Annotated in this window: 228 protein-coding genes, 4 tRNA genes, 3 rRNA genes and 2 pseudogenes (2 of these 237 running past the window's edge); 120 read left to right on the top strand and 117 right to left on the bottom strand. The window is 68.4% G+C overall.

Going from position 1 to position 219538, the window contains the following annotated elements:
- Positions 1 to 207, top strand: partial view of a 3-hydroxyacyl-CoA dehydrogenase family protein gene (locus NKG96_RS02075; protein ID WP_254536802.1) — the 3' end only. The gene continues 750 nt to the left of window position 1, outside the view; only the last 207 of its 957 coding nucleotides appear in the window; its start codon lies off the left edge, out of view; its stop codon occupies positions 205 to 207.
- A gap of 60 nt (positions 208 to 267) precedes the next feature.
- Positions 268 to 721 (top strand): annotated as a pseudogene (locus NKG96_RS20995) (DUF4385 family protein).
- Here NKG96_RS20995 and NKG96_RS02060 read toward each other — a convergent pair.
- The gene (locus NKG96_RS02060; protein ID WP_254536801.1) at positions 718 to 1614 is read right to left on the bottom strand and encodes a DUF8155 domain-containing protein; all 897 of its coding nucleotides are present in this window, start codon (positions 1612 to 1614) and stop codon (positions 718 to 720) included. The pseudogene NKG96_RS20995 and the gene NKG96_RS02060 sit on opposite strands and share 4 nt — an antisense overlap.
- Before the next feature lie 50 nt (positions 1615 to 1664).
- Here NKG96_RS02060 and NKG96_RS02055 point away from each other — a divergent pair, with 50 nt between their 5' ends.
- From NKG96_RS02055 to NKG96_RS02040, 4 genes are all read left to right on the top strand, one after another.
- On the top strand, positions 1665 to 2339 hold the full coding sequence (locus NKG96_RS02055; RefSeq protein WP_254536800.1) for a lipoate--protein ligase family protein: 675 nt from the start codon (positions 1665 to 1667) through the stop codon (positions 2337 to 2339).
- Between the two features lie 197 nt (positions 2340 to 2536).
- Complete coding sequence (locus NKG96_RS02050) at positions 2537 to 3832, top strand: dihydroorotase (protein ID WP_254536799.1); 1296 nt, start codon at positions 2537 to 2539, stop codon at positions 3830 to 3832.
- 85 nt (positions 3833 to 3917) lie between these two features.
- Entirely contained in the window at positions 3918 to 4379 is a 462-nt protein-coding gene (locus NKG96_RS02045) for a DUF7529 family protein (protein ID WP_254536798.1), read from the top strand.
- An 87-nt stretch (positions 4380 to 4466) separates the two neighbouring features.
- Positions 4467 to 5540 carry a DUF4352 domain-containing protein gene (locus NKG96_RS02040; protein ID WP_254536797.1) on the top strand — a complete coding sequence of 358 codons (1074 nt, stop codon included), beginning with the start codon at positions 4467 to 4469 and terminating at the stop codon, positions 5538 to 5540.
- A 4-nt stretch (positions 5541 to 5544) separates the two neighbouring features.
- Here NKG96_RS02040 and NKG96_RS02035 read toward each other — a convergent pair whose 3' ends face one another.
- Positions 5545 to 6267, bottom strand: coding sequence for a DUF5806 family protein (locus tag NKG96_RS02035; RefSeq protein WP_254536796.1), 723 nt, complete (start codon positions 6265 to 6267; stop codon positions 5545 to 5547).
- 75 nt (positions 6268 to 6342) lie between these two features.
- Here NKG96_RS02035 and NKG96_RS02030 point away from each other — a divergent pair, with 75 nt between their 5' ends.
- Together NKG96_RS02030 and NKG96_RS02025 are read left to right on the top strand one after the other, a co-directional pair.
- On the top strand, positions 6343 to 6711 hold the full coding sequence (locus NKG96_RS02030) for a universal stress protein (RefSeq protein ID WP_254536795.1): 369 nt from the start codon (positions 6343 to 6345) through the stop codon (positions 6709 to 6711).
- Positions 6708 to 7253 (top strand): GNAT family N-acetyltransferase, encoded by a 546-nt coding sequence (locus tag NKG96_RS02025; RefSeq protein WP_254536794.1) that lies wholly within the window; start codon positions 6708 to 6710, stop codon positions 7251 to 7253. The genes NKG96_RS02030 and NKG96_RS02025 overlap by 4 nt, the downstream gene beginning before the upstream one ends.
- A gap of 1 nt (position 7254) precedes the next feature.
- On the opposite strand, the gene NKG96_RS02020 is transcribed toward NKG96_RS02025, so the two are convergent.
- Positions 7255 to 7635, bottom strand: coding sequence for a universal stress protein (locus NKG96_RS02020; protein WP_254536793.1), 381 nt, complete (start codon positions 7633 to 7635; stop codon positions 7255 to 7257).
- Positions 7636 to 7753: 118 nt separating this feature from the next.
- Here NKG96_RS02020 and NKG96_RS02015 point away from each other — a divergent pair, with 118 nt between their 5' ends.
- The 3 genes from NKG96_RS02015 (at position 7754) to NKG96_RS02005 (ending at position 10077) form a co-directional block, all read left to right on the top strand.
- Positions 7754 to 8098, top strand: a complete 345-nt coding sequence (locus NKG96_RS02015) for a DUF7344 domain-containing protein (protein ID WP_254536792.1) — start codon at positions 7754 to 7756, stop codon at positions 8096 to 8098.
- A 126-nt stretch (positions 8099 to 8224) separates the two neighbouring features.
- A complete protein-coding gene (locus NKG96_RS02010) occupies positions 8225 to 8644 on the top strand; it encodes a universal stress protein (protein ID WP_254536791.1) in 420 nt (139 codons plus the stop codon).
- A 296-nt stretch (positions 8645 to 8940) separates the two neighbouring features.
- Positions 8941 to 10077: a DHH family phosphoesterase gene (locus tag NKG96_RS02005; RefSeq protein WP_254536790.1), complete on the top strand. Its 1137-nt coding sequence runs from the start codon at positions 8941 to 8943 to the stop codon at positions 10075 to 10077.
- A gap of 40 nt (positions 10078 to 10117) precedes the next feature.
- On the opposite strand, the gene NKG96_RS02000 is transcribed toward NKG96_RS02005, so the two are convergent.
- The 3 genes from NKG96_RS02000 to NKG96_RS01990 all read right to left on the bottom strand — a co-directional run bounded on the left by NKG96_RS02000 (position 10118) and on the right by NKG96_RS01990 (position 11478).
- Positions 10118 to 10558, bottom strand: a complete 441-nt coding sequence (locus NKG96_RS02000) for a DUF5807 family protein (RefSeq protein ID WP_254536789.1) — start codon at positions 10556 to 10558, stop codon at positions 10118 to 10120.
- A gap of 80 nt (positions 10559 to 10638) precedes the next feature.
- Complete coding sequence (locus NKG96_RS01995) at positions 10639 to 11061, bottom strand: DUF7112 family protein (RefSeq protein WP_254536788.1); 423 nt, start codon at positions 11059 to 11061, stop codon at positions 10639 to 10641.
- A gap of 3 nt (positions 11062 to 11064) precedes the next feature.
- Complete coding sequence (locus NKG96_RS01990) at positions 11065 to 11478, bottom strand: 30S ribosomal protein S6e (protein ID WP_254536787.1); 414 nt, start codon at positions 11476 to 11478, stop codon at positions 11065 to 11067.
- Between the two features lie 209 nt (positions 11479 to 11687).
- On the opposite strand from NKG96_RS01990, the gene NKG96_RS01985 reads away from it, so the two are divergent.
- From NKG96_RS01985 to NKG96_RS01960, 7 genes and pseudogenes are all read left to right on the top strand, one after another.
- Positions 11688 to 12005: a hypothetical protein gene (locus NKG96_RS01985; protein ID WP_254536786.1), complete on the top strand. Its 318-nt coding sequence runs from the start codon at positions 11688 to 11690 to the stop codon at positions 12003 to 12005.
- Positions 12006 to 12088: 83 nt separating this feature from the next.
- Complete coding sequence (locus NKG96_RS01980; RefSeq protein ID WP_254536785.1) at positions 12089 to 12442, top strand: hypothetical protein; 354 nt, start codon at positions 12089 to 12091, stop codon at positions 12440 to 12442.
- A 50-nt stretch (positions 12443 to 12492) separates the two neighbouring features.
- Positions 12493 to 12804 (top strand): WNWW family protein, encoded by a 312-nt coding sequence (locus tag NKG96_RS01975; protein WP_254536784.1) that lies wholly within the window; start codon positions 12493 to 12495, stop codon positions 12802 to 12804.
- 45 nt (positions 12805 to 12849) lie between these two features.
- Positions 12850 to 14118 (top strand): MBL fold metallo-hydrolase, encoded by a 1269-nt coding sequence (locus tag NKG96_RS01970; RefSeq protein WP_254536783.1) that lies wholly within the window; start codon positions 12850 to 12852, stop codon positions 14116 to 14118.
- A 37-nt stretch (positions 14119 to 14155) separates the two neighbouring features.
- Entirely contained in the window at positions 14156 to 14305 is a 150-nt protein-coding gene (locus NKG96_RS01965; RefSeq protein WP_254536782.1) for a hypothetical protein, read from the top strand.
- Between the two features lie 139 nt (positions 14306 to 14444).
- Positions 14445 to 14549, top strand: a pseudogene (locus NKG96_RS20850) (hypothetical protein); the annotation flags it as partial.
- 72 nt (positions 14550 to 14621) lie between these two features.
- Positions 14622 to 14906, top strand: coding sequence for a DUF6360 family protein (locus NKG96_RS01960; protein WP_254536781.1), 285 nt, complete (start codon positions 14622 to 14624; stop codon positions 14904 to 14906).
- Between the two features lie 33 nt (positions 14907 to 14939).
- Here the strand turns inward: NKG96_RS01960 and NKG96_RS01955 are convergent, their stop codons facing one another.
- A complete protein-coding gene (locus NKG96_RS01955; RefSeq protein WP_254536780.1) occupies positions 14940 to 16676 on the bottom strand; it encodes a nitrite/sulfite reductase in 1737 nt (578 codons plus the stop codon).
- Between the two features lie 161 nt (positions 16677 to 16837).
- Positions 16838 to 17158 (bottom strand): DUF8134 family protein, encoded by a 321-nt coding sequence (locus tag NKG96_RS01950; RefSeq protein WP_254536779.1) that lies wholly within the window; start codon positions 17156 to 17158, stop codon positions 16838 to 16840.
- 309 nt (positions 17159 to 17467) lie between these two features.
- Between NKG96_RS01950 and NKG96_RS21235 the strand changes: the two genes are divergently transcribed.
- The 3 genes from NKG96_RS21235 to NKG96_RS01940 all read left to right on the top strand — a co-directional run bounded on the left by NKG96_RS21235 (position 17468) and on the right by NKG96_RS01940 (position 18470).
- On the top strand, positions 17468 to 17587 hold the full coding sequence (locus NKG96_RS21235; RefSeq protein WP_497007239.1) for a DUF8595 family protein: 120 nt from the start codon (positions 17468 to 17470) through the stop codon (positions 17585 to 17587).
- Complete coding sequence (locus tag NKG96_RS01945) at positions 17577 to 17732, top strand: DUF8595 family protein (protein ID WP_254536778.1); 156 nt, start codon at positions 17577 to 17579, stop codon at positions 17730 to 17732. The genes NKG96_RS21235 and NKG96_RS01945 overlap by 11 nt, the downstream gene beginning before the upstream one ends.
- Before the next feature lie 72 nt (positions 17733 to 17804).
- Positions 17805 to 18470 (top strand): DUF7119 family protein, encoded by a 666-nt coding sequence (locus tag NKG96_RS01940; RefSeq protein WP_254536777.1) that lies wholly within the window; start codon positions 17805 to 17807, stop codon positions 18468 to 18470.
- Here NKG96_RS01940 and NKG96_RS01935 read toward each other — a convergent pair.
- A complete protein-coding gene (locus NKG96_RS01935; RefSeq protein WP_254536776.1) occupies positions 18455 to 19765 on the bottom strand; it encodes a M20/M25/M40 family metallo-hydrolase in 1311 nt (436 codons plus the stop codon). The genes NKG96_RS01940 and NKG96_RS01935 overlap by 16 nt on opposite strands.
- An 87-nt stretch (positions 19766 to 19852) precedes the next feature.
- Here NKG96_RS01935 and NKG96_RS01930 point away from each other — a divergent pair.
- Positions 19853 to 19926, top strand: a tRNA-Lys gene (locus NKG96_RS01930).
- Positions 19927 to 20359: 433 nt separating this feature from the next.
- Here NKG96_RS01930 and NKG96_RS01925 read toward each other — a convergent pair.
- From NKG96_RS01925 to NKG96_RS01895, 7 genes are all read right to left on the bottom strand, one after another.
- Positions 20360 to 21541 (bottom strand): DUF8231 family protein, encoded by a 1182-nt coding sequence (locus NKG96_RS01925; protein WP_254536775.1) that lies wholly within the window; start codon positions 21539 to 21541, stop codon positions 20360 to 20362.
- Between the two features lie 311 nt (positions 21542 to 21852).
- Positions 21853 to 21927 (bottom strand) — tRNA-Cys (locus tag NKG96_RS01920).
- 229 nt (positions 21928 to 22156) lie between these two features.
- A 5S ribosomal RNA gene (gene rrf / locus NKG96_RS01915) occupies positions 22157 to 22275 on the bottom strand.
- A 106-nt stretch (positions 22276 to 22381) separates the two neighbouring features.
- Positions 22382 to 25295 (bottom strand): 23S ribosomal RNA (locus NKG96_RS01910).
- A 199-nt stretch (positions 25296 to 25494) separates the two neighbouring features.
- Positions 25495 to 25566, bottom strand: a tRNA-Ala gene (locus NKG96_RS01905).
- Between the two features lie 110 nt (positions 25567 to 25676).
- Positions 25677 to 27147 (bottom strand): 16S ribosomal RNA (locus NKG96_RS01900).
- The 16S, 23S and 5S rRNA genes sit together here with 2 tRNA genes alongside, the layout of an rRNA operon.
- Before the next feature lie 1005 nt (positions 27148 to 28152).
- Positions 28153 to 28467: a non-histone chromosomal MC1 family protein gene (locus NKG96_RS01895; protein WP_254536774.1), complete on the bottom strand. Its 315-nt coding sequence runs from the start codon at positions 28465 to 28467 to the stop codon at positions 28153 to 28155.
- 178 nt (positions 28468 to 28645) lie between these two features.
- Here NKG96_RS01895 and NKG96_RS01890 point away from each other — a divergent pair, with 178 nt between their 5' ends.
- Both NKG96_RS01890 and NKG96_RS01885 read left to right on the top strand, forming a co-directional pair.
- Positions 28646 to 28846 carry a hypothetical protein gene (locus NKG96_RS01890; protein WP_254536773.1) on the top strand — a complete coding sequence of 67 codons (201 nt, stop codon included), beginning with the start codon at positions 28646 to 28648 and terminating at the stop codon, positions 28844 to 28846.
- A gap of 3 nt (positions 28847 to 28849) precedes the next feature.
- The gene (locus NKG96_RS01885) at positions 28850 to 29902 is read left to right on the top strand and encodes a quinone-dependent dihydroorotate dehydrogenase (RefSeq protein WP_254536772.1); all 1053 of its coding nucleotides are present in this window, start codon (positions 28850 to 28852) and stop codon (positions 29900 to 29902) included.
- Positions 29903 to 29989: 87 nt separating this feature from the next.
- On the opposite strand, the gene pheT is transcribed toward NKG96_RS01885, so the two are convergent.
- Positions 29990 to 31741 carry a phenylalanine--tRNA ligase subunit beta gene (gene pheT, locus NKG96_RS01880; protein WP_254536771.1) on the bottom strand — a complete coding sequence of 584 codons (1752 nt, stop codon included), beginning with the start codon at positions 31739 to 31741 and terminating at the stop codon, positions 29990 to 29992.
- Positions 31741 to 33249, bottom strand: a complete 1509-nt coding sequence (gene pheS / locus NKG96_RS01875; protein WP_254536770.1) for a phenylalanine--tRNA ligase subunit alpha — start codon at positions 33247 to 33249, stop codon at positions 31741 to 31743. Before pheS ends, pheT begins: the two co-directional genes overlap by 1 nt.
- Before the next feature lie 298 nt (positions 33250 to 33547).
- Between pheS and NKG96_RS01870 the strand changes: the two genes are divergently transcribed.
- A complete protein-coding gene (locus tag NKG96_RS01870; RefSeq protein WP_254536769.1) occupies positions 33548 to 34237 on the top strand; it encodes a class I SAM-dependent methyltransferase in 690 nt (229 codons plus the stop codon).
- A gap of 6 nt (positions 34238 to 34243) precedes the next feature.
- Here the strand turns inward: NKG96_RS01870 and NKG96_RS01865 are convergent, their stop codons facing one another.
- The 7 genes from NKG96_RS01865 to NKG96_RS01835 all read right to left on the bottom strand — a co-directional run bounded on the left by NKG96_RS01865 (position 34244) and on the right by NKG96_RS01835 (position 43979).
- Positions 34244 to 35377, bottom strand: a complete 1134-nt coding sequence (locus tag NKG96_RS01865) for a Mur ligase (RefSeq protein WP_254536768.1) — start codon at positions 35375 to 35377, stop codon at positions 34244 to 34246.
- The gene (locus tag NKG96_RS01860; protein WP_254536767.1) at positions 35377 to 36549 is read right to left on the bottom strand and encodes a poly-gamma-glutamate biosynthesis protein PgsC/CapC; all 1173 of its coding nucleotides are present in this window, start codon (positions 36547 to 36549) and stop codon (positions 35377 to 35379) included. Before NKG96_RS01860 ends, NKG96_RS01865 begins: the two co-directional genes overlap by 1 nt.
- A gap of 69 nt (positions 36550 to 36618) precedes the next feature.
- On the bottom strand, positions 36619 to 38184 hold the full coding sequence (locus tag NKG96_RS01855; protein WP_254538172.1) for a tryptophan--tRNA ligase: 1566 nt from the start codon (positions 38182 to 38184) through the stop codon (positions 36619 to 36621).
- 70 nt (positions 38185 to 38254) lie between these two features.
- On the bottom strand, positions 38255 to 39262 hold the full coding sequence (endA, locus tag NKG96_RS01850) for a tRNA-intron lyase (RefSeq protein ID WP_254536766.1): 1008 nt from the start codon (positions 39260 to 39262) through the stop codon (positions 38255 to 38257).
- 55 nt (positions 39263 to 39317) lie between these two features.
- Complete coding sequence (locus tag NKG96_RS01845) at positions 39318 to 40082, bottom strand: endonuclease NucS domain-containing protein (protein WP_254536765.1); 765 nt, start codon at positions 40080 to 40082, stop codon at positions 39318 to 39320.
- 57 nt (positions 40083 to 40139) lie between these two features.
- The gene (locus NKG96_RS01840; RefSeq protein ID WP_254536764.1) at positions 40140 to 42479 is read right to left on the bottom strand and encodes a DEAD/DEAH box helicase; all 2340 of its coding nucleotides are present in this window, start codon (positions 42477 to 42479) and stop codon (positions 40140 to 40142) included.
- A gap of 72 nt (positions 42480 to 42551) precedes the next feature.
- Positions 42552 to 43979, bottom strand: a complete 1428-nt coding sequence (locus NKG96_RS01835) for an MATE family efflux transporter (RefSeq protein WP_254536763.1) — start codon at positions 43977 to 43979, stop codon at positions 42552 to 42554.
- Between the two features lie 101 nt (positions 43980 to 44080).
- Here NKG96_RS01835 and lipA point away from each other — a divergent pair, with 101 nt between their 5' ends.
- The 4 genes from lipA to NKG96_RS01815 all read left to right on the top strand — a co-directional run bounded on the left by lipA (position 44081) and on the right by NKG96_RS01815 (position 48867).
- Positions 44081 to 45013 carry a lipoyl synthase gene (gene lipA, locus NKG96_RS01830; RefSeq protein ID WP_254536762.1) on the top strand — a complete coding sequence of 311 codons (933 nt, stop codon included), beginning with the start codon at positions 44081 to 44083 and terminating at the stop codon, positions 45011 to 45013.
- Positions 45014 to 45228: 215 nt separating this feature from the next.
- Complete coding sequence (pdhA, locus tag NKG96_RS01825; RefSeq protein WP_254536761.1) at positions 45229 to 46332, top strand: pyruvate dehydrogenase (acetyl-transferring) E1 component subunit alpha; 1104 nt, start codon at positions 45229 to 45231, stop codon at positions 46330 to 46332.
- The gene (locus NKG96_RS01820) at positions 46329 to 47330 is read left to right on the top strand and encodes an alpha-ketoacid dehydrogenase subunit beta (protein WP_254536760.1); all 1002 of its coding nucleotides are present in this window, start codon (positions 46329 to 46331) and stop codon (positions 47328 to 47330) included. Before pdhA ends, NKG96_RS01820 begins: the two co-directional genes overlap by 4 nt.
- Position 47331: 1 nt before the next feature.
- Positions 47332 to 48867, top strand: coding sequence for a dihydrolipoamide acetyltransferase family protein (locus tag NKG96_RS01815; RefSeq protein WP_254536759.1), 1536 nt, complete (start codon positions 47332 to 47334; stop codon positions 48865 to 48867).
- Between the two features lie 76 nt (positions 48868 to 48943).
- On the opposite strand, the gene pyrE is transcribed toward NKG96_RS01815, so the two are convergent.
- Both pyrE and NKG96_RS01805 read right to left on the bottom strand, forming a co-directional pair.
- Positions 48944 to 49480, bottom strand: a complete 537-nt coding sequence (gene pyrE / locus NKG96_RS01810; RefSeq protein ID WP_254536758.1) for an orotate phosphoribosyltransferase — start codon at positions 49478 to 49480, stop codon at positions 48944 to 48946.
- Positions 49481 to 49821: 341 nt separating this feature from the next.
- Complete coding sequence (locus tag NKG96_RS01805) at positions 49822 to 51366, bottom strand: DNA-directed DNA polymerase II small subunit (RefSeq protein ID WP_254536757.1); 1545 nt, start codon at positions 51364 to 51366, stop codon at positions 49822 to 49824.
- Between the two features lie 126 nt (positions 51367 to 51492).
- On the opposite strand from NKG96_RS01805, the gene NKG96_RS01800 reads away from it, so the two are divergent.
- Complete coding sequence (locus tag NKG96_RS01800) at positions 51493 to 52251, top strand: S26 family signal peptidase (RefSeq protein WP_254536756.1); 759 nt, start codon at positions 51493 to 51495, stop codon at positions 52249 to 52251.
- Between the two features lie 105 nt (positions 52252 to 52356).
- Here NKG96_RS01800 and NKG96_RS01795 read toward each other — a convergent pair whose 3' ends face one another.
- Positions 52357 to 53916 (bottom strand): Cdc6/Cdc18 family protein, encoded by a 1560-nt coding sequence (locus NKG96_RS01795; RefSeq protein ID WP_254536755.1) that lies wholly within the window; start codon positions 53914 to 53916, stop codon positions 52357 to 52359.
- A 1467-nt stretch (positions 53917 to 55383) separates the two neighbouring features.
- Here NKG96_RS01795 and NKG96_RS01790 point away from each other — a divergent pair.
- The 6 genes from NKG96_RS01790 to NKG96_RS01770 all read left to right on the top strand — a co-directional run bounded on the left by NKG96_RS01790 (position 55384) and on the right by NKG96_RS01770 (position 58934).
- Positions 55384 to 56031 carry an Era-like GTP-binding protein gene (locus NKG96_RS01790; RefSeq protein WP_254536754.1) on the top strand — a complete coding sequence of 216 codons (648 nt, stop codon included), beginning with the start codon at positions 55384 to 55386 and terminating at the stop codon, positions 56029 to 56031.
- 4 nt (positions 56032 to 56035) lie between these two features.
- On the top strand, positions 56036 to 56437 hold the full coding sequence (locus NKG96_RS01785) for a DUF2073 domain-containing protein (RefSeq protein WP_254536753.1): 402 nt from the start codon (positions 56036 to 56038) through the stop codon (positions 56435 to 56437).
- Positions 56437 to 57150, top strand: coding sequence for an OapC/ArvC family zinc-ribbon domain-containing protein (locus NKG96_RS01780; protein WP_254536752.1), 714 nt, complete (start codon positions 56437 to 56439; stop codon positions 57148 to 57150). Before NKG96_RS01785 ends, NKG96_RS01780 begins: the two co-directional genes overlap by 1 nt.
- Positions 57151 to 57675: 525 nt before the next feature.
- Entirely contained in the window at positions 57676 to 57762 is an 87-nt protein-coding gene (locus tag NKG96_RS21145) for an adenosine deaminase (RefSeq protein ID WP_438267428.1), read from the top strand.
- Between the two features lie 11 nt (positions 57763 to 57773).
- Positions 57774 to 58559 (top strand): DUF7089 family protein, encoded by a 786-nt coding sequence (locus tag NKG96_RS01775; RefSeq protein ID WP_368409326.1) that lies wholly within the window; start codon positions 57774 to 57776, stop codon positions 58557 to 58559.
- 114 nt (positions 58560 to 58673) lie between these two features.
- Complete coding sequence (locus NKG96_RS01770; protein WP_254536750.1) at positions 58674 to 58934, top strand: glutathione S-transferase N-terminal domain-containing protein; 261 nt, start codon at positions 58674 to 58676, stop codon at positions 58932 to 58934.
- A gap of 186 nt (positions 58935 to 59120) precedes the next feature.
- Here NKG96_RS01770 and NKG96_RS01765 read toward each other — a convergent pair whose 3' ends face one another.
- A complete protein-coding gene (locus tag NKG96_RS01765) occupies positions 59121 to 59477 on the bottom strand; it encodes a hypothetical protein (protein WP_254536749.1) in 357 nt (118 codons plus the stop codon).
- Here NKG96_RS01765 and NKG96_RS20845 point away from each other — a divergent pair.
- Positions 59476 to 59607, top strand: coding sequence for a hypothetical protein (locus tag NKG96_RS20845; protein ID WP_256558101.1), 132 nt, complete (start codon positions 59476 to 59478; stop codon positions 59605 to 59607). The two genes, NKG96_RS01765 and NKG96_RS20845, sit on opposite strands and share 2 nt — an antisense overlap.
- Positions 59608 to 59660: 53 nt before the next feature.
- Here the strand turns inward: NKG96_RS20845 and NKG96_RS01760 are convergent, their stop codons facing one another.
- Complete coding sequence (locus tag NKG96_RS01760; RefSeq protein WP_254536748.1) at positions 59661 to 60632, bottom strand: transcriptional regulator; 972 nt, start codon at positions 60630 to 60632, stop codon at positions 59661 to 59663.
- Between the two features lie 177 nt (positions 60633 to 60809).
- Here NKG96_RS01760 and NKG96_RS01755 point away from each other — a divergent pair, with 177 nt between their 5' ends.
- Positions 60810 to 62132, top strand: a complete 1323-nt coding sequence (locus NKG96_RS01755) for a tRNA(Ile)(2)-agmatinylcytidine synthase (RefSeq protein WP_254536747.1) — start codon at positions 60810 to 60812, stop codon at positions 62130 to 62132.
- 44 nt (positions 62133 to 62176) lie between these two features.
- The gene (locus NKG96_RS01750) at positions 62177 to 62920 is read left to right on the top strand and encodes a DUF192 domain-containing protein (protein WP_254536746.1); all 744 of its coding nucleotides are present in this window, start codon (positions 62177 to 62179) and stop codon (positions 62918 to 62920) included.
- A gap of 51 nt (positions 62921 to 62971) precedes the next feature.
- On the opposite strand, the gene NKG96_RS01745 is transcribed toward NKG96_RS01750, so the two are convergent.
- The 3 genes from NKG96_RS01745 to NKG96_RS01735 all read right to left on the bottom strand — a co-directional run bounded on the left by NKG96_RS01745 (position 62972) and on the right by NKG96_RS01735 (position 65238).
- Positions 62972 to 64042, bottom strand: a complete 1071-nt coding sequence (locus NKG96_RS01745; RefSeq protein ID WP_254536745.1) for a pyridoxal-phosphate dependent enzyme — start codon at positions 64040 to 64042, stop codon at positions 62972 to 62974.
- Between the two features lie 80 nt (positions 64043 to 64122).
- The gene (locus NKG96_RS01740; protein WP_254536744.1) at positions 64123 to 64278 is read right to left on the bottom strand and encodes a hypothetical protein; all 156 of its coding nucleotides are present in this window, start codon (positions 64276 to 64278) and stop codon (positions 64123 to 64125) included.
- 3 nt (positions 64279 to 64281) lie between these two features.
- Entirely contained in the window at positions 64282 to 65238 is a 957-nt protein-coding gene (locus tag NKG96_RS01735) for a succinylglutamate desuccinylase/aspartoacylase family protein (protein WP_254536743.1), read from the bottom strand.
- Positions 65239 to 65350: 112 nt separating this feature from the next.
- Here NKG96_RS01735 and NKG96_RS01730 point away from each other — a divergent pair, with 112 nt between their 5' ends.
- Positions 65351 to 65665 (top strand): DUF7536 family protein, encoded by a 315-nt coding sequence (locus tag NKG96_RS01730; protein ID WP_254536742.1) that lies wholly within the window; start codon positions 65351 to 65353, stop codon positions 65663 to 65665.
- 14 nt (positions 65666 to 65679) lie between these two features.
- On the opposite strand, the gene NKG96_RS01725 is transcribed toward NKG96_RS01730, so the two are convergent.
- On the bottom strand, positions 65680 to 66912 hold the full coding sequence (locus tag NKG96_RS01725) for a potassium channel family protein (RefSeq protein ID WP_254536741.1): 1233 nt from the start codon (positions 66910 to 66912) through the stop codon (positions 65680 to 65682).
- Positions 66913 to 66990: 78 nt separating this feature from the next.
- The gene (locus NKG96_RS01720; protein WP_254536740.1) at positions 66991 to 67881 is read right to left on the bottom strand and encodes a hypothetical protein; all 891 of its coding nucleotides are present in this window, start codon (positions 67879 to 67881) and stop codon (positions 66991 to 66993) included.
- Between the two features lie 175 nt (positions 67882 to 68056).
- Here NKG96_RS01720 and citZ point away from each other — a divergent pair, with 175 nt between their 5' ends.
- Together citZ and NKG96_RS01710 are read left to right on the top strand one after the other, a co-directional pair.
- Positions 68057 to 69193 carry a citrate synthase gene (citZ, locus tag NKG96_RS01715; RefSeq protein ID WP_254536739.1) on the top strand — a complete coding sequence of 379 codons (1137 nt, stop codon included), beginning with the start codon at positions 68057 to 68059 and terminating at the stop codon, positions 69191 to 69193.
- A 214-nt stretch (positions 69194 to 69407) separates the two neighbouring features.
- Positions 69408 to 69926 carry a hypothetical protein gene (locus NKG96_RS01710; protein WP_254536738.1) on the top strand — a complete coding sequence of 173 codons (519 nt, stop codon included), beginning with the start codon at positions 69408 to 69410 and terminating at the stop codon, positions 69924 to 69926.
- 26 nt (positions 69927 to 69952) lie between these two features.
- Here NKG96_RS01710 and NKG96_RS01705 read toward each other — a convergent pair whose 3' ends face one another.
- Positions 69953 to 71299 carry an MATE family efflux transporter gene (locus tag NKG96_RS01705; protein ID WP_368409325.1) on the bottom strand — a complete coding sequence of 449 codons (1347 nt, stop codon included), beginning with the start codon at positions 71297 to 71299 and terminating at the stop codon, positions 69953 to 69955.
- A 156-nt stretch (positions 71300 to 71455) separates the two neighbouring features.
- On the opposite strand from NKG96_RS01705, the gene NKG96_RS01700 reads away from it, so the two are divergent.
- Both NKG96_RS01700 and ilvA read left to right on the top strand, forming a co-directional pair.
- Complete coding sequence (locus NKG96_RS01700; protein WP_254536736.1) at positions 71456 to 71854, top strand: gamma-glutamylcyclotransferase family protein; 399 nt, start codon at positions 71456 to 71458, stop codon at positions 71852 to 71854.
- A gap of 212 nt (positions 71855 to 72066) precedes the next feature.
- The gene (ilvA, locus tag NKG96_RS01695) at positions 72067 to 73278 is read left to right on the top strand and encodes a threonine ammonia-lyase (protein WP_254536735.1); all 1212 of its coding nucleotides are present in this window, start codon (positions 72067 to 72069) and stop codon (positions 73276 to 73278) included.
- A 1-nt stretch (position 73279) separates the two neighbouring features.
- Here the strand turns inward: ilvA and NKG96_RS01690 are convergent, their stop codons facing one another.
- A complete protein-coding gene (locus NKG96_RS01690; protein ID WP_254536734.1) occupies positions 73280 to 74278 on the bottom strand; it encodes a patatin-like phospholipase family protein in 999 nt (332 codons plus the stop codon).
- 76 nt (positions 74279 to 74354) lie between these two features.
- Positions 74355 to 74993 carry a hypothetical protein gene (locus NKG96_RS01685; RefSeq protein ID WP_254536733.1) on the bottom strand — a complete coding sequence of 213 codons (639 nt, stop codon included), beginning with the start codon at positions 74991 to 74993 and terminating at the stop codon, positions 74355 to 74357.
- A gap of 151 nt (positions 74994 to 75144) precedes the next feature.
- Between NKG96_RS01685 and NKG96_RS01680 the strand changes: the two genes are divergently transcribed.
- Together NKG96_RS01680 and NKG96_RS01675 are read left to right on the top strand one after the other, a co-directional pair.
- Complete coding sequence (locus NKG96_RS01680; protein WP_254536732.1) at positions 75145 to 75525, top strand: Rid family detoxifying hydrolase; 381 nt, start codon at positions 75145 to 75147, stop codon at positions 75523 to 75525.
- Positions 75522 to 75701 carry a DUF7981 family protein gene (locus NKG96_RS01675; protein WP_254536731.1) on the top strand — a complete coding sequence of 60 codons (180 nt, stop codon included), beginning with the start codon at positions 75522 to 75524 and terminating at the stop codon, positions 75699 to 75701. Before NKG96_RS01680 ends, NKG96_RS01675 begins: the two co-directional genes overlap by 4 nt.
- 14 nt (positions 75702 to 75715) lie before the next feature.
- Here NKG96_RS01675 and NKG96_RS01670 read toward each other — a convergent pair whose 3' ends face one another.
- Positions 75716 to 75955: a DUF8593 domain-containing protein gene (locus NKG96_RS01670; RefSeq protein ID WP_254536730.1), complete on the bottom strand. Its 240-nt coding sequence runs from the start codon at positions 75953 to 75955 to the stop codon at positions 75716 to 75718.
- Positions 75956 to 76042: 87 nt separating this feature from the next.
- Here NKG96_RS01670 and NKG96_RS01665 point away from each other — a divergent pair.
- From NKG96_RS01665 to thsB, 3 genes are all read left to right on the top strand, one after another.
- Positions 76043 to 76123 (top strand) — tRNA-Ser (locus NKG96_RS01665).
- Positions 76124 to 76459: 336 nt separating this feature from the next.
- Positions 76460 to 76858, top strand: coding sequence for a DUF7383 domain-containing protein (locus NKG96_RS01660; RefSeq protein WP_254536729.1), 399 nt, complete (start codon positions 76460 to 76462; stop codon positions 76856 to 76858).
- A 188-nt stretch (positions 76859 to 77046) separates the two neighbouring features.
- Positions 77047 to 78723 carry a thermosome subunit beta gene (gene thsB / locus NKG96_RS01655; protein WP_368409271.1) on the top strand — a complete coding sequence of 559 codons (1677 nt, stop codon included), beginning with the start codon at positions 77047 to 77049 and terminating at the stop codon, positions 78721 to 78723.
- A gap of 137 nt (positions 78724 to 78860) precedes the next feature.
- On the opposite strand, the gene NKG96_RS01650 is transcribed toward thsB, so the two are convergent.
- The 3 genes from NKG96_RS01650 to NKG96_RS01640 form a co-directional block, all read right to left on the bottom strand.
- On the bottom strand, positions 78861 to 80336 hold the full coding sequence (locus NKG96_RS01650) for a hypothetical protein (protein ID WP_254536728.1): 1476 nt from the start codon (positions 80334 to 80336) through the stop codon (positions 78861 to 78863).
- Between the two features lie 113 nt (positions 80337 to 80449).
- A complete protein-coding gene (locus tag NKG96_RS01645; RefSeq protein WP_254536727.1) occupies positions 80450 to 81919 on the bottom strand; it encodes a DUF7537 family lipoprotein in 1470 nt (489 codons plus the stop codon).
- 36 nt (positions 81920 to 81955) lie between these two features.
- A complete protein-coding gene (locus NKG96_RS01640) occupies positions 81956 to 82330 on the bottom strand; it encodes a DUF7344 domain-containing protein (protein WP_254536726.1) in 375 nt (124 codons plus the stop codon).
- A 144-nt stretch (positions 82331 to 82474) separates the two neighbouring features.
- On the opposite strand from NKG96_RS01640, the gene NKG96_RS01635 reads away from it, so the two are divergent.
- Positions 82475 to 83470, top strand: coding sequence for an ornithine cyclodeaminase family protein (locus NKG96_RS01635; protein ID WP_254536725.1), 996 nt, complete (start codon positions 82475 to 82477; stop codon positions 83468 to 83470).
- Positions 83471 to 83489: 19 nt separating this feature from the next.
- Here NKG96_RS01635 and NKG96_RS01630 read toward each other — a convergent pair whose 3' ends face one another.
- A complete protein-coding gene (locus tag NKG96_RS01630; RefSeq protein WP_254536724.1) occupies positions 83490 to 83705 on the bottom strand; it encodes a DUF7535 family protein in 216 nt (71 codons plus the stop codon).
- A gap of 118 nt (positions 83706 to 83823) precedes the next feature.
- Here NKG96_RS01630 and leuS point away from each other — a divergent pair, with 118 nt between their 5' ends.
- Positions 83824 to 86577 (top strand): leucine--tRNA ligase, encoded by a 2754-nt coding sequence (leuS, locus tag NKG96_RS01625; protein WP_254536723.1) that lies wholly within the window; start codon positions 83824 to 83826, stop codon positions 86575 to 86577.
- 100 nt (positions 86578 to 86677) lie between these two features.
- On the opposite strand, the gene NKG96_RS01620 is transcribed toward leuS, so the two are convergent.
- Together NKG96_RS01620 and pheA are read right to left on the bottom strand one after the other, a co-directional pair.
- Positions 86678 to 87085, bottom strand: a complete 408-nt coding sequence (locus NKG96_RS01620; protein WP_254536722.1) for an Hsp20/alpha crystallin family protein — start codon at positions 87083 to 87085, stop codon at positions 86678 to 86680.
- A 199-nt stretch (positions 87086 to 87284) separates the two neighbouring features.
- Positions 87285 to 88091, bottom strand: a complete 807-nt coding sequence (pheA, locus tag NKG96_RS01615; protein ID WP_254536721.1) for a prephenate dehydratase — start codon at positions 88089 to 88091, stop codon at positions 87285 to 87287.
- An 88-nt stretch (positions 88092 to 88179) separates the two neighbouring features.
- Between pheA and NKG96_RS01610 the strand changes: the two genes are divergently transcribed.
- Complete coding sequence (locus NKG96_RS01610) at positions 88180 to 88671, top strand: SRPBCC family protein (protein WP_254536720.1); 492 nt, start codon at positions 88180 to 88182, stop codon at positions 88669 to 88671.
- Here the strand turns inward: NKG96_RS01610 and lpdA are convergent.
- Positions 88661 to 90085: a dihydrolipoyl dehydrogenase gene (lpdA, locus tag NKG96_RS01605; RefSeq protein WP_254536719.1), complete on the bottom strand. Its 1425-nt coding sequence runs from the start codon at positions 90083 to 90085 to the stop codon at positions 88661 to 88663. The genes NKG96_RS01610 and lpdA overlap by 11 nt on opposite strands.
- A 147-nt stretch (positions 90086 to 90232) precedes the next feature.
- On the opposite strand from lpdA, the gene NKG96_RS01600 reads away from it, so the two are divergent.
- From NKG96_RS01600 to NKG96_RS01590, 3 genes are all read left to right on the top strand, one after another.
- Positions 90233 to 90946, top strand: coding sequence for a phosphoribosyltransferase family protein (locus tag NKG96_RS01600; RefSeq protein ID WP_254536718.1), 714 nt, complete (start codon positions 90233 to 90235; stop codon positions 90944 to 90946).
- A gap of 136 nt (positions 90947 to 91082) precedes the next feature.
- A complete protein-coding gene (locus NKG96_RS01595) occupies positions 91083 to 92504 on the top strand; it encodes an NCS2 family permease (RefSeq protein WP_254536717.1) in 1422 nt (473 codons plus the stop codon).
- 78 nt (positions 92505 to 92582) lie between these two features.
- A complete protein-coding gene (locus tag NKG96_RS01590; protein WP_254536716.1) occupies positions 92583 to 93164 on the top strand; it encodes a DUF7090 family protein in 582 nt (193 codons plus the stop codon).
- A 337-nt stretch (positions 93165 to 93501) separates the two neighbouring features.
- Here the strand turns inward: NKG96_RS01590 and NKG96_RS01585 are convergent, their stop codons facing one another.
- Positions 93502 to 93933 carry a DUF2391 family protein gene (locus NKG96_RS01585; protein WP_254536715.1) on the bottom strand — a complete coding sequence of 144 codons (432 nt, stop codon included), beginning with the start codon at positions 93931 to 93933 and terminating at the stop codon, positions 93502 to 93504.
- A gap of 87 nt (positions 93934 to 94020) precedes the next feature.
- Here NKG96_RS01585 and NKG96_RS01580 point away from each other — a divergent pair, with 87 nt between their 5' ends.
- Together NKG96_RS01580 and NKG96_RS01575 are read left to right on the top strand one after the other, a co-directional pair.
- Entirely contained in the window at positions 94021 to 94701 is a 681-nt protein-coding gene (locus tag NKG96_RS01580; protein WP_254536714.1) for a class I SAM-dependent methyltransferase, read from the top strand.
- Between the two features lie 66 nt (positions 94702 to 94767).
- Complete coding sequence (locus NKG96_RS01575) at positions 94768 to 95817, top strand: AI-2E family transporter (RefSeq protein ID WP_254536713.1); 1050 nt, start codon at positions 94768 to 94770, stop codon at positions 95815 to 95817.
- Here NKG96_RS01575 and NKG96_RS01570 read toward each other — a convergent pair whose 3' ends face one another.
- Positions 95818 to 96597: a sulfurtransferase gene (locus NKG96_RS01570; protein ID WP_254536712.1), complete on the bottom strand. Its 780-nt coding sequence runs from the start codon at positions 96595 to 96597 to the stop codon at positions 95818 to 95820.
- A 244-nt stretch (positions 96598 to 96841) separates the two neighbouring features.
- On the opposite strand from NKG96_RS01570, the gene NKG96_RS01565 reads away from it, so the two are divergent.
- A complete protein-coding gene (locus tag NKG96_RS01565; RefSeq protein WP_254536711.1) occupies positions 96842 to 97699 on the top strand; it encodes a sulfurtransferase in 858 nt (285 codons plus the stop codon).
- An 84-nt stretch (positions 97700 to 97783) separates the two neighbouring features.
- Here NKG96_RS01565 and NKG96_RS01560 read toward each other — a convergent pair whose 3' ends face one another.
- The 3 genes from NKG96_RS01560 to NKG96_RS01550 all read right to left on the bottom strand — a co-directional run bounded on the left by NKG96_RS01560 (position 97784) and on the right by NKG96_RS01550 (position 100618).
- Positions 97784 to 97948 carry a hypothetical protein gene (locus NKG96_RS01560; RefSeq protein WP_254536710.1) on the bottom strand — a complete coding sequence of 55 codons (165 nt, stop codon included), beginning with the start codon at positions 97946 to 97948 and terminating at the stop codon, positions 97784 to 97786.
- A 156-nt stretch (positions 97949 to 98104) separates the two neighbouring features.
- Entirely contained in the window at positions 98105 to 99844 is a 1740-nt protein-coding gene (locus tag NKG96_RS01555; RefSeq protein ID WP_438267427.1) for a cbb3-type cytochrome c oxidase subunit I, read from the bottom strand.
- 327 nt (positions 99845 to 100171) lie between these two features.
- The gene (locus tag NKG96_RS01550) at positions 100172 to 100618 is read right to left on the bottom strand and encodes a DUF6789 family protein (protein WP_254536708.1); all 447 of its coding nucleotides are present in this window, start codon (positions 100616 to 100618) and stop codon (positions 100172 to 100174) included.
- A 79-nt stretch (positions 100619 to 100697) separates the two neighbouring features.
- Here NKG96_RS01550 and NKG96_RS01545 point away from each other — a divergent pair, with 79 nt between their 5' ends.
- On the top strand, positions 100698 to 101327 hold the full coding sequence (locus tag NKG96_RS01545; protein ID WP_254536707.1) for a rubrerythrin family protein: 630 nt from the start codon (positions 100698 to 100700) through the stop codon (positions 101325 to 101327).
- Here the strand turns inward: NKG96_RS01545 and NKG96_RS01540 are convergent.
- Entirely contained in the window at positions 101324 to 101749 is a 426-nt protein-coding gene (locus NKG96_RS01540) for a hypothetical protein (RefSeq protein ID WP_254536706.1), read from the bottom strand. The genes NKG96_RS01545 and NKG96_RS01540 overlap by 4 nt on opposite strands.
- A gap of 156 nt (positions 101750 to 101905) precedes the next feature.
- On the opposite strand from NKG96_RS01540, the gene NKG96_RS01535 reads away from it, so the two are divergent.
- Entirely contained in the window at positions 101906 to 103090 is a 1185-nt protein-coding gene (locus tag NKG96_RS01535) for an aspartate kinase (protein ID WP_254536705.1), read from the top strand.
- 358 nt (positions 103091 to 103448) lie between these two features.
- Here NKG96_RS01535 and phoU read toward each other — a convergent pair whose 3' ends face one another.
- The 6 genes from phoU to NKG96_RS01505 form a co-directional block, all read right to left on the bottom strand.
- On the bottom strand, positions 103449 to 104150 hold the full coding sequence (gene phoU / locus NKG96_RS01530; RefSeq protein WP_254536704.1) for a phosphate signaling complex protein PhoU: 702 nt from the start codon (positions 104148 to 104150) through the stop codon (positions 103449 to 103451).
- Between the two features lie 3 nt (positions 104151 to 104153).
- On the bottom strand, positions 104154 to 104960 hold the full coding sequence (pstB, locus tag NKG96_RS01525; protein ID WP_438267426.1) for a phosphate ABC transporter ATP-binding protein PstB: 807 nt from the start codon (positions 104958 to 104960) through the stop codon (positions 104154 to 104156).
- Between the two features lie 77 nt (positions 104961 to 105037).
- On the bottom strand, positions 105038 to 106690 hold the full coding sequence (gene pstA / locus NKG96_RS01520) for a phosphate ABC transporter permease PstA (RefSeq protein ID WP_254536703.1): 1653 nt from the start codon (positions 106688 to 106690) through the stop codon (positions 105038 to 105040).
- Between the two features lies 1 nt (position 106691).
- Positions 106692 to 107651: a phosphate ABC transporter permease subunit PstC gene (gene pstC / locus NKG96_RS01515; RefSeq protein ID WP_254536702.1), complete on the bottom strand. Its 960-nt coding sequence runs from the start codon at positions 107649 to 107651 to the stop codon at positions 106692 to 106694.
- Positions 107652 to 107711: 60 nt separating this feature from the next.
- Positions 107712 to 108788: a PstS family phosphate ABC transporter substrate-binding protein gene (locus NKG96_RS01510; RefSeq protein WP_254536701.1), complete on the bottom strand. Its 1077-nt coding sequence runs from the start codon at positions 108786 to 108788 to the stop codon at positions 107712 to 107714.
- A 227-nt stretch (positions 108789 to 109015) separates the two neighbouring features.
- Positions 109016 to 109600 (bottom strand): IMP cyclohydrolase, encoded by a 585-nt coding sequence (locus tag NKG96_RS01505; protein WP_254536700.1) that lies wholly within the window; start codon positions 109598 to 109600, stop codon positions 109016 to 109018.
- An 88-nt stretch (positions 109601 to 109688) separates the two neighbouring features.
- On the opposite strand from NKG96_RS01505, the gene NKG96_RS01500 reads away from it, so the two are divergent.
- Entirely contained in the window at positions 109689 to 110129 is a 441-nt protein-coding gene (locus NKG96_RS01500) for a homing endonuclease associated repeat-containing protein (RefSeq protein WP_254536699.1), read from the top strand.
- Between the two features lie 304 nt (positions 110130 to 110433).
- Here NKG96_RS01500 and NKG96_RS01495 read toward each other — a convergent pair whose 3' ends face one another.
- A complete protein-coding gene (locus NKG96_RS01495; protein ID WP_254536698.1) occupies positions 110434 to 110661 on the bottom strand; it encodes a hypothetical protein in 228 nt (75 codons plus the stop codon).
- Positions 110662 to 110808: 147 nt separating this feature from the next.
- Here NKG96_RS01495 and NKG96_RS01490 point away from each other — a divergent pair, with 147 nt between their 5' ends.
- Positions 110809 to 111090 carry a hypothetical protein gene (locus NKG96_RS01490; RefSeq protein ID WP_254536697.1) on the top strand — a complete coding sequence of 94 codons (282 nt, stop codon included), beginning with the start codon at positions 110809 to 110811 and terminating at the stop codon, positions 111088 to 111090.
- Positions 111091 to 111461: 371 nt separating this feature from the next.
- On the opposite strand, the gene NKG96_RS01485 is transcribed toward NKG96_RS01490, so the two are convergent.
- Positions 111462 to 112664 carry an AI-2E family transporter gene (locus tag NKG96_RS01485; protein WP_254536696.1) on the bottom strand — a complete coding sequence of 401 codons (1203 nt, stop codon included), beginning with the start codon at positions 112662 to 112664 and terminating at the stop codon, positions 111462 to 111464.
- A 126-nt stretch (positions 112665 to 112790) separates the two neighbouring features.
- Between NKG96_RS01485 and NKG96_RS01480 the strand changes: the two genes are divergently transcribed.
- The 6 genes from NKG96_RS01480 (at position 112791) to NKG96_RS01455 (ending at position 119064) form a co-directional block, all read left to right on the top strand.
- Entirely contained in the window at positions 112791 to 113189 is a 399-nt protein-coding gene (locus tag NKG96_RS01480; protein WP_254536695.1) for an acyl-CoA thioesterase, read from the top strand.
- Between the two features lie 52 nt (positions 113190 to 113241).
- On the top strand, positions 113242 to 114744 hold the full coding sequence (locus tag NKG96_RS01475) for a glutamate-cysteine ligase family protein (RefSeq protein WP_254536694.1): 1503 nt from the start codon (positions 113242 to 113244) through the stop codon (positions 114742 to 114744).
- 171 nt (positions 114745 to 114915) lie between these two features.
- Positions 114916 to 116103, top strand: a complete 1188-nt coding sequence (locus tag NKG96_RS01470) for an ABC transporter substrate-binding protein (RefSeq protein ID WP_254536693.1) — start codon at positions 114916 to 114918, stop codon at positions 116101 to 116103.
- A gap of 3 nt (positions 116104 to 116106) precedes the next feature.
- Positions 116107 to 116922 carry an FAD-dependent oxidoreductase gene (locus NKG96_RS01465; RefSeq protein ID WP_254536692.1) on the top strand — a complete coding sequence of 272 codons (816 nt, stop codon included), beginning with the start codon at positions 116107 to 116109 and terminating at the stop codon, positions 116920 to 116922.
- Positions 116923 to 116995: 73 nt separating this feature from the next.
- The gene (locus NKG96_RS01460; protein ID WP_438267425.1) at positions 116996 to 118165 is read left to right on the top strand and encodes a FecCD family ABC transporter permease; all 1170 of its coding nucleotides are present in this window, start codon (positions 116996 to 116998) and stop codon (positions 118163 to 118165) included.
- Positions 118165 to 119064, top strand: a complete 900-nt coding sequence (locus NKG96_RS01455; RefSeq protein ID WP_254536690.1) for an ABC transporter ATP-binding protein — start codon at positions 118165 to 118167, stop codon at positions 119062 to 119064. The genes NKG96_RS01460 and NKG96_RS01455 overlap by 1 nt, the downstream gene beginning before the upstream one ends.
- Positions 119065 to 119088: 24 nt before the next feature.
- Here the strand turns inward: NKG96_RS01455 and NKG96_RS01450 are convergent, their stop codons facing one another.
- The 6 genes from NKG96_RS01450 to NKG96_RS01425 form a co-directional block, all read right to left on the bottom strand.
- Complete coding sequence (locus tag NKG96_RS01450) at positions 119089 to 119544, bottom strand: TIGR00725 family protein (RefSeq protein ID WP_254536689.1); 456 nt, start codon at positions 119542 to 119544, stop codon at positions 119089 to 119091.
- Between the two features lie 78 nt (positions 119545 to 119622).
- Positions 119623 to 120363: a 3-oxoacyl-ACP reductase FabG gene (gene fabG, locus NKG96_RS01445; RefSeq protein WP_254538169.1), complete on the bottom strand. Its 741-nt coding sequence runs from the start codon at positions 120361 to 120363 to the stop codon at positions 119623 to 119625.
- A gap of 111 nt (positions 120364 to 120474) precedes the next feature.
- Positions 120475 to 122208 (bottom strand): class III poly(R)-hydroxyalkanoic acid synthase subunit PhaC, encoded by a 1734-nt coding sequence (phaC, locus tag NKG96_RS01440; RefSeq protein ID WP_254536688.1) that lies wholly within the window; start codon positions 122206 to 122208, stop codon positions 120475 to 120477.
- Between the two features lies 1 nt (position 122209).
- Positions 122210 to 122773, bottom strand: a complete 564-nt coding sequence (locus NKG96_RS01435; protein WP_254536687.1) for a poly(R)-hydroxyalkanoic acid synthase subunit PhaE — start codon at positions 122771 to 122773, stop codon at positions 122210 to 122212.
- Positions 122774 to 122809: 36 nt separating this feature from the next.
- Positions 122810 to 123463 (bottom strand): hypothetical protein, encoded by a 654-nt coding sequence (locus tag NKG96_RS01430; RefSeq protein WP_254536686.1) that lies wholly within the window; start codon positions 123461 to 123463, stop codon positions 122810 to 122812.
- Entirely contained in the window at positions 123456 to 123758 is a 303-nt protein-coding gene (locus NKG96_RS01425) for an AbrB/MazE/SpoVT family DNA-binding domain-containing protein (RefSeq protein ID WP_254536685.1), read from the bottom strand. The genes NKG96_RS01430 and NKG96_RS01425 overlap by 8 nt, the downstream gene beginning before the upstream one ends.
- Before the next feature lie 207 nt (positions 123759 to 123965).
- On the opposite strand from NKG96_RS01425, the gene NKG96_RS01420 reads away from it, so the two are divergent.
- On the top strand, positions 123966 to 124562 hold the full coding sequence (locus tag NKG96_RS01420) for a MaoC family dehydratase (RefSeq protein ID WP_254536684.1): 597 nt from the start codon (positions 123966 to 123968) through the stop codon (positions 124560 to 124562).
- A gap of 81 nt (positions 124563 to 124643) precedes the next feature.
- Here the strand turns inward: NKG96_RS01420 and cgi121 are convergent, their stop codons facing one another.
- Both cgi121 and NKG96_RS01410 read right to left on the bottom strand, forming a co-directional pair.
- Positions 124644 to 125189: a KEOPS complex subunit Cgi121 gene (gene cgi121 / locus NKG96_RS01415; RefSeq protein WP_254536683.1), complete on the bottom strand. Its 546-nt coding sequence runs from the start codon at positions 125187 to 125189 to the stop codon at positions 124644 to 124646.
- On the bottom strand, positions 125189 to 127435 hold the full coding sequence (locus NKG96_RS01410; RefSeq protein ID WP_254536682.1) for an ATP-dependent DNA helicase: 2247 nt from the start codon (positions 127433 to 127435) through the stop codon (positions 125189 to 125191). Before NKG96_RS01410 ends, cgi121 begins: the two co-directional genes overlap by 1 nt.
- 97 nt (positions 127436 to 127532) lie before the next feature.
- Here NKG96_RS01410 and NKG96_RS01405 point away from each other — a divergent pair, with 97 nt between their 5' ends.
- Genes NKG96_RS01405 through NKG96_RS01395 form a run of 3 tightly spaced genes read left to right on the top strand, consistent with a single transcriptional unit; the run spans position 127533 to position 129070 of the window.
- A complete protein-coding gene (locus NKG96_RS01405; protein ID WP_254536681.1) occupies positions 127533 to 128045 on the top strand; it encodes a hypothetical protein in 513 nt (170 codons plus the stop codon).
- A gap of 41 nt (positions 128046 to 128086) precedes the next feature.
- Entirely contained in the window at positions 128087 to 128332 is a 246-nt protein-coding gene (locus NKG96_RS01400; protein ID WP_254536680.1) for a ferredoxin, read from the top strand.
- 15 nt (positions 128333 to 128347) lie between these two features.
- Positions 128348 to 129070 (top strand): lycopene cyclase domain-containing protein, encoded by a 723-nt coding sequence (locus tag NKG96_RS01395; protein ID WP_254536679.1) that lies wholly within the window; start codon positions 128348 to 128350, stop codon positions 129068 to 129070.
- 63 nt (positions 129071 to 129133) lie between these two features.
- Here NKG96_RS01395 and mdh read toward each other — a convergent pair whose 3' ends face one another.
- The gene (mdh, locus tag NKG96_RS01390; RefSeq protein WP_254536678.1) at positions 129134 to 130048 is read right to left on the bottom strand and encodes a malate dehydrogenase; all 915 of its coding nucleotides are present in this window, start codon (positions 130046 to 130048) and stop codon (positions 129134 to 129136) included.
- A gap of 201 nt (positions 130049 to 130249) precedes the next feature.
- On the opposite strand from mdh, the gene NKG96_RS01385 reads away from it, so the two are divergent.
- On the top strand, positions 130250 to 130936 hold the full coding sequence (locus NKG96_RS01385; protein ID WP_254536677.1) for an Sjogren's syndrome/scleroderma autoantigen 1 family protein: 687 nt from the start codon (positions 130250 to 130252) through the stop codon (positions 130934 to 130936).
- A gap of 40 nt (positions 130937 to 130976) precedes the next feature.
- A complete protein-coding gene (locus NKG96_RS01380) occupies positions 130977 to 131918 on the top strand; it encodes an alpha/beta hydrolase (protein ID WP_254536676.1) in 942 nt (313 codons plus the stop codon).
- 1 nt (position 131919) lies between these two features.
- On the opposite strand, the gene NKG96_RS01375 is transcribed toward NKG96_RS01380, so the two are convergent.
- The 14 genes from NKG96_RS01375 to NKG96_RS01310 form a co-directional block, all read right to left on the bottom strand.
- On the bottom strand, positions 131920 to 132876 hold the full coding sequence (locus tag NKG96_RS01375) for a phosphotransferase family protein (protein ID WP_254536675.1): 957 nt from the start codon (positions 132874 to 132876) through the stop codon (positions 131920 to 131922).
- 68 nt (positions 132877 to 132944) lie between these two features.
- Positions 132945 to 135470: a DEAD/DEAH box helicase gene (locus tag NKG96_RS01370; protein ID WP_254536674.1), complete on the bottom strand. Its 2526-nt coding sequence runs from the start codon at positions 135468 to 135470 to the stop codon at positions 132945 to 132947.
- A 63-nt stretch (positions 135471 to 135533) separates the two neighbouring features.
- Entirely contained in the window at positions 135534 to 136745 is a 1212-nt protein-coding gene (locus NKG96_RS01365; protein WP_254536673.1) for a cation:proton antiporter, read from the bottom strand.
- Positions 136746 to 137228: a cation:proton antiporter regulatory subunit gene (locus NKG96_RS01360; RefSeq protein ID WP_254536672.1), complete on the bottom strand. Its 483-nt coding sequence runs from the start codon at positions 137226 to 137228 to the stop codon at positions 136746 to 136748. It abuts the gene before it with no gap.
- An 86-nt stretch (positions 137229 to 137314) separates the two neighbouring features.
- The gene (locus tag NKG96_RS01355) at positions 137315 to 137878 is read right to left on the bottom strand and encodes a diacylglycerol/polyprenol kinase family protein (RefSeq protein WP_254536671.1); all 564 of its coding nucleotides are present in this window, start codon (positions 137876 to 137878) and stop codon (positions 137315 to 137317) included.
- Between the two features lies 1 nt (position 137879).
- A complete protein-coding gene (glyS, locus tag NKG96_RS01350) occupies positions 137880 to 139685 on the bottom strand; it encodes a glycine--tRNA ligase (protein ID WP_254536670.1) in 1806 nt (601 codons plus the stop codon).
- Entirely contained in the window at positions 139682 to 140530 is an 849-nt protein-coding gene (locus NKG96_RS01345; RefSeq protein ID WP_254536669.1) for a CBS domain-containing protein, read from the bottom strand. Before NKG96_RS01345 ends, glyS begins: the two co-directional genes overlap by 4 nt.
- 136 nt (positions 140531 to 140666) lie before the next feature.
- A complete protein-coding gene (locus tag NKG96_RS01340; RefSeq protein ID WP_254536668.1) occupies positions 140667 to 141275 on the bottom strand; it encodes a DUF7529 family protein in 609 nt (202 codons plus the stop codon).
- A 45-nt stretch (positions 141276 to 141320) separates the two neighbouring features.
- Complete coding sequence (locus NKG96_RS01335) at positions 141321 to 141779, bottom strand: DUF7555 family protein (protein ID WP_254536667.1); 459 nt, start codon at positions 141777 to 141779, stop codon at positions 141321 to 141323.
- The gene (locus tag NKG96_RS01330) at positions 141779 to 143326 is read right to left on the bottom strand and encodes an ABC transporter ATP-binding protein (protein ID WP_254536666.1); all 1548 of its coding nucleotides are present in this window, start codon (positions 143324 to 143326) and stop codon (positions 141779 to 141781) included. Before NKG96_RS01330 ends, NKG96_RS01335 begins: the two co-directional genes overlap by 1 nt.
- Positions 143319 to 144719, bottom strand: coding sequence for an ABC transporter ATP-binding protein (locus NKG96_RS01325; RefSeq protein ID WP_368409267.1), 1401 nt, complete (start codon positions 144717 to 144719; stop codon positions 143319 to 143321). The genes NKG96_RS01330 and NKG96_RS01325 overlap by 8 nt, the downstream gene beginning before the upstream one ends.
- Positions 144716 to 146224 carry an ABC transporter permease gene (locus NKG96_RS01320; RefSeq protein ID WP_254536665.1) on the bottom strand — a complete coding sequence of 503 codons (1509 nt, stop codon included), beginning with the start codon at positions 146222 to 146224 and terminating at the stop codon, positions 144716 to 144718. Before NKG96_RS01320 ends, NKG96_RS01325 begins: the two co-directional genes overlap by 4 nt.
- A 3-nt stretch (positions 146225 to 146227) precedes the next feature.
- Complete coding sequence (locus NKG96_RS01315; RefSeq protein ID WP_254536664.1) at positions 146228 to 147259, bottom strand: ABC transporter permease; 1032 nt, start codon at positions 147257 to 147259, stop codon at positions 146228 to 146230.
- A gap of 186 nt (positions 147260 to 147445) precedes the next feature.
- Positions 147446 to 149338: an ABC transporter substrate-binding protein gene (locus NKG96_RS01310; RefSeq protein WP_254536663.1), complete on the bottom strand. Its 1893-nt coding sequence runs from the start codon at positions 149336 to 149338 to the stop codon at positions 147446 to 147448.
- Positions 149339 to 149576: 238 nt separating this feature from the next.
- On the opposite strand from NKG96_RS01310, the gene NKG96_RS01305 reads away from it, so the two are divergent.
- Positions 149577 to 149738 (top strand): DUF7556 family protein, encoded by a 162-nt coding sequence (locus NKG96_RS01305; RefSeq protein ID WP_254536662.1) that lies wholly within the window; start codon positions 149577 to 149579, stop codon positions 149736 to 149738.
- Positions 149739 to 149792: 54 nt separating this feature from the next.
- The gene (locus tag NKG96_RS01300; protein WP_254536661.1) at positions 149793 to 150464 is read left to right on the top strand and encodes a DUF502 domain-containing protein; all 672 of its coding nucleotides are present in this window, start codon (positions 149793 to 149795) and stop codon (positions 150462 to 150464) included.
- Between the two features lie 16 nt (positions 150465 to 150480).
- Here the strand turns inward: NKG96_RS01300 and NKG96_RS01295 are convergent, their stop codons facing one another.
- Together NKG96_RS01295 and NKG96_RS01290 are read right to left on the bottom strand one after the other, a co-directional pair.
- Entirely contained in the window at positions 150481 to 151314 is an 834-nt protein-coding gene (locus NKG96_RS01295; RefSeq protein ID WP_254536660.1) for a proline dehydrogenase family protein, read from the bottom strand.
- Positions 151315 to 151365: 51 nt separating this feature from the next.
- Positions 151366 to 151506: a cytochrome P450 gene (locus NKG96_RS01290; RefSeq protein ID WP_254536659.1), complete on the bottom strand. Its 141-nt coding sequence runs from the start codon at positions 151504 to 151506 to the stop codon at positions 151366 to 151368.
- A gap of 56 nt (positions 151507 to 151562) precedes the next feature.
- Between NKG96_RS01290 and NKG96_RS01285 the strand changes: the two genes are divergently transcribed.
- Positions 151563 to 152102, top strand: a complete 540-nt coding sequence (locus tag NKG96_RS01285; protein ID WP_254536658.1) for a CDP-2,3-bis-(O-geranylgeranyl)-sn-glycerol synthase — start codon at positions 151563 to 151565, stop codon at positions 152100 to 152102.
- 72 nt (positions 152103 to 152174) lie between these two features.
- On the opposite strand, the gene NKG96_RS01280 is transcribed toward NKG96_RS01285, so the two are convergent.
- The 5 genes from NKG96_RS01280 to NKG96_RS01260 all read right to left on the bottom strand — a co-directional run bounded on the left by NKG96_RS01280 (position 152175) and on the right by NKG96_RS01260 (position 157309).
- On the bottom strand, positions 152175 to 153284 hold the full coding sequence (locus NKG96_RS01280; RefSeq protein ID WP_254536657.1) for a hemolysin family protein: 1110 nt from the start codon (positions 153282 to 153284) through the stop codon (positions 152175 to 152177).
- 151 nt (positions 153285 to 153435) lie between these two features.
- Positions 153436 to 154557, bottom strand: coding sequence for an ORC1-type DNA replication protein (locus NKG96_RS01275; protein ID WP_254536656.1), 1122 nt, complete (start codon positions 154555 to 154557; stop codon positions 153436 to 153438).
- Positions 154558 to 154649: 92 nt separating this feature from the next.
- A complete protein-coding gene (locus NKG96_RS01270; protein WP_254536655.1) occupies positions 154650 to 156635 on the bottom strand; it encodes a helix-hairpin-helix domain-containing protein in 1986 nt (661 codons plus the stop codon).
- A 93-nt stretch (positions 156636 to 156728) separates the two neighbouring features.
- Positions 156729 to 157001 (bottom strand): hypothetical protein, encoded by a 273-nt coding sequence (locus tag NKG96_RS01265; RefSeq protein WP_254536654.1) that lies wholly within the window; start codon positions 156999 to 157001, stop codon positions 156729 to 156731.
- Positions 157002 to 157003: 2 nt separating this feature from the next.
- Positions 157004 to 157309 (bottom strand): hypothetical protein, encoded by a 306-nt coding sequence (locus tag NKG96_RS01260; RefSeq protein WP_254536653.1) that lies wholly within the window; start codon positions 157307 to 157309, stop codon positions 157004 to 157006.
- 139 nt (positions 157310 to 157448) lie between these two features.
- Between NKG96_RS01260 and larE the strand changes: the two genes are divergently transcribed.
- On the top strand, positions 157449 to 158321 hold the full coding sequence (gene larE / locus NKG96_RS01255) for an ATP-dependent sacrificial sulfur transferase LarE (RefSeq protein ID WP_254536652.1): 873 nt from the start codon (positions 157449 to 157451) through the stop codon (positions 158319 to 158321).
- A gap of 49 nt (positions 158322 to 158370) precedes the next feature.
- Here larE and NKG96_RS01250 read toward each other — a convergent pair whose 3' ends face one another.
- Entirely contained in the window at positions 158371 to 159633 is a 1263-nt protein-coding gene (locus NKG96_RS01250) for a twin-arginine translocase subunit TatC (protein WP_254536651.1), read from the bottom strand.
- A gap of 89 nt (positions 159634 to 159722) precedes the next feature.
- Between NKG96_RS01250 and NKG96_RS01245 the strand changes: the two genes are divergently transcribed.
- From NKG96_RS01245 to NKG96_RS01230, 4 genes are all read left to right on the top strand, one after another.
- On the top strand, positions 159723 to 162053 hold the full coding sequence (locus NKG96_RS01245; RefSeq protein ID WP_254536650.1) for a twin-arginine translocase subunit TatC: 2331 nt from the start codon (positions 159723 to 159725) through the stop codon (positions 162051 to 162053).
- Positions 162054 to 162236: 183 nt separating this feature from the next.
- Positions 162237 to 162635 carry a hypothetical protein gene (locus NKG96_RS01240; RefSeq protein WP_254536649.1) on the top strand — a complete coding sequence of 133 codons (399 nt, stop codon included), beginning with the start codon at positions 162237 to 162239 and terminating at the stop codon, positions 162633 to 162635.
- 49 nt (positions 162636 to 162684) lie between these two features.
- A complete protein-coding gene (locus tag NKG96_RS01235; RefSeq protein ID WP_254536648.1) occupies positions 162685 to 162861 on the top strand; it encodes a ribbon-helix-helix domain-containing protein in 177 nt (58 codons plus the stop codon).
- Positions 162854 to 163570 (top strand): queuosine precursor transporter, encoded by a 717-nt coding sequence (locus tag NKG96_RS01230; protein ID WP_254536647.1) that lies wholly within the window; start codon positions 162854 to 162856, stop codon positions 163568 to 163570. Before NKG96_RS01235 ends, NKG96_RS01230 begins: the two co-directional genes overlap by 8 nt.
- An 18-nt stretch (positions 163571 to 163588) precedes the next feature.
- Here NKG96_RS01230 and NKG96_RS01225 read toward each other — a convergent pair whose 3' ends face one another.
- Positions 163589 to 164350: a 23S rRNA (uridine(2552)-2'-O)-methyltransferase gene (locus tag NKG96_RS01225; protein WP_254536646.1), complete on the bottom strand. Its 762-nt coding sequence runs from the start codon at positions 164348 to 164350 to the stop codon at positions 163589 to 163591.
- Positions 164351 to 164396: 46 nt separating this feature from the next.
- Positions 164397 to 165050: a hypothetical protein gene (locus NKG96_RS01220; protein WP_254536645.1), complete on the bottom strand. Its 654-nt coding sequence runs from the start codon at positions 165048 to 165050 to the stop codon at positions 164397 to 164399.
- 126 nt (positions 165051 to 165176) lie between these two features.
- On the opposite strand from NKG96_RS01220, the gene NKG96_RS01215 reads away from it, so the two are divergent.
- Positions 165177 to 165920: a DNA polymerase sliding clamp gene (locus NKG96_RS01215; RefSeq protein ID WP_254536644.1), complete on the top strand. Its 744-nt coding sequence runs from the start codon at positions 165177 to 165179 to the stop codon at positions 165918 to 165920.
- A gap of 1124 nt (positions 165921 to 167044) precedes the next feature.
- On the opposite strand, the gene NKG96_RS01210 is transcribed toward NKG96_RS01215, so the two are convergent.
- Positions 167045 to 167632, bottom strand: a complete 588-nt coding sequence (locus tag NKG96_RS01210) for a DUF7474 family protein (RefSeq protein ID WP_254536643.1) — start codon at positions 167630 to 167632, stop codon at positions 167045 to 167047.
- A gap of 260 nt (positions 167633 to 167892) precedes the next feature.
- Here NKG96_RS01210 and NKG96_RS01205 point away from each other — a divergent pair, with 260 nt between their 5' ends.
- On the top strand, positions 167893 to 168951 hold the full coding sequence (locus NKG96_RS01205; RefSeq protein WP_254536642.1) for a DNA primase large subunit PriL: 1059 nt from the start codon (positions 167893 to 167895) through the stop codon (positions 168949 to 168951).
- Between the two features lie 36 nt (positions 168952 to 168987).
- Here the strand turns inward: NKG96_RS01205 and NKG96_RS01200 are convergent, their stop codons facing one another.
- Entirely contained in the window at positions 168988 to 169188 is a 201-nt protein-coding gene (locus NKG96_RS01200) for a DUF7472 family protein (RefSeq protein ID WP_254536641.1), read from the bottom strand.
- A 276-nt stretch (positions 169189 to 169464) separates the two neighbouring features.
- Between NKG96_RS01200 and NKG96_RS01195 the strand changes: the two genes are divergently transcribed.
- Positions 169465 to 170100 carry an SWIM zinc finger family protein gene (locus tag NKG96_RS01195; RefSeq protein ID WP_368409266.1) on the top strand — a complete coding sequence of 212 codons (636 nt, stop codon included), beginning with the start codon at positions 169465 to 169467 and terminating at the stop codon, positions 170098 to 170100.
- A gap of 9 nt (positions 170101 to 170109) precedes the next feature.
- Here NKG96_RS01195 and hjc read toward each other — a convergent pair whose 3' ends face one another.
- Both hjc and NKG96_RS01185 read right to left on the bottom strand, forming a co-directional pair.
- Entirely contained in the window at positions 170110 to 170538 is a 429-nt protein-coding gene (gene hjc / locus NKG96_RS01190; RefSeq protein ID WP_254536639.1) for a Holliday junction resolvase Hjc, read from the bottom strand.
- A gap of 78 nt (positions 170539 to 170616) precedes the next feature.
- Complete coding sequence (locus NKG96_RS01185) at positions 170617 to 171990, bottom strand: TIGR00341 family protein (protein ID WP_254536638.1); 1374 nt, start codon at positions 171988 to 171990, stop codon at positions 170617 to 170619.
- A gap of 90 nt (positions 171991 to 172080) precedes the next feature.
- Here NKG96_RS01185 and NKG96_RS01180 point away from each other — a divergent pair, with 90 nt between their 5' ends.
- Positions 172081 to 172677: an HPP family protein gene (locus NKG96_RS01180; RefSeq protein WP_254536637.1), complete on the top strand. Its 597-nt coding sequence runs from the start codon at positions 172081 to 172083 to the stop codon at positions 172675 to 172677.
- A gap of 54 nt (positions 172678 to 172731) precedes the next feature.
- Here NKG96_RS01180 and NKG96_RS01175 read toward each other — a convergent pair whose 3' ends face one another.
- From NKG96_RS01175 to NKG96_RS01165, 3 genes are all read right to left on the bottom strand, one after another.
- Positions 172732 to 174093 carry an adenosylhomocysteinase gene (locus tag NKG96_RS01175; RefSeq protein WP_254536636.1) on the bottom strand — a complete coding sequence of 454 codons (1362 nt, stop codon included), beginning with the start codon at positions 174091 to 174093 and terminating at the stop codon, positions 172732 to 172734.
- A gap of 69 nt (positions 174094 to 174162) precedes the next feature.
- Positions 174163 to 175026, bottom strand: coding sequence for a hypothetical protein (locus NKG96_RS01170; RefSeq protein WP_254536635.1), 864 nt, complete (start codon positions 175024 to 175026; stop codon positions 174163 to 174165).
- Positions 175027 to 175151: 125 nt separating this feature from the next.
- Entirely contained in the window at positions 175152 to 176447 is a 1296-nt protein-coding gene (locus NKG96_RS01165) for an amidohydrolase (RefSeq protein ID WP_254536634.1), read from the bottom strand.
- 479 nt (positions 176448 to 176926) lie between these two features.
- On the opposite strand from NKG96_RS01165, the gene hisG reads away from it, so the two are divergent.
- A complete protein-coding gene (gene hisG, locus NKG96_RS01160) occupies positions 176927 to 177772 on the top strand; it encodes an ATP phosphoribosyltransferase (protein WP_254536633.1) in 846 nt (281 codons plus the stop codon).
- On the opposite strand, the gene NKG96_RS01155 is transcribed toward hisG, so the two are convergent.
- Entirely contained in the window at positions 177773 to 178714 is a 942-nt protein-coding gene (locus NKG96_RS01155) for a CPBP family intramembrane glutamic endopeptidase (protein WP_254536632.1), read from the bottom strand.
- Positions 178715 to 179006: 292 nt separating this feature from the next.
- Here NKG96_RS01155 and NKG96_RS01150 point away from each other — a divergent pair, with 292 nt between their 5' ends.
- Positions 179007 to 179942, top strand: a complete 936-nt coding sequence (locus NKG96_RS01150) for a hypothetical protein (RefSeq protein WP_254536631.1) — start codon at positions 179007 to 179009, stop codon at positions 179940 to 179942.
- Positions 179943 to 179973: 31 nt separating this feature from the next.
- Here the strand turns inward: NKG96_RS01150 and NKG96_RS01145 are convergent, their stop codons facing one another.
- Both NKG96_RS01145 and NKG96_RS01140 read right to left on the bottom strand, forming a co-directional pair.
- On the bottom strand, positions 179974 to 180339 hold the full coding sequence (locus NKG96_RS01145) for a DUF7473 family protein (RefSeq protein ID WP_254536630.1): 366 nt from the start codon (positions 180337 to 180339) through the stop codon (positions 179974 to 179976).
- 48 nt (positions 180340 to 180387) lie between these two features.
- Positions 180388 to 180951 (bottom strand): TATA-box-binding protein, encoded by a 564-nt coding sequence (locus NKG96_RS01140; RefSeq protein WP_254536629.1) that lies wholly within the window; start codon positions 180949 to 180951, stop codon positions 180388 to 180390.
- A 113-nt stretch (positions 180952 to 181064) separates the two neighbouring features.
- Between NKG96_RS01140 and NKG96_RS01135 the strand changes: the two genes are divergently transcribed.
- Together NKG96_RS01135 and NKG96_RS01130 are read left to right on the top strand one after the other, a co-directional pair.
- Positions 181065 to 182141, top strand: a complete 1077-nt coding sequence (locus NKG96_RS01135) for a methyltransferase domain-containing protein (protein WP_254536628.1) — start codon at positions 181065 to 181067, stop codon at positions 182139 to 182141.
- A gap of 148 nt (positions 182142 to 182289) precedes the next feature.
- Positions 182290 to 182427, top strand: a complete 138-nt coding sequence (locus NKG96_RS01130) for a rubrerythrin-like domain-containing protein (protein WP_254536627.1) — start codon at positions 182290 to 182292, stop codon at positions 182425 to 182427.
- Positions 182428 to 182444: 17 nt separating this feature from the next.
- Here NKG96_RS01130 and NKG96_RS01125 read toward each other — a convergent pair whose 3' ends face one another.
- The 3 genes from NKG96_RS01125 to NKG96_RS01115 all read right to left on the bottom strand — a co-directional run bounded on the left by NKG96_RS01125 (position 182445) and on the right by NKG96_RS01115 (position 184964).
- Positions 182445 to 183440, bottom strand: coding sequence for an AAA family ATPase (locus NKG96_RS01125; RefSeq protein WP_254536626.1), 996 nt, complete (start codon positions 183438 to 183440; stop codon positions 182445 to 182447).
- 39 nt (positions 183441 to 183479) lie between these two features.
- Positions 183480 to 184403 (bottom strand): DUF4382 domain-containing protein, encoded by a 924-nt coding sequence (locus NKG96_RS01120; protein ID WP_254536625.1) that lies wholly within the window; start codon positions 184401 to 184403, stop codon positions 183480 to 183482.
- 111 nt (positions 184404 to 184514) lie between these two features.
- Entirely contained in the window at positions 184515 to 184964 is a 450-nt protein-coding gene (locus NKG96_RS01115; RefSeq protein ID WP_254536624.1) for an SHOCT domain-containing protein, read from the bottom strand.
- Between the two features lie 291 nt (positions 184965 to 185255).
- Between NKG96_RS01115 and rnz the strand changes: the two genes are divergently transcribed.
- From rnz to NKG96_RS01100, 3 genes are read left to right on the top strand one after another with little or no spacing between them, the layout of a single operon-like run.
- Entirely contained in the window at positions 185256 to 186176 is a 921-nt protein-coding gene (rnz, locus tag NKG96_RS01110) for a ribonuclease Z (protein ID WP_254536623.1), read from the top strand.
- Positions 186177 to 186236: 60 nt separating this feature from the next.
- Positions 186237 to 186419 (top strand): hypothetical protein, encoded by a 183-nt coding sequence (locus NKG96_RS01105; RefSeq protein ID WP_254536622.1) that lies wholly within the window; start codon positions 186237 to 186239, stop codon positions 186417 to 186419.
- Between the two features lie 49 nt (positions 186420 to 186468).
- Complete coding sequence (locus NKG96_RS01100) at positions 186469 to 188517, top strand: DUF460 domain-containing protein (RefSeq protein WP_254536621.1); 2049 nt, start codon at positions 186469 to 186471, stop codon at positions 188515 to 188517.
- Here NKG96_RS01100 and NKG96_RS01095 read toward each other — a convergent pair whose 3' ends face one another.
- Positions 188518 to 188712, bottom strand: a complete 195-nt coding sequence (locus tag NKG96_RS01095) for a DUF7470 family protein (protein ID WP_254536620.1) — start codon at positions 188710 to 188712, stop codon at positions 188518 to 188520.
- Positions 188713 to 188845: 133 nt separating this feature from the next.
- On the opposite strand from NKG96_RS01095, the gene eif1A reads away from it, so the two are divergent.
- The 10 genes from eif1A to NKG96_RS01045 all read left to right on the top strand — a co-directional run bounded on the left by eif1A (position 188846) and on the right by NKG96_RS01045 (position 196558).
- Positions 188846 to 189130, top strand: a complete 285-nt coding sequence (gene eif1A / locus NKG96_RS01090; protein WP_254536619.1) for a translation initiation factor eIF-1A — start codon at positions 188846 to 188848, stop codon at positions 189128 to 189130.
- A gap of 7 nt (positions 189131 to 189137) precedes the next feature.
- Positions 189138 to 189620 (top strand): nucleotidyltransferase domain-containing protein, encoded by a 483-nt coding sequence (locus NKG96_RS01085; protein WP_254536618.1) that lies wholly within the window; start codon positions 189138 to 189140, stop codon positions 189618 to 189620.
- The gene (gene rio1 / locus NKG96_RS01080; RefSeq protein ID WP_254536617.1) at positions 189617 to 190489 is read left to right on the top strand and encodes a serine/threonine-protein kinase Rio1; all 873 of its coding nucleotides are present in this window, start codon (positions 189617 to 189619) and stop codon (positions 190487 to 190489) included. Before NKG96_RS01085 ends, rio1 begins: the two co-directional genes overlap by 4 nt.
- A gap of 491 nt (positions 190490 to 190980) precedes the next feature.
- Positions 190981 to 192201 carry a tryptophan--tRNA ligase gene (trpS, locus tag NKG96_RS01075; protein WP_254536616.1) on the top strand — a complete coding sequence of 407 codons (1221 nt, stop codon included), beginning with the start codon at positions 190981 to 190983 and terminating at the stop codon, positions 192199 to 192201.
- A gap of 35 nt (positions 192202 to 192236) precedes the next feature.
- Positions 192237 to 192485 carry a GNAT family N-acetyltransferase gene (locus NKG96_RS01070; RefSeq protein ID WP_254536615.1) on the top strand — a complete coding sequence of 83 codons (249 nt, stop codon included), beginning with the start codon at positions 192237 to 192239 and terminating at the stop codon, positions 192483 to 192485.
- 68 nt (positions 192486 to 192553) lie between these two features.
- Positions 192554 to 193114 (top strand): GNAT family N-acetyltransferase, encoded by a 561-nt coding sequence (locus NKG96_RS01065; protein ID WP_254536614.1) that lies wholly within the window; start codon positions 192554 to 192556, stop codon positions 193112 to 193114.
- Between the two features lie 27 nt (positions 193115 to 193141).
- Positions 193142 to 193690, top strand: coding sequence for a KH domain-containing protein (locus NKG96_RS01060; protein ID WP_254536613.1), 549 nt, complete (start codon positions 193142 to 193144; stop codon positions 193688 to 193690).
- Between the two features lie 100 nt (positions 193691 to 193790).
- Entirely contained in the window at positions 193791 to 195080 is a 1290-nt protein-coding gene (gene paaK, locus NKG96_RS01055) for a phenylacetate--CoA ligase PaaK (protein ID WP_254536612.1), read from the top strand.
- A 302-nt stretch (positions 195081 to 195382) separates the two neighbouring features.
- The gene (locus tag NKG96_RS01050; protein ID WP_254536611.1) at positions 195383 to 196012 is read left to right on the top strand and encodes a DUF7344 domain-containing protein; all 630 of its coding nucleotides are present in this window, start codon (positions 195383 to 195385) and stop codon (positions 196010 to 196012) included.
- 60 nt (positions 196013 to 196072) lie between these two features.
- A complete protein-coding gene (locus NKG96_RS01045) occupies positions 196073 to 196558 on the top strand; it encodes a MaoC/PaaZ C-terminal domain-containing protein (protein ID WP_254536610.1) in 486 nt (161 codons plus the stop codon).
- 206 nt (positions 196559 to 196764) lie between these two features.
- Here NKG96_RS01045 and arsN2 read toward each other — a convergent pair whose 3' ends face one another.
- Together arsN2 and NKG96_RS01035 are read right to left on the bottom strand one after the other, a co-directional pair.
- Positions 196765 to 197202 carry an arsenic resistance N-acetyltransferase ArsN2 gene (gene arsN2 / locus NKG96_RS01040; RefSeq protein WP_254536609.1) on the bottom strand — a complete coding sequence of 146 codons (438 nt, stop codon included), beginning with the start codon at positions 197200 to 197202 and terminating at the stop codon, positions 196765 to 196767.
- A gap of 50 nt (positions 197203 to 197252) precedes the next feature.
- Complete coding sequence (locus tag NKG96_RS01035; protein ID WP_254536608.1) at positions 197253 to 198389, bottom strand: pyridoxal-phosphate-dependent aminotransferase family protein; 1137 nt, start codon at positions 198387 to 198389, stop codon at positions 197253 to 197255.
- Positions 198390 to 198485: 96 nt separating this feature from the next.
- On the opposite strand from NKG96_RS01035, the gene NKG96_RS01030 reads away from it, so the two are divergent.
- The 6 genes from NKG96_RS01030 (at position 198486) to NKG96_RS01005 (ending at position 202744) form a co-directional block, all read left to right on the top strand.
- Positions 198486 to 198938, top strand: coding sequence for an ester cyclase (locus tag NKG96_RS01030; protein WP_254536607.1), 453 nt, complete (start codon positions 198486 to 198488; stop codon positions 198936 to 198938).
- A gap of 85 nt (positions 198939 to 199023) precedes the next feature.
- Positions 199024 to 199899: an amidohydrolase family protein gene (locus NKG96_RS01025; protein ID WP_254536606.1), complete on the top strand. Its 876-nt coding sequence runs from the start codon at positions 199024 to 199026 to the stop codon at positions 199897 to 199899.
- Between the two features lie 66 nt (positions 199900 to 199965).
- On the top strand, positions 199966 to 200592 hold the full coding sequence (locus NKG96_RS01020; protein WP_254536605.1) for a hypothetical protein: 627 nt from the start codon (positions 199966 to 199968) through the stop codon (positions 200590 to 200592).
- Positions 200593 to 200594: 2 nt separating this feature from the next.
- Entirely contained in the window at positions 200595 to 200858 is a 264-nt protein-coding gene (locus tag NKG96_RS01015; protein ID WP_254536604.1) for a hypothetical protein, read from the top strand.
- Entirely contained in the window at positions 200845 to 201777 is a 933-nt protein-coding gene (locus NKG96_RS01010) for a hypothetical protein (RefSeq protein ID WP_254536603.1), read from the top strand. The genes NKG96_RS01015 and NKG96_RS01010 overlap by 14 nt, the downstream gene beginning before the upstream one ends.
- A 1-nt stretch (position 201778) precedes the next feature.
- Positions 201779 to 202744 carry a hypothetical protein gene (locus NKG96_RS01005; RefSeq protein ID WP_254536602.1) on the top strand — a complete coding sequence of 322 codons (966 nt, stop codon included), beginning with the start codon at positions 201779 to 201781 and terminating at the stop codon, positions 202742 to 202744.
- Here NKG96_RS01005 and NKG96_RS01000 read toward each other — a convergent pair.
- Positions 202741 to 203379 (bottom strand): helix-turn-helix domain-containing protein, encoded by a 639-nt coding sequence (locus NKG96_RS01000; RefSeq protein WP_254536601.1) that lies wholly within the window; start codon positions 203377 to 203379, stop codon positions 202741 to 202743. The two genes, NKG96_RS01005 and NKG96_RS01000, sit on opposite strands and share 4 nt — an antisense overlap.
- A gap of 82 nt (positions 203380 to 203461) precedes the next feature.
- Between NKG96_RS01000 and paaA the strand changes: the two genes are divergently transcribed.
- The 7 genes from paaA (at position 203462) to thsA (ending at position 208535) form a co-directional block, all read left to right on the top strand.
- Entirely contained in the window at positions 203462 to 204391 is a 930-nt protein-coding gene (gene paaA, locus NKG96_RS00995) for a 1,2-phenylacetyl-CoA epoxidase subunit PaaA (RefSeq protein ID WP_254536600.1), read from the top strand.
- A 2-nt stretch (positions 204392 to 204393) separates the two neighbouring features.
- Complete coding sequence (gene paaB, locus NKG96_RS00990) at positions 204394 to 204729, top strand: 1,2-phenylacetyl-CoA epoxidase subunit PaaB (protein WP_254536598.1); 336 nt, start codon at positions 204394 to 204396, stop codon at positions 204727 to 204729.
- Positions 204729 to 205568 carry a 1,2-phenylacetyl-CoA epoxidase subunit PaaC gene (gene paaC, locus NKG96_RS00985; RefSeq protein WP_254536597.1) on the top strand — a complete coding sequence of 280 codons (840 nt, stop codon included), beginning with the start codon at positions 204729 to 204731 and terminating at the stop codon, positions 205566 to 205568. Before paaB ends, paaC begins: the two co-directional genes overlap by 1 nt.
- The gene (gene paaD, locus NKG96_RS00980) at positions 205561 to 206031 is read left to right on the top strand and encodes a 1,2-phenylacetyl-CoA epoxidase subunit PaaD (protein WP_254536595.1); all 471 of its coding nucleotides are present in this window, start codon (positions 205561 to 205563) and stop codon (positions 206029 to 206031) included. The genes paaC and paaD overlap by 8 nt, the downstream gene beginning before the upstream one ends.
- A complete protein-coding gene (gene paaE, locus NKG96_RS00975; RefSeq protein ID WP_254536594.1) occupies positions 206028 to 206195 on the top strand; it encodes a 1,2-phenylacetyl-CoA epoxidase subunit PaaE in 168 nt (55 codons plus the stop codon). Before paaD ends, paaE begins: the two co-directional genes overlap by 4 nt.
- Before the next feature lie 46 nt (positions 206196 to 206241).
- The gene (locus NKG96_RS00970) at positions 206242 to 206721 is read left to right on the top strand and encodes a GNAT family N-acetyltransferase (protein WP_254536593.1); all 480 of its coding nucleotides are present in this window, start codon (positions 206242 to 206244) and stop codon (positions 206719 to 206721) included.
- A gap of 146 nt (positions 206722 to 206867) precedes the next feature.
- Positions 206868 to 208535 (top strand): thermosome subunit alpha, encoded by a 1668-nt coding sequence (gene thsA / locus NKG96_RS00965; RefSeq protein ID WP_254538167.1) that lies wholly within the window; start codon positions 206868 to 206870, stop codon positions 208533 to 208535.
- A gap of 252 nt (positions 208536 to 208787) precedes the next feature.
- Here the strand turns inward: thsA and NKG96_RS00960 are convergent, their stop codons facing one another.
- Entirely contained in the window at positions 208788 to 209378 is a 591-nt protein-coding gene (locus NKG96_RS00960; RefSeq protein WP_254536592.1) for an HD domain-containing protein, read from the bottom strand.
- 64 nt (positions 209379 to 209442) lie between these two features.
- Here NKG96_RS00960 and NKG96_RS00955 point away from each other — a divergent pair, with 64 nt between their 5' ends.
- On the top strand, positions 209443 to 210378 hold the full coding sequence (locus NKG96_RS00955) for a calcium/sodium antiporter (protein WP_254536591.1): 936 nt from the start codon (positions 209443 to 209445) through the stop codon (positions 210376 to 210378).
- Here the strand turns inward: NKG96_RS00955 and NKG96_RS00950 are convergent.
- Positions 210331 to 211635, bottom strand: coding sequence for a hemolysin family protein (locus NKG96_RS00950; protein WP_254536590.1), 1305 nt, complete (start codon positions 211633 to 211635; stop codon positions 210331 to 210333). The genes NKG96_RS00955 and NKG96_RS00950 overlap by 48 nt on opposite strands.
- 9 nt (positions 211636 to 211644) lie before the next feature.
- A complete protein-coding gene (gene lrp, locus NKG96_RS00945; protein ID WP_254536589.1) occupies positions 211645 to 212103 on the bottom strand; it encodes an HTH-type transcriptional regulator Lrp in 459 nt (152 codons plus the stop codon).
- A gap of 126 nt (positions 212104 to 212229) precedes the next feature.
- Here lrp and glnA point away from each other — a divergent pair, with 126 nt between their 5' ends.
- Entirely contained in the window at positions 212230 to 213594 is a 1365-nt protein-coding gene (gene glnA, locus NKG96_RS00940) for a type I glutamate--ammonia ligase (RefSeq protein ID WP_254536588.1), read from the top strand.
- Positions 213595 to 213806: 212 nt separating this feature from the next.
- Here the strand turns inward: glnA and NKG96_RS00935 are convergent, their stop codons facing one another.
- The 3 genes from NKG96_RS00935 to NKG96_RS00925 all read right to left on the bottom strand — a co-directional run bounded on the left by NKG96_RS00935 (position 213807) and on the right by NKG96_RS00925 (position 217274).
- Entirely contained in the window at positions 213807 to 214754 is a 948-nt protein-coding gene (locus NKG96_RS00935) for a phosphatase PAP2 family protein (RefSeq protein ID WP_254536586.1), read from the bottom strand.
- A gap of 70 nt (positions 214755 to 214824) precedes the next feature.
- Positions 214825 to 216111: a YihY/virulence factor BrkB family protein gene (locus tag NKG96_RS00930; protein WP_254536585.1), complete on the bottom strand. Its 1287-nt coding sequence runs from the start codon at positions 216109 to 216111 to the stop codon at positions 214825 to 214827.
- Positions 216112 to 216164: 53 nt separating this feature from the next.
- Positions 216165 to 217274 carry a tRNA (guanine(26)-N(2))-dimethyltransferase gene (locus NKG96_RS00925; RefSeq protein WP_254536584.1) on the bottom strand — a complete coding sequence of 370 codons (1110 nt, stop codon included), beginning with the start codon at positions 217272 to 217274 and terminating at the stop codon, positions 216165 to 216167.
- A 385-nt stretch (positions 217275 to 217659) separates the two neighbouring features.
- Here NKG96_RS00925 and NKG96_RS00920 point away from each other — a divergent pair, with 385 nt between their 5' ends.
- Positions 217660 to 218007 carry a hypothetical protein gene (locus NKG96_RS00920; RefSeq protein WP_254536583.1) on the top strand — a complete coding sequence of 116 codons (348 nt, stop codon included), beginning with the start codon at positions 217660 to 217662 and terminating at the stop codon, positions 218005 to 218007.
- Between the two features lie 261 nt (positions 218008 to 218268).
- Here the strand turns inward: NKG96_RS00920 and hisH are convergent, their stop codons facing one another.
- Positions 218269 to 218913 (bottom strand): imidazole glycerol phosphate synthase subunit HisH, encoded by a 645-nt coding sequence (gene hisH, locus NKG96_RS00915; protein WP_254536582.1) that lies wholly within the window; start codon positions 218911 to 218913, stop codon positions 218269 to 218271.
- Between the two features lie 158 nt (positions 218914 to 219071).
- Between hisH and NKG96_RS00910 the strand changes: the two genes are divergently transcribed.
- On the top strand, positions 219072 to 219538 hold the 5' portion of the coding sequence (locus tag NKG96_RS00910) for a phosphate/phosphite/phosphonate ABC transporter substrate-binding protein (RefSeq protein WP_254536581.1). It continues 565 nt past the right edge of the window; only the first 467 of its 1032 coding nucleotides appear in the window; it begins with the start codon at positions 219072 to 219074; its stop codon lies beyond the right edge, outside the window.

Here is a 219538-nt window from a genome sequence, read left to right as displayed (position 1 = left end):
GCCACCATCGCGTCGGACCTCTACCCGCACCTCGCGGACGACGACGGGCCCGGCACGGAGTTCGCAGAGCGCATCGACGCGGGGAAGACCGGCGTCCGTGCCGGCGAGGGGTTCTTCGCGTACGACGAGAGCGAGGACGCGGTGGTGGAACGGCGCGACGAGCGACTGGCCGACCTCGCGGAACTGCTGGACGACGAGGAGGAGTGAGCCGGCAACCCGTGCCGCCGGGCGGGGAGTGACCCGTCGGTCGGCCCTCTCTCACCCCACATGACCGACGAGGACGACGACCCGGAGTACGACATCGACGTCCGCGCGAACCCGGAGCAGTACGAAATCGGGCGCGGCGAGGAAGGGGTGTTCAAGGTCGAACCCCACAAGTCCGAACTCCTGCCGCTGTGGGGCTACGCCGACCGCGAGACCGCAGACGAGTCCGGCGAAGCCATCTACCGGAAGTTCCGCGAGTACCGCGAGGGGGGAGACGTTCCGGGGATGGATATGGCCCGCAAGTACCTCCAGATGGGCTACACGCGGGCGATGCGCTACGCGCGCTATCCCGACGGGCAAGAAGTACCTCGATTCGGGGGAAGAGCGCGACCCGGAACACTGGGCCGACCACGACAAGCGCGAGGCGGCGCTCGGCTACGAGGTCTGGTGGGGGATGGTCGAGGACGACGAGACCTATCGGGCGGCGAGGGAAGCCCACCGCGAGCGGTCGGGCTAGCTGAGGACCGTCGGGTCGTCCGTCCCCTCCACGGTCACTCGCACCTCGTCGCCCACGGCGAACCCGTGTCCCGGGGCGACGACCTTCGCGCCGAAGCGCTCGTCGCGGGCGCAGAACAGCGAGAGGCCGGTACAGCGCTCGCCGTTCGCGAACACCGCGAGGGGGTCCCACGTGACGGTCCGGTCCTCGGCGACGCCGACACGTTCGCCGAACAGGGAGACGAGGCCGTCGGGACCACCGTGCAGGCCGCCGCCGTCGTAGTGGACGAGGCCGCCGTCGAGGACGCCCACGGACCCGTCGCTGCCCTCGGCGGCGATACCGACGAAGCGTTCGCCGGGCGCGGGGTGGGTCGGTGCGTCGATGACGAGATACGTCTCGCCGGTCTCGCGGACGGTCCCGCGGCCGTCCCACGAGAGGGGTTCCACGTCGACGGCCACGTCGAGGGGGAGCGACCCGGCGGCGCGATAGGGGTTCGCGTCCGGGGCGCGAAAGCCGAGGTGGATGTGGTTGTCGACCCACGGGGCGAAGAAGCCGGCGCGGACGAGCGTGCCAAGCGAGTCGCCCACCTCGACTCGGTCGCCCGGGTCGACGCTCGGGTCGACGTGGAGCGTCCGGGCGACGGTCCCCTCGGGAACGTCGAAACCCGACGCCTCGGGGTCCACCTCGACGAGGACGAGGTGGTCCTGTTCGGCGGCGTACTCCTTCGGCGGGGCGCGGACCGAGCGGGTGTCGAGCACCTCACCCGCGACGGGCGAGGGTGCGCTGGTGGCACGGTGTGGTCCCGCCTCCGGGTACAGGTCGACGGCACAGCCGCGGTCGTGGGCGGCGTACGGCGAGTTGTACAGCGAGAAGCGCTCGTACCGTTCGAGGACGCCCTCCGACAGGGTCGGCATGGCCCCCCTACGGGCGCGGCGCTTTAGCCCCCTCGGATACCACGAGGGGTATGCGCGCACTCCGGGGGCGGGCGGGGGACATCGACGAGGACCGGGCGGTGACGCAGTCGCTCGTCGCCGACACGCGAGAGACGGGGGAACCCGCCGTCCGCGTCTGGACCCCACACCGGCAGGTCGCCTTCGGCCGCCGGGACGCCCGGAGCGATGGCTATGAGCGGGCGTGGGCCGCCGCCGAGGAGCGGGGCTTCCCGCCCTACGAACGACGGGTCGGGGGACGAGCGGTGGCCTACACGGGCAACACGCTGGCGTTCGCGCGGGTCGAACCGCTCGTCGAGATGCGCGAGGGACTGACCGCACGCTACGACGAGGCCGTCGCAGACCTCCGGGTGGCGCTCGCCGATCTCGGCGTCACCGCCGAGCGCGGCGAACCGCCCGACTCGTACTGTCCCGGCAGTCACTCGCTGTCGACAGAGGGGAAGATAGTCGGCATCGCCCAGCGAGTCCAGCGAGGGGCGGCGCTGGTGGCGGGCATTTGCGTCGTCCGCGACCACGAGGCCATCGCGACCGTGCTGGACCCCGTGTACGCAGCGCTGGACGTGCCCTTCGACCCGACGAACGTGGGGAGCGTCGCCCGCGCGGGCGGGCCCGACGACCCCGAGACGGTGGCGCGGGCTATCGAGCGGGCGCTGGCCGGCGAGGAAGTCGTCGTGGAGCGCGTCCGCTGAGGACGGGAGCGAGCAGGCGACGCCGCTCGGTGGCGTCCGCGGGACGTGGCGTCGCACTCCCACTCCCGTGGGTCCGAGGGGTGGCCCTCGCGGTGCGTCCCGCGGCGGCGGTCAGCGCACGCCGTCGGTGGTTCCGTCCTCCCTGATAAACGCTCGCGTCCGGCAGGGTTAGGGTAGCCCCCGACGGAGACGGTGGTATGCTCATCAGGGACGCGACGCTCGCGGACGGGCGGGTGCGGGACGTCCGCGTGCGCGACGGGACTATCGCGACGGTCGGCCAGCACCTCGGCGCGAGCGACGACGAGACCATCGTGGATGCCGACGGGAAACTCCTCCTGCCGGGGATGATAGACGTCCACGTCCACTTCCGCGAACCGGGGTTCTCGCACAAGGAGACGTGGGAGACGGGGAGTAAGAGCGCCGCCGCGGGCGGCGTCACCACCGTCGTCGACCAGCCGAACACCGACCCGCCAACCGTCTCGGGCGAGGCGTTCGACGGGAAGTGCGCGCTCGCCGAGCGCTCGCTCGTCGACTACGGCGTCAACGGCGGCGTCACGCCCGAGTGGGACCCCGACTCGCTGTTCGAGCGACCGCTGTTCGCCCTCGGCGAGGTGTTCCTCGCCGACTCGACGGGCGACATGGGCATCGAGGCCGACGCCTTCGCGGACGCCGTCGAACGCGCCGACGAGGCGGAGGTGCGCGTCACCGTCCACGCCGAGGACGCCGACCTGTTCGACGAGGACGCCCGCGAGCGAGACGACGCGGACGCCTGGAGCGCCTTCCGGACCGCCGAGGCAGAGGTCACTGCCGTCGAACGCGCCTGCGAGGTGGCCGACCGCGTCGGGACGCGCCTCCACATCGCCCACACGTCCACGCCAGAGGCAGTCGACCACGCCGACGGCGCGGGGATGAGCTGTGAGGTCACGCCCCATCACATCTTCCTCTCGCGAGAGGACCTCCCGGACCTCGGCACGTTCGGGCGGATGAACCCGCCGCTCAGGAGCGAGGAGCGTCGACGGGACCTGTTCGACCGGGTCGCCGACGGGACGGTCGACGTCGTCGCGACCGACCACGCCCCGCACACCCGCGCGGAGAAGGACGCGGGCATCTGGGAGGCGCCCAGCGGCGTCCCCGGCGTCGAGACGGCCCTCCCCCTCTTGCTGGAGGCCGCCCGGGTCGACGACCTGAGCTACGAGCGGGTGCGCGACCTCACCGCGCGGAACCCGGCGCGCCTGTTCGGTCTCACGAAGAAGGGCCGGATTCGGCAGGGGTACGACGCCGACCTCGTCCTCGTGGACCCCGACGCGAGCCAGGAGATACGCGCCGCCGACCTCCACACGAAGTGCGACTGGACGCCGTTCGAGGGCAGACGCGGGGTGTTCCCCGAGTGGACGATGGTCCGCGGCGAGGTCGTCTACCGCCGGGAAGGCGACGAGGAGACGTTCGGCGACCCCGTCGGACGGAACGTCCGGGCCGGGGAGACCGGCGACTGACCGGGACATCGGTCCGTCTCACCCCTCCGTCGGACCGGCGACGAGACCACGCAACCCTTTCCCCTCCGGGTCGCGGATTCTGGGTATGCGCGACGGCGACCACCCCCTCGCGGGAGCCACCGACCGCTGGGAACAGACCATCGACGACATGGCGGTCACGGCCGCCGACTACCGCGAGGCGGGCTACGAGGTGCTCGAACTCCACCCCGGGGACGTGACCGTCCGGGACGACGGGGGGTTCGACGTGCTCCTGCCCGACGACGAGTTCGCGGACCTGGAGGACCTGGTCGGCGACGCCGCCCTCTCGAAGACGGAGGTGTACTTCGCGACCGATGGCGGCGTCGCCTTCGTCCTGACCGTCGTCGCCGCCCCCGACGACGGAGTGGCCGTCTGCTGTCCGCTCTACTACGACCTCTCGAACGTCGGCGGCGTGGCCGGCCGTGAGGTCATCACGCTGTACGCCCGCCCGCTGGCGGACGACCGGTCGGTGGCGGTGCAGTTCGACGACCCGAGCCTGTTCGTCCCGCGGAGTGGCGGCGAGGAGTGAGCACAGAGACTAGTCTCGACTGGATAGTATGTCGATATACAGACTGTTCCGAAAATAGTATATATAGACGTAGTGATTTGACGATTGATGGTAAATTTTGACAGCCAGTCACGTCGCACGTACCTCCAGTCGGTCGCTGCGACGGGTGCTGCCCTCGCGCTCGCAGGCTGTGCGTCGGACAGCGACGGCAACTCCACGGGCGGCGATGGGGCGAACGAGTCGGGACAGGACGGTGGCGGACAGTCGAACGGAAGCGGTGAGGGTGGTGCCGACGACAGTTCCAGTTCCGACGACGGGCAGTCGGGTGGGTCGGAGACTGCCGCAGTCGGTGAAGTGGTCTCGAACGAGAAGCTCGCGATGGTCGTGACGAGCGTGGAGTCCACGAAGAAACTCGGGGAGTTCCAGGAAGCGGACGAGGGGAACGTCTATCAGGTCGTCCAGATGGAGGTGAAGAACAAGACGTCGGACGAGTTCGTCAACTTCTCCGGGTTCCTCCAGTCGCGCGTCAAGGACGACGAGGACCACGTCTACGACCAAGCTATCGCCAGCACCGGCAGCGGCTCCGACTTCGGCTCGGGACAGCTCGCTCCGGGAGAGGTCGAGCGTGGGAACCTCGTCTACGAGGTCCCCGAGAGCGCGGGCGGACTCTCGCTCCAGTTCGACTTCAGCGCGTTCGACCTGTTCGAACTCGACCGCGTCACCGTTACCCTCGGCGAGGAGGCGGACTCGATAGGCGACCTCCAGCAGGACCTCCAAGTCGACGTGAACTCAGTTGGAGACACCGTCAGCCACGAGGACGTCACCGTGACGCTCAACAACGTTCGCACCACGGACGAACTGGGAGAGTACACGAAAGCCGACGAGGGGAAGCAGTACGTCATCCCGGACATCAGTGTCGAGAACGGCACGTCTGAGGCGCTCAACGTCTCCATCAGCCTCCAGATGGGCGTCAAAGACGGTGAGGGCAACTCCTACACCGTCGACATCGGGAGCTACTCGCAACTCGACCAGAAGTTTGCACAGGGGTCGGAACTCGCCGGCGGCGAGACTCGACGTGGCGAACTCTCGTATCAGGTCCCGAAGGACACGGAGACGCTCTACTTCACCTTCGAGTTCTCGCTGCTCGAACTCGGCGACAAGGCGTTCTGGCAGTTGAACTAGCCGGTCAGTCCTGTTCCTGTTCGCGGAGGTCCGCGCTCGCGGCGCGCACCTCCCGCATGACGCTGGAGATGCGCTCTTCGGCCTCCAGTTCCTCCTCGACGCTCAGGTCGACGCCCTCCACTTCGAGGAGGAACTTCGCCACCTCGGTGGCCTCGTACATCACGTCGTCCAGTTCCTCGGCGGTGAAGAAGTCGCACATCGCGCCGTAGAGAAACGTCGCGCCCGCCTTCCGAATCTTGTCCTCGAAGGCCGAGCGGGCCTGATTGACCGCCTGTGGCGTGTAGGTGTCCTCCATGAACGGGACGAGTTCGGGGAGGTTCTTCCCGATCTTCGTCATCTCGACGCCCGTCTCCGTGCGGAAGTCCGAACAGAGGCGCGCGATGGCCCACTCGCGGGCCGTGATGTACGTCCGGTCCCGGAGGAAGGTGTTGGCGCGTTCGTAGCGCGCGCCGTCGATCTTCTTGAAGCGCTCGTACTTGCGCACGTCCTCCGGGACCTCCCGGGACCCCTCCGAGTCGGTGGACGCGGAACTCTCGTCGGTGGTCTCACGGTCCGCGCTCGCGTCCCTTCCGGCGTCGGCCTCGACGTCGTCTCCCCCGGCGTCGTCGGCCTCCGTCCGCTCCTCGGCGGGGGGTTCGGGGGCGTCGGCGGGGGTAGCTTCGGGCGGCGCGTCCTCGCGGTCGGTGGGTCCTGCGGGGTCGTCGTCCGGCGGCGACTCGTCGGTCATACCCCCTCTCGATGCTTGTGGTGAAAAAGCGTGTCGTCCGGGACGCTTTTGCTCTCGGCCGGTAGAGTCACCTCCATGCGAACGCTGGTCGGCATCGGTGGAAGCGAGGACTCCCTGCGGGCACTGGAGGTCGCACTGGCCCGCGCCGCGGCGGCCGGCGACGAGGTGACGGTCGCCGTCGTCGAGAACCCCGACTCGCCGCTGTCGGTCGAGGAGGTCGAATCACGCGTCCACGACCACCTCGAAGCGGAGGGCCTCGACGCCGAGGTGTGCGTCCTCGAGGGACACGCCGGGAGCCAACTGGTCGACCTGGCCGACCGCGAGGGGTTCGACCGCATCGTCCTCGGGGGCGGCGAGACGAGTCCGCTGGGGAAGATCAACATCGGGAGCATCGGCGAGTTCGTCCTGTTGAACGCCAAGACCTCGGTGACGCTGATACGATGACCGCCGACCGCATCTACCCCGACGAACCGGCCGGGGACTTCGACCGACCGCCCCTGCGCTTCGCCGACCGGGCGGACCGACCCGTCGTCGTCCGGCGACTGGAGGGCGAGGCCGACCGGGAGGCGCTCGTCGAGATGTACGTCGCCTTCGACCCCGAGGACCGGGCACAGGGCATCCCGCCGACCGGCGAGGCCCGCATCCGCGAGTGGCTCGGGCACATCCTCACGGAGGACTGCATCAACGTCGTCGCCGAACACGAGGACACGCCGGGGACGGACCTCGTCGGGCACGCGACGCTCGTCCCGGACTCGGAGGGAGCCTGCGAACTCGCCATCTTCGTCCTCAACGACTTCCAGAACGCGGGCATCGGGACCACCCTCATCCGGGGACTGCTCGGCGCGGGGCAGGCCGATGGCGTCGACCGCGTCTGGTTGACCGTCGAGCGCTGGAACAACGCCGCCATCGCCCTCTACCGGAAGGTGGGCTTCGAGACGAGCGGCACCGAGAGCTTCGAACTGGAGATGTCGCTGCGACTCGCCTGAGTCAGACCGACAACACCGGCTGTTCCGCGTACTGGAGGACGTAGCCCGCGGCCTTTCCGAGCAGGTCCGAGGGGTCCTCGCGGGGGACGACGATGAAGTCCGCCCCGGCGTCCTCGCTGGCGTCGAGGACGACGCTCCCCGGGTGGTGCGAGAGGTGGGAGGTAGAGAACCCGTACGCCGAGGAGTGCGTGAGCGGGACGTCGCCGGCGGCCGCCCGCGTCGCGACCATCAACTGCTCCGTTCGGCCGTCCTCGACGTCGTCGACGACGTAGAGCGCGTGGACGCCCCCGTCGTAGCGGTTCGCGATGGCCGCGGCCACCTCGACCGCGCGAGCGGACTGGGAACTGCCGTCGACGGGCACCAGCACCGTCTCGATGTCCATACGTGAGCACTCCGCGAGCGAGGGCAAAAACCCCGTGGTCGTCAGGGTGTCGCGCCCGCTCGCGTCGGCACGCGGCCGGAGGGCTTTTGTCAGTCGGCTCGAACGGGCCACCGTCCCCATGACGGTCCCCTCCGTACGTATGCTCCCCCCAGAGACAGCGTTCCGACTCGTGACGAGCGAGCGACGGCGGCGCGTCCTCGCCGTCCTCTTCGACGCCGGGCGAGCGCTCGACGAACGCAGGCTGGCCCGCCGGGTCGTCGCCCGCAGCGAGGATGCTGACCCCGTGTCGGTGGCCGACGAGCGAGTCGACGAGATGTACCTCGCGCTTCGACACGGTGACCTGCCGAAACTCGACGACGCCGGGGCGATAGTCCACCACGACGCGGCCGGCGAGGTCGAACTCGGCCCCGCGAGCGACGACCTGCGCCCTCTGCTCCGGTACGCCCGCACGGGCGAACTGTAGCGCTCCGCCCCCTCGGGCGCTCCGAACCGCGTCGGGCGGTCCGGGGGGACGGCGACCCGGCGACCGTGCCCGCGCGGGGGCGTGTCGACCACCGGCTATTAGAGGACCCCACACAGAGGGTGTGGTATGTTCGAGACGGTGGTCATCGCGACCGACGCCAGCGCGAGCGCCGAGCGGGCGGTCGCGACCGCGCTCGACCTCGCCGAGCGGTTCGACGCCGCGGTACACGTCCTCTCGGTGCTCGACGACGACGACGCGGAGCACGAACAGACGGTCCGGACCACGTTCGCGCGCTTCAGCGAGCGGACGGACCGCCCGGTGACGACTGCCGTGCGGCAGGGCGACCCCGTCGAGATCATCGTCGGGTACGCCGAGCGCGTGGACGCCGACGTCGTCGCGACGGGCACCCGCGGACGCGACGCCCCCTTCTCCTATCACCTCGGGAGCGTCGCCGAGGCCGTCGTCCGGGAGTGTCCGGTGCCCGTGTTGACCGTGCGAGAGCTCCGCGGTTCGGAAGGCTCGGAGAGCCCGAGAACCGCGGAGTAGCGAGCGAGGAGAGACGACTCGTGAGCTGCGGGATTCGAACGAGCGAAGCGAGTGAGAATCCCGGAGTGGCGAGCGGCGACTGGGACGGGACGGCGGAGTCGTCCCGCTGAAAACCGGCGGCCTGCGGCCGCTGGTAGTGAACGGAGCCGCGAGCTGCGGGATTCGAACGAGCGAAGCGAGTGAGAATCCCGGAGTGGCGAGCGACCGAAGAGCGCCGCGAGCTGCGCGACTCGGAGCGAGCGCCCGGAACGCCCACGAACCACCGGGTTGATTGCGCCGGGCTGTCTCGACAGTCCATGGACGACACACTCTACGACGACCTGCCGCTCTCCCGGAAGTCCGTCATCCCCGGGGCGGGCTTCTTCGCCCCCGACCGCGAGGGACCGCCCGAGGAACGAATCGCGGCGCTCGAACGCGCGGATGCGGTCGTCGTCGCCGACGGTGACGCCGACGGACTGGGCAGTGCGGCGCTCGTCCGCGAGGCCGAGGGCGACCCGGTCCCTACGGCGGACCTGCTCGACCCGGAGGAGACGGACGCGGTCTACGAGGGGACGGTCGCCGTCGTCGCCGCCTCCCCCCACTGGTTCCCCGAGGCGTTCGAACAGGTCGTCGAGCACGCCCCCGAGGGCGTCACGGTGTACGTCTGCGACCTCTGTCCGGACGGCGAGGAGGACCTCGAGTCCCTCCCGGACCTCGCGGCCCACGCCGACGACGTCCACTGGTTCGACCACCACCAGTGGGACGACTCGCTGACGAAGCGGGTACGGGCGGCGGGCGTCGACCTCGTCGTCGGGGAGTCCGACGAGGAGTGTACCACCGACGTGGCCCTCCGGAGTCTCGACCACGACTTCGACGAGCGATACGAGACGCTCGCGGCCGTCACCCGCGACCACGACCTGTGGCTCCGCGAGGACCCGCGGAGCGACGACCTGGCGGACTTCGCCTACTGGGTGGGAAGCGAGACGTACGTGGCGACGGTCCGCGTCCACGGGGCGGACCTCCCCGAGGTGGCGACGGACTACCTCGAAGCGCGGCGCGTCGAGAAGCGCGCGCTCGTCGACCTCGCCGTCGGACGGGCCGAGTTCCACGACGTCGACGGCGTCACCGTCGCCGTCACCTACGGCCGGTGTTCGCAGAACGAGGTCGCGGAGGCCCTGCGCGAACAGGGGTCCGACGCCGCCGTCATCGTCAAACCCTCCGGGAGCGCCTCCATCCGAGGTACCGACGAGTTCCAGCGGTGCCACGAGGTGGCCGGACGGGTCGGCGGCGGCGGCCACCCGAAGGCCGCCGGGTGCAAGCCCGACATCTACGACGACATGCTCGACTACGCCCACCACTGGACGACGCGCGGCGCGGTGACCAAGCGCGTCATCCTCGAGGCCTTCGAGGACCTCCCCGACGAGGACGACGAGGGCATCGAGAGCGAGCGCTAGGCGGGGAGAACGACTGCCAAAAGGGGGCTTTCGGCTGCTCTTACGCGTCGCCGACGACCCACCGGTCCGAGTAGGCGGTCCCACAGGAACAGGAGACGTAGGCGTGGACGACGGTGCCCTCCTCGTAGATGCCGCCGACCTCCTCGTTCTGTGCCTCGGCGAACGCGAGGACGAACTGCGCGCGGTGGTCGGCGTCTGGTTCGTCGTCGTGAGCGCTCGGGCAGGTGCCGCCGGTGAGGTCGTCTGCCACCTCGCCGTCGGTCTTCATCGCGGCCCCCGCGAAGTCCATCGCGCCCATGCCGGTCGCACGCTGGAAGACGCTGCGGCCCTGGTCGCCGGGGAGGACGAGGACGACGCCGTCGTCGACCCGTTCGCCGTGGGCCGCGAGGGCGTCAACGTCGTCGGCGTCCTCGCCCGCGACGTAGATGAGGACGTCGTCGGGGCGGTCGCCGTCGAGGAACTCGCGTCGTGGGGTGTCCATACGCCGACTACAGACAGGAGACGGAAAAGCGCCGCTGTTCGGGGCGAGCGTGACGGTTCGCGCGGACGGACCCGCCGGAACTACTCGTCGAGGTTGCGGGCGATGTCCGCGAGCGAGTCGTCCGGACCGGGCGAGGCGGTGTAGACGGCCGTCTCGCCGGGCGCGCGGACGCCGAGGAGGTCGGCTTCGACCACGTCGACGTGGACCGAGCGGCCGAACTCGAGGTTGCGCTCCTCGACCCACTCCGCGAGGTGGCTCGACCCCTCGCGTTCGCGGGCCATCCGGGCGTTCTCGTAGACCCCGCGCACCTCCGGGACGCCGTCGAAGTCCACGTCGACCAGCGTGTGGTACGTCCGGCCGTCGAGGACGATTCGAACCGGCCCCTCCGGCACCGACAGGTCCTCGGGGAGGACGATCTTCGGGCGGTCGGTGCGGCCCGCCCGCGCGAGTGTCGCGCGGTGGGTCGACACGGAGGAGTGGTCGTGCGGGATGCGGTCGGACACTGCTTACTCGTCGTCGGCCTCGGCCTCGTCGTCGCCGTCGAGACCGAGGAGTTCGTCGACCGACTGGCTCCCGCGCTCGGATATCTTGGCGTTGATCTGTCGGGTCTCCTCGCTGATCTCGCTCCCGCGGACGGTGACGCGCTTTCGCTCGCCGTCGACCTCGGGCTCGAAGCCGACGCCGCCGGTCAGCAGGACCGCCTTGAGGTTCGGGCCCGCGACGTCGCCGCGCATCGGGCGCCCGGCGTTGTCCGACCCGCCGGTGATCTCGAGCGTGTAGCCGTCGAGGCCGACGCTCCCGCCGTCGACCTCCTCGCCGATGCTGCGACCGACGAATCGGTTCGCGTCCTGTCCCTCCACGTCGAACTGGTGGGTCGTGCCGTCCTCGGGGTCGGCGACGACGACCTGAAACTCAGCCATACCGGGTGTGAATCGACGAGTGGCAAAAAGGGTACTGAAACGCTCGTTCGCGTCCCGACGCCCCGACCTCAGGGGCGGCGCGCGACGACCCCGGGCCGCCGGCCCGGAGATGGTGACGTGATGGGGGGAGGGTGACCCGCTCACCAGACCGCCCGTCGTTACTGGGCCGTTACGGAGAGGATATGCTCATTGCTAGCGGATATACGACCGTGCAACCGACGAACACCGGCCGTTCCCCGGCGTACGACGACGCCTCGTACGCGGCGGACGCGGCCGTGGCCGCAAGCGACCGGGAGGAGTGGCGGCGGGTCGCCACGCTCGTCCGGACGGTCCTCGACGCCATCAAGCAGGCTCCCTACGGGACGCTCGTCGAGCGTGCGCGGGCGCTCGGTACCGATGTCCTCGCGGTACTCGGCCGCGAGCGCCCCGACTACCGGCGGGTCCGCCGCCGGCTCTACGAACTCCGCGGCGCCATCGAGGCACTCCAGCGCCGCGCGCTGACCGACGAACTCCGCGGCTCCGCGTGAGACTCCTTGTGTACCCCCGCGGGCGTCGCGAGGCTACGGACGTAGCTGGAAGCGACCTCCCGCTGGGCGCGTGACCTCGTAGCATGCCGACCGACCGACCGGCGTACGACGGGGCGGCCTACGCCGTCGACCGGGCCCGTCGCCACGCTCGCCTCGCCGAGTGGAAGCGCGTCGCCCACCACGCCAGCGAGGCCCTCGACGACGTCCAGACTGCACCGTACCCCCACCTCACCGAACGGCTCCACCGACAGGCGACCGACGTGGTCCTCTCGACGAAGCGCTCCACGCCCGACGCCGAGCGAATCCAGCGACGCCTCCGCGGGATGGCCGCGACCGTCAGCGAGATGCACGTGCTCGCCGTGCGGGGGACGACGATGCTCCCCGACGGGTTCGACGTCCGTACCGGGACGGAGGGCGACGGCGACCCCCGCGAGTGACGCCGGACGGCGGCCGCCGCGACTAACCCGGCCGGGCACCGACGGGACCCATGGACCGCGAGGAACCCACGAACCGCGAGCGGTTCGAGCGGGCGCTCCGGGCCGCGTTCGACGGGTCGCCCGACGAGTTCCGGGCCGTGAGCCGGGAGGTGACCGACCTCGCCGACTCGGGACGCTACGCCCGCGACGCGGGCCACGACCTGACTCCCGAGACGGTCGTCTCGCACCTCCGGGACGCCCCCGACGAGGGGCTGCCCGAGAAGTGGAACTGGTGGCTCGGGTCGCTCGCGCTCGCCTACGGCGAGGGCGGGGACGACGACGCGGGCTACGCCGAGTTCCAGGTGTGGCGCGTCGAGCGCTGAGTCGAACCCGACGGACACAAGCGCCCGCGCGGGCAACGAGGCGCAATGGAACTGCGCTTTCTGGGCGGCGCGCGCGAGGTGGGCCGGAGCGCGGTGCTCGTCGACGACACGTTGCTCCTGGACTACGGGATGGCGAGTACGAACCCGCCGAGCTACCCCGTCGGGTCGCCCGACCCGGAGGCGGTCGTCGTCTCGCACGGTCACCTCGACCACGTGGGGGCGCTCCCGGCGCTCCTCTCGGGGCGGGCCAGACCGCCCGTCCACTGGACGCCGCCGACGCGGGAGTTCGCGCTGACGCTCGCGCGCGACACGCTGAAACTCCACGGCGGCACCCCGCACTGCCCGTTCACCGAGACGGACGTGGCGCGACTCACGCAGGTCTCCGAGACGCACGGCTACGGCGAGTCCTTCGAGGCCGCCGGCTACGAAATCACCCTCTACAACGCAGGCCACATCCCCGGGAGCGCGCACGTCCTCGTGGACGATGGAGACGCCCGACTGCTCTACACGGGCGACTTCCACGTCGGGAACCCCGAACGACCGCGCGCGCCCGCCCCGGAGAACGGCCAGCGACTCGTCGCGCCGAGTACGGAGCGGCCCGACGCGGACGTCGTGATATGCGAGTCGACGTACGCCGACGTGACCCACGCGGACCGCGCCGAGACGGAAGAACGGTTCGCGCGGGCACTGCGCGAGACGGTCGTCGGAGGCGGTACCGTCGTCGTCCCCGCCTTCGCCATCGGGCGGACACAGGAGGTGTTGCTGGCGTGTGCGGCCAACGACGTGGAGTGCTACGTCGACGGGATGGGAAAGCGCGTCACCCGGATGCTGAACTCCCATCCCGAGTTCGTCCGGGACGCCGACGCCCTCCAGCGTGCCACCTCGCGCGCCCGGTTCGTGACGGGGCGCGACGGACAGCGCAAACGAATCGCCGCCCAGAACACCGTCGTCGTCACCACCAGCGGGATGCTCTCGGGCGGCCCGGCGATGACGTACGTCCCCGAGATTCGCGGCCACCCGACCAATCTCGTCGCGTTCGTGGGCTACCAGGTGGAGGGGACGCCCGGTCGGGAGTTGCTGGAGACGGGGAGCGCCGAACTCGACGGGCGGGTGATGCCCGTCGCGGCCCGCACCGACCTCTTCGAGTTCTCGGCGCACGCCGACCGCCCGGGGCTGGAGTCGTTCCTCGCGGACTACGAGGACGCACGGGTGCTCTGCAACCACGGCGACCGATGTGCGTGGTTCGCCGGGGAACTGCGCGAAGCGGGCTACGACGCGAGCGCCCCCGAACTGGGTGAGACGGTGACGGTGTAGTGCAGGCTTTTCCCGGCGCGCGACCCACGTCCGAGCGATGAGTGATGACGACGGCCCGCCGCGGGTCTGTCCCCGGTGCGGGGCGGTCGACGCCTACGTGAAACGCTACACGACGGGCGGCGGGTGGCGCGTCCACGCCTACCGCTGTTCGGAGTGCGGGCGGACGGTCCGTCCGGACGGCAGGTGACCCCGACGACAACGTCCCGTCGTCGGAGCGCCAAGCGTGTGCGTCATGTCCGACCGAATCCTCGTCCTCACGGACGTTCACGAGAGCTCTGCTCTCGTGAGCCAACCAGAACGCGACGCGTTCTGGTGACGGGAGCGACTGCGCGCGGGCGGCCGCCGACCACGCCATCGGCCTCGCGCACGACCACGGCGTGACGGTCCACGCCCTGTACGTCCTCCACCTGCGTCCGTACGAGGCGGAGTGAGGAATGCTCGACCACCCGGTCGAGTCCGCCCCGACCCGCCACCCTTACCTCCCGGTCGCCCCACGTCGAGCCATGGCAGACCGAATCATGAAGGTCAACGCCTACACGACCCTCGACCTGCTGGACGGTCGAGCGGAGGGCGCCGACTTCACCGACGAGGGCCTCGCCGTCCTGAACGTCACCTCGCCGCGAAAGCACCCCGACGAGGTCACCCTGCAACTGGAAATCGACCCCTCCGACCTCGACCACCTGACGGCCCACGCCGACAGCGTGACGCTGACGCCCGACCAGGCCCGGACTATCGCAGCCGACCTGGAGAAACACGCCGCTCGCGTCGAGGAAGCACAGGAAGAGTAGGGAGAACGGAGCGAAGCCGAAGTAGCGCGCCGGTCAGTCCGCCCGCGTCGGGGCGGCGTCCATCGAGTCGTCCTCGGCGTAGGGGTACCACGTGCGCTTCGTGTTGTGCATCATCGGGTCCTCGTAGGACGTCTCCTCCGGTTCCGCGAGCCCTTCGAGATCGTCGGGGTCCGTCGCGGCGATGAAGTCGCGGAAGCTCTCGGACTCGTCCTCGCGTTCGGCCTCGTACACCCGGAGCAGGTTGTCGACGTAGCCGGGCACCTCGTCGGCCGGGACGCGCATCTCCGCCCACTCGGCGAACTGCGGGTTCTCCCCGAGGCCGCCGCCGAGGCCGATGTCGAACGCCTCGACGGGCGTGCCGTCCTTGCGCGCCTTCATGCCGCGCAGGGAGATGTCCGCTATCTGGGGCTGGGCGCAGGAGGCGGTACAGCCCGAGAGGTGGATGTGGAAGTCCTCGACGCCCGAAGGCAGGTCGACGTTCTCCTTCAGCCAGCGGGCGTAGCGGACCATCCGGTTTTTCGTCTCGACGATGGACAGCGAGCAGAACTCGGTGCCCGTACAGGCGATGGAGCCACGCATGAACGGGTGAGGGTCCGGCGAGTAGTCGTCGAGGACGGACTCCGCGAGGAAGTCGTCGAGGTCCTCCTCGGCGATGTCGGCGACGATGACGTTCTGGCGCTGGGTGAGACCGATCATCTCGGAGCCGTACTCCTCGGCGAGGTCGGCGAGGTCGATGACGTCCTGTGCACCCATCCGGCCCGTGAGCACCGAGAGGCCGACGAAGTGCTGCCCGTCGTTCTGTTCGTGGACGCCGACGTAGTCGCCGGGGGCGTCCGCGCGCCCGGCGTTGTAGTCGTACTCGTGGCGCAGGTCCTCGCCCGCGGTGGGGAGGTCGTAGTCGATGTACTCCTCCTGGAGGACGTCGCGGACCTTCTCGGGACCCCACTCGTCGACGAGGAACTTGATGCGGGCGTTGAAGCGGTTGTCGCGGTCGCCGTGGTCGCGAAAGAGCGCGGAGAGGCCCGCCGACACCGTCGTGACGTCCTCGGGGGCGCAGAACACGTCGATGTCGCGGGCGAAACGCTCCTCCTTGCGGGCGAGGCCGCCGCCGACCCGGACGTTGAAGCCGTGCTCGCCGTCCTTGACGGCGGGTTCGAACGCGAGGTCGTTGATGTCGCCCTGGCCCGCGCCGCGGGTGTCGCCCGTGACAGAGACCTTCCACTTGCGGGGGAGGTTCTCGTAGGCGGGGTTGCCCTTGAACTCCTCGTTGAGTTCCTGCACGATGGGCCAGACGTCGAGATGTTCGTCGGCGTCCCGCCCGGCGACAGGCGACCCGACGATGTTACGCCAGGAGTCACCGCAGGCCTGGATGGTCGAGAGACCGTGGGCCTCCAGTTTCTCGAAGATGTCGGGGACGTCCTGCAGTTGAATCCAGTGCAGTTGAATCGACTGCCGAGTGGTGACGTCCACGTACGCCGCCCCGAAGATGGGGTTGTCGGCGGGACCGCGGGCGTACTCGTCGGCGATCTCCCCGACGACGCGCAGTTGCTCGGGCGTCATGCGGCCCATCGGCGTCCCGATGCGCATCATGAAGTTGCCGTCCTGTCCGTCTCGCTGGTGGTACAGCCCCCACCACTTGAAGCGCTCGAACCAGGCGTCGTACTCGTCGTCCGGGATGGCGTCCCACCCCTCCTCCGCGAACTCGAAGAGATGGTCCCGGATTTCGGGACCGTAGACCTCGTCCTTCCACCCCTCGACCTTCGATGGCATGTGAAGCGAGATGGGTTCCGCACCTAAACCCCCCCGCGTCGCGTCAAGGTTGGCGGGGACTTCGCCCCTCCGGAGAATATTGCCGCCACCCGCAGTCCGTCCGCGGCCGCACGCACGAGGCAGGAGGGCGGGGGGCCGCGGACGGACCGCCCGGCTGTCTCTCAGTCCGCGACGGGTCGGGGCCGGTGGACGGCGTCGGGGTCGACGGCCCGGAACGCCCCCGTCTCCGGGTCGGCCCGGCCGATGGGAATCCAGCCCGTGACGCCCTCCGCGCCGCAGGCGATGCACTGGCCGGCGAATCGCACGGTCACCGTGGGGGGCTCGACGCCCACGTCGACGAACCCCTCGGCGAGGACGTCGGCCACCTCGCAGGTGCAGAAGTCGTGGTCGACGAGTCGCCAGAGGTCGCTGACGCTCATGACACGCTCGTCGTTGACGCTCACCCACGCGCCGTCGTCCAACTGGTGGATAGCGGTCGCCACACACCCGCTTGTGGCTCGGCGGACATACCCGCTCGCGCGTCGGCAACGACTGCCGAGCGTCATCGAATCCGACGACACCGGAAATCCGGTCGAACCCGCCGCCCCCCGTCGGTTTCCCCCTCGCACTGCCGTCTCCGATAGCGGCAATGATTGTTGGGACGGCGAACTACTGGCCAGCGTTACTGCCGAGAGCGGGCTTATGAGCGGTGCGTTCGTACGGTGAGTCGATGATAGCACGAGAGTCACCGGCGGGGACCCGCCAGCACGTCTCGGCGGACGTCGCGCCGGAACTCTACGAGGAGGGAACCGATGAGTAAGTCGAGCGAGACGCCCGACGAAGAGGTCGACACGAGCCACCTGGAGGACGTGGAGGACGGGTGTGGCTGTGCCGAAGTGTGGGACCACCTCAGCGAGCAGCGTGGCGACTGACCGACCCGAGGGGGCGACCGACGAGGAGCAAGCCGACGCCCGCGACGAGGAGGAGGACGTCGATACGAGCCACCTCGACGACATCGAGGACGGGTGTGGCTGTGCCGAAGTGTGGGACCACCTCAGCGAAGGCCGCGACGACTGATCCCCATGCTGACTGACGGCCGGCAGACACACCCCCGAGACGTTTTTGCGCCCGCCCCTCGTGAACACTCCAATGAGTGACGGCGACGAGCCGCCCGCGGACCGCGAGTCACCGGTCGGCCAACCAGTCATCCGCGGTGACCCGGCGGTCATGGGCGAGCGGGCCCGACAGGCCGTCGGGTTCGACCCGAGCGACCCGGAGAGCCTCGCGCTCGCCGCCGAGACGGTGGCCGCCTTCGCGAACAACACCGCCGGGGCCGACGACAACGTCTACATGCTCCGCGGGGCCGCCGCCTGCGCCGCCCTCGTCCGCGGCGAGGGCTCGTACAAGGCCGCCGCCGAACGCGCGGGCGAGGACGTCACCGTCTCGTTCATCCGCAAGTGGGCGCGCGTCCACGACCTGCCCCGGTCCGTGCGACGGTACGTCGCCACCGGGCGCATCGCCCCCACCGCCGCGAAGCACATCGCGCGCGTCCACGGCGACGCCCGCTACCAGTTGGCGTGGGCCGTCCTCGACCACGACCTCACCGTCAGGCAGGTCCGCGCCGCCGCCAGCGACATCAACGACGGCGAGAGCGTCGAACGCGCGCTCCGCCGACAGGGCGCGAGCGTCGGCGATATCTCGTTATCGCTCGAACCCTCGACGTACCGCGAACTCCGACGGCGTGCCGCGGTGGCCGACAGCGACCCCGAGGCGGTCATCGCTGAGGCACTGGCCGAGACTCACGAGGAGAGGTAGACCGCCGCCGCCGCGGACAGCACCGCGCCCGCCCGTTCCACGTCCGGCCAGTGAATCGTCTCGTCCGGGAAGTGCGCCTCCTCGATGCTCCCCGGCCCGAACAGCACCGTCGGGACGCCCGCCTCGACGTAGTGGCGCGCGTCCGCGCCGTAGGTGACCCCGCGTGGCTCGTCGTCCGCGAGGCCGTGGGTCGCCATCCCCGCCTGAACCGCCCGGACGACGGGTTCGTCCGGCGATATCTCGCTCGCTTCGAACTGGATACCGGAACGGTCCATCGAGAGGTGGTCGGCCAGCCACGGGTCCGCGTCGGCGAGCGACGCGAGGTGTTCGCGGAGCGCCGTCTCCACCTCCGCCACCGTCTCGCCCGGGGCGACGCCGACGCGCGCCTCCGCGACGAGGTGGTCGGGGACCGTCGACGCCCACTCGCCCGCCCGCACCGTCCCGACGACGACAGGCCACGCGACGGGAAACGCCTCGTACAGCGGGTGGGTCACCGACTCCTCGCGTTCGGTCTCGAAGTCGTCCAGCGCCGCCCGGACGCGCTCGAAGTGCGGGAGGACGGACTCGCCGCGCCAGCGCGTCGCGGCGTGGGCCGACCGACCCGTGAGTTCCAGTTCGACCATGAGACTCCCCTCGCTGGCCACGACGGGCGTGAGTTCGGTCGGTTCGGCGATTATCGCGGCGTCGCGCCCGAAGGGGTACGGGGAGTCGAGTGCGGCGGCCGCTGCGCCGATACCCCCCTCTTCCTCCCCCGCGACGCTCTCGACGACGACGCGCCCGTCCACGTCGACCTCGCCCGCCTCCGCCCGGTCGCCGAGCGCGCGGGCGGCGTAGACGCACGCCGCCAGCCCCGACTTCATGTCGGCCGCGCCGCGCGCCGTGAGGTCCTCGCCGTCCCACGTCGGGGTGAACGGGTCGCTCTCCCACTGCCGCTCGTTCGCGGGGACTGCGTCGCTCGCCCGCTCTTCGCCCCCGCTCGAGTATCTCGCAGGGACGACGTCCACGTGGCCGTTCAGAACCAGCGTGCGCCCCTTTCCGGAGCCGAGTTCGAGGACGCCCGCGACGCTCGGGCGGTCCGTCGTCGAAATCTCGGCGGGGTCGTCGGGGAAGGAGTCGTGGTCCGCGAGTCGTTCGGGGTCGGCCGTCCACTCGTACGTCTCGAAGCCCAGCGCGTCGAGGTGGCCGCGGACGAACGCCTGCACCGCCGCCTCGTCGCCGGGCGTCGACGCGAACGAGAGCAGTCGCTCGACGAACGCGCGGCAGTCCGCGCCGTAGCGTGTCGCGAAGTCGGCCATACCTCGGAGTCGGTCGGACCCGACCATGAGGGTGGCGGCGCGCCAATCGTAACGGTTTAGCGCCGTCCCTCGGAACGTTGGGGCGAAGGGCTGGTAGCTCAGTTAGGGAGAGCGTCTGGCTTTTAACCAGACGGCCGGGGGTTCAAATCCCTCCCAGCCCGCTTCTGCGAGGAACGGACGCGACGAGTGGAGCGGTAACGGGAGCAGTAACGGGGGATTTGAACAACGAGCACGCGCGCAGCGAAGCGAGCACGTGCGAGTGGGGTTCAAATCCCTCCCAGCCCGCTTCTGCGAGGAACGGCAGTGGAGAGCGAAGCGGCTACAGATGATTTGAACTGGGGGGCGAGGCGAACGGACGTGAGGCGAGCGACCGGAGTTCAAATTCCTCCCACCCCGTTTTCCTGCGAACGGCAGTGAGCAGTGAAAACGCTACAGACGGCGTTTGAACCGACGGGCAGGGTCCGAACCACGTCGGAGCCGATCGGGTCGGTGGCGAACGAACTGCGAATCGCTCGTCGTCCCGAGAGTCGACCGGGACACCGGGGACGCGTCGCTCGACGAGCAGGGAGCCGTCGAAAGAGAGGCGGCCCGGAGTCAGCCGCGGACGGGGATGTACGCCAACATGAGGACGAGGAAGCCGGCGAGGCCGGAGATGATGATGATGCCCCACATGCCGTTCATCCGGGTGTTGAAGGAGTTCTTCAACTGGTTCTGTCGGTTGTACTCCTCGAAGTTCTGGGAGAGTTGGACCTCGACGGAGGTGTTGTTGCCGTGGCCCTCCGTGATGAAGTTCGCGATGTACGTCTCGCCGTTGGCGAGCGTGACGTTGCCACCCTGTTCCAGGTCGGCGTCACCCTCGCGCGGGGCCGTCCACGCGATGGTCGCCGTGGTGTTCGTGACGTTCGCCACCTGCACCGTCCGGTTCTGGTAGGTGAAGGTGTCACCCTCGGTGAACCGCTGCTGGTCGGGCGTCGAGAGGTACTCCGACAGCGGGACGAACGTCCCGTTCGAGCGGTAGCGGACGAACTGCTCGCCCTCCGAGGTGACCGTCGAGTTGTACACCGCGGGGTCCGACTGGAGGATGGACTCAACGTCCTGCTGTTCGGTCAGCACGAGCGCGCCGGGGGCGGGTTCGAGCGCGCTACTCGACGACCCGTTGGAGGCGTTCCCGGACTGGTTGCCGCTCTGGGAACCCGAAGCGTTGCCAGACTGGTTGCCTGAGGCGTTGCCAGACTGGTTGCCGGTCTGTGCGGCGGACGCGCTCGTCGCGTTGGCACCGGCGGAAGCGTTGCCCGAGGCGTTCCCCGACCCCGAACCGTTGCTCGGGGCAGCCGTGCCGTTACCGGAGTCGGTCGCGTTGCCGGACTGGTTTCCGGACTGGTTTCCCGACGCGTTGCCGGAGCCACCGGTCGTCGGAACCGCACTCGTGTTCGGCGCGGCGCCGACCGTCACGAGGTACGAGCCGTTGTTGTACTCCAACGAGGACCCGTTCTGGAGCGTCTCGTTGAAGGAGGCGTTCTGGACGGTCCACGTGATAGCGCCGGCGGGGTGTGCCCCACCGCCGCCGCCGTGGCCGCCACCGCCCGACGACTCCTCGATGCCCAGTTCACTGACGTTGTATCGTTGGCCGTCGATGACGAAGTTGTCGCCCTGCGAATACGTTTCTTCCTCCTGCAGGTTGATCTCGGGAGCGTCCGCGAGCGCGATGACGGAGTACGCGCTCGCTCCCATGACGAGGAAGAAGACGAACAGGGCCGCGGCCGCTCGTCGCTGCATACATGAGGCGACGAAAGCGCCGCGTATATCGGTTGCGTTCCCGCGCGCGGACGACTCGCACGGCTCACCGGGACGGACACCGGAGCATACGGTCCACACCCGGGACTCGTGGTCGGCAAGCGGGCCTCCACAGGGGTGGACGCCACCCGGTAACGGGCGTCGACCGGGGTGCGGGGAGTGACGCCTCTCACGGTGACCGACACTCGTCGAGGACCCGTCGAAGGGAACCGAACTCGAGTGTGGACCGGTACTCACTCGTGGGTCGAACGCCTCCGTCGTCGTCTGCTGTTCGTGGAGGGTTCGAAAGAAGAAGCCAAGGGCCGGATTTGAACCGGCGTGTAGCCGCTCTGCAGGCGGCCGCGTAAACCGGACTCTGCCACCTTGGCGCAGATGTCTCTACTGGAAGGATGCGAATAAGGGTAGCGGTCTACAGCGACCGCTCCTCGTGTGTGACAACCGAGAGAGCGACCAGTGCGGCCGCTCTCGGATGATTGGATAAGGTATGAATGGATGGCGGCGAACCACCAGCTGCGGGCGTCTACAGACCGATCTCCGTGTCGACTGGGGCGAACCCTGGTCTACTGCGGATCACGATCCTCGGCCCGTGCTTGGCCACCCTTGCGGGTCAGTTTTCCCAGAGGCTCGCGCACTCCAGTACTCGCTGGAACGCAGGTGGGCTTATCTTCCGTGTTCGGGATGGGTACGGGAGGAACCCCACCGCTGTGGCCGCCTTAACGCCGACGCGCGGAATCGAACCGCGTCTTGTCAAGGACCACTGTCGGTCAGAGTACGTGCGATCCAGTTAACGCCTGGACCCGTTCATGGGTCACAGTGCAGTATGAATGGTGGCTTCGATCTGTTAGTGCTTGCGGGCTGAACACCTCGTTACCTCGGTGCGTACACCCCAAGTCTATCGAACTCGTCTTCTACGAGAGATCTCAGCGGTGTCTCTTTTCCATGTGGGTTTCGAGCTTAGATGCATTCAGCTCTTACCCCTTGTCGCGTAGCTGCCCGGCACGTGCCTTCTCAGACAACCGGTACACCAGTGGCGACCATTCGTAGTTCCTCTCGTACTATACGAACGTTCACGTCAGACACCAATACACCCCCAATAGATAGCAGCCGACCTGTCTCACGACGGTCTAAACCCAGCTCACGACCTCCTTTAATAGGCGAACAACCTCACCCTTGCCCGCTGCTGCACGGGCAGGATGGAGGGAACCGACATCGAGGTAGCAAGCCACCGGGTCGATATGTGCTCTTGCCGGTGACGACTCTGTTATCCCTAAGGTAGCTTTTCTGTCACTTATGGCCCGCATCAGGCGGGCTCATAAGATCGCTAGACCACGCTTTCGCGTCAGCGTCACTCGTTAGGCATGACACTGTCAGACCATCTTTTGCTCTTGCGCTCTTCTCCGGGTTCCTGACCCGGATGAGATGGCCTTAGGGCGCGCTCGATATCTTTTCGAGCGCGTACCGCCCCAGTCAAACTGCCCGGCTATCGGTGTCCTCCTCCCGGAGTGAGGGTCACAGTCACTGACGGGTAGTATTTCACTGATGGCTCGGTGGCCCGCTAGCGCGGGTACCTGTGTAACGCCTCCTACCTATGCTGCACATCAGCGACCATGTCCCAGCGACAGCCTGCAGTAAAGCTCTATAGGGTCTTCGCTTCCCCTTGGGGGTCTCCAGACTCCGCACTGGAACGTACAGTTCACCGGGCCCAACGTTGGGACAGTGACGCTCTCGTTGATCCATTCATGCAAGCCGCTACTGAAGCGGCAAGGTACTACGCTACCTTAAGAGGGTCATAGTTACCCCCGCCGTTGACGGGTCCTTCGTCCCATTGTACTGGGTGTTCAGATACCCGCACTGGGCAGGATTCAGTGACCGTACGAGTCCTTTCGGATTTGCGGTCACCTATGTTGTTACTAGACAGTCGGAGCGTCCGAGTCACTGCGACCTGCCCCTTTCCGGGGCAGGCATCCCTTATCGCGAACTTACGGGACTAATTTGCCGAATTCCCTAACGTCGGTTGTTCCCGACAGACCTTGGCTTTCTCCGCCACGGACACCTGTGTCGGTTCTTGGTACGGTCGCTGTACTTGCCTTTTCACGGGCTCCGGGTTGACCTGAGTTGCCCTATCTCGCCGTTCACCCGCTTCGTGCCATTACGGCTTCCACGGGTTTTGACGATTCGACCGGGCGAAAGCCCGGCTCAGGCGACCCTGAAGCGTCAGCGTTCAATGTACAGCGGCACTGGAATATTAACCAGTTTCCCTGTTTGTGCTGCTCGAATTACGACAGCACTTAGGACCGGCTAACCCTCAGCTGACGAACATTGCTGAGGAACCCTTGTCCGTTCGGCCGTCGGGATTCTCACCCGACTATCGCTGCTACTATGGCCAGGATTTTCGTCGCCGATCGGTCCACCCGAGCTCTCGCCCGTGCTTCCACCCGATCGGAGCGCCGACCTACGGGAACACGCTGTAAGGCGTGCCGCCGGGTCTCGGTGATGGACTTGAGCCCCGATCATTTTCGGCGCCTCGAACCTCGGCCGGTAAGCTGTTACGCTTTTCTTAGAGGGTAGCTGCTTCTAAGCTCACCTCCCGGCTGTCTAGGGCTCGAGACCACCTTCAATCGCACTTAGTCCATACTTGGGGACCTTAACCCAGCTCTGGGTTGTCTCCCTCACGGTGCACAAGCTTACCCCGCACACCGGACTCCCTGCGTCCACGGCGTTCGTAAGTTCGGAGTTTGACAGGGGTGCCGACGCCTCTCGGCGTCGGTCGCCCCAATCGGTCGCTCTACCTCACGAACTACCTCAGCAGAGGTCATGCTTCGACATGTTTCGGTCGGAACCAGCTGTTACCGGGTTCGATGGGCCTTTCACCCCTACACACAGGTCACGAGAGGGTATTGTAGGACACCAACTCTAACAGGCCTCCACATGGCTTTCGCCATGCTTCGCCTTGCCTCCGTGTAGATCACCCGGATTCGGGTCGTGTCCGATTGGCTCCCCGCGCTTGAACACGGCGGCCCTCGCAATGCTGCGGCCATGTCGGTTTCCCTACGCCTTCCCCGATACTCGGGTTAGACTCGCCAACCAGACACACTCCCTGGCTCGTTTTTCAAAACGTACGACGGAACACCGGCTCCGTCTGCCTCCTACTGTGGGGTCGCCCCCAGGTCGTTACGCAGACGGCCTTTCGTGCCCCGTCGCTCTATCGCCACATGATTTCAAGCTCTATTGCACCCCCCTTCTCGGGGTACTTTTCAGCGTTCGCTCACGCTACTTGTCCACTATCGGTCTCGAGTAGTATTTAGTCTTGGCAGTTGATGCCTGCCATCTTCACGAGGGATTTCCAACCCCCGTTACTCTGGAACAGACCCACGACCGCTCGCCTACGATACGGGGCTGTCACCCTGTATCGCCCTCCATTCCAGGAGAGTTCTCGCAAGCGATTGGTCGATTACGGTCAGTCCGAACACCACATTGCCCGAAGGCTTCGGTTTGGACTGTGTCGCGTTCACTCGCCGTTACTAACGACATCCCATTCGGTTTCTTTTCCTGTCCATACTGAGATGTTTCAGTTCTGGACGTTCCCCATTGCGCAAAGCAATTGTAAAGGGATTCCCATTAGGAAATCTGTAGTTCTTCGCCTCCGTGCGGCTCCCTACAGCTTATCGCAGCTTGGCACGTCCTTCGTCGGCACTCGAGCCGAGCTATCCACCATGTGGCACAGTAGCCACGATGATAATATAATGCTCTGGACCACGATGAACGGGTCCAGTGAGCGCCTGGATCGCACGTACACACGGTTTCATACACACGTCCGGAGACTAAACGGACCTGCGTCGACCCTTCCCATCCTCGCTTGCACGGGATGGTGCATCTGTCTTCATCGGAACGAGTGCCCGATGCCACTTAAGGCACCCGGTCTCGCTCCGTGAACATGGACCCACTGGGATTCGAACCCAGGGCATCCTCCTTGCAAAGGAGGCACTCTCCCACTGAGCTATGGGCCCTACCTGTTAGCCTTGATAGTTCTGAAGTGCTCGGTCGGCCGTCACGGGCGAACCCGTGTTCCGACGTCCGAGCCAAGGTGGGTCAGGCGTACAGCCTGATCCCGGGTCTGTGGAGGTGATCCAGCCGCAGATTCCCCTACGGCTACCTTGTTACGACTTAAGCCCCCTTGCAGAGCCCAGATTCGACCACCGGACGGTGGCCTCATCCGGACCCCACTCGGGTGCTTTGACGGGCGGTGTGTGCAAGGAGCAGGGACGTATTCACCGCGCGCTTCTGACACGCGATTACTACCGAATCCAGCTTCATGCGGGCGAGTTTCAGCCCGCAATCCGAACTACGATCGAGTTTAGGAGATTAGCGTCCCCTCTCGGGGTGGCATCCCATTGTCTCGACCATTGTAGCCCGCGTGTTGCCCAGCTCATTCGGGGCATACTGACCTACCGTTGCCCGTTCCTTCCTCCGCTTTAGCAGCGGCAGTCCCCCTAGTGTACCCAGCCATCGCGAGATGCTGCTGGCAACTAGAGGTGCGGGTCTCGCTCGTTGCCTGACTTAACAGGACGCCTCACGGTACGAGCTGACGGCGGCCATGCACCTCCTCTCAGAAACTCGAGTAAGGTCATCAACCTGACTGTCATGATTACTGTCGGAGCTGGTGAGATGTCCGGCGTTGAGTCCAATTAAACCGCAGGCTCCTCCGGTTGTAGTGCTCCCCCGCCAATTCCTTTAAGTTTCATCCTTGCGGACGTACTTCCCAGGCGGCTCGCTTCACGGCTTCCCTACGGCACAGCGCAGGCTCGTAGCCTGCGCCACACCTAGCGAGCATCGTTTACGGCTAGGACTACCCGGGTATCTAATCCGGTTCGAGACCCTAGCTTTCGTCCCTCACTGTCGGATCCGCTCTCCAGAGGCGCTTTCGCCACCGGTGGTCCGTCCAGGATTACAGGATTTCACTCCTACCCCAGACGTACCCCTCTGGTCTCTCGGTCCCAAGCCGTGCGGTTTCCGCCGGACGCCCACTCGTTAGGCGAGTGGATTTCCCGACGGACCTGCACGGCCAGCTACGGACGCTTTAGGCCCAATAATATCGGCCATCACTTGAGCTGCCGGTATTACCGCGGCGGCTGGCACCGGTCTTGCCCAGCCCTTATTCGTGTACCACCTTACGGTACACAAAAGCGAGGACTGTATGCCCTCGCACTCGGAATCCCCCTATCGCACTGTCGTGCAGTGTAAAGGTTTCGCGCCTGCTGCGCCCCGTAGGGCCCGGACTCTTGTCTCAGAGTCCGTCTCCGGGCTCTCACTCTCATGACCCGTACCGATTATCGGCACGGTGGGCCGTTACCCCACCGTCTACCTAATCGGCCGCAGCCCCATCCTATGGCGCCGGAGCGTTTCACGCTCCCCGCATTCAAGCGTGGGAGCGCTATCACGGATTAGCCTCAGTTTCCCGAGATTATCCGAGTCCATAGGGTAGATTGGCCACGTGTTACTGAGCAGTTCGCTACGAAGATGAATTCGTGCAACTCGCATGGCTAAATCGGATTCCGATAGCAATGGCCTCCGGCAGGATCAACCGGAATGTTCTCCCCACAAGGGGGAGGGTTGGCGGGTAACACAGTACAGATATGTACTGTGCACCTATCGGACGTCGGAGATACTCGACCGACCGAGTATCACCGAACTATCAAGGCTAACATCAGATCCCATCTTGACGGCGGACCGCAGGGGTGGAATCCTCATTTCCTTCGGACCGAATCGTAGGCCATTCGGGGCTATAAACCCATCGAACCGCCGTCGGTCCCGGGCAGGGGTCCTTGCCCCCGCCCGCTGTGTATCACAACCGAACGCCCTTAACCACTTAAGGGCTTCGGACCGCGTTCGACGGGGCATCGCGCCGCCGTCACGCGTTCTTCACATCGTATCCGAGCGCCCTCATACACTTAAGGGCATCGGACCGCTCCGAACGCCCGTTCCGGCCGACCCGGAGGCGTTCGGGGCTTCGTGTATTCAGTTCGAGCGCCCTTAACCACTTAAGGGCTTCGAACCCCGCTCGACGGGGCATCGCGCCGCCGTCGTGCGGTTCTTCGCATTCCATCCGAGCGCCCCCACACGTATAAGGGCATCGGACTCGCACGGCCGTCCCGGCCGGCGTCACCGTGGTGACCCCGGTGGGAGCGTCCCGCGCTTCTTCGCATCCTATCCGAGTGGAGGGTTACGTAAAAGGCCGTCGTTCCATCGCCGCCCCGTCATGCGGTTTCATGAGAATAGAGTCCCATGGGAAGTTAGTCACAAAGACAGCTGGTGACATCCCAAGCGCTCCCTACGAGTCCCCGGCGGATGCGAGTAGTACAGCCCACGGGACACCGGCCGCTCGGGAGTAAGAACTGTCGCGCGGCTGGAGGCCGGCAGGTCATCCCCCGCGCTCACGGTCGGTCGGGCCGGATGAGGGCCGCGCGTGTACACGTACGCGCGCGGCCGTACTAAGTAGGTGGGGGTACGGCGTCGTGCGCCTCCGACGACGCAGTCGCCGTAGAGCGCCAGCGGTGGCTCGCGAGCAGTCGGCAAAGAACCGTGTCTCGAGGCCCTCAGATCTCTTCGAGGTGTTCGATACCCTGCTTGGAGACGTTGGCCTTCGTGATGCGTCCGGGCATCCAGTCGGGTTTGTCGTCCGGGGCCTCCTCGACCCACGCCCACCCCTCGTAGTGGTGGACCTTCTTCGTCCCCTTCTCCCGGAGGCGAAGTTCGGTTCGTTGTGCCGCGTCCTCGGAGTCCGCCGGGTCAAGGCGGCGGGCCGCCTTCAGTGCGGCCTGTCGGGGCGTCCGTCCGGAGAACACGCTCGATTCGGTTCCACTCGCTTCTCGCAGCGCGAAGTTGCGCTTGCCATCGTCGTTACGTGCCATGGTTTTGCACCTCCATGTCAATGTGAAACATGACTCTATTTAACTATATCCCTCAAAACCACCCGATGCTGACCGTTTCTTTATATACTCCGCCCGTCGCCGCTCGCCGACCCACTCTCACCGGAGGCACGCCAAACTTAAGTATCACGTACGGCGAAGGGCGAAGTAAGATATCGCGATGGTGCGAAAGAAGAAGCTCAGTCCCAGTGGTGCCAAAGACGAGAACGGCGAGTACCACAACGTGCACCTCAACCTGCACGAGGACGAGCTCACGGTCGCTGGCATGGAGATCGGTGACGAGGTGTTCGTGCGCGTGCGCGACAACAAGATAATCATCCAGAAGGCCGACCCAGACGAGGACATCGAACACGAGTTCTGAACCGTGCACCTCTACGACGCCGCGAAGCCCCTCCTGTTCCGGCTTCCGGCAGAGACCGCTCACGAATCGACCAAGGCCCTTCTCCGCGGCGTGCAGGCGACACCCCTCCGGGGAGTGCTCGCCGACCGCTACGCCGTCGAGGACGACCGTCTCTCGACGAGCGTCTTCGGCCTCGACTTCCCCACCCCGGTCGGCGTCGCCGCCGGCTTCGACAAGAACGCCGAGATACCCGGTGCGCTGGCCGCACTCGGGTTCGGTCACGTCGAGGTGGGCGCAGTCACCGCGGAGGGTCAGGCGGGCAACCCGCGCCCGCGCCTTTTCCGCCTTCCCGAGGACCGGGCGCTCGTCAACCGGATGGGCTTCAACAACGAGGGTGCCGACGTCGTCGGACCACGCCTCGCACGCGCGGACGTCCCCGTCCCCCTCGGGGTGAATATCGGCAAGTCGAAGGTCACCCCACTGGAGGACGCCCCGGACGACTACCGCTACAGCTACGAGCGAACCGCCGCGGGCGGCGACTACTTCGTCGTCAACGTCTCCAGCCCCAACACGCCGGGACTGCGTGACCTCCAGAACCGCGAGCACCTCGAACGCATCATCGGTGCGCTTCAGGACGCGGGCGCCGCGCCCCTCCTCGTCAAGCTCTCGCCGGACCTCACCGACCCCGCCATCGAGGAGGCGCTCTCGGTCGTCGACGACCACGGACTCGACGGCGTCATCGCCACCAACACGACCACGGAGCGTCCCGACACCCTCCGGAACCACAACCGCGCGGAGACCGGCGGCCTCTCGGGAGAACCCATCGAAGAGCGCGCAACCCGCATGGTGCGCTTCGTCGCCGAACGGACCGACGTCCCCGTAATCGGCGTCGGAGGCGTCTCGGACGCCGCGGGCGCGTACGCGAAGATTCGGGCGGGTGCCTCGCTCGTCCAGCTGTACACCGCACTCGTCTACGAGGGACCAGCGCTCGCGCGCGACGTCAACCGCGGCCTCCTCGAACGCCTCGACCGGGACGGCTTCGACTCCGTCGAGGAGGCCGTCGGCGCCGACCTGTAGTCCGCCCGCTGTCCAGTCGTACGCTCGACGCCACGCTTGGCGACCCGTGAGACGGACGAACCGCGAGAAAAGCGTGCGCGTGGTCAGTCAGTTCAGTGCCGCGAGGTCGAACTCGAAGGCCGCGACGGGCACTTCGAGGTCGTGTTCCACCAGCACGCGCGGGTGGATTTCACCGACGACGCCCACCGCCTCGCCGTCGAGGACGACGCTCGCACAGCGTCCCTCGATGAACGTCGGGTGACTCGTCGGGGGCGTCTCCAGTCCCACGTCGAACGCCCGAGCGAGCGCCTGCAGGCGACCCTTCGCCGCCTCGTAGCCCGCGTCGGTGCGCGCGAGGACGCCCGCGACGGTCCGGCGCTCGGCGGTCTTCGTCTCCTCGCTCGTGTCGACGTGCGCCGCGAGGCCGATCTCCGCGAGGTCCTGCGGGTACGACCGGTGGGTGTTGTTCTCCAGCACCATCATGAGCGACGGGAGCGCCCACGTGCGCACGAGCGTGTAGTCCTCGCTGTACGGTTCCGCGATGGTCACCGGCGGGGCCTCACCGAGTGGCGCGTCGAGTGCGGGCGCGTCACCCTCGGGCACGTCGAGGCCCAGTCGCTCGAAGCAGTCGCGTTCGCTCGCGAGGTGGAAGTTCAGCATGTCCTCGAAGCCGAGGCCCACGAGGACGTCCCGGGCGGCGTCCTCCAGTCGGGTGCGCTCGTGGCGGCCCCCGATGGTGTTCACGTCCGGGTAGCGCGGCGCGAGGTCGTTGAACCCGTAGGCACGGCCCACGTCGTCCACGACGTCGACGGCGTGGAGGACGTCCACCCGGTAGGGCGGGACGCTCACGTCGTACGCGAGTTCGTCGTCTCCCACCTCCGCCGTCTCGGCGTCCAGTCCCGAACGCTCCAGACAGTCCACGACCGTCTCCTCCGCCAAATCGAGGCCCAGCAACGACTCGACGCGTTCGTGGGTGACGGACTTTCGCTCCACCTCGAAGTCGGGGCGCGTGAGCGCCGGCTGGTCGTACGCCTCGCCCTCGGGGTACTCGACGCGCACCTCCTCGACGCGCCCACCGCGGGCGTCGAGCGCGTAGCAGACGATGGCGAGCATCCTGTCGACGGTCCACTGGTCGGTGCCCGTCATCTCGATGAACAGGTCCCGGGAGTCCTCCGTGACCTCCGTCCGCCGGCCGTTGATGACCGGCGGGAACGAGAACAGGCCGATGTCGTCGTAGATGGCCGGGTAGCGCTCGTAGCCCTCCACCAGATCGGCGTACTGCTGTCCCGTCTGGTGTTCTTCGAGGACCTCCCCGGGCGTCAGTTCCTCGTCGCTGTCGAGGGCGACGAACGTGTCGCCGTCGGGTTCCACGCCCCGGTAGGTGATGGACTTCGGGGCGTCGTCGCGCGCCGAGCGACCCTTCAGCATCGTCAGGTCGTGGACGCCGATGGCTCCCTTCGCGCGCTTGCGGCCCATCGTCGCGTGGAGTTTCTCCTGCAACTGGATGAGCGACTCCAGGCCGGCCTCGCTCATGTCCAGTCCGCGGACGATAGCCCCCGTGACGTACGGGCGTTCTGCGGGCACCGACTCCTCCACCTCGATGACCCACTCCGCGCTGTTGGTCTTCGGGACGTACACGCCCCTGTCGGTCCCGTACTGGTACCGCAGGGAGCGGGCGACCCCCTCCACGGAGAGCCTGTCCAGTCGGTCCGGGGCGAACTCTAGCTGGAACTCGCCGTCCTCCGTCTCCCCCTCGTACTCCAGCCCGAGGGCGAACAGGTCGGATTTGAGCTCCTCGTCGTCCTTCTCGGTCGATGCCAGCCGGCGCAGTTCGTCGGGGTCCACGTCGACGACGGGCATCAGTGAACCACCTCCACGGTCCGCAGGAGGTCTAAGTCACACAGCGTCCCGTGCACGTCGCGGATGTCCTCGAAGCCGTACATGAGCATGAGCAGTCGTTCGAGCGAGAGGCCCCACGCCATCACGTCGCAGTCGACGCCGAGGGGTTCCAGTACTTCGGGTCGGAAGACGCCCGAGTTGCCGATTTCGACCACCTCACCCGTCTCCGGGTGCCGGCCGAACAGTTCGAAGCTCGGCTCAGTGTAGGGGTTGTAGTGGGGCTTGAACTCCACGTCCGTGATGCCGAACTGCTCGTAGAACTCGGTGAACGTCCCCATCAGGTCGCGCACGGAGAGGTCCTCGGCCATCACCCACCCCTCGATCTGGAAGAACTCCAGCAGGTGCGTCGCGTCCAGCGTGTCGTTGCGGTACACCTTCTCGACGGAGAACCACCGCTGTGGGGGTTCGAGTTCGCCCTCCGCGTACCCCGAGAGGTAGCGCATCGACAGCGAGGTGGTGTGCCCGCGCAGGTCCAGTCCTCGGGCGACGTCCGCGCTCCACGGCGAGTGGTAGCCCTCGCCGTCGTCGCCGACGCCCTCGCGGTGGGCCGACGCGACCCGTTCGACGAGGTCGGCGGGCAGGGCGTCCTCGTCCACCCGTTCGGGTGCCGAGAGGACGAACTGGTCCCAGTGGGTGCGCGCGGGGTGGTCCTGCGGCATGAACAGGCAGTCGTTGATCCAGAACTCCGAGTCCACGTGTGGGCCGTCCATCTCCGAGAAGCCCATCCCGACGAGGACGTCCTTCACGCGGTTGGCGGTCTGTCGGAGGATGTGCTCGCGCCCTCCCGTGACCGTCTCGGCGTCCGCCTCGACGTTGTACTCGCTGAACGTCACGTCGCGCCACTCGCCGCTGGTGAGCAGTTCCGGCGTGACCTGCCCGACGGTGTCTGCGGCCTCGACGCCCTCCATCAGGGCGGTGACCCCCTCGTCGGTGAGTTCGACGGTTCGGACGGTGCGCTCCTCGCGCGCGACGAGGTTCCGCCGTTCGAGGGACGCGAGGACCTCCTCCGCCACCGCCTCGCCCGCCGCGAGGGCGTCGAGGGCGGCGGCCTCCTCGTCTGTGTCGGGGTCGGCCTCGGCGGCGTGGACGGCCCCGCTGTCGATTTCGCCGTACCCCTTCCGGGCGAAGTTCGACAGCGCGATGTCCACCTCCCCTCCCTCCAGTCCCGACGCGCCGATGAGTCGCCCCATCGAGACGGCCTCGTCACCCGCGCCCGCGTCGACGGCGGCCCGGAACAGGCGGAGTTCGGGAAGGCCCGATTCGCGGTACGTCTCGCCTTCCTCGGTGATGGTGGCGGACTCCTCGACGGACTCCTCGACGGTGAGAAGGCCCGCGTCCTGTAGTTCGAAGGCTGCGCGCGTGACCGCGGTCTCTGACTCGCCGGTCTCGCTTGCGATGGCCTCGACGGTTCTCGGTTCGTTCGCGCTCGCGGCCTCGAGGACCGCGACCTGCGCCTGTGGGAGTTGCATGGTGTGTCTGTGTCGGTGTACTGCGGGTCGCCGGTTCGCTGGTCGGCGTTCGTTAGTTCGTCCTCTCCGGTGGACGGGTTAGGTGTTTTCGGACGACGCGGCCGGGGCGATTTCGTCCCCCTCGCGGTCGAGTCCGCGAGACGGGGAGTCCGCCGCCCACTCAGGCCGCGAAAAAGAACCCGAACTCCCGGCTGACGGGTCGCTCGCGGACGGCGCGGACACGGCGGAGTTCGGGTGCCATGGGTGGTCGTGGCGGTGGTACGGGCAAAAGCGTTCCGGGGTTCGGGGACACTCCCGCGTGACCGCAACGGCTTCGGGGTCGCCGTCCCACCTCCTCACCATGCCGATGGACTGGGAGGCGGAGTTCTACGCCGCCACCGACTGGGAGCGCGGCGCGTACGTCGGTGGCGAGGACATGGCCGACCACCTCGCGACGTTCTTCGACCGGGTCGGCGTTCCCGACTCCGTGGGGTCGGTCGGCTGTGGCCCGGCCGCCGCCGAGTTCGCCGTCGCCGAGGCGTACCCCGACACCGAGTTCCACTGCTACGACATCGCGCCCAGCGTCGTCGCCGCCAACCGCGAGAAAGCACGCGAGGAGGGTCTCGGCAACGTCCACTTCGCCGTCGACTCCCTGCCGGACCTCGCCGTCGACGACGAGTTCGACCTCGTCTACTGCGTGGCCGTCCTCTACTTCGTCGAGGACGTCGAGGACGCCCTCCGGGCGCTGTACGACCGCGTCGCGCCCGGCGGCCACCTCGTGTTCACCTACCCGAACAGCTACCTCCGGGCGTGGGTTCGCGACCTGCCCGAGGGGCAGAAACGTGAAGCGTTCTCGCTGGTCGAGGCGGGGGAGAACCTGCTGACCTACGACGACCTCGAGGACGTGCTTGGAACGCGCCCGCGAAGCTACTGGACGTTGGTGGACGCGCGAGACGAGGAGTACGCCTCGCGGCGCGCGCCCGCCGTGTTCGTCCCGAAGCGGGCGTGAGTCGCGTCAGTCCCCGCCGTCCATCCGCCCGGGGACCGTCCCCACGGTCCGCGCGTCGACGACTTCGCGCATCCGGCGCATGAACGGGTGGACGGTGTTCGCCATCAGCACCACCGGCTGTCCGGTCGCCAGCAGGCGGTCGAGGACCGTCTCGGGAGCCGTCGTCTCGATGTCGTGTTCCGTCGCCGGAGGGTCGACCGCGCGGGCGAACGCGCCCGTCCCCGCGCCCGCGACGTGTACCCGGTCGATGAGCCCCCGGTCGTGGAGGATGTCGGCGTACTCGGCGAAGGAGGCGCTGCGCCCGCGTCGGTCCCGCCTGAGGAAGACGAACGGGCAGACCACCCGGGCGTCGGGGGCGTCCCCGGCGAGGTGCCGGCGGAACAGCTCCGTGCTCTCTATCTCGTTGACCTTCGCCGCGTTGAACAGCAAGCCGTCGCCGAGGTCCAGCCAGTCGGGCCGGAACCCGCCCAGGAGCGACAGTCTGCGCTCCTCGTCGAGCGGCGGTTCGTCCGCGAAGCGGAGTATCTCGTCTATCGCGTACACCGTCTCGGCGCCCGTGTACGACCGGTGCTCTTCGGGAACCTCGACCTGCGTCAGCGTCGCGTCGCGCCGCTCCAGTTCCGCCGCGAGGTAGTCGTGGATGACGGGGTGTTGCTCCCCGCTGACGACGTGGGTCCCCGCGGGAATCGAGCGGGCGAACGACCGCGCGATGGTCTGACGGTCCTTCCCGAGCGTGTCGTTGTGGTCCTGCCGGATGTTCGTGAGGAGGATGACGTGTGGCCGGACGAACCGCTCGTTGACCATGCGCATCGTGTACTCAGTGATGGCCTGGTTCTCGGCGACGAGGACGTCCTTCGGCTCCTCGGCGAACAGGCGAGGGAGGAACTCTCCGAGGACGCGCTCGTTCTCGTAGAGCGTGACCCGCCGGCCGTCCCGGGCGATGGGTTCTTCGACCCCGTTGTGGACCGTCAGCGGGAAGTCGCCGGTTATCTTCGCCAGCGTGTCGTAGCCGCGCTCGTAGAAGACGTCGTGGAGTCGGCGGGTCGTCGAGGACTTCCCACGGATGCCGGAGACGGCGATGCGGAGGTCGACGCCCTCGAGCAGGCGGCGGTGCCTGCGACCGCGCCCGAACGGCCCCATCAGCCGTCACCCCCGCTGAGGACCGACGCCGAGAGCACCGACCGGTCGTCGGGTTTCCGCGCGCCGAGCGCGAGTGCCAGCGCGAGGCAGCCGACGACGAGGAGGACGCCCCCCACGACGGTCGGGAGCCCGAGCGACTGGGGCGCACCGTCCGGGAGGGGCTGGACGACGAGGCGGAGGACGAGCAACAGCGCGGCGTACATCGCGAGCACCACCGCGAGCCACTGGACGCGCTCGGCCGGGGGCGTGACGTGGACGTTGTAGGCGTCGATGCCCGCGAGGAGGCCGACGACGAGCGCCGACAGCCCCAGTTCGACGCCCAGCAGCGGGGTCAGGGCCACCCCGAGCACCACCCCCGTCCCCGTCGCCAGCCCGATGAGGACCCGGCCGTAGAGGAGCGTCGTCCGGTTGACCGCCTCGACGAACGCGACGAGGACGACGAGTTCGACGAGGAAGAGGCCGACCAGTCGGACGCTCGACAGCGTGTAGACCGCGAGGATGGCCAGCGAGACGATGCCGACGCGCAGCCCGACCGTCCGCCGAGCGAGTTCCGAGAGGACGAGTCCGACGCCGAAGGCGGCCACGACCACCTCGCGGGCGACGATGACCGGGTCTGCCGGCCCGTCGACCACCGCGCCCCGGAGCAGCGCGATGTCGGACGTCTCGGCGAACAGGACGAGCGGCGCGTAGTCGGCGAGAAAGCGCGTTTCCGGGCCGACGAGCAGGCCGCCGACCACCAGCAGCACGGACAGCAGCCCGACCGACGCGAGCAGGTCCTCCCGGCGGTGTTCCGGTTTGACCTGCATGAAGTTGTACGCCGCCAGCCCGGGGAGTACGCTCCCGATGAACGACGCCCGCACGAGCGCCCGCGAGAGCGGCCCCGGCAGGGCGAACTCGACCGCCAGCAGGAGCATCGGGATGCCCGACCCGGCGAGCAGGGTGACGACGAACTCGTCGCGCCCGTACAGCAGGGTGTGCTCCCGGACGAACCAGAGGACGCCGGCGGCGAGCGTCGCGCTCCCGACGAATAGCGGGAGCATCACGAAGTTCTTCAGCGAGTACATCGCGAGCACGCCGGCGACGATGGTGCCACCGAGGCGGAGGCCTCGAAGCTGCGTGACGGCTGCGACCGCGAAGAGGCCGACCGCGAGGACCAGCGAGGCGACGAGCATGTCTTGTCAACTCGTGTTGTCAAACAGGGTTAACGTTACCTGTATCGGAAAACCCCGTCCGGACGGGACTCAGCGCCGCGTGCTCTCCAGCATGATACCCGCCTCCTCCAGCAGTTCCTCGCACTCCTCGCGTTTCTCCTGGTGGTCTTCGAGGAACTCGCGCATCAGGGTGGCGGCCTGCTCCTTGCAGTCGCCACAGAGTCGCTCGCCGCCGACGCACTCGTCGTACACCTCCTTCGCGAACGCGTCGTCGTCCGCCGCGAGCAGGTAGGCGTACAGTTCGTAGACGGGGCACTTGTCGGCCTCGCCGCCGAGTTCCCGCTGGAGTTCGGCCGTCTCTCTCCCGCCAGTGGTGGCGGATTTCACCTTGTCGTAGCCGACCTCGGGGTCGTCGAGCAGGCTGATGTGGCTCGCCGGGACCGAGGAGGACATCTTCCCGCCCGTGAGGCCGGTCATGAACCGATGGTAGATGGAGGAGGGCGGCAGGAAGCCGTAGCCGCCCTGCTGGACCTCCACCTCGCGGGCGAGGTCCTCCGCGTCCTCGACCGAGAGGTCGAAGGAGTCGACGTGCCCCTCGTAGACGCGCTTCTCGCCCTCGACGGCCTCGATGAGCGCCTCGAACGCCCCCTCGGTCGCGTTGCGGTCGAGGAACCGGACGCGGGGGCGGAGCGGTTCCATCCCCGCGTTCTCCAGACTCGTGACGAGGTCAGGCGCGTGGTGGTGCTCCGCGACGTACTCGGCTGCGTCCTCACACCGGACCGGTTCGTCGCCGGCGTCCTCGCGCAGCGAGTCGTAGGCTTCCGCGAGGAGCGCGCGTTCTCCGGCGTCCGTCTCGAAACTCGCGTACGCCTCAGTCACCTTGAAGAAGCGCATCCGGGTGGCGAGGTCCCGCGCCAGTCGGACGTGCGGGTCCTGGTCGGGACCGACGGGGATGACGGTGGGCTTGGGTTCGTCCAGTTGCGGGTAGAGGATGTCCGCCATCTGCGTGACGACCGACTGCATGTGCGAGACGTCCGTCTCGCCGTCGAAGCCGTAGATGGCCTGCAGTTCCGAGTAGTTCGCCTTCGCGCCCAGTTCGAACCCGAGGTCCTGCAGGACGCGGTTCTCCGACTGTCGGTAGAGTTCGCCTTCCTCGGGGTCGAACCCGAGCGCCAGCAGAGAGAGCAGGTAGTCGCGGGCGTGGTCGTCTATCTCCGCCCACGTCATCCCGCGGGCGGCGTGCGCTTCGAGGTCGGCGATGAGGGCGTAGGCGTCCAGCCCCTGTTGCTGGTGCCAGATTATCTCGTCGAACACCAGCTTGTGGCCGATGTGCGGGTCGCCGGTCGGCATGAACCCCGAGAGGACGGCGGCGGGTTCGTCGTTCCGCATCGCCTCCAGCACCCGGCGGTACTCCCGGTGGCCGAAGATGACCCCGCGGCGCATCAGGTAGTGGGGGTTCGGCACCTCGTCGAGGAGTTCGTCGAACTCCTCGATGCCGAACTGGTCGAACAGTTTGCGGTAGTCCTCGACGGTCGAGGAACCCCACGGGTCGAGGACGACATCATCTGCGCCGGCGGCACCGCCGTCCGTGGCCGTCGGCTGTTCCGCATCGGTCCCTGCGTCCGTCGGTGGGTCTGAGTCGTCGTGGTCTGCCATGGCGTGAGAACGGTCGTTGTCTCTCATGCGGACGGACAGCGGCAAAACGGTTCGTGTTCGCGCCTCGCACTCAGGGCGTCAGCCGCGAGACAGCCCGCCAGGTCACGTCCTCGCCGTCGGTCAGCGCGAAGGTCATCGTCTTCCGGACGCCGTGGGCGAGTCGCACGTCGAGGGCGAGGTCACGCGGGGAGAAGGCGTGGTCGGTCGGGACCACGCGCACGAGGAACTCCGAGTGTCCCAGATCGTCGACGCTCTCGACGTCGGCGTAGGTCCGGAAGTCGGCCCCGAACTTGAAGCCCGTCTTGGGGACGATTCCGCGCTCGCGGAGCGCGCGGTAGACGGAGAGACGGCGGTCGAACCGGTCGCCTTCCACCTCGCGCCCCCGGTCGATGACGGCGTCGTGGCCCGCGTCGACGCGGATGGCACCCCGGTCGGCGAGGTAGGCTGCCTCGACCAGCGAGCACTGGAGGGGCCCCGAGGCCTCCCGGCCGTCAAGCGGCTGGCCGAAGAAGCCGTGGCGGTAGAGGTCGGTCGGCGGGTCCCACAGCACCACCCGGTCGGCGAGCAGCGACCCGGGGACGTTCCCCGGCAGGTCCGACTCGCTCGTCCCGTGGAGGTCCGGGGTCGAGACGTCGAGGTAGGTTATCTCGGACTCCTCGTCGACCACCGCGAGCGTCCCCGAGAGCGCGTCCGCCGGGACGGACTCTCGCTCCCCGAGGACGCGCACCCGGTAGGCGACGTCGCCGTCCCACGGGCCGGACCCCCGCGGGTAGACCACGAGGTCGGCGTCCACCGGGTCGTCGACCCACCCGTCGAGCGCGGGCGAGAGGTAGAACCCGCGGTCCCGGAGGTCCTTGTAGACGAGGAAGGCGAGCATACAGTCCGTGCTGGCGAGGAAGGCGCGAAATCCCATCCCCTCCACCCCGTCCAGGTCGCCGCGAAAGAGGAGGTGGGCCGCCTCGACCGGTGCGAGGTCGAGGCCGCCACCGTCCGGGCGGCCGTACCCCCGCGAGTCGTAGTACCGCTCTCGACCCGGCTCCGAGAGGCGGACCACGTCCCCGTCGAGTGTCGCGTTCATGTCCACCCGTCCCCGGGCCGGGGACAAGACCCTTCCCCTCGCGGGAGTGGCGGGGCTACGGGGCGTCGGCACTCGCCTCGCACGCCGAATCGAGACAGCGCACGCCCCGCGAGGTGCGGAGGGCCGGCAGGCCGCAGTCACACGTTCCCGCGACGACGCCCTCGGGGACGGCGAACGCCGTCTCGCAGTCCGGGTAGGCGTCACAGCCGGCGATGAGGCCGCCGCGCCGGAGGATTCTGAGACTGCTCCCACAGTCGGGGCAGTCCCACGCCCGGTCGAACGCCTCGGCGACGGCGTCGTCCAGCGACTCACACGAGCGGTCGAGACAGACCTCGAAGGCCGCCCCCCGTTCGACGCGCATGGTCGGCAGGCCGCAGTCCTCACACGTCGAGTCGAGCACCGTCGCGTCGGTGGGGATGCCGTGGCGCGCCCCGCAGTCGAGGCACTCGACCGCGCCGCGCGACCGGACGAGCGTTCCCCCCCGTTCCGGGGCCGTGCCGGCACCGGCACACTCCGGACACGTCCCGACGGGGACGCCCGCGACGCTCGCGGGGTAGGACGCCATGCCGTGTTCGCGGTGGACCGTCACCCGGAGGTGCTGGTCGCCGTCCCGCGCCTCGACGACGAGAGGGTCCCCGCCGACCGAGAGGCTCTCGGGGCGGGTGAGCCACGCCACGGGCTGGTAGCCGTCGACGTCGTGGACGAGGACGGTGTTGTCGGGCTTGCAGAGACAGACGACGTGCCCGCGCTGCGCTCGTTCGCGTGACCCCGTAAACTCGGTCGTACACTCGCCGGCGACGACGCGCATGCTGTCGGACATGGGTGCGGGTGGTCCCGTCCTCGTACTTGAACGCTCGGACGGATGGGACTCCGAGAACTACTCCACGCGGACGGTCCGCGACTCCTCGACCGGGACGAGCGGCAGGTCGGGGAACGAGACGGTGACGGTGTACTCCATCTCGTCGACGCTCCCGCCGAAGACGCCCACGGGGACGGTGGTCTCGCCGAGGAACGCCGTTCGGTCGGTCATATCGACGCCGTTGACCGTCACGTCTACGTGTGCGCGCGCGCCGCCCGTCGTCGACCGGACGCCCACCTCGCGCATGTCGTTCGTCCCGCTCGCGATGGCGTCGGGGAAGTCACCCCAGTCCACCGCGACGACCGGCAGGTCGCGGGCGCTCTCGACGACGCGTTCGGCGACGCCCGCCGAGAGGCCGGCGGCGACGAGGCCGTCGACGCCCGCATCGACCACGTCCGCCGGGGTGGCGATGCCGTCGCCCGCGAGTTTCTTCGCCCGGCCCGACCCGACGCCGTCGATGGCCGTCAGACCCACCGCGCCCGCGCTGATGGCGTGTTCGACGCGCGCCTCGGTGCGCCGGGCGAGGTTCGCCGCGGCGGGTCCGGCGAAGCGGTCGAGGAACTCACGGAGGGCGGCGAGCAGTCGGAGCGCGTTCTGTCTGATGACCCACGCGTCGCTCTGGAGTTCGCCCGGCGTGGACCCGGTCATCGACGACCGGAGGATGGCGAGCACCTTCCGGTTGCCGTCGTCGAGGCCCGACCCGCGCCCGGAGAGGACGGCGCTCACCGCCTCGCGTTCCGACTGCCGACAGGAGACGCTGTCGAACTCGGCGGCGTCCGCGACGGCCCGGAGGACGTCCGCCTCGGTGAGGTCCTCGCGTCGGGCGAGGTGGTGGAACCCCTCGGCCGTGTCCAGTCGGAGGTAGTACCGCGAGGTCAGGCGACCCAGTGCCGTCCCCTCGACGCCGAGGTCCTCGCCCGTCTCGACGAAGCCGCCCCCGACGAGGTCCGAGAGCGTCCCGCGCACCCGTTCGCGCAACCGACCCCCGTAGTCGTAGCGGTCGGGGGCGCTCTCGGCGCGCACGGAGTAGAAGGTGGTCTCCAGCCAGTCCATCACGTCGTCCAGCGCGCGGATGGTCCCCAGCGCGATTTCGGCGTTGAGGTGCGCGTCGAGGTCCTCCGCCAGTCGGGACTCTATCTCCTTGCCCTCGTGGAGGAGCCGACGGTACCTGTCGGCGTCCGCGGCGTCACAGACGACGTAGGCGTAGCCCGCGTCGTCGTAGCCCGGCCGCCCGGCCCGCCCGAGCATCTGGAGGACGTCGAGGGGACTCATGTCCACCTCCCCCTCCAGCGGGTCGTGGAGTTTGGTGTCGCGGATGACGACACAGCGCGCGGGGAGGTTGACGCCCCACGCGAGCGTCGACGTGGAGAACAGCAACTGGACGTCCCCGCGCTTGAACCACTTCTCGACGTTGTTCTTGTCCTCCCGCGAGAGGCCGGCGTGGTGGAAGCCCACGCCGTCGAGGACCGACTTCCGGAGCGTCTGGTTCTGGAGGACCTGCGTCTCCGTGTGGAAGTCGTAATCACCACGCGCGCCCATCGGGACGTCCCGGGAGGCCAGCACGTCGCGGGCCTTCTCGGCGGCACGGACGGTGTCCTGCCGTGAGGCGACGAACACGAGCGCCTGTCCCGACTCGCGGATGTGCGGTTCCGCGAGGTCCAGCGCCCGGTACAGGCGGCGGTACTTGTCCGCGAAGGGGTTGTCCCCGTGCGTGTAGGTGCGCACGTCGGCTTCGAGGGGGACCGGTCGGTAGTCGTCGCCGAACTCGAAGGTGGTCGCGGGGACGGCGTCCAGCCACCGGGCCACGTCGTCCACGTTCGGCATGGTCGCCGAGAGTGCGACGACCCGCGGGTCACAGAGCCGACGCAGGCGCGAGACGGTCACTTCGAGGACGGCACCCCGCCTGTCGGAGTCGAGCAGGTGGACCTCGTCGATGACACAGCAGTCCACGTCGCGGATGAACCCGTAGCGCGTCGAGTCGTGCTTGCGGGTGGCCGAGTCGGCCTTCTCGGGCGTCATCACGAGGATGTCCGCGCGTTCGGCCCGGCGCGGGTCGAGGTCGCGTTCGCCCGTGACGACGTACACCGAGTACCCCATGTCCTCGAAGCGCTCCCACTCGCTCTCCTTCTCGTTGGTCAGCGCGCGCAGGGGCGCGAGGAAGAGGGCGGTCCCCTCACGTTCGAGGGTCTTGCAGATGGCGAGTTCCGCGAGCGCCGTCTTCCCGGAGGCGGTGGGGGCGCTGACGACGACGTTCTCCTCGCGGTCGAGGATGGCCGACAGCGCCTCCGCCTGCATCCGGTTGAACGACTCGAAGGGAAACGCGTCGGCGAACTCCGGGAGGCGCTCGGCAACGTTCACACCCCGAGGCGGTGGCGGGCGGAGAAATGACTAGCGGTTCCGGGTGTTCGCGTTCCCCGGTCGGACCGGGACTCAGGCGGCGGCCGCCTCGGCCGCGCGGTCGAGCATCCCGTTCTCGGCCGAGTAGTTGTAGTACGCGCCGAGGCCGACGGCCGCCAGCAGGTTCGAGCCGGTAACCGCCCAGAACACCGCCGAGACGCCCATCGAGAGGCCGAGACCGGCCGCGACGAGGCCCCCGCCGACGACGGCGACGGGCAGGCGGATGCCCCAGTACTGGAGGAGGCTGGCGACGAAACTCGTCGTGGTCCGCCCGGCGGCGTTGAACCCCGCCTGGAAGAGGTAGGCCACCCCGATGGCGGGGTAGCTGTACGCGAGGACGCGGAGGTACTCGATGGACAGCGAGAGGGCCTCCTCGCCGAGCGTCGGGACGAACAGCGTCGTCAGCGTCGAGGGAATCAGCCACTGGACGAGACCGACGACGCCGAGGACGCCGCCCGCGAGGATGGCTCCGAGCCAGGTCGCCCGGTGGGCACGCCCGACGAACCCCGCGCCGAGGTTCTGCCCGATGATGCTCTGGGCGGCCTGCTGGAGGCTGCCGGAGGGGATGACGGCGAGCGTGGCGACCCGGTGGCCGACCGTGTACGCTACCAGCCCCGCGGGGCCGCCGAGGGTGAACGCGACGAGGACGAGCAGGAGGTCGGCGCTCTGCTTGGCGAGTTGCTGACCGGAGATGGGGAGGCCGACGGCCAGCAGTTCGCGGGCCGTCGGGAGGTCGAACCGGGCGGCCGCGCGCGTGAGCATCCCGCCGTTGCGCCCGGCGAGGGCGAACCAGAGGCCGAGGACGCCGCCGAGTCCGTAGCCGGCGACCGTCGCGAGCGCCGCGCCCTGCACGCCCAGTTCCGGGAAGCCGAAGTAGCCGAAGATGAGCAGGGGGTCGAGGACGAGGTTGACGCCCACCGCGAGCAGGTTCATGTAGAGAGCCATCCGGGAGTCACCCCACCCGACGTAGGCCGCCTCGGTCGTGTCCGCGAGGACGAGGACCGGCAGGCCGACCATCGTGACGGTGAAGTAGGCCACCGCGTAGTCGGGCACCGCGCCGGCGACGCTCTCGGGACGGGTGCTGGTCAGCAGGTCGATGACCGGGCGGGCACCGACGACGCCGACGACACCGAGGACGACGGCGAGGAGGATGGCAGTGACCAGCCCCACGAACACGCGATTCCGCGCGCCGGGGATGTCGTCGGCCCCGATGCGCTGGGCGACGAGGACCTGCGTGCCGACGAGGGGGGCCCAGATGGCGACGGCGAAGACGAGACTCTGCAGGGTGGCGACCAGGCCGACGGCGGCGACGGCGTCGGGATCGAGCCGGCCCAGCCAGAAGAGGTCGATGACCGTCTGGAGGACCTGGACGACGTTCTGGGCCAAGAGCGGCGCTGCCAGCACGAGCATCGCCCGCACGACCGGCCCCTCGGTGATGTCGTCCGACGAGAGGTCGAACATCTGTGGTGACTATTACCAATTACGTTATTAATTTTTGCAATTTCGGCCATGAACTGGGAGGGGAACCGCAGGCTTTTGTCACGGCCGACCCACCTGAGTGTATGAGTCGCACGCGCAAGCCCGATTGGCTGAAGATGCGGCCACCCTCGGGCCAGCGCTACACCCACATCAAGGAGACCCTCCGGGAGCGTGACCTCCACACGGTGTGCGAGGAGGCCAACTGTCCGAACCTCGGGGAGTGCTGGTCCGGACAGGACGGCCCCGGCACGGCGACGTTCATGCTGATGGGCGACCGGTGCTCGCGTGGCTGCAACTTCTGTGACGTCCAGACGGGTGGGATGGAGCCGCTCGACCGCGACGAACCCGCGAACGTCGCGAGCGCCGTCGCCGAAATCGGTCTGGACTACGTCGTCCTGACGAGCGTGGACCGCGACGACCTGTCCGACCAGGGGGCGGGCCACTTCGCCGAAACCATCCGGGAGATAAAACGCCGGGACGAGGACATCCTCGTGGAGGTGCTCGTCCCAGACTTCCGGGGCGACCCCGCGTGCGTCCGCGAGATTATCGAGGCGGCTCCGGACGTCATCGCGCACAACGTCGAGACGGTCGAACGCCTCCAGTGGCCGGTCCGGGACCGGCGGGCGGGCTACGAGCAGTCCCTCGGGGTGCTCGACCAGGTGTCCCGCGAGTCGGACGTGTTCACGAAGACGTCGCTCATGCTCGGCGTCGGCGAGTACGACCACGAGGTGTACCAGACGATGAGCGACCTGCGGGAGGTGGACGTGGACGTCCTCACCTTCGGCCAGTACCTTCAGCCCTCCCGGTCGCACCTGGAGGTCAGCGAGTTCGTCCACCCCGACAAGTTCGACACGTGGGGACAGGTCGCAGAGAGGGAGTTCGACTTCCTCTACTGTGCCTCCGGCCCGATGGTCCGTTCGTCGTACAAGGCGGGCGAACTGTTCGTCGACGCCGTCCTCCGCGAGGGGCAGTCCGTCGAGTCGGCTCGACGGGCGGCGCGGGCGGGAACCCGATGAACGTTCGTTCGGAACCGCCACGATAACGACGAACGTTCCTGACGTTTCCCCCGAAGTCGAACTAATGTTGGACGTTCACCCGATTCTTCCCGAGGCCGTCGGGAGTGCGGTCGGGTTTCCGCCGCGATGTGGCAAGAATGAGCACGAGAGAAACGTTTTTACGAAAATACTATTGTGCCGGGCGAGGGACTCGCCACTATGTCACGGAGGGCGGTATGAGTACGTTACAGCGCGACCCCCACGACCGTGTCCAGGTTCTCGACGAGGAGGGCCGGGTGCGCGACGGGGCGGAAGTACCGGACCTCGCCGACGAGGAACTGGTCGACATGTACCGGCAGATGCGCGCGGCGCGCCACTTCGACCAGCGCGCGGTCAGCCTCCAGCGTCAGGGCCGGATGGGGACGTACCCCCCGCTCTCGGGACAGGAGGGCGCACAGGTCGGGAGCGCGTGGGCCCTCGACGTCGACGACTGGATCATCCCGAGCTACCGCGAACACGCCGCCGTCGCCGTCCGCGGCGTCGGCTGGGACCAGTCGCTTCGCTACTGGATGGGCGACGAACGGGGCAACCGGATGAGCGAGCAGAACGTCTTCACCATCGCCGTCCCCATCGCCACGCAGGTGCTCCACGGCGCGGGCATGGCGTGGGCCGCGAAGCTGAAAGACGACGAGCGAGCCTTCCTCACCTACTTCGGGGACGGCGCGACGAGCGAGGGCGACTTCCACGAGGGGCTGAACTTCGCGGGCGTCTTCGACGTCCCCGCGATATTCTTCTGTAACAACAACCAGTGGGCCATCTCGGTCCCCCGCGAGCGCCAGACGGCGAGCGAGACCATCGCCCAGAAGGCCACCGCCTACGGCATGGAGGGCGTGCAGGTCGACGGGATGGACCCCCTCGCGGTGTACAAGGTCACCCGCGAGGCCGTCGAGAAGGCGAAGAACCCCGGCGAGGGCCAGCGCCGACCGACCCTCATCGAGGCGGTTCAGTACCGCTTCGGCGCGCACACCACCGCCGACGACCCCTCGGTGTATCGCGAGGACGACGAGGTCGAGGAGTGGAAGCGCAAGGACCCCATCCCGCGACTGGAGAACTACCTGCGAAACGAGGGGCTGCTCGACGACGAGCGCGTCGACGCCATCACGAGCGACGTGGAAGACGAGGTGGCCGAGGCCATCACCGCCGCCGAGTCCATCGAGCGCCCCGACCCCGCCGAGATGTTCGCCTCCGTCTACGCGGAGATGCCCAAACGACTACAGGAGCAGCTGGAGTACCTCGAACAGCTACGTGAACGCCACGGCGACGAGGAGCTACTCGAATGAGCACACAGGAATCCCAATCGACACAGAACCTGACGCTCGTGCAGGCGGTCCGCGACGGCCTGCACGGCGAGATGGAGCGCGACGAGGACGTCATCGTGATGGGCGAGGACGTCGGCAAGAACGGCGGCGTCTTCCGGGCCACCGAGGGCCTCTGGGACGATTTCGGCGACGACCGGGTCATCGACACCCCCCTCGCCGAGTCTGGCATCGTGGGCACCGCCATCGGCATGGCCGCCTACGGCCTGAAGCCCGTCCCCGAGATGCAGTTCTCGGGGTTCATGTACCCCGCCTTCGACCAGATAGTGAGCCACGCCGCCCGCCTGCGCAACCGCTCGCGCGGCCGCTTCTCCTGCCCGATGGTCGTCCGCGCGCCCTACGGCGGCGGCATCCGCGCGCCGGAGCACCACTCGGAGTCGAAGGAGGCGTTCTACGCCCACGAGGCCGGCCTGAAGGTCGTCATCCCCTCGACGCCGTACGACACGAAGGGGCTGCTCGCAAGCGCGATTCGCGACCCGGACCCGGTCATCTTCCTCGAACCGAAGCTCATCTACCGGGCATTCCGCGAGGAGGTCCCCGACGAGACGTACACCGTCCCGCTCGGTGAGGCCGCCGTTCGCCGCGAGGGCACCGACGTCTCGGTGTTCACGTGGGGAGCGATGACCCGCCCGACGCTCGAAGCCGCCGAGACCCTCGCCGAGGAGGATATCGACTGCGAGGTCGTCGACCTCCGGACGCTCTCCCCGCTGGACATCGACACCATCGTCGAGTCGTTCAAGAAGACGGGTCGGGCCGCGGTGGTCCACGAGGCACCCAAGACGGGCGGCCTCGCGGGCGAGATTACGGCCACGATCCAGGAGGAGGCGCTCCTCTATCAGGAGGCCCCCGTGAAACGCATCACGGGCTTCGACGTGCCCTTCCCGCTGTACGCGCTGGAGGACTACTACCTCCCCGAGTCGGCGCGCATCGAGGACGAACTCCGCGAGACGGTGGCGTTCTGAGATGGGCATCCGCGAGTTCAAACTCCCGGACGTGGGAGAAGGGCTGACGGAGGCCGAGATCGTCGGCTGGCTGGTCGAAGAAGGCGACACCGTCAGCGAGGACCAACCCGTCGCGGAGGCAGAGACTGACAAGGCCGTCGTGGAGGTCCCCTCCCCCGTCAACGGGACGGTCAAGGAGATTCGCGTCGAGGCGGGCGAGATGGTGCCCGTCGGCGAGGTCATCATCGTCTTCGAGACGGAGGGCGACGAGGGCGGGGCCGCGAGTGCCGACTCCGGGGCGGAACCCGAGACGGAGGGCGAGGGGACGGCCGCCGAACCCGCCGGGACCGAACCCGAGGGAAGCGAGGCCGAACCCGAGACGCCCTCCGGACGGGTGTTCGCCGCGCCGAGCGCACGGCGACTCGCCCGCGAGATGGGCGTCGACATCGCCGCCGTCGAGGGCTCCGGTCCCGGCGGACGAGTCAGCGACGCGGACGTCCGCGCCCACGCCGAGAGCGGTGGCGAGGACGAGGACGGACCCGAGGCCCCGAGCGTCGAGGCCGAGGGCACGAAGTCCGCCACCCGGCGCGTGAGTGGCGGGGACGAGTCGGACAGCGGAACCGCGAGTTCGGCCACGACTACGAGCGTCGAGTCGGCCGACAGGGACCGGACGCTCGCCGCGCCGGCGACCCGAAAGCTGGCCGAGGAGGAGGGCGTCGACCTGAACAGCGTCCCGACCGACGAGGAGCGTGACGGGCAGGCGTTCGTCACGCCCGAGCAGGTCACCGCGTACGCCGAGGCCCAGCATCAGGCCCAGCAGGCAGACACCGAGGCCGTCTCGGCCGCCGTCGGCGAGGCCGCGGAGGACGAGCGCGTCCCCTACCGGGGCATCCGGCGCACCATCGGCAAGCAGATGGAGCGCTCGAAGTACACCGCGCCGCACGTCACCCACCACGACGAGGTGGACGTGACCGAACTCGTCGCGACGCGCGGCGAACTCAAGGCCACTGCCGAGGACCGCGGCATCAAACTGACGTACATGCCGTTCGTCATCAAGGCCGTCGTCGCCGGGCTGAAGGAGTTCCCGTACCTCAACTCGCAACTCGACGAGGAGGCTGAGGAGATACTCCTCAAGAAGGACTACAACGTCGGCGTCGCCGTCGGCACCGATGCCGGCCTGATGGTCCCCGTCGTGCGGGGGGCAGACCGCAAGGGGATGCTCCAGCTCTCCTCGGAGATGAACGAACTCGTCCAGAAGGCCCACGAGCGCTCCATCTCCCGCGAGGAGATGCAGGGCGGCACCTTCACCATCACCAACTTCGGGGCCATCGGCGGCGAGTACGCCACGCCCATCATCAACTACCCCGAGACGGCCATCCTCGGACTGGGCGCCATCAAGGAGAAGCCACGCGTCGTCGATGGTGAGGTGGTTCCGCGCCACGTCATGACGCTCTCGCTGTCCATCGACCACCGCGTCATCGACGGCGCGCAGGCCGCCCAGTTCACGAACCGCGTGATGGAGTATCTCGAGAACCCGAAGCTGCTCCTGCTGGAGTAGTCCGGGTCGACAGAACTCGCTCGTCGTCGGCCGGTTTTCCAGTCGAAACGGTGGCCTTCGCCCGGGCGTGAGCCGACTACCGCTGGGCGTCCTCGAGGAGGTCCGAGGCGGTCACGAGCGCCTCCAGTTCCACGCCGTGTTCGTGGAGCAGTTCGCGTGCGCCCTCCTCGCGGTCCACGACGACGAGGACGCGCGACACCTCCGCGCCCGCCTCGCGCAGTGCCTCGACGGCGTCGACGGCGCTCTGTCCGGTGGTGGCGATGTCCTCCAGCACGACGACCTCTTCGCCCGCCGAGAGACGGCCCTCGATGCGGTTGCTCGTGCCGTACTCCTTTGCCTTCTTCCGGGCGATGACGTACGGCGTCCCGGTCTGGACGCTCGTCGCGGCGACGAGAGGGACGGCACCGAGAGCGACGCCCGCGAGTTTCTCCACACCCTCGACTCGCTCCGCGAACGCCTCGCTGATGAGCGAGAGGCACGTCGGGTCCGTCTCGAAGAGGTACTTGTCGACGTAGTACTCGCTCGTCCCGCCGTGGGAGAGTTCGAACTCGCCGAACTTGACGGCGTCCGCCTCCCTGAGCGCCGCGATGAGTCGGTCGATGTCGGTCGACATGGCCGGGAGTGAGTCGGGCGGGGTGTTAAGCGGCCCGAAGCAGGGGAAGCGCTTTGTTCACGCTCGACGACAGGAGCATAGTCATCGCCGCGACGGCTCTGGTCGCCCTCGCCCCGGTCGTCTTCCGGTCCCAGTGGACGATAGAGGTACTGTCCACCACGCCGTAGAAGGGTATCGTTTCGACTGGAAAACGGGGTGACACGGTGGCGGTTCGGTTCTCGCGTCACACTGTGCCGCGAGTGAGTGAGCGCCAGCGAGCGAGCGCAAGCGCGACCAACGGGAGCGCGCAGGGCTTTTGGTCCAGGTTTTACACTGCGGGGGCCGGAGGCCCCCGCGCGTGGCTAAAAGCTGGAGTTGAAGTCCCGAATCGTCAGGTTCAGCGTATCGAGGTCCACGATGGGGGCGTACGCGCAGTCGGGGTTGATGTTGACGCTCTTCTGGAAGTCGGTCTGTGACTGCCAGCACCCGGAGTTGATGGCGAGCACGTTGTGGTACTTCCCGTAGCCGAGTTTGTGGACGTGGCCCGTGTGGAAGATGTCGGGGACGTCGTCGATGACGAGGTAGTCCTTCTCCTCTGGCGCGAGGCGGGTGTGGCCGCCGTACTGCGGGGCGACGTGGCGCTTCTTCAGGAGTTGGTACATCGCGAGGTGGGGTTCGTCGTAGGAGGCCTTCTCCTCGGGGAGTTCCGCGATGACCTCGTCCAGCGAGACGCCGTGATACATCAGCACCGACACCCCCTCGATGGTGACGGTGGAGGGATTGCCCGTGATGCGGGCGTCGTGGGCGGACATGATGCTCCTGAGTTCCTCGTCGAACCCGGGTTGGGGTTCGGCGAGGCGCACGGCGTCGTGGTTTCCCGGAATCATCACGATCTCCATGTCGCCGGGGACCTCCTTCAGGTACTCCGAGAAGCGCTCGTACTGTTCGTAGATGTCCACGACGTCGAGTTCCTCGTCCTGATTCGGGTAGACGCCGACGCCCTCGACCATGTCCCCGGCGATGAGGAGGTACTCGACGGGGTCGGCCTCGGCGGTGTGGAGCCAGTCGGCGAAGCGCGACCACGCCTCGCCCATGAACTCCTGACTGCCGACGTGGACGTCCGAGATGAGCGCCGCCTGCACGTGGCGGTCGGCGGTGTTGGGCCGGTGGGTGCGGGGGACGTCGGGGAAGTACAGCGAGTCGACGAACAGGATGTTGCCGTCGCCGCTCAGGGCACCCTCGACGGCGACGACCTCGTCGAGGAGGAGTTCGCCGACGAGGTCCGCGATGGGCTTGTCCTTCATGACGAGGCAGGGGAACACGCCGTTGGTGTCCTCCAGTTCGACCAGCCAGTGACCGCTGGCCGTCGAGCGCACGTCCGAGACCATCCCGATGACGGCGGCGTCCTCGCCGCCGGGCATCGCGGAGACGGCCGTCGTGGGTCGGTGGTTGACCCGCCCGCGGAGGAGTTTCGAGAGCCGTTCGTACCGATCGCGGAACACGCGGACGAAGTCGTCGTACTCGCCGGTCCCGGTGCTCGCTCCCGTGATGTCGCCGGCGATGACCGCGGGTGGCGGGTCCTGGGGTGTTCGCCCATCCCTCGTTTCGACTGGAGCACCCCCGGCCCCGTTCGAGGGGGCAGCGGTCCCGTTTCCAGTCGAAACGGGGGGGTCCGTGGTACCCGTTGCCGCTTCGGCCGGGTCGGAAGCGGGCGCGCGGGTGTCGAGGGTGGCCCGGACGTGGGCCGCCGAGAGTTTCAGCGCGTCGTCGGGGACGGAGTCGAGGGCCGCCTCCAGTGCGCGCTGGGAGTCCGGCGCACCGGCGAGGAGCGTCACGGCCTCTCGCTCGGCGTTATAGCCGCGGCTCGCGAGTTCGGTCACGATGCGCCGCGGCGTCTCCAGTGGCACAGGGGAGGGTGGGAGAGGGGCGGCAAAAGCGTAGCGTCTCGTCGGGACCGGTCCGCCCACCGACGGGTCGTGGGGACACCCGACAGAGACAGAAGGTTGAAACCGCACGCAGAGGTACTCCACTCAATGAGAGACCCCGGTGAGGACCGCGAACGACCGTCCGGCGTCGGCTGGGTTCGCTGGCTTCTCACCACGGACCACGAGGCGGTGGCGTACGTCCGCGAAATCGGCGTGAGCGTCGCCGCCGTGATGCTCGTCGGCGCACTCCTGTTCGCCGTCAGCGGCGTCTGGCCGCCGATGGTCGCCATCGAGAGCGAGAGCATGGAACCACACATCCAGAAGGGCGACCTCGTCTTCGTGACGGAGGAACACCGCTTCGCCGACGGGAGCGCGACCGTCGCCGACGGCGAGTCGACGGGGGTGGTGACCTACCGGACCGGTCTGGAGACCGGCTACGACAAGTTCGGGATGGCCGGCGACGTCATCGTTTACCGACCGGACGGCGACCCCGGCGCGACGCCCATCATCCACCGGGCGCACTTCTGGGTCGAGGAGGGGGAGAACTGGTACGACCGGGCGGACCCCGCGTACCTCGGTCGCTACGACGACTGCCGGGAACTGCCCGCCTGCCCCGCCCCCAACGCGGGGTTCATCACGAAGGGTGACAACGAGCGCACCAATCCGCAGTACGACCAGGTGGCTCAGATCACCGACGACCCCGTCAAGCCGGGGTGGGTCGTCGGCACTGCCGAGTTCCGCATCCCGCTGCTCGGCAACATCCGTCTCCTCCTGAGCACCTTCTACGGCGAGGGCGTCGTCTACGTCGGTGCGGTCAGCGGCCTCGGCGGACTGGCGGTCCTGTCGCTGTCGGGACGGCGGGACTGAGAACCGTACGGTGTGATGGGGTGAGGACCGCGTGGTGTGATGAGAGCCGTGCGGTGTGGTGAGAACCGTGTGGTGTGGTGAGAACCGTGTGGGCGGGAGTCGAGGCTACTCGTCGAAACGCGCCTGCACGAACGGTTGTGCCTCCTCGACGTCCGCGAGTCGGGAGTCCGCCAGCAGGACGCGTTTGGTCTCGGTCAACGGGACCGAGAGGCTCATCTCCTTCGTGCGGCCGTAGCGCCCCTTCGAGACGACGACGGCGTTGACGATGCCGAGCATGTCGAGTTCGGAGATGAGGTCCGTCACCCGACGCTGGGTGAGGACGTCCATGTCGATCTCGTTACAGAGGCGCTTGTAGATGTTGAACACCTCGCCGGTGTTGATGTTGTGGACCCCGTTCTCCTCTAAGAGGATGACCGCGTAGAGGACGAGTTTCGACTGCGTCGGGAGCGTCCGGACCACCTCGACCACGCGGTCGAGTTCGATCTTCTCCTGTGCGCGCCGGACGTGTTCCTCGTTGATGTGTTCGGTCCGGTCGCGTTCGGCGAGTTCGCCCGCCGTCCGCAGGAGGTCGAGGGCGCGTCGGGCGTCCCCGTGTTCCTGTGCGGCGAAGGCGGCACACAGCGGGATGACGTCCTCCGAGAGGGTGTCGTCCTTGAACGCGATGTCAGAGCGGTGCTGGAGGATGTCCTTGAGTTGGGTGGCGTCGTACGGGGGAAAGACGATCTCCTCCTCGCCGAGGCTCGACTTCACGCGCGGGTCGAGGAAGTCGGTGAACTTCAGGTCGTTCGAGATGCCCATGATGGACACCCGCGAGTTGTCGAGTTCGGAGTTCATCCGCGAGAGGTTGTAGAGGGTGTCGTCGCCGGACTTCTCGACGAGTTTGTCGATCTCGTCGAGCATGATGACGACGACCCGCTCGCGGTAGTCGACGGCCTCGAAGAACGTCGAGTAGACGCGGTCGGTCGGCCACCCCGTCATGGGGACGGGCTCGAACTCCTCGCGGTCGGCCTCCAAATCCTCGATGCGCGATTCGAGGGCGGCGGGCTCCTCGAAGGAGGTGTCCTCGAGGGCCACCGGGCCGCGCGCCTCCACTCGCTCGTGGAGGTCCCGAAGCCGGTCCAGCGACTCGTCGATGAACGCGATGTTCTCCTCGATGAACTTGTTCGCGAGCTGTGCGAGCACGCGGTACTGCGTGTCGGTCACCTCACAGTTGATGTACTGGACCTCGCAGGGGACCTCGTATTTCTGGGACGTCGATTCGAGTTCCTCGCTGACGAACTTCGCGCTGGCCGTCTTGCCCGTCCCCGTCTTCCCGTAGATGAGGATGTTCGACGGCGTGTCCCCGCGCAGCGCGGTGACGAGGATAGTCGCCATGTTGTTGATCTGCTCCTCGCGGTGGGGCAGCCGCCGCGGCGTGTAGGAGGGTCGAAGGACCTCCTTGTTCTCGAAGATGGGCTCGCCGCTCAGCAGGTCGTCGAACAGCCCCGGGGCGGCTTCGTCCGCGTCGCCCGACCCGTCCTCCGCCGCGTCGGTGCTCCCGGTTCCGTCCTCGCTTCCCTCGTCGACGTCGAGTTCTTCGAACGATGCCTCTTCGGTGCGGTCGGCGGGGTCGGCGGAGGACCCCGCCGCCGTCGTCCGTTCCGGTTCAGAGTTCGCGTCCGTCATTTAAGTACCCCTCACCCCTCCGTTTCGGGTGGAATCGATAGTGGCGCACCCCTCGAGACGGCCGTAGATACAGACGAAACGGCCTCTCGCGTATTTGCTCCTGCAGGGGCACGTCCAGTTGATGCAGAAGAACACGTAGTCGGTCGAGTAATTAAATATTCTGGTCGGTGACGAATTGGGCCCCGCGGGAGCGGACGGGTCGCCGCTCCGACCCCCAGCAACCCGACGGGGGTTCCCGGAGAGTCCGACACGTCCAGTCGACAGACGAGGGGCGCATCACCCACCGCGGACCGCCTCGAAGTCGGCGGCGCGACCCGCGATGGTGACGATGCGGGTTCTGCGGGTGGGGTGGAGGGAGTGGACCGAGGGGGTTGGTGTCGAGGTGGCGTGATGGGGTGTGGTAGGAGGTGACGAGATGGGGCGCGGTGGGTGGCGACTGCTGCGGGCGCGAGGACGGCGACGGTTGCCCGAATGGACAGCACCCTCGAGGGGAGGGGTTACCCCTCGAACGTGGTGGCGTTGATTGCTAGCACATATTGTCGTTCGTTCAGCACTCGTCGTCGTTCGTCGGACACCCCTTCGTTTCCACTCGACGGCAGTTCGGCCACGGTCGAGAGGGCTGTGGACCGGAAACGGGGGGCAGGGGACGTGACGGGTCCGGCGGCAAGCGGTTCCGAGAGACGCGTGAGTGAGTGAGGAGGCGTCGAACCCCCCCACCCCTTCGTTTCGGGTGGAACGGCCCGAAGGCGGGTGGGGGGTGTCGAGAGTCGGCGGCGGCTACTAGAAGGGAAACCTTCATACGTTCGTCAGGCGAACCGGACCCGCACTAGAAACAACGGGCAGATTCTTCTTCATTTCTAGTGTCTTCTAGTGTAAGGAAGCGACTCTGCCCGATTCGTTTCTAGTTCTAGTGACGAACCGCGTCTCGTCGACCCGCGATTCCGACCGCCGCCACTCCCCCACCCCACCCCTTCGACCGGTTCCACCCGAAACGAAGGGGTGGGGGTGTCGACACGACATTCTAGCACATACCCCTGAGGTTGGCACACACCCTGGACCCCTTCTCCGTCTCGACAGTCCCGCCCCGGCGGTCCCGCTTCGATCGGCTTCGGCCTCCCCACCGTTCGACCGCGGCACTGTTCCGACCTCACTCCGGTCGGGACCCGTCCCGTCCGGGTCCTCTAGTCTGTCTCGTTTCGCCTCGTATCGTCTCGTTTCGCCTCGACGTTCGAGGGCACCACTTCGAGTGCACTCCACCGAGAGAGGGTCGTCGACAGGTCCGCGTCGGGGGTCCGGAATCTCACCACTCACCGGCTCGTACGTCGGTTTCCATGCGAAATGAAGGGGTACGGCGACCCGTCAAAGCAGACAAATTTCTGACATTTGTCTGACGCACGTTTAAGTCAATCGGGTCGGCTATAGCGGGTAGACGCGCCCCCGTGCGGGGCGCGGGGAGGATTATTCAGGATGGGACTACTCACGGAACTCAGGTCGAGTATCGCGCAGGTCACGGCGAAACTGTTCGCCGGCCCGGACCAGGAACCGAGACGCATCGGCATCTACGGGCCGCCCAACGCCGGGAAGACGACGCTCGCGAACCGTATCGCGCGTGACTGGACCGGCGACGCCGTCGGCCCGGAGAGTCACGTGCCCCACGAGACGCGCCGCGCGCGCAGGAAGGAGAACGTCGAGATCAAGCGCAACGGCAAGAGCGTCAGCATCGACATCGTGGACACGCCGGGCGTGACGACGAAGGTCGACTACAAGGAGTTCCTCGAACACGACATCGAGAAGGAAGACGCCGTGCGTCGTTCCCGCGAGGCCACCGAGGGCGTCGCCGAGGCGATGCACTGGCTCCGCGAGGACGTCGACGGCGTCATCTACGTCCTCGACAGCACCGAGGACCCCTTCACGCAGGTCAACACCATGCTCATCGGCATCATCGAGTCGAAGGACCTGCCGGTGCTCATCTTCGCGAACAAGATCGACCTCGAGGAGTCGAGCGTCCAGCAGATCGCCAACGCGTTCCCGCAACACGAGACGGTGCCGCTGTCGGCGCTCGAAGGCGAGAACATGGACGAAGTGTACGACAAGATCGCGGAGTACTTCGGGTAACACCATGCCGGGAATCCAAGCGGACGACGGTGGCGTGCCCGAGGGCGTCCAGATCGACCTCATCAGCGGGGAGCGGATGTCGAAACTCCGGACGATGGAGAAGATCCGGATGATCCTCGACAGCGTCCACGACGACAACATCGTCATCTTAGAAGAGGGCCTCTCGCCCGACGAGGAGTCGAAACTCATCGAGGTGACGATGAGCGAGATCAGCCCCGACGAGTTCACCGGTATCGAAATCGAGACCTACCCGCGGCCCAGCTCGAACGACGGCGGCCTGTTCAACCGCCTGATGGGGCGGGACTCCGACGGCGGCAACAAACTCACCGTCATCGGTCCCGCCAACCGAATCGAGACGCTCCACAAGGACGAGAACCTCATCAGCGCGCTGGTCACTCGTCGATAATGCCCCACCAGTGTACCACCTGCGGACACGTCTTCGCCGACGGCTCGAAGGAGATGCTCGGCGGCTGTCCGGAGTGTGGCGGTGCCAAGTTCCAGTTCCACCCGAAGGGGGCGGACATCCCCGAGGAACCCACCGGCGACTCCCCGCCCGAGCGAGAGGGTGGGAGCGTCGCCGAGACGGTGGGACGGGCGACCACGACGGTCCGCGACTGGGTCGGCGACGGGTCCGACCCCGACGCCGGGTCCGACCGGCCCGTCCGCGGTGACCGGGACGGGGACTCCCAGGGGGACGCCGACCCCCGCCCGTGGCCCGACGACCCCTCCGTTTCGTCTGGAACCGACGAACAGTCGTCCGAGGACGACATCATCGTCGCGGACGACGAACCGCCGGCTGGCGAGGACCGCGCGCAGGCATCCGCCCGCAGCGAGGTCGCCTCCCCGGACGAACTCCCCGACCCGAGCGAGCGCGACGTCCCGCCCGGCGAGGGCCGCGTGGTCCGCGAACCGACCGGCGAGCGGCCGGACATGTCCCAGCTCCGCGAGGAGCTCAACGACCAGTTCGAGTCCATCAAGATACTCGAACCCGGCCAGTACGAACTCAACCTGATGGAACTGTACGACCGCGAGGAGTACATCATCGCGCTCCGCGAGAACGGCCGGTACGTCATCCAGATGCCCGAGAACTGGATCGGTCGCGACGCCGACGCCAGATAGTCCCGCCGTCCGCTCTCCCGCGCCACCCGACCCATCCCACCTTCCTCTGCAACGCCACCTCCCTCCAGCCTACAACTCTCCTCTCACACGCTCCCGTTCGGTACCGTCCGGTTCGCACACGCTCGCTCCGCACCGCTTCGACCCCCCGCCGCCCCCGTTCGGGACCGCTTCGTGGGTCCGTTCCCCACCGCCTCCTCACCCCGTCGAGCGTCGCTGGCCAGCTCCGTCTCCAGTCGAAACGAAGGGGTTTTGTAGCTCGAGTCTCCGTATCGGGAGATTCGGACGGCACAGGGTCCGAATCGACTGATTTCACCTCCCTACTCGTTGATGTCAACTCTATTTAACGTCTCGGACCCTCCGGTTCCGGTCGAACCGACGTCACCTGTCGCGTCGTGCCACCACCACCGCGCGAGCGTCCTCGTCGTCCACTCGTCGACCGGTGACTGTCCTCGTCGTCCACCCATCGACCGGCGACCGTCGCCGGAACCCGGCAGGACTTAAGCGGTCGGGGGCGAACGCGGGGACATGAGCGAAGCAACGAAAGTCGTCGTGGGGACGGTCGTCGTCTCGGCCGTGCTCGCGCTGGTACTGGTCGCGAGTCTCGTCGTCTAGCCACGATGTCGCTGTTCGCCCCACGGGACCTGCCCGACGACCTCGCGGCGGTCCGCGAGACGCACGTCTCCGACGCGGTCGTCCTCGACTGTGAGCGGGACTTCGAGACGATACCGCCGGCACAGGCCGAGAGCCTCGGCGTCCTCGTCGAGTCGCTCGATCCGGTGTCGTACCCCGAGGCGTGGCTCCCCGTCGACGCGCCCGACCAGTTGCGTCGGTTTGCTGGTGGGGAGTTCACCGTCGGGATGCCGGGCGACGGCGGCGTCACCTGGACCCGCCAGACGACCCCACCCACCGTGTTCGTCAAGGCGCGCACCCGCGGGAGTCCGGACGACTTTCTCGACTTCCTCGTCGCGGAGGCGCTCGTCGAGGCGGGACTCGGCCTCCCGGAGCACTTCCTCGGGTTCTTCGGCGAGTCGTACCCGGACCTCGCGGACGCGACGCCGCTCTCGCCGGCCGACACCTACCAGCTCGCCGTCGCGCTGTACGACGCCTACCTCGGCTTGCACACCCGTGAGACGTTCCGCGAGTGGGAGACCGACCGGCCGCGCTTGCACGCGGCGTGGGTCGACGCGGGCGAGCGACTCCAGCCCCGACTGGACGGCCTCTCGCGCGAGGTGGCGACAGGCCGGACCGAGTTCGCCGCCGCCGCCGAACTGGCCTGTAGCGGCGTGAAACACGACCTCGACCTCCCGACGCCGTTCGGCGCACTCGACACCGAGGCCTACCGCGACGCCGGGGCCGAGTACGCGGTCACGTGGGCGCGAAAGACCTTCGAGCGGTTGGCCGAGGACTGACCCACCGCACTCTCGCGGTGGGCGTCACCGATAGATACGCTCACAGTCACGCGATTGCACCGGGACCGCACAGGGACACACCCTTCTTACCGGCGACGGACGTATCGACCGTCGATGGCGAACCTCGAACTCTACGAACTCAAAGGCTGCCCGTACTGTGCGAAGGTCAAGAACAAGCTCGACGAACTGAACCTCGAGTACGACTCGCACGAGGTCCCGCGCTCACACGGCGACCGGACCGAGGTGAAGGAGGTCAGCGGTCAGACAGGCGTGCCCGTCCTCGTCGATAGGGACCACGGGGTCGACGGGATGGCCGAGTCCGACGACATCGTCCAGTACCTCGAGGAGACCTACGGTCAGGGCGCGAGCGCCTGACGCGGTCGACGCACTCCCGACGCGCCGTCCCGGTTTTTCGTCACGCCGACCCGTCAGTCACGGCACCACTTACGGCACCGCTCACGGCACCACTTACGGCACCCCTCACGGCTCCAGTCCCGACTCCGGTCGGGGTCCCGCGACCGCGGGTCGTCCGGTCGGGACCCCAACGGTCGGGTCTCGCCGTCAGGTCCCCGTGCGGTCGTAGCTCCGCCGGAGGTACGAGACGAGGCCGTGGAGGTCCTCGGACCCGACGGGCGTCACCTCCCACTGCTCGCCGGTGGGGTCGGACAGGGCGACGGGCGCGACGCCGTAGCGTCGGCGCAGGTCCGCGCGCGCCCGGTCCCGGAGACCGGTCACGGCGACGCCGTGGTTCGTGACGACGGCGAACGGGCGGCCGCGGACGGTGTAGGCGGGGCAGTCGGCGACGGTGGTCCGTTCGACCCCCTCCCACGTCGAGACGACGTGGTCGACGGCGGTACGGAGTGGCCCGGCGCGACGGTCGTCGTACCGGGTCCGGGCGGGTCCCGGACTGAGTGACATGCCCTACTCATCGCCGGTCGGCGAGATAACCTCGTCGGCGCTCGGGGGGAGCGCCCTGCCGACGGACGCGACGCTGGCGAGACCGGAGAGCGACGCTGAAACGCGAACGACGACGGGAAGGGGGCGGTGACCGAAACGCGAACGACGACGGGGAGGAGGCGAAGCGGACCGGGGGACGGGTCTTCAGGTGGCGTCGGGGTCGACGTCCTCGATGCGGTCGTAGATGAGCGCCATCAGGTCGTCGGCGTCCTCGATGCGGCCCATCTCCTCGCGTTCGATGAGGACCGTCCGGTCGACGGCGTCGCGTTTCGCCTCGTCGACGACGTAGATGGAGGCGGTCCGGGTGACCTCCCCGACGGAACTCATGATTCGCGCGCGCTTCTCTGCGGTGCGGTCGAACGCGGAGTGGCCCGTCAGGAGCGTCTCCGTCGCCTTCGCCTCGTCCTCGCTGACGGCCTTGAACGGCGACCGGAGCGTCGGGTGGACGTCGAAGCCGACGCGCGTGAGGACGGTGACCAGTTGCTCGTCGTCCGGGTCGGCCTGCGGGTCCTCGGGCGTCGGGTCGGCGTCCCGCAGGTCGTCGGTGTCGAACACGTCGACGGGGCTGGTCAGCGGTTCCTCGAACAGTTCTTCGAGTTTCGCGGCCACCTCGACGGAGGCGTTCATGCCGCCCTCGTACTTCGAGACGGTGCGCCGCGACACCCCGAGTTCCTTCGCCAGTCGCCCGAGCGACCAGTCGCGCTGTTCCCGGGCGTCCGCCAGCACGCTCCCGTCGAGGCTGACGTACAGGCCGCCGGGGGCGGCGTAGATGAGCGGCGGAACCCCCTCGATGAACAGGTCCATCGCGGTGTCCGGCGAGAGGACGGGCACGCCGTGGCGGAAGTAGACGACGCCCGGTTTCAGGTCCTCGTCGCGGGTCCGGAGGCCCACCACGAGGGGCGTGGCGTTCAGGTAGGTGCCGAGGCGGCGCATTTCCGCGCCCGTCGCGGCGTCGAAGGAGTCGACGTTGCCCAGTATCTTCAGGAGGATGACGTCCTTCCCCCGGCGGGCGGCGATGTCGAAGCTCTTCGGCCGGACGGCACAGCGGTCGCTCACGAGGAAGCCCGCGTCGGCGAGCATCGCGGTCACGTTCCCGACGAGTGCGGACCGTGACATAGTCGCTCATAAGCCGTTCGCCACGTATATGTATTGTGCCCCTGTCGAGCCTCGCGTCCGGCGATTCTTACCGGCCGTTCGGCCTGTTTAAGTACCTGCTCGCCCTGGACGGCGCCGCTCGCGCTGGCGGACGGCGCCGGACGAAAGCGCTTACCCCGTCGCCCGCCGAGCGCGGGTGTGACCGTCATCGGCCTCGACGACACCGACTCCCGCGAGACGGGGATGTGTACGACCTACGCCGCCCACCTCGTCGCCGAACGCCTCCGCGAGGCGGGGGCGGCCGTCGAGCGACTCCTCCTCGTGCGCCTCAACCCCGCGGTCGAACACAAGACGCGCGGGAACGCCGCGCTCGCGGTCCACACCGACGCCCCCGTCGCGACGGCGTTCGCCGCCGCCCGCGCAGTCGTCGAGGAACACGCCGAGACCGACGACGAGCGGACGAACCCCGGCCTCGTCGTCCTCCCCGACGACCCTGACGCGACGGTCGGCCCGCGGGACGCCCTCGCCCGGTTCGCCCGCGCGGCCGTCCGCGAGCAGTTGACCGTCGCCGACGCCGAGGCGCTCCTCGCGCTGACCGGCGGCGAGTCCGAGGGGTGGGGGAACGGGCGGGGGCGCATCGGGGCGATCGCGGCGGTCGGCGCGTGGGCCGCCTTCGACGAGTGGACCTACGAGCACATCGCCTACCGCGAGCCATCGCGGTGGGGAACCCCGCGCGAGGTGGATGCCGACTCGCTGTTCGAGGCCGCCGACTCGGCGTACCCGACCGTCTGGGACACCGTCGACCGCGGGACCGGCGAGACGGTGGCCGTCCCCCACACGCCCGGTCCCGTCCTGTTCGGGATTCGCGGCGACGACCGGGCGGCGGTCGAACGGGTCGCCGCCGCAATCGACGCCGAACCCGTCGCCGCGAGCGAGACGTTCGTCACCAACCAGGGGACCGACGTCCACCTTGGCGACGGGACCGTCGAGGGGGTCCTCGACGGCCGGGCCTACCGGGTGACGGGCGAGGTGGTCGCCCCGCCCGAGACGCGCCGCGGCGGCCACGTGTTCGTCCCCCTCGCGGGCGAGGGCGCCACGCTCCAGTTGGCTGCCTTCGAACCGACCAAGCGCTTCCGCGACCGGGTGCGCGCGCTCCGTCCCGGCGACCGAGTGACCGCCTGCGGGGAGTTCTCGGCGTCGACCGCGGGGGCTGACGCTGGGGCGGACGCCGACTCCCTCCGCGGCACGCTCAAACTGGAGAAGTTCGCGGTGCGGTCGCTCGACACCACCGAACGGGTGACGCCGACGTGCCCCGACTGCGACCGCCGGATGGAGAGCGCCGGGCGCGGGCAGGGCTATCGCTGCCGGGACTGCGGGACCAGCGCGGACGGGAAGGTCGAGCGTGCGGTCGACCGGGCCATCGAACCGGGCTGGTACGAGGTGCCGCCGCGCGCCCGCCGGCACGTCGCGCGCCCCCTCGTCCGGGGCGGCTTCGACGCGCCGACCCACCCCGAGCGGTAGTCACCGGCAGAAGACCGATGCCACTGGAGAACACTCCCCTGTACATGAGCCGCGCAACCACGACGGTCGTCGTCGCGCTCCTCGCCCTCGCCGCCCTCGCGGGCTGTGCTTCCCCCTCCGGACCGGGCGACGACGGGACGACCGCGACGGCTGCCGACGGGACCACGGCGGCCGGGACGACGGACGGTAACGCATCGACGGCCGAGACGACTCGCAACGACGCGACGGGGACGACCGAGGCGGGCGACTCGGGGGCGGAACCGACGGCCTCCGACACGACCGGACCGGGCGACGGCCCGACGGCGACGTTCCGCTCGGACGGCAGCGAACTGGCGACCATCAGCCTCGAAGTCGCTCGAACCGACGCCGAACACCGGCGGGGCCTGATGGGCCGCGAGTCGCTCGCCGCCGACCACGGGATGGTGTTCGTCTTCGAGTCCGCCGGGGACCGCGTCTTCTGGATGAAGGACACGCTCATCCCGCTGGACATGATATTCGTCTCGGAGAACGGCACCGTCATCAACGTCGAACACGCCCACGTCCAGCCCAACGCGTCGAACTCGGAACTGGAGCGCTACCGGAGTGATGCCCCCGCGCAGTACGTCGTCGAGGTGAACCGCGGGTTCGCCAACGAGACGGGTATCGGCCCCGGCACGCAGGTGGAGTTCGAGAACCTGAACGCCTCGGCGTCGAACGGGTCGAACGGGTCGGGCGAGTCGAACGTCTCCGGCAGCGTCGGGGCGAGCGTCCCGGACGCAGCGACGACGCGCGCCCACGTCGGTATCTGACCGCCTGACTGCCCGACTCCCACGACGACCCTCGCCATCGGTCCTCCGACCTCAGGTCTTCAGCCCGCTTCCCGTGAGCGGGACCACCACGTCGTCGTCCTCGGTCAGGACGCCTCGCTCGCGGTACTCGCGCAGGGCAGCGGGCGCGACGGCGCAGGTCGGTTCCGTGTAGAACCCCCGTTCGTGGAGTCCGTCGAGGGCGCGGTCGGTCGCCTCGGCGGAAATCGAGAGGCAGTCGCCCCCCGTGACCTCGATTGCCTCCAGAATCCCCGCCTTCCGGACGGGTTCGCGTATCTGGATGCCGTCCGCGAGGTCGTTTCGACCACTCGAACCCCTTCGTTTCGTGTGCAACTCGCTAGCTATCGGGTCGTACCCCGCCGCCTGCGCCCCGAGGAGGCGCGGCATCCCGTCGGTCCACCCGGAGTCGAAGAGGTGCCGGAAGCCGCGGTAGGCCCCGAGGAAGAGCGTCCCGTGGCCGACGGGGAGGACGACGGCGTCGGGCACCGACCAGTCGCGCTGGTGGGCGAGTTCGTAGGCGAACGTGGCCGTCCCGGCGAAGAAGGCGGGGTTCCACGCGTGACTCGCGTACCACCCCTCGCCGTCCTCGACGGCCGCGACGCAGGCGTCGGTGACGGCCTCCCGACTCCCCTCGACGCGGACCACCTCGCCGCCGGCGCGTTCGATGGCCCGCACCTTGCTCGCCTTCACCGCGGCGGGGACGTAGATGGAGCAGTCGACACCCGCGCGGGCGGCGTAGGTGGCGATGGCCGCTCCCGCGTTCCCCGAGGAGTCCTCGACGACCCGGTCGACGCCCAGTTCGGCGCCCCGCGAGAGGGTCGCCGTCGCCCCGCGGTCCTTGAAACTCCCCGACGGGAAGACGTACTCCAGTTTGAACGCCGCGTCCCACTCGGGGGCTTCTACGAGCGGGGTGTACCCCTCGCCCAGCGAGACGCGCCGCTCCACGGGAAGGAAGGGGGCGAACGCCCACAGGCCCTCGCGGGCGTCGGGGCCGAACGGGTCCGGGTGTGGCTGGTCGGCGAACTCCAGCGGGTGGCCGCAGGAACAGCGCCAGCGGTCGACGTACTCGGTCCCGCAGTCGGGGCAGACGAGGGCGATGGGCATGGTCGGGGTACCGGTGGCTGGTCGATAGTTCGTTCCCTTCTGGAAGGAGGGGGTCCTCGTTCGCGAAGGAGGGGAAGACGCTACTCGTCTTCGAGCCGCGCGTAGGTCTCGGCCTTCCGCTCCCGGTCGAGTCGCCCGAGTTCGCGAACCGCCTCGCGACGTTCCTCCGGGGTGTCGGCGTTCAGCACTCGCTCGCGGAGCGCGGCGATTCGATGGACTACCTCGTCCGATTCCACGATTCAGACCTCGTCGACGTCCGTCCCGACCGAGCAGACGTACTCGCCGGTGGCGACCTGCGGCAGGCGGCGGGTGCGCCAGAAGACGCCGGGGGAGTCGGCGGTCACCGTCGACTTCACCTCGCCGAAGACGGTGGTCACGTCGAACAGGGGGTCGCCGCGCTGGACCTCGTCGCCGAGGTCCTGTCGGAAGGTGACGAGGCCGCCGGCGGGCGCGCCGTACTGCTCGAAGCCGCTGGCGCGGGTCTGTGTGCCGGCGCTCACCTCGCCGTCGAGGAAGCCGTAGTGGACGAGGACGTTCTTCACGCCGCGGACGCCGATGTCGATGCTCTCGCGGTCCCAGCCGACGCAGCCGCCGAGTTCGGGGTCGATGGTGGGGACGCCGCTGTCGGGGGCCGCCCGGGCCAGTTGCCCCTCCGGTCCCTTCTGGTCGAGGACGTAGCCGGCGTCGAACACCTTCGCCAGTTCGAGACACTCCTTGTGCAGGCGGTGGCGGGGACCACAGCGAACGCGCGTCTCGTTTATCATCCGGCTGGTCGACCCCTGGTGCAGGTCGAGGACGAGGTCCGCACGGGAGGCGGCTTCGAAGGTGGCGTGGGCGATACGCTCGGAGGAGGTGCCGTTGGCGTCGCCGGGGTACGCCCGGTTCATCTTCGTGTCGTCGATGGGGTTGCGGTGTTCGGCGACGTGGAAGGCGTGGACGTTGACGATGCCGACGACGAGGACCTCCCCGGCGAGTTCGTCGGGGTCCAACTGCGGGACGAGTCGCTGGACGACGCCGACGCCGTTCAGTTCGTCGCCGTCGCTGACCGCTTGGATGTAGAGGGTCTTGCCCTCGCGGGCCCCGTTCACGACCGCGACCGGGAGTGCCACCTCGCTGCCGTCGCGGGCCTCCCCGACGGTCAGGCGCCCGGTGGCGAACTCCCCGGGCGCGGCAGTCGCGGTTCCGAGCGTGGTCATTACGCCTAGAACCCACCCCACACTCCCTTAGGCAGTTCGGTATCGGAAAGGGCTACGCGGGTCGCTGGCCGCCTCTCGAAGGGGCTTTGTCCCGTACAGCCGTAGCCGAAGTGTGTCCCAGCGAGACGACGACCCCGCACCGGGGACGTCCGGCGAGTCGGTCCCCGAACGCCCCGGCGGACTCGGCGGGTTGCTCGTCGACCTCGGCGTCGAACGCAACGCGAGACGGGGGGTGGTGGTGGGCGTCGTCCTCGCGGCGTTCGTCTACGCCGTCCGCTTCCTCGAACTGCTCGGTCCCGCCCCGCAGGACGCCGCCGGCCCGGTGCTCTTTCTCGCACTGGCGTTCGTCCTCGCGGTGGGAACGGCCCTGCTGACGACGGTAGCGCTGACGCTCGTCAGTGCGTACCGTCGTGCGAAGGAACTCTGACGCCGGGTCGACGACTACTCCAACTCCTGGCCCGCCAGCGCCGCCAGTCGGTCCGCCCCCTCGGGGGTCCCCTTGGCGATGATGACGTCCTCGGCGTGGAGTTCCGTCTCCCCACGCGGCGAGACGACCCACTCCCCGCGCGAACGTCCGAACCGGGACTGGGCGGTGGTGCCCGCGACGCTCCCCCGCCGGACGGCGATGACGCGCATGCCCGTCTGGGTGCTGACCATCTCGTCGCGCAGGGTGGCCCCGTCGAGGGCGCTCTCCGGCCCGACGGTGAGGCGGACGATCATCTGGTCGGACTCGCGGACGGCCTCCGCGACGACCGGGTGCGTGCCCAGTCCCCGGAGGACGCCCTCGCTGATTTCGAGGGCGGCGTCGGAGATGACCTCCGTCGCGCGGGCGAGGTGGACCAGTCCGCGGAGGGAGACGGGGTCGTCGATGCGGGAGGCGGCCTGCAGGGTCCACGCCTCGAAGCGCGACTGGAGGGCGTCCACCTCGGCTTCGAGTTCCAGTACCTCCTCGGCGACGGCCTCGCTGTCGTACAGCACCGCGCCGTAGGCGAGGTCGACGGCGAGTTCGCTCATGTTCTTCATCAGGACGATAGAGTCGACGGCGCGTTCCAGGTCGTCGATGGCCGGTTCGGGCGCCTCCATGTGGACGTACTCGTCGCCGACGCTCTCCTCGTACACCTCCGCGATGCCCTCTTCGGTCCCCCGGAGGAGGAGGACGTCCTTCCCCCGGAGGACGGCGTCGGAGTCGGGGTCGATGAGCCACTCCCCCTCGCGGCGGATGGCGATGACGCGCACGCCCGTCTCGGTCTCGAGGTCACACCCCGCGAGGCTCTGTCCGACCAGCGGCGAGTCGGGGTCGAGTCGCACGCGGACGAGCATCTCGACGGCCTCGGGGAGGGCGGCCCGCATCGCCTCCGGCAGGCCGATTTCCTCGATGACGACCTTCGCGATGTCGCCGGCGGCGTCCGAAATCTTCTCCGCGGCCCCGACGACCCCGAGGACGGGCGCGAGGGCCTCGGCGTCCTCGGGGTTGCGCGCGGCCATGAGGAGGCTCATCCGCGCTTTCATCTGGAGGATGTCCATGCGGTCTTCGAGGTCGAGGACCTCCTCGGCGATGTCGTCGCTGCCGAGGAGGACGGCGGAGTACGAGAGGTCGATGAGCAGTTCGGCGGTGTCTTTCATCTCCGCCAGCACCACCTTCACGGAGACCGGTTCGTACTCGACCTCACCCATACACCGCCCGTTTCCCGCCTCGGGTGAAAGAGTTGTCGGGGGCGACGAGGCGACGTCGCGGACGGACCCGTGGCCCGGTCAGTGTGCGCCGTCGAACCACCGGAACCGGGTGAGCGCCACCGTGTAGGCGTCACGCCCCGGCCAGCGTCGGATGACGTACCGCGTCGGGTAGTACCCCGCCCGGTCGAACACCGCCGGCATCGGGATGTCCGCCCCGACGGTACCGTCGAGGTCTCGGAGGAACGCCACCGTCGCCATCGGTTCCATGAACGTCAGCTCGCCGACGCCGTCGCCGGTGTAGTGCGGCCCCTCGCCGTCCGGGACGCCCCTCCCGTCTGGTTCCCACGCCCCCCAGATGAACGTGTGGGTGAACGGCTGACCGTTGAACTCGGGGGCGCGCGGGTCCACGAGGTGTTCGCCCATCGCGGGGACGACGACCCGGTCCGCGCCCAGTGCGGCCGCCGTGACGACGCCCTCGGGCATCTGGTCGGGGGGAATCTCGTAGTCGGCGATGCCGAAGGGAATCGACTCGGTGGTCTCCTCGCTGGAGATGTAGAGGTGGAAGTCGAAGTGCGGCCCGCCGTAGATGGGGATGGGGTCGTGACCCTGCGGGTTCCAGTCCAGTCCGGCGAACGTGAACGGAATCGGGGTGCGCCCCGCGTCGTCCACCCCCGCCGGCAGGTGGAGGTGGTACTCGGCCGTCTCCGCGGGGAGCCCGTCGAACACGTCCCTGCGCAGCAGGAACCCGACGGCTTGAGGGTGGCCGCTCGGGCTGTACTCGGCGAAGGTCCTCGCGTATCCGTTCCCGACCGCTTCGGGGTCGCCCCACAGCACCGTCCCCCGCGGATAGGCGGCCGCCGGGCCGGAGAGGACCGCCGCTCCGGCGACGAGTGCCCCCGCTCCCCTCAGTGCGGTGCGCCGAGTGAACGCGCGACCCGCACCCGTGCCGACATACTGATTTGATGACATTGTCTCACCAACTATCAGTCTCAGTGTTCATTCGTAATGAACTCTCGCTCTCGAAATCAGCTATAGCGTGAGTTCCAGTACCAGTGGACGTATCTGACGACGAGAGAGGTCTGTGTGGATGGATCCCCATTCTTCGTATAACAATCCTTTTAGACTCGCCTTCGGAAGCACTCGTATGGCAGATGAACTCAAGAAGGGCCTTGAGGGCGTGTTGGTCGCCGAATCCGAACTGAGCTTCATCGACGGGGACGCGGGACAACTGGTCTACCGCGGCTACTCCATCGACGACCTGGCCCGGGAGGCGAGCTTCGAGGAGGTCGTCTACCTCCTCTGGAACGGCCACCTGCCCGACCGGGAGGAACTCGACGCCTTCGCGGCGTCGATGGCCGAGGAGCGCACCGTCGACGAGAGCGTCCACAGCGCCGTCCGTGACCTCGCGGACGCCGAGGAGGACCCGATGGCCGCCCTCCGCACCGTGGCCTCGCACCTCTCGGCGCACGACCCGGACGCTGACGCCGACCCTGCCGACCGCGAGGCGAACCTCCGGAAGGCCCGCCGACTCACTGCCAAACTCCCGACGGCGCTCGCGGCGTACACCCGCCTGCGCAACGGCGAGGACCCCGTCGAACCCGACGAGGACCTCCCGCACGCCGCGAACTTCCTCTACATGCTCAACGGCGAGGAGCCTAACGACGTGCTGGCCGAGACGTTCGACATGGCCCTCGTCCTCCACGCGGACCACGGTCTCAACGCCTCGACGTTCTCCGCGATGGTCACCGCGAGCACCCTCGCGGACATACACTCCGCCGTCACCGCCGCCGTCGGCACCCTCTCGGGGAGCCTCCACGGGGGCGCGAACGCCAACGTCATGCGGATGCTGAAGGAGATCGAGTCGAGCGGGAAGGACCCCGAACAGTGGATCACGGACGCCCTCGACGAGGGCCGCCGGGTCGCCGGCTTCGGCCACCGCGTCTACAACGTGAAGGACCCCCGCGCGGTCATCCTCGGCGAGAAGAGCGAGGAACTCGGCGAGGCCGCCGGCGACACCAAGTGGTTCGAGATGAGCCGCACCATCGAGGAGTACGTCGGCGAGGAGAAGGGCCTCGCGCCCAACGTGGACTTCTACTCCGCCTCGACGTACTACCAGATGGGCATCCCCATCGACATCTACACGCCCATCTTCGCCATCAGCCGCGTCTCCGGGTGGACGGCCCACGTCCTCGAACAGTACGAGGACAACCGCCTCATCCGGCCCCGCGCCCGCTACGTCGGCGAGAAGGACCTCGAGTTCGTCCCCCTCGACGAGCGGTAGACCCCACCCCCCCGCCGGATACCGGCGCCGCTCGGCGGCGCTCTCACCCCCGCGGCCCCGACCCTCGCGCGCGGAACCGGCCCGCGCCCGACACGCACTTCTCGGCAATTGCGTCCGCTTTACGGACCTGTCCGAACGTCGATAGCCCCTCCGCCGTCCGTCGGTTCACATGTTAGCCCGTCGGCTTAGGGCGGTACTGCCCGGCGTGACGGACGTGTACGGCACAGCCCCACCCGCGCTGCAGGCGCTCATCCAGTCGACGTCGGGACCGCTGGGGCTGGCAGTCGTGTTGGTGTACTCCTTCCTGGTCGCCATCGCCCTCCCGTTCCCGGGGGAGGTGGTCCTCGCGATGCCCCTCGACCTGGGCCTCCACCCGCAGGCGGAACTCGCCCTGCTCATCGCGACCAGCGCCTTCGGGAAGGCGATGGGGAGTCTCATCGCCCTCCGCCTCGGCAACGGCGCCTCCCGCTCCCCGCTGTTCGCCCGCATCGTCGGCCAGTTTCCGGCGCTCGCGGCCGGCGAACGCGCGTTCGTCGACCGCATCAAGGAGTACGGCTACCTCGGTCTCGCGGTCGGTCTCGCCATCCCGCTGATGCCCGACACGGCGCTCATCTACGCGTTCAGCGTCGTCGAGACGAACTACGTGAAGTTCGCCGTCGCGGCGTTCGTCGGGACGGCCGCCCGTCTCGTCACGGTGGCCGGACTGGTCAACAGTGCGCTCGCGGTCACCTGACCTCCCGGACGACTCACCATCCACGCTCACTCCGTGAGCGACCCGCGCTCGCTCAGGAGTCGGGCGGCCCGTCCCGCCCAGTCGCCGCGCCCGAAACTCACGCCGACGACCAGCGCCATCCAGACGTACGAGAGCGCGATGCCGAGGTACGCCCCGAGGACGCCGAGTCCCCCGACGACGCCCGCGAGGTAGGTGAACGCGACGAGGAAGCCGTAGGTGCCCGTGGTACGGGCGACGAACGGGACGCGCGTCTCCCCCGCCCCCCGGAGCGCCCCCTGAAGGACGGTGAACGTCGCGAGAAAGGGCGCGGAGAGGCCGTAGACGCGCGCGAAGTCCACCGCGTAGCGAACCGTCTCGGAGTCGGTGGTGAACACGCCGACGAACAGGGGCGCACCCGCCGCCAGCAGGAGGCCGACACCCCCCACGCTCACGACGCCGAGGGCGGCGCTCGCCCACCCGTCGAAGCGGGCCGCCGCCGGGTCGCCCCGTCCGAGGGCCTGCCCGACGACGACGCTGACGGCGACGTTGTACCCGCGACCGAGCGGCCCGGTCACCTGCTGGTACATCCGCCGACCCACCTGAAAGGCGGCGTTGACGGCGGTGCCAAACCCGAGCAGGACTGCATTGAACGGGAACTCGGCGAGCGTGGAGGCCAGTCCCTCCGCGACGGCGGGAAGGCTCACCTCCACGAGTTGGCGGGCGACGACGGGGTCGCTCGGTCGGACGAGGTCCGCGGCGGCCCACGGCCCCCAGAGCGCACCCAGCAACGCGCCCGCCGTGAGGACGTTCGCGGCGGAGGTGGCGACACCGACGCCGACGACGCCCAGTTCGGGCGCGCCGAATAGCCCCCACCCCAGCACGAGCGACCCCGAGATGTTGAGGAGATTGGCGACGACGTTGACGTACATCGGGGTGCGGGTGTCGCCGGTTCCCTGCAGCGACCGGGCGGCGACGAGGCCGACGTGTCTCGCGGGCGCGGTGAGGAAGACGACGGCGAGGTAGGCCCCGCCGACCGTCGCGACTTCGGCGGGTGCGCCGAGGACGGCGATGGCCTCCCGGCCGAACAGGAGGCCGAAGGCGACGAACGGCAGGCCGAGGAGCGCCCCCACTACGAGTGCGACGCTGATTGCCTGGTCGCGGTTGGCCGACGCCGCCCTCGCCGCCTCCTCGGTCCCACCCCCGCCGGGCACCGCCGCGCCGGTGTCCTGACTCGACAGCGAGATGGCCCCGCCGCCGAAGCCGAGTCCGATCCAGAGGGGGAACCGGGCGTAGAGGTCTGCGAGGCCGATGGCCGCCACCGCGACGGGCGAGATGCTCGCGGTGACGAGGATGTCGGTGGTCCGCATCAGCGTCCGGAAGGTCTGTTCGGCCATCACCGGCCACGCCAGCCCCAGCACGTGCTTCCAGACGGCGAACGTCCGGGCGCGGAGGGTGGCGGTCACGTGACCCCTCGTTCTCCTGGAGGCGCTTTCAGCGTGGCGTTCTCTCCCATCCCGACCGCTTTTCGTCCCCGCCCGCGAGTCGTCGCCATGGACGTGTTCGTCTACGGGACGCTGACCGACCCGGACCGTGCCCGGTCCGTCGTCGCGGACGCCTCCTTCGCCGGGGACGCCACGCTGTACGGCCTCCGGCGCGTCGACGGGGCGTACCCGACGCTGGTCCCCCCGGGGGACGGTGCCGACGCGGCGGGCGCCGTCGAGGGGCGCATCCTCCGGACCGCCGACGTCGGGTCGCTCGACGTCTACGAGGGCGTCGAACGGGGGCTGTACCGTCGCGTGACGGTCCCCAGTCCGCGCGGACCGGTGGCGCTCTACGTCGGCGACCCCGCCCGCCTCGACGCACCCGGAGAGTGGCCCTGCGACGGGTCGTTCGAGGAGCGAGTCGACCGATTCCTCCGCGAGAACGACGTCCGGGTCGAGCGCGACTGACGGGCGTTCGCCACCCGTCTGACGCGGTGGAAATCGGGCCGCAGTCTGCCGATTACACTTTCGCCGCGCTTGGGCGGGCTTTATGGTCGATCCGGCGAAAGCAGGTGCTGTCACACGCTCCGGACCTGCCACATTCGTCTGGAGCGTTCCCCCACGCCCGCCAGCGACGCGTGTGGGAAACACCTACCTCCCCGTCCGGGCAATCTCCGCGTATGCTCTCCCTCTCCGACGTGCGGGCGGCCCGCGACCGCATCGGCGACTCGGCGGTCAGGACGCCCATCGAGTACTCGCACACCTTCTCCGAGTTCACCGGCGCGGAGGTGTACCTGAAGTGCGAGCAGTTCCAGCGCACCGGCGCGTTCAAGATCCGCGGGGCGACCAACCGCATCGCCACGCTCCCCGAGGCTGACCGCGAGGCGGGCGTCGTCACCGCCAGCGCCGGCAACCACGCGCAGGGCGTTGCGCTGGCGGCGACGCGGGCGGGCGTGGACGCCACCATCGTCATGCCCGAACACGCCCCCATCTCGAAGGTGAAAGCCACCGAGGGGTACGGCGGACGGGTCGTCCTCCACGGCGCGGACTACAGCGAGGCGCAGGCCCGCGCCCACGAACTCGAACGCGAGGAGGGCCGGTTCTACCTCCACGCCTTCGACGACGAGGACGTGATGGCCGGGCAGGGGACCATCGGCCTCGAAATCGTCGAGGACGTTCCCGACGTCGATACGGTGGTAGTGCCCATCGGCGGCGGGGGCCTCATCTCCGGCATCGCGACGGCGGTGAAGGGTCTCGACCCAGACGTGCGCGTCGTCGGCGTGCAGGCCGAGGGGGCCTCCAGCGTGGCGGACTCGCTGAAGAAGGGCGAAATCGTCGAACGCGAGGGCGTCGACACCATCGCGGACGGCATCGCGGTGAGTCGCGTCGGCGAGCGCACCTTCCCGGTCATCAGGGAGCGAGTCGACGAGGTGGTCACCGTCTCGGACCCCGAGATCGCGATGGCCATCACCTACCTGCTCGAACGCTCGAAGATGCTCGCGGAGGGGGCGGGCGCGGCGGCCCTCGCCGCGACGCTGGAGGGGAAGTTCGAGGTGGGCGAGGGCGAGTGTATCGTCCCGCTGGTTTGCGGGGGGAACATCGACCCGAACGTCCTCACCACCGTCCTGATGCGCGGCCTCATCCGGAGCGGACGGTACCTCCGCATCCGCACCGTCCTGAAGGACCGCCCCGGGACCCTGCTGGAACTCACGGACGTCATCGCGTCGAACCGGGCGAACATCTACGCCATCCAGCACGACCGGACCGCGAGGGACATCGGGATGGGGAGCGCCGAGGTGGAACTCGACCTCGAGACGCGGGGCCACGACCACGTCGAGGCGGTTATCGAGGCCATGGAGGCCCACGGCTACCCCGTGGAAGTGCTGGTCTGAGTCAGTCGAGGGCCGGCGTCGGTTCGCGGGCGAGTGCCGGGTGGTGTTCGTCGAGAAACGCCTCGGCCCTCTGCTCGCCGCGGTCCATCAGTTCGCGGATGAACCGCCTGCTGCGGTTGAGTTTCGAGGCCGCCCCGAGCGACCAGCCCAGTTCGATGCGCCGTACCTCGGTGTGTGCGAAGTCCTCCTCGGGGAGCAGTCCCCGTTCGACCCAGTCGTTGACCCGTTCGATGAACCGCAACTCCTGGTTGAGCGAGAGGTTCCCCGAGAGTTCGTTGCGCCGGTCGGCGATCTCCACGAGCGACTTCGGCACGTCCTCGCGGCCCTGCGGGTTTATCTGGACGACCCACAGCTCTTCGGGTTTGCGCTCGCGCGGCACGTCCATCAGTTCGTGGATGGGCGGGTTCTGGGAGAACAGGCCGTCCCAGTGGTAGTGGCCGTCCATCTCCACCGCCTCGAATAGCTCGGGGACGGCGGACGAAGACAGCAACACCTCGGGGGTCACCGCCTCGTTCGCGAACGTCTCGAACTTCCCGGCGTTGATGTCGACGGTGCCCACGACGAGTCGCGGTCGGTCTGGCCCCACGAGGTCCGGGATGGCCTCGAAGTCGATGTGGGCCTCCAGCGCTGCCCGGAGGCGTTCCTGCCCCCAGTCCGCCAGCGGGTTGAAGTAGGGGCTGACCTCCGCGATGGGGACGCCGCTGTTGGCGACGCGCGTCAGGGCGACGGTCCAGTTGACGAGCGCCTCCTCGGCGACGGTCTCCGCGCACATCTCCATCCAGACGCCCCGCAACGCGCGGAGCGCGGCCTCGCTCCCGCCGTCGAGCAGGCCGTACCACGCGGCGGCCGCCGAGAACGCCCCGCCGGAGGTGCCCGAGAGGCCCACGAGGTCGTACTCCTCGCTCTCGACGAGAGCGGGGAGGAGGCGGCGGAGCGCACCCGCGGTGAACGCGGTGTGACTGCCGCCGCCCTGGCAGGCGATGGCGACGTTCGTGCTCATACCGTCCCCTCTCCCGGCGGGCGTGTAAGCGATTCGCCGTCTGGTACCCTGAGTATCTTATCCCCTGTAATTGAGCTTACCTAGCGCAGTTCTCTCGAACGTCTCCTAGACGCAACGATCGGGGTTCGTCGGTAGCTTCTACAAGCTCCTTCGGAGACATCTCTAACGGCTTCGTCTTGCCTCTCGGATATTGGATGCCAGACGGGGAGGTAAACGTGTAGTAGAACTCCAACTTAGCGTCGTCCTCTGCCGAGATATCGTCCAGCGATTCGTTCGAAAAGTCACCCTCTGTGAGTGATACGAACTCCTCCTCGTCCAGATGGATTGGGCGGTCCATCTTTTTTAGAAGGTATTCGGCTTCGTCTTCGATTCTCACGTATGCTCGCAGGTAGAGCGCAGGTCCTTCTCCCAGATTCTTCAGCCCGAAATCGCACTCAGCGGCGTCATTCGAATCGTAAGCCGGTCTGACAGCCAATCCTGTCGTCTGAACTGGTCCCCCATTCCGCATCTGATTGAACGCAATTAGTGCGTAGAGGGCTGTGAAGACGGCGACTGCCGTCGATATCGAGACGTTGTATACCACCACTAGCGCCACCACCGCAGCTGAGAAGACGACAAAAATTTGATTATAAATGTCGAAGAAGCCGTATATGTCTTCGAAGGTTCCTGATAGCGTCTTCCTCCAAGCTCGGGCCCCCGAGTTCCTGTCTCTCATGAGCAGTACAGACTACAATTAGAATCCGAGAATGTATTTTATTGATGTGTAGACTGAAAGTGAATTCCGCGGTTCGTTTACCCCTTCTCTCACTTGTAGACCGCCACGACACTGGACCGGGATTTATGGGACGGGGGGAGTACCACCGGGTGTGAAAGACATCGTCAGCACCGACGAGGCACCGGCCGCGGTGGGCGCGTACAGTCAGGCGACGACCAACGGGAGCGTCGTGTTCACGGCGGGCCAGATCCCGTTCACGCCCGACGGCGAGTCGAAGGCTGACGCCCCCATCGCCGAGCAGACGGCGCTCGCACTCGACAACGTGCAGGCCGTCCTCGCTGAGGCCGGCGCGGAGATGAGCGACGTGCTGAAGGTGACCGTCCTCCTCGACGACATCGACGACTTCGAGGAGATGAACGAGACGTACGCGACGTACTTCGACGAGGAACCCCCGGCGCGGAGCGCCTTCGAGGCCGGGGCGCTCCCCAAGGGCGTCGGCGTCGAAATCGAGGCCATCGCGACGCTGGAGTGAACCCGCGGACGAAATCCAGTCTGCTGTGGGGGCTCGTGAGCGCGCTGTCCTTCCTCGTCCTCGCGCAGGGCTACCAGTTGTTCGACGTCGGTCGCCTCCCCCTCGCCGGGGTCGCCATCGGGACCGTCGTCGTGTTCGCGGGGGCGGCGCTCCTGACCTATCTGGTCGGCCTCTGAGAACCGAGGCCCCGTCAGATGGCGTCGCGGAGTCGGACCTCGCGGTCGGTCACCGTCTCGACGGCGTCCTGTGGCACCTCGATGTCGTCGCTGTCCTCGTCGGTCCGGCCGAACGCCGCGAGCAGTCCCTCGACGAACCCCGGTTCGGGGTCGACGAATGCCACGTCCCTGCGGACGGCGGTGACGATGCCGATGTCCTCGCCGTTCGCGTCGACCAGAATCTTGCCCTCGTCGCCGTCGGTCAGTGTCGTCATGACGTCACGCTCTCCGGGAGCGGGATAACACCTCGGCCGGAGCCGGAAAGAAGGACTTATCCGTTCGATTCAGTTAGTGACAACCGAGCCGGGATGGCCGAGTGGTAAGGCGCACGCCTGGAAAGCGTGTTCCCTCTGGGATCCAGGGTTCAAATCCCTGTCCCGGCGCTTCTGCGACGAACAACCGAGCGAGCACCGCGTAGCGTGTGCTCGCGACTCCCGTGAGGAGCAACGCGGTGACGAGAGGATTTGAGCAGCGAACAGCTCTGCTGTGAGCGAGTTCAAATCCCTGTCCCGGCGTTCTCGTGAGCGACCGGAGCGAGTGAACGTGAGCAGGGAGCGGCTTCGCCGCGACCGTGTTTCCTCCTGCGAGCAACTCGCGATCAGTAGAAACGCGATGTCGGGATTTGAAGCAAGGAACGACTGGAAGGCGCGACCGGGTTCGACCTGCCCCCCGACGCGTCGTCCCGCGGCTTCTATGTAACCGGGGCCTGAGGGAGAGATATGAGCGAGACGCGCTACCGGAGCAACTACGCGCTGGTCGAGTTCTCGGAGCATCTCGGCGACGACGAGGACGACCTGGACGTGCCGTGGGCGGAGTTCGTCGGCGACCGGTCGACGGAACACGAGTTCTCGGTGCCCGTCGAGGGGGCCATCGACGGCTACGTGACCGTCCAGGCGCTCGACGTGGGGACCTACGGCCACGAGATTCTCGTCAACGGCGAGTCGCTCTCGGGGTTCGACATCCCGCCGGGCGAGGGCTGGCAGTGCTGGATGGACGTGATGGCGGGCGTGGACCTCCGGAAGGGCGAGAACACCATCCAGGTCCGCCGGGACACGGACGCCGACGACAGCTTCGTCGTCGGGACGCTCCGCGTGACGTGGCGCGAACCCATCGAGTGAGTCCGGTCGGGTGACTTAAACGACTGGTCGTCACCCCTCGCCGACGACTCCGGACCCGTGCGGGTACCCCCGCACGAGACGGGGACTGTCGGGCAGTCGTCCCCGTTCGTGGGTGTGCGGGATGCTATCGAATCACCCCGGGGAACCCGGCATTTTATATAGAACCGCAGACAACGGTTCGGTTGATTATGAGCCAGCGACAGCGGATGGGCCAGCCGATGATCATCCTCGGCGAGGACAGCCAGCGGATGAAAGACCGCGACGCGCAGTCGCACAACATTCAGGCCGCGCGAGCGGTCGCCGAGTCCGTACGCTCGACGCTCGGCCCGAAGGGGATGGACAAGATGCTCGTCTCCTCGATGGGCGACGTCACCGTCACAAACGACGGCGTCACCATCCTGCAGGAGATGGACATCGACAACCCGACGGCCGAGATGATCATCGAAGTCGCCGAGACACAGGAGGACGAGGCCGGCGACGGGACGACCACCGCCGTCGCCATCGCGGGCGAACTCCTGAAGAACGCACAGGACCTCCTCGACCAGGACATCCACCCGACGGCCGTCATCAAGGGCTTCCACATGGCCTCGGCGAAGGCCCGCGAGGAGATCGACGACATCGCGGAGCGCGTCGACACCGAGGACGAGGACCTCCTCAAGAAGGTCGCCGGGACGTCGATGACCGGCAAGGGCGCGGAGTCCAACAAGGACCTCCTCGCGGAACTCATCGTCGACGCCGTCCGCTCGGTCACCGTCGAGGGGCCCGAGGGCGAGAACGTCGTCGACCTCGAGTACGTCAACATCGAGACGCAGACCGGGCGCGCCGCGGGCGAGTCCGAACTGCTCCACGGCGCTGCCATCGACAAGGACCCCGTCCACCCCGACATGGAGACGGACTTCGACGAGGCCTCGGTCATGCTCATCAACGAGCCAATCGAGGTCGAGGAGGCCGACGTGGACACCAGCCTCAGCGTCGACAGCCCCGACCAGCTTCAGTCGTTCCTCGACAAGGAAGAAGAGCGCCTCCAGGAGAAGGTCCAGCAGATCGTCGACACCGGTGCGGACGTCGTCTTCTGCCAGAAGGGCATCGACGACCTCGCCCAGCACTACCTCGCGAAGGAGGGCATCCTCGCCGTCCGCCGCGTGAAGAAGTCCGACATCAAGTTCCTGAAGGAGGTCCTCGGCGCGCGCATCGTCTCGGATCTCGACATGGCCTCCGCCGACGACCTCGGCCACGGCTCGGTCCACCGCGACGAGACGGACGAGCTGTTCTACGTCGAGGGCAGCGGCGACGAGCGCCACGGCGTGACGCTCCTCCTGCGCGGCTCGACCGACCACGTCGTCGACGAACTCGAACGCGGCGTCGGTGACGCACTCGACGTCGTCGCCTCCACCGTCGCGGACGGTCGCGTCCTCGCCGGCGGCGGCGCAATCGAGGTCGAACTCGCCCGTCGCCTGCGCGACTACGCGGACTCCGTCGAGGGGCGCGAGCAGCTCGCCGTCGAGGCGTTCGCGGACGCCCTCGAACTCGTTCCCCGTGTGCTCGCCGAGAACGCCGGGCTGGACTCCATCGACACGCTCGTCGACCTTCGCGCCGCCCACGAGGACGGCCAGTCCCGCGCGGGCCTGAACGTCTTCAGCGGCGACGTCGAGGACACCTTCGAGGCGGGCGTCGTCGAACCCGCCCACGCCAAGGAGCAGGCGCTCACCTCCGCCACCGAGGCGGCGAATCTCGTCCTGAAAATCGACGACATCATCGCGGCCGGCGACCTCTCGACCGGCGGCGACGACGAGGAGGGCGGCGCACCCGGCGGCGGCATGGGTGGCATGGGCGGGATGGGCGGCGGCATGGGCGGCATGATGTAACCCCGTCCGGTCACGCTCACCTCACCCCCTCGAACTCGCATCGCACGCCGAACGCTTCTCCGTTTATCGACCCGTGACCGGCGGCTCCGTGGGTCTCCGGGTCATCGTGTCTCCGGGTCTCCGGACTGACCCCTGCGCTAGCGACTGGTCGCGTTGACGGCCGCCGCGAACCAGTCCGGTCGCTCGACCCGCGTCGACCCCACGTCGGTGAACGTCGTGACCCGGCGGACGCGGTACGTCGGGTTCTCGGCCCCCTCGGTGTAGCTGTACGACTGCTCGTAGCGCTCGACGAGGCCGCTCTCGCGGACGACCAGTTCGACGTGGAGATCGATGACGGACCGTTCCCCGCCGTAGTGGAGGACACGATTCGGGTTCTCGAAGTCCGTGACGACGACACGGTAGCGCCCGTCGCCGAGGTCCGTCACCGTCGTCTCGCCGTCGCGTTCGATACCGGAGGGGACGTCGAGGTACGCCCTGCGCTCTCGCTCCCCGTGGTACCGGTGGAACTCCGTCTCGTTGTCGTGGATGGACCGTTCGTACCCGACCGTACCGTTCGACCACTCCTCGGAGCGCCACGTGGGTGCCCCCGCCTCGTACTGGACCCGGTGGTAGCGGTAGTCGGTCCGGTCGGCGGCCACCCACAGCGTCTGGTTCGAGCGCTCGGCCACCTCGCCGTTTACGGTCACGCGTCGGTTGGCCTGCCGTCGCGTCACCGACTGCCCCCGCAGGGCCTCCTCGTGGGCCGACCGGAGTTCGTAGGCGTCGACGACTCGCTCGGTGGTGACGCCGGGGGCGACGTACTCCCGCGAGGCGAACTCCTCGATGGCCCCGGCCACCCAGTCGGGTCGGGAGACGGTGGTGTTCCCGATGGCCTCGAAGCGAGTCGACCGCGTGTCCGTCACGTTCGTCTCCCCGTCGCGGTAGTCCGAGCGGTGGGCCGTCGTCCGGAACTCGCGGACGAGGCCGCGTTCGTCGACGACGAGACGGGCCTGTCCGTCGGGGCGGTCTTCGCTCTCGAGGGTGCCCCGCACGCTGTAGGTGTCGTACCCGCCGCGCTCGCCGAGTTCGCGCACCGTCGTCACGTCGAGATTCAGGAGTATCTGCTCGAGTTGGTGGAGGCGGTAGTCGGTCACCGCCCCCCGACTGCCGGGGGCGCGGTCGTACTCGGGGGACCCGTCGACGACGCGGCGGAGGTAGGTCGTGGTCCCGTTCGACCACGCGTCGTAGCGGTCCATCGACTCCTCGCTCCCCGCGTAGCGCACGCCGAAGAGGTCCGCGCTGGTGGCGAACCGACTCCGGTTCTCGGCGTAGCGGGTGGCCGCCTCGTAGCCCTGCAGGACGGTCCCATTGGCCGTCTCCTGTCGGTTCCGTTCGACGACCGTCATCGACCGGTTCGCGGTGACTTCGCGGTGGCTGGCGATGAGTGCCGAGGCGTTCACGACCTGCTGTCGGGTCAGGCCGGGGGCGATGGACCCGCCGTGGAGGTCGCGGGGCACGTCCGCGGGTGTCACGTCCGGCATCTCGGTGTCGTCGCCGCCGGCAGCGAGACCGTTGCACCCGGCGAGGACGACGAGACACACTACGAGGAGGGCGAGCGGTGAGGGACCGCGCATGCGCCGACTCTACCGTCAGTGGTGATATGTCTTCTGCCCTGTCACTCCACTCGGCGGGACTGTTCGGGCGGCCCACCGACCCACAGACCCACCGACTCGGGGTGAACGACACCTCACCGACTCGTCGCGTTCGCGGCCGCCGAGAGCCAGTCGGGGCGGTCGACCGTCGTTGACCCGACGTCCACGAACTCGGTCGACCGCGTGACCCGGACGGTGGTTCCCTCCCCGTGCTCTGTCGTGTAGGCGTAGGTGAAGTCGTAGCGTTCGACGAGGCCGCTCTCGCGGACGACCAGTTCGACGCGAAGGTCGGTGACGGTCCGCTCCTGTCCGTAGCGGAGGACCTCGTTCGGGTTCTCGAAGTCGGAGACGACGACGCGGTAGCGGCCGTCGCCGATGTCCGTCACCGTCGCCTCGCCGTACCACTCGACGTCGACGTCGAACGAGAGGTGAGGTTCGCGGTGCGAGTTCCCGTCCGACCGATGGTAGTCCGTCCGGTTCTCCCGGGTGTACCGCACGTAGCCGACCGAGTCGTTCGACCACCCCGCGGTGTGGCTCTGTATCTCTCCCTCGTACCGCTCGACCTGTGCGAACCGGTGGGTCGTGCGGTCGGCAGCGAGTCGGAGCGTCCGGTTCGACCTGCTGAGGGCCGTCCCGTCGGCGGTCACCTGCGCGCGCGTCTCGTGACGCGTGACCGACCGGTCGTGGAGGGCCGAGACGTGGCCCCGTCGGAGTTCGGCGACGCTGACCACCCGTTCGGTGGTGACGCCGGGAGCGACGTACTCCCGCGAGGCGAACTCCTCGACGGCGGCACCAACCCAGTCGGGGCGGTCGACGGTGGTTGTCCCCACGTCGACGTAGCGCGTCGTCCGGTTCGTCGTCACCGTCACGCCGTCGTTGCGGTAGTAGGGGCGCGTCGTCTCGACACTGAACTCGTGGACGAGGCCGCGTTCGTCCACGACGAGACGGACCTGCCCATCGCTCCCGTCGCCCGCGGGTACCGTCCCGCGCAGGGCGTAGGCGTCGTAACCGTCACGCTCGCCGAGTTCGCGGGCCGAGGTGACGGAGAGTTCGTCGAGCAGGGATTCGAGTTCGCGCGAGTGGTACGACGCCCCCGACTGCCCGACGCTCGGCGGCCGTTCGTAGCGCGCCTCGCCGTCGACGACGCGCCGGGTGAGCATCGTCGACCCGTTCGACCACTCGTCGTACCGGTCCGGGCTTCGGTAACCGTAGCCGCCCCCGAGGAACCGGGCGCTGGTGGCGAAGCGGGTCCGGTCGGCGCTGTAGCGACCCGTCGACTCGTAGCCCTGCAGGACGGTTCCGTTCTCGGCCGTCTCGCGGGCCACGGACGTGACGGTGTACGAGGCGTTCGCGAGCAACGAGCGGTGGGCGCTGAGGAGGGCGTCGGCGTTCACGACCTGCTGGCGGATCAGGCCGGGGGCGATAGAGCCGCCGTGGAGGTCGGGCGGGACGTCCGCGGGTGTCACGTCCGGCATCTCGGTGTCGTCGCCGGGCGACAGGCCGTTACAGCCCGCGAGGACGAGGAGACAGGCGAGTAGCAGGGAGAGGGCGGAGGGCCGTCGCATGTCGAGGGGTTCCCGGACAGTGACATATCTCTTGTGTCAATCCGGTCGGTGCGTCGGGTCGCCGTCGGCGGTGAGTCGTGACGTCCCGCCCCCCGCCGAGACGAGACGGAGGTGGGGTTCGGTCGCGGCGAGGGTCGGCGTCCCGACGACCGTCCCCGTCGGGCCGTCGTACTCCACGAACCCCGCGTCGGCCAGTCGCGGCAGGTGCCGATGGACGAGGCTGAGTGCGACCGACCGTCGTGTGTCGTCGCCTCCCTCGTGTGCCACCACGGTGTTCACCAGGTCCTCGACCGACCGCTCACCGCGTTCGAGGAGCGCTCGGACCACGACCCGTCGGCGGTCGTCGCGTAACGCGTCGAAGAGGCTGTCCGGGTCCGGAGTTCCCCCGGTGGGTCGTCGCTCCTCGGTCATGGCGCGTAGTCAATTTGCACTGACATTACGGTTCACATTCGACCGTCAACCGCTCTAAATACGGGCAGTGGCCGGTCGGGCGCACCGCTGTGGCCGCCCCGCCGCTTCGGATGGAATAAGTACCCTCGCGCAACATTTGCCGTCATGGAGACGCTGCTACTGAACCAGCGGGACGTCGACGAGAACGCCCGGATGTCGGAGGTCATCCGGGCCGTCTCGGACGCCTTCGCGGCCTACGAGCGCGGGGACGCCCAGATGCCCGCGAAGTCCTACATCGACCTCCCCCAGTACAACGGGGACTTCCGGTCGATGCCCGCCTACCTCGACGCGGGCGAGTGGGACGCCGCGGGCGTCAAGTGGGTCAACGTCCACACGGACAACAACGACAAGTTCGACCTCCCGACGGTGCTCGGGACGGTCATCTACTCGGACCCGACGAACGCCTTTCCCCTCGCCATCATGGACGGGACGACGCTCACGCGCAAGCGCACGGGCGCGGCGGCGGCCGTCGCAACCGACCACCTCGCCGTCCCCGACGCCTCCTCGCTCGGCATCGTCGGGGCAGGCGTCCAGTCGTACACCCAGTTGGAGGCCATCGCCGAGGTCAGACCCATCGAGGATGTCGTCGTGAGCGACATCGACGAGGAGAAGGTCGCGCGCTTCATCGACCGCTTCGACGACGAGTTCGACGTGCGCGCGGGGTCCATCGCGGAGGCCGCCTCGTGCGACGTCCTCTCGACGGTGACGCCCGTCGAGGACCCCATCGTCACCCGCGAGATGCTCGGCGAACACACCCACGTCAACGCGATGGGCGCGGACGCCGAGGGGAAACACGAACTCGCCGACGAGGTGCTCCTCGACGCGACGCTGGTCATCGACGACTACGCACAGACCACCCACTCCGGCGAGATCAACGTCCCGTGGAGCGCGGGCGCCCTCGGCGACGAGGACATCTACGCCGCCCTCGGCGAGATCGTCACGGGCGACGTCGAGGGGCGCACCGACGCGACGGGCATCAGCGTCTTCGACTCGACGGGCCTGGCCATCCAGGACATCGCCACCGCCCACGTCGTCTACGAACACGCCAAGGAGAACGACAACGGCTACCCGTTCGACCTCGTCGACACCACGGTCCAGTAGGCGGTTTCTCGCTCGGTTCTCACTCGCGCGCACCGCGGCGTGCGACCCACTCGGCCACCTTCGAGACGGCCCAGACGATGACGATGAACGGCAGGAGGGGCACCAGCAGTACCACGAGACCGAGAAAGAGCCCCCAGCCGATGGCGTCCATCTCGCGGTCCTCCCGGCCGAAGTACTCCGGGGTGACCGTTCGAAGCGCCTTCCGCGCGAGGGTCGGGTCGTCGTCTTGACTCATAGTTGAGAAGACGCGCCCAGCGGTATTATCCCTGTCCACCGGCCCTGTCGGTCCCGACTGACAGATGACAACGTAAAGTACCCCACACCTACTACCCCTGCACAAGCGACTACCGTCTATGCAGGACCAACGAGGCTACGACCACACGAGGGTCGAACGAACCTGGCAGGACCGCTGGACCGACGCGGGGGTGTACCACGTCCCCGACGACGCCGAGGACCCGACGTACGTCCTCGGGATGTACCCCTACCCCTCCGGGGAACTCCACATGGGACACGTCCGGAACTACACCATCACGGACGCGTACGCCCGCTACCGCCGGATGTGTGGCGACCACGTCCTCCACCCGATGGGCTGGGACGCCTTCGGCCTGCCCGCCGAGAACGCCGCCAAGGAACACGACAGCGACCCCGCGACGTGGACGTTCGACTGCATCGAGACGATGAAAGGCCAGATGGAGTCGATGGGATTCGGCTACGACTGGGAGCGCGAGGTCACCACCTGCAAGCCCGAGTACTACCGCTGGAACCAGTGGCTGTTCGCCCGGTTCCACGAGGAGGGCCTCGTCGAACAGCGTGACGCCGAGGTCAACTGGTGTCCCTCCTGCGAGACGGTGCTGGCCGACGAACAGGTCGAGGGCGAGGCCGAACTCTGCTGGCGGTGTGACACGCCCGTCGAGACCCGCGAACTGTCCCAGTGGTTCCTGAAGATCACCGAGTACGCGGACGAACTGGTCGACGACATCGACCGGTTGGAGGGGTGGCCGGACTCCGTGCGGGGGATGCAGCGCAACTGGATCGGCCGCCAACACGGCACGCGACTGCCGTTCTCCATCGAGGACCACGGCACCGTCGAGGCGTTCACCACGCGCGCGGACACCGCCTTCGGCGCGACGTTCTTCGCGCTGGCCCCCGACCACCCCATCGCGCAGGAACTCGCGGAGGAGGACGAGGACGTCCGGGAGTTCGTCAACGAGGTGGCCGACCCGGAGGGCGACGAACCCAACGGCGTCGCGACGGACCTCGTCGCGACCAACCCCGTCACGGGCGAGGACGTCCCCGTCTACGTCGCGGACTTCGTCCTCTCGGACGTGGGGACGGGCGCGCTGATGGGCGTCCCCGGCCACGACGACCGGGACCACGCCTTCGCCACGAAGATGGGTATCGACGTCGTCCCCGTCGTCGCCCCCGAGGGCGAGGACGGCACGCCCGAGATGCCCGACGTGAGCGAGGGGGCCTACACGGACGACGGCGTCCTCGTCAACTCCGGCGAGTACGACGGACTGGACAGCGAGACGGCCCGCGAGCGCATCACCGCCGACACCGAGGGCGCGGAGGCGGCCACCCAGTACCGACTGCGAGATTGGGGCATCTCCCGCCAGCGCTACTGGGGGACGCCCATCCCCGTCGTTCACTGCGAGGACTGCGGCCCCGTCGTCGTCCCGGAGGAGGACCTGCCGGTCGAACTGCCCGAGTTCATCAACACGACCGGGAACCCCCTCGACGAGGCCGAGGAGTGGAAGGCGACGACCTGTCCCGACTGCGGCGGCGCGGCCACCCGCGAGACGGACACGATGGACACGTTCGTCGACTCCTCGTGGTACTTCCTGCGCTACGTCTCGCCGGACCTCGACACCGCGCCGTTCGACCGCGACCGGGCGAACGACTGGATGCCCGTCGACCGCTACGTCGGCGGCATCGAACACGCCGTGATGCACCTGCTGTACTCCCGGTTCTTCACGAAGGTGCTGGCCGACCACGAGGGGCTGGCACACCGCGAACCGTTCACGAACCTGCTCGCACAGGGGATGGTCCAGTTGGACGGCGAGGCGATGTCGAAGTCGAAGGGCAACGTCGTCTCTCCGCAGGCCATCGTCTCGGAGTACGGCGCGGACACCGCCCGCCTGTTCACGATGGAGGCCGCCCAGCCGGAGCGGGACTTCGACTGGACCGACAAGGGCGTCCAGTCGGCCCACGCGTTCCTCCAGCGCCTCCACGAGACGGTCGAGAGCTTCGACTCCGGGGCGGCCACCGGTGAGAAGGACGACATCGCGGAGTACGTCGCCCGCGAGATAGACGCCACCATCGCCGTCGCCCGCGCCGACTACGAGTCGCTGACGTTCAACACCGCCCTGCGCGAGACGCGCGAACTGGTCGGCCTCCTGCGCAACTACCGCGAGTACGCCGACGCGGTCCACGCCGAGACGTTCGAGCGCGGTCTCCGAGTGGCCGTGCGCCTGTTCGCCCCCGTCACGCCCCACATCAGCGAGGAACTGTGGGAACTGCTGGGGGGCCGCGAGGCGCGGAGCGCCTCGGAACGAGCGAGTAGCGCGGAACGAGGTTCCGCGGACAGTCGCGCGGCGTCGCCGCGCGACGACGGTGACGATGGGGAACCGCGAGCGGGATTCGTCGCGGAGGCGCCCTTCCCCGAACCCGAGAGCGACACCGCAGACCACGACCGGGAGCGCAGACTGGTCGAGAACACTCGCAGCGACGTGCGTCAGATCATCGACGTGGCGGGCATCGAGGACCCCGAACGCGTCGAGGTGGTCGTCGCGCCCGAGTGGAAGCACCGGGCGCTGGATATCGCCATCGAGAGTGACGCGCCGAACGTCATCTCCGAACTGATGCAAGAGGAAGAGATTCGACAGCACGGCGACGCGGCCGCCGACTACGGGCAGGACTTACAGGAAGAACGCCAGTCGCTGACGCCCGCGCTCTCGCCGGACCGCGAGTTCGAGACGCTCCAGCGCGCGGCGTGGCTGATTCGCCGCGAGTTCGACGCCGAGGTGGTCGTCTCGCGAGCGGAGGACGCCGACGAGGACGTGGCGAAGAAGGCCCGTCCCGGTCGGCCCGCAATCCGCATCGACTGAGTCCGGGCCCCGTCGGGACCCGCCCCGGTCGCGTCGCTCCCGTCGCCGTTCTCCCGAAGGACTCGTCGCCGGTTCGAACCCTCCTCACCGGACTGCTCGACTACTCGATGGGGATGGACTCGCCGGTGTCCGCGTCCGCCTTCCCGACGGTGACCGTGAGGACGCCGTTGTTGTAGGCGGCGTTCGTACTGGACTCGTCGAGACGGCCCGGCAGGCGGACCGTTCGACTGACCGACTTCTGCGTGCGCTCGCGGCGCACGTACTCGCCTTCTTCCTCCTCGCTCTCCTCGGAGCGCTCCGCCGAGAGGGTGAGCGTCGACCCGGAGAGGCGGACGTCGATGTCCTCCTTCTCGTAGCCGGGGAGGTCGGCGGTGACGACGTAGCCGTCATCGCGTTCGACGACGTCGACGGGGACTCCCCCCGCGAGGTCGGAGTCGAACGCCTGCAGGCCGCGGTTCATCTCCTCGAACACGCGCTCTATCTCCTCGAACGGGTTGCGTCGCGTCATGGACACGGGTAGGCCGTCGCGGGAAATAAATGACTGCCCCGCAGACGCTCGGCTCACCTCGCGGACAGGCGCGTCGTCCACTTCCCCGTCGAGAGCAGCAGGTCGGTCCCCGTCTCGTCGAAGGCGGCCCGCCAGCGCACGCCGCCGCCCATCGTCGCCGAGAAGGAGTACCCCGGCCGGTCCCACTCCGGCGAGGCGGTCAGTACAGCACGTGGCGGGTGTCGTACGACCCGAGGCGGCGCACCCACCCCTCCTCTGCGAGGGCCTCGATGTCCGCGAGGGCGTCCTGCGTGCGCTGTTCGTAGAGGCCCGCCTGCACGTCGATGTGAAAGACGTAGTCGCCCAGTCGCTCGCCGCTGGGGCGGGACTCGACGCGCGAGAGGTTGATGTCCCGGTCGGCGAACGGTTCGAGCAGTTCCAGCAGGAGCCCGGGGTAGTTCGCGCTCGGGTAGACGACGAACGAGGACTTCCCGCCGGCGTCCGAGCGTTCGTCCGCGGGCGCGACGACGACGAACCGCGTGGCGTTGGAGGTGCGGTCCTGGATGTCCTCGGCGAGGACCTGCAGGCCGTCGCCCCCGTTGTCCGGGTGGCCGATGCCGGCGACCGTCGGGTCGTCGCGGGCCATCTGGACGCCGCGAGCGGTGGAGGCGACGGCCTCCTGTGTCACGTCGGGGTAGTTGGCTTCGAGGTAGGTGCGACACTGCGCGAGTGCCTGTGCGTGACTCGCCACGCGCTCGAACCCCTCGTTCTGGGCGAGGAGGGCGTGGCGAATCGGCGTCACGATTTCGAGGACGACGGCCACGTCGTGTTCGGCGAGGGCGTCCAGGCTCTCGGTGACGGAGCCCTCGATGGAGTTCTCGATGGGGACGACGCCGCGGTCGACCTCCCCGCTCGCGACGGTGGCGACGATGTCCGTCACCGACTCGGTGAACGTCACCTCGTCGGCGACGGCCCGTGCGGCCCGGTGGGAGTAAGTCCCCTCGGGTCCCAGCGTGATGGCCTGCATACACCCCCATTTGCCGGTTCCACGCAAAAGGACACCGACGAACGCAAACTTCTTTCCCGCCGACTGCCCTCCGGTACTGACGTTCCCAATGCCGACCATCCGTCTCGTCACACACGTCGACGCCCCCACCGAGCGTGTCTTCGACCTCGCGCGGAGCGTCGACCTCCAGTACGAGACCCTCCGCCTCGACGCCCGCCCCGTCGCGGGCCTCACCGGCGGTCTCGGCGCCCCCGGCGAAAAGACGGTCTGGCGGGCGTCGGTGTTCGGCAAGCGCGTCGACCTCACGACGAAGGTGACCGCCTACAGCCGCCCCCACCACTTCCGACGGACGCTCGTGCGGGGGCCGTTCGACCGCCTCATCCACGACTACTTCTTCGTCTTCGAGGACCAGGACGACCCCGAGGACGGCACGGTCATGCGCGAGGTGTTCACCTACGAGTCGCCGTACGGCCCGCTGGGGAGGGTCGTCGACTCGATCCTCCGCGAACGGCTGGAGGGGATGCTCGCGGCCCGCGCCGACCGCATCCGCGAGGTGGCCGAGAGCGAGGACGGAGAGTGGCGTCGGTACCTCAGCGATTGAGCGTGTGGATGGCCGACCCCATCGCGTTGGCGGCGGCCTCCATCACCGCCTCCGAGAGCGTCGGGTGGACGTGGATGGTGGCGGCGACGTCCTCCAGGGTCGCGCCCATCTCGACGGCGAGTGCCATCTCCGCGATTAGCTCGCTCGCCTCGGGGGCCACTATCTGCGCCCCGAGGACGAACCCGCTCGGACCGTCGGCGACGACGCGGACGAACCCCTCCGATTCGTTCATCGTCAGCGCGCGTCCGGAGGCGCGCAGGGACATCTGACCGACGACGGGTTCGAACCCGGCTTCCTCGGCCTCCTTCTCGGTCATCCCGACGGTACCGATTTCGGGGTCGGTGAACACCGCGGCGGGGACCGACTGGTAGTCGAGCGCGGCCGGTTCGCCCGCGATGTGTTCGGCGGCGACGTGGCCCTCCTTGCTCGCCTTGTGGGCGAGCATCGGTTCGCCGGCGACGTCGCCGACGGCGTAGATGTGCTCGACGTTCGTGCGCGCGCGGTCGTCCGTCGGGACGAACCCCTTCTCGTCGGTCTCGACGCCCGCCGCGTCGAGGTCCAGCGAGTCCGTGACGGGGGTGCGCCCGACGGCGACGAGGACCTTCTCGCCGCCGAACTCGCTGACCTCGCCGTCCTCGTTCTCCGTGCGGACGGTGATGCCGTCGCCCATCCGCTCCCAGTCCTGTGCGGCCTCGCCGAAGTGGAACTCGACGCCCAGTTCCTCGGCGCGCTTTCGGACGACGCGGGCGACGTCGTCCTCGTAGCCGGGGAGGGCGTCGTCCAGCATCTCCACGACGGTGACGTCCGTGCCGAGTTTGGCGAACACCGTCGAGAGTTCCATCCCGATGTAGCCCGCGCCGCCGACGACGAGGCTCTCGGGGACCGAATCGAGGTCGAGGGCGTCCCGCGAGGAGAGGACGTACTCGCCGTCGAACTCGAAGTGGGGAATCTGCAGGGGCCGCGACCCGGTCGAGACGATGGCGTGCTCGAACTCGATGGACTCGCTACCCTGTCCCTCGCCGCCGTGGGAGACGCGGACCTTCTTCTCGTCTGCGAACGCCGCCGTCCCCTCGACGAGGTTGACGCCGTTGCCCTTACAGAGCTTCTCGACGCCTCCCGTGAGCTGGTCGACGACGCCGTCCTTCCACGAGACCATCCCCTTCATGTCGACAGCGGGGTCGGCGTGGATGCCCATGTCCTCCGCGCCGCCCGCGTCGTGCGCCAGCGAGGAGGCGGTGACGAACGCCTTCGACGGGATACAGCCGTAGTTGAGGCAGGTCCCCCCGTAGGCGTCCTTCTCGACGAGCGTCACGTCCTTCCCGAGCTGTGCGGCGCGGATGGCGGCGACGTAGCCGCCCGGCCCGGCCCCGATGACCAGTACGTCCGTCCCTGTCGCGATGTCTCCGACGACCATACCCGCGATATTTGCCGCCGGGGGTTTGGCTGTACTGGTTCGCGCGGCGACAGGCCCGCCTTTCTCCCCTGCACTATCCACGAACCTGCGCAGGGTGAAGGAAATCACCATCGTCATACTCATGTTCGTGCACCACCCGTGGATGACATGAACCGCGTCGAGAAGGCGACCCTCCAGTTGCGCGCCGTCGCCGTCCTGCGGATGTTGAAGGAGACCCGGACCTACGACGAACTCGCCGCCGTCACGGGCCTCCCCGCGGGCGACCTGAACCGCTACGTCAACGGGCACGTCCTCCCCGGGGAAGCCCGCGCCCGCGAGGTGGTCTCGTCGGTGGGCTACGAGACGCTCGCGGGCGAACTGGACGAGCGAATCAGCCTCGACGGCGAGGGATACGTCGACAACTCCGCCGCCGTCTTCGACCAGCCGTTTTTAGACCTCGTCGCGCCCGTCGCCGCGGAACGCTTCGGCTTCGAGCGCCCGGACGTGGTCCTCACCGCCGCCACCGACGGCATCACGCTCGGTGCCGCCTTCGCCCGCCACTTCGACGCCCGCCTCGCATACGCGAAGAAGTCCAAGGAGACGGCCGTCGAGGAGTTCATCGAGGCCCGCCAGCGACTCGCCAGCGGCATCGAACTCACCTACTACCTCCCCGCGAGTTCGCTCCGGGCCGGCGACCGCGTCCTCGTCGTCGACGACCTCATCCGGTCGGGCGAGACCCAGGAACTCCTCCTCGACATCGCGGCGCAGGCCGACAGCGAGGTGTGCGGCGTCTTCGCGCTCATCGCGGCGGGCGACGAAGGCGTCGAGAGCGCCCGCGACCTCGTCGACGCCCCCGTCGACGCGCTGACGACCCTCGCGTAGGCGCGCGCCACGTCCCCGAGCGGACCCCACCCTCCGACCTCCCGCGGGGGTCGAATATGCATCGACGTGTAACTCCGACGCGATGCCCGAAGGGAATACTTAATTATCGCGGTCCAACTATGCTCGAACGTGCAATATGGGGGAAGCTGACACCAGTACGGAGACGGCCGGCGGCGTCCGCGGGTCGCTCCGGGAGTTCTTCGAGTTCGACCGCTACGGGACGGACCTCGGGACGGAGGCGGTCGCGGGCCTGACGACGTTCCTGACGATGAGCTACATCGTCGTCGTCAACCCCGCCATCCTCTCGAACGCCATCTCGCTGCAGGGGTACAGCCAGCCACAGGTCATCTCGATGCTGGCGGTGGTGACCGCGCTCTCGGCGGCGCTCGCGACGTTCATCATGGCCGTCTACGCGAAACGGCCGTTCGCGCAGGCGCCGGGACTGGGGCTGAACGCCTTCTTCGCGTTCACCGTCGTCCTCACGCTCGGCGTCTCGTGGCAGACGGCGCTCGCGGCCGTCGTCGTGGAGGGGATTCTGTTCATCGCGCTCACCGCCGTCGGCGCGCGGAAGTTCATCATCCGGGCGTTTCCCGAACCCGTGAAGTTCGCCGTCGGGTCCGGCATCGGCGCCTTCCTCGCGCTCATCGGCCTGCAGGCGATGGGCATCGTCGTCCCCGACCCCGAGGGGACGTACATCACGCTCGGGAACGTCGCGAGCAACCCCGTCGCCATCCTCTCGGTCATCGGCCTGTTCGTCACCTTCGCGCTGTACGCGCGGGGGGTCACTGGCTCCATCGTCATCGGCATCCTGCTCACCGCGGGTGCCGGCTACGCCGTCGAGTTCCTCGGTCTCGTCGCCCCCGGGACGCTCACGGTCAACGTGACGCCGCCCGTCTACGACATCACGCCGCTGGTCGGCGCGTTCCTCACCGGCTTCGGGAACGTCGAACCGTTCGGGTTCGCGCTCATCGTCTTCACGTTCTTCTTCGTCGACTTCTTCGACACCGCCGGGACCCTCACCGGCGTCGGACAGGCCGCCGGCTTCCTCGACGAGGACGGCGACCTCCCGGAGATAGAGAAGCCCCTGATGGCCGACGCCGTGGGCACCACCGTCGGCGGGATGCTCGGGACGTCGACGGTCACCACCTACATCGAATCCGCCACGGGCGTCGAGGAGGGCGGCCGGACGGGCATGACGGCGCTCGTCGTCGCCGGCCTCTTCGTCCTCTCGCTCGCGTTCGTCCCCATCGCGGCCGCCATCCCGCTGTACGCCAGCCACATCGCGCTGGTCGTCATCGCCGTCGTGATGCTCCAGAACGTGACGGCCATCGACTGGGACGACATCACCCACACCGTCCCGGCGGGGCTGACCATCCTCATCATGCCGTTCACGTTCAACATCGGCTACGGCATCGCCGCGGGCATCATCTCCTACCCCGTCGTGAAGGCCGCCGCCGGCGAGTGGGAGGACATCCGCCCCACGCAGGTCGTCCTCGCCGCCGCCTTCGTCCTCTACTTCGTCGTCACCACCGGCGGCATCCTCGAGTCGGCGGTCTGAGTCCCGTCGGACGGTTGTCCCCCGACGGCGACTCGACGGAACGCGGAATTTTAAGCCCCTGCCCGTCGCTGTGGCGATATGGACTACGAACTCGCCATCGAGAACGCCCCCGAGACCGTCCCCGAGGGGACCGGCATCATGCTCCTCCACCCCAGTACCGGCGAGACCGACCGCCTCGACACCGACTTCTTCAAGACCGACACCGACCACCTGTTCATCCTCTCGACGCGCACCACCGCCCGCGAGGTCCAGCAGAAGCTGGAGTACTACGAGGTCGACGAGTCCCGCGCCACCATCCTCGACACCCTCTCCATCGAGCGTGGCTACTCGCGACGGTCCAGCGACAACGTCCGGTACGTCTCCTCGCCGGACGACCTCGACGGGATGGTCGAGGCTATCCGCACGTTCCTCGAGACCCACGACGGCAAACTCCGCATCTCCGTCGACTCCGTCACCGAGATGGCCTACTACGCCGACGAGGAACGGACGCGCGAGGCCGTCGAGCAGATCCTCGACCTCCTGCGCGAACACGACGCCATCGGCCTGTTCCACGTCGCCGAGGAGGTTCACGACCAGTCGGTCCTCGACGACTACCGCGACCTCTTCGACGGCGTCATCCACCTCACCGAGGACGGCACCGTCACCTGCGACTTCTCTTGAAGGGGGTCCTCCCGGCTCACTCGCTCGCGGGGGAGTGCGCTGGACCGCTAGCGGTTGCGGAATCTCGTCGAACGAAGTGGTCTGGTACCGTGTTGTGCCCCGAGCGAGTGAAGTTCCCGTGAGCTGGGCGGGACCGAAGGTCCCGCCGGAAGCCGGCGCGAGCGCCGGCGACGAAGCGAACGGGAGCACGGGAGACGAGCGACGCGAGTCTCCCGGAGCGAGCGGGCCGACTGAACCCGCTTGAGCCGATGGCTCTCACGGGTGAGGGAGTGCTTTTGCTCGCCTTTCACCGAGCGAGGGGCGGCGAAGCCGCCCCGAGCGCAGCGTAAAAGGTCGTTCAGAACACGGAGTCGGCCGTCGCCGCGCCCACGACGGCGAACACCGCGCCGACGCTGATGGCGCGGACGCTGACGGCGAGTTGTTCCAGCTGGGTCAGGCCCCGTTCCGAGAGGAAGGTACCCGGGGCGTCGAAGACCAGTGCGAGCAACGCGACCGATCCGAAGGACACCGTCATCAGCGAGATGAACCGGACGGGGACCCCGGCGACTTCCGTCTCCCGGTCGGGGTCCCGGTCCGCGTCGGCCTTGTACAGCGCCCCGTACCCGATGGCGAAGACGATGGCGACGGTGAACACGCCCTGTATCCAGCTCATCGATGTCGCGAGGACCCACACCTCCTCGGTGACGACGAACGGCCCGGCGAGGAGGAAGCCGCCGACCATCTGCTGGGCGACGTCGGCGAGTTTGAAGATGCGGGCCGGTCCGACCATACCCTCCTCACTCCGCCGTCACCTAAAACGCTCCCGCCTCTCGCCGCCGACCGGAGGCGGTTTGGCCCCTCCCCGTCCACGCCCACCATGAGCGTCCGACAGGAGTTCGACGCGTGGGCGGCCGACGGCCGCGACAGGGGGATGGAGGAGCGCCACTGGCACACCGCGAAACACACGCTGGCACGCCTGCCGATAGCGGACGGCGACCGGGTCCTCGACCTGGGGACCGGCAGCGGCTACGCCGGGCGCGCCCTCCGCGAGACGACGGCTGTGAGCCGAGTGTACGGCCTCGACGGGTCGCCCGAGATGACCCGCAACGCCCGGTCGTACACCGACGACCCCGAAGTCGGGTACGTGGTCGGCGACTTCGATTCGCTCCCCTTTGCCGACGACAGCCTCGACCACGTCTGGTCGATGGAGGCGTTCTACTACGCCGCCGACCCCGACCACACCCTCGAAGAGGTCGTCCGGGTGCTCCGCCCCGGCGGGACGTTCTTCTGTGCGGTAAACTATTACGAGGAGAACGTCCACTCGCACGACTGGCAGGAGAACATCGAGGTGGAGATGACCCGCTGGTCGCGCGAGGAGTACCGCGAGGCGTTCCGGCGGGCGGGGTTCCACGTCGCCGAACAGGACACCATCCCCGACGAGGAGACGGCCATCCCCGACGAGAGCGCGTTCCCGTACGAGGGCTGGGAGTCTCGACAGGACATGGTCGAGCGCTACCGGGTGTACGGGACGCTCCTGACCGTCGGCGTCGTGCCCTGAGACGAGGACTGGTACGGCTCCCGACACGTCCGCGGGATATATCCTGCCGGCATCCGAAGGCGCGCCATGAACCCGTCCCGACGCCGTCAGTACGTGCTGGCCGGCGTCCTGTTGGTCTCCCTCCTGCTCGCGGCCGTCGTCCTCTCGGAGGTGCTCGGGACGGTCTTCTTCGCGGTCACCGTCGCCTACGTCCTCGTTCCCCCGCGCAACCGCCTCGCAGAGCGGGGCCTCTCGCGGCGCGCCGCGAGCGCCGTCGTGACGAGCAGCGCCTTCGCCGTCGTCCTCCTCGTCTCCGGGGCGTTCGGCTACCTCATCTACCAGCGCGGCCGGACGGCGCTCGAACTCCTCCTCGCCCTCCCGGACACGTTCGTCTTCGCCGTCGCGGGGATGACCTACACCGTCGAACTGCGAGAGGTGCTCGTCACCTCCGTGGGGGTGGCCCAGGGCGTCGCCGCGGGCATCGCCGTCGTCCTGCCCGTCGTCCTGCTGAAGGGGCTCCTGTTCGCCGTCCTCGTCTTCGGCTTGCTGTTGCATCCCGGTGCCGCCGCCCGCGCCGCCGCCCGACTCGTCCCGCCCGAGTACCACGACGTGGTGCGCGCGCTCAACGACCGGGTGAAGAACACGCTGTACGGCATCTACGTCCTGCAGGCGGCGACGGCGTTCGGGACAGCGCTCGTGGCACTCGTCGTCTTCGCCCTTCTGGGCTATCGGGGCGTCGTCACCCTCGCCATCGTGGCCGGCGTCCTCCAGTTCATCCCGGTGCTGGGACCGAGCGTCCTCCTCGTGGTGCTCGCGGCGGTGGACGTCGCGGCGGGGAACCTGACGCGGGCGGCGCTGGTTCTCGTCATCGGGGGCGTCCTCGTCGGGGCGGTACCGGACGCCGTCATCCGCCCTCGACTGGCCTCGTGGGCGGCTGACCTCCCGACGAGCCTCTACTTCATCGGGTTCGTCGGGGGCGTCCTCACGGTCGGTCCCATCGGGTTCATCGCGGGACCGCTCGCCGTCGCTCTCGTCGTGGAACTCGTCGACCTGCTCTCGGACGGGCCGGTCCACCAGACGACGCTCGACGCGCCCGTCGTCGGGGAGGACGAGGGCGGGTTCGAGGGGTCGAAGTAGTCACTCCGCGTCCGCCCCCTCGAGGGGGCGACCCGCGGCCTCCCACTCGGTCAGCGACCCCTCGTAGAACGCGAGGTCCTCGTAGCCGAGGTGTCGGAGGACGACGTACGTGTGGCTGATTCGGCGGGCGGTGTTGCAGTAGAGGACGACGCGCTTCTCCGGGCCGACGCCCCGCTCGTCGAGCAGTGCCCGGAGGTCCGTCTCGGGTTTCAGTCCACGCGACTCCTGGTCGACGAGTTCCAGCCAGTCCAGTCGGACCGCACCCGGGATGTGGCCCTCCTCGAACTCCCACTCCTCGCGCGTGTCCACGAGGACGCTGTCGGGGTCGTCGGCCGCCGCGGCGACCGTCTCGGCGTCCACGAGGGGGCCGTCCTCGACGAACGACGCCTCGTAGGTCGTGGCGTCCGGCTCCGGCACCTCGCGGCTGGTCTCACGGGTCCACGCCGAGTAGTCGCCGTCCAGGAGGTGCAGTCGGTCCGACGGGTGGCCGTACAGTTCGCAGGTGACGAGGAAGCGCGCCGCGAACACGCCGTGAGTGTCGTCGTACGCCAACACGTCGTCCTCGCGGGTGATTCCCGCCTCGCCCATCAGGGCGGCGAAGGCGTCCGCGCCGGGGAGCATCCCCGCCTCGCCCTCGCCCTCGGAGCGGAAGGAGTCGAAGGGGACGCTCACCGCCCCCGGCAGGTGGCCGATGCCCTCGTACTCCCAGCCCTCGCGCACGTCGACCACCCGGAGTTCGTCCAGGCGGTCGGCGACCCAGTCGCTGTCGACGACGTTCATACGGACTCAACTGCCGGTCGGTACTTCAACGCTCGCCGCTCGGAGGTTACGGCAACAGTTTCCGGTTCGGGTCGTGCGCGTCCCCGGCCTTCCGCCGGTTCCGCCCGCTGGCCGGGGGGAGTCGTCCGTGACGACTGAATAGCTCTCCCGGATGCGGGTGATGTTGCCGGAAAATCCGATGAGCGGCGAATCCGTCCGGCAGGAAGACGGATATACCCGTAGTGCCGTAACGTTCCGATGTATCATGACTGATTACGCGAAGGACGTGCTCGTCTCCGCCGACTGGGTGGAAGAGCACCTCGACGAGTTCCAGAGCGACGACCCCGAGTACCGACTGGTGGAGGTGGACGTGGACACCGAGGCCTACGACGAGGGCCACGCCCCCGGCGCCATCGGCTTCAACTGGGAGACCCAACTGCAGGACCAGACCGAACGCGACGTCCTCGACAAGGAGGACTTCGAGGACCTGATGGGGAGTCACGGCATCAGCGAGGACTCCACCGTCGTCCTCTACGGTGACAACTCCAACTGGTTCGCGGCGTACACCTACTGGCAGATGAAGTACTTCGGCCACGAGGACGTCCGCCTGATGAACGGCGGCCGCGACTACTGGCTGGACAACGACTACCCCCTCACCGAGGAGGTACCGGAGTTCCCGGAACAGGACTACGCCGCCGAGGGCCCCAACGAGGACATCCGCGCCTACCGCGACCAGGTCGAGGACGCGATGGAAGCGGGCATCCCGATGGTCGACGTGCGCTCGCCCGAGGAGTTCTCCGGCGAGATTCTCGCGCCCCCGGGCCTGCAGGAGACGGCCCAGCGCGGCGGCCACATCCCCGGCGCGTCGAACATCTCGTGGGCGGCCACCGTGAACGACGACGGCACGTTCAAGTCGGCCGACGAACTCCGCGACCTCTACGAGAGCGAGGGCGTCACCGACGATGGCGAAGTCATCGCCTACTGCCGCATCGGCGAGCGCTCCTCCATCGCGTGGTTCGCGCTCCACGAACTGCTCGGCTACGACGACGTGCGCAACTACGACGGGTCGTGGACCGAGTGGGGCAACCTCGTCAACGCGCCCATCGAGAAGGGCAGCAACTAGGTCGAACCTCCTCCGTTCTTTCGCGCCACCGTGAGCGCCGGGAGCGGCGACACCGTGGCGGGTGCTGTCGTCCAGCGACGGACCCTACGCGTGAATCTCCTCCGTTCCGACCGAGTCGACGGTGTCGAACGCCTCGCTCCCGCAGTCGCAGGACTGGTCGTCGAGCGGCAGGATGACGCCGCCGTCCTCGCGGACCCGGGCGGTGTAGACGTTCGAGCAGCCTTCACAGGTGACGATGGTTCGTTCCATTGTGTCTGATACAACGGGCGTCCGCCGGATACTCTGTCGGGTTGCGAACTCAGCGAATCGGGGCTCTCAGCGGCCGAAATCGACGATATCGGGAGGGGTGATCGGCTTGCCTCTCGGACGAATGGCAGTATCAGGCCGATGAGAACTCCGGGTCGGTCAGTCGTCGTCCGACCTGATGCCCCGGCGTTCCTCCAACTTGCGCTCGAACCACTGCCACTCGCGGGTGAACTGGTCGGACTCCTTCAAGTTCCACACGTCGGCGTTGATGACGATGGGGCCGGTGCGGAGCGACTGGACCATGTTGATGATCCACAGCGAGACGCTCCCCATGATGATGTACGCGCCGAGCGTCGTCACCTGATTCAGGAGGGTGAACTGGTCGGGGTACTCGGCGTAGCGCCGGGGGAGGCCGAGGTAGCCCGTGATGAGCATCGTCGTGAACGTGAGGAAGACGCCGACGATGAGCGTGAACGCCTGCACCTTCGCCAGTCGCTGGTCGTACATCCGGCGGGTGATGAGCGGGTACCAGTAGTAGGAGGCGGCCACCATCGCCATGGCGATGATGCCCATGATGATGAAGTGGAAGTGCCCGACGACGTAGTAGGTCCCCTGGACGGCGTAGTCGATGGGGATGGACGCGAGAAACACGCCCGTCACGCCCCCGACGATGAACGTCCCGATGCCCCCGAGGAGGAGTATCATCGGCGCGGTGAGGCGTATCTTCCCGTCCCAGAGCGTCGTCATCCAGTTGAACGTCTTCACCGCACTCGGTATGGCGATGGCGATGGTGACGGCCATGAAACTCGCCCGGATGCGCGGGTCGATGCCCGTCGTGAACATGTGGTGGGCCCAGACGCCGAAGCTCATCACCCCGATGGCGAGCGTCGAGTAGACGATGAACTTGAAGCCGAACAGCTTTCGGCCGGAGAACTTCGGTAAGATGAGGCTCGTCAGCCCCGTCGCCGGGAGGAAGAGGATGTACACCTCCGGGTGGCCCCAGAACCAGAACAGGTGCTGGAAGAGGATGGGACCGCCCCCTTCGAGGGCGAAGAACGTCGTCCCGAAGTTGCGGTCCATGAGCATCATGATGAGCGTACTCCCCAGCAGGGGGAACGCGAACAGGATGATGCCCGACTGGGTGAGCATCGTCCACGAGAAGATGTCGAGGTTGGCGAACGTCACCCGCTCGCCGCGTTCGGTGAGGATGGTGACGATGAAGTTGATGGCCCCGAGGGTGGTGGCGATGCCCGAGAGGTGCAAGCCCAGCAACATCAGGTCGACCTGCGGGTTCACCTGCTGAATCGAGAGCGGGGTGTACATCGTCCACGACGTCGTGGGCGGGCGGAGCGCGAACAGGGGGTCGACCAGCGCCCCCAGCGCGGGTGCCAGCACCTTCGCCGTCACCTCCGTGATGAGGCCGCCGCGCACGAGGAGGAAGGAGGGTGGGAGGAGCCAGAACGCGATGGCGTTCAGGCGGGGGAACGCCATGTCGTCGGCGTCGATGAGGACCGGCAGGAGGTAGTTGGCGATACCCGCGAACACGGGCACGACGAAGAAGAAAATCATCGTGATGCCGTGGGTCGTAAAGAGCGCGTTGTACGTCTCGTTCGACCAGACGGTCTTCTCGGGGGTCAGCAGTTCCGTCCGGGCCATCGTCGCGTCGGTGCCGCCCCAGAGCGCCGCGAGCGTGCCGAACAGGATGTAGAGGATGCCGATGTCCTTGTGGTCGACCGTCGTGAACCAGCGCAACAGACCGGTCGGTTTGGCCGTCTCCGTCTCTGTCCCGGTCGGCTGGACGTAGCCGCCGTCCGCGACGGTTCGCCGCCGCTGGACGGCTCCGACGAGGACGAGCGCGCACAACAGGCCGGCGGCGACCAACAGGCCGGGGAGCTGCATGGATACCATGGTGGGGGTGCGAGTGAGACTCGTGGGTTGCCCTGGGAGTGGGAGGGGGAAATAGGTTGAGGCCGGATGTCGTGTGCCGGCGCCGTTTGCTGGTTTTTCCGTCGCTCGACGCGGGTGCGAATCGGGGGTCGAACGAAAGACGACGGTGGCGAACCGGAACCGACGGTCGCTCGCGAGTCGACCGTCAGTCGTCGACCCCGAGGTCGGCGTCGTTGTCGTAGACGGTGACGCGGCCGACGTCGACGTGTTCGGAGAGCAGTACGCCCCAGCGCCGACCGCGCGGAGGCGACAGCCCCGGCAGGCGGGGAGCGCGACGACTCAGCCGTAGGTGTACTCCTCCTGTGGCAGTTGCGTCCCGCCGTGGAGGTGTGCGTACACCGCCCCGAGGACGAAGCCGTAGACGACGTGAGAGACGAGGGTGTAGCCCGCGAAGATGATGAGGAGGGGTCCCTCGATGTCGCCGCGGCCGGTGATGGCGAACGCCACCCAGAGCGCCAGCGCGAGGGCGACGCCCCGGGCGGCGGGGTCGGGGCCGAACGGGAGGTAGCCCTCGACGGCGATGAACACGAGGGGCCACGCGACGACGCCCGCGGCGACGAAGATAGCGAACCCGACGACGTACTGGCCGGGGACGCCGACGAATCGGGCGATGACCTCGAACGTCTGTATCTGCTCTCTGGTCTGTACCTCGAGGAGGAGGAGTAACAGCGAGAGGGCCGCCGTCCCCGCGACGCCCCCGGCGATGACGCTTGGCACTCGGTCCATACCCCTCGGCACGCGGGGGTCCGTGAAAGAGTCGTCGGCGTGTACAAGATACAAGCACTCGCCCGCCGTAGCCCGGTCCATGACAGCAGACGACTTCGCCGAGCAGGTCCGCGAGGACAACCGCACCGCCCTCTCCCGCCTCGGGTCCTCGAAGGCGCTGTACGCCGACACGAAGGGGGAGATGGACGCGGAGACGGTCCTGCGAGCCGCCGCCGTCGCCGAGCGCGCCGCACAGGAGACGTTCGCGGCGTGGGCCGAGAGCGAGGACGGCGAGGCCGCCGAGGCCTTCCGCGAGACGGCCGAGGAGGAACGAGAGCACTACGAGCGCGTCCTCTCGAAACTCGACGCCGACGAGGTTGAGGTCGACGAGGTGCCCGCCATCCAGTCGTACCTCCGCGGCCTCGACGACACGGTGGAGCGTGCCGGCGGCCTCCTCGGGCGGACCGTCGCCGCCGGGAAGTCGAAGGACCAGCTCGTGGGCTTCTTCGTCGGGCAGGCCGACCCGCAGACCAGTCAGCTGTTCCGTGACCTCGGGGGCGACCTCGACGGGCAACTGGAGCGCGCGGAGTCGCTCGTCGAGGCGGTCTGTGCGGACGACGAGGACCGCGAGCGCGCGCTGGCGGCCGCCTCGGGGGCCATCCAGGCGGCCTACGAGGAGTACACCGAGCGTCTGGAGGGGATGGGCGTCAACCCGAAACCCGTCTGCTAGTCACCGGACCAGCGATAGCGGACCGTCCGGGTCCCGCCGAAGCGCGGCCCGAGGCCGTCCTCGACGAACCCGACGTTCTCGGCGGCCTGTCGCGTCTCCTCGTCGCCCTCCGCGACCAGCAGTTCGACGGCCATCGACTCGCCGCGGGCGAACCGGACCGGCTCCTCCAGCAGACGCTCACAGGCCTCGCGCGGCCCCTCTAGCTGGGTGACGTGGACCGTGTCCCGCTGGGCGTCGAAGCTGACGAACCCCTCGATGTCCTCCGAATCCTCCGCGTCCCCCGGGTCGTCCGACTCGGCCTCGCCGTCGAGGCCGACCCTGACGGTCCGGTCGTGGACGAGGTTGCGCATCACGTCCTGTGGTGCGCCCGTCAGCACCGCCAACCGCTCGGCGTCCGCCTCGACCGCGTCTCGAACGTGCATACCACTGCTAGCAGGGTACACGAATTAAATCCGTCCCCCGGACCGGCAAGGCTTCGGGCGATTCCTGCAGTTTATGCTCGTTCCCGGCCTCGGGGAGACAATGACCAGCACGCACACGCAGGTACGCCGTGAAGCATACCGACAGGGGGACGCCTGATGCGCGTCCTCGCCAAGTTCGGCGGGACGAGTCTCGGCAACGGCGACCGGGTGAACCGGGCGGCGGACTCCGTCGCCGCCGCCGTCGAGAACGGCCACGAGGTCGCGGTGGTGGCGAGCGCCATGGGGTCGACGACGGACTTCCTGCTCGACGCCATCGCCTTCGAGGCCGACGAGGCCGACCGGGCGGAGATCGTCTCGATGGGCGAGCGTACCTCCGTCCGCATGTTGAAGGCCGCCCTCGGCGCGCGGGGCATCAACGCCGTCTTCCTCGAACCCGGCCACCCCGACTGGCCGGTCATCACGAACGCCCGCGGCGAGGTCGACGTCGAGGAGACCCAGCGCCGGGCGAAGGCGCTCGCGGACCAGTTGGACGGCGTTGTCCCCGTCATCACGGGCTTCCTCGCACAGGACCACGCGGGCAACACCACGACCCTCGGGCGCGGTGGCTCCGACACCACGGCCGTCATGCTGGGCAACTACATGGGGGCCGACGAGGTGGTCATCGTCACCGACGTCGAGGGCGTCATGACCGGTGACCCCTCGGTCGTCGAGGGGGCGCGAAACGTCGGCGAGATTACGGTCGACGAACTCCGGAACCTCTCGTTCCGCGGGGCGGAGGTCATCGCACCCAGCGCGCTCAGCTACAAGAGCGGGAACCTCTCGGTGCGCGTCGTCCACTACCAGCACGGCGACCTCCTGACCGGCGGGACGAGCATCGAGGGGCAGTTCGAGAACCTCATCGACCTCCGCGAGGAACCGCTGGCCTGTCTCACCGTCGCGGGCCGCGCCATCCGCAACCGACCGGGCATCAACGCGGTGCTCTCGACGGCGCTGAAGGAGGCCGACATCAACGTCGACGCCGTCGCCAGCGGGATGGACTCGCTGACGTACTACGTCGACGCGTCGGTGGCCGAACGGGCCGAGACCATCCTCCACGAGTGCGTCGTCGAGGACGAGACGCTCTCCAGCGTCACCGTCGAACACGACGTGGCCGTCATCCGCGTCACGGGCGGCGAACTCCCCAACCAGCCGGGGGTCATCCAGCAGATCGTCAACCCCCTCGCGGAGAACCACATCAACGTCCACGACCTCATCACGAGTGCGACGAGCGTCGCCATGTTCGTCGACTGGGCCGACCGCGAGGAGGCCCTGCGCATCATCCAGTCGGAGTTCTCCGACTGAGACCGAGACGCGCGGCCGCCTGTTCTCGCCGGTCGTCGACACGGAGAGCGACAGGTGGTGCGTCGACCCGATGACGGACGACGACAGGAGCAGACGGGGGTCGGGCGGGGCCGTCCCGCACCACCCCCGGAGGAGCTCCCGCCGAGAAGAGCCTCGCTGCGACCGTTCGCGTCGTCCCCCGAGGGATACGGAGCCGTCCAGCGGGTCGCTTCGCGTCGAACCGCGACCGGGGGGCACCCCCCGAAGACGGCACGCAGGAGTCCCCTGCTGTCGGTCGGCGGTCGGCGTTCAGTAGAAACGAAGGGGTCTGGGGAGCAGCCGGCGCGACTACTGGGCGCTCGTGAGGGCGGCGGGGGAGTCAGTAGATGAGTTCGTCGCTGCTGGTGGTCATGTACAGCGTCCGGGCGGCGACGTTGACGGCGTGGTCGCCCACCCGTTCGAGGTCACGGACGGTGAGCATGAGCACCTGGACGCCCTCCAGCAGGTCGTCGACGTCGTCGTCCGTGGCCTCGACCAGCGAGCGGACGATGACCGTCCCCGCGTGCGTACAGAGGGCGTCGAGGTCGGTGTCCCGGTCGGCGACCTCGTGGCACCGCCAGACGCTGTCGTCGGCGTCCGCGTCGTCGCCGCGGAGGGCCGCGACGGACTCCCGGTAGGCGGCTACCGCGTCCTCCAGCATCCCGGTGGCGACGCTCGCGATGCGGCTCACGTCGACCTCGGGGAGCAGTTCGCGGTCCGCGGTCAGGGCGTACTCCGCGAGGTTGACCGCGAGGTCGCCGACGCGTTCGAGGTCGGTGATGATCTTGAACGAGGCCGCCACGAGGCGGAGGTCGCTCGCCACCGGTTGGCGGAGCGCGAGGATGTCGATACACCGGTGTTCGATGCCGAGGTACCGCTCGTTGACCGCGTCGTCACCGTCGAGGACGGTCTGCGCCCGGTCAGTGTCCCGCTCCGCGAGCGCGGTCGTCGCGGTCCGCAGTCGGTCGAGGACGAGGTCGGCCATCTCCTCGACGGCGGTCGCGAGGTCGTCGAGACGCGCCTGGAGCGACTCGCGCGACACGGCTTACCCGAACTTGCCCGTGATGTAGTCCTCGACCCGGTCGCTCTCGGGGTCCTCGAACACCTTCTGGGTGTCGTCGAACTCGACGAGTTCGCCGCCGGTGAGGAACACGGCGGTCTTGTCGGAGATGCGCGCCGCCTGCTGCATGTTGTGCGTGACGATGACGACGGTGTAGTCCTCGGCGAGTTCCTCGATGAGGTCCTCGATCTGACTGGTCGCCACCGGGTCCAGCGCGCTCGCGGGTTCGTCCATCAGGAGGACCTCGGGGTCCGTGGCGATGGCGCGGGCGATACAGAGGCGCTGTTGTTGCCCGCCGGAGAGTTCGAGGCCCGACTCGTCGAGGCGGTCCTTGACCTCGTCCCAGAGGGCGGCGCGCTTCAGCGAGCGCTCGACGATCTCGTCGTGGTCGCCCCCGATGCCCTGGATGTCCAGCCCGTAGGTGACGTTGTCGTAGATGCTCTTGGGGAACGGGTTGGGCTTCTGGAACACCATCCCGACGCGCCGGCGGAGGGCGACGGGGTCGACGTCGTCGTCGTAGACGTTCTTCCCGCGCAAGGTGAGTTCACCCTCGACGCGCGCGGCGTCGATGAGGTCGTTCATCCGGTTGATACAGCGCAGGAAGGTGGACTTCCCACAGCCCGAGGGACCGATCATGGCGGTGACCCGGTTCTCGGGAATCTCCATCGAGATGTCGTGGAGCGCCTGGTCGTCGTCGTACCAGACGTTGATGTTCCGCGACTCGATGACCGTCTCGGCCGCGCGCTTGCTCGACGAACTGACGCTCTCGCTCACGTCGGTCTGGACGAGCATGTCGTCGTTCGTCGGGTCGTCGGTCTCGCTCGCTGCGTCCTCCATCGTCTCCTGTTCGTTGTTGCTCATTGTTGAAGTTAGCTGTCGTAGCGGTTGCGCAGGACGATGGCCGCGGAGTTCATCGCCAGCAGGATGACGACGAGGACCACCACGCCCGCGGGGACGGCCTTCGTGTAGAAGTCGTCCCCGGCGAACAGGCTGGACCACGCGTACACCTGCATGGGCATCGCGGTCACCTTGTCGGAGAGTTCGCCCGGCAGGCTGTACAGCACGGTCGGGACGCCGACCATCAGGAGGGGTGCCGTCTCCCCGATGGCGCGTCCCAGCGCGAGGATGGTGCCCGTCAGGATACCGGGGAACGCCCGCGGCAGGACGACGTTGCGGACCGTCTGCCAGCGCGTCGCCCCCATCCCGTAAGAGGCCTGACGCATCTCGTCGGGCACCGACCGGATGGCCTCGCGCGAGGAGATGATGACGATGGGGAGGATGAGCAGTCCCAGTGCCGCCCCCGCGACGAACAGCGTCCCCGCGGGCTGGTTGAGGTAGGTGACGAACACCCCGAGACCGAGCAGGCCGTACACCACCGAGGGGACGCCCGCGAGGTTCGAGATGTTCACGTCGATGATGCGGGTGAAGCGGTTGTCCGGCGCGTACTCCTCTAAGTACACCGCCGCGCCGACGCCGACGGGGAACGAGAGCACCGCCACGGTGACCATCAGCATGATGGAGCCGCCGATGGCGGGGTAGAAGCCGGCCTCGGACGCGTCAGAACTGCTGTGGGCGCCGGTGAGGAACTGCCAGTCGACCCACGACTGTGGGCCAGCGAAGCCCGCGAGTTCGACGACGAACGCGCCGAGCAACGCCCCGCCGAGGAGTATCGCGGTCAGCACGAGTCCCTCGCGTCGGTGCCGCCGGTTGACGACGACGTCGCCCGCGAACGCGCCCGTCGGGACGACGGCCATCGCGGCGATGACCGTCGCGGGGACGGGCGTGAACCCGAGGGCCGGGCCGACGAACGCCCCGGCGACGACGCCGAGGAGGGCGAGTACACCCGCCGCGAGCCCCGTCCGGCGGCCGTTCTCGCTGGCGAAGTGGCTGCCGACGGCGACGGCGACGCCCACACCCAGCGTGAGCGCGAGCATCATCCAGTCGGTGGGGACGAACGGGAGCGTCTGAATCACGGTGACGAGGCCGGGGACGACCTGTGGGAGGCCGAGGAACTCGCCGACCGGCCCGGTCAGGCCGAACAGCGAGAGGTAGAACAGCCCCAGCGTGAGACCGATGCGCGCGAGGAATGGCAGTCGGTGGTCGTACCGGACGACGGCCACGACCAGCGCCGAGGGGACGGCGATACCGAGGACGTAGGCGAACCAGACGAGTGGCGGAACGATATCGACGAACACGAGCGACGCCCCGGCGGCGAACATGAGACTGACGAGGAACAGGCCGACGACGGCCAGTCCGGTCTTGAGCGCCGCCGTGTTCCGGTAGTAGAGGTAGCTCCCGACGGCGACCGACGGGACCACCAGCGTCAGGAAGAAGGTGAGGTGCCAGCCGGGGTCGGCTGTCAGCGGCTGGATGGCGTCGTTGGCGACGTACACCAGCAGGATACCGAGGACGACGATGCCGAACAGCGTCGCCGCCAGCAGGCCGTACCGGAAGACGGTGCCGACGGTGCGGCTGACCTGTCCGAAGCCGTCGAAGGTCTCCGTGTCGGTGTCCGTTGCCATCTCAGTACTCCTCCCGGTAGTGTGACGCGACGACGTCGCTGACGATGTTCATGACGAGCGTGATGACGAACAGCGTGAGGCCGATGGCGAACAGGCTGCGGTAGGCCAGCCCCCCGCCGGTGATGTCGCCGGTGAGCAACTGGACCATCGCGCCGGTCATCGGCAGGCCGCTCTGGAGGTAGTCCGCGGGGTTGAGCGGGTTGAGCAGTTGTGCGCGCGACCCGGCGGCGATGGCGACGGCCATCGTCTCGCCGATGGCTCGCGAGATGGCGAGGATGAACGAGGAGAAGATACCGGAGACGGCGGCGGGGACGACGATGCCCGTGGAGACGTCGAACTTTGTCGCGCCCATGCCGTAGCCGGCCTGTCTGAGGTCGTCGGGCACCGCCGACATCGCGTCCTCGCTGATGGACGCGACCATCGGGATGATCATGATACCGACGACGATGCTGGCGGAGAGCAGGTTGAAGAAGTTGATGGAGGGGAAGACGGTGCCCAGCGCGGGCGTGATGTAGATGAGCGCGAAGAAGCCGTAGACGACGGTGGGGACGCCCGCGAGAATCTCGAGTGCGGGCTTGAGCACGGAGCGGACCTGCGGGCTCGCGTACTCGCTGAGGTAGATGGCCGTCGCGACGCCGAGCGGGAGCGCGATGACCGCCGACCCGATGGTGATCATCAGCGTCGCCGAGACGAGCGGGAGGACGCCGAACTTCCCGTTGTTTATCTCCCACCTCGTCCCCGTCAGGAACTCGACGATGGAGGCCGTCTCTCCGGTCACCCCGACGAGGGGGGCGGTGGCGCTGAAGAACTTCGCCGCCTCCGTGGTCAGGAGGAAGATGATGGCGAGCGTCGTCGCGATAGAGAGCGCCGCGCACAGGAAGAAAAACGAGCGCGACAGGAGCTCTCTGGGCGAGTTCTCCGTCCTCCGCGTGAGGTCTGTTTGCAGGTCGTCCGTGCTCATTGCGTGTGGTGGTGGATTCGGTCGTTTGGGAAAAAACGCTTCGTTCGACGCCGAGGCGCGTCAGTTACTCTGTGCTTCGTCGATGGCCTGCTGGAGCTTCTGCATCTGGGCGTTCTTCTCCTCTTTGGAGTTGGGGATGTAGCCGACCTGCTGGGCGACGATCTCGTTGCTGGTGGAGTTCTCGACCCAGAACTTCGCGAACTCGGCAACGTGCTCCTCTGCGAGCGAGGACTTCGCGGGGTAGGTGAACAGCGGGCGCGAGAGCGGGGCGTACTCGCCGCTCTTTGCGGTCTCGATCGACGGCTTGACACAGCCACCGCCGCCCGACTGGTCGTTGACGCCGAGCGCTTTCACGGAGTTCTGGTTCTCCGTGTAGTAGGCGAACCCGAGGTAGCCCATCGCGTACTGGGAGTTCTGGACGCCCTGGATGATGGTGCGGTCCTGCTCGGTCGGGGAGTAGTCGCTCCGGTGACCGGGCCCGTCCTCGCCGATGATAGCCTCGATGAAGTAGTCGTAGGTGCCGGAGGCGTCGCTCGGGCCGTACAGCTCGAAGGGCTGGTCCGGCCAGTCGGAGTTGACGTCGCTCCACATCTCGGGCGGGCTGTCGGCCGACCAGATCTGCTTGAGTTCCTCTGCGGTCACGCAGTCGACCCAGTCGGCGTTGTTGTTGACGATGACCGTGAGCGCGTCCGTCGCGACCTTCAACTCGACGGGCTGGACGTTGTTCTGCTTGCACTGGGCCTTCTCCTCTTCCTTGATGGGGCGCGAAGCGTTGTTGAAGTCCGTCCGTCCCGGGCAGAAGTTGTTCGCGAAGCCGCCGCCGGTCCCGGTCGACTGGAGGTTGATTTTGACGTCGGGGTGCTCCTTGCGGAACTTCTCGGCCATCGCGGTGGCGAGCGGGAAGACGGTCGAGGAGCCGGCGATGTCGATGGTGCCCGAGAGCTGTCCGCTCGAACTGCCGCCGTCGCTCCCGTTCTGACTCCCGTTGCCGCCGCTCCCGTTCGAGCCACCCGACGGACCGCCGTCGCCGCCAGCGTTCTCGTTACTGGTACACCCTGCCAGCGCCAGCGCACCGGCCGTGCCGGTCGCGGTGATGAACGTGCGCCGTGAGACCCGGTTGGACGAGTTGTCCGTCATCACCTGCACGTGGCCGCGTTCAGAATATGAAGGTTGCGCTTTTTGTATATATTTTCTACGAATTTATTGCTAACTCGCCATACCGATATACTGGTGTATGTACGGCTACCGAGTCGTCCCCCTGTGGGTAATTCGCAGTTCGTTTCGGAGTGATACGTAGTTCTGTGGAAGAAACCGTACTTCACCGCTCGGCGGGTCCGTGCGCCCCGGGCGACTCGTCCGTGCGTTCAGTCCTCGTTGACGATGGCCGTCTCGACGTCGTCGTCGACGGTCACGCCCGCCGCACAGACCGCATGTTCGAAGTCGTGTGTGTAGACGGTTCTGGCCGCCTCCGCCGCCGTCGTCGCGTCGAGTGCGAACGTTTCCGGGTCGTCCGTCTCGTAGGTCGCCACGATGGTCGGTTCCGCCACCTCGCGGACCACGAGGGCGTCCCGCCGGACGGTCCCGACGTGGGCCGTCTCACGCCCGACCACGCCCGCCACGCGCGGGGTGTCGTAGTCGTCCTTCTCGAAGTCCAGCGCCAGCAACGCGGTGGCGAGGGCGTCCCGCGCCGGGTAGCCCATCTCCAGTTTCTCGGCGATGGGGTCGACGTGCGACCCGTTGCCCACGACTGCGAGCGGTTCGCCCGCCCGTTCGACGGGCCGCAGGCAGTTGTACGCGATGTAGGGGTTGTCCGACGGCGGCGCGTCGGGCGTCGGGGCGACGGTGAGCGTCTCCCCTCGCGCGACGACCTGACGGTTCGGAAACGACCGGGAGGAGACGCGGTACGCGCCAATCCCGGGTCCGACGACGACGAAGCGACCGACGTACATGATCGGGAGGGCGGACGGAGCGGGGTTGGGTCTTTCTACTCGGCGTCGCTCCCGAAACGATAGTCCCCCGCCCCACCTCGAATCGGTGATGGTGGACGAATCGGTGTGTCTCGACACACTCGGGACGGCCGCACGTCGACTCGGCGAGTCACCGTCGAAGCGACAGTACGAGGAACTGGGTCTGACGCCCGCCTCCGGGACGGTCGTTCGCGTCCTCGGCGGGTGGAACGAGGCGAAGCGGGCGGCAGGACTCTCGACTGCCGCGTCTACTGGGTCCCGAACCGAGCCGAAACCGTCGGGAGTCGACCTCCCCGATGGCATCGAGTGGGGAGAACTGTCGTCCACACAGCGCTGGCACTACCGGAATGCCGACCACAACACAGAGCGAACGGCCGACGCGCGACTATCCGCCGCCGTGTCTACGAGTACAAACGTGACCGGTGTGCCTGTGCTCGCTGTGGCGAGGACCATCCGGGCTGTCTGGACTTCCACCACGTCGGAGAGAAGGAGACGGCCGTCGGGAAGATGATATCGTACGGCTACGCAGCCGTCCGCGTCTTCGAGGAGATCGACCGCTGTGTCGTCCTGTGTGCGAACTGCCACAGGAAAGAGCACTTCGACCCCCCTGCCGACGGCTGAGAGACTGCGGTCCCACCTGAGCCTGCTTCGTAACACTCATTTAGGTGAGCGGGCTACCGTTGAGTGCAACAACAGTCCATTGGGGTAGTGGCCAATCCTGTTGCCTTCTGGGGGCAACGACACTGGTTCGAATCCAGTATGGACTACTCTCTGATTCCACGCTCCCGAGCGACCGCCCTCTTCCGCCCTCGTCCTCACCCCTCCTCTCTCGGCGTGAGTCTGACCGTGACGCGGTCGCCCGCGTCGGTCGGCGTGATGGCCTCGTGAACGACGTCGTGGGTCGCGTCCCCCGCGGCGAGGCGGTCAAGTTTCTCGGCGTAGTCGGTCAGCGCCCGCTCCGCCGCCCAGTCCCAGTCGACGTGTGGCTGGCCGGCCATTCGCGCCGCGAGGTCGTCGTCGACGTCCAGCGTAATCTTTACCATGGCAACACTTCACATGGGGGTATCGTGAATCTTTGCCCAATTCGGCCCCACTTTCGTCCGGTCGGGAGTGTGCCGGGTGCGGGGTAGTTCCCCACCGACTGCCGTCGAACCCCAATCTATAGGCCGTCGTTCCCCCACGGGGCGGGTATGCCCACGGTCCACGACCTGCGAAACGACATCCGCGTCGCCACCGGTCGGTTCGAGCGCGAGGTGTCCTCGGGGTTCACCAAGGAGGAACTCGCGGCCATCGCGAGCGAGGTCGGGTACTCGGTGAAGGGGGGACAGCGGCCGTCGAAGGCGCAGATGCGCGCGGGCATCCGGTCGCGGGTGGGACTGCGCGAGGACGACGACGCGGAGGCGGGCGGCGGGTCGTTCGCCAAGGCCGACCTGCTGGCCATCGCCGGCGCACTCGACGTCGAAGCGGAGTGAGCGGTCCGCCCGCCGACCCGAATTCGAACATGAACGTTTATGATGAATGCCCCTGTAGCGGGGAGTGATGCACGCACCGGTACGCCTCGGGTAGCCGCCGTCCGCCGGAACCGCCCGCAGACCACCGTAGCACTACCCCCCGATGTCAACCCGACGCACACCGCACACGACAACCGACTCGCCCGAGACGACCACCTCAACGACTACCAGTACCACGGCGGGAGGGACCGACGCGCCCGTCATCCCCCTCCAGCCGCGACACGGGCCGCAACCGAAGCGCCGGCCCGTCACGCGCCGGGCGCGCTGACTCCCGTCCTCGAACACGGCGACCACTTCTCGACACGTGTCCACCGAGGAGCGAGCAGTGACCGCTACTCCTCGCCCGTCACGGAGTCGTCCGTCCGCGAGTCGTCACCCATCTCCCGACGGGCCGAGGGGAGGTCTGCGCCGAGGGCCGCCCCCATCGAGACGGAGGGGGTGAGCGGGCGGCCGTGGAGGAGGTCCGGGAGGACGATGCGGACCGCCTCGACGAACAGGACGAAGACGATGGGCAGGAGGAAGAAGCCGTACCAGCCGAACAGCATCGGGCCGAGGACGTACGCGAACAGCAGGAGGACGACGTTTAGCTGCTGGCCCGTCAGGTACGGCTGGACGACCGCCTGCGGGAGGAGGTCGAGGACGACGACGTACGCGAGGAGCGCGCCCCCGACGAACGCGAGGTGGCTCCCGTCGACGCGGAGCGCCTGCACCCCGAGGTAGGCCACGACCGGCAGGTAGACCACCTTCCCCACGATGGCGGGGATGAGGCTCGCGAAGCCGGTCAGCGCCGCGAGGACGAACGGGATGGGGATGCGGAGGCCCGCGGGCGCGAGGAGGTTCGTCACGCCGTAGGCGACTGCGGCCACGACGGCCATGACGGCGACGAACAGGACGTTGCCGAAGAACACCGATTCGAGGTCGGCGTCGACCGCCGAGGCGTACGCGTGGGCGGCCGTGTCCCGTCCCCCGAACAGGTCGACGAGCGCCGCCGCGAGGTCGTCGTCGTGTTTCAGCAGGGCGTACGAGAGCGTCAGCGCCAGCGCCAGTACCAGCAGCGCGCTGAACAGCACGGCCGCCACCCGTCGTCCCACCCGCAAGAGGGTCTCGACGCTCCGCCCGGGACTGGCGAGGGCCTGCCGGGGGTTCGCGAGGAGCGACTGGAGCGTCCCGCTACCATTTCCGCCCCCGCCGGACTGGAGCGCCCCGAAGAAGTCCCCGAACACCGGGACGCCGGCGGTCCCCCCGAGCCACTGCTGGGACTGCTGGAACAGTTCGAACCCGGTGTAGCCCACGAGGACGACCACCGGGAGCGTAACGAGCAGGAGCGTCCCGGCCGCGGCGAGGCCGTCCATCCCGACGCGGCCCCGGACTCGCCGATAGATGGGTCTGGTCGCGTAGTAGCCGAACACGCCGAGGACCGCGATTCCCACGAAGGCGTGGACAATGTACACCGCCGTCGCGGCGAGGACGAGCACGAACGCCCACCAGCCGAGGCGGACGCGACTCGTCTCCCGCCCGAAGCCGAAGTCGACCATTCGCCTCCGGCTACTCGCGGGGCGTGGATACGCCTGTGGCCTGCCCGACGGGCGAGCGCCCGCGCCCGGGCGGCATCGTTCGCCGGGAGGACACCAATTCAACACGGTCGGGTGTCTCCCTCCGCCGTGACCCGGACGTACACCCACGACGTGGAGGTGCAGTTCCGCGACCTCGACACGCGACGACACGTCAACCACGTCGTCTACGCCTCGTACTTCGAACAGGCCAAGGGGCGGTTCTACCACGACGTCCTCGGCGTGTCGCTCGTGGACGCCCCCACGGTGGTGCGGACGCTCGAAGTCGACTACCGCGCGCCGGTCGAGGCCGACCGGACCGCCCGCGTCGAACTCGGGCCCGTCACCGTCGGCGGGTCGAGCATCACCATCGAGTACGAACTGCGCGTCGAGGGGACCGTCGCCGCCACCGGTCGGACCGTGTCGGTCTACCTCGGGGAGGACGGCCGCCCCGAGAGCGTGCCCGACGACTGGCGCGAGCGACTGGCCCCGTACGCCGTCCCCGAATGACCGGGACCCCCCGACCCCCGGTCTTGAAAACCTCTCCCGGCGTGGGGGTCGTATGACCGCCTCAGACCTCGCCTCACGGGTGGCGGAGGTGCTCTCGGTGGACCAGTCGGAGTTCCGTGCACGCGCCGCCCGCGAAGCCGAGGAGCTGAAACGGGAGGTGCAGGCGGGCACCTTCGACAACCCGCAGGGCATCGTCGGACTGGAGTACGAGTTCTACGGCGTCGACAGCGAGACGGACGCCCTGAAGCGCGTCCCCCGCCGACTGCTGGAGTTCATCGGCTTCGAGAAGGAACTCGGCTTGCACAACGCCGAGATGCAGACGACGCCCCAACCGCTCTCCTCGTACGGCCTCGCGGCGCAAGAGGCGGAGGTACGCGCCCGCCTCGACGCCGCCCTCGGCGAGACGCTCTCGCACGGCATCCGCCTCGTCAGCGACGGCATCTGGACGGTCCCGCCCGTCGGCGAGACGGCCGGCGACTACCTCACCGACAGCGTCGTCGACAACGGGGTGCGCATCGCGACGAACATGTCCGACGCGGTGCGCTACCACGCGATGGCGAACGTGGGCGACGGCATCCGCATGGAACTCGACGTGCCCCACGTCTCCCTGTCGGGCGACACCGTGATGCCCGAGAGCCTCATCACGTCCATCCAGCCCCACTATCAGGTGTCGCACGCGGCTGACCTGCCCGTCTACTTCCGATACGCCCTGCGGGTCGCCGGTCCCCTCCTCGCGCTCGGCGTCAACTCCCCGTTCTTCCCCCCGGACCTCTACGACGCCGACCCGGAGACGGTGCTGGACGAGTGCTGGATGGAGAACCGCGTCGGCGTCTTCGAGTCGTTCCTCAACACGGGCGACGAACCGAAGGTCCGCTTCCCGCGGGACTTCGACAGCGTGGAGGACGCCATCGACGACGTCGTCGCCGACCACACCGTCGTCCCCATGCTCACCGAGGCGGGCGGGCGCTACGACGACCGGTTCGTCCACTTCCGGCACAAACACGGGTCGTACTGGCGGTGGGTCCGCCCCGTCTTCGACGGCCCCACCCGCTCGGCGGCGAACGCCCGCATCGAGTTCCGTCCCCTCCCCGGCCAACCCACCGTCCGCGACACCGTCGCCCTGCAGGCGACGTACGCGGGTCTGCTGGAGAGCCTTCCCCGCCGCGAGCACCCCGTCTCCGCCCTCGACTGGGCCGACGCCCGCGACAACTTCTACGCCGCCGTCGAGGACGGTCTGGGGGCGGAGTTCACGTGGATGACGAAGAACGGCGACGAGACGACCGACACCGACGTCGTCTTCGACGAACTGCTGGAGTACGCCCGCGACGGTCTCTCGCTGCGGGGCCTCTCGGACGCCGAGATCGACCAGTACCTCGACCCGCTGGCGACACGCGTCGAGACGGGCACCACGCCCGCGCGCTGGAAACACGAGCGCGTCCGTGAGGCGGTCGAGTCGGGGACGCCCTTCGCGGAGGCGGTCTGGGGGATGCAAGCCGAGTACATCGACCGGCAGGAGGAGACGCTCATCGAGGGGTCGTTCGCCGACTGGCTCTGAGCGCGTCTCGCCGTCATCTCTCCCCGTTCCGGCCGACCCGTCGCCCCCGTACGGACGCCGACCTGACCGACCGGGAGACGGTTCGTGAGGTCGTCACCCGCCCGCCCCAACGGGATTTAGGCCTGCCGAAAAATCGGTGGCTTTACCACGAATTAGGTTGGCCTAAAACGTATGCGAGACACCGAGACGACGCGACGGCGACTCCTCCTGAGTGGCGGTGCGGCCGCGAGCGCACTGCTCGCCGGCTGTGCGGGCGGTTCGGGGCCGAGTGGTTCGAACGACTCGAACGGCTCCGACGGGAACGAGACGACCGACGCTGGGTCGAACGCGACGGGTGGAGACGCCGAAAGTGGGTACTCCGTCACGATGAAACCCGTCGGCACCGTCGAGTTCGACGCCGTCCCCGAACGGGTCGCCCACTACTTCCCGGGCTACGCCGATATGGCGGTGGCGCTCGGTCACGGCGCCAGCATCACGTCCGTCGGCGTCCCCTCCCGGTACCACACCGGCTACTACGAGCAACTCGACGGCGTGAGCGTGGACAAATCGGGGATGACCGCCCTCGTCGGCGACGGCGGTATCGACAAGGAACTGTTCTACGAACTCGACAGCGACCTCCACCTCATCGACCCGCGGTGGCTGGTGAACAACTCCTTCTTCGCGCTGGAGGAGAGCGACGTCGAGGAACTCTCCTCGTCCGTCGCGCCCTTCCTCGGCAACACCATCTTCCGGCGAACCGACGAGTGGCACGACTACCCGTACTACACGATGTACGAGGCCTTCGAGAAGGTCGCCGAAGTGTACCAGGAACGCGAGCGCTACGAGGCGTTCGCCGAGTTCCACGACGCGTTCATCGACGATGTGCAGTCGAACCTGCCGCCCGAGTCCGAGCGCCCGGCCGCACTGCTCTGTTTCGGGTCGGGCGACCAGCCAGAGCAGTTCTCGCCGTACCGCCTGAGCGACGAGGGGACGAACAAGAAGCAGTTCCACGACCTCGGGATACAGGACGCCCTCGCGGAGACGGACATCGAGGGCCTCTCGACGAGCGAACGCGGGCAGATAGACTACGAGACGATGCTGGAGGTCGACCCCGAGTCCATCCTCGTGCGGGGCCACGAAGGCAAGACCCGCGAGGAGTTCCAGAACACCGTGGTGGCGTTCATGGAAGAGCACCCCGTCGCGAGCGACCTCACCGCCGTGAAGGAGGGTCGGGTGTTCCGCGGCGGTCCCATCTACGAGGGGCCCATCCAGAATCTCTTCCTCACGGAACGCTTCGCGAAGCTGTACTTCCCCGACGCCGTCGGCGACGGCGACCTGTTCGACCGGGCCGAACTCGCGGGCATCGTGACCGGAAACTGAACCGTGCCGACCGACGCCACCGCCGACCGGGACGACCCGACGGGTATCGAGAAGCGAGACGTGGTCGTCGTCGGCGGTGGTGCGGCCGGCCTCGCGGCGGCGCTGTTCTGTGCGCGCTACGGCCTCGACACGCTGGTGTTCGACCGCGGTCCCTCGGCGATTCGCCGCGCCTACCTCGTCGAGAACTACCTCGGCCTCCCCGCCGTCACGCCCGAGGAGTTCCTCGCAATCGGGCGTGAACAGGTCACGGACGCCGGCGCGAGCGTCGTCGAGGACTGCGTCGAGGAGGTCGTCCGGGACGGGAGCGAGGGCCTCCGTGTCGAGACGGCCGACGGTCGGGCCGTCTCCGCCGGGTCCATCGTCGCCGCCTCCGCCTACGACGACGAGTACCTCCCCGAGGGCGTCGACCCGACCGGGGCGGACGAGGAGGGCCGCATCGACCGCGGCCTGTACGCCGCCGGGTGGCTCACCGGGGGGCCACACCAGGTCCTCGCGTGTGCGGGCCACGGCACCCGGGTCGGGAAGGCCGTCGTGGCCGACCGGCGGCGGGCCGACGGCTGGTGGGACGCCGTCGCCGACTACTGGGACTGGTCGGTCCCCGAGGGCCGCTACGACACCGACGAGTGGCACGAGGAGGTCGACGCGTGGCTGGCGGACACCCGGCCCGAGAACGTCTCGGACGAACACTTCGAGGAGGTCCGTGAGGCGGTGAAGCGCGAGCGCCTCGACTTCCAGACGACCGACGGGGAACGCGACGACCGGGTCGCGGCGGGCAGAGCGACGCTCCGCGACCACCTCCGGTGGCCCGATGGCCGGTAGTCCCGCGGCGTGGGGCCGACCGCTCCCCCCGCGTCGACTCCGAAACCTCTTTCACCGATTTAGGTGTACCTAAATCAACTCGACCATGGCGACCGACACCTCTTCCCCGACCCGCGGCGAGCGACTCGACTGGGTGGACGGGCCGCTCGTCTCGCTCTGTCTCGGGAGCGTCCTCGTCGTCCTCGCCAGCCTCCTCGTGCAGGTGAGCTTCGGCACCTACTCGATGAGCATCCCCGAGGCGTGGGCGGCCATCGCCGACCCCCTCGTCTGGACCAACCCGCAGGTGCTCCTCACGTTCCTCCTCGGCGAAGGGCTGATGGAGGCGGTGCTCGGCACGCTGGGCGTCTCGACGACGGAGGTCGAACTCTCGACGGCGACGAACGTCGTCTGGAACATCCGCCTGCCGCGCGTGTTCGTCGCCGTCCTCGTCGGTGCCGCCCTCGCCATCTCGGGGGCCATCTTCCAGGCGGTGACGCGCAACGAACTGGCGAGCCCGTTCATCCTCGGCGTCTCCTCGGGGGCGGGGCTGGCCGTCCTCCTCACGCTCGTCGTCTTCTCCGGTCTCAGCTCCCTGCTCCCGCTGTTCGCGGCGCTCGGCGGGGCGCTCGCGTTCGCGCTCGTCTACCTCATCGCGTGGAAGGGCGGGACGAGTCCCGTCCGCCTCGTCCTCGCGGGTGTCGTCGTCTCTACCGTCTTCCAGTCGCTCCAGACGGCGCTGTTCACGTTCGCGGGCGACATCGGCGTCGTCCAGCAGGCGCTGGCGTGGACGACGGGGTCGCTCACCGGCGTCGCGTGGCCCGAGGTGCGGACGGCCCTGCCGTGGACGCTCCTCGCCGTCGTCCTCGCACTGGCCCTCTCGCGGCAGTTGAACGTCCTCCTGCTGGGCGAACGCACCGCGAGTTCACTCGGGATGCCCGTCGAACGGACGCGCTTTCTCCTCTCGGGCGTCGCCATCGTCGCCGCCTCGGCGAGCATCGCCGTCGCGGGCATCGTCAGCTTCGTCGGCCTCGTCGTCCCGCACGTCGTCCGCACCGTCGTTGGGAGCGACTACCGCCGCCTCGTCGTGGGATGCGTGTTCGCCGGACCCGCCCTGATGGCCGCCGCGGACGTGGGCGCGCGCCTGTTCTTCGAAGTCGTCTTCGGACAGCCACAGCAACTCCACGCCGGCATCGTGACCGGTCTCGTCGGCGGGCCGTACTTCCTCTACCTGATGCGCCGCCAGCAGCAACTGGGTGACCTCTGATGGCGGGACGGAACCCGGACGGGCGGAAGGCGGAACGGACCCCCGAATCGGCGTCGGACACGGTCGCGGATACGGCCGGTGGCGCGGACGACGGGGGAGCCACGCGACGGAGTGCGCTGGTCGGCGCGGACCTCGCCATCGGCTACCCCTCGACGGACGACCCGGTCGTCGAGTGCGACCGCATCGACGTCCCCGCCGAGGAGGTGACGGCGCTCGTCGGCCCGAACGGGTCGGGGAAGTCCACCCTCCTGAAGACGCTCGCCCGCCAACTCGCCCCCGAACGCGGGGAGGTGCTTCTCGACGGCCGGGCGATACAGGAGCGCTCGGGGAAGGAACTCGCCCGCGAACTCGGCCACCTCTCGCAGGAACACGACTCGCCCGGGACGCTCACCGTCGCGGACCTCGTCGCCCACGGCCGGTACCCCCACCGGGGGACCTTCGAGTCGATGAGCGAGGCCGACCACCGGGCGGTGGACCGCGCCATCGACCTCGCGGGCGTCGACCACCTCCGCGATGCGGAACTCGGGCAGTTGAGCGGCGGACAGAAGCAACTCGCGTGGATCGCGATGGTGCTCGCACAGGAGACGGACGTGCTCCTCCTCGACGAACCGACGACGTTCCTCGACCTCCACCACCAGTTGCGGGTGCTGGAGACGCTCCACACGCTGAACGAGGAGGAGGACGTGACCGTCGCCGTCGTCCTCCACGACATCGCGCAGGCCGCCCGGTTCGCCGACAACCTCGTCGCCCTGAAAGACGGGTCGCCGTACGACTGGGGACCGCCCCGGGAGGTGGTCACCGAGGAACTGCTGGCGGACGTCTTCGGGGTGGAGGCGACGGTGCGCTACACGCCCGACCCGGAAGTCGTCCCCCGGTACGCCCTCGACGAGGGGGAGTGAGCGGTTGGGTCGACCACGACCGAGCTACACCCGCCGGAGCACCGACTCCACCGCCTCCTCGGGGTCCCCGCACGCCTCGAACCCGTCGAACGACGAGAGGTCGTGGGTGTCCAGTCCCGCGACGGGCCGCCCGAAGTCGAGGGCGTGGCCCAGTTCCGAGAGCGTGCCCGTCGCGCCGCCGACCGCCACGACGCCCCGGCCGTTCAACACGACGAGGACGTTCCGCGCGTTGCCCATCCCCGTCGCGACGGGGGTCGTGACGTGCTGGTTGGCCGCCCGTGGGTCGCTCCCGGGCAGGATTCCGACCGTCTTCCCCCCCGCCTCCCGCGCCCCGCGACAGGCCGCCGCCATCACCCCGCCGAGGCCGCCACAGACGACGGTGTGCCCGCGCTCAGCGAGTTCCCGACCCACCGCGCGGGCCGCGCGGTAGGTGTCCGTGCCCTCGCTGGCCGTCCCGCTCCCGATGACGCTGACGTGCATGGCGTCGGTCGCCGCGCCGCGAAGAAAAGTCCGCGCGTCGGTTCCGCCGGCTTCCGTCGGCTCAATCGATTCCCGCCGTCACCACTCCATGCCGCCGTTGACGCCGAGGATCTGCCCGGTCATGTAGCTGGACTCCTCGCTAGCGAGAAAGCGGACCATCCCGCTGACGTCGTCGACGGTGGCGAACCGACGGAGGGGAATGCGTTCGATGATCTTCTCCTGGATGCGGTCGGGCACCTCCGCGAGCATGTCCGTCTCGACGAACCCGGGCGCGACGCAGTTGGCGGTCGACCCGGAGCGGGCCATCTCGAGGGCGACGGTCCGGGTGAACCCGAAGAGCCCCGACTTGGTAGTCGCGTAGTTGGCCTGCCCGTAGTTGCCCTGCTGGCCCACCACCGACGAGATGTTGATGAGGCGGCCGTGTTCGGCCTCCTTGATGTCGTCGAACAGGCAGTGCGTGCAGTTGTAGACGCCCCCGAGGTTCACGTCCATCACCCGGTCCCAGTCCTCGCGGGTCATGTTCGCGAACGTCTTGTCGATGGTGATGCCCGCGTTGTTCACGAGGACGTCCGGCGACCCGAACGCCCGGCGGACCTGCTCGCACATCCCCTCGACCTCCTCGCGGTCGGCCACGTCGCTCTGTGCGGCGATGGCTCGCCCGCCCGCGTCCTCGATGCGGTCGACCACCTCGTGGGCCTCGGCCTCCGAGGAGCGGTAGTTCACCGCCACGTCGGCACCGCGACTCCCGAGTTCGATGGCGATGCCTCGCCCGATACCGCGGGACCCGCCAGTGACGACGCACGTCTGTCCGTCGAGCATTCCGCTGCTGTCGCTCATGCTAACGGCGTTCGGGTGTGGTAGTATAGAACTATCCCTGATATATGAGGGGGGTTCTTCGGGGGGTCCCTCGCTCGGCGTCGGTCGCGACGGCTACTCGACCTGGTCGAGCCAGTCGCGGGCGCGGTCCTCGCTGACGTCGGCCGCCTCCGCGACGGTCCCAACGTCGCTGTCGGCGAGGTCCGCGATGGTCTCGATACCGGCCGCCCGCAGGCGGTCGGCGTACGTCGGCCCGATGCCGTCTATCTCTTCGAGGTCCTCGCCCTCGGCGGCCGCGGGCCCCTCGCCCTCCTCGGCCACGTCGGTCTCGGCGTCCGCGTCACCGGCCTCGACGGTCTCCTCGGCTTCGTCGGCGTCCGCCTCGTCGAGGTCCAGTTCCTCTTCGACGTCCTCGTCGAGGTCGACCTCCTCCTCCAGATCGTGTTCGACGTCGGCGTCGTCCGTCACGGTGACGTCGGCGTCGATGTCGGCCGTCGCGTCCGCGTCCTCGTCGTCGACCGTTTCGGCGTCCGCCGACGTCGCGTCGGCCGCCGTCTGGTCGGAGACGGCCTCCTCGACCGCCTCGGCGTCGCGCTCGACGAGTTCGGTCTGGACGCCCTCGTCGTCCTCGACTTCGACCTCGACCTCGTCGGCGTCACCCTCGGTGGGGTCGACGCTGACGTCGACGTCCTCGCCGGTCTCGGCCGCCGCGTCCGCCGCGGCGTCGGCGACCGACGCCTCGTCGGGTCGCGAGCGGTCGTGGAACCACTCGGCGACCTGCGGCCAGACCTCCTTGTGGGAACTCCCCGAGACGGAGAGGCCGATGTGACCGGTCGGGTACTCGATGGTCGTCACGTCGTCCGACCCGACGATGTCGTTGAACGGCTTCGAGGCTCCCGGCGGGATGAGGTGGTCGTACTCGCCGAGAATCTGGAGGACCGGCATGTCAATTTCGCCGACGTCGACCGGCTTCCCGTCGAGTTCCAGTTCGTTCTTGTAGAGCTTGTTGTCCTGGTAGATGTCCTCCAGGAACTGGACGTACGCCTCGCCGGCGACGTCGATGCCCTCGTCCAGCCAGCGCTCCATCCGGGCGAAGTTCTGGACGAAGTCCTCGTCTTCGAGGTTGTCGTAGAGGCGGACGTACTTCGAGACGAAGTTGGCGACGGGGTCCATCAGCGCGAAGCCCACGTCGAGGAACTCCGCGGGCATGTTGCCGTACGTCTCCGTGACGTCCGTGGGGTCGTAGTACTCGTCGTCGCCCCACACTTCGAGGACGCCGCCCGAACGCTCGAAGCAGAGGCCGGCGGCCATCAGGCCGAGGGCCTTGACCTTCTCGGGGTGCTGGGCGGCGTACATCACCGACATGGTCCCGCCCATACAGTAGCCGAGGACGTTGATGGCGTCCTGCCCCGAGCGCTCGCAGACTGCGTCGACGCAGTTGTCCATGTACCGGTTGACGTAGTCGTCGAGCGTGAGGTGCTGGTCGAGCCGCGAGGGCTCGTTCCAGTCGATGAGGTAGACGTCGTGGCCCGCCTCCAGCAGCCGTCGGACCACCGAGCGGTCTGGCTGGAGGTCGAGGATGAACGGCTTGTTGATGAGCGCGTAGACGATGAGGATGGGCACCTCGTTTTGCTCTTCCGTCATCGACTCGTAGTGGAGCAACTCCAGCTTGTTCTCGGTGTAGACGACCTCGCTCGGCGTCTCACCGACCTCGACGGACCGGAGGTCGTCCATGCGCTCCTCGGCCACGTCGGCCTTCTCGAAGCTGGCCGTGGCGGCCTCGATGAGTTCGCGCTGGGTGTTCAACGCGAGCGCGAAGGGGTTCGTGAACGACTCGTCGCTGGCCATCTCACGCCTCCTGGCTCGATTCGGCCATCTCGATGAGCCGGTCGAGCTTGTTCTCGACGCGCTGCTGGCGGCGTTCGAGTTCGACGAGTCGCTCGCCGACCTCGTCCATGTCGTCGCGCGTCGGCAGACCGAACTGTTCGAGGGTGTCCTGGCTGACGTCCTCGGCTTGCTGTTGCATCTCCATCATGGACTCGACGAGGTTGCCCTGCGCCGCGGCGAACGCCGTCGTGCCCATGACCTCCTTGAACGCCTCGTTGGCGCTGCGGAGCCAGATGTCGCGGAACTCGGTGAAGGCGACGTCCTCCCCCTCTGCGGCGTCGGTGACGCGCTCGTACATCTGGTCTGCGGCGTCCATCCAGACGCCGTAGGCCCGCTGGTAGGCCTCGAAGCTCTCGCCCATCGTGTCCTCGTCGGGCATCGAGTCCTCGATGGTCTTCGCCCACGTCTCCATGAACTTCGACTGGGCCTCCATATTCTGCTCGACCGACCGAGCCATCGCGTCGTTCATCTGTTCGACCATCCGCATCCAGTTGTTCTGGATATCCTGGGGAGTGTTGTCGCTCATCGTTTGGGTAAATACGGGAAAGTTAGGTAAAACGCTTTACTCGTCCGAGGACTCGGTGCGCTCTTGCAGGTCCTCGACCTGCTCCTGCATGCGCTCGACCTGCTCCTGGAACTGCTGGAGCTGGTTCTCGAACTGCTCGCGGAACTGCTCGGACTGCTGCTCGAACTGCTTCTGGGCGGCCTCGGCCTGGTTCTCCATCTGGGACTGGAGCTGCTCGTACTGGGTGAGCACGTTCTCCATGGCGTCGACCGTCTGGCCCTCGAAGCTCTCGTGGGCGTCGAGGACGGCCTCGATCTGCTCGTTGAGCGCCTCGAGGTAGGCCTCGCTGAACTCGTCGTAGTTCTCGGCACCGCGCTCCATGCTCTCCTCGGTGGCGTTGAAGGCCTCCTCGTGTGCGTCGAGCAGGGTACGGAACTGCTCGTCGACGGCGCGACGGACCTCGCCGATGCCGCCGGTGGAGCCGGGGATGCTCGACTCGAGGGCGTCGAGGTAGGCGTGGATGGCCTGCTGGCTGAACTTCACGCTGGAGCGCTGGGCGTCCTCCTGCCCGTCGAGGCCGTCGAGCATGGCCTGGCTCATCCGCTGCTGGAACTCCAGCGAGCGCTTGAAGGCCTGCTGGCTCTGCTTGATACCGGTGCGCTGCATCTCGAAGGCGGTGCTGACGGGGCTGGTGTAGGTGTTCTCACTCATTGGAATCACTGCGGTTTCGCTTGATGGGGATGACGACGGTCTGGACGATGTCACCCTCCTCGATGTCGAGCGCTTCGCGCTCGGCGTCGGGGATGGAGATTCGTCCGCCGCTCTGGACCCTGGTCTTGAACATGGCCATCTGGCTCATCGCGCCGAGCTGGGAGGTCATCGTGGACTCGCCGCCCAGGAACTGCCGCACGAACTCCTGTTGACGGTCCACCGCCTCCTCACTCGCCTGCTGGAAGCCACGCGCGAACATCGCGGGCGGCCACATGGGTCCATCGCTCTCGTCCATCGTCTCGTCCCTATCTGGGGGCTTGAACGGTATAAGCCTTGCTCTGATTACCATCTGTTACCATTCGCTACCATCGAATGGTTACATGGCGAAGGAGTTACGTGTGTGGGCGACCCACCGATAGTGAGAGGTACCACGAGAGATGTCGAACGAAACACAACTGTGCCGCGAGTTTATTAGGGAAAACGACGAACGGGCGGTAGCAGGATGAGCTCTAGTCCGTACCCGTCGTTTTTCAACGCGTGGACGCGCACATCGGGGTACTTCCTCGACAGCATGCTCGCCGCCAACCGGGCCGCGGCGGCGGCGTTCGGCGTCCCGATGTCCTCGGAAACCGACGCCGAACCGGTCGAGCGACGAATCGAACCAGACAGCGACCTGGAGGAGTGGGACGTCGAACACGACGTGCGGACGCCGGGGGAACTGACCGTCGGCGACACCCTCCGGTTCACCAAGACCATCTCGGAGGACGACGTCCAGCGATTCGCCAGCGCCAGCGGGGACACGAACCCCATCCACCTCGACGACGAGTACGCCGCCGAGACGCGCTTCGGCGGCCGAATCGCCCACGGTATCCTCGTCTCGGGGCTCATCAGCGCCGCGCTGGCCCGCCTGCCGGGGAACGTCATCTACCTCGCACAGGACGTGGAGTTCCTCAAGCCCGTCCGCATCGGTGACCGCATCACCGCCGACGTGCAGGTCGCCGAGGACTTCGACGACGGGCGCTACCGCCTCGTGACGCGCATCCTCGACGCCGACGAGGAGGTCGTCATCGACGGCGAGGCCGTCGTCCTCATCGACTGACCAGGCACGGACAGGCAGGCGCGCAGCGGACACGCCCGGGCACGCCCTCGCGACACCTCCCGTGGAGAGCCGTTTTCCCGCTCAGCGTTCGACGGTCAACAACGCCACCCGCTCGCAGACCAACTCCTCGAGCGACGCCTCCGTCGCCCCCAGTTCCTCGTCGGTCACGTCGTAGTACGACCGCACCCGGTCCTCGTCGTACGCGCCCAGTGTCTCCCCGGGGGTGAGCAGGTCGGCGACCGCCGCGGCCGCCCCCGCCTCGTCCGCCTCGTCCGCGCCGGCCGCACCGCTCGCCCCGTCCGGTTCGTCCGGTCCCGCCCCGTCGGCGCTGACGACGACTACGACCGACTGGTCGCCGGCCGCCACGCCGAGTTCGAGCGCCTGGTCGATCTGTCGTCGCCCCGCCGCGTAGAGCAGTATCTCGACCGCCCGGTCCCGGGCGACGGTCTCCCCCCGCGCAAACGCCCGGTCTGCGAGTTCGACGGCCCGCCGGAGGTGCGCCTCGCCGACGACGTACCGGGCGTCGAACGCCTGCACCGCACAGCCGTGCTCCGCGCCGACGTCGCCCAGACGGGCGACGAACTCGTCTACCGACGCCACCGAGGTGTATCCCTCGACCACCTCCATCAGAAGTCACCGAGGCTCGCCTGGTCTTCTACCTCGCGTTCCTCGTCGGCCGGGTCCGGGTCGGGCGCGGCGTCCGCGTCGGCCTCCACCCCGTCCATGTCGGGGTCCTCGCGGCCCGCGTTCTCCAGGACCGTCTCGGCGGTCCGCCGCCGCCCCCGCAACGCCCCGAGAACGACCGACTTGTCGGCCTCCCGGAGGTCCGCGCGGTCCTCGATCCCCGCGTCGAACAGGCGACGGGCGCGCTTCCGGCCCACGCCGCGCACGCCCGCGAGGTCCATCAGTTCTTTCTTGACCCCGTGCTGGACGCGCACGCGCGCCTCGCGGACGGCGGGCGCGAGGCCCGTGTCGAGTTCGCCCGCGAGGCGTTCGGCGGCCCCGAGCAACCACTCGGCGGTGTCGACCTTCCCCCGCACGTCGCCGGGGCCGACGCCGTAGCGTTCCGCGATGCGTTCCTCGTCCACCTCACTGGCCCAGTCCTCCAGCATCCGCGCCGTCTTCAGCGCCGAGAGCCAGTCCTCAAAGCGGCCGTCCTCGAACTCGCTCGGCATCGCGCCGAGGAACTCTGCCTCGCGTTCGTAGGCGAGCATCGTGTACTCCTCTCTGTCCCCCGAGCGCAGGTAGAGCTGATACATGTCGGGCGTCCGGCAGACGAGGTGGTAGAGACCCATCGCCGTCGCGTCGGTCGCCCCGCGCATACCGTCGATTATCTCGGCGGCGCTCATCGGGTCGAGGTAGAGGCGCGAGACGGTGTGGCCGAGGCTCGTCGCCTCCAGGGAGTCACCCTCGCCGCGTTCGAGGAACTCGTTGGCGACGAGGTAGGCGACCACGTCGTCGGTCACCCGCTCCAGCCGGCCGGGTTCGTCGGTCTGCGTGGCGTACAGGGTTCGGTCGAGGAAGTCGAGCAACTCGGAGCGAGAGCCGGCGAACCCGCTCGCGACGGTGGCGAGGACGTGCGTCCGTAGGGCGGGTTCGGCGGCGAGTTTCGACCGCACCGCCTCCGGGTCCGCCCAGACGTACCGCTCGAACAGCTCGTCGAGTTCGTCGTGGCCGTTCGCGAGCAACAGGGCCTCCCCGTAGGGGTCGAGGCCGGGGCGGCCCGCCCGTCCGAACATCTGGTGGACTTCGAGCACCGAGAGGGGCTTCATCCCGCCCACGTCGCCCGAGTAGCGCCGCCAGTCCCGGACCACGACGCGCCGCGAGGGGGTGTTGACCCCCGCCGCGAGCGTCGGCGTCGCCGCGATGACCTTCACCAGTCGGTCGCGGAAGGCGTCCTCGACCATCGAGCGGTGTTCGCTGGCGAGGCCCGCGTGGTGGAACGCCGCGCCCTGTTCGACGCACTCGGCGAGGTCCTCGGACGTCTCCGTGTCGCTCACTTCGCGCAACTCGTCGGCGACCGCTTCGAGGCGCTCTTCCTCCTCGTGGGTGAGCGCCTCGCTCGTGACGCCCGCCAGCCGCTTTGCCGCCCCCTCCGCGTTCCGCCGGGAGTTGACGAACACCAGCGTCGACCCGCCCTCGTCGAGGGTGTCGCGGACGATGGCCGCCGTCGGCTTCTCGTTGCCCCGCACCGGGAGTTCGCGCTTCTCGCCGTCGTCGAAGTGGAGCGCCTGCCCGTAGTGGACGCCCGTCCGGAGGTCGATGGGCCGCCAGTCGGAGTCCACGAGGTTGGCGTCCAGCCACTCCGCGATGGCGTCGGCGTTCCCGATGGTCGCCGACAGCGCCACCGTCTGGAGGTTCGGGTTCAATCGTCGGAGTTTGGCGAGGGTCACTTCGAGCGTCGGCCCCCGGTGGGCGTCGTCGACGAGGTGCACCTCGTCGCTCACGACACACGAGAGGTCCTCGATCCACGGCGCGCCGTTTCGCACCAGCGAGTCCACCTTCTCGCTCGTGGCGACGACGATGTCACACGAGGAGAGCCACTCGCCGTCCGACTCGTAGTTGCCCGTCGAGACGCCCACGGAGAGGCCGTAGCGCTCGAACTCCTCGAACTCCTCGCGCTTCTCGCTGGCCAGCGCCCGCAGGGGGACGATGTACAGCGCCGTCCCGCCGCGCTCGATGCTGGAGAGCATCGCCAACTGGGCGATGAGCGTCTTGCCACTCGCCGTGGGGATGGAGGCGACGAGGCTGTCGCCCCGCGTGACCCCCTGCTCGACGGCCTCCGCCTGCGGCGGGTAGAGTTCCTCGATTCCGCCATCCCGGAGGTGGTCCGCCAGCCACGCGGGCACCTCGGGGATGTCTGCGACGTTCATTGGAGAGGGGTTGTGCGTCACCGTTTTTAAACACTCGGCAGTCGCGGCGGAAGTGAAGCGCGGGCAGGTATTTGTCGTGAGGTGGCGTACCCGGGGTATGCCCTCCCCGACGCGAGCGCGAGGTCCCCCTATCGACGCCGAGCGTACGCTCGTTCCCGAGTTTCCCTTCGTGGACGAGGACCCCGACGACGGCCCGTACCCACCACGAGCGGGCTACGACCCCGACACGGGCGTCGTCGAGTTCGCCGCGAAGTACGACCGTGACGGTCCCGTCTTCCATTCGGTCGATGCCAACCGCTGGGTTGCAGGGCAGGCTACGGCTCTCGCCCGCGTCGCGCTGGGCGAAGCCATCGCGGAGCGACTCGGTGACGTGGGCGTCCACGCGGCGAGTTCGAGCCGTGGTACCGTCCACGTCGTCTACCGAATCGTCTACGAGGACGCGGACGAAGACGTCGTCCGGAGTGCCCCGACGATTCCGCACGACAGAGCCGTCGAAGTGCTCCCGTCATCGGTGAACACCGTCCTTCGCCTCGGTGAGGAGACGTACACCCACTCGTTCCCTATCACCGTCGGATACCGCGAGGAAGTCTACGGCGAGGGGTGGCAGTGACCGAGCGGCACGCCTTTAGGCACCTCCGCCGAACCCCCGCCATGCGCATCGAGTTCGACCGCGACACCTGCATCGGCATGTACCAGTGTGTCGCCGAGTGGGACGCCTTCTCGAAGAACATGGACGAGGGGAAAGCCGACCTCGCCGAGAGTGAGGAAATCGAGGAGAAGGTCTTCTCGCGCGAGATTCCCGAGGACGCCGAACTGGACGCCAAGTTCGCCGCCCGCGTCTGTCCCGTCGACGCCATCCGCGTCTTCGACGACGACGGCGAGCAGATAATCCCGTAACCGGGACGCGCGGGCGTGACCCTCTCCTACCCGGCGTTCGTCGCCCTCTTCTTCGGTCTCCCCATCGCCGCCCTCGCCCTCACCGGCCCTCGAATCACCCGCACGCACCTCGGAGCCGTCGTCCTCCTCGCCGTCGTCACCGTCGTCTACGCCACGCCGTGGGACAACTACCTCGTCGCGCGGGGCGTCTGGACCTACGGCGAGGGGGTCGTCTGGCGCCGTCTGGGCTACACGCCCCTCTCGGAGTACGCCATCTTCGTCCTCCAGCCGCTCCTCATCGGACTGTGGTTCTACCGCGTCGTCCCCGCGGTGCGGGCGGACGTGGGCACCGCCCCGTTCCCCGCCCGGCCCGTGGGCGTCGGGTTCTGGTTCGCCCTCGCGTTCTTCGGGGGGGCGCTGCTCGCCCTCGATCCGGGTGCGGGCTACTACCTCGGCGCGACGCTCCTCTGGATTGCGCCGATGCTCGGTCTGGAGTGGGCCTTTGGCGGCCCCGCCCTCTGGTACTACCGCCGCGAACAACTGCTGGCAGTCGCCGTCCCCACCCTCTTCCTCTGGGCTGCCGACTGGGTCGCTCTCCACCTCGGGGTGTGGTCGGTCGCCCCCGCGTTGTCGACGGGCCTCGCCCCGTTCGGTCTCCCCGTCGAGGAGGCCCTGTTCTTCCTGCTGACCACGGTGCTGGTGGTTCACGGTCTCCTGCTGGTCGAGTGGGTGCGCGCCCGCGTCGCCGCGAGCGGGTAGGAAGAGGACGCCGTCGCTCACGAAGCGGGCGCGAAAGAAGCGGGTTCGCCGGGGAGAACGACCTTACGAGATTTTCGCGTACTGCTCGGAGAGCTTGTCGGCGGCCTCGTCCAGCAGTTCCTCCTCGTCTCCGGTGAGGTCCCACTCGACGACCTCCTCGACGCCGTTCGACCCGAGTTTGACGGGGACGCCGAGGCCCACGTCGTCCAGTCCGAACTCGCCGTCGAGGGCGATGCTCCCGGGGAGGACCTCGCCCGTGTCGCGCAGGACGGCCTCGACCATGTGGGCGACGCCCGTCGCGGGGCCCCACTCGGTCGCGCCCTTGCGCTCGATGACGTTCATCGCGGACTCCTGCAGGTCGCCGAGAATGCGCTCGCGTTCGTCGGCGGAGAACTCGGGGTCGCGGCCGTCGACGCGGACCTTCGAGAAGACGGGCACCTGCGCGTCGCCGTGCTCGCCGAGGATGGTCGCCTCAACGTTGCGGACGGGCACATCGAACTCCTGCGAGAGGACGTAGCGGAAGCGGGCGCTGTCGAGGCGGCCGCCGAAGCCGATGACCTTCTCGCGAGCGCGCTCGCCCGACTCGTAGAGGTGGCGATTCAGCAGATCCACCGGGTTCGAGGTGGTGATGGAGACGAAGTCGTCGTTGTGTTCGGCGAGCGACGAGCCGATGTCCTCCATGATGGGCGCGTTGTCGCCCGCGAGGTCGATTCGGGTCTGGCCGGGCTGGCGGGGGATGCCGGCCGTGATGACGACCACGTCCGAACCCGCGGTGTCCTCGTAGGTCCCCTGGTACACCTCGGTGTTCGAGTCGTAGGCGACGCCGTGGTTGGCGTCTGCGGCCTGCCCGACCGTCTCGTCTTCCTTGTCGGGGATGTCGACGAAGACGAGTTCGTCCGCGATGTCACGAAGCGCGATGTTGTACCCGGCCGCGGCACCGACCGTCCCGGCCGCACCGACGACGCTGACTTTTGCCATGTCACAACGGTCCCACGGATTCCGGTTAAGCGCTTCGAAACCCCCGCTTATCGCTGAATACGCCGCTTACCGATGGACGGCGGAGCCGGCCCCGCAGTGTCCGATGGTAGGAGACGCCGCTCGGACGATTCCACCGTTCGACCCCGCCGGGACCGTCGACGCGTCGCAGTTCTTTTCGCCCCGGACCGCCTTCGAGCGCACATGAGCGAGTTCGACAAGGAGGCCGAACGGGAGAAACTCCGCGAGCAGTTCGCGGAGGACGACCGCAAGCGCGAGACGACCCAGCGCATGAGCGAACTCCTCCTGAAGGGGGCGACGATGACGAACAAGCACTGCGACGACTGCGGCGACCCCATCTTCCGCTGGCAGGGCGAGGAGTTCTGTCCCACCTGCTCCGCCGCCGAGGGCACGCGCGTCAAGCAGGCCGCTCAGCAGGCCCAGCAGGCCGAGGAGAGCCAGCAGTCTCCGGACTCGGCCTCGGCCTCGGAGACACCCGAACAGGAGGGGTCCGTCGACGCGTCGAACGGCGCACCCCCCAACCCCGAGTCGGTCCCCGGCCACGCAGACGCACAGGTCGACGTCCAGCTGGGACCGGAGGAGGACGTGCCCGGCGAGGCGGCCACGGGGGGACAGGACGCCCCGTCGCCGACGGACCGCGCTTCCCCGGCCCCGCCGACGCGTGAACCCACCCCGCCGACCGCACCCGAACCCTCCGCCCCCGGCCAGTTCGCCGACCTCTCGGACGCCCGCGAGTCCCTCGGTCGGACCGTGACCCGCTTCGCCCGCGAGGCGGAGTCCGCGGACGATCTCGCGCGCGCCCGGGAGTACCTCACCGCGGTCGAAGATGCCGCCGACGCGCTGGCAGCGGTCCGCCGCGCCGAACGCTGACACACTCCACACTTTTCTCCCCCACCGCCGTGGTCGACACATGACCGACACCCCCAGCGACGCTCCCGGCGAGTCCGGCCGGACCGTCCACGCGGACGACGGCACGCGCCTGCGACTCCACCGCGCGACGCCCGAGGCCCCCTCCGGCGAGGCCGTCCTGTTCGTCCACGGCGCGACCTACCCCGGCCGGGCGGTGTTCGACCTCCCCGGCGCGTCGTGGCTGGACGCCTGCGCGGACGGGGGGAGGCCCGCCTACGCCCTCGACGTGAGGGGCTACGGCGACAGCGAGGCGCCACCCGAACTCGACGCGCCCGCCGGCGACAACCCGCCCGCGGTGCGGGGTGACGTCGCGGTGGGAGACGTCGCGTGCGCCCTCGACCACGTCGCCGCGCGCCACGACCGGGTCCACCTCGTCGGCTACTCGTGGGGGTCCATCCTCTGCGGTCGCCTGCTCGCCGAACGCTCGCCCGCGGTGGCCTCGCTCACGCAACTCGCCCCGGTCCACACCTTCCCCGAGGGTCGCCCGGACCTCGGGGGCGGCCTCGACGCCTACCGCGTCGTCTCGGAGGAACGGGTCCGCGAGCGCTGGGACGCCCACTTCGGCGACGCCGACCCCGCGACCCACCGCGAACCGGGTGTCGCCGGGACGTTCTGGGAGGTCCTTCTCGAGTCCGGGCAGGGAATCGATTCGGACGGAACGCCTTCGGTCCGCGCGCCGAACGGGACGCTCGTGGACCTCCGGGAAGCCGCGGAGGAGGGGCCGCGCTACGACGCGGGACGCATTACGACCCCCACGCTCGTCGTCCGGGGGTCGCTCGACGCGACGGCCACCCGGGCGGACGCCCTCGGCCTGTACGACGCACTGGGGGCGGCCGAGAAGGAGTACGCCGAACTCGCCGGCGGGTCGCACTTCCTCACCCTCGAACGACGCCGGGAGGCGCTGTTCGACTGCGTCGAGGCGTTCCACGCGCGCCAGGACTGACCTACCGAATCGCGGCCAGTCGGCGCTTCATCCCCGCCTCGACCCACTCGGCGAGTTCCCCCCGAGGCTCGTCGCGGAACTCGACCCAGTTGTCGAAGAACCCCGAGTAGCTGAGGAACCACACCGCCTCGTAGACGGGTCGTCGCGCCGCGAACCCCTCGGGGAGTCCACCGGCCACCTCGCGGTAGCCGTCGTAGAGCGCTCCCACGAGTTCCTCGGGGGCGTCCTCGCGCATCGCATCGAGTTGTTGGCGGCGCGTCCGGTAGAGGTCGCGCGCCGGGTCGCCGACGTGTGCCCGTTCCCAGTCCAGCAGGCCCACCTCACCGTCGGTGAGAAAGCAGTTCGGAATCGCGGGGTCGCCGTGACACAGCGTCGCCGGAGCCGGGGAGAGCAGGTCCCGGTTGGCCTCCACTGTCGCCACGACGGCGTCGTAGTGGCGGCCGAATCGCTCCGAGGGCGCGATGCGCCGCGCCTCCCGTATCTGTTCGACGAGGAGGTCTGGCCACGGTTTCCCGTTGAGTTCGAGTTCCTCCGAATTCCCCCCGACGACGCGGCCGTGGCCCTCGAAGCGCAGGCCGTGGACGCGCGCCAGCGTCCGTCCGACCGCCCGGGCGAGGGGGAGGCGCTCCGCCACGTCGCGGTCGTACCACGGTCCCAGCAGGCTCTCGCCCTCGACGGGCGCGGTGACGAGATACGGCACGCTCCCGTCGGGGTCACACGCTGGTACGGTTGGGACCGGTACCTCGGTGGTCGCCGCGACGTACGCCACGACGGCCCGTTCGCGGGCGAAGCGCGTCCCGTTGCCCGTCGTCGTCTTCAGGTAGACCGCCTCGCCGTCGACGAACTCGACTCTGACCGTTCGGTTCTCCTCGTTCCACGAGGGACCCGTCTCCTCGACCGTCTCCACCGCACGCCCCGGGAACGCCCCGTCGAGAGCCGCGGCGACCACGTCGTCCATGTCTCGGGGTGCGGCGGGGTCGGAAAGGGTCTTCGGGAGGCGTGTCTCGGACTGGCGCGCTCGGACGCCTACTCGTACTCGCTCCCGACGACTTCCCGGATGCGCTCGGCCGTGACCTGCCCGACGCCCTTCACCTCCAGGAGGTCCTCCTCGCGGGCGGTCATCACCGCCTCGACGGTGCGGAACTCTTCGAGGAGGGCGCGTGCGGTCACCGGCCCGATGTCCGCGATTGCGCTCACCACGTACTCCTGCTGTTCGGTGAGCGTCTTGGCGGCCTTCTCGCCGTGGACGTTCACCGAGCGCTTCGACTCTTCCTGTTCGCGCCGGGCGATGACCTCCAGCAGGTCCGCGGTGTCCTTCTGGTCGGTCGTCCGCAGCACCGAGGCCCCGAAGTCCACCGCGAGGGCGGAGATGGCCCCTCGGATGGCGTTGGGGTGGACGTTGCGCTCCTCGTAGAGGCGGTCGCCCTCGATGACGACGACGGGCCGCGAGTAGTGCCGCGCGGCGTCTTTCACCTGCTCGAACATCGAGCGGTCGCCGCCGGTGAGCGTATCGAGGAAGTCGGCGACGGACTTGCGCTCGACCACCACCCTGTCCGAGAGGACGTAGTCGCCCACTGCCAGCGTCTCCAGTCGCGTCTCGATGCCCTCGCGCGTCGAGAGGTCGCGCGCGATGGTCGCGTCGAGTTCGCGCTGGTCGGCGACGATCTCCACGGTGTCGCCGTCGCCGCGGGCCGTCTCGACGGTGCCCTCGGGTTCCTCGCCGCCGGCCTCGGACTCGGCGCCGGTCGTCTCCTCGTCCCCGTCGTCGGGTTCGTCGGGTGGTGCCGCGAAGGAGTCCAGCCCGGACTGGCCGTCGTGGGGTGCGGCCGCCGGTTCCTCGTCCGTGGCGCCGCCGTCCGCCTCCGCGTTCGCGGGCGTCCCGTCCTCGTCTCCTCCGGTTTCCTCGGGTGCCGCGCTCTCGAAGGCGTCGAGGCCTGCCTGTCCGAGTTCGGCGTTCACCTCGCCGGCCATCCCCTTCAGCGAGCGCAGTTCCTCCTCCATGCGCTTCTCCTCGCGCCGAGAGATCCAGAAGTACGCCTCGTCGCGCGTGTCCTCCGCGAGAAGGACGTGGACCTTCCCCTCGGTCTGCCGGCCGGTCCGACCCTTGCGCTGGATGGCGCGGATGCCCTTCGGGACGGGTTCGTAGAACAGCACGAGGTCCACCTCCGGGACGTCCAGTCCCTCCTCGGCGACGCTCGTGGAGACCAGCACCTCGAACTCGCCGGCCCGGAAGGCGTCGAGCGTCTCCTGTTGCTGTTTCTGGGTCATCCCGTCGGAACCCTCCTTGTCGCCCTGCCCGACGAACTTGCGCGTCTCGAAGTGCCCGCCGAAGAACTCGGTCAGCGTCTCGGCGGTGTCCCGGGACTCGGTGAACACGATGACGCGCTGACCGCCCTCGATACCCAGCGTCTGGGCGAGGAGGATGCGCGCCCGGCGGAACTTCGGGTGGAGGTCGTCGTAGGACTCTGCCCGCCGCATCGCCTCCTGGACGCGCGGGTCGGAGACGAACCGCTGGGCGGCCTTCGACGCGCCAGACGACCGGGCCGCGTTGCGCTGGCGCTCGAAGTACCGCCGGGTGGACTCGACGGACTGCGTCTCGACGAGTTCGACCGCCCGCCGGAGCTTCATTATCTCCGCGTGCGCGGACATCCCCTGATACCCCTCCGACTGGTCGGCGTTGATCATCCGCTGGAGTTCCGCGCGAATCTTGTTCAAATCGCGCTGGGACATGTCCGGGCTGGTGGAGTTCGTGACGCCCAGTCCCTTCAGCTTCTCCAGTCGGTCGGAGATGACCTCGTTCAGCGCGTCGCGTATCTCGATGACCTCCTCGGGCAGTTCGACGCGCTCCCACTCCACCTCCGTCTTGTGGGTGTACTCGCTCACGTCGGAGTCGTCCTCGGTCATCACCGCCACCTCGCGCAGACCGAGGTTCTCACAGACGGTGAGTATCTCCTCCTCGTCGCCGCCCGGTGAGGCGCTCATCCCGGTCACGAGGGGGTCGGCGGCGTCACCGGAACGCGGAGCGTTCCGGTTGCCCGGGGAGCGTCGCTCCCCGCAGTCGGCGTGGTAGCGCTCGGCGATGTAGTTGTACGCGTAGTCGCCCGTCGCCCGGTGGCACTCGTCGAAGGTGAGATGGGTGACGCCTTCGAGCGAGATGCGGTTGCCCACGAGGTCGTTCTCGACCACCTGCGGCGTGGCGACGACGACGCGCGCGGACTCCCACAGTTCGGCCCGGTCGTCGGGGCGGACCTCCCCGGTGAACACGACGATTTCGTCGTCGGGGACCGTCAGCGCCTCGCGGTAGAAGTCGGCGTGTTGCTGGACGAGCGGTTTCGTCGGCGCGAGCAGGAGCGACGTGCCGCCGGCCTCGTGGAGCCTGCGGGCGGTGACGAGCAGGCTCACCGCCGTCTTCCCCAGCCCCGTCGGGAGACAGACGAGCGTGTGCGTCCGGCAGGCCTCCTCGGCGAGTTCCAGCTGGTAGTTCCGCCGCTGGAGCATCCCCGGCGTGAGCAGTGGGCGGTCGATGGTCTCGCCCTCGCTGGTGGCCGCCATTTCACAGGAGTATCGCTCGATGCTGGTTAAGGGTTCGCGTATCGGGGTGAAAGTGAAGCGACCCTACGTCGCCTCCGTCCCCGCGTCGGCCTCCGTCACCCGGTCGGGGAGGAGCGCCGCGAGGCGGTCGGCGTAGCCCATCAGCGTCGTCCCGAGGACGCTCATCACGAGGACGTAGCCGACGGCGAACGCCGGAATGACCTCCGAGAGCACGGGCGTCCCCCCGGCGGTGACCAGCGCCGCGATGATGAGCGAGAACTCCCCGCGCGTGACCAGCCCCGCCCCGACGCGGACCGACCGGCGCGGGTCGAGGTCGTACAGCCGTCCTGCGAGGTAGCCCGTCGCGAACTTCGTCGGCGTGCTGACGACGACGGCGAGGGCGAGCAACCCGACGGTGCCGGCGACCAGCACGGGGTCGGTCGTGACGCCGATCCAGAAGAAGAAGACCGCCGCGAAGGTGTCCCGCAGCGGCGCGAGCAGGCGTTCGAGCTTCTCGACGTGGTCCGTACTCGAGAACCCCATCCCGACGAAGAAGGCCGCGACGGCCTCGCTGACGCCGAGTGCGAGCGCGATTCCGGCGACGAGCGTCGCGGCCGCAACCGCCCGGAGGACGAACGACTCGTTCGTGTCCACCCGGAGGTACCGGTCGAACAGCGTCCCGCCGTAGTACACCCCCATCAGCAAGATGAGCAGGAAGGCGGCCGCGATGCCGATGCCCCGGAGGGCGACCGACAGCTCCCCGCCACCGAGGACGATGGCCGAGAGGACCGCCAGATAGACGGCGATGGCGAGGTCCTCGAAGACGAGCGTCCCGAGCATCGGTTCGCTCTCGGGGTTGGCGATCCAGCCGAGATCGATGAGGCTCTTCGTGATGATGGCGCTGGAGGAGATGTAGATGACCCCGCCGAGGACGAACGCCTCGACGACCGACCACCCGACCGCCAGCCCCAGCAGGAACCCCGCAGAGAAGTTCACCACGAGGTCGAGCGCACCCGCTTTCAGCAGTCTGGGGCCGCTCTCCAGCAGGCGGTCGATGCTGAACTCGAGGCCGAGGAAGAACAGCAGGAAGACGATTCCCAGTTCGGCGAGGACGGTGACGAACTCGCTGTCGGGAATCGCCGGCAGGTCGAGTTCGCCCGCGACGTACGGGTTGACGAGGACGCCGGCGACGATGTAGAAGGGGATGACCGACTGGCCGAGGCGACGTGCGCTCGCCCCCGCCAGGGCGACGGCGGCGAACATCGCCCCGACGGTCAACAGGGACGTCTCCGCCATCTACTCCCCGTCCGCGATGTCGCCGAGCGCCCGGCAGGCCTCCTGGGACCCGATGACGACGAGGGTGTCGCCGGTTCGAATCTCCGTGTCTGCGCTGGGGTTCGTGATGGTCTCCTCCCCGCGCTGGATGGCGATGACGGACGCGCCCGTCCGCTGGCGGAGGTCGGCCCCCGCGAGCGTCTGTCCCACCAGCGGCGAGTCGTCCGGGACCTTCGTCCACTCGATGAGGGCGTCGTCGCTCAGCATCGTGTCGATGCTCTCGGTGCGGATGGGCTGGAAGTACGCCCCCTCGAGGATGGTCCCGATCTGCCGGGCGAGACGGTCCGAGAGCTCGAACAGGCGGTCCGCGTCCCCCTCGCCCTCCCGGAGGTACACCTCCCGCCTGCCCGTGTTGTGGATGACGATGACGAGTCGCGTATCCCCGTCGAGTTCGACCTCGAACTTCTTGCCGACCCCCGGCAGGTCGCTCTCGTAGACGCCCATACCGATGGACCGGGGCGAACGGGTAAAAACGTCACCTGTGCGTGAGTCACCGGGTGGGACGGACTGTCGCCCCGCCCGAGCGAGGGTCAGACCAGCAGGATACCGACGGTGATGCCGACGGCGGCGGCCGGCGGGATGGTGAGATTGTCGTCGACGACGTACCCGCGGACGACGGGTTTCACGCCGTCGGCCAAAGTCGCCGCCGCCGCCCCCAGTATCGCGGGTATCGTCGAGACGAACGCCAACGCGATGAGCAGGCAGACGCCGAACATCGCCAGCAGCGACGTCGCCTGCTTCATCGAGCGCAGTTCCCCCGACCCGAGCAGACCGCTTATCGGGTCGCCGACGGCGAGCATCAACATGCCCGGCGCGGCCACCGTCGGGACGAACAGCCACGAGACGGCGGCCATCGAGAGCATGTACAGCGCGTAGCCCGCGAGGTTCTCCTGTTCGTACTCGCGGGTCAACTTCGCGAAGATTCGCCAGTTCAGCCGCCCCGAGAGGCGGAGGGCTTCGAGGACGAGGGCGACGGCCGCGCCGCCGGTCCACACGACCTGGACGCCCCACCACGGGACGAGGTCGACGAACCACGCGAGCGGGACCACTGCCCCCGTCACGTGGACGAGTCGCCGTTCGACCTCCGGGTGCACGTTACCCCTCTGTGACCTCGTCGAACGGTGCGCCGGCGCGGAGGGCGGCGATTCGCTCGGGGAGGTCGGCGACCGGGACGCGCACCTGCTCGGTCGAGTCGCGGTCCCGCAGCGTCACGGTGTCCTCCTCCAGCGACTCGTAGTCGACGGTGACGCAGTACGGCGTCCCGATCTCGTCCTGCCGGCGGTAGCGCCGACCGATGGCACCCGAGTCGTCGTAGGCGACCGTGAGGCCCGCCGCCCGCAGGGTCTCCGCGATGTCGCGGGCCGCGTCGTCGAGGCCGTCTTTCGACATCAGGGGGAAGACGCCGACGGTGGTCGGGGCGAGTTCCGCCGGGAGTTCGAGGTAGGTGCGCGGTTCGCCGTCGACCTCGTCCTCGCGGTAGGCGTGGTCGAGGACCGTATAGAGGAGGCGGCCGACGCCGAAGGAGGGTTCGACGACGTGCGGCGTGATGTGCTCGCCCGACTCGGTGACCTCGCGGACCGCGAAGCCGGTCTTCTCGACGGGTATCGAGTACGCCTCGCCGTCGACCTCCACGACGACCTCCTCGCCGTCGAACGCCGAGCGGTCCTCGGCGGCGAGACTCGCCAGTTCCTCGGCGATGTCGGCGGCCGCGCCGCCGAACTCGGGACCGAGGTAGCTCATGTCCGGGTCGACGGTGGCGCGCTCGACGGAAATCGGCTCGTCGTACTGCCGGAAGACGGTGAAGTCGTCGTCGGCGTGGGCGGCGTGCTTCGAGAGGTCGTAGTCGCTCCGGTAGGCGAAACCGGTCACCTCGACCCAGTTGCCGCCGAGTTCGGCCTCGGCGTCCCAGCAGTCGCTCGCGTAGTGAGCGAGTTCGCCCGGGAGGTGCTGGCGGAACCGGAAGCGGTCCATGTCCACGCCGATGCGCTCGTACCAGCCGAGCGAGAGACCGAGATAGAACGCCACCCAGTCGCTCGTGATGACGTTCTCGTCGACGGCCTCGCGGACGGTCAGGTACTCGATGCCGCCCTCCTCGTCTCGCGGCTCGTCGCCGCTCGACTGTTCCGCGGAACTCCGTTCCGCGCTCGCCTCCTGGTCGGCGGCCGAGTACAGCGGGAGTTCCACGTCCTCGACGCGGTGCAGGGGCGGTTCGTCCGTCTCGGGGTCCACGAAGTGCTCTAACTCCGCTTGCGTGAACTCCCGGACGCGGATGAGCGCCCTTCGGGGCGAAATCTCGTTGCGGTAGGCCTCGCCGATCTGCGCCACGCCGAACGGGAGCTTGCCGCGGGCGTATTCCTTCAGGCGCGGGAACTCCACGAAGATGCCCTGTGCCGTCTCCGGGCGGAGGTAGCCCGGCGCGGAGGAACCGGGGCCGATGTTCGTGCCGAACATGAGGTTGAACTCCGAGACGGGCACGTCCGCGAGTTCCGCGCCGCAGGAGGGACAGACGAGGTCGTTCTCGGCGATGATGGCCTCGACCTCGGCGATGGGGAGACTCTCTGCCTCCTCGATGCCCGTCTCGTCCTCGACGAGGTGGTCCGCGCGGTGGCTCTCGCCGCACTCCGGGCACTCGATGATCATGTCGTCGAAGCCGTCGAGGTGGCCCGACGCCTCGAAGACGGCTTCGGGCATGACCGTCGGCGCGTCGATCTCCATGTGGCCCTCACGGGTGACGTAGCGGTCGCGCCACGCGTCCTCGAGGTTGCGCTTGAGCGAGGCGCCCTGCGGGCCGTAGACGTAGAAGCCGGCGACGCCGCCGTAGGACTCGCTGGCCTGGAAGAAGAAGCCCCGGCGCTTGGCGAGCTCCGCGAGGCGTTCGCCGTCGCTCTCGCTGCCGGTCATAGCGCCTTCAGGAGGTCCATGTCGCGGACGACGCCGACGAGGTCGCCGCCGTTCATCAGGGGGACCTGTTCGATGTCGTTCGACAGCAGGAGGCGGGCCACGTCGTAGGCCGTCTTCGTCCGCGAGACGGTCACGAGGTCGTCGCTCATGAACTCCCTGACGGTCCCTTCGGGAAAGATGACGTTGCGCGTCGGGACGTGGCGGTTGCCGACGGCCTTGATGCCCTCCCACATCCACTCGTCGTCCTCGTTGGCGATGGACTCGCCCGTGTCGTCCTCGCCCTCGACGACCTCCGCCACCTCGATGAGGTCGGCGTCGGTGAGGATGCCCGCCACCTCCCGCTCGTCGTCGATGACGATGCCGTAGGGGACGTTCGCCAGCGAGAGCTGGCGTTCGGCGACGCCCAGTGGCGTGCCTGTGTACAGCGTGTTGATGCTGCGCGTCGCGAGGTCGCCCACGGACGTCTCACCGTCGGCGTCGCCCGAGGCGATGGCCCGGACCACGTCGGTGATGGTGACGATGCCAGCGAGGGCGTCGCCGTCGACGACCGGAACGCGCCGGGCGTCGTGCTCGCGCATCAGGGCCGCGAGGTCGTCGAGCGACGCGTCCGCGGCCGTCGTCGGGCCCTCGTCGACGAGCAGTGCCAACTGGTCCTCGTCGGGGTTGTCGATGAGCGCTTCCCGCGAGACGAGGCCCCGGAAGACCTCCTCGCCGTCTTCCTCTTTCACGACGGCGACCGAGGAGAACTCGCCCGCACGGAGGTACTCCAGGGCGTCGTCGCGCGTACCGGGCAACGACACCGTCACGACCTCCTCGCGCGGCGTCATGGCGTCTGCGACGTTCATACCCATTCGACTCCGCGCGCCTACAAAGGCCTTACACATCTGCGTTCATCCCCCGCACGGTCGCCCGAACCGGCGCGAACCTCCGGGGGACGCCGACCGCGCCGCGGACGTCTCGTCCGACGCCCCGCCTGGCGAGTCAGTCCTCGTCCGGCGTCTCGCCCTCGACGAGGCCGAGGCGCTGGCGTGCGTTGGGGAAGAACAGCTCCCAGTCGTCGTGGTAGAAGCTTCCGACGGGCGTCTCGTCGAGCGTCTGGATGTGGGTGTACATCTCGCCACGCTCCAGTGCGGCCTTCATCAGCGGCGGGGCGTGACGCAGTTCGTACGACCCGGCGACCAGCAGCGCCGTCTTCGAGTCGTCGTCGTACAGCGCCGTCACCTGAAAGGCGTTGCCGCTCGACTCGTTACGGAACACCTCGTACCGGCCGAACGCGTCGAGTTCGCGCGGCTCGTCGGTGTCGAGGTCGTCCACGTCAACGTCCGCCGCCGCGGCGATGGCCCGGCGCACCTCGCGGGCGTAGTTGTCGGGGACGACGTACACGAGGCCGAAGCGCCCCGAGCGGCCCACGTCTGGCGGTTCGGGGGCGGTGTGGTCGGCACCAACCGTCGTCACCGACCAGCCGTCCGCTTCCAGTTCCTCGCCCATCGCCCGCATCTCGCCGATGGTCGCCTGCCACGCGCCCTTCAGCACGTCGGCGTTACTGGCGATCTCGTCGGCGTAGTCGCGGTCGCCACCTGTCTCGGGCATGGCCGGACGTGGGCGATAGACCCGGTAAAATCTGTTGCTCGGCCCCTAGCTCGCGCCGGGCACCGCGACGCCGAACACCCGCTCCATGACGAACGAGACGGCGAGGACGAGCACGCTCGCCAGAAACAGCTTCAGTGCGTCGGACACCCGCTCGTCCGGCGAGAGGCGGTATCGCGCGGGAATCGCCCCCTGCACGGCCGCCTGGAACCCCGACTCCTCGCCGCTGTCGGTCGGCAGGAGGTTCCGCGCGTCGCTGTACGGCGCGGTCGGCCGGAGCTTCAGCGTCGCCACGCCGAACAGCAGGATGCCCACGACGAACAGGCCGTACTTGACGCCGTTGAGCCCCGCGCCGAGCGCGAGGCTGAGGACGCCGACGACGGCGGCGACGGTCAGCGTCACCGCGACGGCGTATCCGAGCGCGTCCACCGCCTGTCGCCCGCGCCGGGAGGGCCGCTCGACCGCCCCGAACTCGCGTGCGTACTGGCCGCGCTCGTCGTCGTCCATCAGTGGATGAGGCGCTCGAACTCCGGTTCGGGCTCCTCGTACTCGTCGAGGTGCCGGTGACAGTAGCTCGTCCGCCCGGAGTCGCTCACGGGGTGGTGTTCGGGTTTGTCGGTGTCACAGACGCTTCCGAAGGCCTCGCGCATCCGGTCGCGGGCGGCCGCCTCGTCGCCCGACCGGACGGACTCGACGGCGTCCTCGACCGGTCGCCGGACCTCCTCGGGCATCTCGACGCCGTCGAACACCTCGTGGCGCACCTCGTCGATGTCCGAGAAGCGCGTCTCCATGCCGAGGACCGCCTTCGCGCGCTCCGTGACGCTCTTCTCCGCGCGCTCGCGCTCCCGGAGGATCTCTCGGAGCAGTTCGACGCGCTCCCACACCTCGTCGTCGAGGTGCTCGTACTCCGCGGGGCGGATCTTCACCGGACAGCGCGTGCTGAACGGACAGCCCTGGGGCGGGTCCCGCGGGCTCGGCGGCGTCCCCCGCAGGGTCACCCGGTCCTTCTCGGTTGTCGGGTCCGTCTCCGGGATGGCCGACAGCAGCGAGTAGGTGTAGGGGTTCTTCGGGTTCTCGAAGAGTTCCTCGGTGTCGCCGATCTCCATGATGTGGCCGAGGTACATCACCGCGACCCGGTCACAGATGTGCCGGACCACCGAGAGGTCGTGGGCGATGAACAGGTACGTGAGGCCGAACTCGTCTTGCAGGTCGCCCAGCAGGTTGAGGATCTTCGCCTGCACGGAGACGTCCAGCGCGGAGACGGGTTCGTCGAGCACGACGAACTCCGGTTCGAGCGCCAGCGCGCGGGCGATGCCGATGCGCTGGCGCTGGCCGCCCGAGAACTGGTGGGGGTAGCGGAAGTAGTGCTCCTCGCGGAGCCCCACCGTCGTCAGGAGTTCGCGGACGCGCGCACGCCGGAGGCGCTTCTTGGAGACGGACACCTCCACGTCCACGGTGACGGTGTCGCTGCTCTCGCGGACCGTCGCGCTCACGCGGTCGTCCTCCATCGGTATCCCCTCGCGGACGCGCGCCTCGCCGGTCCCCGCGTCGACCGTGATGTCGGGTTCGCGGTCGTCGGGCGCGTAGACGCCGTCGCCGGTCACCTCGATGTCCTTCGAGGTCCCCACGACGCCGACGTCGAGTTGCGGCCACTCGTGGACGTCGAGTGGCTCCTGGATGATCTCGCCGACCGTCATCCGGTCGTTCAGGCTCGACTCGGGGTCCTGAAAGACGATCTGTGCGTCGCGCCGCCAGCGCTTGAGTTCCTTCCCGCTGAAGGTGGTGATGTCCCGCCCGTCGAACAGCACCTCGCCGTCGGTGGCGCGTTCGAGGCGGACGAGCGTCCGCCCGAGGGTCGTCTTCCCACACCCGGACTCGCCGACGAGACCAAGCGTCTCGCCGCGTTCGATCTGGAAGTCGACGCCGTCGACGGCCTTCACCGGCCGGGAGGTGACGAGGCCACCGCCCTCGTAGTACGTCTTCAGTCCGTTGACCTCGACGAGTACGTCGCGCTGGGTCTGTCGCTGTTCCTGTAACACTCCTTCGTTACTCATCGTCGTTCACCTCGCTGCTGCCCCGACCGTTGCCACCGACGGTGCCCGTCCCCACGGTCGCCGTCTCCCCACCCTTCTGTCGGTGGAAGGCGACGGCGTCCTCGCGGGTCATGTCCTCCGGGTAGAGGAGGCAGGCCGCGGTGTGGTCGGCCTCCGTCTCGCTCACGTCCACGTTGACCGGGTGGACGGCTTCGCAGGCGTCGAACGCCTCCGGACAGCGCGGGGCGAACCGACAGTACGTCGGTTTCTCGTTCGGCGTCGGCACGTCGCCCGTGATGGTCCGCAGGCGCTCCTTCCCGACGTTCCGACTCGGGATGGACTCCAACAGCCCCTGCGTGTAGGGGTGCTTCGGGTTCTCGAACAGGACGTCGACCGGCGCGCTCTCGACGAGTTCGCCGGCGTACATCACGTTCACCCGGTCTGCGATCTCGGCGATGACGCCCATATCGTGGGTGATGAACATGATGGACAGGCCGCGTTCCTCCTGAATCTCCTCCAGAAGCTCCAGAATCTGGGCCTGAATCGTCACGTCCAGTGCGGTGGTCGGCTCGTCGCAGATGAGCAGTTCCGGCTGGCAGGCCAGCGCCATCGCGATGACCGCCCGCTGGCGCATCCCGCCGGAGAACTGGTGGGGGTACTCGTCGATGCGGCGGCGGGCGTCCGGGATGGAGACGGCCTCCAGCAGGCGGATGGCCTCGTCGGTGGCCGCCTTGCCCGTCAGCCCCTGGTGGAGGCGGATGGCCTCCTTGATCTGGTTCCCGACGGTGTACACCGGGTTCAGCGAGGTCAGCGGGTCCTGGAAGATCATCGCGATGCCGCTGCCGCGCATCCGTCGGAGGCCCTCCTTCGGCATGTTCGTCACCTCGACGTAGCTGTCGTCGCCGTCGCGGACGACGAACGCCTTCTCGCTGGTGATGCCGAGTCGGGTGGTGTAGCCACCCTCCACGAGGTCGCGCATGTCGACGTGTCCCTCGCGAACCAGCCCTTCGGCGGTGGCGTCCTCGTGGCGGCCGTCGGTCAGTTCGCCGGCGGTGACGCCCTCGTCGAACAGGCGCTGGACGAGGTCGACGGTGTCGTGTCGCTCGCGGAGGTCCGCCACGTCCACGGTTCGCTTGGGGTACTGCGCGGCGAGGCGGTCGACGGTCTCGGCGTGCCGGAAGCGGATAGACCCGCCCATGACGCGACCCGGCGACTCGATGAGGCCCATGATGGACCGGGCGGTGACGGACTTGCCCGACCCGGACTCGCCGACGATGCCGACGGTCTCGCCCTCGTGGATGTCGTAGCTGATGTCGTCGACCGCGCGGATGGTCTCCTTGTCCGTGAAGAACGTCGTCCGGAGGTTCTCCACGGCGAGGACCGGTTCCTCGGTCCGGTTCATCTGGAAGCTCATCCGCCACCCCCTGCGGCGGCGGCCTCGGTAGCCGCCTCGCCGCCCTCGCTCTGTGGGTCGATGGCGTCGCGGATGCCGTCACCCATGGCGTTGAACGCGGTCACGACGAGGACCACGAGGACGCCCGGGATGAATGCGATGTGCCACGACTGCGTGACGACGTAGCTCCGGCCGTCTGCGACTGCCCGGCCCCACTCGGGGGTCGGCGGGTTGATGCCGATGCCGAGGAACGTCAGCGCGGACGTCGTGATGATGATGCCGCCGATGGTCAGCGACCCGTAGACGAGCAGGTAGCCGAGGATGTACGGCAGCATGTGCTTGCGCATCGTCCGGTCGGCCCGCTGGCCGTACGACCGGGCGGCGTCGACCCACTCCTGTTCGGAGACCTGGAAGGCGGGACCACGGACGGCGCGCCACAGCGCCGGCCAGCCGATGGCCCCGAAGACGAGTGCGATGAGCAACCCCCCGTTGTAGAAGTCCGCGATCCAGTGGTCGTTGAACACCACGGACATCAGGATGAGCAACAGGATGGCCGGGATGGCCTGGATGGAGTCGCTCACGACCACCACCGCGAGGTCGGCCAGCCCCTTGTAGTAGGCCGTGATGAGGCCGAACGACGCGGCGAGGAAGCCACTGATGGCGATGGCCGTGAGGCCGATGAACAGCGAGACGCGCGCGCCGTAGGCCATGAAGGTGAACAGGTCACCGCCCGGGTTCGGCATCGTGCCGAACGGGTGGAACCGGCCGAACTCGTCGTACTCCATCGGCCCCGTGTTGAGTTCGGGGTTGGTCCCGCCTCGGGAGGCCGACTGGAGGTTCGCGTCGCCGACGGTCGTCTCCTTCAGCTCACCCGCCTCTTCGTCGAAGTACTGTACCTGGTTGCCGTACGGGCTGAGGACGTCCTCCTCGTAGGTCGTCGGCGACACCGTCGGCGCGAACAGCGCGAGGCCGACGAACAGGACGACGACGACGAGACCGAACTGCCCCCAGCGGTGGTTGCGCATCCGGCGCACCACGTCGTCGCGGGGCGTCCAGTCGGCGTGTCGGTAGTGGTCGACGAACACGCGGTAGCCGTACCAGAGCCAGTAGAGGAACACGAAGATGTACGCGTAGACGAGGAACACGCGGAGACCCCACGCGAACGCGGGGGGCAGCCCGAGGAAGGTCCCCTCCCACGGGCCGTTCGCACTCGTCTGGTAGCCCTGATTTGGGATGAGTTCCCGTGAGAGCAGCGTCGGCAGCGCCTGTGCGACGTCCCGTGCGCTCGCGAGGAACGCGCTGACCTCGGCACCGACCCCCGGGAGGACCGGGCTGGTGGCCAGGTGGGCGACGTTGACGACGACGCTCGCCGCGAGCGTCACGAGGTCGACGAGGACAGTCGCCAGCGCGCCGAACTCGGCCAGCAACAACAGCGCGAACCCGGCGGTCCACACGATGGCGGGTCGGGGGTTCGCCTGAACGCGCTGGCGAAGCGGTACTTCGTCGGGGTGATGTCGTTCGCTCATTGGTCACTCGTACCCGATTCGGGGGTCGATGATGGTGTACAGGAAGTCCTGCAGAATGTTCACGGCCAGCGTAAAGAGGACGAAGATGAAGATGAGCGACCCTGCGAGCGGGAGGTCACCCTGCAGCGCCGCGTCGAAGAACAGCTTCCCCATCCCGTTGATGCCGAAGACGGACTCGACGATGACCGCCCCGCCGAGGAGGATGAACGCCTCGGCGGTGATGATGGGGACCAGCGGGATGAGCGCGTTCCGGAAGACGTGCTTCCAGACGATGATACGCTCGGGGAGGCCCTTCGCGCGGGCCGTCTCCACGTAGTTCGAGTTGATGGTCTCCAAGATGGCCGTCCGCCCGATGCGCATCTCGTTGCCCATCGAGGCCGACCCGAGGACGAGGGCGGCCGGGAGAATCTGCTTGATGGCGACCAGCAGGTTCTCGGGGTTGGAGAGGTCGTTCAGCGGCGGTGCGGTGATGACGTTGACCTCGATGCCGAGCCACGTCGTCCAGTCGAAGAGCCCGTTGGTCAACTGGTTGGACTGGACGAGGACGGCGATGAGGATGATGCCGATCCAGAAGTTCGGCATCGCTCGCCAGACGATACCGCCGAAGGAGGCGGTGTAGTCCGAGAGCGTGTTGGGGTTTAGCCCCGCGTAGAACCCCAGCGGGATGCCGACGAGGATGGCCACGAGCACCGACCAGAAGCCGAGCCAGACGGTCGCAGGGGCACGACTGGCGATGAGTTCCTGAACCGAGGTCCCCCGGCTGATGACCCACGACTGGCCGAGGTCGAACGTCAGCAGGTTCGTCATGAAGTCGATGTACTGCTGCCAGAGAGGGATGAGGTTCCCCTGGGCGTCTCTGATGCCGATGCTCTTGGCGACGGCGAGGCGGTACTGCGGGTCGTTCTGTGTCCCCACGATGGCCGACACCGGGTCCGTCGGGCCGACGCGGATGATGAGGAACGCGATGGACATCGAGAACAGCAGGACGGGGATGGCGAGCACCAGCCGTCGGAGGAAGTAACTCCAGCGGCTCATGGCTCCCCACCGTCCGGCTGCCGACGGCTCCCCGCGGCGTGCGAAGGCCCGTCGTCGCTGTAAGTGGTTGTCATGGTAGGCTTGTCGCTCTGTTTTTCGTTGCGGCAATTATCACTTTCGTATCCGCCCTGCGGAACGTGCACACGGCGCGTGCAAAAACGGTCGCTGTGTCGACGCGCTGTCGACTTAGCTGCTGTTCGAGCCGTTGGGGTTCGGCGGCGTACCGCTGACCGTGCCGCGAGCGCTCTGTTCCTTCCAGAAGGTGTTGTACTTCTGACGGGACGGGCCCATCGCACCGAACTTGGGTGCGTGCATGTAGGAGTACATGAAGCGCTCGGTCGCACCGTGGAAGGCGTTGACGAGGACGACGTCCTCCCAGTTCGCCTCCTCCATCTTGATGTACGCCTCGTTGCGGGCCTGCTGGGCCTCGTCGGTCGGCTGTGGGTTGTTCTGGATGGTCTTCCAGGCTTCCGTCGCCTTCTGGGACGCCGCCGTCGGCTCGTCGCGACCCCAGTTGGTGTACGTCAGCACACCCGTCTTGCCGGTGTGGGTGTTCGGGGGGTAGATGAGCTGCAGGAAGTTGTCCGGCGCCGGCCAGTCGGCGATCCAGCCGAGGGTGTACGCCTCGAGGTCACCCTTCTGACCGCGCTCGAGCAACGTTGCGAACTTCGCCTGCTCGATGCTCATGTCGACGTGGGCCTGCCCGAGCTGCTGGCTGAGGATCTGGGCGATCTCGCTCCAGACCTGCGACTCGTAGTGCGTGAAGTTCAGGCTGAACGTGTTGTCGGGGCCGTAGCCGGCCTCCTCCATCACGCGGGTCGCCTCGTCGATCTGCGACTCCTTCCCGTAGGGGTAGGCGTCGCTGACGTGCGAGTCGTACTCCTGGCCAGGGTTCGCGCCGGGGTAGATGAGCGGCGGCGTGAGGTGGTAGGCGGGCTGCTGGCGGTCCTTGAAGACCTGCGAGGAGAGCTGCTGTTGGTTGGTCACGTACGCGACGGCCTGCCGGACGGCCTTGGGGACCTTCGCGGTGTTGAACGCGAAGTAGAACGTCGAGACCTCGGGTACCTTCAGGTACTCGACGGTCTCGCCGTTGGCCTGCAGGGGACCGTACTCGCCGATGGTGCGGCCCTTCTCGTCCTTCGAGGTGTTCGTGACCTTACTCGGGGAGTACTTCGCGGTCGGGATGCCGAACGTGTCGACGTTCTTCTCCATCGCGTACTGGAAGGCTGCCTCGTCGTCCTCGATGACCTGCCAGTGGACCTTGTCGACGTAGGCCGTCTGGCCGTGGTAGTCGTCGTAGCGCTCGGCGTCCGCCGAGATACCTTTGTTCCAGTTGACGAACTGGAACGGACCGGCACCGATGGGTGCCTTCTGTGCGAACTCGGTGTAGGCGCTGCTCGGGTCGCCGCTCTCCGTCGTCTCGTTCCCGATGCCGCCGGCTACAGAGTCGACGGGGTGCGCCGCGAACGACGAGTACGCGAGCATCTGGAGCGTCGAGGCGAACGCCTCGTTGAGGTTGATGACGAGTGTCGTCTCGTTTTGGGCCTCGACGCCGAGCGTGTCGGGCTTGTAGTTGCCCTGGTCGTCCGTCTCGTGGACGACGCCCAGCGAGTCGAGGATGAAGTACGACCGTACCGAGTGTGGCGAGCGTGCCAGCCGCTCGAAGGAGTACTTGAAGTCCGACGCGGTGACCTTGTCGCCGTTGTGGAACGTCGCGTCCTTGAGCGTGAACGTGTACTGCTTGAAGTCCTCGCTGCGCTCGTAGCCCTTCGCGAGCAGTTCGGTGACGTTCGTCTCCCCGTTGGGGTAGTTCATCAGGCCGTCGAAGAGCTGCTGGACGATCTGACCCGACGCCGTGTCGCCGGCCGCGACGGGGTCGAACGTGGTGATCGTCGAGTTGAGCTTCCGGTAGGTACCACCCTTCTGGGGCTCGCCGCTCCCGTTGCCCGAACCGTTGCCACCACCGCTGCCGTCGCCGTCGCCGCCGAACCCGAGGCAGCCGGCCAGCGCTGCGGCCCCCGCCGCACCACCGGTCGCCTGCAGGAACCGACGCCGCGAATGTCCGCTACTGTCTGTCATTCCAACCCTCCATTTTTGATGGTTGTTGATAAAACTGCCGTTGTGCCGCTGAATGAGCCACGATACTCCCGTTTCTCGATTTCTCTCCCACTATTGCGTGACATACGTCCACACACATCACTCATCGTCCTACTTGGACTAAAGGTCACGCAAAGGTGAAACAGCGATTTCACCGACCGGCCGGAACGGTTCTTCCGTTCCGACACGTTTATAGTGGGGTGTTAGTAAGTGTCACAGTATGGCCCCAGACTCGGCCACGACGACGAGCGCCGACTCGGAGTGTGAGGTGATGGCCGCGGTCGAACGGGACGAGCGACTCGTCATCGCCGACGTCTGTCGCGACGACGCGTGGCTCACGACGCCGCTGGCCGACGCGGTCACGCTCGAATCCCACCGCTAGCCCGCGACCCCCGAGTGCGAAAGCTGATTACCGGCTAGCGTTTTCACCCTCCCAATGGCCCCGTCCGGCACCTGGAAGCGTGACTTCGCCAGTGGGCTCATCGTCCTCGGCCCCATCCTCGTCACGCTCTACATCCTCTGGTGGCTGTTCGACAAACTCAGCAGCTTCGGCATCATCGAACTCTGGGACCGGGACGCGGGTAACGTCCCCGTGTACGCCCCCATCGTCGAGGTGGGCCTCCTCCTCGCCATCCTCCTCTTGCTCATCCTCTCCATCGGCTACCTCATGCGGACGGCCTTCGGGGACGTCGTCGAGAGCGGCATCGACGGGACGATGAACCGACTACCGGGCCTGCGCGTCGTCTACAACGCCTCGAAGATGGCCGTCGAGACGGCCGTCGCCGGCCCCGAGGAACTCCAGACTCCCGTGAAACTCATGACGTGGAACGGCCTCCGGATGACGGCGTTCAAGACCGGCAAGGTGACCGACGACGGCCGCGACGTCCTCTTTCTCCCCACCGCACCCAACATCACCACCGGGTTCGTCATCGAGGTGGAACCGGAGGACTACACGGTGACCGACGAGACGGTCGAGGACGCCCTCACGCGCATCCTCTCGGCCGGGTTCGGCGACAACAAGGGGAGCGGCATCCCCATCAACGTGACCGAGGAGTCGGGCGCGGGCGACCCGGTGCGCGCCGGCGGGACCTCGAAGGACGGCCGCTGAGGGTTCGCGCGGGCGCTCAGACGCCCGCGACCGCACGCAGCGCGAACGTCAGGTTCTCCTTTCGCTCCATGACGCGCCGCGAGAAGTACGACATCCACTTGCCGCCGTAGGGGACGTACTGGTACACCTCGTAGTCCCGCGCCAGTTCGACCTGCGCGTCCTCGCGGACGCCCATGAGCATCTGTATCTCGAAGTCGGTCCCGTGGTCCCGGTGCAGGTCGATGGCGTGGTCGATCATCGCCGGGTCGTGGCTCCCCACGGCTACGCCGCCGTCGTGCTCTCGGAAGAGGTACTCCAGGTACTCCCGGTAGGCCTCGTTGACCCGCGTGCGGTCCCGGTAGCCCGCGCCCTTCGGCGGCTGGTAGGCCCCCTTCACGAGTCGGAGTTTCCCCGGCAGGTCGGTGAGGCGTTCGAGGTCCTCGCGGGTGCGCTCCAGGTTCGCCTGCACGCACAGCCCCATCGTGGGGTACTCGCGGTTCAGGTCCTCGTAGACGTCGAGGGTCGTGTCGACGGTGTCCGGGTCCTCCATGTCCATCCACACGCGGACGTCCTCCTCCCGGGCCGCGTCGACGATGTCGGCCATGTTCTCGCGCAGGACGTCCTCGCTCACCCCGAGGCCGACCTGCGAGGGCTTGACCGAGACGCAGGCCCCCAGGTCGGTACCGCTGACGTCGCGGACGAGTTGCTGGTAGACCGCCGCGTCGTCGTCCGCGGGGTCGCGCTCGCGGTAGTGTTCGCCGAGCAGGTTGATGATGCTCTTGACGCCCCGCTGACGGAGCTGCCGGGCGTGTTCGAGCACCTCCGCGGGACTCTCCCCCGCGACGAACTTGCTTGCTACCGGCGGAATCATGCTCGCGAATACTGCCGGATGGCACTTGATTGCTCCCTTTTCCGGCCCGTTTCACCGCGTGTGGACCCGCATCTCGACAGGTTCGGTCGGTCGCGTCGTGAGGCTGGCCGACAGGTCGAGGGGCGGTTCGGTGACGAGTTCGAGGTGGACCGTCCGCAGCACCGTCGCCAGCACGAGGCGCGCTTCGAGCATGGCCGTCCCCCGGTTCCATCGGCAGGGTTTACTGTCACCCCGATGAGCACGCAGGTATGCTCCGTACCGTCGTCGCCGCGTTCTGGGCGATGCTTCCGGCGTACGTCCCGAACAACGCCGCGGTCCTCTTCGGCGGCGGCCCGACCATCGACGGCGGGCGGACCCTCGGCGGCCGTCGCCTCCTCGGGGACGGCAAGACCTGGCGCGGCACCGCCGCCGGCATCCTCTCCGGGACGCTCCTCGCCCTCGTCCTCAACCGCCTCGCCCCCCGCATCGAAGGTCGGCTGGGCTGCACGCTCCCCCGATTCTCCCCGCGTGCGGCCCTCGCGCTCCCCGCGGGGGCCATGCTCGGCGACATCGCCGCCTCCTTCCTCAAGCGCCGCACGGGCCGCCAGCGCGGCGCGATGGTTCCCGGCCTCGACCAGTTGGACTTCGTCGCCGGGGCGCTCTGGGTCGCCTCGACCGCGGCGCCGCGCTGGTTCGCCCGGACGTTCACCCGCCGGACCGTCGCCGCCGTCCTCGTCATGACCCCCGCGCTCCACGTCGGCACCAACGTCGTCGCCTACCTCGTCGGCCTGAAGGACGAACCCTGGTGACCCGCCCGACCCACGAGCGGGCGTTCGCGTGCGACACGACCGAGTAGTGCGGCCTCCTCGCCGAACCCCGATTCAGTCGGTGGAGGGCGTGCCGCCCCCCGTCCCGGTCCCGGTCCCGCTGGTGTCGCCCTCGCTGTCGAGGGGGTCCTCCAGTTCGCCCATGACGGCCTCCATGGCGTCGGTGGCGGTGAGGAGGCCGACGACCTCGCCGTCCGAGAGCACAAGCGCGAGTTCCTGCTGCTCGGCCTGGAACAGGTCGATGGCGTCGCTGACGGTGGTCTCGTCCGACAGCGTCAGGGGTGGTGCGGCGAGGTCCCCGAACGTCGCCTCGCCGCTGTTCAGCTCCTCCATGTGGTTGACGATGGTCGGGACGTAGACGACGCCCTCGAAGTCGTCGACGGAGTCGCCGACCAGCGGGAAGCGGGTGTGGGGCGTGTCCTGAACGACGTCGAGGTTCGTCTGGACGTCCGCGCGCGTCGACAGCGCCGCGATGTCCTCGCGGTCGACCATCACGTCGTGGACGGTGAGGCGGTCGATGTCGAGGGCGGCCTGAATCTCCTCCTGTCGGTCTTCGGGGACGCCCCCCTCCTCTAACATCTCGTCTAGGTTCCGCCGGAGGTCAGCCCGCGACTCGATGACGTCCGCCTCCGCTTCCAGCCACGCACCCGTCATCTCGATGCCGAACAGGCGCAGGGTGCCCTTCGCGACCCAGTCGCCGAACGTGATGAGCGGCGAGATGAGCACGTAGAACCAGTACAGCGGCGTCGCGCCGTACCGGCAGACCATCCGCGAGCGCTCGACGCCGAGGTACGTCGGTGCCTGCTCGCCGTGGGTCAGGTGGACCAGGTTGATGATGAAGTAGGCGATGAGCGCGCCCGCACCGACGCTCGCGAGCGCGGTTCCGCCGAACAGCGGCTCGAAGATGGCCGCCAGCGCCGGCTCCGCGACGATACCGACCGCGATGCTCGACGCCGTGATTCCGACCTGACAGGTCGTCAGGTACAGTTCGAGGTCGTTCGTCATTTCCCAGGCCCGTTCGAGGCGCGGGTTGCCGTCGACGAACTCCTCCTCGGTGAACTGACGAGCGCGCGTCAACGCGAACTCGATGGCGACGAAGAAGCCGTTCGCGAGGATGAGCAAGACGCCGACGAACAGGCGAAGACCGATTTCTGCTGCGTTCATCTGTGTCTGTACGTAACCGCCTCACCCAGCACATTAGAAACCGCAGGGCTACCTATCGAAATTTTTATACTATCGACTGACACGAACCACGTCGACGAGCCCTCCTCAACGTGACCCGCCACCGAGGCGAGCGCGCTCGATCCGCCGCGCCTCACTCCAGCCGTTCGAGCACCGCCGAGGCGTCGTACGCCAGCGAGAGTTCCCGCGAGCGCCCGCGCCCCTCGACGCTGGTGTAGGTGGCCTCGATGAGGCCCAGCTGGTCCAGCTTGTTGATGAGTTCGGAGTAGCGCGTGTAGCCCAGCCCCGTCTCGGCCTCGAACGCCTCGTAGACGTCGCCTGCGCGCTCGCCGTCGTGGGCGGCGATGACGCGCACCAGCGCGATTTCGGAGTCCGAGAGGCCCTGCAGGTGTCGCGAGAGGTGGACGTACTTCGACTTGTCGTAGGCCGTCTCGACGTCCTCCAGTTCGACGGTCCGTGAGGCGCGCATCTCGGCTGTCAGCCCCGCCCGCCGGAGGAGGTCGATGCCCACCCGGAGGTCGCCGCCCGTCTCGGCGGTCAGTTCGGCGACCCGTTCGACCACGTCCGGCGCGGCGACGTTCTCGCGGAAGCCGCGCTCGACGCGTTCGCGGAGGATGTCCGCGATTTCGGGTTCGTCGTACCGGGGGAAGTACACCTCCTCGGGGCGGAAGACGGACTGGACGCGCGTGTCCAGTTCGTCGACGATGTCGAGGTTCAGGTCCGAGGAGATGAGGATGACGCCGATCTTCGCGCCCGAGTGCGCCTCGTGCGCCCGGAGAAGCGAGTAGAGGGTGTCGGACGCCTCCCCTTCGTAGAACAGGTAGTTCACGTCGTCGAGCGCCACCACGAGCACCTCGTCGTCCTCGACCAGTCGGTCGGTGATCTGCCCGAAGAGCTTCTTGAACGAGATACCGCTCGTGGGCGGTTCGTACTCGAACATCTCCTCGAACAGCCGTGAGAACACGGCGTACCGGGTGGAGTCGACCTGGCAGTTCACCTGCGCGACGTTCACGTCCGAGACGGTCCGCAACTCGCCGAAGAGCTTCTGGACCGCCGTGGTCTTTCCCGTCCCCGGCGGGCCGCGGGCCATCACGTTCAGGGGCCGAGAGCCCCGGACCGCGGGACGCAGCGCGTACTTCAGGCTCTGCATCTGCTCGTCCCGGTGGCGGAACGTCTCGGGGAGGTAGTCGATCTCGAAGACGTGCTCGTCGCGGAAGACGGACTCGTCCCACGACAGCATCTCGTCGTCGGCCATCACTTTCACCTCGCTACGCAGAGCACATAAGCGTTCGGCGTACGCCCGTCTGACGCGTCGGCGAATCGGCCGATTGTACCCTCGTGAGTCGCTCAGGCGTCCGCTTCGAACTTCGTCAGGAGCCGCCGGTAGAAGTCGTTGTCCGCGTCGCTCTCGGCGAGTTTCTCGACGATGAGTTCGGGCGTCGACCGGGCGAGTCGCCCCTTCACGGGCGACCGCTCGACGCGCAACTCGCCGTCGACCAGTCCGACCGCCTCGATGCCGTCGACCTGCACGTCGAAGCCCGTCGCGTCCCGAATCTCGCCCGCGAGGTGCGAGACGAACACCGCCGTCGCCCCCTGTTCGTGGAGGGCTTCGAGGATGCCCGCGATGATGCGGGCGCTCGCCCCCGGTTCCGTGATGCTCTCCAGTTCGTCCACGAGCACCAACCTGTTGCCGGGGCCGGTCACGAGGCCGCCGAACTCCCGGAGGGTGGCCTCGAACGCCCCCGCATCGAGGGTGCCCTGACTCTTCGCCTGATAGTGCAGGGCGTCGAAGCGTTCCAGCGTGACGCCCTCGGCGGGCACCGGGAGACCCATCTGTGCGAGGACGACGGTCAGGCCCACAAGGTCGATGGTCGACGTCTTCCCGCCGGAGTTCACCCCCGAGAGGAGCGCCACGCCCCCGACGCGGTAGTCCACCGGGTCCACGAGGTCGAAGTCGACGTCCAGCAAGGGGGAACGCCCACCCTCGATGTCGATTCCCGCGCCATCCTCGAACTCGGGAAGGACGCACTCGAAATCGCGGGCGAACCGCGAGACGGCCAGTTCCACGTCCAGTTCGAGGGCGGCGTGGACGAGGTCCTCGACCGGCCCTCTGAGTGCGGCGAGGTCCGCCGCGAGGTCGGCTTTCAGCCGCGAAGCCCGGCGGTCCCGCTCGGCGGTGAGTTCCGTCCGCAGGCGACTCACCGCGCTCTCCTGGTGCTCGACGGGGAACGTGGGGTCCTCGGAGAACGCCTGCTCGGCGAGGTCCACGTGGTCGCGAAGCGAGAGGGCGTCCACGAGGTGGGCGCGCGCCGCCTCGATGGCCTCCTCGAACTCGTCGGCGAGTTCGCGGTCCAGCAGGGTGTCGACGCGCGCGCCCTGTTCGACGAGCGACAGCAGGTCCGCACCCTCGATGGTCACGTCGCGTTCCTGAATCGCCTCACGGAGGCGGTCGTTGGCGACGCTCTCGGCCGTGGAGACGGCCGCGTCGACGTCGTCGACGGCGTTCGTCAGGCGGTCGAGTTCCTCGTCGCCTTTCACCGTCCCGTCCTCGCTCAACCTGTCGAGGCCGCTCCGGAGGGCGTCGAGGTCGAACGGCGCGTCGAGACCCGCGGCGTCGTGGACCGCGGCGGCCGCTTCGAGGCGCGCGCGGTTGTCGGCGAAGAAGCGCAGCAGGCGTTCGGGGACCACCTCCTCCAGTCGGTCCTCGGCGTCCGGGACGACGCGCACGTCGCCGTCGAGGTCCAACCCCGCGAACGTCTCGTCCAGCGCGACGACCGTCGCGTACCCGCGGGCGAGTTCCGCGAGGTCGCGGCTGTCCTCGACGAGTTCGACGCTCAGTTCCGGGAACGCCTCCTTCGCGCTGGCGTACGTCTCGGCGTCGTTCGTCGCGAGACAGCGGTCCCTGACGCGCAGGCCGGTCGGCGTCGAGAGCGGCGCGACACCCCCCAGCGCGTCGAGCGCCTCCGGGTCCGGGTCGCGCTCGGCGGCCGCCGTCGCGAACTCCCGTACTTCGTCGATGCGGGAGGCGCTGGCGCTCGGGTAGACCGTCTCCAGTCGCTTCCGGGCGTAGTCGGTCACCGCGCGCTCCTGGAGGAGCGAGAGGGCGGCCTCGTACAGTTCGCGGGCGCGGTCGGTGCGGAGGAACTCCGTCGTGTCGCCGTGTCGCCGGCGGATGGCTCCCCGGGCGATGCGCGCCGCACGGCCCTCGGTGATACCGGGGGCGCGCGCCAGCGCCGCGACGTCCCCCTCGCGGAGCGCCCGCTCGGGGTCCTCGAGTCGCGCGAGGCGTTCGGCGGTCTTGGCACCGACGCCCGGGATGGCCTCGAGGTCCATACCCGGCCCGTTACCGGCCGCCGAGAAAGGTCCGTCGCTCCACGAGTGGTGTGTTGGCTTCCGTCGTGCCCCGCCTCCTTCCGCCGCGGCCGGTCACTCCGAGTCGTCCCCGACGGGCAGGTGTGACTTCGCGAAGTCGCTCAGCCACGTCCACCCGGCCCGCTCGCGGGTGTCGTCGACGAGGTCCTCGACGGTCGACCCGTCGGCGACGGGTCGTTCGTTCTCCCGCCCGACGACGCCGTCAACCGTCGCCATCCCCTCGAACGTCGCCCGGCCCGCCTCGTCGTAGTAGACCGGGGCCCCCCGCCCGTTCACGCCGAGCAACTGCCCGCCGTCGTACTCCTCGGGGAACCGGTCGTCCGCCATCGTCAGTGGTCGTCCCCCTCCGAACGCATCCCCGGCAGGTGTGACTTCGCGAACTCGGTGACGGACTGCCACGTGCTCGACTCCTCCTCGACGTACGACCCGACCTCCCGGTCGCCGAGGGCGGTCCGGTCCGTCCACTCGTCGAGCAGTTGGCCGCTGTCGACCTTCCCCGTCAGCACCGTGTTCGACTCGGCGTCGAAGTACAGCGGCGCGCCGCTCTCGTCGACGCCCAGCAGGTGCGACCCGCGGTGGTCCTCGGGGTACTTCGGCGTCCCGTCGTGTTCCGTGGTGCTGTCGCGTCCCGACATGGCCGGGGGTGACTCGCGCCCATAAGGTGACTGTTGTGCCCGCAGGTTCCTGCCGTCCTCCGGAATCCCCGCGCCATCTCCGGGTCCGTCCTCGCGGCGTGATGCGTGGGCTTTTGCCCGCCGCGGGCGAGGCCCGAGTATGACCCTCGACGACAAGGTGGCCGCCGCGCGCGCCGCCCTCGAAGAACGGGAGGGCGTCCTCGTCGCGTTCTCCGGCGGGGTCGACTCCAGCGTCGTCGCCGCCCTCGCCCACGACGTGTTGGGGGAGAACGCCGTCGCCTGCACCGCCAGAAGCGAGACGCTCCCCGAGGCGGAACTCGACGACGCCCGGCGGGTCGCCGACGAAATCGGCATCCGACACGAGGTGGTCCAGTTCTCCGAACTGGAGAACCCCGACTTCGTGAAGAACGACGGCGACCGCTGTTACCACTGCCGGACGATGCGTCTCTCGAAGATGTACGAACGCGCACAGGCGCTCGATATTCCCACCGTCTGCGACGGGACGAACGCCTCGGACCCCGGCGAGGGCCACCGGCCCGGCCTCCGTGCGGTGGCGGAACTGGAGGTGTTCTCGCCCCTCCTCGCCCACGACGTCACGAAGGAGGAGGTGCGCGAAATCGCCCGGGAATACGGTCTCTCGGTCGCCGACAAGCCCGCGATGGCCTGTCTCTCCTCGCGCATCCCGACGGGACTGGAAGTCACGGAAGAACGGCTCTCGCGGGTCGAACGCGCCGAACGCCTCCTGCGGACGTGGGGCTTCGAGCAGTTCCGCGTCCGCGACCACGACGGCCTCGCGCGCATCGAGGTGGGACGCGAGGAACTCGAACGGGCGCTGGACCCCGCGTTCGCCGACGCCGCCGAGGAGCACCTCTCGGACATCGGCTTCGACCACGTCACCCTCGACCTGGGCGGCTACGCCACCGGGAGCGTCAGCCCCGCGAACGAGTCCGTCGAGGAGTCGAGTGACGGCGAGGTCACGAACGTCTTCGATACGGACTATCCGACCAGCTAGCCGGCTCTCCGACTGTTCTACTGCACCCGAAAATCGGACAGCGACGGCCTCAGCGTCCCGCCCAGCGCAGGAGGAGCAGGGTCCCCTCGAACAGCACCACCATCGTCAGCGCGACGATGATGGGCGCCATCCCGGTCGGGTCGGGGCTGAACAGGAGCGCCACGCCGAGGAAGCCACCCCAGAAGTAGAGGCGACGCTGGACCAGCCAGCGGCGGGTGGTCAGCCCCATCATCACGGCGAGCATGATGAGCAGGGGTATCTGGAAGACTGCGGCGAAGAAGCCCATCATGAGCAACATCAGGCCGAACGTGTCGGTCAGCCCGAAGGCGATGTCCGCCGCGCCGGTCGTGTAGCTGACGAAGTAGGAGAACAGCGCGGGGAGGACGAGGTAGAACGCGAACCCGACCCCGATGAACGCGAGGACGAGGCTCGTCGGCACCGCCGCGAGGTAGTAACGACGTTCGTGCTGGTAGAGACCGGGGCGCATGAACAGGTACGTCTGGAAGACGAACACGGGGAGGGCGACGACGAACCCGGCGAGTGTCGCGACCTTCAGGCGCGCGAGGACGAGCGCCAGCGGCCGGTAGACGTGGGGCGCGTTGGGCACGTCCTGGACGTTGCCGAGGATGGAGTACCAGATGAAGTTGATCAGGTCCACCGAAAAGGGGAGGACGAGGACGCTCACCACCGACATCGCGATGATGACGATGCCGAGGCGCCGCACCATCTCCTCGATGTGGTCGGCCAGCGGCATCTCCTGGTCGCCCTCGGGACCCTCGAACCCGTCGAAGTCATCGTCGAAGTCGTCCGAGAACCCGCCGCCAGAGACCGTCGCGCCGCCGTCGGACTGGGCGACGGCCGCGTCCTCGTCGTCGTCCACCTCCTCCATCGCGTCCCAGTCGATGCCCTGGTCGGCGAGGTCCGGGTCGAGTTCGGTCGGGTCCCGCTGCTCCTCGCGTTCGGGCGTCTCGCCATCCCGCTCGTCGTCGTCGGCGTCACCGCCCGGGACGTCGTCCTCCTGAACCCACGCCGGGAGCGACCCCTCGGTCGGGAGGCCGGACTCGTCGTCGTCCGCGTCTGCGTCCGCATCCGCATCTGCGTCCGTGTCTGTGTCTGTGTCTGCATCCACATCCGCGTCAATGTCGGCGGCCTCCCCCGACTCGTCGGCGCCGTCACCGTGGTCCGGGTCGGTCGCCTCGGGCGAGGTGGAGGTCTCGTCCCCCTCCCCCGCGTCGGGGGTCTCGGGGGACTCGCGGTCCGCGTCGCTGCCCGCCTCGTCCTCGTCGGGCTCACGACGCGTGTCGTCGCTCATCACCCCGTTGTAGGTCACCGCGCCGTTGTAAGCCTTCTCACCCGACGGCGACGGAAAAGATTGATAGCGACGAGTAGGCTAGGTCGGGTGTGTCGGGCGCTATCGACGACGGTACGAAACGTGCCATAGCAGACGGCAGGGCCGCCGTCGGAGAGGTCCTCCGCGCGGCCCAGAGCCATCTCCAGAAGGTGGCGCTCGTCTTCCTGTTCGGTCTGCTCGGTACCATCTTCTACCTCTACTACTTCGGGTGGGCGCGCCTCCGGGCGGACCTCATCTCCCACACCGAAGCCGGTATCATCGCCGTCACGCCCTTCGACGTCATCCTCCTGCAGGCGAAGATCGGGATGATCGTGGGTGCGATCCTCTCCCTCCCGGTCCTCATCTACTTCTCGCGCGACGCGCTCCGCCAGCGCGGATGGTGGCCCGCCGAGAAAGTCCCCACGTGGCAACTGGTCTTCCTCGGGGGGATGGCGCTCGTACTGTTCCTCCTCGGCATCGCCTACGGCTACTACGTCTTCTTCCCGGTGATGTTCGAGTTCCTCGCCTCGAACGCCACCACCTCCGGGTTCACGCCCACGTACTCCATCGTGAAGTGGGCCGAGTTCGTCCTCTTTCTCACCCTCTCGTTCGGCCTCGCGGCGCAGTTGCCCCTCGTCATGTCCGCGCTCGCGTTCGCTGACATCGTCCCCTACGAGACGTTCCGCGACAACTGGCGCTACGCCGTCGTCGCCATCTTCGTCTTCGGGGCGCTGTTCTCCCCGCCGGACCCATTCACGCAGATCATGTGGGCCGTCCCACTGCTCGTCCTCTACTGGCTCAGCCTCGGGCTGGCGAAGTTCGTCGTCACCACCAAGCGGGGGAGCGCGGAGGTGGACTTCCGCGCCCAGATGCGCGAGAACTGGTACGTCTTCGCGGGGACGTTCACCGCCACCTTCGGCGTCGTCTACGCCGCCATCGCCTACGGCGGCGGGACCTACTTCAACGAACAGGTCCGCCCGCTGTTCCCCGCCGGCTACCAGCCTCCCGTCCTTCCGCGGATAGAGGACCTCTGGGGCCTCCCGCGCCTCGAAGCGATTTTCGCCACCGCCGTCGTCGCCGGTCTGGGGATGGTGCTGGTCGTGATGGTGTACTACGTCTACCTCTGCTTGCAGGCGGCCAGTCGGATGGTGGCGGCGGCCGACCGGGCCGAACGCGCCCGCTTCGGCGACCCGACGGCCATCGACGTGGACGAACTCGACGCCGCGGGCGTGCGTGCCGCCCCCGACGAGGTGTTCGCCGCCATGAGCGAGGACGACTCGCTCGCCCACGCGCGGACCGCCATGGCCGCGGGCGACCACGAGAAGGCACAGGCCATCCTCGACCGCTTCGACACGGCGCAGACCGCGGCGGACGCCGAGGACGCCGACGCCGACGTGGAGGAGGCGACGGCCGAGACCGCCTTCGAGGAGGGTGACGAGACGGACGAGGACGAGAGCGGCCTGTTCACCCGCACGACGGCGGGAATGGTCGACTCGTTCACCGAGGACGAGACCACCGAGGAGGACATCGGCGGCTACCTCTACGACCTCCAGTTCATCCTCGGGAGCCTCACGTCCAAGTCGTTCCGCCTCATCGCGGTGTTCATGACCGTCCTCGCGGTCACCTTCGGGTGGCTCTACGCGGGCGGTATCGGCGACATCAAACGCGACTTCCTGGGTCGCCTCCCGACGGCGGTGACGGCCTCCTCCGGACCGCTCGTCCCCACGAACCCGCTCGCGGGCGGTCTCGGTCCGCTCGACCCCGGGTTCGTCTACCGCCTCGAACAGACCGTCACGCCCCAGAGCGTCGACATCGTCACGCTCCACCCCGTTGAGGCGCTGGTCTTCGAGGTGAAGGTGTCGACCATCGTCGCCGCCGTCGCGGTCATCCCGCTCCTGCTCTACTACGCGTGGCCGGCGCTCAAACAGCGCGGACTGGTCGGCGGCGACCGGAACGTGCTGTTCTTCTGGGCCGCGACGACGTTCGTCGCACTCGCCCTCGGGAGCGCCGTCGGCTACGCCGTCGTCGCCCCGACGGTCATCTCGTGGCTGGCCGCCGACGTGGTGAACAACGCGATGCTCATCAAGTACCAGATCAACGGCTTCGGCTGGCTGGTGTTCTTCACCACCGTCGGCGTCGGCCTCCTCGCCACTATCCCCTCGACGATGCTGCTGTTCCACCGCGGCGGCCTCGTCCCCTACGCGACGATGCGCGCCCGCTGGCGGGAGTTCACCGTCGCGGTGATGCTCGCCGCCGCCGTCCTCTCGCCCCGGGGGGTGTTCACCATGTTCCTGTTCGGCCTCCCGGTGGTCTTCGCGTACGGCCTCGGCCTCGGCCTGCTGTGGGTGTACACCCTCGGGGGCCGCCGGACGCCCCGCTCGGCGGGTCAGCGCGCCGACTGAGTGAAGAATCGGGAGCTTTTTGCCGATAGCTCACGCACCGGTGTACGACGTTCGCGACCGAGAGACTATCAGTCAGAACGAATACATCTCAAGGCATGTCCCCCGACGACCCCCGGATGGCGGCCCGTACCGCCCGTCGACCCACGACCGGTTCGCGCCGCTCGCCCGCCGACGAGGACACGGATGAGTGAGTCCGCGGTGGCTCTCCTCCGAGGGGACGAGGATACCCGTCAGTGGTTCGTCTCCGGACTGTACGCCGTGGGCGTCCTCTGTATCGTCGCGGTTGTGGTCCTCCCCGGCGGTGCGGTCGGCGACACGCTCTACCGCGAGGTGTTCCCATGGGCTCTCCTGGGGACGCCGCCGGTCGTCTCGGCCATCAGCGCGGGCCGCGGCGGCGGCCTCGCCGAGAGCCTCGCCATCGGCGTGGTGCCGACGGCGGCGTTCGCCCTCTTCGGTCGCAGCGAGGCCCTCGTCGTCGGCACGACGGGTACCGTCGCAGCCATCTGCCTCGGCGGCGCGCTCGTCGGGTTCGTCGCGGGCTACGCGGGCCGCGAACTCCTCCGTCTCTTTCAGGCGCACTGATTCGCCGCGGAACCGACACTCTCTCCTATTCGTGGGGTAATCCTGGAGTATGCCCAAGATAAGCGTCGAGGTCCCACAGGAGCTCCTCGACGATCTCGACGCCCACGTCGGCGACGACGGGAAGTACGTCAACCGGAGCGACGCCATCCGTGCGTCCATCAGGAAGAACCTCGACATCTTAGACGAGATAGACGCCCGCCACGGGCGACTGGCGGACGATGAGTAGCACGCCCGACCGGGGCGTCCCCGTCCCCGCGCTGGCGCTGGCCGCGCTGTTCGTGACGGCACTCGTCACCGCACAGTTGACCGCCGCGAAGGTGCTCCTGTTCCAGTCGCCGCTCTCGCTCCCGCTGGCGGGGTCGACGCTCGCCCTGCCGGGGGCGGCGCTGGCCTACGCGCTGACGTTCTTCGCCAGCGACTGCTACTCCGAACTGTACGGCAAGCGGGCGGCACAGGCGATGGTCAACGTCGGCTTCGTCATGAACTTCGTCGTGCTGGCGCTCGTCTGGAGCACCATCCTCGCGCCCGCCGCGAACCCCGAGTTCGCCGGGCAGTTCCGCGCCGTCCTCGGCGCCTCGACGAACATCGTCGTCGGCAGTCTCCTCGCCTACGTCGTCAGCCAGAACTGGGACGTCGTCGTCTTCCACGGCCTGCGCGAGTACACCGACGGCGACCACCTCTGGCTCCGCAACGTCGGTTCGACGGCGAGCAGCCAACTCCTCGATACCGTCATCTTCGTCGGGGTGGCGTTCTTCCTCGCGCCCGTCGTCCTCGGCGTCGGCGAGGCACTGCCCCTCTCGGTGGTGGCGTCGCTCGTCGTCGGGCAGTACCTCCTCAAGTTGCTCATCGCCCTCGTCGACACGCCGTTCGTCTACGCCGTCGTCCGGGCGGTGCGCGACGGCGAGACCGACACGCGGGCGACGCCGAGCGGCTGATTCCCGACGACTTCCCGTCTACGCTCCCACTTTCTCCGCGAACCCGAAGTTCGGCTTCACGTCGCCGACGCGCACGGTGACCACGTCGCCCGCCTCGGTGTCGGGGACGAACAGCGTGTAGCCCTCCACCTTGGCGATGCCGTCGCCCTCGCTCCCCACGTCCGTGATTTCCACTTCGAGTTCGTCGCCCTCCCTGACAGGCGCGGTGAGGCGACCCTTCGCGACGAGGTACAGTTCCGAGGACTCCTTGCGCGAGGCCTCCGGGCGGACCTCCCGGACGTACTCGAACTCCTCTTCTACGTCCGCCTTGAGGTCCTGCAGGTCGGGGCCGTCGAACACCTTCATCACGAGGTCGCCGCCCGATTCGAGCAGTTCGAGGCTCGTCTCGAAGGCCTGTCGCGCGAGGTACACCGACCGGGCGTGGTCCAGCGAGTACTCCCCGGTCATGTTCGGGGCCATGTCCGAGAGCACCACGTCTGCGGTGCCGACGCTGTCGAGGACCTCCTGTCGGGTCTCGGCTTCCGTCATGTCACCGCGAATCGTCTCGACGCCGTCGATTGGCTTGATGCGCTGGAGGTCGACGCCGACGACGCTGCCGTCCTCGCCGGTGAGTTCCCGTGCCACCTGCAGCCACCCGCCGGGGGCGGCCCCGAGGTCGACGACGGTGTCCCCCTCCGAGAACAGGTGGGCCGTCTCGTCCAACTGCTTCAGCTTGTAGGCCGCGCGCGAGCGGTAGCCCTGCTGCTTCGCGCGGTTGTAGAAATCGTCCTTGCGGCTCATTTGCCGACGGTAGGCGAGAGGGCCGGATACGCCCTTCGCTCTCCCCTCACTCCCCGTCGCCGCGCCGGGCAAGCGCGTACGCGCCACCCGCGAGGCCCCCGACCGCGGCCAGCGGACCGAACCCGGGGCCGAACGCGCCCGAGGACCCGCCGTCCCCTTCCGCGCCCGTCTGCCCGGAGTCGGCTGCGACGTACCCTCGCTTGCGGTTCGGCGCTCGGATGTTCTCCATCTGGACGCCGATGTACGCGTTCGAACACTCGCGCTGGCTGTTGATGACCAGCAGGTCGCCCGGACGCAGGTCCGTGCCGTTCGGGACGTACACCGTCGAGGCGATCGTCTCCTGTTCCTGGCCGACCCGGTCGACGAGCTGCGTCTCGAAGATGTCCGTATCGTCGGGATTCCAGTTCACGAACGAGCACTCGCTGATGTCGCCCACATCGAGGCTGTCGAGTCGGGCGGTCAGGTGGACCAAAAAGCCCGTGTAGTCCTTGTCCGCGGTCACACGACCCGTCTCGGGCATGACGCCGCGCGTCTGGATGCGCAGACTCCCGTCGTCCGAGCCGTTCTCGCTGTCGTTGCTCCCGTTTTGCTCCTGTGCGCTCGCGAGCCCCGGTGCGGCCGCCAGCCCGGCGAGGCCGGCGCCCGTCGTCGTGAGGAGACGGCGCCGCGAGAGCGTCGCATCGATGTCGGGATCGTTCACAGTATCCGGTGACTCGTCGAACCTATTTGGCGCTTGCCCCCACCGCGAGGCCCCCGCCGGTCGGTCGAGTCGCCCGCGTGCGCGTGAATCGTTTATGTTTTTACCCCCTCGCGGATACACGAAGACATGTTCAAGGCTATCGTGAGCTCGGGGACGCTCCGGGCGGCGCTCGACTCGGTGAGCGTGCTGGTAGAGGAGTGCAAGATCCGACTGGACGAGGACGAGCTCACGATTCGCGCCGTCGACCCCGCGAACGTCGGCATGGTCGACCTCTCGCTCGACACCGCGGCCTTCGAGTCCTACGAGACCGACGGCGGCGTCATCGGCGTCAACCTCTCGCGTCTGGAGGAGATCGCGAAGATGGCCGACGCCGACCAGCTGGTCCACCTCGAACTCGACGAGGAGACCCGCAAGCTCCACATCGAGTTCGACGGGCTGGAGTACACCCTCGCGCTCATCGACCCCGACTCCATCCGGCAGGAACCCGACCTGCCCGACCTGGACCTCGCCGCCGAGATCGTCGTCGAGGGCCGCGACATCGACCGCGCGGTGAAGGCCGCCGACATGGTCTCCGACCACATCGCACTCGGCGTCGACACCGAGGCCGAGACGTTCTACGTCGACGCGCAGGGCGACACCGACGACGTCCACCTCGAACTCACCCGGGAGGACCTCATCGACCTCTCGCCGGGCGACGCCCACTCGCTGTTCAGCCTCGACTACCTCAAGGAGATGAACAAGGCCATCCCGAAGGACGCCGAGGTCACCATCGAACTCGGCGAGGAGTTCCCCGTCAAACTCCACTTCGACATCGCGGAGGGGCAGGGCAACGTCACCTACATGCTCGCCCCCCGCATCCAGAGCGACTGAAACGTATCAAACGACGCTCTCTACTCTTTTTTTTGGACGCTCCGATGTAGCTATCTGTGGGCAAGCCTTATCAGCAATCGGACTCAACCTATAGTTGAGGAAGCGGTACGTACCCTTGCAATCCGCGGGGTGCGTTCCGGTTAGGGACGCGAGGTCAAAGCTCCCGTCCTGTTGACTTCCGATTTCAACTTACTCCAGTCTCAGTAGATACTCTCGCAGTGTCTCAGACTGGATCCGGTCAATCATATTTTCGTACTGTCTGCGGCCACTTACCGTACTGTCCCTTGGAAGCCGTCGACCCTGCATCCACGCTACTACGCGCGACCGTTCTGTACTCTGCTGGACGCTACCAGACGTTCGTAGTCGGTAGAACGCACTTGGAACGCCATCGTTCGATGCTTTCCAAGACGAATCGATTCTTGCTACATTCAGGGCTAACGACTCCAAACCGATTCCCGATATCATCCGGTTGCGCACGTAACCAGCGATGTAGTCCGCTGCAGTCACTTCAGGATATGAGAGGTCGGCTTTCGGCAGCGCAGCTGTGTAAACGGGACAGACACGAGAATCGAAGCCGTTGCCGAACTGCGATGCAGCGTGTTGGCGGAGGTACTTCTGGGTCCGTCCATATGTGTCCTCGCTCCCGTCGTGCAGCATGACTGCACTATCTCCTGAGTACTCTGGTGACGAGTCCATAGTTAGTGCCTTCGTTGTCACAATATTCGCTGTCGCGGCCCGTTGTCGGACTGTGTAGTCGTCCCAGCCACCGACTACGGCCACCGTTATTCCTGTCGAGTACACTGATTCGAGGAACGATTCGAGCGTTCAGTTCATCGCCACTAAGGACAGCAGTTCTCGAACGGGACTTACTCCGCCAGGGTTCGAGACCAGTACTAACTAACTGCTCTGCTAGCCACTCACTTTTTTCCCTCGAACATTGTACTGCTGCAAACACGTACGGCCCGTCCCCTCTTGGACTCCCGGACTCATCTACCCCGATGGTGTACTGTGCTCGGTAGCGAGTCCCCGACCCAGCTTCTACTAGCTGGATATCTCGAACACCAGACACAACTCTACCTTCGAACCCTGATGTTCCTGATTATCATAGTGCTCCTGTCCATGGATCAGAGCGAGCGGTCGATGACCGCCTTCGCCGCCCGCGCCTTCTCCTTCCAGCCGTAGCCCGCCGTGTAGACGTGGCGTTTCGACTCGACGAGTTCCTCGGGCGTGGCCTCCTCGAACCCGCCGCGCGCCCACGTCCCCGACTCGTGGAGCCACGCGACGACGTTCTCCTTCGTCTCGGGCCACGAGAGGCCCACCATCTCGTAGTAGGCGACGAGCGCGAAGACGGCGTTGTCGTGGGTGCCCGGCACCGACCCCTTCTCGTAGACGGTGCGGATGGGTTCCATCGTCGGTTCGGACACCTGCTCTTTGAACTCGGCGGGCGAGAGCAGTTCGAGCGCCCCGCCAGGCGTCTCCCGGAGACGTTGCTCGTGGCGGAGACGCGAGAGCGCCGCGGAGCGGAGGCTGTCCCACGGCCCCTCCACCGCTTCACGGAGTCGTCCCTCCGTCGTCGCGCCGCCCGAGAGGACGGCCACGATGTCGGCGTAGGCCCGCTCGATTTCGTGCCACGGCGTCCCGTCGAACCGGCACTCCGGGCCGTGGAGACTGTTGGCGCTCCGACAGTCGGGACAGGGGTAACGGAACCGCACTGGACGTGTGTTGCCGTCGTCCGGTATAGGTCGTTCGCTCCGGGAGACGACCACGAGTGGTTGACCCTCCCGACCCTCCTGCTGGCCGTCCTCGGACTCGTCGTGGTTCGGAATCGCGGGCGTCCCCGTCGTCCTCGCCGCCTTCCTCGTCGCCCCGGGCGGCGCGTGGGCCGTCCTCCGCGGTCGGGGCGTGGGCTGACCGTCCGTCCCGGCCCCACAGACCGCGCCGTTTATTCGCCCGCCGTCCCGACCGATGGGGCATGGACGCCCGTCACGCCCGCTACCCGTTCCTCGACGGTGCCCGAGAGGCCGTCCAGCGGGCGGACGTCGCACTCGTCGACCTGGTGAACCGCGAGCGCGACCACCCGGCGGTGACTCGCGGCCGCGAGCGGGTCGAACGTGCACTCGTCGCCGGGACCGTCGCCAGCGAGGACCCGCGCGTCGACGCCCGCACGGAGGTCCTCTCCTACCCCATCGCCCGCGTCGTCGTCTCCCTGTTGGACGCGCCGGGAGCGGTCGAGAAGTACGCCGCGAGCGAGGCGGCCACCGCCCACGAACGGTTCGTCGAGGACCTCGAGCGCGGCGGTCAGTCGCGCCTCGGCGGGGGCGACCCCGACGTCTCGCTCGACGCCTTCCTCCGGGAGTTCGGCCTCGCGGGGTCGGTCCGGTCGGTCGACGGGGACTACCGCGTCGACGTGGGCGAGTACCTCGAACTGGCCCCGGAGGGGGAGTCGTGGCGACTCGTCCGGCGCGAACTCGGCGACGGGGCGGTGACGGTCACCCGGAGCGAACTGTACGACCTGCTTCGACAGGCCGTCGAGAACCGGGTCGCCGACGGCCTGCCGCTGGCGGTGCCCGACGAGATAGCGGACCCCCTCGCCCCCGTCGCGGAGTCCGTCTCCGCGACCCTGTCGAGCGCGGACTACCCCCGGTCGTTCGACCGGGTCGACCCCGACTCGTTCCCGCCGTGTATCGCGGCGCTTCTCGACCGGGCGCAGGCGGGCGAGGAACTGCCCCACCGCTCGCGGTTCGCGCTCGTCTCCTTTCTCGCCACGGTCGGGATGGACGCCGCCGCCATCACGGCGCTCTGTGGCCGCTCCGACGAGCAGTTCACCTACACGGCGGAGCGACTGGCGAGCGACGAGTCGGGCGCGGGCACGTACCCCTCGCCGAGCTGTGCCACCACGCAGGCGTGGGGCGACTGCGTGAACAGGGACGACCTCTGTGCGACCATCGACCACCCGCTGTCGTACTACGCGGCGCGGCTGGAGGGGGCGGAGCCGGGCGGCGAGGGCGACACCGGCGAGACGGCGGACTGACCGCTCACGGGTCGACGTGCGCGAGGGGACGGGGTTCTACTTGCGGGAGAGGACGAGGGCGACGACGACCATCAGCAGGACGAACCCGGCGATGGAGCCGATGAGCGCGAGCGCCCCCTGCTGGCTCAGGCCACCGTCGTTGAACGTCGAACCGATGCCGATGATGACGGCGATGAACAACCCGACAGTGACGGTGGAGACGGCGATTTCGAGCACCGTCTCGCGTTCGCTGGCCATGTCCGGCGTTCCGGCGGTCGGGGCAAAAACGCTTCGAAGCACCGATCGACCGCGAACCCGTCCCACCGGGGCTGACGGCCCGGTTTCTGGGGGTTGCGTCTGCCAGCGAGTGGTTCATGGGCCTGCGCGACCTACGTTTCGACTGGAGACGGTCCCGTCCGCTCCACCCAGTCAGCCATGACGCAAACCGAACACACACCAGCGTCACCGCGAGTCGCACTTGCGCCCGACACCCGGCTTCTCGACCCGCGCGCCGCCCGCGCGTGGACCGAGCGAATGGCCGTCTCGGCGCTCGGAGGCGGCATCTACGAGGTCGACAGCGACAGTGGCAACACCTACTCGGTCGACCTGCTCGAGTCGCGGTGCTCCTGTCCCGACCACCAGATGCGCGGCGAACGCTGTAAGCACATCCGCCGCGTTGCACTCGAAATCACGGGGGGTCGACTCCCCGCCCCCGGCCAGCGTGCGGTCGAGTGTCTGCACTGCGGCCGCGGGGCGTTCGTCCCCGAGTCCGCGCCCGCCGTCTGCGAGCGCTGTTACCTGCCGCCGGGCACGACGGTCCGCGACCGGGAGACGGGCGCGGTCGTCGTCGTCGTCGAGACGACGGGCGACCGGGCCGACGAGGTCACCATCGCCGCCAACCGCCCCCTCGAGGAGTTCGGCGCGGGCGCCGAGGGCGAGGCGGTGACCGTCGCGGACTACCCGAAGAACGAACACTACCCGAGTTCGGACCCCGTCGTCCGGGCGGTCTACCCCTTCTCGGGCGACCCGGAGACGCCGTTCGACGAACTCAGGCAGTACTCGTTCCCCCTCTCCCGTCTGGAGCAACTCGTCCCGCGGCGCGACGGTGACCGGGAGGGCAGTCCGGGTCGGGTCCGGGGCACCGACCCGCCGGCACTCCCCGCCGAGTAGGGGCCGGCACTACTCCGTCGGGTCGGTGAGGCGTGCCTGCTTCGGCCCGCCGGTCAGTTCCTCGATGTCCGTCCCCTCCGCCAGCGCCGTCTCCTTCTTGACGCGGTAGTTGCCGCCGTCCGTCACGTAGAGGTCCGCCGGGTGGAAGAAGTACCACTCCTCGCGGTCGAAGCGGACGCCGATGCGGGGTTTCGCGCCGAAGTTCTGCGAGAAGTAGACGAGCGCCTCCACCTCCTCGCCGGTGAGGTAGATGGGCCGGCCGCTGGAGGCCTTCGCCTCGATGGCGTAGAACACCTCGCCGTTCCCGGCCAACACGTCCGGGAGTTCGCGGTCCGTCGACGACCCGCTTGCGGGGGCACGCATCACGGCGAACCCGCGCGCGTCGAGTTCGTTGACGAGTTCCCGCTCCATCCGGTCGCCCTTCCTGTTGCCCGGCATGGTGTGCGCTCTCGCCCGGAGACGCTTAAGCGATTGGAGAGCCGGGTGAAACTGAACGACGGCGCGGCGACCGTCCCCTCAGGCGACGCCTACTCCTCCCCGTGACGTCGCCCCGGCGCCCAGTGACAGGTCCGGGTCCCGGACATCGCTGCCCTGCGGCGTCGTCTGCTGGTAGTCGACGAACTGCACCTGTACGGTGACGCCTCTCGGCGTGTCAGCGGCGATTTCACGCTGGAGCGCCCGCGAGAGGTCCGGGTACTCCTCGCCCGCGCTCCGACTGACGACGACGCGAACGGTCTCGCTCTCGCTCGACGGGTAGAGGAACTCCGCGCCGTAGTCGGTCTGCACGTCGACGAGTTCGAGGTCCTCGTACTGGCCCTCGCCGAGGACCGCCTCGACGTTGTGGTTGGTCGTCTCGACGAACACGAGATACTGGTAAGTGCTGACTACCGAGACGACGAGGGCGACGAGGACGACGACGCCGACGACGGCGTACCCCACCGACCGGAGGTCGAACGTGACGTACTCCCGCAGGGCGACGTTCGCCGACCCGCGGTAGCCGAAGAGGGTCAGCGCGACGAACGCCGAGACGTTGATGAGCAGGAGGTTCATCAGGAGGAGGACGATGGCCCCGAGTGCGAGCAACGGCTTCACCCAGACAACGCCGAGGCCGACGGCGGCCGCCGCGGGGACGATGGCCGCGGCGACGGCGACGCCCGCGAGCGACACCGAGAGGTCCGTCGCCAGCGCCAGCGCGCCCGCCGCCCCCGCGAAGATGGCGATGAAGAACGTGAGGACGATGGGGATGGAGAAGGCGCTCACCTGCGCGATGTTCTCGATGGCCAGCGAGGGGGGCACGAGGTAGCTCCACTTGATGAGTGCCGCGGCGGCAGTCGCACTCCCGACGGCGACGACCAGCCCCAGCAGTTGGGACTTGAAGCTGTCCAGCATCGACCGGTAGTCGCCGATGACCGCCCCGACGCTGGCCGACAGCGAGGACCCGGCGAACGGTGAGATGACCATCGCCCCGACGATGACGATGGCGGAGTTGAGCAACAGGCCGGCCGCGGCGAGCACCGCGCTGAGCGCGGCGAACATGACGAACATGGGGCGTCCGGGCGTCACCTCCCGCGCGTTCGAGCGCAGGGCGGCGTGCGAGAGGCCCACCTCGTCGTCCGGTCCCTGCGTGTACTTGCTTTCCAGGTCCTTCAGCGTCGGCGTGGTGGCCGACTCGATGTCCGTGATGACGGTGTAGGCGTCCTCCTCCAGGCCCTCCTCGTGCAGTCGGTCGAGGACCTTCTCGACGGCGCCGTCCGGGACGGGGAAGTAGAGCACCATCGCGTCGCTGTCGCCGCCCTCGTCGGCGACGATGTGCTCGATGTTCTCCTCGTCGAGCGTCGCGAGGACGTTCTCGCGGGCGTCCGCCGGGACGCGCGTCTGGATGAGCCGCACTGCTCGAACAGTTGCGGATGGGCGTAAAGAAGACTCCCCCCTACTATGCAAGGTGGACACACTTTTGCGCCGGGTCTGTAACAGCACGGTGTGTCACTGCTGGACGACGTCGAGAACGTCATCCCCGATCGGTTCACCCGACTGGAGCGGGCCGCCCTCGAACTGCTCGAACCCGTCGAGGAGCGCCCGACGACGGCCGACGCGCTTCGCACGACTGCGCGGGTCTGCGCCCTCCTGTCGAGTCTCGCGGTCGTGGCGCTGGTGACCGGTCAGCCCTACCTCTTCCCGAGCCTCGGGCCCTCGGCGTACGCGATGGCGGTGAGTCCGTCCGCGGCGACCAGCCAGTCCCAGCGGGTGTTCGGCGGCCACCTCTTCGGCGTCCTCGGGGGGCTCGTCGCCTACCACTTGCTCGCGCCCGGCCTGTCGGTCACGCAACTCCCGCCCGCGATGTCGATAGACAGCCTCCGACTGGCCGCGAGCGCCCTCGTCGCCCTCGGCCTGACCAGCGTCTCGATGCTCACGACGGACCTCCGCCACGCCCCGGCGTGCGCGACGACGCTCATCGTCTCGCTCGGCCTCCTCACAACGCTGGTCGAGGCGGGCATCATCCTCTCGGCCATCCTCGTGCTGGCCGCCGTCGACTTCGTCCTGCCGGGGTTCGGCGGCATCGAGGACCCGCCGAAGTAGACGGAGCGCCGCTGGTCGGTTGGCGTGGAAAGAAGGGTCGGTTGGAACGCTCGCTTACGTCCCGTGCTGCCAGTCGTCCATGTACTCGCGCTGGACGTCGGTCAGGTCGTCGATGGCGATGCCCTCCGCCTCCAGTTTGATGCGCGCCACCTCGCGGTCCAGCGCGTCGGGCACCTCGTGGACGCCCGCCTCGTAGTTCCGGCTTCCGGCGGGTGCGAGGGTGTTCGACCGGCCGAGACGCTCGCGGATGCGTTCGGCGATGCGGTCGCCTAATCCACCAGTATCGGCGGCGACGAGTTCGCGCACGCAGACTGCCTGCACGCCGAAGCTCTGGTCCATGACCTCCACCGGGTGTCCCAGCGCGAGGGGCCCGGCGAGGTTGACGAGGCGGCCCTCGGCGAGGACGTTCAGGCGGCGGCCGTCTTCCATCTCGTACTCGCGGACGCCGTCGCGCACCTCGCGGACCTCCGTGGCGAGGTCCGACAGGTCGTCGAGGTTGACCTCGATGTCGAAGTGGCCCGCGTTGGCGAGGAGGACGCCGTCCTGCATCTCCTCGAAGTCCTCCGCGGTGATGACGTCGCGGTTTCCGGTGGTGGTGATGAACACGTCGCCTTTCTTCGCCGCCTCGTTCATCGGCAGGACCTCGTAGCCCTCCATGTGGGCTTCGAGGGCACGTCGGGAGTCCACCTCGGTGACGACGACGTGGGCGTTCTGCCCGCTGGCCTTCTTCGCGACGCCGCGGCCACAGTCGCCGTAGCCCGCGACGACGACCGTCTTCCCGGCGAAGGAGAGGTTCGTCGTCATGGCGATGTTGGCGAGCGAGGACTCGCCGGTGCCGTGGACGTTGTCGAACAGGCGCTTCATCGGCGTGTCGTTGACCGCGAAGACGGGGTAGTCGAGTGCGCCGTCGGCGTCCATCGCGCGCAGGCGGTGCACGCCGGTGGTCGTCTCCTCACACCCGCCGATGATGCCGTCGATGAGGTCCTCGTGGCGCTCGTGGATGCGCAGGACGAGGTCGCCGCCGTCGTCGACCGTGACGGTGGGTTCGTGGGCGATGACGGCCTCGATGGCCTCGTAGTACTCCTCGTCGTCGACGCCGCGCTTGGCGTAGGAGGTGACGTTCTCGTGGGCGTCGAGGGCGGCGCTCACGTCGTCGTGCGTCGAGAGGGGGTTGCAGCCGGTGATGGCGACTTCGGCACCGCCGTCGGCGATGGTCTCGGCGAGGTTCGCGGTCTTCGCCTCGACGTGCATCGCCATGGCCACGCGCTGGCCCTCGAACGGTTTGTGCTCCTCGAACTCCTCGCGCAGGGCCGTCAGGATGGGCATGTGCTGGCGCGCCCAGTCCATCTTGCGGCGGCCCTCCTCGCGAGCGGTCTCGACGTCGTCGAGTTGCTCGCTGATTGGGGGGTACGTCATGGTCGGACCGAAGCCCAGGCGGGGCAAAACCCTACCGGGTCGCTCCCGGCGAGCAGAAGGAGTCCGTCGTTACTCGGGCGTCGCCGACCCGCTGGCGTCGTCCTCGTCGTCTTCGCTCTCCTCGTCGTCTTCGCTCTCCTCGTCGTCTTCACTCTCTTCCGCATCCTCGCTCTCTTCGTCGTCTTCATCCTCCTGTCCGGGGTCCTCCGGCGGCCCCGCGTGCTCGGGCGGACCGCGGCGGTCGGATTCGTCCTCCTCGTCCGCTTCACGCTCGCTTTCCTCGCCCGCGTCTTCTTCGTCCTGTGGTCCACGGTCCTCGGGCGGTCCGCGGCGCTCGTCGTCCTCACCCTCGTCGTCCTCATCCTCCGGTCCGTGGTTCTCGGGCGGCCCCACGTCGTCGGGGCGGTTCTCCGCGCCGGGGTTGTTGGCGACGACGAACTCCGAGATGAGCTGTCCCAGCGACGTGTCCTCACCGACGCCCTCGGCGGCCAGCAGCGAGTGGACGAACCGGGACACCTCCTGTCCGAACGTGTCGTCCGCGGCCTCGCCCTCGTCGGCGTAGAGCGCGACGACTTCGCTCACCTGCTCGTCACCGTCGGTGACTTCGATGCTCACGGTGACGTTCTCCTCCGGCGTGGGGAGCGCGACGGTGCCGTTGTCGTCCGTCAGGTAGTCACCATCACCCGCGTACGTCGAGTTGTTCTGTGCGACGACCGCAACCGAGGCGTTCGCCACGCCGGTCCCGTTGTCCGTGACGACGACGCTGACGCCGTCGTCCTGTGTGACGCCGAGCGAGAGGCCGGTGTTTCCGGCCCCGGCGACGTCGTCGTTTCCGGCCACGCCCGCCCCGGCGGCGAGCGCAGTCGTCGCGAAGGGCGACAGGCCCAGCAGGACGACCGATGCGAGTGCGAACAGTGCGTGTCTGGTCTTCATCACATATTCTAACAAGACAGTATCTAAGTTAAGATAGTCTGTTTGTTCGAGTGAGTTCGGGATCGTAGACGGTTCCTGATATCGGCCGAGAACGGCTTAGAACGTTTATCGAGACTGCTGGTCGTTCAGTTCGCCCGTTCGACCAGCGCCGACGCGCGCTCCGTCGCCTCGGCCTGTACCGCACCGGCGTCCATCGTCAGCACCTCCCGGTCGCGCATCAACACTCGCCCGTCACAGACCGTGTGACGAACGTCGGCCCCCCGCGCGGCGTACGCGACGTGGCTCACGGCGTCGTGGACCGGCGTGAGGTGCGGCGCGTCGAGCGAGACCACCGCGAGGTCCGCCGCCGCGCCGGGTTCGAGTCGCCCGCCCGGCAGGCCCGCCACGCTTGCGCTCCCCGCAGTCGCCATCCGCACGGCGTCGGGTGCGGCGACGGCGCTCGCGTCCCCGGCGGCGAGTTTGCCCAGCATCGCCGCGTCGCGCGCCTCGTCGAACATGTCGAGGTCGTTGTTCGACGCCGCGCCGTCCGTCCCGATGCCCACCTCGACGCCCGCGTCGAGCATCGACTGGACGGGGGCCATCCCGCTGGCGAGTTTCATGTTCGAGGCCGGGCAGTGGACGACGCCCGCGCCCGTCTCCGCCAGCAGGTCGATCTCCGTCTCGTCCGTGTGGACGCCGTGCGCGACGAAGTCCTCGGGTTCGAGCAGGCCCACCTCACGGGCGTACTCCAGTGGTCGCACCCCCCGTTCCTCCACGATGGGGTCGACCTCGCCGCGCGTCTCGTTGGCGTGGATGTGGACCGGGATATCGGACGCGCGGGCCTGCGGAACGTACTCCTCGAAGAACTCCGTCCCCACCGTCGTCAGCGAGTGGGGCATGAACGCCGTCCTGACGCGTCCGTCGGCCGCGCCGTCGTACTCGCGGGCCACCGCGATGGACTCGCGGGCGTCGTCGTGTGCCGCCTCGTCGTCTTTCGCCACCGTCACGACGCCGTGGCCCAGTCGGGCGCGCATCCCCGCGTCGGCCACCGCGTCCACGATGCGGGGCACCTCGAAGTACATATCCACGAACCCGGTCGTCCCCGAGCGTATCATCTCCAGCATCCCGAGGCGCGTCCCGGCGACGATGTCCTCCGGGGTCAGTTCGGCCTCGGCGGGCCAGACGTCCTCGCGGAGCCACGATTCGAGGGGCTTGTCGTCGGCGTACCCCCGCAAAAGGGTCATCGCGGCGTGCGTGTGGGCGTTGACGAACCCCGGCGTGACCAGCGAGTCCGTCGCGTCGAGAGTCTCGTCCGCTGCCGCACCCGCCTCGGGTTCGACGTCGAGGATTTCGCCTGCGTCGGTGTCCACGAGGACGTCCGCCTCGACGACGTCCATGCTGGGCAGGAGGACGCGCCCGCCGGTGATTCCGAGCGTGTTCATGGGGGCGGTTTTCGTGGGTGGGGCGTCAATCCATCGCTAGCATCTGCGGTAGTGGTCCGATGACTCTACGTAGTGAAGAACGGAGTGACCTCGAAAGCCCTCACGCGCTCGACTCGGGCGGTCCACGCTTCGCTCCGACACGCGCGGCCCCTCACCTCCCCGCGACTCGCGCGACGGAACGCGCTTGTGGCGGTCCTGACCCCCGTGGCCGGGAGCGCGTGCCCGAACGGAGTGAGGGCCGCGCGACCCGGGGAAGGGCAGGGCGGGGCAGAGCCTGGCGGACTCGAAGGGCGAGGCACAAGGACGACGCCCGACCCGCCAAGCACCGCAGCGAAGCGAGGAGCGCAGGTGTGGTCGCGCGAGTCGTTGTGCCGAGGGCTTCGGTGGTGTTCCTACTTGCTCCGCAACTGTCCCCCGACCCACCACCAACGAATACTAGCGCCGAAAGGCACAACCCCTCCCGACGAGTCTCCCCACCAATGCGCATCGCCGTGCCCAACAAGGGACGTCTCCACGAGCCGACCATCGAACTCCTCGAACGGGCCGGCCTGCACCTCATCGACGGGGCCGACCGGAAACTGTACGCCGACACCGTCGACCCGGACGTCACCGTCCTGTTCGCCCGCGCCGCCGACATCCCCGAGTACGTCGCCGACGGCGCGGCCGCCATCGGCATCACCGGCCTCGACCAGCAACGCGAGTCCGGGACGGACCTCGTCGACCTCCTCGACCTGGAGTTCGGACGCTGTCGCCTCGTCCTCGCGGCCCCCGAAGAGGGGGAAATCGAGGCCGTCGAGGACCTCAGGGGGGGTACCGTCGCCACCGAGTTCCCGCGTATCACCCGCGAGTTCTTCGAGGAACGGGGCGTCGAGGTGGACGTCGCGGAGGTGTCGGGCGCGACGGAACTCACCCCGCACGTGGACATCGCGGACGCCATCGTGGACATCACCTCCACGGGGACCACGCTCCGGATGAACCGCCTCGCCATCGTCGAGGAGGTGATGGCCTCCTCGGTGCGCCTGTTCGCCCACCCCGACCGGGTGGACGACGAGAAGGTGAGCCAGATTCGCACCGCGCTCGAATCCGTCCTCGCCGCCTCGGGCAAGCGCTACCTGATGATGAACGTCCCCGAGGAGCGACTGGACGCGGTGCGAGACGTCATCCCCGGTCTCGGCGGTCCGACCGTCATGGACATCGCGGGCGAGGGGATGGTCGCCGTCCACGCCGTCGTCGACGAGGAACGGGTCTTCGAGACCATCGCCAGCCTGCGCGAGGAGGGCGCGAGCGGCATCCTCGTCACCGAAATCGAGCGGCTCGTCGAGTAGTCAGTCCCACCAGCGGAGGCGGGGCGTCGTCACCCGGTCGTGGATTCGCACCGCACCCTCCGCCCGCCGGACGTACCAGAGCGTACTCACGAGACCGACCAGCGTGGCGAGCACCCCGAGGAGGCCCGCCTCGGGGCCGAACGACCCGCCCGTCAGGAGGTCCGGCCCCTGTTCGCGGGTGGCGAGCAGGGTGGTCCCGACGGTCAGGCCGCTCACCGGGAAGCCGAAGACGAGGCCCTGAAAGACGTTCCACGTCACGTGGAGGCCGATGGGGAGGGCGAGTTCCCCCGTGAAGACGAACCCGGCGGCGAGCATCACCCCGGCGAGCGTGATGCCGAGGGCACTCACGAGCGTCGCGTTGGGGTTGCCGAGGTGGAGCGCACCGAACACAGCCGAACTGAACAGCACGCTCGCGCCGACGGCCCACTGCTCGCTGACGTAGCCCGCCAGCCCCTCCGCGAGGTTGCGCAGGAGGTACCCCCGGACGAGCAGTTCCTCGTAGAGGCCCACGAGACAGAACACGAGGACGTTGCCCGCCAGCGCGGGCAGGAACGCTCCCGGCGCGCGGAACGTCCCCACGACGGCGACCCACCCGGCGGCGAGGGCGACGAGGAAGACGAGCGTGAGGAGCACCCCGCCGAGGGCCAGTCCGACCGCGAGGTCGGCGCCCCACCGCCTGCCGAGGTGGAAGCCGTAGTCCGCGAGGGGCCGCCGGTCGAGGAGGACGGCGCTGGCGAACACGGCGAACACGGCCCCCACGGCGGTGACGACGGCGGTCCCGGCCGTCCCGACCGACTCGAACGCGAACGGGAGCGCCAGCGCGTACACCAGCGCCCCGGTCCCGACGGTGGCGACGGCGAGGAACACGAGCGTTCCGAGCAGCCTGAGTGGGGCGCGCGGCCGGCGCTCGACCCGGTTCCAGCCGAGGTCACGAACGCTCATGTGGCCTCGCCTCGCGATTCCGGGTCATGCGATACGCCTCACTGGTTCACGCACGGTTCCCGTCCCGAAATAGCGACCGGTTCGTCGGTCGGGCGATACCTACAAGCAGAAGACGTAGGCGTCTCGAGTGTCGCCACCGCGTTCAGGAGGCGGTGGCGCCCAGTCCCCGCGAACCAGCCGGTCTCTCAACAGTCTTGAATCTGGTGGCCGAGCACGCTTGGATTCCGCCTTCAACGCTCGTCCAGTCGATGCAAGCCCCAGCCATAATGGATTTATCTTCGTCTCCGAACGTGTGTCGACGCTACCAACTCCATCGAAACGGACGATACTCGTCTGTCTCCTCGTCGTACTGGTCGGTATCGCCGGTTGCTCGGGACCGGATGCCGGCGACGGGACCAACGATACCACCGAGACCGACGGGGGAACCGAAACGACCGAAATGGCCAACGAGACCGCGGAGAACGGCACCGTGACCAACGGTACCGCCGCCAACGACGACGACGCGTTCCTGTTCAACGGGACCGCCGTCAACGTAAGCGGCGCGAGCGGTGACGTCTTCTTCGACAATCAGGACGATTCGATAGCCAACGTCACCATCATCGAGGACACCCAAGGTGACGGCCCCGGCTTCGAGAACGTCCGAATCTACGAGAACGGCACCGTCATCAACGAGAGCGGTGACGTCGTCGGTCGCGTGGAGGTCAACGATACGACCGGTACGCCCGGCACCGAGGCCAGCGGCGACTTCGTGTTCGTCGCGAACAACGTAACGAGCGCCGAGAGCGGTGCGTACGTGAACGTGAGCGCCAACGGGACGGTGTTCGACGAGGACGATGCCGTCGTCGGGAACGTCTCCATCGTCGACGACAACCAGGCGGGCGGCGATGGATTCTTCGACGTGAACATCTACGAGAACGGCACCGTCGTCGACCGCAACGGAAGCACCGTCGGTGAGGTCGAGATCGGCGAGGTCTGTCCGACCGCCACCGACGACGGTCTGCTCTTCGAGGGGAACTACGTGAACGTAAGCGGTGCGAGCGGTGACGTCTTCTTCGACAACCAGGACGACACGTTCGTCGACCTCCGGATCGTCGACGACTCGCAGGGCGCCAGCGACGACGGGTTCCAGAACGTCCGTATCTACGAGAACGGTACCGTCGTCAGCCAGAACGGAACCGAGGTCGGCCAGGTCGAGTACAGCCAGTCCTGCTCGACTGCGGAGGCCTGAATCGGTCGAGCGGACCGCGTTGTGGTCTTTTTCAGAGGAAGGTGATGATGTTGTACAGCGCGAGTCCGAGCGCCAGCGCGAACGCGAAGTGCAGGAGGCCGAGCAGTCCCGCCGTCACCCACCGGACGCGGTAGACGACGTGGATGGCGGCGACGACGCTGGCGAGCGTGAAGAGGGCGAACAGGGCGATGGCGTCGTTCAGCGAGCCGAGCTGGAACAGCATGGAGACGACGGCGGGGGCGAGCGCCGCCGTCGCCGCGCGCTGTGACGGCACGTCGCCGATGAAGAACGTCGCGGCGAGGTGGAGCGTGACGGCGTAGAACAGCCACGCCACGAGGAACGTGACGACGATGGCGAGCAGGCCACCGCCCGTGACGTCCGCCTGTGCCGGAATCATACGTCTCCTACGACGGCCCCCGGTTTGTAGCTGTCCGATTCGAGGAGTCTACGACTCGAGGAGGCCGAGTTCCTCGAGGCGGGAGACGATCTTGTCGACGGCGTGTTCGGCGTCGACGGGCTGCTTGCCGCCCGTGATGACGAGTTTCCCGGAGCCGAACAGCAGCGCGACCACGTCAGGGTCGTCGAGACGGTAGACGAGACCGGGGAACTGCTCGGGTTCGTACTCGATGTTCTCCAGCCCGAGGCCGATGGCGATGGCGTTCAGGTTGAGCGTCCGCCCGAGGTCCGCGGAGGTGACGATGTTCTGGACAACGATCTCGGGGTCCTCGTCGACCTGAATCTCGAGGTCGCGGAGCTTGTCGAAGACGATGCGGAGGCTCTCGTGGACGTCGTCGGTGGACTTCGCACCGGTACAGACGATCTTCCCGGAGCGGAAGATGAGCGCGGCGGACTTCGGGTTCTGGGTCCGGTAGACGAGGCCGGGGAACTGCTCGGGGTCGTAGTCGGCCCCCTCCAGGTCCATCGCGACACTCTGGAGGTCCAGCTCCTGGCCGATGCCCGTCGACGCAACAACGTTCTCGATGTTGATGGTTTCCTTGGGGTCGGTCATTGACACGACTTAAAACACGTATTTAACCTTTATAAAGGTAGGGGGGAATACCTGACAGGTCCTCCGCCGGGGGTATCGGCATCCTCTTGCCGGTTCGCGGGTGAGTCGGGGGCGTGTACGTGCTGGAACTGGGCGGCGAGGACGACGCCTTCGCGCGCTGTGAGGCCGCGAGCGCCTGTACGGACGTGCGCCCCCTCGCGGCCGGCCTCGCGACCGCCCGCGGCGTCTCCGACCGGGTGCACGGCCTCGCCTACACCCACCGAGCGAGCGCCCTCCTCGGACACACCGACGCCAGCGTCGAGAGCGCCCGCGCCCTCCTCGACGCCGCCTCCTTCGACCGCGAGGGGTCCGTCGCCGTCCGCGCCCGCGACGTCAAGCGCACCACGGGCGTCGACACCCAGCGTGCCGAACGCGAACTCGGGAGCGTCCTCGTCGACCGCGGGTTCTCCGTCGACCTCGACGACCCGGACCACGAACTCCGGGCGCTGTTCAGCGTCCCCGGGAACGAAGCGGAGGACGACGCCCGGGACGCTGAACCCGTCTGGCGCGGCGGCGACGGGACCCCCGACGAGGGGTCGAATTCCGCCGACCCGCTCGCGCCCGCCCCGGACGGCGAGGGGGTCTGTGCGCTCGGGTGGCTCGAAGTCGAGAGCGTCCGCGACTACGGCGACCGCCGACCCACCGACCGCCCGTTCTTCCAACCGGGGAGCATGGGGCCGCTGTTCGCCCGTGCGCTGGTCAACGTCGCCGGGGCGCGCCCCGGCGCGCGCGTCCTCGACCCGATGTGCGGCACCGGGGGCGTCCTCGTCGAGGCGGGTCTCGTCGGGGGGGACGTGGTGGGTGCCGACGCGCAGGCGAAGATGGTCCGGGGCGCACGCGAGAACCTCGCGCACTTCCTCGAGGACTTCGACGTCTGCCGGGGCGACGCTACCCACCTCCCCTTCCGGGACGCGAGCGTCGACGCCGTCGTCTTCGACGCGCCCTACGGCCGCCAGTCGAAGGTCGTCGGCGACCTCGCCGAACTGGTCGAAGACGCCCTCCGGGAAGCCCGACGGGTCGCCCCGTCCTGTGTCGTCGTGGCCGACCGCTCCTGGCGCGAGGCCGCGGAGCGCGCCGGGTGGACCGTCGAGGCGACCTTCGAACGGCGCGTCCACCGGTCGCTCGACAGACACGTTCTCGTGCTGCGGTGACCCGACGGACACCTGTCGGGAACGCACCCACTGGTGACGCACTGTCCGCAAGCGCACGACTCGCGAGCCCTCAACGTCGTTCTCGCTCCCTCGACACTCTGTGTGGTGTGTGGTAACTCTTATCAACTCGTACCGCGCTATGAGGGGCATGAAGGCAGAAACGTCTCAGAGAGGTCTGTACGAGTGTCTCGACTGCGGTCGGCGCGTCGAATCCCTCGAGGGGAGTCGCCTCTGTTCGAAGTGCGGCGGCTATCTGATGGACATCAGCGTCCCGCGACACCAGTAGTCCCGTAGACGACGCGCTCAGCGCCCGAGTTCCGCGAGCAACCGCCCCAGATGGATGCGGTCGCTCGTCCCCTCCGCGAGGTCGAGGTCCACCTCCCCAGCGAGTCGGTGGAGCGCCGTGAGTTCGCGCCCCGAGCGACGCGATCGGGAGACCGCGAGGATGTCCGCGAGTATTTCCTGTCCGCTGTAGCCCTCGTCGACCAGCAGGTCGTCCAGCGTGTTCCGGGCGTCGGAGAACTCGCCGGCCTCCGCAGCGGTCAGCATCTCCTCGACGCGTTCGGTGAGGCCGACCTCGCCGAGGGCCTCGTAGGCCGCCTGCATCGTCACCTCGTCGGCGTCCTCGGCGGTGGTCTGTGCCCCCAGAATCGCCCGCCGGAGGTCGCCGTCGGCGTACCCCGCCACGTACTCCAGTCCGTCGGCGTCGTACTCGACGCCCTCGGCCTCCACGACGCGTTCGAGGACCGCGACGGTCTCGCCGTGTGTCGGTTCCCGGACGGGGACGTTGAAACACCGCGAGCGGATGGGCGGGATGAGTTTCGAGGGCTGGCGGGTGGCGATGACGAACTGCGTCGTCCGGTGGTGGCGCTCCATCACCCGCCGGAGCGCCTGCTGGAAGTCCTCGCGGATGGCCTCCGCGTTGTCCAGCAGGACGGTCTTGTACTCCCCGGAGACGGGGGCGTAGCTCGCGGACTCCTTCAGGACGCGGTTGATCATGTCCCGCTTGGACATCCGGGAACGGCCGACGAGAAACGACTCGAAGCGCGGGTCGTTCTTTATCTCCGTCTTCGTCCGCGAGAAGAAGTCGTCCACGTTGAGTTCGACGAGGTCGGTCTCGTCGTCGTGTGCCTCGCGGGCCAGCGCCCGCACCGCGGCGGTCTTGCCGACCCCCTGTGGCCCGTACAGCACGAGGTTCATGGGCTGGTCGACGGCGCGCGTCAGGGCGTCGCGCACCGACGGCTGTGGCAACTCACTCAGCGACGGCGCGTGGGTCTCGGTCCACAGCGGGCCCTCCATACCCGAAGGTGCCGCCGGACGGCCATGAATCGGTCGGTCTCAGCCGTTCGCTCTCGCCCCAACGGTCGCGTTCACCCCGCCGCCTGCGGTCGTGTTCCCGACAGTCGAGGCAGTCTCACCCGTTGCGTTCACCGAGACTCCCGTGGACGCGTTGGTCCCCACGGTGGCGTTCGCGTTCGTCCCGACGGACGCGTTCGCTCCGGCTCCGACCGATGCGTTCCCACCGCGGGTCGTCCCGTCGTTGACGAGGCGGATGGGCTGGTCGGTGCCCGACTCGCCCGCCACGGGCTTCAGGACGTACTTGCCGCTCTTGCCCGCCTCGAACACCGTGATGTCGAAGACGAAGTCCGTCGCCGTCGCGCCGACGGTGAATTCGTGTCTGACGCGGAGTCGGTCGCTCGGGAGTTTCACCGTCACCCGCTCGCCCGTCTTCAGCGTCGCCTCGATGTCGCTGATCCGGACGGCGACGCCTTCGTACTGCCCGGTCGGCACCGTCAGGTTCCCCAGTCGCGTCGCGTTCTCGCCCTGGAGTTCGGTGAGGTCCACCGTGCGCTCCTCGACGGCGTAGGTCCGCCACTCGCCGTCGGCGTCAGCGCTCGCGTTCACCGTTGCATTCGCCGTCGCGTTCGCCGCTGTCGCGTTCGTCACCGTCGCGTTCGTCGCCGATGCGTTCGCGTCGAGTTCACCGGTGACGTTCGCCTCTCCGGAGACGTTCCCGTCGGCAGTCGCCTCCCCCGCCGGTCGGAGACGCACCTCCGTGATGGTCACGTTGAGGTGTTCGAACTGTCCGATGGCGTTGCGCTCGTCGCTCACGTACATCCGGACGGTGCCGTCGCCCGTCGTGCCGTCCCCCGCTTCGGTCATCGTCCCGTCCGGTGACCCGTCCATCGAACCGGTCGGCTGGCCAGCACACCCTGCCAGCACGACCAGCACCGCTACCAGTACGGCCACTCCTGTTCTCATCTGTACACAGAACGTTCTCCACTTCGAATATAAATCGGTCGGCCGTTCGGGACGGTTCGACACCGCCGCAGTCGCGCGATTGAACGGTCACGAACGGTCGAACGGTCCGGCTCAGCGCTCGAACTCGTGTTCTCGTTCCCGCCTGCGCTCCCGTTCCTCGCGCCGCCAGTCGGCGGCGTTCTCCGGCGTGTCCGTCTCTAGCAACCGGTCGAGCTTTCGCTCGAACTGCTCGTCGGTCAACTCGCCGCGCGCGTAGCGGTCGCGCAGGGTCGCCAGCGCGTCCGCACGGGGGACCGGGTCGGGGTCGCTCCGCCGGTCGCGTCGGTCGCTCCGGACCGGTTCTGCCGTCCCCGTCTCCAGTGCCCTGATGCCGCTGGCCAGTCGCTCGGCTCCGCGGTAGATCTCCTCGAAGAACGCGTCGCGTTTCTCGGCCTCGCGCTCCTCGTCCTCGAACAGCATGGCGACGATGGGGACGACGACCGTGAACCCCAGTATCCAGACGAGGAAGAAGTACTCGAACCCGCTGAACAGGGCGACGAAGCCGAGGCCGAGGACGAGCATGGCGGCGATGCCGGCGGCGTTCTCGCGAGCGCGGCGAGCGAGAGCATGCGGCGACTCTGTGGACGCTTCGTTCTCGCGAGCGCGGCGAGCGAGAGCATGCGGCGACTCTGTGGACGCTTCGTTCTCGCGAGCGCGATCGGCGACGGTCGTGGGTCGACCTGACTCCCCGGACTGGCGAGTAGACGGAGAGGACATGAGCCCTACTGGTCGGGAGAGAGGATAACTTCGCGCTCCGGGCGGGGAGTCGAGGCGAGTCGAAGCGGCTATCCGACCGCACCGGCCAGTTCCGGTATGCACGTGACGTTCCTCGGGACCAGCGGGGCCGTCCCGACGACCGAGCGCAACACCTCCGCGCTGATGGTCCGCCGGGAGGGCGACCGGTTCCTCTTCGACGTCGGCGAGGGCACCCAGCGCCAGATGATGCGCTTCGGGACCGGCTTCGACGTCTCGCACGTCTTCCTCACGCACCTCCACGGCGACCACGTCCTCGGCCTCCCCGGCCTCTGTCAGACGTGGGACTTCAACGACCGCGAGGACACCCTCGCCATCCACACGCCCCCCGGGACCCGGCGGGACGTCGAGGAACTCCTCGGCGCGACGGGCGCGCGCCCCGGTTTCCCCGTCCGGGTCAACGAGGTCCGCCCCGGCGACGTCGCCCTGCGCGGCGAGGAGTTCGAGGTCCGGGCGTTCGAGACCCAGCACCGCACCTCCTCGGTGGGCTACGCCATCGTCGAGGACGACCGGAAGGGCCGCTTCGACCGGGAACGCGCCGAGGAACTCGGGGTGCCCGTCGGCCCGAAGTTCTCGCAACTCCACCGCGGGGAGTCCGTCGAACTGGACGACGGCACCGTAATCGACCCCGAACAGGTCGTCGGCGCCCCCCGGCCCGGCCGCCGGGTGATCTACACCGGCGATACGCGCCCCGTCCAGGCGACGAAGGACGTCTCGGCGGACGCGGACCTGCTCGTCCACGACGCGACGTTCGCCAGCGACCACGCCGACCGCGCGCCCGCGACGGGCCACTCCACCGCCCGCGAGGCGGCCCGCGTCGCCCGCGACGCCGGCGTGAAGCGACTCGCCCTCACGCACATCTCCTCGCGCTACCCGAACCCCTCGCCGTTGCAGAAGGAAGCCCGCGAGGTGTTCTCCGGGCGGTGTTTCGTCCCCGACGATGGGCAGGAACTCGACGTACCGTTCCCCGACTCGGAGTAGACGCCCGCCCCCGCCCACGACGGGACGGCGGCTTTTCCCCTCGCGGTACTTCCTAGAGCTATGACCGACTGCACCTACTGCGGCAGCGACCTCTCGCACTACGACCCGGTCTGGGTGAGCGAGGGCGACGCCGACGACCGGACGCCCGTGGGCGGGTTCTGTAACTACGCCTGCCTCCACGAACACATCGTGGCGGAAGAACTGGTGTACGGCACGTCCTGTGCGTGGTCGCCGGAGGCGTGAAACCCACTCACGGCACGGAGTTTAAGAATGCGCTCCACCTACGCGTGGTGTGAGTACTCGCACGAGTGCCCTCGACGCGGTCGTGTTCGGGGTGGACGTGCAGAGCGGTGACGTCCGCGGGGACGCCCCCCAGTACGCCGTCGTCGCCTTCGACGCTCGCGGGGTCCGGGGGACCCCACGAGCCAACCAGAACGCGGCGCAGTCCGGTGACGAGGAACACCTCGACCGCGACGTCGTCTCCCTTCGCAAACTCCGGCGCCTCATCGACCGCGAGAAGCCGTCGATGGTGGCGACGGACAACATGTACGAACTCGCGGCCGACAAGGACGCCCTCGTCCACCTCCTGCGCTCGCTGCCCGCCGAGACGAAACTGGTGCAGGTGACGGGCGCGGAGCGGCCCGAACCCCTCTCGCGGGTCGCCTCCCGCCACGGCGTTCCGTACGGGAAGAAACCGATGGAGGAGGCGGAGGCCGCCGCCCGCCTCGCGGCCGCGAACGTCGGCTACGAGGTGACCGCGTTCACCGACACGACCACCGTGAAGGTCTCCCGCGGTCGCTCGACCGGCAAGGGCGGGTGGAGCGAGGACCGCTACACGCGGCGCATCCACGGCCACGTCCAGAACAAGGCCCGCGACGTCGAACGGACCCTCGACGAGGCGGGCTTGGAGTACGAGGTCGACCGTGTCGAGAAGTACGGCGGCCTCTCGCGGGCCGTCTTCACGGTGAAAGCCCGCCCGGAGGACATCCCGGTGAAGGCGGCGCGGTCGGGCGACGTGCGCGTCGAAATCGAACGCGAACGGCGCGACGGCATCGAGTTCGAACCGCTGGCCAAGCGCCGCGACCACGTCATCGTCGGCATCGACCCGGGGACGACCACCGCCGTCGCCATCGTCGGCCTCGGGGGGGAGGTGCTGGACGTCCTCTCGACGCGCACCGCCGACACCGCGGCCGTCATCGAGTGGATCATCGAACGCGGCCGGCCGCTGATGGTCGCGGCGGACGTGACGCCGATGCCCGAGACGGTCGAGAAGATCCGCCGGAGCTTCGACGCCGCCGCGTGGACGCCCGACCGGGACCTGCTGGTGGACTCGAAACAGCACCGCACGCGGGAGGTGGGCTACGACAACGACCACGAACGCGACGCGATGGCCGCCGCGCTGTTCGCCTTCGACGCCCACGAGGACCAGTTCGACCGCATCGCCCGGAAGATTCCGGCGCAACTCGACCGGGGGGAGGTGACCGCGCGCGTCCTCACGGGCGAGGAGTCCGTCGAGTCCGTCATCGCCGACCTGACGGAGACGGAAGAGCGCGAGGAGGAATCGACCGAACACACGCCCCGCGAACTCACCGCCGAGGAGAAGCGCATCAAGCGACTGGAGGCGCGCAACGACCGCCTCGAATCGCACGTCGAGGACCTGAAGGAGACCATCGGACGGAAGGACGACCGCATCGCGGAGTACGAGGACGAACTGAGCGAGGCCCGCCGCGAGGAGCGCCGGGAGGCCAGAGAGCGCCGGGAGGTAACCCGCCTCGAACGCGAGACCGAACGGTTGAAGCGAGAACTCGCCGAGGAGCGCGACCGCGTCGAGTCGTTGGAGGGGAAACTCGAGCGCCTGAAGACCCTCTGGAAGCTCGACCACTCGAACTTCGCGGACGTCGCCGAGGAGCGCGCCGGGCTGGTCCCGGTGAAGGTCGTCGAGCAGTTCACGAAGGGGGCCATCGAGGACGCCCACGAGCGCTTCGGCCTCGCGTCGGGCGACGTGGTCTTCCTCCGGGACGCCTCGGGTGCCGGGCGCTCGACGGCGGAACTCCTCGCGGAGCGCGACCCCCGCGTCGTCCTCCGGCAGGGCGGCCTCTCGGACGTCGCCGACGAGGTGCTGTTCGACCACGGTGTCCCCGTCGCGCCCGCCGAGGACGTGACCATCCAGGAGATAGACGAACTCGCCATCGCCCGCGAGAGCGAGGTGGCGGCCGCCATCGAGGACTGGGAGGCTCGCGCCGAACAGCGCCGGAAAGACCGGAAGGGCGAGATGGTCGACCGCCTCATCAGCGAACACCGCGCCGGGATGAACGAGTCGAGCGAGGGGACGGGCGACTGATTAGAACTCGAACATCCCGCCCATCCCGAACGATTCGAGGAGACCGCTCATCAATCCCTTGGCGACCAGCAGGAGGCCGACGAGGACGAGGGCCATCCCGAGGGCGACGATGGGTGCGGTGTAGGCGATGACGGCGAGGCCGCCGACGAGCAACAGGACACCGGCGATGCCGGTCGTGCCGAGTTTCCCGAGCATGTCCGTCCGTCGGACCCCCCGACACATAAACTGCCGCGAAGTCGGTCGAGACGGCGTATCCCGGCCGTCGGTCGCTCTCGCCGGCGCTCGGACCGTTGCAAGCTTTAATTGTACCCCGCTCGAACATCTCCCTATGAGCGACAGCGACAGCAGGAACGACCTGCGTATGCCCGACGACGACGAGGTGTTCGCCGTCGTGACCGACATGCTCGGGGCCAACCGCATCAAGGTGCGGTGCATGGACGGGACCGAGCGCACGGCCCGCATCCCGGGTCGCATGCAAAAGCGCATCTGGATCCGCGAGGACGACGTGGTGCTGGTGGACCCGTGGGACTGGCAGGACGAGAAGGCTGACGTCACGTGGCGCTACGAGAAACAGGAGGCCGACCAGTTGCGCCGGGAGGGACACATCCAGTGACCCGCGTATGACCTACCCTGCCGCGGTGCGGACGCTGTGCGACCGACTCCCCGAGGACCTCCCGTGGGCGATTACCGCCAGCGCGAACCTCGCGCTCCGCGGCCTCCCGGTCGACCCGGGCGACGTGGACGTCGTGACGGACGCCGAGGGTGTCCACCGTATCGCCGACTGCTTCTCCGACGCCGTCGTCAGACCGCTCGTGCCCCCCGAAGCGGCCGGTAGCCCGACCATCCGCTCGCACTTCGGCGCGCTGTCGCTCGACGGGTGCGAGGTGGAACTGATGGGCGACGTGGAACACCGCGTCGACGGCGAGTGGGTCCCCGCCCCCGACGTGGGGGCGGTCCGTGAGTTCGTCACGATGGGCGAGTACGCCGTACCCGTGATGCCACTCGACTTCGAGGCGTTCGGCTACCGCGCCCGGGGTGACAACGAACGGGCGGCACTCGTGGCGAAGCACGCCGAGGGTGCGGCCGCGGAGGCCCGACGATGAGCGGGAACCGCGAGGAGTACGGCCTGCTGGACTTCGAGAACACCGACGGCGTCGGCGACGAGTGGGAGGAGGTCGACGTCTCGGACACCGAGGCCGACCGCATCGCCCGCAAGCGCGACCGGAAGTTCCTGGAGTTCCGCAAACGCCTGAAGGACAACGAGCAGTTCAAAGTCGAGGAGTCGGTGTTCGACGACGCCACCTTCGCGGCCATCTACAAACTCGTTCAGGACGGCTACATCGAGGCGTTCGGCGGCCCCCTCTCGACGGGCAAGGAGGCCTCGGTGTACGAGGCGCTCGGTCCCGAGGGCACCGTCGCCGCCAAGGTGTACCGCATCTCGGCGAGCGACTTCAAGCAGATGCGCGACTACCTCGACGGCGACCCGCGCTTCGAGGGCATCGGGAGCGACAAGGCGAAGGTCGTCCTCGCGTGGGTCCGCAAGGAGTACGCCAACCTCAAGCGCGCGCAGGCGGCCGGCGTGCGGGTCCCCGACCCCATCGCCGTCGAACGAAACGTCCTCCTCATGGAGTACATCGGCGTCGAGGACCAGCGCGCCCGCCGCCTCGCGGAGGTGACCATCGAGAACCCGCAGACGGCCTTCGAGGTGGTCCGCGAGTACACCCGCCGACTGTACGACGCCGGCCTCGTCCACGGCGACCTGAGCGAGTACAACATCGTCGTCCACGACGGCGAACTCGTCGTCATCGACCTCGGGCAGGCGGTGACCGTCCACCACCCCAACGCGCGCGACTTCCTCGAACGCGACTGCCGGAACGTGGCGAAGTTCTTCGCCCGGCAGGGCGTCGAGGTGACCGGCGACGAACTCCTCGAGTACGTCACGCGGGCCGACGAGGAGGAAGGGGGAGAGTGAGATTCGGCGCCGCGCGGGACGGCTCGGTCGTCCCGCTGGACCCCCGGCGATTTCGTCGCCGGTGACGCTCGGAGGGCACGAGAATCTCCGACCCCGAGCCGAGCAGGACCCCCCGACCCGTCGACTCGCCGACCCCTTCGTTTCCACTGCACGTTCGTGACTATCACACACCCGTAGTGGCGTGAGGTCACATTCCGTCGTCGCTCTGCCCGCCAGCGGTCGGCTATCTCCTCCACACGAAATACACGAAGTTGGATTGTAGGGTTCTGTCCGGTTCGTCACGGACGAGTCGCGCGACGTGAGAGCAACGCTTTTCCGAGCCAGCCGTCTCCCCTCGGGTATGGACGCTGTCCGCTGGCGCTGGCACGCCCCCTCGCCAGCGGACAGTCCCGTCGTTGCTCCGGTCGCGGCCTAACCCGGTCGGGGGGCGACGGGCGCTCCCTCGCTGTTCTCGCCGCCCGCTCTCCGACCACCAGTACCCACGCGACCAGATGCACGACGACACCGACACGACCACGAACGAACCGACCGATTCGACCACCTCCGCCGAAACCTCCACGGACGCGCCCGACGAGTACGAACGACTCGTCCGCGAGTTCGGTGCCGACCCGCTGACCGACGACCAGCGGGGACGGTTCCCCGACGCGCCGCCACTCGTCCGGCGGGGCCTCGCCTACGCTGGGCGTGACCTCGACCGTTTCCTCGCGGCCGCAGAACGGGGCGAGCGCGTCTCCGTGGTCACGGGCGTCGGCCCCTCCGGGCCGATGCACCTCGGCCACACCGTCGCCTTCTCGCTGGCGAAGTACCTGCAGGAGGCCTTCGGCGCGTTCGTCTACGTCCCGCTCTCGGACGACGAGAAGTACTGCACCCGCGAGCAGTCGCTGGCAGAGACGCGAGCGTACACCCGCGACAACCTGCGGGACGTCCTCGCGTTCGGCTTCGACCCCGACCTGACGCGCATCGTCGTGGACACCGCCGACGCGGACGTCCTCTACCCCCTCGCGACGGCCCTCGCGAAGGACGTGACCCCCGCGACGTACGAGGCGGTGTACGGCGAGGCGCGGAACGTCGGGGAGTCGTTCTACCCGGCGATGCAGGCCGCCCACCTCCTCCTCCCCGAGTTCGTCGACGGTCCCCACCCGACGACGGTGCCCATCGCCGTCGATCAGGACCCGCACGTCCGCCTCGCCCGTGACCTCGCCGCCAAGGAGCGCTTCCCCGTCTCGAAACCGGGCGCACTGCTGGCGAAGTTCCTCCCGGCGCTCTCGGGACCGGGCAAGATGAGTTCCTCCGACGACGTCCCCCGCATCGACCTGACCGCCGACCGCGAGACGGTCCGAGACACCATCGCCCGCCACGCCTACTCCGGCGGGCGCGACAGCCTCGACGCGCACCGCGAACACGGTGGCGACCCCGAGGTGGACGTCGCCTTCCAGTACCTCCGTGCGCAGTTCGAACCCGACGACGAGGTGCTGGCACGACTCGACCGGGAGTACCGGTCGGGCGACCTGCTGACGGGCGAACTCAAGGACCACGCCGCCGACCGCATCGCCCGGTTCCTCGACGCCCACCGGTCGCGTCGTCCGACCGACGACGAACTGGACGCCGCCCTCGAACCGTACCGCCTCACCCGCGAGGAACGCGACCGGGCGCTGGCGGCGGTCGGCCTCGGCCCCGACGTGCGGGTGAACCCCACGCAGGAGCAAGGCTGAACAGCTACCCCTGCCACCCTCCGTCCGTAACCGAGGTGACCGTGCGCGAGGCGACAGTCGAGGACGTGCCCGCCGTCCGCGCGGTGGCCGACCGGGCGTGGCGGGTCGCGTACGCGTCGGTTCTCCGCGAGCGAGCCGTCGTGCGGGTCGAGACCACCGTCCTCGCGGGCAACGACGTGGGCCGGTCGTTCTACGAGTCCCGCGGGTTCGCCGTGAGCGAGGCGTACGACGACGACCTGTTCGGCGAGACGGTGCGGGCGCTGACCTACGCATGGACCGTGTGAGCGGCCCCCGGACCGTCCCCTCGTTGGCAGGGTGAACGCGTATCCGGCGCGACGGTGACGTTCCCCACATGACATCCGCCACTCCTCTGGCCGCCGACATCAGGCAGGCGTCGGCGGCGGACGTCCCCGCGATTCAGCGGGTCGCCCGCCGGTCGCTCGCGGACTCGTGTTCGTTTCTCGGCCAGTCGCTGCTCGACCGCATCGTCGAGGAGTGGTACACGGACGCAGCGGTCAACGCCGCCATCGAACGTCCCGACGTGACCTACGTCGTCGCCTGCACGCCCGAGACTCCGGACGGTGCGGACGAGGGCGGCGAACTGGTCGGCTACGCGACGGCCGTCCAGACGACCGCCACCGAGGGCGCGGTCCCGTCGCTCGCGGTCGACCCCGACCACTGGGGGGAGGGCATCGGGACCGCGCTGATAGAACGGCTCATCACGACGCTCCACCGACGGGGGGTCAGCCGGGTCGAGACGACCGTCTTCGCGGACAGCGAGGTGGGCGTCGATTTCTGTGAGTCCCGTGGGTTCGAGCGCGCGGGAGAACGGGAGGCCGACCTCCCGGAGGGGTCGCCCAGCCACCGCGAGTACGTCTACACGAGCGACCTGTCCGCCAGTGCGAAGCCTTGAAACGGCGCGGTCCGCTACGGCAGTTATATGCAGCACGTGACGATTCCGCAGGACCGCATCGGCGCCCTCATCGGCGAAGGTGGGGCGACGATGCGCGAGATCGAGTCCCGTGCCGAGGTCCGCCTCGACATCGACTCGGAGACGGGGTCGGTCGCGGTCGAGACGGTCGGTGACCCCCTCACGGGCCTGAAGGGGCCGGACATCGTCCGGGCCATCGGTCGCGGGTTCAAGCCCGAGGAGGCGCTCTCCCTTCTCGACGACGACCTCCGGATGTTCGAACTCGTGGACCTCGACGCGGCGACGCGCAACCGCAACGACCTCCGTAGACAGAAGGGTCGGCTCATCGGCGAGAACGGCCGGACCCGACAGCTGATGGAGGAACTCACCGGCGCCTCGGTGGTCATCTACGGCTCGACGCTGGGCATCATCGGCGGCCCCGAACAGGTCGAGTCCGTCCGGAGCGCCACCGAGATGATTCTCGACGGCGCGCCCCACGGCGCGGTGTACTCCTATCTCGAACGCCGCCGCTCCGAGTTGAACGAGGGCGGTCTGAACTACCACGAGTTCACGGGGTAGGCGGCGAGACGAGCGGACGGGAGACGGCGAGGCGGCGGTATCGCGGGGCCCGAAGCGTCGAGGCCCGCAGACTTTTCGCGGCGGGGCGCGAGCGACCGGCATGGTCTGGAACGACATCGAGACGACCTCCCGGGACGACCTGCGCCAGTTGCAGGACAAGCGCCTGCAGGATGTCGTCACCCGCGTCTACGAGAACGTCCCCTTCTACGCCGACCGCCTGAAGGAGGCGGGCATCACCCCCGGCGACGTGACGGGGGTTGCCGACCTCCCCGCCATCCCGACGACGACGAAGGAGGACCTCAGGGACCACTACCCGGACGGCCTGTTCGCCGTCCCGGACGAACAGCTCCGGTGTATCCACGCCTCCTCCGGGACGACGGGCAAGCCGAAGGTGGTTGGCTACACCCGGGGCGACCTCGACACCTGGCGGGAGGTGATGGCCCGGTCACTCGTCGCCGCGGGCGTCACCGAGGACCAGACGGTCCAGAACGCCTACGGCTACGGCCTGTTCACCGGCGGTCTCGGCGTCCACCACGGCTGTGACGAACTGAGGGCGACGGTCGTCCCCATCGGCGGCGGGCAGACCCACCGCCAACTGGAGTTCCTGCAGGACCTCGGCAGCGAGACGCTCACCTGCACCCCCTCCTACGCGCTCTATCTCGCGGAACGGGCCGAGGAGCGCGGCATCGACCTGAAGGACCTCCCCCTCTCTACCGTCGTCTTCGGCGCGGAACCCTGTACGGACCCCATGCGCGAGGCCATCGAGGAGCGACTGGGCGTCACCGGCGTCGACATCTACGGCCTCTCGGAGGTCATCGGGCCGGGTGTCGCCATCGAGTGCGCCGAGGCGCAGGACGGCCTCCACGTCTGGGAGGACCAGTTCTACCCGGAGATCATCGACCCGGAGACCGAGGAGGTCCTCCCCGACGGCGAGGAGGGCGAACTCGTGTTGACGACGCTCACGAAGGAGGGGATGCCCGTCCTGCGCTACCGGACGGGCGACATGACGACGCTGTACCGCGACTCCTGCGAGTGCGGGCGCACCACCGTCCGCATGGACAACGTCACCGGGCGGACCGACGACCTCCTCGTCGTTCGGGGCGTGAACCTCTACCCGAGCGAGATCGAAGCCACGATTCTCGACATCGAGGGCGTCGAACCGCAGTACCGAATCGACCTCCACCGGGCCGCCGAACTCGACGAAATCGAGATAACCGTCGAACAGGCCGCCGACTACGACGGCGACCCCGAGGATCTGCGCGACCGGGTCCGAAAGCGACTGGACTCCCGTCTCGCGTTCAGCCCCGACGACGTTCGGGTGGTCGAACCGGGCGGCATCGAACGACAGGAGACGGGGAAGGTCAAGCGCGTCTTCGACCACCGGCAGTAACCGGCGACACAGCTATCCCGACCGTTCGCCGAGGCCGGTAACGTCAGGTGAACCGATCGACCGGACTGCAGCCACCTGCGCCGTTCACGAACGCGGATGTGTGGCGGTATTGACTGCTCTCGCGGGTTGTCGCCGCCGTGCGAACTTCCACAATGTTTATTACCTGCAAAATGGAGGGGTGCTTGGAACGCGAGCTTGTACGTGCGTTCGTTTCCTCGGCCCCCGAGACGGACAATATCGGCGCGAGTCGGTATCCGCGTGAGAAACGCGGTTGCACCGTGTGACGTTCCGCGAGGCACACAATGGCCGCAGACACCTACAGTGACAACGACAGCACCGACACGAGGCGAGCGTTCCCGGACGGCCCGTGGGCCGACGCCGAGGGCTTCGACGTCGACCGGGCGTTCGAGACGCTCGCCAGTGCCCCCCGGCGGGCCGTCCTCGGTCACCTCGCCGCGGTCGAGTGGGAGGACGTCGACGCACTCGTCGACCGCGTCGCCGCCCGCCTCCCGGCCGACCGGGAGACGCTCGCCGTCGCCCTCGAACACGTCCACCTGCCCTACCTCGACGCGGTCGGCTACGTCGCGTACGACCACCCGTGGGTGGAGTACGCCGCGCCCCGCGAACTCGACGCCCTCCGCGAAGCCGTCGAGAACCGGAGCGAGGCGGGAAGCGTCTCCGAGGACGCCCTCGACGTCATCTGTGGCCTCCTCGCGGACCCGCTTCGCCGCGGGACCCTGCTCGCACTCGACCGCCACGGGACGCTCAACGTCCGCGACGTCGCGGCCCACGTCGCCGTCGACCACCCCGAGCTGACGGCCGACGACGTCGCGCTCAGACTCCACCACATCCACCTCCCACGCCTCGCGGACGCCGGCGCCATCGAGTACGACCCCGAGACGACCCTCGCCACGCCGGTCCTCCCCGAGTAGTCGGGGGTGTGGCAAATGTTGACACGATAGTTACTTGCCGTCACCTCCGGAGTGAGGACTATGCCGTACAGTTACGAACCTCACTACTTCGAGGACATGGAGGAGGGGAAGACGTTCCTCAGCGCCGGTCGCACCATCACGGAGTCGGACTTCGTCATGCACTCGATGTTCACCGGCGACTGGACGGAACTTCACACGAACACGGAGTACTCCGACGACGGCCCGTACGGCGCCCGCATCGCGCAGGGTCCGATGACGTTCATCGTCGCCACGGGTCTACTCCAGCGGACGGGCATCGTCGAACGCACCGTCTTCGCCTTCCTCGGGATGAACTACATGGACCTCAAGCAGGCCGTCTACATCGGCGACACCCTGCAGGCGGAGTACGAGTGCACCGAGAAGCGGGAACTCTCCTCGCGCGACGACGCGGGCGTCGTCGTCATCGACACGCACGTCCACAACCAGGACGACGAGGAGGTGTTCGCGGGCGACATGAAGTTCATGTGGCGGAAACGGAGCCACTACGGGGAGAGCGAGGCCGAGTGAAACGAGGCCTCGAAAATCCGAGTAGCGCGGGACTCCGTCCCGCGGACAGTCACGCGGCGAAGCCGCGCGACGACGGGGAGCAGCGCGACCCGCGAGCAGTGGGCCGGTTCGGAGGGCGCGGTAGCGAACGAGAACCACCGGAAGCGAGCGGTGAGTGAAGCGAGCGCCCCCGGGATTCCGAAGCGGCGACCGGCGGGGGCAGCCTCTCAGAGCGGCTTTCGCATGGGGACGGCGCTCGCGGGGCACAGCGCCTCGAACTCGGGGGACCCCCGGACGGTGTCGGGGACGTCGTCCCTGTCGGTCCGGACGTAACCCCGGGCGGCGAAGAACTCGGCCGCGGTGGTGGTGAGCAGGTACAGCGTCTCCACGCCCGCGTCGCGGGCCGTCGCCTCCAGCGCATCGCACAGCGCCGCCCCGACCCCACCTCCCCGCACTCGCTCCTCGACGACGACGGAGCGCAGGAGGGCGTCGGGCCCGTATCGCTCGACGCCGCCGACGCCCACCGGGTCGCCGTCGACGAGGCCGACGTAGAACTGCGCGGGTGCCGTCCGCACGTCGGCCGTCGGCAGGTCGTTTCGCTCGAGGAGGGTCTCGACGTACGCGAGGCCGTCGGCCGGCCGGAGGGTCACGGTCGGGTCACCCATGGGGAACGTGACGGCGAGGCGGACGATACGTCTTCGGTGGGTCGGGGTCGCTACGCTCCGAGGTGGTCCAGCGTCTCCTCCATCGCCGACAGCAGGTAGTGGACGTTCTTCGGCCGCGCGGAGTGGCCCATACAGCCGATGCGGAGTACCTCGCCCGAGAGGTCGCCGAGGCCGGCGGCGACTTCGAGGTCGAACTCCTCCAGCAGGTGGTCGATTATCTCCGAGTCGTCGACGCCGCCGGGGACGCGGACGGTGTTGAGACTGGGGAGCCAGTAGTCCTCGTCGGCGTAGCGTTCGAGGCCGAGGTCGGCGAGGCCGTCGACGAGGGTGCCGGCCACGTCGCGGTGGCGCGCCCAGCGCTCCTCGATGCCTTCCTCGGCGACGAGACGGAGCGACTCCCGGAGGGCGTAGACGTTCGTGATGGGCGCGGTGTGGTGGTACGAGCGGTCCTCGCCCCAGTAGCCCTCGAGCATCGAGAGGTCGAGGTACCACGAGCGCACGTCGGACTCGCGCGCGAGCACCTTCTCCATCGCCCGGTCGTTGAGCGTGAGGGGGCTCGCGCCGGGGGGACAGGAGAGGCACTTCTGGCCCGCCGAGTAGGCGGCGTCGATGCCCCACTCGTCTACCCGCAACTCCACGCCGCCGAGCGAGGTGACGGTGTCCGCGATCACGAGGGCGTCGTGCTCGTGGGCGATGCTCGTCAGTTCCGGCACGTCGGGCTGGAGCACGCCGGTCGACGTCTCGGCGTGGACGAAGCCGAACACGTCCGGCTGGTGTTCGTCGAAGGCGTCGGCCACGTCCGCCGTGTCGAGGGGTTCGCCCCACGGCGCGTCGACGCGCACGGCGTCGCCTCCCGCGCGGTCGACCATCGAGGCCATCCGGTCGCCGAAGTAGCCGTTCGCGGGGACGAGGACGGTGTCGCCGGGCTCAACGAGGTTGGCGACCGCCGCCTCCATGGCGGCCGACCCGGTCCCGCTGATGGGCAGGGTCCACTGATTGTCGGTCCGGAAGACGTACCGCAGGAGCTCCTGGACCTCGCTCATCACGTCCACGAACGACGGGTCGAGGTGGCCCACGAGGGGCGTCGCCATCGCCCGGAGGACGCGCGGATGGACCTCGCTCGGGCCGGGACCCATCAGCGTCCGGGTGGGTGGTGCCAGTTCGTCGACGTCGGGTGCCTCGGTCATTATCGACTCCTCTCGCTTGAACGCCGAAAACACACCGATGTGTCCCCGAGACAGGCTTTTGTCCACGAACGACCATCCAATACGGTGGTGACTCCAATGGCAGTCTCTACCATCGACCAGCAAAAAGCGCACGTCCGCGAGTTCAACGAAGCGGTGTTCAACGGGCGGGACTACGACGCCCTCGACGCCCTCGTGGCCGACGACGTCGTCCAGCACGGCGGGCCGGGCGGCGAGGAGGTCCGCGGCATCGGCGGGATGCGCGCGTACTTCCGGATGCTCCACACCGCGTTCCCGGACCTCGAGGCGACCATCGAGGACCAGGTGGCGGAGGGCGACCTCGTCGCCACGCGCTACACGTACCGCGGGACCCACGACGGGGCGTTCGTAGGGATCCCGGCGACCCACAAGCCCGTGACCATCACCGGCACCGTCTTCACCCGCATCGAGGACGGCAAGACGGTCGAGACGTGGGTCAACGCCGACGTGCTCGGCCTGATGCGACAGGTCGGCGTGTTCTCGCCGGATCTCCTCGGCGGGCCGTCCGCCTGAGCCACCCTCCGTCCCCGGCTGACGCCCGGTCGACGACACAGGGTCCGCCGACCGCCTTTTTGCCTCTGCGTGTGTACTGATTGACATGCTCGACGTACTCGAAGCCGAGGACGGCCCGCGGGCCATCGACACCCACGCCCACCAGCCGACGGCGGAGTTCCTGGAGGTGGCGGGCGGCGAGATGATGGCCGATGCCGCCCGCAAGTTCGGGACCGGGGTGGAGACGTGGGACTACGACGAGATGGTCGAGGAGTACCACGCCGCGGGCGTCGGCCGGGCGGTCATGCTCGGGTGGGACGCCGAGACGAACACCGGCAACCCGCCGGTGCCGAACGACTACGTCGCCGAGGTGCGCGACGACTACCCCGACTTCCTCGTCGGGTTCGGGAGCGTCGACCCCCTGAAGGACGACTGCGTGGCGGAGGCCCGACGGTGCGTCGAGGACCTCGACCTCTCGGGGTTCAAGTTCCAGCAGATCGCACAGGGCTTCGACCCGAGCGACCCCGTCCACGATGACCTGTGGACCGCCATCGAGGACCTCGGGGTGCCCGTCGTCTTCCACGGCGGGTCCTCGACGCTCGGGGCCGGCGCGCCCGGCGGCCGGGGGCTGAAACTGAAGTACGGGGACCCAATGCTCGTCGACGACGTGGCCGCGGACCACCCCGAGATGGATATCCTCCTCGCGCACCCCGCCTTCCCGTGGGAGAAGGAGCAACTCGCCATCTGCCAGCAGAAGGGCAACGTCCACATGGACCTCTCGGGGTGGCTCCCGAAGTACATCGACGACCAGGTGCTCCACTACGCGGGGACGGTTCTGCAGGACAAGGTGATGTTCGGCACGGACTACCCGATGATTCGCCCGGGACGGTGGCTGGAGCAGTTCGAGGCGTACACCGACTTCCCGGAGGACGTCCAGCGGAAGCTCCTCTGGGAGAACGCCGAGGCGTTCCTCGGACTCTGACCCGCACGCGTGGCTTGCCTGAGCAACCCACGGTAATATGTCCGTTTCGTCTGCACAGCAAAGAGCATGGACGACTCAAACGACGACAAGCGCGTGGACTCGACGGAGAATGACGCGGTCCTCCTCACCGACGGCGGAGAAGAGGAGGAGGAGGAAGAAGAGGAGGAGGAGGAAGAAGAAGAGGAAGAGGAACAGCAGGGAGGGGACGAGCAGGAAGGGGACGAGCAGGGTGACGACGAGAGCCGGCGGACCGAGGACATGTCGGCCGGGGCCATCGCGAACGAACAGGAAGGAACCGGCGTCCTCTTTCTCGACCTGCACGGGTTGGAGGTCGACCTTCTGGGCCTCGACGTCGACGTGAGCGAACTCGTTCTGGACATCGAGGCGGTCGAGGGGGACGGCAACCTCCTCGGCAACCTCCTGTCGTCGGTCGCCGGCCTGCTCGACGGCGGCCTCGGAAGCCTCCTCGACGGTCTCGGCATGGACTTCGACGTCGGCGAGAAGCTCTCTTCCGCGTTCGACAGCGCCACGAGCAGGCTCAGCGACGCGCTTGAGGACGTCCCGGTCGGCGACATCATCACGCAGGTGCTCATCGGCGTCCTCTCGCAGGCGCTCGGACTCGACAACCTGACTGACGAAGACAAGGACGGCGCGGACGAGGGTGAGAACGGGGACGAGGAGGACGAGGAGTAGGGATGGGTGACGACCAGTCGCTCGCCGACCGTATCGATTACGTCGAGTTGCTCCGGGGGGTCGACTTCGGAGATGCGTTCGAGGGAACCGCCCTCGGCGACCTCCTCGACGACGAGTCGGCGGACGGCGACGGTGTCGGCGAGACCATCGGTGCTCGCGTCGGGGAACTGTTGGGCGGACTCGTCGGGGGAGCGCTCGGCCGCACGGTCGGGACGTCGCTCCTCCATCGTCTCCTCGACGTCGGAGGTGACGATGGCGGACAGTAGCTCCCTCAGCAACGCCATCGCGGACAAGGTTCAGGAGAAGTTGACCGACGAGGAGGTCGCCGCGGAGGTCGGGCGGAGCATCGGTGCCACGGCGGGACGGACCATCGGCCGACAGGCCGGCGGTGCCGCCGAGGACGCCGTCCGGGAGGGTCTCGACGAGGGCCAATCGCTCCGCGAACTGGTCCAGTCAGCCATCGACGCCGTCGTGGAGTCCCTCCGGGGACTGCTGACCGACCGGGAGGCCCTGTCGTCACTCGTCGACGACCTGAAGGAAGTCGGCGCAGAGGAGGCGATACAGCAGGTCGTCGACGGCGGCTCGGACGACGACTCGGACTCTGCCGTCGAGGAGGCGACCAGCGGGGCGGTCGAGTCCGCAGAGGAGGCCGCCGATTCCGCTGGCGAGACTGCGGAGGAGGCTGCCGACACCGCCGGCGAATCCGCGGATGCCGCCGCAGATGCCGCCGGCGAGGCGACCGACACCGCGACCGAGGCAGTCGAGGAAGCGACCGACTCCGCCACCGACGCGGTCCCCGACGTGACCGAGGAAGGTGAGGAATCCGAGAAGGAAACGTCGGAGAGCGACGAGTCGGAAGGTGACGAGTCGGAAGGTGACGAGTCGGAAGGTGACGAGTCGGAAGGTGACGAGTCGGAAGGTGACGAGTCGGAGGACGGTGAACCCGAGGGTGACGTCGAGGAACTCGACGAGAACGAGGACCTCGAGGTTCCCCTCCCGTCGAACGCCGACGACCTCCGCGCCGAGACCTACCGGGAACTGCTCGGGGCGATGTCCTACCGCGAACTCCAGGCGGTCGCGAAGGAGGTCGGCGTGAAGGCTAACCTCTCGCGCGACGAGATGACGAACGAGATCATGGACGAGTTCGAGGAACGGACGGACGGCGAGAGCGACGACGGGGAGTGAGATGACTGATACGGACCTGCGCGACCGCATCGACGCCGTCCTCGCCGACGCGGCCGACGCCATCGAGGCGGACGACGACGAGACCCTCGACGCGGTCGCGGCGGCCGCCAGCGGTATCGTCGAGGGCCACGACTCCGCGGACCTCCTCGGCGCCGTCGGCCTCGCGGACGAGGACGACGAGGACGCGAGCATCCCCGAGGCACTCGCGGAGGGCGACTCGCGACGGGTCCTCGAACTCGAACGCCTGTTGAAGCTCTCGCGGTTCGCGGACCGCGAGGAGGACGAGGACGCCGACGGACACCGCGCGGACCTCCTCGACCTCTTCGAGGACGGCGAGAACGAAGGCGAAACGGCGGACGGCGAGGCCGACCCCGACGGAGCCGAAGAGGGGGCACCCGACGACGAGGAGTCGGTGGCGGAGTCGGTCCAGTCGGCCGCCGAGACAGTGGCGGACGCCGTCACGGACACCGACGATGACGAATCCGGGGACGACGGGGACGGCGACGAGGAGTCGGTGGCGGAATCGGTCCAGTCGGCCGTCGAGACGGCGGCGGACGCCGTTGCCGACCCCGAAGACGAGGGAGACGGTGACCCCGACGACGAGTCGGAATCGGACGGTATCGACGTGTCGGTCCCGGCCGTCGGCCCCCTCGACGACGACGAGGGCGGGTCCGACGACAGCGAGGACGACTCCGGGCTCGTCGAGTCGGAACTCCGGGAACGACTGCGCGAGGGCCTCTCGTCGTTCCGCGAGGGCATCGACCGCGCGCAGGGGGACCTGGACGCGTTCGCGTCCTCGGCGGAAGAGCGGGTCGAGGAGGCGAGCGACGACCGCCGATCGGGGTCGGGCCGCGGCCGTTCCGGGCGCCACTCGACGGTACCGGGACGCAAGCGGGCCTCGCTCCGTTACTCCACCGTCACCGGGCGCTCGCACCTCTCGACGGTGCCGGACCGCGACGACGATTAGCCGAACAACTGGGCGAACAGCGCGCGCTCCCCGCGGCGGAGTCGTTCGAGGAACGCCGACTTGCTGATGCCGAGTTCCGCCGCCACGCCCGCGGCGTCCACCTCGCGCGGGACGGCGTAGTAGCCCATCGCGAGGGCGGTGCGGATGGCCGCCTCCTGTCGCGGCGTGACGTTCCAGCGCTGGGCGACCGACCGGTCCTCGTCGGCACCGAGGGGGTGAACCCGTTCGAGGCGCACGCCCACGGTCTCGCCGGCGCGGTTCATCACGCCCTCCAGCACGTCGTATCCGACGACCGCGCCGGTAAAGCGGGCGTTCCCGTCGCGGTAGGAGAGGGACTCCGCGACGAACCCCGCGCTGACGAGTTCGTGGACGACGCAGGGGTGTTTCGACAGACAACGGAAGTTCGCGCGGCCGTCCTTGCGCGCGCGGTGGAGGTAGCGAATCCTCGGGTCGGCGTCGAGGACCTGCGCGAGTCGGTCGTCGTCGGGCGCGCCGAACTGCAGGAGGGCGTTGCCGTCGGCTCTGAGCTGTGGGGGCTGGGCGTCGACGGTCACGCCAACGGCCCGCGAGGCGTCCGCCAGCGGGCAGTCGTCGCCGGAGACGGCGAACTCCACGACGAGACACTCCGCAATCATGCACCAAGTTGGCACGAACGATATATAAAACGCGTTCATACGCGGGCTAACCTGCATGCGGGTTCGTGACAAATGGCCGCGCATGGACCTCGAGGAAGTGAAAGCGCGCGCCGGCCCGCGGGAGTTCGGGCCGACCGACGATATGCCCGAGGAGTACCGCAAGGCGGCCACGCGGATGATCCAGTTCCACGCGAACAGCGAGATCATGGGCGCGTACATCGAACGCCCGTTCATCCGGCAGGCACCCAGTCTGGACCGGAAGCTCGCCGTCTCCGCGCAGGTGCAAGACGAGATCGGCCACGGACAGTTGCTGTACCGGGCCGCCGAGAACCTCGGCATCAAGACCCGAGAGCAGATGCTTGACGAACTGGCGAACGGGCAGGGGAAGTTCCTCAACTGCTTTCACTACCCGCTCGACGACTGGTACGAACTGCCGATGATCATGTTCTTCGTCGACGGGGCGGCGATGCGCCGGCAGGCCACCCTCAAGCGCACCTCGTGGGAGCCGTACGCCCACGCCATCGACAAGATCTGCTTCGAGGAGGGCTTCCACATCAAACACGGCGAGGACATCCTGAAGGAACTCGGCACGGGCACCCGCCGCGATCAGGAGCGCCTCCAGCAGGCCTTCGAGAAGTGGTGGCCGCGCATCCTGCAGTTCTTCGGGCCGACCGACGACAAGTCGACGCACAACGACTTCTCGACGGCGGTGGGCCTGAAGACGATGAGCAACGACGCCCTCCGCACCGCGTTCCTCAACGTCTATCTCCCGAAGGCCGAGAAGTACGGCCTCGAGATTCCCGACTCGCCGCGCGTCGAGTTCAACGAGGAGACGGAGCGCTACGAGGTGGAAGAAGACGACCTGGACTGGGACGAGTTCATGCAGATCGCGAGAAACGAGTACCCGCAGGGGAAGGGTCAGATAGCCAAGCGCCACCGCACTCAGGAGGCCGTCGAGTGGGTGCGTGAGACCATCGAGAACCCCCGAACCGCCCCGTCGGCGGCCGACTGACCATGATATTCGAAGTCTTCAGACAGGAGAAGCGCAAGGACTACCACGTTCACGTGGGCAACGTCCACGCTCCCGACCGGGAGATGGCGCAACTGTTCGCGCAGGTGATGCACGCCCGCCGGAAGCCCGCCCACTCGCTGTGGGTCGTCCCGAAGGAGGAGATAACGGAGGTCGACTCCGACGACGAGGGCATCGCCATGGGCGGCCTCACCCAGAAGCAGTACCGCTGGGCGACGAACTACAACACCGACGAGACGTTCGCACAGGAGATAGAGGACTCCCAGCGCGAACAGGAGGTCGCAGAGCGTGGCCGCGAGGAAGCCGCGGAGGGCAACTGATGGCGGTGCTGGGTACCCCGGGCGAACTCTCGGAACGTGAGCGCGAGGCCGTCCAGTCGCTCCTCTTCGCCCTCGCGGACGACGAGTTCGTCCTCGCGGACCGCTACACCGAGTGGCAGTGTCAGGGGCCGACGCTGGAGGCCGACATCGCCATCGCGAACATCGCGCAGGACGAACTCGGGCACGCCCGCCTCTGGTACGACTTGCTTCAGGACTTCGGTCCCTCGGAGTCCGAACTCATCTGGGAGCGCGACCCGGAGGCGTTCCGCCACTCGACGCTCGTCGAACGCCCCTTCGCCGCAGGCGACTGGGCTGACGCCGTCGTCCGCAGTTACCTCTACGACGTGGCGGAGTTCCTCCAGTTGGAGGCGCTGACCGAGACGACGTACCCCCGCATCGCCGACCGGGTGGGGAAGGTCAGAGGCGAGGAGCACTACCACCGCGAACACGCCCAGAACTGGCTCGAACGGCTCTGCGAGGACGAGGCGGGGCGGAGACGGGTGCAGGACGCGGTGGACGAGTTGTTCCCCCACGCGCTGACGCTGTTCGTCCCCACCGAGCACGAGGCCGACATCGTGGAACTGGCGATTCGCCCGACGCCCATCGACCAGCTGCGCGACGAGTGGCTCAGCATCGTCGGGACGTTCCTCGACGGCCTCGGCGTCTCCCTCCCGATGGACCCCGACGACGACCCGGACGAGTTCCTGCCCGGCGCGCGCGGGCGCGACGGGAGCCACACCGACCCGTGGTTCCGCCAGTTCAACGAACTCACCTACACGTACCGCATGCTCGACCGCACCGAGGCGCCCCGCCTCATGCCGGACCCCGACGATGTCTGAGTACGACACCTCGGAGGCGGAGTTCGACGACCTCGACGCCACGCTCGACGGCGAGGGCCCCACCTACTGTGCGTACACCGACTACACGCCGGGGAAACCCGCCGCCGAACAGGGTATCCCCGCGACGGGTGAGGGGTCCGAAGGGCTGGAACACGCCGTTTGGGACGCCCTCTACGAGGTGGAGGACCCGGAGATGCCCGTCTCCGTCGTCGATTTGGGCCTCATCTACGGCGTCCTCGTGGAGGAAGTGGGCGAAGAGACCGTCGCGCGCGTCCGGATGACGCTCACCTACACCGGGTGTCCGGCCCGGTCGATGCTGATGGGCGACATCGAGGAGGCGGCGGCCTCGCCGGAGGGAGTTGACCGGAGCGAGGTCGAACTCGTCTGGAGTCCCGAGTGGTCCATCGAGTTCGTCACCGAGGCGGGAAGAGAGGACCTGCGGGAGTTCGGGGTGTCGATATGAGACGCCTCGACCCCTCGGTCGAGGCCGGCGGCGACAGCGAACCGGCGGCCTGTCCCTACTGCGGCGGGACGAACACCGAACGCGAACACCCGAAGGGGCCGTCGCTCTGTCGGTCCATCCACTACTGCAACGACTGCCTCGAACCGTTCGAGGCGGTGGGCTGACCCGGCGTCGGCTAGCTTTACTTTCCGTCAGGTGCTATCGTGGATCATGGACGTACGCGAAGCGACGCCGGCGGACGTGTCGGCGCTCCGGTCGGTCGCACGCCGGTCGTGGGAGCGCGACCCGGTATTGACACGGGAGACGGCCACCGAAACCGTCGACGAGTGGTACGGCGAGGAGCAACTCGCCGCGGACGTGGAAGCCAGCGACGTGCGCGTCCTCGTCGCCGTCGCGGAGGACGTGGTGGGGTTCTCCCACGGTATCGTCGACGGCGACGTGGGGACGGTGATGCGCCTCTACGTGGACCCGGACTACCGCCGGGAGGGCATCGGGTCGCACCTGCTCGAGGCGGCCTGCCGAGACATGGCGAAGCGGGGCGTCGAACGCGTACAGGCGATGACCCTCGCCGCGAACGACCCCGGCAACGAGTTCTACCGCGCCAACGGGTTCGAACGCGTCTCGACGGGCCGGACCGTCATCGGTGGGGAGTCCTACCCCGAACACGTCTACGTACGGGCCGTGGCGTGACCAGCGGACGGGTCGAACCGCACTTAAGGGCGTGTGACACGAGGCACCACGAAGCGTGACACGCCGCCGTGGGGCGGTCACCCGATCAGGTTCGTAGCTTTTATATAGAACCGCAGACAACGGTTCGACCGACTATGGCTCAACAGATGGGCAACCAGCCCCTCATCGTACTGTCGGAGGACAGCCAGCGGACCTCCGGGCGAGATGCCCAGTCGATGAACATCACGGCCGGGAAAGCGGTCGCCGAAGCGGTTCGGACGACACTCGGCCCGAAGGGGATGGACAAGATGCTCGTGGACAACTCGGGCAACGTCGTCGTCACGAACGACGGCGTGACCATCCTCGACGAGATGGACATCGAGCACCCCGCGGCGAACATGATCGTCGAGGTCGCCCAGACCCAGGAGGACGAGGTCGGCGACGGCACCACGACGGCCGTCGTCATCACGGGCGAACTCCTCGCGAAGGCCGAGGACCTCCTCGAACAGGACATCCACGCCACCATCCTCGCACAGGGCTACCGCCAGGCCTCCCAGAAGGCCAAGGAAGTCCTCGAGGACATGGCCATCGAGGTCGGCGCCGACGACACCGAGATCCTCGAACAGATCGCTTCGACCGCGATGACCGGCAAGGGCGCGGAGACCGCGAAGGACACGCTCTCGACGCTCGTCGTCAGCGCCGTGCAGGCCGTCGCCGACGACGAGGGTATCGACACGGACAACGTCAAAGTCGAGAAGGTCGTCGGTGGCTCCGTCGACGAGTCCGAACTCGTCGAGGGCGTCATCATCGGCAAGGAGCGCGTCCACGACAACATGCCCTACGCCGCCGAGGACGCCAACATCGCGCTCCTCGACACGGCAATCGAGGTCAAGGAGACCGAGATCGACGCCGAGGTCAACGTCACGGACCCCGACCAGCTCCAGCAGTTCCTCGACCAGGAGGAAAAACAGCTGAAGGAGATGGTCGACAAACTGAAATCGGTCGGTGCCGACGTCGTCTTCTGTCAGAAGGGCATCGACGACATGGCCCAGCACTACCTCGCACAGGAGGGCATCATCGCCGTCCGCCGGGCCAAGAAGAGCGACATGAAGCGCCTCGCCCGCGCGACGGGCGGTCGCCTCGTCTCCAACGTCGACGATATCACCGAGGACGACCTCGGCTTCGCCGGCAGCGTCGCCCAGAAGGACATCGGCGGCGACGAGCGCATCTTCGTCGAGGACGTCGAGGAGGCCAAGTCCGTCACGCTCATCCTCCGCGGCGGCACGGAGCACGTCGTCGACGAGGTCGAACGCGCCATCGACGACTCGCTCGGCGTGGTGCGCGTCACGCTGGAGGACGGCAAGGTCCTCCCCGGCGGCGGCGCTCCGGAGACGGAACTCGCCCTCGAACTGCGCGAGTACGCCGACAGCGTCGGCGGGCGCGAGCAGCTCGCCATCGAGGCGTTCGCGGACGCCATCGACGTCATCCCCCGCACGCTCGCGGAGAACGCCGGGCTCGATCCCATCGACTCGCTGGTCGACCTGCGCTCGAAGCACTCGGCCGGCGAGCAGACCTCGGGGCTGGACGCCTACACGGGTGACGTCGTGAACATGCAGGACGACGGCGTCGTCGAACCCCTGCGTGTCAAGACGCAGGCCGTCGAGAGCGCCACCGAGGCCGCCGTGATGATCCTCCGCATCGACGACGTCATCGCGGCCGGCGACCTCAAGGGCGGCGGCAGCAGCGACGACGACGAGGACGAGATGCCGCCCGGCGGTGGCGGTATGGGCGGCGGCATGGGCGGTATGGGCGGCGGCATGGGCGGCATGATGTAAGCCCACGTTTTGCTGCGCTCACTCGCGGCCTGACGGCCGCTCGTTCACTGGCAAAACCTGGACTAAAATCGCCGCTCGCTCCCGTCGAACTGCCTTCGGCAGTTCGGTGGTCACTCACGGCGGACCCTCGCGCTCCGGCGCTCGGGGTCCTCCGACTGTCTACCACTCGCACCGTCTTCAGACCACTTCTCTCGTTTATCGCCCGGCCAGCGGCGGCGCTGTCACCGTCGCGGGCGACTCGGCCGGTTCCGCTCAGCGCTCGCCCGCCAGTTCCGCCTCGAACTCCGCGACGAACTCCTCGACCACCGAGTGGCGGTGAGCCGCGAGTTCCCGGCCCCGCTCGGTGTACATCCGGTCGCGCAGCGAGAGCAGTTTCCCCTTCGCGTGGGCGAGTTGGCTCGCCTCGTCGCCGTGCATCGGGTGACCGAGCGTCCCGCCGTGGGCGAACGCCCGCCCGATACCCACCGCGCCCATCGCGTCGAGGTTGTCCGCGTCACAGAGGACGCGCGCCTCGCGCGTCTCCGGTTCGACGCTCCCGGAGTACCGGTGGGCGCGCACGCAGTGGGCGACGTGGTCCGTCGTGTCCTCGTCCGCCCCCACGTCGGGCAGAATCTCGCGGGCACGCTCCGCCCCCCAGACGGCGTGGTCCTCGACTTCCCCGCGTGCCTCCCGTTCGCGTCCCACGTCGTGGAGGTAGACGGCGGCGAGGAGGACCGTCTCGTCGTCGTCGAGACGGGCGAGCGTCCGGGCGAGGCGTCCGACCCGTTCGACGTGGTGCCAGTCGTGAGCGGGGGCCGCCCCCTCGAAGAACGGGCGGGCGCGGTCGCGGACGGCGTCGAGCATGGCCGCATCCTGCCCCGATTGCGGGATAGGCTTTCCTATCTCCCCTCCGTCTGTCACGTACCACATGGTGGATTCCGTCGGCGTGGTGGTCGACGTCGTGGTGCTGGTGGCGTCGGTCGGCGCGCTGTGGCTCGGGGCGACGCTGTTCGTCGACCACGCGACCCGACTGGCCCGTCGCGCCGGCGTCTCGGACCTCGTCGTCGGTCTCACCGTCGTCTCGGTCGGCACGTCGGCACCGGAGTTCGCGGTGGCGGTCGACGCGGCCCTCGTCGGCCGGCCGGACCTCGCCGTGGGCGGCGTCGTCGGGTCGAACCTGTTCAACTTCGGCATCCTCGGCGGTGTCGTCCTTCTCGCGGGCACGAGCGTCGCGGTGCCCCGGGAACTGGTGCGCCGCGACGGCCCGATGGTCCTCCTCGCGACGGCACTCGTACTCTGGTTCGTCCGCGACCTGCGCTTCTCGTCCGTCGAGGGCGGCGTCCTCCTGGTCCTGTTCGTCGTCTACCTCGTCGTCCTGTTCGTCCGCGGGGCCGACCTGCCCCCGGAGTCCGCGGCGGCCCCCGCCCGGTGGTTCTCCCCTCTGCTCGCCGTCGCAGGCATCGTCGCCATCGCCGCGGGCGCGAACGGTGTCGTCTCGGCCGCGAGCGACCTCGCGCGCCTGCTCGGCGTCTCGGAGTGGGTCATCGGCGTCACCGTCGTCGCCATCGGGACCTCCTCGCCCGAAATCGCGGCGAGCGTCGTCGCCGCCCGGCGCGGGTTCGCTACCATCGCCGTCGGCAACGTACTGGGGAGCAACCTGTTCAACCTGCTCGGCGTCCTCGGCGTGGCCGCCGTCGTTGCCCCCCTCCCGGTCGCGGACGAAGCGGTCGGGCAGACGGCGTGGCTCCTCGGTCTCTCGGTCGTCGCCGTCGGCCTCGTCGCCAGCGGCCGCCGACTCTCCCGGCCGGAGGGGTCCCTACTCCTCGGTGCCGTCCTCGTCCGGTGGGCGCTCGACCTCCTCTGACTCGACGTGCACCCGGCGGACGCGGTTGCCCGCGACGCGTTCGACGGTGAGCGCCACGCCGTCGACGCGCACCGTCTCGCCCTCCTCGGCGGGCCGTCCGAGGCGGTCGGCGAGCAGTCCCGCGACGGTCTGCAGGTCGTCGTCGCCGAAGGGGGTCCCGAGCGCGGTCGCCACGTCCCCGACGGCGGCCTTCCCGCGGGCGCGCACGCCCCCGGCGTCGAGGGGGACGACTGTCCGTCGCTCGCCCACGTCGTACAGTTCGCCGACCACGGCCTCCGCGAGGTCCTCCAGCGTCAGCAGTCCCTCCGCCGCGCCGAACTGGTCGAAGACGACGGCGAGTTCGACGCCCTCCGCCCGGAGGTCCTCGAGCACCTCGTCGAGCGCGCGCCCCTCGAAGACGTGGAGGACGGGGTTGAGCACGTCCGTGAGCGCCTCGCCGCGCGCCTCGGCGCCCAGCAGGTCCCGGACGTCGACGTAGCCGACGACGCTGTCGAGGTCCGTCTCGAACACGGGCAGGCGCGTCCGACGCTCGCGCGCGCAGGTCGCGAGCGCCTCGTCGACGGGGGTGTCCGCGGCGACGGCGACCACGTCGGCCCGGGGGGTCATCACCTCGCCCGCGGTTATCTCCGCGAACTCGAAGACGCCCTGGAGCATCCGCTCTTCCTCGTCGTCGATGACGCCCTGTTCCTCGGCCGTCCCGACCAGCGCTGAGAGTTCCTCGCGGGTGACGTAGGGGCGTTCGAGGTCACGCTCTCCGCCGACGAGTCGCGCGAGGGCGGCCGTCCCCCGGTCGAAGGCGGCGACGATGGGGTAGAGGACCCACTGGAGCGTCGCGAGCGACCCCGCCGAGCGGACCGCCCACGACTCGGCGTTGGCGACGCCGTAGGACTTCGGGACGATCTCGCCGAAGACGAGCACCACCGTGCTCACGCCGAGCGTGGAGGCGACGACGGCGTACTCGGCGGGGAGCGCATCCGCGAGGAGCACGGTGGCGATGCTGGCGATGGCGATGTTGACGACGTTGTTGCCGACGAGGATGGTGACGAGCAGGCGGTGCGGGTCGGCCTTGAGGCGTCTGAGCGTTCCGACCCGGCGGGAGTCGGGCATGCCGTCGAGGCGGTGGGCGGGCAGCGAGAAGACGGCGATCTCGCTGCTGGAGAAGTAGGCACTGGCGAGGGTGAGCGCGAGGATGGCGAGGCCACCGAGGAGTGCGGCCGTCGTCGTGAGCATGTGGAGGTCCCTTGGCGGGACGGCCACCTAAGACCCCTACTCCTCGACGTCGAGCGGGAACTGCTCGTGTTCGGTAACGGCGTTCAGCACCACGCTGGTGTTCGACTCCTTGATGTTCGTGTCCCGCAGGAGCTGTTTGATCTGCTCGTTCATGCCGTCCGTGTCGCGGAACTTGCCGATGGCGATGATGTCGTGGTCGCCGGTCACCTCGTAGACGGAGATCATCTGCTTGGCCTCGCGGAGCGCGTCCGCGACCTCCTGGATGGCGTTGCCCTCCACCTTCAGCTGGATGACGGCGGTCACGTCGTAGCCTAGCGCGTCGTAGTCCACGATGGGGGTGTAGCCGCGGATGACCCCCTTCGATTCGAGGTCCTTCAGGTGGTTCGAGACGGTCGTGACGGAGACGTCGAGTTCCTCCGCGAGGCTCCGGAGACTGGCTCGCCCGTCCTGCAGGAGGGCGTTGACGAGCTTCTCGTCTAGATTTTCGTACGTCATCACACCTACCCAGTCTGTGGGGGGACTATAATTTTACGAATATCCATTTCCTCGCGGAGAAGGGCGAGGGTTGCGCTGACCAGTACCGCTTTATAGGAATAGGCGGATGTATGGACAACGCGCAAGATGACAAACCCAAACGTAACTCCCGACGGTGGGTTGACGACGGCAGCCCAGTCGGTCGTCGACGAGATCGAATCGAAGGAAGTCGACTTCCTGCGCCTCCAGTTCACCGACATCCTCGGGACGGTGAAGAACGTCGCCGTCCCGGCCTCGCAGGCCGAGAAGGCGTTCACCGAGGGCATCTACTTCGACGGCTCCTCCATCGAGGGGTTCGTCCGCATCCAGGAGAGCGACATGCGCCTCATGCCCGACCCGGCGACGTTCGCCGTCCTGCCGTGGCGCGACGGGAAGTCCGCCCGCCTCATGTGCGACGTCGTCGACACCTCGACGGCCGAACCGTTCGAGGGCGACCCCCGGTACGTCCTCCGGCAGGCGCTCGCACGCGCCGACGAGATGGGCTACCAGGTCAACGCCGCGCCCGAACCCGAGTTCTTCCTGTTCGAGGAGGACGAGGACGGGACCGCGACGACGAAGACCAACGACGCCGGCGGCTACTTCGACGTCGCCCCCAAGGACCTCGCCTCCGATGTCCGCCGTGACATCATCTACGGCCTCGAACAGATGGACTTCGAGATCGAGGCCAGCCACCACGAGGTCGCGGAGGGGCAACACGAGATCAACTTCAAGTACGACGACGCGCTGTCGACGGCCGACAACGTCGCCACCTTCCGCATGGTCGTCCGCGCCATCGCCGCCGAACACGGCTACCACGCGACGTTCATGCCCAAGCCCATCGCCCGGATCAACGGGTCGGGGATGCACACCCACGTCTCGCTGTTCACCGAGGACGGCGAGAACGCGTTCCACGACGACGACGACGAGTTCAACCTCTCGGCGACGGCCCACTCGTTCCTCGCGGGCGTCCTCGAACACGCCCCGGCCATCACGGCCATCTGCAACCCGACGGTCAACAGTTACAAGCGCCTCGTCCCCGGCTACGAGGCACCCGTCTACGTAGCGTGGTCCGACCGCAACCGCTCGGCGCTCATCCGCAAGCCTGCGGCCCGCGTCCCGGCCGCCTCGCGCATCGAACTGCGCTCGCCGGACCCGTCGTGTAACCCCTACCTCGCGCTCGCGGTCATCATCCACGCCGGTCTCGACGGCATCGAACGCGACCTCGAGGCCCCCGACCCGGTCCGCGAGAACATCTACGAGTTCGACGAGGAGAAACGCGAGGAGTACGGCATCGACACGCTCCCCGCCAACCTCGGGCAGGCGCTCACGGCCCTCGAGAGCGACGAAGTCGTCCGCGAGGCCATCGGCGACCACGTCTACGAGAAGTTCGTCGCCGCGAAAACCCAGGAGTACGACGACTACCGCGTCGACGTCTCCCAGTGGGAACTCGACCGCTACCTCGAGACGTTCTGAGCCAGCGCGCGCGAACCACACGCGACACCCTCCTTTCGACGCCCGAACGTTCATCCCGGAAGCCGCGGCCATCGCCCCCGTGACCTGAGTCGCGTCGCGGAGCGCGACGGGGACCACGTCCCGACCCGCGCCCGGACGGACGCGGGAGTGCGGCACCACGCTCCGCGAGTCCGGAGCCGTGCCGCCTGCCCGCCCCGTCCGTCCTCTCGTCCCTACACCCCCACGTTCGCCTCGCGGCCGTCCGGCTCGTCGGCTTCGTCGGCCAGCAACGGCGTCATCAGTACCCCCACGACGACCAGTACGCCGCCGACGAACGCCACGGCCGGACTCGGCAGGTACGTGTAGAGGACGGCGAAGCCGACGCCGAGCGTACCGAGCATCGTCGCTCCGATGGCCCACTCCCGGCGGGTGAGGCGACGGCCGACGACATGGTCGTCGGCGTAATGCCACGCGACCATCCCCCCCGTCGTCGCGCCGAGCGCCGCGGCCGTCTCGAAGGTGAGGCCCCGCGTGACGACGCTCACCACCGCCAGCGCGACGGCGAGGGCGAACGCGCGCTTCGGTCGCTCGCCCCGTTCGGCCAGCAGGTACACGACGGCGAGAAACGCCGCGCCGACGACCGCTCCGGCGAGGACGTCGACGAGGTAGTGGACGCCGAGGACGAGTCGCGAGAGCGCGACGAGGCCCGCGACCAGCGCCGCGGCCAGCAGTCGCCGCGGGAGCGTCGAGACCCGGAGGACGAGCGCCACGCCCCCCCAGATGGCGGCGGTGCCGAGGGCGTGGCCGCTCGGGAACGCGAAGCCGTCGGCGGTGGCGACGCTCAGATACAGCGGGTGTAGCGCCGGCGGTACCACCTCGATTCCCGGAACCACCTCCGGGACCGGCGGGCGCGGGAGGCCGAAGTATCCCTTCAGCGTGCTCGTGAGCGCGACGACGCCGAGCGCCAGCGCGACGAGGAACGCCGCCCGTCGCCGGTCGAGCGGAGCCACGTCGTCGGCGACGAGGTACAGGCCCGTGAGGACGACGAAGTAGAACCACGGGTCGCCGAGTTGCGTCACGAGCGCGAACACGACGAAGAGGGGGTCTCCGAGCAGCGACTGGAGCGCGTCGACGACGTCGACTCCCCGCTCCGGTATCGGCGAGGACTGGAACAGGGTCATCGGGGAGAACTACGGTCGGCGAGAACTTACCGCTTGGCCGCGGCACGCGGTCGCGAGCGGACTGACTCGCTCACCCGCGCTTGCTCCTGACGAAGTCGAGGAGGCGACCGGGGACGCCGACGAAGTTGAGCGCCGCGCCCATCGCCAGGAAGACGAAGTAGAGGCCGAGCGTCGACAGCCAGATGACGAACATCGCCATGACGGCCCAGAGGCCGCTCTCGATGAGCGTGAAGGCGGCGATGGTCATGGCCGTCCCGTAGAGGAGCACGAGGTACGGTCCCCACCCGCGGGCTTTCCCGCGCCGCATCCGCTTGCGGACGTACCGGCGCATGTCGCTCTCCAGTTCGTCGCGGTGGACGGTCCGGTCCTCGATCTCGTCCTCGAAGGTGCGAAGCTGTCTGCGCAGCCTGCGGACCTCCGATTCGAGGTCGTCCTCGTCGAGGTCCTCCGCGCCGAAGTCGTCGTCCGCCGGTTCCGTCTCGAAGGTAGTGTCGTCGTTCATGAACTGAGTGGTGTCTCCGCGTGCCGCCTTCTTCCCGTTGAAGTCCGTCGCCTGGTCGATGCGCCCCGCGAGGACGGCGTTCAGGACGACGCCGGTCAGCAGGACGAGGCCGCCGAAGTAGAGGAACGTGACGAGCAACAGCGCGCCCGCGAGGACGCCGTAGGCCTCGTAGCCGCTCGATACCTCCGTGTAGAGGCGAAAGCCCGTCTGGAGGGCGGTCCAGCCAACGGCGGCGAACGCCGCCCCCGGAATCGCCTCGGTGATGGAGATGTCGGCCGTCGGGAGGACGTAGTACAGCGGGAGGAACGTGACCGTCAACCCGCAGAGCAGGAGGACCGTCCCGAGGAGGTCGAGGAGGTCGACGCCGGCGACGACGAGTTCGAACGAGGGTATCGCGAGGAGGGCACCGATGGCGATGGTGAAGGCGATGCCGCCGCCGACGGCGACGAGCGTCACGAAGCCGTCGCGCAGTTGGTCGACGAACCCACCGATGGGGCCGCCGTAGACCGTCGAGAACCCCACGTCCATCCCGCGGAACAGTTTGAGGGCACTCCAGAGGAGCGTCACGAGCGCCACGATGGACGCGCCCGCCTGTCCCTGCTGGTTCCTGAGCGCTCCGCCGATCTCCTCGCCGGCCGCGGCTCCGAGCTGGGCCTCGACGATGCCGATGACCTCCGTCCGGAACGCCTCACCGCCGACGACGTTCGCCACGACGAGCCCGAGCAACAGCAGCGGGACGAGCGAGATGAACGCGTAGTAGGCGAGACTCGCCGCGACGAACGTGATGCGGTCCGACCGAACGCCGTGTATCACCCCCTTGAGGATGTCGACCGGTCGGGATGCGGTGTGGCTCACGGGACGGGATTCACGCGAGGATTACATATAATCAGGGGGACCCCGCTCGCGCCTCAGGTCGTCGCGCGGCGAATCTCGCCGACGTCTGCGTCCGTCTTGAACGTCGTCCCTCCGAAGTGGGTCCGCGAAGCCGCAAAGCCCGCCTCTCGCAGGCGGTCGAGGAACTCGTCCATCCCGATTGCCGAGATGTTCCACTCCTTCGAGAGGCGGTGCTGGTCGTAGTGGGTCGGCTCGTGGAGTTCACCCTCGAGTCGTTCACAGAGGCGGCCGGCACGCTTCGCGGTCCCCATCTCGTCGGTGATTCGCCCGCGGACCGCCTCGACGAACGCCGGGTCGTGGGCCGCACCGAGCCAGAGGGGTCCCGCCGCCTGCACCCGCGTCCCCTCGCAGAGCGGGCAGGTGTCGACGGGGTTGGCGACGAGGCCGAACGCGTGTTCGCGGTAGAGGCAGTCCTCGCAGTGGTAGACGTAGCCCAGTTCGTCGAGTGCGTCGTTCGCATCGGTCGCCCGATTGTGTACGCGCAGGTACGTCCGGACGTAGTGGCGCGTCGCGTGGCTGAAGACGGGTTCGGCGCCCACGTCGTACCGGGCGGCGGTTCGCACGAGTGCCGAGAGGAGGACCCGGAGGCCCATCTCGGCGTGGAAGTCGGTGTTCCGGGGTATCGCGCCGTACTTCCGGACGCCGCTCTCGAAGTGCGCCCCACAGAGGGGTGCGGTGTCCGTCGCGGTGATACAGACCAGTTCCCGCCCGCTCCGGAAGGCGGCGTCCGCGAAGGGGATGGGCGTTCCGAAGGGATCGACGTCCACCACGTCGAACCGGTGTTCGTACATGAGGGCGTTCGCGTTCCGATGGACAACCTCGCCGGCGAGGTCGTTGCGCGCGAGGTTCTCGCGGGCGAGTTCGACGGCCTCCTCGTCCACGTCACAGCAGGTGACGTCCCAGCCCTCGCTCGCGGCCCGCACCCCCCGGATACCGCTGGCGGCGGTGGCGTCGAGGTACTCGCCCGGCCGGCCGTCGTGTCTGCGGGTGGCGTGTTCGCGCAGGACGGCGACGGTCAGGTCGCGGTTCAACTCCTGATCGGGGTTGAAGAAGACCCCCTCGCCCGCCCCCGCCTCCGGTTGCTCGGGCACCTCCACCGTGACGTTCCCCTCGCGCACTTCCATACACGGGCCACCCCCTCGGGGGCGAAAAGGGCCACTATCTCCGGCGAAACCCGAGAGGCTCCGCTATCGTGACGCGGCCGTCCCCCGAGACACGATCCCGACTGGGTCGCCGTCCACTGCGAGGGCTTTCGCGCCGACGTGGTAGACGACGGGGCACTCCCGTGCTCCTTCCACTCTGAGTCGACTCGTTCGCCGTGACCCCACTCGCTCGCGCTCCTTGCTCCCGACTCGCTTCGTCACCGGAACGCTCCGCGTTCCGGTTTCCATCGGGACCGAAGGTCCCGCGCGGCTCGTCGGGACTACAGTCGCTACCGCTCCCTAGTCACGGCTCACTGGCGTTCGCCGTGACCCGAACCTGTTTTGCCCCCCCCCGGCTACCCATGGTGTGACATCGGCCGACGAGTGGCGGGCGACGCTGGCCGAGACGGGCGAACTCGACGCCCGCGTCGCCCGTCAACTCCTCGACGCCCACGGCTCCCGGGGGTCCCGTGCCATCGAGGCCGTCGCCGAGCGACGGGTGAAGGAGTACCTCGATTTCACTGTCGTCGTCGGCCACGCCGAGGAGTACGTCGTCGAGGACGGCGGCTGTGGCTGCAAGGACAGCCAGTACAACCTCGACCCCGAGGACCCCGACGAGCGCTGCTGGCACGTCATCGCCGTCGACCTCGCGCGCGGTCTCGACGCCGTCGACCACCACGACATGTGGTACTCGGAAGTCCGAGAGTTCCTATAGCACCGTTTTCTTCGTCGGGTGCGCCTGCGGCGCACCGCTCCTCGAAAACCCTCTCCCAGCAAGCGCGCGGGACCGCCGGTCCCGCTGGCAACCAGAACGCAGAGCGTTCTGGTAACGAAGTTTCTGGGAGCCTGCGAGACGCCGAGCGTCTCGCAATGGCACGAAAAAGTGCGGGCGCTCGCTCCACTCGCGCCCGAGAATCGCGCTCGGGGTGACACCCTCGCGCGAACGCTGGTCATCTACCGCACTTTCGCGTTTCGACTACTTCTCGGCGCACATCTCTACGAAGTTCCGGAGGATGCGCAGGCCCGTCTCGCCCGACTTCTCGGGGTGGAACTGGGTCCCGAAGACGTTACCCCGGTCGTTGGCGACGATGGAGGCGAACTCGCGCCCGTAGTCCGTGGTGGCGACGGTGGCGCTCTCGTCGTCAGGGACCGCGTAGTACGAGTGGACGAAGTAGGCGTGCTGTCCGTCGACACCCTCGACGAGGGGGTGGTCGCGCTTCACGTCGAGTTCGTTCCAGCCCATGTGGGGCACCTTCTGCCCCTCGGCGAACCGCACGTTCCGGCCGGGAACGAGGTCCAGCCCCTCCACGTCGCCCTGTCCCGCGTGGGTGGCCTCCTCGCTCGTCGTCAGGAGCATCTGCATCCCGAGACAGATGCCGAACAGGGGCGTGCCCTCCGCGGCGAGGTCGAGGAGGACGTCGCGGAACGGGCCGGCGTTCTCCATGCCCTCGCTGAACGCTCCGACGCCGGGGAGGACCACGCCGTCGGCACGGTCGAGAACGGCCGGGTCGGCGCTGACTTCCACTCCGGCCCCGGCGCGTTCGAGGCCCCGGGTGACACTCCGGAGGTTCCCGAGGCCGTAGTCCACGACGACCACGTCGGCGGTGACCTGCATGCTCATGGGTGCGCTACGGCCGACGCCGGCAAGTCAGTTCCGTCGTCCGAGTTGTGTCCGCGGACGACATGATGGACATATATAGGTGTCACTCCTCGTCGTGATATTCCGGCTGAAGTAGAAAGACTTAGAATCATCCATCGGAATGTGGAGATGTTCGCACAATGTCCAAACGACGCGACTTCCTGAAGACGGCAGGTGCACTCGGCAGCGCGGGGCTCCTCGCGGGATGCCTCGGCGGCGGCGACGGCGGCGACGGCGACAACGGGTCGGGCGGCGGTAGCACGAACGACACGACGGACGGGGAGGGCTCCCCGTCGGGCAACGGGTCGGGCGAGTCCACGTCCGACTCGGGGGAGAAGTTCCGCGACGGCACGCTGAACTTCATCATGTCGCCCTCCGAGCCACAGGAGCAGATGATGGCGCAGTACGCGCCGGTCAAGAGCTACCTCAACGAGGCGCTCTCGGTCCCCACGGAACTCACGTACGGGAACAACTACAGCGCGGTCATGTCCGCGCTCGACTCCGGGACGGCCGACGTCGCGGAGATGGGGCCGTTCGCGGCCGCACTCGGCGTCAAGGCCGAGAAGGTCAACATCGTCCTCCAGCGCAAGGGCTACGGCTCGTACAC

Source organism: Halomarina litorea, from assembly GCF_024227715.1.
Taxonomy (GTDB): domain Archaea; phylum Halobacteriota; class Halobacteria; order Halobacteriales; family Haloarculaceae; genus Halomarina; species Halomarina litorea.
This window is presented reverse-complemented; position numbering and strand designations above follow the sequence as displayed.

Excerpts from the sequence above, each read along its gene's own strand:
- NKG96_RS02025 (WP_254536794.1), top strand. The coding sequence starts at position 6,708 with ATGACCGCCGACCGCATCTACCCCGACGAACCGGCCGGGGACTTCGAC.
- NKG96_RS01010 (WP_254536603.1), top strand. The coding sequence starts at position 200,845 with ATGGCGGACAGTAGCTCCCTCAGCAACGCCATCGCGGACAAGGTTCAG.
- fabG (WP_254538169.1), bottom strand. The coding sequence starts at position 120,363 with ATGCTCGACGGACAGACGTGCGTCGTCACTGGCGGGTCCCGCGGTATC.
- NKG96_RS01290 (WP_254536659.1), bottom strand. The coding sequence starts at position 151,506 with ATGCTCGAAGCGCGCCTCGTGCTGGCGACGGTGCTGCGGACGGTCCAC.
- NKG96_RS01965 (WP_254536782.1), top strand. The coding sequence starts at position 14,156 with ATGAGTGATGACGACGGCCCGCCGCGGGTCTGTCCCCGGTGCGGGGCG.
- rnz (WP_254536623.1), top strand. The coding sequence starts at position 185,256 with ATGCACGTGACGTTCCTCGGGACCAGCGGGGCCGTCCCGACGACCGAG.
- NKG96_RS01455 (WP_254536690.1), top strand. The coding sequence starts at position 118,165 with ATGGCGGGACGGAACCCGGACGGGCGGAAGGCGGAACGGACCCCCGAA.
- NKG96_RS01785 (WP_254536753.1), top strand. The coding sequence starts at position 56,036 with ATGCCGGGAATCCAAGCGGACGACGGTGGCGTGCCCGAGGGCGTCCAG.
- NKG96_RS01895 (WP_254536774.1), bottom strand. The coding sequence starts at position 28,467 with ATGGCACGTAACGACGATGGCAAGCGCAACTTCGCGCTGCGAGAAGCG.
- paaE (WP_254536594.1), top strand. The coding sequence starts at position 206,028 with ATGAGACGCCTCGACCCCTCGGTCGAGGCCGGCGGCGACAGCGAACCG.
- NKG96_RS01770 (WP_254536750.1), top strand. The coding sequence starts at position 58,674 with ATGGCGAACCTCGAACTCTACGAACTCAAAGGCTGCCCGTACTGTGCG.
- thsB (WP_368409271.1), top strand. The coding sequence starts at position 77,047 with ATGAGCCAGCGACAGCGGATGGGCCAGCCGATGATCATCCTCGGCGAG.
- NKG96_RS01650 (WP_254536728.1), bottom strand. The coding sequence starts at position 80,336 with ATGCGCGGTCCCTCACCGCTCGCCCTCCTCGTAGTGTGTCTCGTCGTC.
- NKG96_RS01535 (WP_254536705.1), top strand. The coding sequence starts at position 101,906 with ATGCGCGTCCTCGCCAAGTTCGGCGGGACGAGTCTCGGCAACGGCGAC.
- NKG96_RS01610 (WP_254536720.1), top strand. The coding sequence starts at position 88,180 with ATGCCGACCATCCGTCTCGTCACACACGTCGACGCCCCCACCGAGCGT.
- NKG96_RS01050 (WP_254536611.1), top strand. The coding sequence starts at position 195,383 with ATGGCCGCAGACACCTACAGTGACAACGACAGCACCGACACGAGGCGA.
- NKG96_RS02035 (WP_254536796.1), bottom strand. The coding sequence starts at position 6,267 with ATGACCGACGAGTCGCCGCCGGACGACGACCCCGCAGGACCCACCGAC.
- NKG96_RS01030 (WP_254536607.1), top strand. The coding sequence starts at position 198,486 with ATGGCAGTCTCTACCATCGACCAGCAAAAAGCGCACGTCCGCGAGTTC.
- NKG96_RS01295 (WP_254536660.1), bottom strand. The coding sequence starts at position 151,314 with ATGATTCCGCCGGTAGCAAGCAAGTTCGTCGCGGGGGAGAGTCCCGCG.
- NKG96_RS01835 (WP_254536763.1), bottom strand. The coding sequence starts at position 43,979 with ATGTTCGACCTCTCGTCGGACGACATCACCGAGGGGCCGGTCGTGCGG.
- NKG96_RS01270 (WP_254536655.1), bottom strand. The coding sequence starts at position 156,635 with ATGGACCTCGAGGCCATCCCGGGCGTCGGTGCCAAGACCGCCGAACGC.
- NKG96_RS01320 (WP_254536665.1), bottom strand. The coding sequence starts at position 146,224 with ATGAGCGAACGACATCACCCCGACGAAGTACCGCTTCGCCAGCGCGTT.
- NKG96_RS01115 (WP_254536624.1), bottom strand. The coding sequence starts at position 184,964 with ATGCTCGTCCTCGGCCTCGGCTTCGTCGCCCTGTTCAGCGGGTTCGAG.
- NKG96_RS01375 (WP_254536675.1), bottom strand. The coding sequence starts at position 132,876 with ATGGACGACGTGGTCGCCGCGGCTCTCGACGGGGCGTTCCCGGGGCGT.
- NKG96_RS01020 (WP_254536605.1), top strand. The coding sequence starts at position 199,966 with ATGGACGACTCAAACGACGACAAGCGCGTGGACTCGACGGAGAATGAC.
- NKG96_RS01285 (WP_254536658.1), top strand. The coding sequence starts at position 151,563 with ATGCTCCGTACCGTCGTCGCCGCGTTCTGGGCGATGCTTCCGGCGTAC.
- NKG96_RS01670 (WP_254536730.1), bottom strand. The coding sequence starts at position 75,955 with ATGACGACACTGACCGACGGCGACGAGGGCAAGATTCTGGTCGACGCG.
- NKG96_RS02005 (WP_254536790.1), top strand. The coding sequence starts at position 8,941 with ATGGACGACACACTCTACGACGACCTGCCGCTCTCCCGGAAGTCCGTC.
- NKG96_RS01890 (WP_254536773.1), top strand. The coding sequence starts at position 28,646 with ATGGTGCGAAAGAAGAAGCTCAGTCCCAGTGGTGCCAAAGACGAGAAC.
- NKG96_RS01590 (WP_254536716.1), top strand. The coding sequence starts at position 92,583 with ATGGACTACGAACTCGCCATCGAGAACGCCCCCGAGACCGTCCCCGAG.
- NKG96_RS01085 (WP_254536618.1), top strand. The coding sequence starts at position 189,138 with ATGACCTACCCTGCCGCGGTGCGGACGCTGTGCGACCGACTCCCCGAG.
- NKG96_RS02050 (WP_254536799.1), top strand. The coding sequence starts at position 2,537 with ATGCTCATCAGGGACGCGACGCTCGCGGACGGGCGGGTGCGGGACGTC.
- NKG96_RS01635 (WP_254536725.1), top strand. The coding sequence starts at position 82,475 with ATGGAGACGCTGCTACTGAACCAGCGGGACGTCGACGAGAACGCCCGG.
- NKG96_RS01045 (WP_254536610.1), top strand. The coding sequence starts at position 196,073 with ATGCCGTACAGTTACGAACCTCACTACTTCGAGGACATGGAGGAGGGG.
- NKG96_RS01335 (WP_254536667.1), bottom strand. The coding sequence starts at position 141,779 with ATGGACGACGACGAGCGCGGCCAGTACGCACGCGAGTTCGGGGCGGTC.
- NKG96_RS01725 (WP_254536741.1), bottom strand. The coding sequence starts at position 66,912 with ATGGGTGAGGTCGAGTACGAACCGGTCTCCGTGAAGGTGGTGCTGGCG.
- NKG96_RS01645 (WP_254536727.1), bottom strand. The coding sequence starts at position 81,919 with ATGCGACGGCCCTCCGCCCTCTCCCTGCTACTCGCCTGTCTCCTCGTC.
- eif1A (WP_254536619.1), top strand. The coding sequence starts at position 188,846 with ATGAGCGACAGCGACAGCAGGAACGACCTGCGTATGCCCGACGACGAC.
- NKG96_RS01705 (WP_368409325.1), bottom strand. The coding sequence starts at position 71,299 with ATGGCCGAACAGACCTTCCGGACGCTGATGCGGACCACCGACATCCTC.
- mdh (WP_254536678.1), bottom strand. The coding sequence starts at position 130,048 with ATGGCAAAAGTCAGCGTCGTCGGTGCGGCCGGGACGGTCGGTGCCGCG.
- NKG96_RS01130 (WP_254536627.1), top strand. The coding sequence starts at position 182,290 with ATGAAGGCAGAAACGTCTCAGAGAGGTCTGTACGAGTGTCTCGACTGC.
- NKG96_RS01485 (WP_254536696.1), bottom strand. The coding sequence starts at position 112,664 with ATGGTCGACTTCGGCTTCGGGCGGGAGACGAGTCGCGTCCGCCTCGGC.
- NKG96_RS01430 (WP_254536686.1), bottom strand. The coding sequence starts at position 123,463 with ATGAGTGAGAACACCTACACCAGCCCCGTCAGCACCGCCTTCGAGATG.
- NKG96_RS02040 (WP_254536797.1), top strand. The coding sequence starts at position 4,467 with ATGGTAAATTTTGACAGCCAGTCACGTCGCACGTACCTCCAGTCGGTC.
- NKG96_RS00955 (WP_254536591.1), top strand. The coding sequence starts at position 209,443 with ATGGTGGATTCCGTCGGCGTGGTGGTCGACGTCGTGGTGCTGGTGGCG.
- NKG96_RS01230 (WP_254536647.1), top strand. The coding sequence starts at position 162,854 with ATGAGTAGCACGCCCGACCGGGGCGTCCCCGTCCCCGCGCTGGCGCTG.
- NKG96_RS01560 (WP_254536710.1), bottom strand. The coding sequence starts at position 97,948 with ATGGAACGAACCATCGTCACCTGTGAAGGCTGCTCGAACGTCTACACC.
- paaA (WP_254536600.1), top strand. The coding sequence starts at position 203,462 with ATGGACCTCGAGGAAGTGAAAGCGCGCGCCGGCCCGCGGGAGTTCGGG.
- NKG96_RS01685 (WP_254536733.1), bottom strand. The coding sequence starts at position 74,993 with ATGAGAGACAGGAACTCGGGGGCCCGAGCTTGGAGGAAGACGCTATCA.
- NKG96_RS02045 (WP_254536798.1), top strand. The coding sequence starts at position 3,918 with ATGCGCGACGGCGACCACCCCCTCGCGGGAGCCACCGACCGCTGGGAA.
- NKG96_RS00970 (WP_254536593.1), top strand. The coding sequence starts at position 206,242 with ATGGACGTACGCGAAGCGACGCCGGCGGACGTGTCGGCGCTCCGGTCG.
- NKG96_RS01025 (WP_254536606.1), top strand. The coding sequence starts at position 199,024 with ATGCTCGACGTACTCGAAGCCGAGGACGGCCCGCGGGCCATCGACACC.
- NKG96_RS01815 (WP_254536759.1), top strand. The coding sequence starts at position 47,332 with ATGGGCATCCGCGAGTTCAAACTCCCGGACGTGGGAGAAGGGCTGACG.
- NKG96_RS01860 (WP_254536767.1), bottom strand. The coding sequence starts at position 36,549 with ATGCTCGTCGCCTCGCTGGTCCTCGCGGTCGGCCTCTTCGCGGTCGCA.
- NKG96_RS01310 (WP_254536663.1), bottom strand. The coding sequence starts at position 149,338 with ATGACAGACAGTAGCGGACATTCGCGGCGTCGGTTCCTGCAGGCGACC.
- NKG96_RS01690 (WP_254536734.1), bottom strand. The coding sequence starts at position 74,278 with ATGAGCACGAACGTCGCCATCGCCTGCCAGGGCGGCGGCAGTCACACC.
- NKG96_RS01300 (WP_254536661.1), top strand. The coding sequence starts at position 149,793 with ATGGCCCCGTCCGGCACCTGGAAGCGTGACTTCGCCAGTGGGCTCATC.
- NKG96_RS01005 (WP_254536602.1), top strand. The coding sequence starts at position 201,779 with ATGACTGATACGGACCTGCGCGACCGCATCGACGCCGTCCTCGCCGAC.
- NKG96_RS01780 (WP_254536752.1), top strand. The coding sequence starts at position 56,437 with ATGCCCCACCAGTGTACCACCTGCGGACACGTCTTCGCCGACGGCTCG.
- NKG96_RS01555 (WP_438267427.1), bottom strand. The coding sequence starts at position 99,844 with ATGCAGCTCCCCGGCCTGTTGGTCGCCGCCGGCCTGTTGTGCGCGCTC.
- NKG96_RS01865 (WP_254536768.1), bottom strand. The coding sequence starts at position 35,377 with ATGGGGCCGTTCGGGCGCGGTCGCAGGCACCGCCGCCTGCTCGAGGGC.
- paaD (WP_254536595.1), top strand. The coding sequence starts at position 205,561 with ATGTCTGAGTACGACACCTCGGAGGCGGAGTTCGACGACCTCGACGCC.
- NKG96_RS21145 (WP_438267428.1), top strand. The coding sequence starts at position 57,676 with ATGAGCGAAGCAACGAAAGTCGTCGTGGGGACGGTCGTCGTCTCGGCC.
- NKG96_RS02030 (WP_254536795.1), top strand. The coding sequence starts at position 6,343 with ATGCGAACGCTGGTCGGCATCGGTGGAAGCGAGGACTCCCTGCGGGCA.
- NKG96_RS02060 (WP_254536801.1), bottom strand. The coding sequence starts at position 1,614 with ATGCCGACCCTGTCGGAGGGCGTCCTCGAACGGTACGAGCGCTTCTCG.
- NKG96_RS01060 (WP_254536613.1), top strand. The coding sequence starts at position 193,142 with ATGCAGCACGTGACGATTCCGCAGGACCGCATCGGCGCCCTCATCGGC.
- NKG96_RS01495 (WP_254536698.1), bottom strand. The coding sequence starts at position 110,661 with ATGGTAAAGATTACGCTGGACGTCGACGACGACCTCGCGGCGCGAATG.
- NKG96_RS02055 (WP_254536800.1), top strand. The coding sequence starts at position 1,665 with ATGCGCGCACTCCGGGGGCGGGCGGGGGACATCGACGAGGACCGGGCG.
- NKG96_RS01380 (WP_254536676.1), top strand. The coding sequence starts at position 130,977 with ATGACCGACACCCCCAGCGACGCTCCCGGCGAGTCCGGCCGGACCGTC.
- NKG96_RS01720 (WP_254536740.1), bottom strand. The coding sequence starts at position 67,881 with ATGTCATCAAATCAGTATGTCGGCACGGGTGCGGGTCGCGCGTTCACT.
- NKG96_RS01575 (WP_254536713.1), top strand. The coding sequence starts at position 94,768 with ATGAACCCGTCCCGACGCCGTCAGTACGTGCTGGCCGGCGTCCTGTTG.
- larE (WP_254536652.1), top strand. The coding sequence starts at position 157,449 with ATGACCCTCGACGACAAGGTGGCCGCCGCGCGCGCCGCCCTCGAAGAA.
- phaC (WP_254536688.1), bottom strand. The coding sequence starts at position 122,208 with ATGGCCAGCGACGAGTCGTTCACGAACCCCTTCGCGCTCGCGTTGAAC.
- NKG96_RS01750 (WP_254536746.1), top strand. The coding sequence starts at position 62,177 with ATGAGCCGCGCAACCACGACGGTCGTCGTCGCGCTCCTCGCCCTCGCC.
- NKG96_RS01260 (WP_254536653.1), bottom strand. The coding sequence starts at position 157,309 with ATGTCGGGACGCGACAGCACCACGGAACACGACGGGACGCCGAAGTAC.
- NKG96_RS01360 (WP_254536672.1), bottom strand. The coding sequence starts at position 137,228 with ATGGGCGTCTACGAGAGCGACCTGCCGGGGGTCGGCAAGAAGTTCGAG.
- pheT (WP_254536771.1), bottom strand. The coding sequence starts at position 31,741 with ATGCCCGTCGTCGACGTGGACCCCGACGAACTGCGCCGGCTGGCATCG.
- NKG96_RS01145 (WP_254536630.1), bottom strand. The coding sequence starts at position 180,339 with ATGATTCCGGCACAGGCGGACGTCACGGGCGGTGGCCTGCTCGCCATC.
- NKG96_RS01960 (WP_254536781.1), top strand. The coding sequence starts at position 14,622 with ATGGCAGACCGAATCATGAAGGTCAACGCCTACACGACCCTCGACCTG.
- hisH (WP_254536582.1), bottom strand. The coding sequence starts at position 218,913 with ATGAGCATGCAGGTCACCGCCGACGTGGTCGTCGTGGACTACGGCCTC.
- NKG96_RS01425 (WP_254536685.1), bottom strand. The coding sequence starts at position 123,758 with ATGGACGAGAGCGATGGACCCATGTGGCCGCCCGCGATGTTCGCGCGT.
- NKG96_RS01265 (WP_254536654.1), bottom strand. The coding sequence starts at position 157,001 with ATGGCGGACGACCGGTTCCCCGAGGAGTACGACGGCGGGCAGTTGCTC.
- NKG96_RS01925 (WP_254536775.1), bottom strand. The coding sequence starts at position 21,541 with ATGCAGCGACGAGCGGCCGCGGCCCTGTTCGTCTTCTTCCTCGTCATG.
- NKG96_RS01475 (WP_254536694.1), top strand. The coding sequence starts at position 113,242 with ATGACCGCCTCAGACCTCGCCTCACGGGTGGCGGAGGTGCTCTCGGTG.
- NKG96_RS01500 (WP_254536699.1), top strand. The coding sequence starts at position 109,689 with ATGGTGGACGAATCGGTGTGTCTCGACACACTCGGGACGGCCGCACGT.
- NKG96_RS01365 (WP_254536673.1), bottom strand. The coding sequence starts at position 136,745 with ATGGCGGAGACGTCCCTGTTGACCGTCGGGGCGATGTTCGCCGCCGTC.
- NKG96_RS01620 (WP_254536722.1), bottom strand. The coding sequence starts at position 87,085 with ATGACGCGACGCAACCCGTTCGAGGAGATAGAGCGCGTGTTCGAGGAG.
- NKG96_RS01345 (WP_254536669.1), bottom strand. The coding sequence starts at position 140,530 with ATGAACGTCGCAGACGCCATGACGCCGCGCGAGGAGGTCGTGACGGTG.
- NKG96_RS21235 (WP_497007239.1), top strand. The coding sequence starts at position 17,468 with ATGAGTAAGTCGAGCGAGACGCCCGACGAAGAGGTCGACACGAGCCAC.
- NKG96_RS00925 (WP_254536584.1), bottom strand. The coding sequence starts at position 217,274 with ATGGAAGTGCGCGAGGGGAACGTCACGGTGGAGGTGCCCGAGCAACCG.
- NKG96_RS01405 (WP_254536681.1), top strand. The coding sequence starts at position 127,533 with ATGCCCTCCCCGACGCGAGCGCGAGGTCCCCCTATCGACGCCGAGCGT.
- pheA (WP_254536721.1), bottom strand. The coding sequence starts at position 88,091 with ATGCAGGCCATCACGCTGGGACCCGAGGGGACTTACTCCCACCGGGCC.
- lipA (WP_254536762.1), top strand. The coding sequence starts at position 44,081 with ATGAGTCGCACGCGCAAGCCCGATTGGCTGAAGATGCGGCCACCCTCG.
- NKG96_RS02015 (WP_254536792.1), top strand. The coding sequence starts at position 7,754 with ATGACGGTCCCCTCCGTACGTATGCTCCCCCCAGAGACAGCGTTCCGA.
- NKG96_RS01505 (WP_254536700.1), bottom strand. The coding sequence starts at position 109,600 with ATGTACGTCGGTCGCTTCGTCGTCGTCGGACCCGGGATTGGCGCGTAC.
- NKG96_RS01195 (WP_368409266.1), top strand. The coding sequence starts at position 169,465 with ATGGCCGTCTCGGCGCTCGGAGGCGGCATCTACGAGGTCGACAGCGAC.
- NKG96_RS01545 (WP_254536707.1), top strand. The coding sequence starts at position 100,698 with ATGACAGCAGACGACTTCGCCGAGCAGGTCCGCGAGGACAACCGCACC.
- NKG96_RS01700 (WP_254536736.1), top strand. The coding sequence starts at position 71,456 with ATGGACGTGTTCGTCTACGGGACGCTGACCGACCCGGACCGTGCCCGG.
- NKG96_RS01385 (WP_254536677.1), top strand. The coding sequence starts at position 130,250 with ATGAGCGAGTTCGACAAGGAGGCCGAACGGGAGAAACTCCGCGAGCAG.
- NKG96_RS01955 (WP_254536780.1), bottom strand. The coding sequence starts at position 16,676 with ATGCCATCGAAGGTCGAGGGGTGGAAGGACGAGGTCTACGGTCCCGAA.
- NKG96_RS01570 (WP_254536712.1), bottom strand. The coding sequence starts at position 96,597 with ATGAACGTCGTCGACAGCGACTGGGTCGCCGACCGCCTGGACGAACTC.
- citZ (WP_254536739.1), top strand. The coding sequence starts at position 68,057 with ATGGCAGATGAACTCAAGAAGGGCCTTGAGGGCGTGTTGGTCGCCGAA.
- NKG96_RS01275 (WP_254536656.1), bottom strand. The coding sequence starts at position 154,557 with ATGGCCGACGACGAGATGCTGTCGTGGGACGAGTCCGTCTTCCGCGAC.
- NKG96_RS01760 (WP_254536748.1), bottom strand. The coding sequence starts at position 60,632 with ATGTCACGGTCCGCACTCGTCGGGAACGTGACCGCGATGCTCGCCGAC.
- NKG96_RS01400 (WP_254536680.1), top strand. The coding sequence starts at position 128,087 with ATGCGCATCGAGTTCGACCGCGACACCTGCATCGGCATGTACCAGTGT.
- NKG96_RS01600 (WP_254536718.1), top strand. The coding sequence starts at position 90,233 with ATGAACCGCGTCGAGAAGGCGACCCTCCAGTTGCGCGCCGTCGCCGTC.
- NKG96_RS01205 (WP_254536642.1), top strand. The coding sequence starts at position 167,893 with ATGGACGCCCGTCACGCCCGCTACCCGTTCCTCGACGGTGCCCGAGAG.
- NKG96_RS01790 (WP_254536754.1), top strand. The coding sequence starts at position 55,384 with ATGGGACTACTCACGGAACTCAGGTCGAGTATCGCGCAGGTCACGGCG.
- NKG96_RS01410 (WP_254536682.1), bottom strand. The coding sequence starts at position 127,435 with ATGAACGTCGCAGACATCCCCGAGGTGCCCGCGTGGCTGGCGGACCAC.
- NKG96_RS01450 (WP_254536689.1), bottom strand. The coding sequence starts at position 119,544 with ATGCACGTCAGCGTCATCGGGAGCGGGACGGCCAGCGAGGGCACGGAC.
- NKG96_RS01215 (WP_254536644.1), top strand. The coding sequence starts at position 165,177 with ATGTTCAAGGCTATCGTGAGCTCGGGGACGCTCCGGGCGGCGCTCGAC.
- NKG96_RS01200 (WP_254536641.1), bottom strand. The coding sequence starts at position 169,188 with ATGGCCAGCGAACGCGAGACGGTGCTCGAAATCGCCGTCTCCACCGTC.
- rio1 (WP_254536617.1), top strand. The coding sequence starts at position 189,617 with ATGAGCGGGAACCGCGAGGAGTACGGCCTGCTGGACTTCGAGAACACC.
- NKG96_RS01140 (WP_254536629.1), bottom strand. The coding sequence starts at position 180,951 with ATGACCGACCCCAAGGAAACCATCAACATCGAGAACGTTGTTGCGTCG.
- NKG96_RS01120 (WP_254536625.1), bottom strand. The coding sequence starts at position 184,403 with ATGAGAACAGGAGTGGCCGTACTGGTAGCGGTGCTGGTCGTGCTGGCA.
- NKG96_RS01280 (WP_254536657.1), bottom strand. The coding sequence starts at position 153,284 with ATGAACGCAGCAGAAATCGGTCTTCGCCTGTTCGTCGGCGTCTTGCTC.
- NKG96_RS01370 (WP_254536674.1), bottom strand. The coding sequence starts at position 135,470 with ATGGCGGCCACCAGCGAGGGCGAGACCATCGACCGCCCACTGCTCACG.
- NKG96_RS01845 (WP_254536765.1), bottom strand. The coding sequence starts at position 40,082 with ATGTCCGACAGCATGCGCGTCGTCGCCGGCGAGTGTACGACCGAGTTT.
- NKG96_RS01240 (WP_254536649.1), top strand. The coding sequence starts at position 162,237 with ATGAGTGAGTCCGCGGTGGCTCTCCTCCGAGGGGACGAGGATACCCGT.
- NKG96_RS01155 (WP_254536632.1), bottom strand. The coding sequence starts at position 178,714 with ATGAGCGTTCGTGACCTCGGCTGGAACCGGGTCGAGCGCCGGCCGCGC.
- NKG96_RS01745 (WP_254536745.1), bottom strand. The coding sequence starts at position 64,042 with ATGCCCATCGCCCTCGTCTGCCCCGACTGCGGGACCGAGTACGTCGAC.
- cgi121 (WP_254536683.1), bottom strand. The coding sequence starts at position 125,189 with ATGGAGGTGGTCGAGGGATACACCTCGGTGGCGTCGGTAGACGAGTTC.
- NKG96_RS01305 (WP_254536662.1), top strand. The coding sequence starts at position 149,577 with ATGGCCCCAGACTCGGCCACGACGACGAGCGCCGACTCGGAGTGTGAG.
- NKG96_RS01550 (WP_254536708.1), bottom strand. The coding sequence starts at position 100,618 with ATGGACCGAGTGCCAAGCGTCATCGCCGGGGGCGTCGCGGGGACGGCG.
- endA (WP_254536766.1), bottom strand. The coding sequence starts at position 39,262 with ATGAACGCGACACTCGACGGGGACGTGGTCCGCCTCTCGGAGCCGGGT.
- pstC (WP_254536702.1), bottom strand. The coding sequence starts at position 107,651 with ATGAGCACGGACGACCTGCAAACAGACCTCACGCGGAGGACGGAGAAC.
- NKG96_RS01855 (WP_254538172.1), bottom strand. The coding sequence starts at position 38,184 with ATGGCAGACCACGACGACTCAGACCCACCGACGGACGCAGGGACCGAT.
- ilvA (WP_254536735.1), top strand. The coding sequence starts at position 72,067 with ATGCTCTCCCTCTCCGACGTGCGGGCGGCCCGCGACCGCATCGGCGAC.
- NKG96_RS01585 (WP_254536715.1), bottom strand. The coding sequence starts at position 93,933 with ATGGTCGGACCGGCCCGCATCTTCAAACTCGCCGACGTCGCCCAGCAG.
- pstA (WP_254536703.1), bottom strand. The coding sequence starts at position 106,690 with ATGGCAACGGACACCGACACGGAGACCTTCGACGGCTTCGGACAGGTC.
- NKG96_RS01975 (WP_254536784.1), top strand. The coding sequence starts at position 12,493 with ATGGACCGCGAGGAACCCACGAACCGCGAGCGGTTCGAGCGGGCGCTC.
- NKG96_RS01940 (WP_254536777.1), top strand. The coding sequence starts at position 17,805 with ATGAGTGACGGCGACGAGCCGCCCGCGGACCGCGAGTCACCGGTCGGC.
- NKG96_RS01170 (WP_254536635.1), bottom strand. The coding sequence starts at position 175,026 with ATGAAGACCAGACACGCACTGTTCGCACTCGCATCGGTCGTCCTGCTG.
- hjc (WP_254536639.1), bottom strand. The coding sequence starts at position 170,538 with ATGCCGGGCAACAGGAAGGGCGACCGGATGGAGCGGGAACTCGTCAAC.
- NKG96_RS01225 (WP_254536646.1), bottom strand. The coding sequence starts at position 164,350 with ATGAGCCGCAAGGACGATTTCTACAACCGCGCGAAGCAGCAGGGCTAC.
- NKG96_RS01105 (WP_254536622.1), top strand. The coding sequence starts at position 186,237 with ATGACCGACTGCACCTACTGCGGCAGCGACCTCTCGCACTACGACCCG.
- NKG96_RS01315 (WP_254536664.1), bottom strand. The coding sequence starts at position 147,259 with ATGAGCCGCTGGAGTTACTTCCTCCGACGGCTGGTGCTCGCCATCCCC.
- NKG96_RS01980 (WP_254536785.1), top strand. The coding sequence starts at position 12,089 with ATGCCGACCGACCGACCGGCGTACGACGGGGCGGCCTACGCCGTCGAC.
- paaK (WP_254536612.1), top strand. The coding sequence starts at position 193,791 with ATGGTCTGGAACGACATCGAGACGACCTCCCGGGACGACCTGCGCCAG.
- NKG96_RS01035 (WP_254536608.1), bottom strand. The coding sequence starts at position 198,389 with ATGACCGAGGCACCCGACGTCGACGAACTGGCACCACCCACCCGGACG.
- NKG96_RS01015 (WP_254536604.1), top strand. The coding sequence starts at position 200,595 with ATGGGTGACGACCAGTCGCTCGCCGACCGTATCGATTACGTCGAGTTG.
- lpdA (WP_254536719.1), bottom strand. The coding sequence starts at position 90,085 with ATGGTCGTCGGAGACATCGCGACAGGGACGGACGTACTGGTCATCGGG.
- NKG96_RS01640 (WP_254536726.1), bottom strand. The coding sequence starts at position 82,330 with ATGACCGAGGAGCGACGACCCACCGGGGGAACTCCGGACCCGGACAGC.
- NKG96_RS01065 (WP_254536614.1), top strand. The coding sequence starts at position 192,554 with ATGACATCCGCCACTCCTCTGGCCGCCGACATCAGGCAGGCGTCGGCG.
- NKG96_RS01565 (WP_254536711.1), top strand. The coding sequence starts at position 96,842 with ATGACTGATTACGCGAAGGACGTGCTCGTCTCCGCCGACTGGGTGGAA.
- NKG96_RS01325 (WP_368409267.1), bottom strand. The coding sequence starts at position 144,719 with ATGAGCTTCCAGATGAACCGGACCGAGGAACCGGTCCTCGCCGTGGAG.
- NKG96_RS01970 (WP_254536783.1), top strand. The coding sequence starts at position 12,850 with ATGGAACTGCGCTTTCTGGGCGGCGCGCGCGAGGTGGGCCGGAGCGCG.
- NKG96_RS01630 (WP_254536724.1), bottom strand. The coding sequence starts at position 83,705 with ATGAGTCAAGACGACGACCCGACCCTCGCGCGGAAGGCGCTTCGAACG.
- NKG96_RS01820 (WP_254536760.1), top strand. The coding sequence starts at position 46,329 with ATGAGCACACAGGAATCCCAATCGACACAGAACCTGACGCTCGTGCAG.
- glyS (WP_254536670.1), bottom strand. The coding sequence starts at position 139,685 with ATGACCGGCAGCGAGAGCGACGGCGAACGCCTCGCGGAGCTCGCCAAG.
- trpS (WP_254536616.1), top strand. The coding sequence starts at position 190,981 with ATGCACGACGACACCGACACGACCACGAACGAACCGACCGATTCGACC.
- glnA (WP_254536588.1), top strand. The coding sequence starts at position 212,230 with ATGACAAACCCAAACGTAACTCCCGACGGTGGGTTGACGACGGCAGCC.
- NKG96_RS01165 (WP_254536634.1), bottom strand. The coding sequence starts at position 176,447 with ATGAACACGCTCGGAATCACCGGCGGGCGCGTCCTCCTGCCCAGCATG.
- NKG96_RS01125 (WP_254536626.1), bottom strand. The coding sequence starts at position 183,440 with ATGGAGGGCCCGCTGTGGACCGAGACCCACGCGCCGTCGCTGAGTGAG.
- NKG96_RS02020 (WP_254536793.1), bottom strand. The coding sequence starts at position 7,635 with ATGGACATCGAGACGGTGCTGGTGCCCGTCGACGGCAGTTCCCAGTCC.
- pheS (WP_254536770.1), bottom strand. The coding sequence starts at position 33,249 with ATGCAACTCCCACAGGCGCAGGTCGCGGTCCTCGAGGCCGCGAGCGCG.
- pstB (WP_438267426.1), bottom strand. The coding sequence starts at position 104,960 with ATGCTCGTCCAGACCGACGTGAGCGAGAGCGTCAGTTCGTCGAGCAAG.
- NKG96_RS20845 (WP_256558101.1), top strand. The coding sequence starts at position 59,476 with ATGCCCTACTCATCGCCGGTCGGCGAGATAACCTCGTCGGCGCTCGGG.
- paaC (WP_254536597.1), top strand. The coding sequence starts at position 204,729 with ATGGCGGTGCTGGGTACCCCGGGCGAACTCTCGGAACGTGAGCGCGAG.
- NKG96_RS01580 (WP_254536714.1), top strand. The coding sequence starts at position 94,021 with ATGAGCGTCCGACAGGAGTTCGACGCGTGGGCGGCCGACGGCCGCGAC.
- NKG96_RS01095 (WP_254536620.1), bottom strand. The coding sequence starts at position 188,712 with ATGCTCGGGAAACTCGGCACGACCGGCATCGCCGGTGTCCTGTTGCTC.
- NKG96_RS02010 (WP_254536791.1), top strand. The coding sequence starts at position 8,225 with ATGTTCGAGACGGTGGTCATCGCGACCGACGCCAGCGCGAGCGCCGAG.
- NKG96_RS01235 (WP_254536648.1), top strand. The coding sequence starts at position 162,685 with ATGCCCAAGATAAGCGTCGAGGTCCCACAGGAGCTCCTCGACGATCTC.
- NKG96_RS01510 (WP_254536701.1), bottom strand. The coding sequence starts at position 108,788 with ATGACGGACAACTCGTCCAACCGGGTCTCACGGCGCACGTTCATCACC.
- NKG96_RS01765 (WP_254536749.1), bottom strand. The coding sequence starts at position 59,477 with ATGTCACTCAGTCCGGGACCCGCCCGGACCCGGTACGACGACCGTCGC.
- hisG (WP_254536633.1), top strand. The coding sequence starts at position 176,927 with ATGCGCATCGCCGTGCCCAACAAGGGACGTCTCCACGAGCCGACCATC.
- NKG96_RS01340 (WP_254536668.1), bottom strand. The coding sequence starts at position 141,275 with ATGCCCGAGACAGGTGGCGACCGCGACTACGCCGACGAGATCGCCAGT.
- pdhA (WP_254536761.1), top strand. The coding sequence starts at position 45,229 with ATGAGTACGTTACAGCGCGACCCCCACGACCGTGTCCAGGTTCTCGAC.
- leuS (WP_254536723.1), top strand. The coding sequence starts at position 83,824 with ATGCAGGACCAACGAGGCTACGACCACACGAGGGTCGAACGAACCTGG.
- NKG96_RS01595 (WP_254536717.1), top strand. The coding sequence starts at position 91,083 with ATGGGGGAAGCTGACACCAGTACGGAGACGGCCGGCGGCGTCCGCGGG.
- lrp (WP_254536589.1), bottom strand. The coding sequence starts at position 212,103 with ATGACGTACGAAAATCTAGACGAGAAGCTCGTCAACGCCCTCCTGCAG.
- NKG96_RS01250 (WP_254536651.1), bottom strand. The coding sequence starts at position 159,633 with ATGAGCGACGACACGCGTCGTGAGCCCGACGAGGACGAGGCGGGCAGC.
- NKG96_RS02000 (WP_254536789.1), bottom strand. The coding sequence starts at position 10,558 with ATGGACACCCCACGACGCGAGTTCCTCGACGGCGACCGCCCCGACGAC.
- NKG96_RS01490 (WP_254536697.1), top strand. The coding sequence starts at position 110,809 with ATGCCCACGGTCCACGACCTGCGAAACGACATCCGCGTCGCCACCGGT.
- NKG96_RS01935 (WP_254536776.1), bottom strand. The coding sequence starts at position 19,765 with ATGGCCGACTTCGCGACACGCTACGGCGCGGACTGCCGCGCGTTCGTC.
- paaB (WP_254536598.1), top strand. The coding sequence starts at position 204,394 with ATGATATTCGAAGTCTTCAGACAGGAGAAGCGCAAGGACTACCACGTT.
- NKG96_RS01540 (WP_254536706.1), bottom strand. The coding sequence starts at position 101,749 with ATGCACGTTCGAGACGCGGTCGAGGCGGACGCCGAGCGGTTGGCGGTG.
- NKG96_RS01990 (WP_254536787.1), bottom strand. The coding sequence starts at position 11,478 with ATGGCTGAGTTTCAGGTCGTCGTCGCCGACCCCGAGGACGGCACGACC.
- thsA (WP_254538167.1), top strand. The coding sequence starts at position 206,868 with ATGGGCAACCAGCCCCTCATCGTACTGTCGGAGGACAGCCAGCGGACC.
- NKG96_RS01435 (WP_254536687.1), bottom strand. The coding sequence starts at position 122,773 with ATGAGCGACAACACTCCCCAGGATATCCAGAACAACTGGATGCGGATG.
- NKG96_RS01330 (WP_254536666.1), bottom strand. The coding sequence starts at position 143,326 with ATGAGTAACGAAGGAGTGTTACAGGAACAGCGACAGACCCAGCGCGAC.
- NKG96_RS01660 (WP_254536729.1), top strand. The coding sequence starts at position 76,460 with ATGAGCGAGACGCGCTACCGGAGCAACTACGCGCTGGTCGAGTTCTCG.
- NKG96_RS01420 (WP_254536684.1), top strand. The coding sequence starts at position 123,966 with ATGAGCTCTAGTCCGTACCCGTCGTTTTTCAACGCGTGGACGCGCACA.
- pyrE (WP_254536758.1), bottom strand. The coding sequence starts at position 49,480 with ATGTCGACCGACATCGACCGACTCATCGCGGCGCTCAGGGAGGCGGAC.
- NKG96_RS01175 (WP_254536636.1), bottom strand. The coding sequence starts at position 174,093 with ATGACGTACCCCCCAATCAGCGAGCAACTCGACGACGTCGAGACCGCT.
- NKG96_RS01795 (WP_254536755.1), bottom strand. The coding sequence starts at position 53,916 with ATGACGGACGCGAACTCTGAACCGGAACGGACGACGGCGGCGGGGTCC.
- NKG96_RS00935 (WP_254536586.1), bottom strand. The coding sequence starts at position 214,754 with ATGACCCTGTTCCAGTCCTCGCCGATACCGGAGCGGGGAGTCGACGTC.
- NKG96_RS01800 (WP_254536756.1), top strand. The coding sequence starts at position 51,493 with ATGAGAGACCCCGGTGAGGACCGCGAACGACCGTCCGGCGTCGGCTGG.
- NKG96_RS01000 (WP_254536601.1), bottom strand. The coding sequence starts at position 203,379 with ATGATTGCGGAGTGTCTCGTCGTGGAGTTCGCCGTCTCCGGCGACGAC.
- arsN2 (WP_254536609.1), bottom strand. The coding sequence starts at position 197,202 with ATGGGTGACCCGACCGTGACCCTCCGGCCGGCCGACGGCCTCGCGTAC.
- NKG96_RS01735 (WP_254536743.1), bottom strand. The coding sequence starts at position 65,238 with ATGACCACGCTCGGAACCGCGACTGCCGCGCCCGGGGAGTTCGCCACC.
- NKG96_RS00960 (WP_254536592.1), bottom strand. The coding sequence starts at position 209,378 with ATGCTCGACGCCGTCCGCGACCGCGCCCGCCCGTTCTTCGAGGGGGCG.
- NKG96_RS01470 (WP_254536693.1), top strand. The coding sequence starts at position 114,916 with ATGCGAGACACCGAGACGACGCGACGGCGACTCCTCCTGAGTGGCGGT.